220 protein-coding genes, 1 tRNA gene and 4 pseudogenes (1 of these 225 running past the window's edge) are annotated in these 217,111 nt (G+C 62.8%); 101 read left to right on the plus strand and 124 right to left on the minus strand.

Features of this window, described 5'->3' with window-relative positions:
• Positions 1 to 50: 50 nt before the first annotated feature.
• Positions 51 to 695 carry a TetR/AcrR family transcriptional regulator gene (locus ACYG9Y_RS02930; protein WP_023669890.1) on the minus strand — a complete coding sequence of 215 codons (645 nt, stop codon included), beginning with the start codon at positions 693 to 695 and terminating at the stop codon, positions 51 to 53.
• A 153-nt stretch (positions 696 to 848) separates the two neighbouring features.
• Here ACYG9Y_RS02930 and ACYG9Y_RS02935 point away from each other — a divergent pair, with 153 nt between their 5' ends.
• The 7 genes from ACYG9Y_RS02935 to ACYG9Y_RS02965 all read left to right on the plus strand — a co-directional run bounded on the left by ACYG9Y_RS02935 (position 849) and on the right by ACYG9Y_RS02965 (position 7,088).
• Positions 849 to 1,661, plus strand: a complete 813-nt coding sequence (locus tag ACYG9Y_RS02935; protein ID WP_050588535.1) for a class I SAM-dependent methyltransferase — start codon at positions 849 to 851, stop codon at positions 1,659 to 1,661.
• A 7-nt stretch (positions 1,662 to 1,668) separates the two neighbouring features.
• Positions 1,669 to 2,343 (plus strand): hypothetical protein, encoded by a 675-nt coding sequence (locus ACYG9Y_RS02940; RefSeq protein WP_156940642.1) that lies wholly within the window; start codon positions 1,669 to 1,671, stop codon positions 2,341 to 2,343.
• A 114-nt stretch (positions 2,344 to 2,457) separates the two neighbouring features.
• Entirely contained in the window at positions 2,458 to 3,075 is a 618-nt protein-coding gene (locus tag ACYG9Y_RS02945; protein ID WP_245263721.1) for a DUF1007 family protein, read from the plus strand.
• A 20-nt stretch (positions 3,076 to 3,095) separates the two neighbouring features.
• Positions 3,096 to 3,812 (plus strand): HoxN/HupN/NixA family nickel/cobalt transporter, encoded by a 717-nt coding sequence (locus ACYG9Y_RS02950; RefSeq protein ID WP_023669894.1) that lies wholly within the window; start codon positions 3,096 to 3,098, stop codon positions 3,810 to 3,812.
• 478 nt (positions 3,813 to 4,290) lie between these two features.
• Positions 4,291 to 5,634 (plus strand): hemolysin family protein, encoded by a 1,344-nt coding sequence (locus tag ACYG9Y_RS02955; protein ID WP_023669895.1) that lies wholly within the window; start codon positions 4,291 to 4,293, stop codon positions 5,632 to 5,634.
• Between the two features lie 949 nt (positions 5,635 to 6,583).
• A complete protein-coding gene (locus tag ACYG9Y_RS02960) occupies positions 6,584 to 6,721 on the plus strand; it encodes a YHYH domain-containing protein (protein WP_023669898.1) in 138 nt (45 codons plus the stop codon).
• Between the two features lie 115 nt (positions 6,722 to 6,836).
• Positions 6,837 to 7,088, plus strand: coding sequence for a hypothetical protein (locus ACYG9Y_RS02965; RefSeq protein WP_245263712.1), 252 nt, complete (start codon positions 6,837 to 6,839; stop codon positions 7,086 to 7,088).
• Positions 7,089 to 7,370: 282 nt separating this feature from the next.
• Here the strand turns inward: ACYG9Y_RS02965 and ACYG9Y_RS02970 are convergent.
• Positions 7,371 to 7,600, minus strand: a pseudogene (locus tag ACYG9Y_RS02970) (hypothetical protein).
• A gap of 814 nt (positions 7,601 to 8,414) precedes the next feature.
• Here ACYG9Y_RS02970 and ACYG9Y_RS02975 point away from each other — a divergent pair.
• Positions 8,415 to 8,726, plus strand: coding sequence for a DUF736 domain-containing protein (locus tag ACYG9Y_RS02975; protein ID WP_023669902.1), 312 nt, complete (start codon positions 8,415 to 8,417; stop codon positions 8,724 to 8,726).
• An 88-nt stretch (positions 8,727 to 8,814) separates the two neighbouring features.
• Here the strand turns inward: ACYG9Y_RS02975 and ACYG9Y_RS02980 are convergent, their stop codons facing one another.
• From ACYG9Y_RS02980 to ACYG9Y_RS02990, 3 genes are all read right to left on the minus strand, one after another.
• On the minus strand, positions 8,815 to 9,345 hold the full coding sequence (locus ACYG9Y_RS02980; protein WP_023669903.1) for a Ros/MucR family transcriptional regulator: 531 nt from the start codon (positions 9,343 to 9,345) through the stop codon (positions 8,815 to 8,817).
• Between the two features lie 538 nt (positions 9,346 to 9,883).
• A complete protein-coding gene (locus tag ACYG9Y_RS02985) occupies positions 9,884 to 10,117 on the minus strand; it encodes a conjugal transfer protein TraD (protein WP_353015010.1) in 234 nt (77 codons plus the stop codon).
• A gap of 16 nt (positions 10,118 to 10,133) precedes the next feature.
• On the minus strand, positions 10,134 to 10,460 hold the full coding sequence (locus ACYG9Y_RS02990) for a conjugal transfer protein TraD (RefSeq protein WP_023669905.1): 327 nt from the start codon (positions 10,458 to 10,460) through the stop codon (positions 10,134 to 10,136).
• Positions 10,461 to 10,632: 172 nt separating this feature from the next.
• On the opposite strand from ACYG9Y_RS02990, the gene traA reads away from it, so the two are divergent.
• Positions 10,633 to 13,680, plus strand: a complete 3,048-nt coding sequence (gene traA, locus ACYG9Y_RS02995) for a Ti-type conjugative transfer relaxase TraA (protein WP_023669906.1) — start codon at positions 10,633 to 10,635, stop codon at positions 13,678 to 13,680.
• Positions 13,681 to 13,809: 129 nt separating this feature from the next.
• Complete coding sequence (locus ACYG9Y_RS03000) at positions 13,810 to 14,025, plus strand: helix-turn-helix transcriptional regulator (protein ID WP_023669907.1); 216 nt, start codon at positions 13,810 to 13,812, stop codon at positions 14,023 to 14,025.
• A gap of 85 nt (positions 14,026 to 14,110) precedes the next feature.
• Here the strand turns inward: ACYG9Y_RS03000 and ACYG9Y_RS03005 are convergent, their stop codons facing one another.
• A complete protein-coding gene (locus ACYG9Y_RS03005) occupies positions 14,111 to 14,353 on the minus strand; it encodes a helix-turn-helix domain-containing protein (protein ID WP_023699715.1) in 243 nt (80 codons plus the stop codon).
• 137 nt (positions 14,354 to 14,490) lie between these two features.
• Here ACYG9Y_RS03005 and ACYG9Y_RS03010 point away from each other — a divergent pair, with 137 nt between their 5' ends.
• The 3 genes from ACYG9Y_RS03010 (at position 14,491) to ACYG9Y_RS03020 (ending at position 17,733) form a co-directional block, all read left to right on the plus strand.
• Complete coding sequence (locus ACYG9Y_RS03010) at positions 14,491 to 15,171, plus strand: hypothetical protein (RefSeq protein ID WP_023669908.1); 681 nt, start codon at positions 14,491 to 14,493, stop codon at positions 15,169 to 15,171.
• A gap of 7 nt (positions 15,172 to 15,178) precedes the next feature.
• Entirely contained in the window at positions 15,179 to 15,634 is a 456-nt protein-coding gene (locus tag ACYG9Y_RS03015) for a helix-turn-helix domain-containing protein (RefSeq protein WP_023686247.1), read from the plus strand.
• Positions 15,635 to 16,104: 470 nt separating this feature from the next.
• Positions 16,105 to 17,733 (plus strand): recombinase family protein, encoded by a 1,629-nt coding sequence (locus tag ACYG9Y_RS03020; RefSeq protein ID WP_031201392.1) that lies wholly within the window; start codon positions 16,105 to 16,107, stop codon positions 17,731 to 17,733.
• Here the strand turns inward: ACYG9Y_RS03020 and ACYG9Y_RS03025 are convergent.
• Positions 17,690 to 17,766 (minus strand) — tRNA-Met (locus tag ACYG9Y_RS03025). The genes ACYG9Y_RS03020 and ACYG9Y_RS03025 overlap by 44 nt on opposite strands.
• Before the next feature lie 236 nt (positions 17,767 to 18,002).
• Between ACYG9Y_RS03025 and ACYG9Y_RS03030 the strand changes: the two genes are divergently transcribed.
• Entirely contained in the window at positions 18,003 to 18,962 is a 960-nt protein-coding gene (locus ACYG9Y_RS03030) for a Gfo/Idh/MocA family protein (RefSeq protein WP_023737767.1), read from the plus strand.
• Between the two features lie 65 nt (positions 18,963 to 19,027).
• On the opposite strand, the gene mnmA is transcribed toward ACYG9Y_RS03030, so the two are convergent.
• Complete coding sequence (gene mnmA / locus ACYG9Y_RS03035; protein WP_023683624.1) at positions 19,028 to 20,218, minus strand: tRNA 2-thiouridine(34) synthase MnmA; 1,191 nt, start codon at positions 20,216 to 20,218, stop codon at positions 19,028 to 19,030.
• 257 nt (positions 20,219 to 20,475) lie between these two features.
• Here mnmA and sciP point away from each other — a divergent pair, with 257 nt between their 5' ends.
• Entirely contained in the window at positions 20,476 to 20,751 is a 276-nt protein-coding gene (gene sciP, locus ACYG9Y_RS03040) for a CtrA inhibitor SciP (protein WP_013529904.1), read from the plus strand.
• Positions 20,752 to 20,815: 64 nt separating this feature from the next.
• On the opposite strand, the gene ACYG9Y_RS03045 is transcribed toward sciP, so the two are convergent.
• A complete protein-coding gene (locus ACYG9Y_RS03045) occupies positions 20,816 to 21,745 on the minus strand; it encodes an NADP-dependent oxidoreductase (RefSeq protein WP_023737768.1) in 930 nt (309 codons plus the stop codon).
• A 91-nt stretch (positions 21,746 to 21,836) separates the two neighbouring features.
• Between ACYG9Y_RS03045 and ACYG9Y_RS03050 the strand changes: the two genes are divergently transcribed.
• Positions 21,837 to 22,238, plus strand: a complete 402-nt coding sequence (locus ACYG9Y_RS03050; RefSeq protein WP_023691645.1) for a winged helix-turn-helix transcriptional regulator — start codon at positions 21,837 to 21,839, stop codon at positions 22,236 to 22,238.
• A gap of 109 nt (positions 22,239 to 22,347) precedes the next feature.
• Here ACYG9Y_RS03050 and ACYG9Y_RS03055 read toward each other — a convergent pair whose 3' ends face one another.
• Positions 22,348 to 22,725: a flagellar export protein FliJ gene (locus ACYG9Y_RS03055; RefSeq protein WP_023669945.1), complete on the minus strand. Its 378-nt coding sequence runs from the start codon at positions 22,723 to 22,725 to the stop codon at positions 22,348 to 22,350.
• Between the two features lie 449 nt (positions 22,726 to 23,174).
• Between ACYG9Y_RS03055 and ctrA the strand changes: the two genes are divergently transcribed.
• Complete coding sequence (ctrA, locus tag ACYG9Y_RS03060; protein WP_006203583.1) at positions 23,175 to 23,870, plus strand: response regulator transcription factor CtrA; 696 nt, start codon at positions 23,175 to 23,177, stop codon at positions 23,868 to 23,870.
• A gap of 85 nt (positions 23,871 to 23,955) precedes the next feature.
• On the opposite strand, the gene ACYG9Y_RS03065 is transcribed toward ctrA, so the two are convergent.
• Both ACYG9Y_RS03065 and chpT read right to left on the minus strand, forming a co-directional pair.
• Entirely contained in the window at positions 23,956 to 24,324 is a 369-nt protein-coding gene (locus ACYG9Y_RS03065; RefSeq protein WP_023669946.1) for a response regulator transcription factor, read from the minus strand.
• 243 nt (positions 24,325 to 24,567) lie between these two features.
• The gene (gene chpT / locus ACYG9Y_RS03070; protein WP_023669947.1) at positions 24,568 to 25,197 is read right to left on the minus strand and encodes a histidine phosphotransferase ChpT; all 630 of its coding nucleotides are present in this window, start codon (positions 25,195 to 25,197) and stop codon (positions 24,568 to 24,570) included.
• Between the two features lie 390 nt (positions 25,198 to 25,587).
• Here chpT and ACYG9Y_RS03075 point away from each other — a divergent pair, with 390 nt between their 5' ends.
• Both ACYG9Y_RS03075 and ACYG9Y_RS03080 read left to right on the plus strand, forming a co-directional pair.
• Positions 25,588 to 26,124, plus strand: a complete 537-nt coding sequence (locus ACYG9Y_RS03075; RefSeq protein WP_245259859.1) for a DUF1134 domain-containing protein — start codon at positions 25,588 to 25,590, stop codon at positions 26,122 to 26,124.
• A gap of 155 nt (positions 26,125 to 26,279) precedes the next feature.
• Entirely contained in the window at positions 26,280 to 27,440 is a 1,161-nt protein-coding gene (locus tag ACYG9Y_RS03080; protein ID WP_023737769.1) for a coiled-coil domain-containing protein, read from the plus strand.
• 38 nt (positions 27,441 to 27,478) lie between these two features.
• Here ACYG9Y_RS03080 and ACYG9Y_RS03085 read toward each other — a convergent pair whose 3' ends face one another.
• The 6 genes from ACYG9Y_RS03085 to ACYG9Y_RS03110 form a co-directional block, all read right to left on the minus strand.
• The gene (locus ACYG9Y_RS03085; protein WP_023737770.1) at positions 27,479 to 28,273 is read right to left on the minus strand and encodes a TrmH family RNA methyltransferase; all 795 of its coding nucleotides are present in this window, start codon (positions 28,271 to 28,273) and stop codon (positions 27,479 to 27,481) included.
• Between the two features lie 71 nt (positions 28,274 to 28,344).
• The gene (locus ACYG9Y_RS03090) at positions 28,345 to 28,683 is read right to left on the minus strand and encodes an ArsR/SmtB family transcription factor (protein WP_023669951.1); all 339 of its coding nucleotides are present in this window, start codon (positions 28,681 to 28,683) and stop codon (positions 28,345 to 28,347) included.
• Between the two features lie 153 nt (positions 28,684 to 28,836).
• A complete protein-coding gene (locus tag ACYG9Y_RS03095) occupies positions 28,837 to 29,607 on the minus strand; it encodes a HugZ family pyridoxamine 5'-phosphate oxidase (RefSeq protein ID WP_023705952.1) in 771 nt (256 codons plus the stop codon).
• Positions 29,608 to 29,642: 35 nt separating this feature from the next.
• The gene (locus ACYG9Y_RS03100) at positions 29,643 to 30,809 is read right to left on the minus strand and encodes a CaiB/BaiF CoA transferase family protein (protein WP_023705951.1); all 1,167 of its coding nucleotides are present in this window, start codon (positions 30,807 to 30,809) and stop codon (positions 29,643 to 29,645) included.
• A gap of 6 nt (positions 30,810 to 30,815) precedes the next feature.
• Positions 30,816 to 31,577 carry a 3-hydroxyacyl-CoA dehydrogenase gene (locus tag ACYG9Y_RS03105; RefSeq protein ID WP_023705950.1) on the minus strand — a complete coding sequence of 254 codons (762 nt, stop codon included), beginning with the start codon at positions 31,575 to 31,577 and terminating at the stop codon, positions 30,816 to 30,818.
• Between the two features lie 106 nt (positions 31,578 to 31,683).
• The gene (locus ACYG9Y_RS03110; RefSeq protein WP_023669955.1) at positions 31,684 to 32,220 is read right to left on the minus strand and encodes a GNAT family N-acetyltransferase; all 537 of its coding nucleotides are present in this window, start codon (positions 32,218 to 32,220) and stop codon (positions 31,684 to 31,686) included.
• Positions 32,221 to 32,491: 271 nt separating this feature from the next.
• Between ACYG9Y_RS03110 and ACYG9Y_RS03115 the strand changes: the two genes are divergently transcribed.
• Entirely contained in the window at positions 32,492 to 33,478 is a 987-nt protein-coding gene (locus ACYG9Y_RS03115; RefSeq protein WP_023705949.1) for a glutathione S-transferase family protein, read from the plus strand.
• A 16-nt stretch (positions 33,479 to 33,494) separates the two neighbouring features.
• Here the strand turns inward: ACYG9Y_RS03115 and ACYG9Y_RS03120 are convergent, their stop codons facing one another.
• A complete protein-coding gene (locus ACYG9Y_RS03120; protein ID WP_031195895.1) occupies positions 33,495 to 33,995 on the minus strand; it encodes an NUDIX domain-containing protein in 501 nt (166 codons plus the stop codon).
• 71 nt (positions 33,996 to 34,066) lie between these two features.
• Between ACYG9Y_RS03120 and ACYG9Y_RS03125 the strand changes: the two genes are divergently transcribed.
• Positions 34,067 to 34,993 (plus strand): metallophosphoesterase family protein, encoded by a 927-nt coding sequence (locus ACYG9Y_RS03125; RefSeq protein ID WP_023695843.1) that lies wholly within the window; start codon positions 34,067 to 34,069, stop codon positions 34,991 to 34,993.
• Here the strand turns inward: ACYG9Y_RS03125 and ACYG9Y_RS03130 are convergent, their stop codons facing one another.
• From ACYG9Y_RS03130 to leuA, 4 genes are all read right to left on the minus strand, one after another.
• Positions 34,994 to 35,611, minus strand: a complete 618-nt coding sequence (locus tag ACYG9Y_RS03130) for a hypothetical protein (protein ID WP_023686189.1) — start codon at positions 35,609 to 35,611, stop codon at positions 34,994 to 34,996.
• 84 nt (positions 35,612 to 35,695) lie between these two features.
• Complete coding sequence (locus tag ACYG9Y_RS03135) at positions 35,696 to 36,499, minus strand: alpha/beta fold hydrolase (RefSeq protein WP_023686188.1); 804 nt, start codon at positions 36,497 to 36,499, stop codon at positions 35,696 to 35,698.
• 103 nt (positions 36,500 to 36,602) lie between these two features.
• Positions 36,603 to 38,372, minus strand: a complete 1,770-nt coding sequence (locus ACYG9Y_RS03140) for a tetratricopeptide repeat protein (protein WP_023737772.1) — start codon at positions 38,370 to 38,372, stop codon at positions 36,603 to 36,605.
• Between the two features lie 192 nt (positions 38,373 to 38,564).
• Positions 38,565 to 40,241: a 2-isopropylmalate synthase gene (leuA, locus tag ACYG9Y_RS03145; RefSeq protein ID WP_023737773.1), complete on the minus strand. Its 1,677-nt coding sequence runs from the start codon at positions 40,239 to 40,241 to the stop codon at positions 38,565 to 38,567.
• Positions 40,242 to 40,722: 481 nt separating this feature from the next.
• Between leuA and ACYG9Y_RS03150 the strand changes: the two genes are divergently transcribed.
• Genes ACYG9Y_RS03150 through ACYG9Y_RS03160 form a run of 3 tightly spaced genes read left to right on the plus strand, consistent with a single transcriptional unit; the run spans position 40,723 to position 42,985 of the window.
• Positions 40,723 to 41,889, plus strand: coding sequence for an ATP-grasp domain-containing protein (locus ACYG9Y_RS03150; protein WP_023711108.1), 1,167 nt, complete (start codon positions 40,723 to 40,725; stop codon positions 41,887 to 41,889).
• Between the two features lie 5 nt (positions 41,890 to 41,894).
• Positions 41,895 to 42,671: an esterase family protein gene (locus ACYG9Y_RS03155; RefSeq protein ID WP_023695838.1), complete on the plus strand. Its 777-nt coding sequence runs from the start codon at positions 41,895 to 41,897 to the stop codon at positions 42,669 to 42,671.
• Positions 42,671 to 42,985, plus strand: a complete 315-nt coding sequence (locus ACYG9Y_RS03160; protein WP_031253231.1) for a nuclear transport factor 2 family protein — start codon at positions 42,671 to 42,673, stop codon at positions 42,983 to 42,985. The genes ACYG9Y_RS03155 and ACYG9Y_RS03160 overlap by 1 nt, the downstream gene beginning before the upstream one ends.
• Before the next feature lie 10 nt (positions 42,986 to 42,995).
• On the opposite strand, the gene ACYG9Y_RS03165 is transcribed toward ACYG9Y_RS03160, so the two are convergent.
• The gene (locus ACYG9Y_RS03165; protein WP_023737775.1) at positions 42,996 to 44,531 is read right to left on the minus strand and encodes an MFS transporter; all 1,536 of its coding nucleotides are present in this window, start codon (positions 44,529 to 44,531) and stop codon (positions 42,996 to 42,998) included.
• Positions 44,532 to 44,677: 146 nt separating this feature from the next.
• On the opposite strand from ACYG9Y_RS03165, the gene ACYG9Y_RS03170 reads away from it, so the two are divergent.
• On the plus strand, positions 44,678 to 45,574 hold the full coding sequence (locus tag ACYG9Y_RS03170; RefSeq protein WP_023737776.1) for a LysR family transcriptional regulator: 897 nt from the start codon (positions 44,678 to 44,680) through the stop codon (positions 45,572 to 45,574).
• Positions 45,575 to 45,724: 150 nt separating this feature from the next.
• On the opposite strand, the gene ACYG9Y_RS03175 is transcribed toward ACYG9Y_RS03170, so the two are convergent.
• From ACYG9Y_RS03175 to ACYG9Y_RS03195, 5 genes are all read right to left on the minus strand, one after another.
• On the minus strand, positions 45,725 to 46,477 hold the full coding sequence (locus ACYG9Y_RS03175; RefSeq protein ID WP_023669968.1) for an SDR family NAD(P)-dependent oxidoreductase: 753 nt from the start codon (positions 46,475 to 46,477) through the stop codon (positions 45,725 to 45,727).
• A 45-nt stretch (positions 46,478 to 46,522) separates the two neighbouring features.
• On the minus strand, positions 46,523 to 47,611 hold the full coding sequence (locus tag ACYG9Y_RS03180) for an AbrB family transcriptional regulator (protein WP_023737777.1): 1,089 nt from the start codon (positions 47,609 to 47,611) through the stop codon (positions 46,523 to 46,525).
• Between the two features lie 80 nt (positions 47,612 to 47,691).
• Positions 47,692 to 48,000 carry a putative quinol monooxygenase gene (locus ACYG9Y_RS03185; protein ID WP_023686181.1) on the minus strand — a complete coding sequence of 103 codons (309 nt, stop codon included), beginning with the start codon at positions 47,998 to 48,000 and terminating at the stop codon, positions 47,692 to 47,694.
• A 78-nt stretch (positions 48,001 to 48,078) separates the two neighbouring features.
• The gene (locus tag ACYG9Y_RS03190; protein ID WP_023686180.1) at positions 48,079 to 48,858 is read right to left on the minus strand and encodes an SDR family NAD(P)-dependent oxidoreductase; all 780 of its coding nucleotides are present in this window, start codon (positions 48,856 to 48,858) and stop codon (positions 48,079 to 48,081) included.
• Positions 48,859 to 48,931: 73 nt separating this feature from the next.
• Positions 48,932 to 49,360, minus strand: a complete 429-nt coding sequence (locus tag ACYG9Y_RS03195) for a DsrE family protein (RefSeq protein WP_023686179.1) — start codon at positions 49,358 to 49,360, stop codon at positions 48,932 to 48,934.
• 100 nt (positions 49,361 to 49,460) lie between these two features.
• Here ACYG9Y_RS03195 and ACYG9Y_RS03200 point away from each other — a divergent pair, with 100 nt between their 5' ends.
• The 3 genes from ACYG9Y_RS03200 (at position 49,461) to ACYG9Y_RS03210 (ending at position 51,243) form a co-directional block, all read left to right on the plus strand.
• The gene (locus ACYG9Y_RS03200) at positions 49,461 to 50,549 is read left to right on the plus strand and encodes a hypothetical protein (RefSeq protein WP_023737778.1); all 1,089 of its coding nucleotides are present in this window, start codon (positions 49,461 to 49,463) and stop codon (positions 50,547 to 50,549) included.
• A gap of 65 nt (positions 50,550 to 50,614) precedes the next feature.
• On the plus strand, positions 50,615 to 50,860 hold the full coding sequence (locus tag ACYG9Y_RS03205; protein WP_023724992.1) for an antitoxin: 246 nt from the start codon (positions 50,615 to 50,617) through the stop codon (positions 50,858 to 50,860).
• Positions 50,857 to 51,243 (plus strand): type II toxin-antitoxin system VapC family toxin, encoded by a 387-nt coding sequence (locus ACYG9Y_RS03210; protein ID WP_023711114.1) that lies wholly within the window; start codon positions 50,857 to 50,859, stop codon positions 51,241 to 51,243. The genes ACYG9Y_RS03205 and ACYG9Y_RS03210 overlap by 4 nt, the downstream gene beginning before the upstream one ends.
• Positions 51,244 to 51,249: 6 nt before the next feature.
• Here the strand turns inward: ACYG9Y_RS03210 and ACYG9Y_RS03215 are convergent, their stop codons facing one another.
• Both ACYG9Y_RS03215 and ACYG9Y_RS03220 read right to left on the minus strand, forming a co-directional pair.
• Positions 51,250 to 52,179 (minus strand): cation diffusion facilitator family transporter, encoded by a 930-nt coding sequence (locus tag ACYG9Y_RS03215; RefSeq protein WP_196813681.1) that lies wholly within the window; start codon positions 52,177 to 52,179, stop codon positions 51,250 to 51,252.
• A gap of 23 nt (positions 52,180 to 52,202) precedes the next feature.
• The gene (locus ACYG9Y_RS03220; RefSeq protein WP_023737779.1) at positions 52,203 to 54,392 is read right to left on the minus strand and encodes an anthranilate synthase; all 2,190 of its coding nucleotides are present in this window, start codon (positions 54,390 to 54,392) and stop codon (positions 52,203 to 52,205) included.
• A gap of 321 nt (positions 54,393 to 54,713) precedes the next feature.
• Between ACYG9Y_RS03220 and ACYG9Y_RS03225 the strand changes: the two genes are divergently transcribed.
• Positions 54,714 to 55,484: an isocitrate lyase/PEP mutase family protein gene (locus ACYG9Y_RS03225; RefSeq protein ID WP_023737780.1), complete on the plus strand. Its 771-nt coding sequence runs from the start codon at positions 54,714 to 54,716 to the stop codon at positions 55,482 to 55,484.
• A gap of 1 nt (position 55,485) precedes the next feature.
• Here ACYG9Y_RS03225 and ACYG9Y_RS03230 read toward each other — a convergent pair whose 3' ends face one another.
• From ACYG9Y_RS03230 to ACYG9Y_RS03245, 4 genes are all read right to left on the minus strand, one after another.
• The gene (locus tag ACYG9Y_RS03230; RefSeq protein ID WP_023737781.1) at positions 55,486 to 56,541 is read right to left on the minus strand and encodes a succinylglutamate desuccinylase/aspartoacylase family protein; all 1,056 of its coding nucleotides are present in this window, start codon (positions 56,539 to 56,541) and stop codon (positions 55,486 to 55,488) included.
• A gap of 91 nt (positions 56,542 to 56,632) precedes the next feature.
• A complete protein-coding gene (locus ACYG9Y_RS03235; RefSeq protein ID WP_023737782.1) occupies positions 56,633 to 57,811 on the minus strand; it encodes an MFS transporter in 1,179 nt (392 codons plus the stop codon).
• 115 nt (positions 57,812 to 57,926) lie between these two features.
• Positions 57,927 to 59,318, minus strand: coding sequence for an FAD-containing oxidoreductase (locus tag ACYG9Y_RS03240; RefSeq protein WP_023737783.1), 1,392 nt, complete (start codon positions 59,316 to 59,318; stop codon positions 57,927 to 57,929).
• On the minus strand, positions 59,315 to 59,776 hold the full coding sequence (locus ACYG9Y_RS03245) for a membrane protein (protein WP_023695827.1): 462 nt from the start codon (positions 59,774 to 59,776) through the stop codon (positions 59,315 to 59,317). Before ACYG9Y_RS03245 ends, ACYG9Y_RS03240 begins: the two co-directional genes overlap by 4 nt.
• Positions 59,777 to 59,930: 154 nt before the next feature.
• Here ACYG9Y_RS03245 and ACYG9Y_RS03250 point away from each other — a divergent pair, with 154 nt between their 5' ends.
• Complete coding sequence (locus ACYG9Y_RS03250; RefSeq protein ID WP_023737784.1) at positions 59,931 to 60,488, plus strand: sugar O-acetyltransferase; 558 nt, start codon at positions 59,931 to 59,933, stop codon at positions 60,486 to 60,488.
• Positions 60,489 to 60,503: 15 nt separating this feature from the next.
• Here the strand turns inward: ACYG9Y_RS03250 and ACYG9Y_RS03255 are convergent, their stop codons facing one another.
• Positions 60,504 to 61,499: a GlxA family transcriptional regulator gene (locus tag ACYG9Y_RS03255; RefSeq protein ID WP_023749107.1), complete on the minus strand. Its 996-nt coding sequence runs from the start codon at positions 61,497 to 61,499 to the stop codon at positions 60,504 to 60,506.
• A gap of 128 nt (positions 61,500 to 61,627) precedes the next feature.
• On the opposite strand from ACYG9Y_RS03255, the gene ACYG9Y_RS03260 reads away from it, so the two are divergent.
• Complete coding sequence (locus ACYG9Y_RS03260) at positions 61,628 to 62,263, plus strand: cysteine hydrolase family protein (protein WP_023737788.1); 636 nt, start codon at positions 61,628 to 61,630, stop codon at positions 62,261 to 62,263.
• A gap of 73 nt (positions 62,264 to 62,336) precedes the next feature.
• Here ACYG9Y_RS03260 and ACYG9Y_RS03265 read toward each other — a convergent pair whose 3' ends face one another.
• From ACYG9Y_RS03265 to ACYG9Y_RS03275, 3 genes are all read right to left on the minus strand, one after another.
• Positions 62,337 to 64,016, minus strand: coding sequence for a formate--tetrahydrofolate ligase (locus ACYG9Y_RS03265; protein WP_023737789.1), 1,680 nt, complete (start codon positions 64,014 to 64,016; stop codon positions 62,337 to 62,339).
• A 312-nt stretch (positions 64,017 to 64,328) separates the two neighbouring features.
• Complete coding sequence (locus ACYG9Y_RS03270; RefSeq protein ID WP_023737790.1) at positions 64,329 to 65,453, minus strand: DUF2333 family protein; 1,125 nt, start codon at positions 65,451 to 65,453, stop codon at positions 64,329 to 64,331.
• 16 nt (positions 65,454 to 65,469) lie between these two features.
• Positions 65,470 to 66,774: a DUF6638 family protein gene (locus ACYG9Y_RS03275; RefSeq protein WP_023737791.1), complete on the minus strand. Its 1,305-nt coding sequence runs from the start codon at positions 66,772 to 66,774 to the stop codon at positions 65,470 to 65,472.
• 127 nt (positions 66,775 to 66,901) lie between these two features.
• On the opposite strand from ACYG9Y_RS03275, the gene ACYG9Y_RS03280 reads away from it, so the two are divergent.
• Positions 66,902 to 67,039, plus strand: a complete 138-nt coding sequence (locus ACYG9Y_RS03280) for a hypothetical protein (RefSeq protein ID WP_023686163.1) — start codon at positions 66,902 to 66,904, stop codon at positions 67,037 to 67,039.
• A gap of 69 nt (positions 67,040 to 67,108) precedes the next feature.
• On the opposite strand, the gene ACYG9Y_RS03285 is transcribed toward ACYG9Y_RS03280, so the two are convergent.
• The 6 genes from ACYG9Y_RS03285 to ACYG9Y_RS03310 all read right to left on the minus strand — a co-directional run bounded on the left by ACYG9Y_RS03285 (position 67,109) and on the right by ACYG9Y_RS03310 (position 73,878).
• Complete coding sequence (locus ACYG9Y_RS03285) at positions 67,109 to 69,019, minus strand: ATP-binding protein (RefSeq protein WP_023737792.1); 1,911 nt, start codon at positions 69,017 to 69,019, stop codon at positions 67,109 to 67,111.
• Positions 69,020 to 69,043: 24 nt separating this feature from the next.
• Positions 69,044 to 70,189: a hypothetical protein gene (locus ACYG9Y_RS03290; RefSeq protein WP_023683666.1), complete on the minus strand. Its 1,146-nt coding sequence runs from the start codon at positions 70,187 to 70,189 to the stop codon at positions 69,044 to 69,046.
• A gap of 27 nt (positions 70,190 to 70,216) precedes the next feature.
• Positions 70,217 to 71,305: a hypothetical protein gene (locus tag ACYG9Y_RS03295; RefSeq protein WP_023737793.1), complete on the minus strand. Its 1,089-nt coding sequence runs from the start codon at positions 71,303 to 71,305 to the stop codon at positions 70,217 to 70,219.
• Between the two features lie 299 nt (positions 71,306 to 71,604).
• The gene (locus tag ACYG9Y_RS03300) at positions 71,605 to 71,988 is read right to left on the minus strand and encodes a c-type cytochrome (RefSeq protein WP_023737794.1); all 384 of its coding nucleotides are present in this window, start codon (positions 71,986 to 71,988) and stop codon (positions 71,605 to 71,607) included.
• Between the two features lie 85 nt (positions 71,989 to 72,073).
• Positions 72,074 to 73,252, minus strand: a complete 1,179-nt coding sequence (locus ACYG9Y_RS03305) for a glycosyltransferase (protein ID WP_023737795.1) — start codon at positions 73,250 to 73,252, stop codon at positions 72,074 to 72,076.
• 14 nt (positions 73,253 to 73,266) lie between these two features.
• Positions 73,267 to 73,878 (minus strand): thymidine kinase, encoded by a 612-nt coding sequence (locus ACYG9Y_RS03310; RefSeq protein ID WP_023669993.1) that lies wholly within the window; start codon positions 73,876 to 73,878, stop codon positions 73,267 to 73,269.
• 237 nt (positions 73,879 to 74,115) lie between these two features.
• On the opposite strand from ACYG9Y_RS03310, the gene ACYG9Y_RS03315 reads away from it, so the two are divergent.
• The 3 genes from ACYG9Y_RS03315 (at position 74,116) to choV (ending at position 77,220) form a co-directional block, all read left to right on the plus strand.
• A complete protein-coding gene (locus ACYG9Y_RS03315) occupies positions 74,116 to 75,051 on the plus strand; it encodes a choline ABC transporter substrate-binding protein (protein ID WP_023686157.1) in 936 nt (311 codons plus the stop codon).
• 136 nt (positions 75,052 to 75,187) lie between these two features.
• Positions 75,188 to 76,042, plus strand: a complete 855-nt coding sequence (gene choW, locus ACYG9Y_RS03320) for a choline ABC transporter permease subunit (protein ID WP_023669995.1) — start codon at positions 75,188 to 75,190, stop codon at positions 76,040 to 76,042.
• On the plus strand, positions 76,039 to 77,220 hold the full coding sequence (gene choV, locus ACYG9Y_RS03325) for a choline ABC transporter ATP-binding protein (protein ID WP_023737796.1): 1,182 nt from the start codon (positions 76,039 to 76,041) through the stop codon (positions 77,218 to 77,220). Before choW ends, choV begins: the two co-directional genes overlap by 4 nt.
• Positions 77,221 to 77,317: 97 nt before the next feature.
• Here choV and ACYG9Y_RS03330 read toward each other — a convergent pair whose 3' ends face one another.
• On the minus strand, positions 77,318 to 79,348 hold the full coding sequence (locus tag ACYG9Y_RS03330) for a transcriptional regulator (RefSeq protein WP_050593095.1): 2,031 nt from the start codon (positions 79,346 to 79,348) through the stop codon (positions 77,318 to 77,320).
• Between the two features lie 202 nt (positions 79,349 to 79,550).
• On the opposite strand from ACYG9Y_RS03330, the gene ACYG9Y_RS03335 reads away from it, so the two are divergent.
• Positions 79,551 to 80,636, plus strand: coding sequence for a PLP-dependent cysteine synthase family protein (locus ACYG9Y_RS03335; protein ID WP_023737798.1), 1,086 nt, complete (start codon positions 79,551 to 79,553; stop codon positions 80,634 to 80,636).
• Between the two features lie 19 nt (positions 80,637 to 80,655).
• On the plus strand, positions 80,656 to 82,131 hold the full coding sequence (locus tag ACYG9Y_RS03340) for a pyridoxal phosphate-dependent decarboxylase family protein (protein WP_023737799.1): 1,476 nt from the start codon (positions 80,656 to 80,658) through the stop codon (positions 82,129 to 82,131).
• 27 nt (positions 82,132 to 82,158) lie between these two features.
• On the opposite strand, the gene ACYG9Y_RS03345 is transcribed toward ACYG9Y_RS03340, so the two are convergent.
• The 3 genes from ACYG9Y_RS03345 to ACYG9Y_RS03355 form a co-directional block, all read right to left on the minus strand.
• Positions 82,159 to 82,563, minus strand: coding sequence for a YciI family protein (locus ACYG9Y_RS03345; protein WP_023686152.1), 405 nt, complete (start codon positions 82,561 to 82,563; stop codon positions 82,159 to 82,161).
• Between the two features lie 93 nt (positions 82,564 to 82,656).
• Positions 82,657 to 84,066: an ATP-binding protein gene (locus tag ACYG9Y_RS03350; RefSeq protein WP_023686151.1), complete on the minus strand. Its 1,410-nt coding sequence runs from the start codon at positions 84,064 to 84,066 to the stop codon at positions 82,657 to 82,659.
• Entirely contained in the window at positions 84,063 to 84,779 is a 717-nt protein-coding gene (locus ACYG9Y_RS03355; protein WP_023670002.1) for a response regulator, read from the minus strand. Before ACYG9Y_RS03355 ends, ACYG9Y_RS03350 begins: the two co-directional genes overlap by 4 nt.
• Positions 84,780 to 85,037: 258 nt before the next feature.
• Between ACYG9Y_RS03355 and ACYG9Y_RS03360 the strand changes: the two genes are divergently transcribed.
• From ACYG9Y_RS03360 to clpS, 4 genes are all read left to right on the plus strand, one after another.
• The gene (locus ACYG9Y_RS03360) at positions 85,038 to 85,340 is read left to right on the plus strand and encodes a hypothetical protein (RefSeq protein WP_023683677.1); all 303 of its coding nucleotides are present in this window, start codon (positions 85,038 to 85,040) and stop codon (positions 85,338 to 85,340) included.
• 39 nt (positions 85,341 to 85,379) lie between these two features.
• On the plus strand, positions 85,380 to 85,610 hold the full coding sequence (locus ACYG9Y_RS03365; RefSeq protein WP_023670004.1) for a hypothetical protein: 231 nt from the start codon (positions 85,380 to 85,382) through the stop codon (positions 85,608 to 85,610).
• 153 nt (positions 85,611 to 85,763) lie between these two features.
• Entirely contained in the window at positions 85,764 to 86,111 is a 348-nt protein-coding gene (locus ACYG9Y_RS03370) for a hypothetical protein (RefSeq protein ID WP_023713954.1), read from the plus strand.
• A gap of 133 nt (positions 86,112 to 86,244) precedes the next feature.
• A complete protein-coding gene (gene clpS, locus ACYG9Y_RS03375; protein WP_023670006.1) occupies positions 86,245 to 86,550 on the plus strand; it encodes an ATP-dependent Clp protease adapter ClpS in 306 nt (101 codons plus the stop codon).
• A gap of 41 nt (positions 86,551 to 86,591) precedes the next feature.
• Here clpS and ACYG9Y_RS03380 read toward each other — a convergent pair whose 3' ends face one another.
• The 4 genes from ACYG9Y_RS03380 to ACYG9Y_RS03395 form a co-directional block, all read right to left on the minus strand.
• On the minus strand, positions 86,592 to 88,676 hold the full coding sequence (locus tag ACYG9Y_RS03380; protein ID WP_023737800.1) for a membrane protein: 2,085 nt from the start codon (positions 88,674 to 88,676) through the stop codon (positions 86,592 to 86,594).
• A gap of 207 nt (positions 88,677 to 88,883) precedes the next feature.
• Positions 88,884 to 91,709 carry a DUF4159 domain-containing protein gene (locus tag ACYG9Y_RS03385; protein ID WP_460222046.1) on the minus strand — a complete coding sequence of 942 codons (2,826 nt, stop codon included), beginning with the start codon at positions 91,707 to 91,709 and terminating at the stop codon, positions 88,884 to 88,886.
• Positions 91,706 to 92,620, minus strand: coding sequence for a DUF58 domain-containing protein (locus ACYG9Y_RS03390; protein WP_023737802.1), 915 nt, complete (start codon positions 92,618 to 92,620; stop codon positions 91,706 to 91,708). The genes ACYG9Y_RS03385 and ACYG9Y_RS03390 overlap by 4 nt, the downstream gene beginning before the upstream one ends.
• Positions 92,620 to 93,624 (minus strand): AAA family ATPase, encoded by a 1,005-nt coding sequence (locus ACYG9Y_RS03395; RefSeq protein WP_023711133.1) that lies wholly within the window; start codon positions 93,622 to 93,624, stop codon positions 92,620 to 92,622. The genes ACYG9Y_RS03390 and ACYG9Y_RS03395 overlap by 1 nt, the downstream gene beginning before the upstream one ends.
• Positions 93,625 to 93,768: 144 nt before the next feature.
• Here ACYG9Y_RS03395 and ACYG9Y_RS03400 point away from each other — a divergent pair, with 144 nt between their 5' ends.
• The 3 genes from ACYG9Y_RS03400 to ACYG9Y_RS03410 are packed head-to-tail and all read left to right on the plus strand — an operon-like array spanning position 93,769 to position 96,298.
• Positions 93,769 to 94,398, plus strand: coding sequence for a DUF1285 domain-containing protein (locus tag ACYG9Y_RS03400; RefSeq protein ID WP_023686147.1), 630 nt, complete (start codon positions 93,769 to 93,771; stop codon positions 94,396 to 94,398).
• On the plus strand, positions 94,398 to 95,030 hold the full coding sequence (locus ACYG9Y_RS03405) for a CoA pyrophosphatase (RefSeq protein WP_023683684.1): 633 nt from the start codon (positions 94,398 to 94,400) through the stop codon (positions 95,028 to 95,030). Before ACYG9Y_RS03400 ends, ACYG9Y_RS03405 begins: the two co-directional genes overlap by 1 nt.
• Positions 95,027 to 96,298 (plus strand): CCA tRNA nucleotidyltransferase, encoded by a 1,272-nt coding sequence (locus ACYG9Y_RS03410; protein ID WP_031197570.1) that lies wholly within the window; start codon positions 95,027 to 95,029, stop codon positions 96,296 to 96,298. The genes ACYG9Y_RS03405 and ACYG9Y_RS03410 overlap by 4 nt, the downstream gene beginning before the upstream one ends.
• Before the next feature lie 6 nt (positions 96,299 to 96,304).
• Here the strand turns inward: ACYG9Y_RS03410 and ACYG9Y_RS03415 are convergent, their stop codons facing one another.
• The 3 genes from ACYG9Y_RS03415 to hemF all read right to left on the minus strand — a co-directional run bounded on the left by ACYG9Y_RS03415 (position 96,305) and on the right by hemF (position 98,136).
• Entirely contained in the window at positions 96,305 to 96,490 is a 186-nt protein-coding gene (locus ACYG9Y_RS03415) for a DUF1059 domain-containing protein (protein ID WP_023670013.1), read from the minus strand.
• 232 nt (positions 96,491 to 96,722) lie between these two features.
• On the minus strand, positions 96,723 to 96,983 hold the full coding sequence (locus ACYG9Y_RS03420; protein WP_023737803.1) for a DUF1344 domain-containing protein: 261 nt from the start codon (positions 96,981 to 96,983) through the stop codon (positions 96,723 to 96,725).
• 238 nt (positions 96,984 to 97,221) lie between these two features.
• On the minus strand, positions 97,222 to 98,136 hold the full coding sequence (gene hemF, locus ACYG9Y_RS03425) for an oxygen-dependent coproporphyrinogen oxidase (protein WP_023695814.1): 915 nt from the start codon (positions 98,134 to 98,136) through the stop codon (positions 97,222 to 97,224).
• A gap of 275 nt (positions 98,137 to 98,411) precedes the next feature.
• Here hemF and ACYG9Y_RS03430 point away from each other — a divergent pair, with 275 nt between their 5' ends.
• Positions 98,412 to 98,669, plus strand: a complete 258-nt coding sequence (locus ACYG9Y_RS03430; protein WP_023683688.1) for a hypothetical protein — start codon at positions 98,412 to 98,414, stop codon at positions 98,667 to 98,669.
• Here ACYG9Y_RS03430 and soxR read toward each other — a convergent pair.
• Positions 98,666 to 99,112: a redox-sensitive transcriptional activator SoxR gene (gene soxR / locus ACYG9Y_RS03435; protein ID WP_023691595.1), complete on the minus strand. Its 447-nt coding sequence runs from the start codon at positions 99,110 to 99,112 to the stop codon at positions 98,666 to 98,668. The genes ACYG9Y_RS03430 and soxR overlap by 4 nt on opposite strands.
• 146 nt (positions 99,113 to 99,258) lie before the next feature.
• Entirely contained in the window at positions 99,259 to 99,717 is a 459-nt protein-coding gene (locus ACYG9Y_RS03440; protein WP_023670018.1) for a tRNA (cytidine(34)-2'-O)-methyltransferase, read from the minus strand.
• A 445-nt stretch (positions 99,718 to 100,162) separates the two neighbouring features.
• On the opposite strand from ACYG9Y_RS03440, the gene ACYG9Y_RS03445 reads away from it, so the two are divergent.
• The 5 genes from ACYG9Y_RS03445 to ACYG9Y_RS03465 are packed head-to-tail and all read left to right on the plus strand — an operon-like array spanning position 100,163 to position 105,177.
• The gene (locus ACYG9Y_RS03445; protein WP_023737804.1) at positions 100,163 to 100,570 is read left to right on the plus strand and encodes a hypothetical protein; all 408 of its coding nucleotides are present in this window, start codon (positions 100,163 to 100,165) and stop codon (positions 100,568 to 100,570) included.
• A gap of 27 nt (positions 100,571 to 100,597) precedes the next feature.
• Positions 100,598 to 102,493: an ABC transporter ATP-binding protein gene (locus ACYG9Y_RS03450; protein WP_023705915.1), complete on the plus strand. Its 1,896-nt coding sequence runs from the start codon at positions 100,598 to 100,600 to the stop codon at positions 102,491 to 102,493.
• Positions 102,494 to 102,503: 10 nt separating this feature from the next.
• Positions 102,504 to 104,387, plus strand: a complete 1,884-nt coding sequence (locus ACYG9Y_RS03455) for an ABC transporter ATP-binding protein (RefSeq protein WP_023695811.1) — start codon at positions 102,504 to 102,506, stop codon at positions 104,385 to 104,387.
• Between the two features lie 3 nt (positions 104,388 to 104,390).
• Entirely contained in the window at positions 104,391 to 104,867 is a 477-nt protein-coding gene (locus ACYG9Y_RS03460) for a GNAT family N-acetyltransferase (RefSeq protein ID WP_023737805.1), read from the plus strand.
• Between the two features lies 1 nt (position 104,868).
• The gene (locus ACYG9Y_RS03465; protein ID WP_023670023.1) at positions 104,869 to 105,177 is read left to right on the plus strand and encodes a DUF6665 family protein; all 309 of its coding nucleotides are present in this window, start codon (positions 104,869 to 104,871) and stop codon (positions 105,175 to 105,177) included.
• A gap of 20 nt (positions 105,178 to 105,197) precedes the next feature.
• Here the strand turns inward: ACYG9Y_RS03465 and ACYG9Y_RS03470 are convergent, their stop codons facing one another.
• On the minus strand, positions 105,198 to 105,542 hold the full coding sequence (locus tag ACYG9Y_RS03470; protein WP_023670024.1) for a cupin domain-containing protein: 345 nt from the start codon (positions 105,540 to 105,542) through the stop codon (positions 105,198 to 105,200).
• A gap of 313 nt (positions 105,543 to 105,855) precedes the next feature.
• Between ACYG9Y_RS03470 and petA the strand changes: the two genes are divergently transcribed.
• From petA to ACYG9Y_RS03495, 5 genes are all read left to right on the plus strand, one after another.
• On the plus strand, positions 105,856 to 106,416 hold the full coding sequence (gene petA / locus ACYG9Y_RS03475; protein WP_023670027.1) for a ubiquinol-cytochrome c reductase iron-sulfur subunit: 561 nt from the start codon (positions 105,856 to 105,858) through the stop codon (positions 106,414 to 106,416).
• Between the two features lie 16 nt (positions 106,417 to 106,432).
• Positions 106,433 to 107,776, plus strand: coding sequence for a cytochrome b (locus tag ACYG9Y_RS03480; RefSeq protein WP_023670028.1), 1,344 nt, complete (start codon positions 106,433 to 106,435; stop codon positions 107,774 to 107,776).
• Between the two features lie 23 nt (positions 107,777 to 107,799).
• The gene (locus tag ACYG9Y_RS03485) at positions 107,800 to 108,672 is read left to right on the plus strand and encodes a cytochrome c1 (protein ID WP_023737806.1); all 873 of its coding nucleotides are present in this window, start codon (positions 107,800 to 107,802) and stop codon (positions 108,670 to 108,672) included.
• A gap of 196 nt (positions 108,673 to 108,868) precedes the next feature.
• Positions 108,869 to 110,014 carry an alpha-hydroxy acid oxidase gene (locus ACYG9Y_RS03490; RefSeq protein ID WP_023737807.1) on the plus strand — a complete coding sequence of 382 codons (1,146 nt, stop codon included), beginning with the start codon at positions 108,869 to 108,871 and terminating at the stop codon, positions 110,012 to 110,014.
• Between the two features lie 9 nt (positions 110,015 to 110,023).
• The gene (locus tag ACYG9Y_RS03495) at positions 110,024 to 110,569 is read left to right on the plus strand and encodes an adenine phosphoribosyltransferase (protein WP_013529989.1); all 546 of its coding nucleotides are present in this window, start codon (positions 110,024 to 110,026) and stop codon (positions 110,567 to 110,569) included.
• A gap of 95 nt (positions 110,570 to 110,664) precedes the next feature.
• Here ACYG9Y_RS03495 and ACYG9Y_RS03500 read toward each other — a convergent pair whose 3' ends face one another.
• The 7 genes from ACYG9Y_RS03500 to ACYG9Y_RS03530 form a co-directional block, all read right to left on the minus strand.
• A complete protein-coding gene (locus ACYG9Y_RS03500; protein ID WP_023733357.1) occupies positions 110,665 to 111,129 on the minus strand; it encodes a MaoC family dehydratase in 465 nt (154 codons plus the stop codon).
• Positions 111,126 to 111,587 carry a MaoC family dehydratase gene (locus ACYG9Y_RS03505; RefSeq protein WP_023670033.1) on the minus strand — a complete coding sequence of 154 codons (462 nt, stop codon included), beginning with the start codon at positions 111,585 to 111,587 and terminating at the stop codon, positions 111,126 to 111,128. Before ACYG9Y_RS03505 ends, ACYG9Y_RS03500 begins: the two co-directional genes overlap by 4 nt.
• A 78-nt stretch (positions 111,588 to 111,665) precedes the next feature.
• Entirely contained in the window at positions 111,666 to 112,640 is a 975-nt protein-coding gene (gene corA / locus ACYG9Y_RS03510; RefSeq protein ID WP_023728252.1) for a magnesium/cobalt transporter CorA, read from the minus strand.
• Between the two features lie 210 nt (positions 112,641 to 112,850).
• Positions 112,851 to 113,954, minus strand: coding sequence for a redox-regulated ATPase YchF (ychF, locus tag ACYG9Y_RS03515; protein WP_023695807.1), 1,104 nt, complete (start codon positions 113,952 to 113,954; stop codon positions 112,851 to 112,853).
• Between the two features lie 97 nt (positions 113,955 to 114,051).
• Complete coding sequence (gene pth / locus ACYG9Y_RS03520) at positions 114,052 to 114,792, minus strand: aminoacyl-tRNA hydrolase (RefSeq protein WP_023737808.1); 741 nt, start codon at positions 114,790 to 114,792, stop codon at positions 114,052 to 114,054.
• Between the two features lie 21 nt (positions 114,793 to 114,813).
• A complete protein-coding gene (locus ACYG9Y_RS03525; RefSeq protein WP_023686131.1) occupies positions 114,814 to 115,458 on the minus strand; it encodes a 50S ribosomal protein L25/general stress protein Ctc in 645 nt (214 codons plus the stop codon).
• 265 nt (positions 115,459 to 115,723) lie between these two features.
• Positions 115,724 to 116,956 (minus strand): ROK family transcriptional regulator, encoded by a 1,233-nt coding sequence (locus ACYG9Y_RS03530; RefSeq protein ID WP_245260363.1) that lies wholly within the window; start codon positions 116,954 to 116,956, stop codon positions 115,724 to 115,726.
• Between the two features lie 242 nt (positions 116,957 to 117,198).
• Between ACYG9Y_RS03530 and ACYG9Y_RS03535 the strand changes: the two genes are divergently transcribed.
• The 4 genes from ACYG9Y_RS03535 (at position 117,199) to ACYG9Y_RS03550 (ending at position 122,624) form a co-directional block, all read left to right on the plus strand.
• Positions 117,199 to 119,736, plus strand: coding sequence for an ATP-binding cassette domain-containing protein (locus ACYG9Y_RS03535; RefSeq protein ID WP_084014260.1), 2,538 nt, complete (start codon positions 117,199 to 117,201; stop codon positions 119,734 to 119,736).
• A gap of 20 nt (positions 119,737 to 119,756) precedes the next feature.
• A complete protein-coding gene (locus tag ACYG9Y_RS03540) occupies positions 119,757 to 120,746 on the plus strand; it encodes an ABC transporter permease (protein ID WP_023724955.1) in 990 nt (329 codons plus the stop codon).
• 46 nt (positions 120,747 to 120,792) lie between these two features.
• The gene (locus ACYG9Y_RS03545) at positions 120,793 to 121,794 is read left to right on the plus strand and encodes a rhamnose ABC transporter substrate-binding protein (RefSeq protein WP_023737811.1); all 1,002 of its coding nucleotides are present in this window, start codon (positions 120,793 to 120,795) and stop codon (positions 121,792 to 121,794) included.
• A gap of 68 nt (positions 121,795 to 121,862) precedes the next feature.
• Entirely contained in the window at positions 121,863 to 122,624 is a 762-nt protein-coding gene (locus ACYG9Y_RS03550) for a glutamine amidotransferase (RefSeq protein ID WP_023737812.1), read from the plus strand.
• Positions 122,625 to 122,646: 22 nt separating this feature from the next.
• On the opposite strand, the gene ACYG9Y_RS03555 is transcribed toward ACYG9Y_RS03550, so the two are convergent.
• On the minus strand, positions 122,647 to 123,078 hold the full coding sequence (locus tag ACYG9Y_RS03555) for a MarR family winged helix-turn-helix transcriptional regulator (protein ID WP_023737813.1): 432 nt from the start codon (positions 123,076 to 123,078) through the stop codon (positions 122,647 to 122,649).
• Between the two features lie 150 nt (positions 123,079 to 123,228).
• Here ACYG9Y_RS03555 and ACYG9Y_RS03560 point away from each other — a divergent pair, with 150 nt between their 5' ends.
• Entirely contained in the window at positions 123,229 to 124,071 is an 843-nt protein-coding gene (locus tag ACYG9Y_RS03560) for an alpha/beta fold hydrolase (protein WP_156929740.1), read from the plus strand.
• Positions 124,072 to 124,170: 99 nt separating this feature from the next.
• Here ACYG9Y_RS03560 and ACYG9Y_RS03565 read toward each other — a convergent pair whose 3' ends face one another.
• Both ACYG9Y_RS03565 and ACYG9Y_RS03570 read right to left on the minus strand, forming a co-directional pair.
• Positions 124,171 to 125,085: an alpha/beta fold hydrolase gene (locus tag ACYG9Y_RS03565; RefSeq protein ID WP_023737815.1), complete on the minus strand. Its 915-nt coding sequence runs from the start codon at positions 125,083 to 125,085 to the stop codon at positions 124,171 to 124,173.
• A gap of 141 nt (positions 125,086 to 125,226) precedes the next feature.
• Positions 125,227 to 126,471, minus strand: coding sequence for an MFS transporter (locus ACYG9Y_RS03570; protein WP_023737816.1), 1,245 nt, complete (start codon positions 126,469 to 126,471; stop codon positions 125,227 to 125,229).
• Between the two features lie 204 nt (positions 126,472 to 126,675).
• Between ACYG9Y_RS03570 and ACYG9Y_RS03575 the strand changes: the two genes are divergently transcribed.
• Positions 126,676 to 127,548, plus strand: a complete 873-nt coding sequence (locus tag ACYG9Y_RS03575; protein WP_023737817.1) for an AraC family transcriptional regulator — start codon at positions 126,676 to 126,678, stop codon at positions 127,546 to 127,548.
• A gap of 35 nt (positions 127,549 to 127,583) precedes the next feature.
• On the opposite strand, the gene ACYG9Y_RS03580 is transcribed toward ACYG9Y_RS03575, so the two are convergent.
• From ACYG9Y_RS03580 to ACYG9Y_RS03620, 9 genes are all read right to left on the minus strand, one after another.
• Positions 127,584 to 128,555: a Bug family tripartite tricarboxylate transporter substrate binding protein gene (locus ACYG9Y_RS03580; protein ID WP_023670048.1), complete on the minus strand. Its 972-nt coding sequence runs from the start codon at positions 128,553 to 128,555 to the stop codon at positions 127,584 to 127,586.
• 146 nt (positions 128,556 to 128,701) lie between these two features.
• Positions 128,702 to 129,217, minus strand: a complete 516-nt coding sequence (locus tag ACYG9Y_RS03585) for a hypothetical protein (protein ID WP_023737818.1) — start codon at positions 129,215 to 129,217, stop codon at positions 128,702 to 128,704.
• 93 nt (positions 129,218 to 129,310) lie between these two features.
• The gene (locus tag ACYG9Y_RS03590; RefSeq protein ID WP_023686119.1) at positions 129,311 to 130,246 is read right to left on the minus strand and encodes a ribose-phosphate pyrophosphokinase; all 936 of its coding nucleotides are present in this window, start codon (positions 130,244 to 130,246) and stop codon (positions 129,311 to 129,313) included.
• A gap of 141 nt (positions 130,247 to 130,387) precedes the next feature.
• Positions 130,388 to 130,975, minus strand: coding sequence for a hypothetical protein (locus ACYG9Y_RS03595; RefSeq protein WP_023737819.1), 588 nt, complete (start codon positions 130,973 to 130,975; stop codon positions 130,388 to 130,390).
• Positions 130,976 to 131,030: 55 nt separating this feature from the next.
• The gene (locus ACYG9Y_RS03600; RefSeq protein ID WP_023737820.1) at positions 131,031 to 132,182 is read right to left on the minus strand and encodes a M24 family metallopeptidase; all 1,152 of its coding nucleotides are present in this window, start codon (positions 132,180 to 132,182) and stop codon (positions 131,031 to 131,033) included.
• The gene (gene pgeF / locus ACYG9Y_RS03605) at positions 132,182 to 132,976 is read right to left on the minus strand and encodes a peptidoglycan editing factor PgeF (protein ID WP_023737821.1); all 795 of its coding nucleotides are present in this window, start codon (positions 132,974 to 132,976) and stop codon (positions 132,182 to 132,184) included. Before pgeF ends, ACYG9Y_RS03600 begins: the two co-directional genes overlap by 1 nt.
• Positions 132,977 to 133,127: 151 nt before the next feature.
• The gene (locus ACYG9Y_RS03610; protein WP_031253239.1) at positions 133,128 to 134,192 is read right to left on the minus strand and encodes a class I SAM-dependent methyltransferase; all 1,065 of its coding nucleotides are present in this window, start codon (positions 134,190 to 134,192) and stop codon (positions 133,128 to 133,130) included.
• Entirely contained in the window at positions 134,189 to 135,073 is an 885-nt protein-coding gene (gene lgt / locus ACYG9Y_RS03615) for a prolipoprotein diacylglyceryl transferase (RefSeq protein WP_023713942.1), read from the minus strand. The genes ACYG9Y_RS03610 and lgt overlap by 4 nt, the downstream gene beginning before the upstream one ends.
• 103 nt (positions 135,074 to 135,176) lie before the next feature.
• Entirely contained in the window at positions 135,177 to 135,416 is a 240-nt protein-coding gene (locus tag ACYG9Y_RS03620; protein WP_023683720.1) for a BrnA antitoxin family protein, read from the minus strand.
• A gap of 397 nt (positions 135,417 to 135,813) precedes the next feature.
• On the opposite strand from ACYG9Y_RS03620, the gene ACYG9Y_RS03625 reads away from it, so the two are divergent.
• The 3 genes from ACYG9Y_RS03625 (at position 135,814) to ACYG9Y_RS03635 (ending at position 137,298) form a co-directional block, all read left to right on the plus strand.
• Positions 135,814 to 136,116: an accessory factor UbiK family protein gene (locus ACYG9Y_RS03625; protein WP_023711152.1), complete on the plus strand. Its 303-nt coding sequence runs from the start codon at positions 135,814 to 135,816 to the stop codon at positions 136,114 to 136,116.
• A 315-nt stretch (positions 136,117 to 136,431) separates the two neighbouring features.
• Complete coding sequence (locus tag ACYG9Y_RS03630) at positions 136,432 to 136,932, plus strand: type III secretion system chaperone family protein (protein ID WP_006202532.1); 501 nt, start codon at positions 136,432 to 136,434, stop codon at positions 136,930 to 136,932.
• A gap of 6 nt (positions 136,933 to 136,938) precedes the next feature.
• Entirely contained in the window at positions 136,939 to 137,298 is a 360-nt protein-coding gene (locus tag ACYG9Y_RS03635) for a tRNA-binding protein (protein WP_023672028.1), read from the plus strand.
• A 10-nt stretch (positions 137,299 to 137,308) separates the two neighbouring features.
• On the opposite strand, the gene ACYG9Y_RS03640 is transcribed toward ACYG9Y_RS03635, so the two are convergent.
• From ACYG9Y_RS03640 to ACYG9Y_RS03655, 4 genes are all read right to left on the minus strand, one after another.
• Entirely contained in the window at positions 137,309 to 138,331 is a 1,023-nt protein-coding gene (locus tag ACYG9Y_RS03640) for a glycosyltransferase family 4 protein (RefSeq protein ID WP_023737822.1), read from the minus strand.
• Positions 138,332 to 138,553: 222 nt separating this feature from the next.
• Positions 138,554 to 139,969 carry an ATP-binding protein gene (locus ACYG9Y_RS03645; protein WP_023672026.1) on the minus strand — a complete coding sequence of 472 codons (1,416 nt, stop codon included), beginning with the start codon at positions 139,967 to 139,969 and terminating at the stop codon, positions 138,554 to 138,556.
• A gap of 89 nt (positions 139,970 to 140,058) precedes the next feature.
• The gene (locus ACYG9Y_RS03650; RefSeq protein ID WP_023672025.1) at positions 140,059 to 140,778 is read right to left on the minus strand and encodes a response regulator; all 720 of its coding nucleotides are present in this window, start codon (positions 140,776 to 140,778) and stop codon (positions 140,059 to 140,061) included.
• Complete coding sequence (locus ACYG9Y_RS03655; RefSeq protein ID WP_023683723.1) at positions 140,765 to 141,298, minus strand: MarR family winged helix-turn-helix transcriptional regulator; 534 nt, start codon at positions 141,296 to 141,298, stop codon at positions 140,765 to 140,767. Before ACYG9Y_RS03655 ends, ACYG9Y_RS03650 begins: the two co-directional genes overlap by 14 nt.
• 244 nt (positions 141,299 to 141,542) lie before the next feature.
• Here ACYG9Y_RS03655 and ACYG9Y_RS03660 point away from each other — a divergent pair, with 244 nt between their 5' ends.
• From ACYG9Y_RS03660 to ACYG9Y_RS03670, 3 genes are all read left to right on the plus strand, one after another.
• Positions 141,543 to 142,436: a branched-chain amino acid aminotransferase gene (locus tag ACYG9Y_RS03660; protein WP_023672023.1), complete on the plus strand. Its 894-nt coding sequence runs from the start codon at positions 141,543 to 141,545 to the stop codon at positions 142,434 to 142,436.
• 145 nt (positions 142,437 to 142,581) lie between these two features.
• On the plus strand, positions 142,582 to 142,896 hold the full coding sequence (locus ACYG9Y_RS03665) for a hypothetical protein (protein ID WP_023672022.1): 315 nt from the start codon (positions 142,582 to 142,584) through the stop codon (positions 142,894 to 142,896).
• A 230-nt stretch (positions 142,897 to 143,126) separates the two neighbouring features.
• Positions 143,127 to 143,765 (plus strand): MBL fold metallo-hydrolase, encoded by a 639-nt coding sequence (locus tag ACYG9Y_RS03670; RefSeq protein WP_023695789.1) that lies wholly within the window; start codon positions 143,127 to 143,129, stop codon positions 143,763 to 143,765.
• 66 nt (positions 143,766 to 143,831) lie between these two features.
• On the opposite strand, the gene ACYG9Y_RS03675 is transcribed toward ACYG9Y_RS03670, so the two are convergent.
• The 3 genes from ACYG9Y_RS03675 to ACYG9Y_RS03685 all read right to left on the minus strand — a co-directional run bounded on the left by ACYG9Y_RS03675 (position 143,832) and on the right by ACYG9Y_RS03685 (position 145,226).
• A complete protein-coding gene (locus ACYG9Y_RS03675) occupies positions 143,832 to 144,257 on the minus strand; it encodes a BA14K family protein (protein ID WP_023737823.1) in 426 nt (141 codons plus the stop codon).
• 192 nt (positions 144,258 to 144,449) lie between these two features.
• Positions 144,450 to 144,662, minus strand: coding sequence for a cold-shock protein (locus ACYG9Y_RS03680; RefSeq protein WP_023672019.1), 213 nt, complete (start codon positions 144,660 to 144,662; stop codon positions 144,450 to 144,452).
• A 351-nt stretch (positions 144,663 to 145,013) separates the two neighbouring features.
• The gene (locus tag ACYG9Y_RS03685; protein ID WP_006202520.1) at positions 145,014 to 145,226 is read right to left on the minus strand and encodes a cold-shock protein; all 213 of its coding nucleotides are present in this window, start codon (positions 145,224 to 145,226) and stop codon (positions 145,014 to 145,016) included.
• 484 nt (positions 145,227 to 145,710) lie between these two features.
• On the opposite strand from ACYG9Y_RS03685, the gene ACYG9Y_RS03690 reads away from it, so the two are divergent.
• A complete protein-coding gene (locus tag ACYG9Y_RS03690; protein ID WP_023672018.1) occupies positions 145,711 to 146,124 on the plus strand; it encodes a Kazal-type serine protease inhibitor domain-containing protein in 414 nt (137 codons plus the stop codon).
• A gap of 547 nt (positions 146,125 to 146,671) precedes the next feature.
• On the opposite strand, the gene ACYG9Y_RS03695 is transcribed toward ACYG9Y_RS03690, so the two are convergent.
• The 3 genes from ACYG9Y_RS03695 to ACYG9Y_RS03705 are packed head-to-tail and all read right to left on the minus strand — an operon-like array spanning position 146,672 to position 147,379.
• Complete coding sequence (locus ACYG9Y_RS03695; protein WP_023683725.1) at positions 146,672 to 146,809, minus strand: hypothetical protein; 138 nt, start codon at positions 146,807 to 146,809, stop codon at positions 146,672 to 146,674.
• Positions 146,810 to 146,846: 37 nt separating this feature from the next.
• Entirely contained in the window at positions 146,847 to 147,113 is a 267-nt protein-coding gene (locus ACYG9Y_RS03700) for a hypothetical protein (protein ID WP_023672015.1), read from the minus strand.
• On the minus strand, positions 147,110 to 147,379 hold the full coding sequence (locus ACYG9Y_RS03705; RefSeq protein ID WP_023672014.1) for a hypothetical protein: 270 nt from the start codon (positions 147,377 to 147,379) through the stop codon (positions 147,110 to 147,112). The genes ACYG9Y_RS03700 and ACYG9Y_RS03705 overlap by 4 nt, the downstream gene beginning before the upstream one ends.
• 323 nt (positions 147,380 to 147,702) lie before the next feature.
• On the opposite strand from ACYG9Y_RS03705, the gene ACYG9Y_RS03710 reads away from it, so the two are divergent.
• Together ACYG9Y_RS03710 and ACYG9Y_RS03715 are read left to right on the plus strand one after the other, a co-directional pair.
• A complete protein-coding gene (locus tag ACYG9Y_RS03710; RefSeq protein WP_023737824.1) occupies positions 147,703 to 147,885 on the plus strand; it encodes a hypothetical protein in 183 nt (60 codons plus the stop codon).
• Positions 147,886 to 148,088: 203 nt separating this feature from the next.
• Positions 148,089 to 149,723 (plus strand): tetratricopeptide repeat-containing sulfotransferase family protein, encoded by a 1,635-nt coding sequence (locus ACYG9Y_RS03715; RefSeq protein ID WP_023737825.1) that lies wholly within the window; start codon positions 148,089 to 148,091, stop codon positions 149,721 to 149,723.
• A gap of 7 nt (positions 149,724 to 149,730) precedes the next feature.
• Here the strand turns inward: ACYG9Y_RS03715 and ACYG9Y_RS03720 are convergent, their stop codons facing one another.
• Both ACYG9Y_RS03720 and ACYG9Y_RS03725 read right to left on the minus strand, forming a co-directional pair.
• Positions 149,731 to 150,084: a DUF1428 domain-containing protein gene (locus tag ACYG9Y_RS03720; RefSeq protein WP_023733342.1), complete on the minus strand. Its 354-nt coding sequence runs from the start codon at positions 150,082 to 150,084 to the stop codon at positions 149,731 to 149,733.
• Positions 150,085 to 150,155: 71 nt separating this feature from the next.
• The gene (locus ACYG9Y_RS03725) at positions 150,156 to 150,584 is read right to left on the minus strand and encodes a VOC family protein (RefSeq protein WP_023691563.1); all 429 of its coding nucleotides are present in this window, start codon (positions 150,582 to 150,584) and stop codon (positions 150,156 to 150,158) included.
• Between the two features lie 217 nt (positions 150,585 to 150,801).
• Here ACYG9Y_RS03725 and ACYG9Y_RS03730 point away from each other — a divergent pair, with 217 nt between their 5' ends.
• Positions 150,802 to 151,416: a glutathione S-transferase family protein gene (locus ACYG9Y_RS03730; protein ID WP_023737826.1), complete on the plus strand. Its 615-nt coding sequence runs from the start codon at positions 150,802 to 150,804 to the stop codon at positions 151,414 to 151,416.
• Between the two features lie 49 nt (positions 151,417 to 151,465).
• Here the strand turns inward: ACYG9Y_RS03730 and ACYG9Y_RS03735 are convergent, their stop codons facing one another.
• The 4 genes and pseudogenes from ACYG9Y_RS03735 to ACYG9Y_RS03750 all read right to left on the minus strand — a co-directional run bounded on the left by ACYG9Y_RS03735 (position 151,466) and on the right by ACYG9Y_RS03750 (position 158,216).
• Positions 151,466 to 151,639, minus strand: coding sequence for a hypothetical protein (locus ACYG9Y_RS03735; RefSeq protein ID WP_023672009.1), 174 nt, complete (start codon positions 151,637 to 151,639; stop codon positions 151,466 to 151,468).
• Between the two features lie 147 nt (positions 151,640 to 151,786).
• Positions 151,787 to 153,313, minus strand: a pseudogene (locus ACYG9Y_RS03740) (ABC-F family ATP-binding cassette domain-containing protein).
• A gap of 339 nt (positions 153,314 to 153,652) precedes the next feature.
• Positions 153,653 to 156,829 carry an excinuclease ABC subunit UvrB gene (uvrB, locus tag ACYG9Y_RS03745; protein WP_023737827.1) on the minus strand — a complete coding sequence of 1,059 codons (3,177 nt, stop codon included), beginning with the start codon at positions 156,827 to 156,829 and terminating at the stop codon, positions 153,653 to 153,655.
• A gap of 121 nt (positions 156,830 to 156,950) precedes the next feature.
• The gene (locus ACYG9Y_RS03750) at positions 156,951 to 158,216 is read right to left on the minus strand and encodes a hypothetical protein (protein ID WP_023737828.1); all 1,266 of its coding nucleotides are present in this window, start codon (positions 158,214 to 158,216) and stop codon (positions 156,951 to 156,953) included.
• A gap of 147 nt (positions 158,217 to 158,363) precedes the next feature.
• Here ACYG9Y_RS03750 and ACYG9Y_RS03755 point away from each other — a divergent pair, with 147 nt between their 5' ends.
• Together ACYG9Y_RS03755 and ACYG9Y_RS03760 are read left to right on the plus strand one after the other, a co-directional pair.
• Positions 158,364 to 159,410: a CapA family protein gene (locus ACYG9Y_RS03755; RefSeq protein ID WP_023737829.1), complete on the plus strand. Its 1,047-nt coding sequence runs from the start codon at positions 158,364 to 158,366 to the stop codon at positions 159,408 to 159,410.
• Between the two features lie 46 nt (positions 159,411 to 159,456).
• Entirely contained in the window at positions 159,457 to 160,425 is a 969-nt protein-coding gene (locus ACYG9Y_RS03760) for a DUF3137 domain-containing protein (protein ID WP_023728221.1), read from the plus strand.
• Between the two features lie 116 nt (positions 160,426 to 160,541).
• On the opposite strand, the pseudogene ACYG9Y_RS03765 reads toward ACYG9Y_RS03760, so the two are convergent.
• Together ACYG9Y_RS03765 and ACYG9Y_RS03770 are read right to left on the minus strand one after the other, a co-directional pair.
• Positions 160,542 to 161,074: pseudogene (locus ACYG9Y_RS03765) on the minus strand (YegJ family protein).
• A gap of 62 nt (positions 161,075 to 161,136) precedes the next feature.
• Entirely contained in the window at positions 161,137 to 161,652 is a 516-nt protein-coding gene (locus ACYG9Y_RS03770) for a hypothetical protein (RefSeq protein WP_023728220.1), read from the minus strand.
• Between the two features lie 286 nt (positions 161,653 to 161,938).
• On the opposite strand from ACYG9Y_RS03770, the gene ACYG9Y_RS03775 reads away from it, so the two are divergent.
• Complete coding sequence (locus ACYG9Y_RS03775; RefSeq protein ID WP_155923215.1) at positions 161,939 to 162,571, plus strand: hypothetical protein; 633 nt, start codon at positions 161,939 to 161,941, stop codon at positions 162,569 to 162,571.
• Between the two features lie 118 nt (positions 162,572 to 162,689).
• Here ACYG9Y_RS03775 and ACYG9Y_RS03780 read toward each other — a convergent pair whose 3' ends face one another.
• Entirely contained in the window at positions 162,690 to 162,926 is a 237-nt protein-coding gene (locus tag ACYG9Y_RS03780; RefSeq protein ID WP_023733333.1) for a hypothetical protein, read from the minus strand.
• A 659-nt stretch (positions 162,927 to 163,585) separates the two neighbouring features.
• On the opposite strand from ACYG9Y_RS03780, the gene ACYG9Y_RS03785 reads away from it, so the two are divergent.
• Positions 163,586 to 164,524, plus strand: a complete 939-nt coding sequence (locus ACYG9Y_RS03785) for a diacylglycerol/lipid kinase family protein (RefSeq protein ID WP_023737831.1) — start codon at positions 163,586 to 163,588, stop codon at positions 164,522 to 164,524.
• A gap of 81 nt (positions 164,525 to 164,605) precedes the next feature.
• Here the strand turns inward: ACYG9Y_RS03785 and ACYG9Y_RS03790 are convergent, their stop codons facing one another.
• Genes ACYG9Y_RS03790 through ACYG9Y_RS03800 form a run of 3 tightly spaced genes read right to left on the minus strand, consistent with a single transcriptional unit; the run spans position 164,606 to position 168,347 of the window.
• A complete protein-coding gene (locus tag ACYG9Y_RS03790; protein WP_023737832.1) occupies positions 164,606 to 165,523 on the minus strand; it encodes an NAD(P)-dependent oxidoreductase in 918 nt (305 codons plus the stop codon).
• A complete protein-coding gene (locus ACYG9Y_RS03795; RefSeq protein WP_023671997.1) occupies positions 165,520 to 166,734 on the minus strand; it encodes a mandelate racemase/muconate lactonizing enzyme family protein in 1,215 nt (404 codons plus the stop codon). The genes ACYG9Y_RS03790 and ACYG9Y_RS03795 overlap by 4 nt, the downstream gene beginning before the upstream one ends.
• On the minus strand, positions 166,731 to 168,347 hold the full coding sequence (locus ACYG9Y_RS03800) for a GMC family oxidoreductase (RefSeq protein ID WP_023737833.1): 1,617 nt from the start codon (positions 168,345 to 168,347) through the stop codon (positions 166,731 to 166,733). The genes ACYG9Y_RS03795 and ACYG9Y_RS03800 overlap by 4 nt, the downstream gene beginning before the upstream one ends.
• Positions 168,348 to 168,570: 223 nt before the next feature.
• On the opposite strand from ACYG9Y_RS03800, the gene ACYG9Y_RS03805 reads away from it, so the two are divergent.
• The gene (locus tag ACYG9Y_RS03805; protein WP_023671995.1) at positions 168,571 to 168,966 is read left to right on the plus strand and encodes an acyl-CoA thioesterase; all 396 of its coding nucleotides are present in this window, start codon (positions 168,571 to 168,573) and stop codon (positions 168,964 to 168,966) included.
• Positions 168,967 to 169,468: 502 nt separating this feature from the next.
• Here the strand turns inward: ACYG9Y_RS03805 and ACYG9Y_RS03810 are convergent.
• On the minus strand, positions 169,469 to 169,837 hold the full coding sequence (locus tag ACYG9Y_RS03810) for a winged helix-turn-helix transcriptional regulator (RefSeq protein WP_023683744.1): 369 nt from the start codon (positions 169,835 to 169,837) through the stop codon (positions 169,469 to 169,471).
• A gap of 89 nt (positions 169,838 to 169,926) precedes the next feature.
• On the opposite strand from ACYG9Y_RS03810, the gene ACYG9Y_RS03815 reads away from it, so the two are divergent.
• Positions 169,927 to 170,532, plus strand: a complete 606-nt coding sequence (locus tag ACYG9Y_RS03815; protein ID WP_023737834.1) for an NADPH-dependent FMN reductase — start codon at positions 169,927 to 169,929, stop codon at positions 170,530 to 170,532.
• A gap of 165 nt (positions 170,533 to 170,697) precedes the next feature.
• Here ACYG9Y_RS03815 and ACYG9Y_RS03820 read toward each other — a convergent pair whose 3' ends face one another.
• Positions 170,698 to 171,993 carry a glucoamylase family protein gene (locus tag ACYG9Y_RS03820; protein WP_023737835.1) on the minus strand — a complete coding sequence of 432 codons (1,296 nt, stop codon included), beginning with the start codon at positions 171,991 to 171,993 and terminating at the stop codon, positions 170,698 to 170,700.
• Positions 171,994 to 172,251: 258 nt separating this feature from the next.
• Between ACYG9Y_RS03820 and ACYG9Y_RS03825 the strand changes: the two genes are divergently transcribed.
• Entirely contained in the window at positions 172,252 to 173,130 is an 879-nt protein-coding gene (locus ACYG9Y_RS03825) for a DMT family transporter (RefSeq protein ID WP_050593096.1), read from the plus strand.
• A 28-nt stretch (positions 173,131 to 173,158) separates the two neighbouring features.
• Here the strand turns inward: ACYG9Y_RS03825 and ACYG9Y_RS03830 are convergent, their stop codons facing one another.
• Together ACYG9Y_RS03830 and ACYG9Y_RS03835 are read right to left on the minus strand one after the other, a co-directional pair.
• Positions 173,159 to 174,469 (minus strand): hemolysin family protein, encoded by a 1,311-nt coding sequence (locus tag ACYG9Y_RS03830; protein ID WP_023683747.1) that lies wholly within the window; start codon positions 174,467 to 174,469, stop codon positions 173,159 to 173,161.
• A gap of 70 nt (positions 174,470 to 174,539) precedes the next feature.
• Complete coding sequence (locus ACYG9Y_RS03835; protein ID WP_023724930.1) at positions 174,540 to 175,247, minus strand: LssY C-terminal domain-containing protein; 708 nt, start codon at positions 175,245 to 175,247, stop codon at positions 174,540 to 174,542.
• Positions 175,248 to 175,359: 112 nt separating this feature from the next.
• Here ACYG9Y_RS03835 and ACYG9Y_RS03840 point away from each other — a divergent pair, with 112 nt between their 5' ends.
• Positions 175,360 to 176,079, plus strand: coding sequence for a gamma-glutamylcyclotransferase (locus ACYG9Y_RS03840; protein WP_023737837.1), 720 nt, complete (start codon positions 175,360 to 175,362; stop codon positions 176,077 to 176,079).
• A 20-nt stretch (positions 176,080 to 176,099) separates the two neighbouring features.
• Here the strand turns inward: ACYG9Y_RS03840 and ACYG9Y_RS03845 are convergent, their stop codons facing one another.
• From ACYG9Y_RS03845 to ACYG9Y_RS03855, 3 genes are all read right to left on the minus strand, one after another.
• A complete protein-coding gene (locus tag ACYG9Y_RS03845) occupies positions 176,100 to 176,885 on the minus strand; it encodes an extensin-like domain-containing protein (RefSeq protein WP_023737838.1) in 786 nt (261 codons plus the stop codon).
• Positions 176,886 to 177,017: 132 nt separating this feature from the next.
• Positions 177,018 to 178,085, minus strand: a complete 1,068-nt coding sequence (locus tag ACYG9Y_RS03850) for an extensin-like domain-containing protein (RefSeq protein WP_023737839.1) — start codon at positions 178,083 to 178,085, stop codon at positions 177,018 to 177,020.
• A 198-nt stretch (positions 178,086 to 178,283) separates the two neighbouring features.
• Positions 178,284 to 178,709: a DUF3775 domain-containing protein gene (locus tag ACYG9Y_RS03855; RefSeq protein WP_023683751.1), complete on the minus strand. Its 426-nt coding sequence runs from the start codon at positions 178,707 to 178,709 to the stop codon at positions 178,284 to 178,286.
• 229 nt (positions 178,710 to 178,938) lie between these two features.
• Here ACYG9Y_RS03855 and ACYG9Y_RS03860 point away from each other — a divergent pair, with 229 nt between their 5' ends.
• Together ACYG9Y_RS03860 and greA are read left to right on the plus strand one after the other, a co-directional pair.
• Positions 178,939 to 179,475 carry a tetratricopeptide repeat protein gene (locus ACYG9Y_RS03860; RefSeq protein ID WP_023695764.1) on the plus strand — a complete coding sequence of 179 codons (537 nt, stop codon included), beginning with the start codon at positions 178,939 to 178,941 and terminating at the stop codon, positions 179,473 to 179,475.
• A 288-nt stretch (positions 179,476 to 179,763) separates the two neighbouring features.
• Entirely contained in the window at positions 179,764 to 180,237 is a 474-nt protein-coding gene (gene greA, locus ACYG9Y_RS03865) for a transcription elongation factor GreA (protein ID WP_023671981.1), read from the plus strand.
• Positions 180,238 to 180,261: 24 nt separating this feature from the next.
• On the opposite strand, the gene waaC is transcribed toward greA, so the two are convergent.
• From waaC to rfaD, 3 genes are read right to left on the minus strand one after another with little or no spacing between them, the layout of a single operon-like run.
• Positions 180,262 to 181,236, minus strand: coding sequence for a lipopolysaccharide heptosyltransferase I (waaC, locus tag ACYG9Y_RS03870; RefSeq protein ID WP_023737840.1), 975 nt, complete (start codon positions 181,234 to 181,236; stop codon positions 180,262 to 180,264).
• The gene (waaF, locus tag ACYG9Y_RS03875) at positions 181,233 to 182,240 is read right to left on the minus strand and encodes a lipopolysaccharide heptosyltransferase II (protein WP_023737841.1); all 1,008 of its coding nucleotides are present in this window, start codon (positions 182,238 to 182,240) and stop codon (positions 181,233 to 181,235) included. Before waaF ends, waaC begins: the two co-directional genes overlap by 4 nt.
• Positions 182,213 to 183,163 (minus strand): ADP-glyceromanno-heptose 6-epimerase, encoded by a 951-nt coding sequence (gene rfaD / locus ACYG9Y_RS03880; protein WP_023671978.1) that lies wholly within the window; start codon positions 183,161 to 183,163, stop codon positions 182,213 to 182,215. Before rfaD ends, waaF begins: the two co-directional genes overlap by 28 nt.
• 133 nt (positions 183,164 to 183,296) lie before the next feature.
• Here rfaD and ACYG9Y_RS03885 point away from each other — a divergent pair, with 133 nt between their 5' ends.
• The 5 genes from ACYG9Y_RS03885 (at position 183,297) to ACYG9Y_RS03905 (ending at position 187,961) form a co-directional block, all read left to right on the plus strand.
• Entirely contained in the window at positions 183,297 to 183,929 is a 633-nt protein-coding gene (locus ACYG9Y_RS03885) for a LysE family translocator (RefSeq protein WP_023671977.1), read from the plus strand.
• Positions 183,930 to 184,053: 124 nt separating this feature from the next.
• Positions 184,054 to 185,547, plus strand: coding sequence for a D-glycero-beta-D-manno-heptose-7-phosphate kinase (rfaE1, locus tag ACYG9Y_RS03890; RefSeq protein ID WP_023671976.1), 1,494 nt, complete (start codon positions 184,054 to 184,056; stop codon positions 185,545 to 185,547).
• A gap of 8 nt (positions 185,548 to 185,555) precedes the next feature.
• Positions 185,556 to 186,128, plus strand: a complete 573-nt coding sequence (locus ACYG9Y_RS03895) for a D-sedoheptulose-7-phosphate isomerase (protein ID WP_023671975.1) — start codon at positions 185,556 to 185,558, stop codon at positions 186,126 to 186,128.
• Complete coding sequence (locus ACYG9Y_RS03900; RefSeq protein WP_023724926.1) at positions 186,121 to 186,774, plus strand: D-glycero-alpha-D-manno-heptose-1,7-bisphosphate 7-phosphatase; 654 nt, start codon at positions 186,121 to 186,123, stop codon at positions 186,772 to 186,774. Before ACYG9Y_RS03895 ends, ACYG9Y_RS03900 begins: the two co-directional genes overlap by 8 nt.
• Positions 186,775 to 186,980: 206 nt before the next feature.
• A complete protein-coding gene (locus ACYG9Y_RS03905; protein WP_245260365.1) occupies positions 186,981 to 187,961 on the plus strand; it encodes a phosphodiester glycosidase family protein in 981 nt (326 codons plus the stop codon).
• 422 nt (positions 187,962 to 188,383) lie between these two features.
• Here the strand turns inward: ACYG9Y_RS03905 and ACYG9Y_RS03910 are convergent, their stop codons facing one another.
• The gene (locus ACYG9Y_RS03910) at positions 188,384 to 188,860 is read right to left on the minus strand and encodes an Lrp/AsnC family transcriptional regulator (protein WP_023671972.1); all 477 of its coding nucleotides are present in this window, start codon (positions 188,858 to 188,860) and stop codon (positions 188,384 to 188,386) included.
• A gap of 255 nt (positions 188,861 to 189,115) precedes the next feature.
• Between ACYG9Y_RS03910 and trxB the strand changes: the two genes are divergently transcribed.
• A complete protein-coding gene (trxB, locus tag ACYG9Y_RS03915; protein WP_023671971.1) occupies positions 189,116 to 190,090 on the plus strand; it encodes a thioredoxin-disulfide reductase in 975 nt (324 codons plus the stop codon).
• 80 nt (positions 190,091 to 190,170) lie between these two features.
• Positions 190,171 to 191,067 carry a LysR family transcriptional regulator gene (locus tag ACYG9Y_RS03920; RefSeq protein WP_023671970.1) on the plus strand — a complete coding sequence of 299 codons (897 nt, stop codon included), beginning with the start codon at positions 190,171 to 190,173 and terminating at the stop codon, positions 191,065 to 191,067.
• 22 nt (positions 191,068 to 191,089) lie between these two features.
• Here ACYG9Y_RS03920 and ACYG9Y_RS03925 read toward each other — a convergent pair whose 3' ends face one another.
• From ACYG9Y_RS03925 to ACYG9Y_RS03935, 3 genes are all read right to left on the minus strand, one after another.
• Positions 191,090 to 191,587 carry a methyltransferase family protein gene (locus tag ACYG9Y_RS03925; protein ID WP_023671969.1) on the minus strand — a complete coding sequence of 166 codons (498 nt, stop codon included), beginning with the start codon at positions 191,585 to 191,587 and terminating at the stop codon, positions 191,090 to 191,092.
• 725 nt (positions 191,588 to 192,312) lie between these two features.
• Entirely contained in the window at positions 192,313 to 194,364 is a 2,052-nt protein-coding gene (locus ACYG9Y_RS03930) for an elongation factor G (RefSeq protein ID WP_023683761.1), read from the minus strand.
• 244 nt (positions 194,365 to 194,608) lie between these two features.
• A complete protein-coding gene (locus ACYG9Y_RS03935; protein ID WP_023737843.1) occupies positions 194,609 to 195,466 on the minus strand; it encodes an alpha/beta fold hydrolase in 858 nt (285 codons plus the stop codon).
• 146 nt (positions 195,467 to 195,612) lie between these two features.
• Here ACYG9Y_RS03935 and ACYG9Y_RS03940 point away from each other — a divergent pair, with 146 nt between their 5' ends.
• Together ACYG9Y_RS03940 and ACYG9Y_RS03945 are read left to right on the plus strand one after the other, a co-directional pair.
• Entirely contained in the window at positions 195,613 to 196,164 is a 552-nt protein-coding gene (locus ACYG9Y_RS03940; RefSeq protein ID WP_023737844.1) for a methyltransferase family protein, read from the plus strand.
• A 45-nt stretch (positions 196,165 to 196,209) separates the two neighbouring features.
• Positions 196,210 to 196,605 carry a (R)-mandelonitrile lyase gene (locus tag ACYG9Y_RS03945; protein WP_023737845.1) on the plus strand — a complete coding sequence of 132 codons (396 nt, stop codon included), beginning with the start codon at positions 196,210 to 196,212 and terminating at the stop codon, positions 196,603 to 196,605.
• Between the two features lie 57 nt (positions 196,606 to 196,662).
• Here the strand turns inward: ACYG9Y_RS03945 and ACYG9Y_RS03950 are convergent, their stop codons facing one another.
• The gene (locus tag ACYG9Y_RS03950) at positions 196,663 to 197,865 is read right to left on the minus strand and encodes a pyridoxal phosphate-dependent aminotransferase (protein WP_023737846.1); all 1,203 of its coding nucleotides are present in this window, start codon (positions 197,863 to 197,865) and stop codon (positions 196,663 to 196,665) included.
• Positions 197,866 to 198,140: 275 nt separating this feature from the next.
• Here ACYG9Y_RS03950 and ACYG9Y_RS03955 point away from each other — a divergent pair, with 275 nt between their 5' ends.
• Complete coding sequence (locus ACYG9Y_RS03955) at positions 198,141 to 199,040, plus strand: EAL domain-containing protein (RefSeq protein WP_023737847.1); 900 nt, start codon at positions 198,141 to 198,143, stop codon at positions 199,038 to 199,040.
• Positions 199,037 to 199,897: an EAL domain-containing protein gene (locus tag ACYG9Y_RS03960; protein WP_023737848.1), complete on the plus strand. Its 861-nt coding sequence runs from the start codon at positions 199,037 to 199,039 to the stop codon at positions 199,895 to 199,897. Before ACYG9Y_RS03955 ends, ACYG9Y_RS03960 begins: the two co-directional genes overlap by 4 nt.
• A gap of 530 nt (positions 199,898 to 200,427) precedes the next feature.
• Here ACYG9Y_RS03960 and ACYG9Y_RS03965 read toward each other — a convergent pair.
• The gene (locus tag ACYG9Y_RS03965) at positions 200,428 to 200,640 is read right to left on the minus strand and encodes a cold-shock protein (protein ID WP_015316174.1); all 213 of its coding nucleotides are present in this window, start codon (positions 200,638 to 200,640) and stop codon (positions 200,428 to 200,430) included.
• Positions 200,641 to 200,938: 298 nt separating this feature from the next.
• Between ACYG9Y_RS03965 and ACYG9Y_RS03970 the strand changes: the two genes are divergently transcribed.
• Entirely contained in the window at positions 200,939 to 201,265 is a 327-nt protein-coding gene (locus tag ACYG9Y_RS03970; RefSeq protein WP_023689728.1) for a hypothetical protein, read from the plus strand.
• Between the two features lie 163 nt (positions 201,266 to 201,428).
• Here the strand turns inward: ACYG9Y_RS03970 and ACYG9Y_RS03975 are convergent, their stop codons facing one another.
• Positions 201,429 to 202,010 (minus strand): methylated-DNA--[protein]-cysteine S-methyltransferase, encoded by a 582-nt coding sequence (locus ACYG9Y_RS03975; protein ID WP_023695753.1) that lies wholly within the window; start codon positions 202,008 to 202,010, stop codon positions 201,429 to 201,431.
• 258 nt (positions 202,011 to 202,268) lie between these two features.
• On the opposite strand from ACYG9Y_RS03975, the gene ACYG9Y_RS03980 reads away from it, so the two are divergent.
• Both ACYG9Y_RS03980 and ACYG9Y_RS03985 read left to right on the plus strand, forming a co-directional pair.
• Complete coding sequence (locus ACYG9Y_RS03980) at positions 202,269 to 203,117, plus strand: transglycosylase SLT domain-containing protein (RefSeq protein ID WP_460222761.1); 849 nt, start codon at positions 202,269 to 202,271, stop codon at positions 203,115 to 203,117.
• A gap of 5 nt (positions 203,118 to 203,122) precedes the next feature.
• Entirely contained in the window at positions 203,123 to 203,611 is a 489-nt protein-coding gene (locus tag ACYG9Y_RS03985) for a GNAT family N-acetyltransferase (protein WP_023740207.1), read from the plus strand.
• A 287-nt stretch (positions 203,612 to 203,898) separates the two neighbouring features.
• Here the strand turns inward: ACYG9Y_RS03985 and ACYG9Y_RS03990 are convergent, their stop codons facing one another.
• Positions 203,899 to 204,237 (minus strand): hypothetical protein, encoded by a 339-nt coding sequence (locus ACYG9Y_RS03990; RefSeq protein ID WP_023697061.1) that lies wholly within the window; start codon positions 204,235 to 204,237, stop codon positions 203,899 to 203,901.
• A gap of 321 nt (positions 204,238 to 204,558) precedes the next feature.
• Here ACYG9Y_RS03990 and ACYG9Y_RS03995 point away from each other — a divergent pair, with 321 nt between their 5' ends.
• The 4 genes from ACYG9Y_RS03995 (at position 204,559) to ACYG9Y_RS04010 (ending at position 207,628) form a co-directional block, all read left to right on the plus strand.
• Complete coding sequence (locus tag ACYG9Y_RS03995) at positions 204,559 to 205,110, plus strand: DUF4142 domain-containing protein (RefSeq protein ID WP_023733307.1); 552 nt, start codon at positions 204,559 to 204,561, stop codon at positions 205,108 to 205,110.
• A gap of 301 nt (positions 205,111 to 205,411) precedes the next feature.
• A complete protein-coding gene (locus ACYG9Y_RS04000) occupies positions 205,412 to 205,876 on the plus strand; it encodes a cupin domain-containing protein (RefSeq protein WP_023740206.1) in 465 nt (154 codons plus the stop codon).
• A 274-nt stretch (positions 205,877 to 206,150) separates the two neighbouring features.
• Positions 206,151 to 206,543 carry a RidA family protein gene (locus ACYG9Y_RS04005; RefSeq protein WP_023740205.1) on the plus strand — a complete coding sequence of 131 codons (393 nt, stop codon included), beginning with the start codon at positions 206,151 to 206,153 and terminating at the stop codon, positions 206,541 to 206,543.
• Positions 206,544 to 206,959: 416 nt separating this feature from the next.
• Entirely contained in the window at positions 206,960 to 207,628 is a 669-nt protein-coding gene (locus ACYG9Y_RS04010; protein WP_156033729.1) for a hypothetical protein, read from the plus strand.
• Here the strand turns inward: ACYG9Y_RS04010 and ACYG9Y_RS04015 are convergent.
• The 4 genes from ACYG9Y_RS04015 to ACYG9Y_RS04030 form a co-directional block, all read right to left on the minus strand.
• Entirely contained in the window at positions 207,595 to 208,218 is a 624-nt protein-coding gene (locus tag ACYG9Y_RS04015) for a hypothetical protein (RefSeq protein ID WP_084014399.1), read from the minus strand. The two genes, ACYG9Y_RS04010 and ACYG9Y_RS04015, sit on opposite strands and share 34 nt — an antisense overlap.
• Before the next feature lie 207 nt (positions 208,219 to 208,425).
• On the minus strand, positions 208,426 to 211,929 hold the full coding sequence (carB, locus tag ACYG9Y_RS04020) for a carbamoyl-phosphate synthase large subunit (RefSeq protein WP_023740203.1): 3,504 nt from the start codon (positions 211,927 to 211,929) through the stop codon (positions 208,426 to 208,428).
• A gap of 234 nt (positions 211,930 to 212,163) precedes the next feature.
• Positions 212,164 to 213,216, minus strand: coding sequence for a RodZ family helix-turn-helix domain-containing protein (locus tag ACYG9Y_RS04025; RefSeq protein WP_245260496.1), 1,053 nt, complete (start codon positions 213,214 to 213,216; stop codon positions 212,164 to 212,166).
• 248 nt (positions 213,217 to 213,464) lie between these two features.
• A complete protein-coding gene (locus ACYG9Y_RS04030) occupies positions 213,465 to 214,241 on the minus strand; it encodes a metallophosphoesterase family protein (RefSeq protein WP_023740201.1) in 777 nt (258 codons plus the stop codon).
• A gap of 179 nt (positions 214,242 to 214,420) precedes the next feature.
• Here ACYG9Y_RS04030 and ACYG9Y_RS04035 point away from each other — a divergent pair, with 179 nt between their 5' ends.
• Positions 214,421 to 214,891: a nucleoside deaminase gene (locus ACYG9Y_RS04035; RefSeq protein WP_023672423.1), complete on the plus strand. Its 471-nt coding sequence runs from the start codon at positions 214,421 to 214,423 to the stop codon at positions 214,889 to 214,891.
• A gap of 23 nt (positions 214,892 to 214,914) precedes the next feature.
• Here the strand turns inward: ACYG9Y_RS04035 and ACYG9Y_RS04040 are convergent, their stop codons facing one another.
• Positions 214,915 to 215,271: an ArsR/SmtB family transcription factor gene (locus ACYG9Y_RS04040; RefSeq protein ID WP_023672424.1), complete on the minus strand. Its 357-nt coding sequence runs from the start codon at positions 215,269 to 215,271 to the stop codon at positions 214,915 to 214,917.
• 199 nt (positions 215,272 to 215,470) lie between these two features.
• Here ACYG9Y_RS04040 and ACYG9Y_RS04045 point away from each other — a divergent pair.
• Positions 215,471 to 216,650: pseudogene (locus ACYG9Y_RS04045) on the plus strand (MFS transporter).
• 29 nt (positions 216,651 to 216,679) lie between these two features.
• Here ACYG9Y_RS04045 and ACYG9Y_RS04050 read toward each other — a convergent pair.
• On the minus strand, positions 216,680 to 217,111 hold the 3' portion of the coding sequence (locus ACYG9Y_RS04050) for a MarR family winged helix-turn-helix transcriptional regulator (RefSeq protein WP_023740200.1). 33 nt of this gene lie beyond the right edge of the window; only the last 432 of its 465 coding nucleotides appear in the window; the start codon falls outside the window, past its right edge; its stop codon occupies positions 216,680 to 216,682.

Genomic DNA, 217,111 nt, shown 5'->3' on the forward strand with positions numbered 1-217,111 from the left:
CGAGGAACGTTAGCCTCAACCGGCGCGAGATCTGGATTTGGAAGGTCTTGCTAGGGTGACCGCCCCGGAAGAGCTGAACCCGCCATCCGCTGGAACAGGTCGTCGACCTGGGCCGGCGATAGGCTGGAGTCCTCGGCGATCCACCAGGCAAGCACCGAGAGAAAGGCTCCCGATATGAACTGGACGACGAATTCCAGCGGCACGCCCGCGTCGCCGATCCGCTTGCCAGACAGTTCGGTTCGCACTGCGCGCCGTATGCGTTCACGCAATTGATCGTGGATCGTGTCGCCGCTGCTCGCAAGTAGCGCTTTGTGAAGCGACCGGAACGCCCGCGCGTGCTCGAACATCGGCAGGCTGAATTCGAACAGGCGATTGCCTGTCTTTTCGTCTGCCGACACGCGCCTGCTCAGCGACAGCAGATGCGCCTCAAGGGCCGCGCTGCGCAATTCGTCCTTGCCGGCATAGTGCGTATAGAAGGTCGACCTGCCGACATCAGCTTTCTGGCAGATGTCTTCCACGGTGAGAGCCGCATAGCCGCACTCTGGGATCAGAGCAATCAGCGCGTCCTGCAGCATGGCGCGCGTGCGCGCGACACGACGGTCGATCGTACCCCTGTCGTCGGGCCGCTCGATTTTAATGGTCATTGCTCTTTCCACCGTGCGGTTTGGAACGTTCAGCGGTCCGTTGTCCAGCAACAGCGCTAATGGACAATCTGTCCAGTATGATACGCCGAGTCCAGAAGCTCAAGAATGCCTTGAGCACTCCGGAAACGGACGAGGAGGCAAAAGGAAATGCACCAATTTGGTCATCGGGCTGGAAACGGACAGCATTCGCGAAAGGGTGTTATTATGCTTGCCGTGCTCGTCAAACTGTCGCTGGTCAGCGGTTTTCTACTAATGCTTCATTTCGGGGACGGCTATCTCAATGCCGGTGCTTGGACGGCTGCAGTCCACGGCCTCATCCTCGCTGCGGTCGCGGCATTCGCACTCTGGGGCGGCTTCCATCACATGCGGACTGCCGGCGCGCATGGCGCCGGCGAAAGGGGCATCGGCATCGTCCTGCATAGGGCGGTCGGCTATGACCTGCTTGCGCGCGTCCTGACTTGGGGCCGCGAGGACCGGTTCCGTGAATTCATGCTGCGTCTGGCAAGGCTCCAGCCCGGCGAGGCGATGCTCGATGTCGCCTGCGGTACGGGCACGCTTGCCATAGCCGCGAGACGGTTGGTCGGAGCGGTCGGACGCGTCACGGGCGTCGACGCATCGGTCGAAATGGTCGAGAGGGCGCGCGTCAAGGCTACGCGAGCCGGCGTTGATCTTACCTTCGTCCAGGCGACGGCCCAGGAACTTCCCTTCGAGGATGGCCAATTCGACATCGTGATCGGTACGCTCATGCTGCATCACCTGCCGAAACCCGACCGATCGACCTTCTTCCGTGAAGCGGAGCGGGTTCTGAAGCCGGGAGGCCGACTGCTGCTGATCGACTTCGGAAGGCCGCTGCACGAATCCAGATTGCCGAGGCTCCATCGGCACGGGCATATCGACATGAATGCGGTCGGAACTCTACTGGTCGAGACAGGCTTCAGGGTCGACGATACCGGCGCCGTCGGGACCATGAACCTCGATTATGTGCGCGCGACCACGGACAAGATCCTGCCTGCCTGAGCGCGGCATGCCGCGGCGACCGGACCGGGCGCGCCGCCGCCAGGAACACGCGCGGGCCGGTAGTCGCGGGCCGCGCTGCATTGCGTGCGTAGCCGCCGCGGCGCTATCTTGCCGATTGGCTATCCCGGCCTGCTTCGATACGCGAGTCTACCGAATGCCCAAGACCTACTTGTCCTTGACGCTTGCGGCCGCATGGTTGGCATCACCGCTTGCGCATGCCGATGGCGTCGACCGGGCGCTGGATGCCTTCCACGCGACATGCCTGGCGCACGGCCCCGACTTCGAGCGAACCGCGACATTGGCAAAGACGCGCGGATGGACGCCGCTCGTCGACGGCGCGGCACTTGCTCCTGTGGATGCCATGAAGGCGTTCCGCGGATGGCAGGTCACCGGCGACGACCTTCCGGCCGGAACGATGGTCGCGGTGACCAGGGCTACCATGGACGGCAGGTCCGTCCAGACCTGCTCGCTCAAGCTTTTCGATGTCGACCGCGCCGAGTTTGAAAAACGGTTCTTCCACCGCACCGACGCCGAAAAAATCGGCGAGGAGAGGAAGGGCAGGCAGGTTTCCCGGCTGTTCATACTGATCGCGGGCAATCGCAAGCAGCTCGTGCATTTGACGTCGCCAGCCGTTCGGAGCACAGCGAACGCCATCATAGCAAGTTCGATCGTCGATGATTGAAAAGGCTTCGCGGGCCGCGTCCCAATTTAGCCTGCTTGCGCTGCCAGATCACTCGGTTGGCGCGCAATGACGAGAAAGCGAGCGCAAATGCGACTGACCAGCACGATTTTTGGCATGGCGCTCCTGCTCGCCTCCACCGTCGCGGTCGGCGCTCATCCTCATGTCTTCGCGGAAGCCCGTTTGGACCTAACGGTTGGCGCTGACAAGTCGGTCAAGTCGCTCAAGCATCTCTGGCGGTTCGACGAGCTCTTCTCCTCGACGGTGCTGATGGAGTTCGACAAGAATTCCGACCTTACTCTGGACGCCGAAGAACTCGACGCCGCCGCCCTCACCATCCATGCCTCACTGGAAGAATACAATTATTTCCAAATGGTCACTGTGGAAGGCAAGGACGTGGCGATGACGCCGCCGGCGAGGCTGGTCACTAGCTACGAGAACAATCAACTCGTCATCCAATTCGAGACGCAGCCGAAAGACACGTTGGCGCTCGCCGGCAAGGTGAGCATCGGCGTCTACGATCCGACCTTCTACACCGCGATCGATTTCACCGATGACGATAAGATCGCCGTGGCTGGCCTACCGAAAGATTGCACGAGGGCAGTCGTCCGCCCCGATCCGAATACCGCAATCGCACAGAATCAGACGAAATTGACGGATGCCTTCTTCAGCGATCCGACCGGAACCGATCTCGGCAAGATATTCGCGACACGCCTTGAATTGACGTGCGGTTGAAGCGGCGGAACGGATAGAACGTGTTTTTCCAAACCCTGGTCGAGTTTCAACGCACGATATACTTGGCGCTCGCCGAACAGATCAAATTGCTGTCAGCCGGGGGCGACTGGCTGGCGTTCACTGCCTTCCTGCCGATGGGTGTCCTGTTCGGAGCTGCGCATGCTTTGACACCCGGACACAGCAAAGCCGTGCTGGCTACCTATTTGGCCGGATCGGATGCCAGCATCCGTCGCGGCCTACTGGTGTCGCTGACACTCTCCTTCACCCATGTCACGATTGCCGTTGTGATTGCAGCCCTCTCGTTGCCATTGGTCTCGATTGCGCTGGGCAGCGTCGGCCGGGCGCCGCTTTTGGAGGATGTCAGTCGTGGCCTGCTCGGGTTAATTGGTCTGTGGATGCTTTGGCGGGCGCTCAGCCACGGTCATCACCATCAGCATGAAGGCGAGGTTGTGGGCGTCATGGCCGGCCTGATCCCATGTCCATTGACGCTCTTCGCGATGACCTTCGCGATCTCAAGAGGTGTTCCGGTCGCGGGCATACTCTTTGCAATCACCATGATGGCCGGCGTGGCACTGACGTTGTCTTGCGTGGCAGTTCTGTCGATCCTGTTTCGGGAACGGCTGGTGCATTTCTTCGACCGTCGGCCGCGCCTGTTCGATGTGATATCGCGAACTATCGAAGGTACCGCCGGCCTTATTCTTACTGGCGTGGCTGTCTGGCAAATCTCGTCGAAATGAGAAAGTTTGACCGACCGCCAAGGCCACAGCGATTCTCATAGGGATCACATTGCAATTAACGACGTCGTGCCATTAAGTGCCGGCACGCGTGGTTCGGGTTTGGGTTTAGAACATTGAGCGACCGTCAGAAGATCATTTGGATGATAGCGCTGGCGATCCTCGCCGGCATCGCGGTGATATTGCTAAATCACTGGATCAAAGGCGATCTCTACGCGGCGGGTCCATTGACTTCGACTACCCAGACGCCACATTTAGTTCGGCCGGCATGACCGGTTCTTTTTCTATCCGATTTCTGGCCCGCCGGTTCGCGCCGGCGGATTTTTTGCGGGGGTAGGATACTCAGCGCGGATTTGGCTATCTTGCCCCTGATTGTCAGAGGCGGAGCTGCGGTGATCGCTCCGCAATGATGGCCAACGGCGGTTTCACGACGGCATACGCGCTTGAGAGATGAGAGTGGCTGTTTCATAAAGAGGATATCATGCCTGCGGACGATGGTAGTCTACGCGACATTCTTGGAATTCTGTTGGTTCTCCTACTCGTAGGCGCCAACGGTTTCTTTGTCGCCGCCGAATTTGCGCTGGTCGCGGTTAGACGAAGCCGCGTCGACGAATTGGCTACAGCTGGACGCTCGAACGCCAGCCTCCTTCAACGGGCTTTGGTGAATCTCGATGCGAACCTTGCAGCAACTCAGCTCGGCATCACCATCTCATCGCTGGCGCTCGGTTGGGTCGGCGAGCCTGCACTCGCTCATCTGATCGAGCCACTCCTCTTGGGAGTGATGGGGTCGCTGGCCACGGCAGCTTCGCACACCATTGCCGTCGCAATCGCCTTCATCATCATAACCGCGCTACACATTGTCCTGGGTGAACTAGCGCCGAAAAGTCTGGCGCTCCAGCGCAGCGAGAGCACGGCACTTCGGGTCGTCCGCCCTCTCGGTCTGTTCCTGTTCCTGCTCAGGCCGGCGATTCTTGTTCTCAACGGTCTCGGCAATCTGGTGCTGCGTCTGTGCGGTCTGCGTCCGGGCACAGGCGAGGAGTCCTTGCATTCGCCCGAAGAGCTGAAGCTGCTCGTGGCGGCAAGCCAGGAGGCAGGGCTCCTTCATCAGACGCAACAGGAACTGGTCGAGCGTGTCTTCAACATCGGCGATCGGCGCATTGCCGACATCATGACACCGCGACGCGATATCGACTGGATCGATACCGACGACATCCCTGACGAGATTCTGCGCACCATCCGGCAATGTCGCCATGAGCAGCTTCTGGTCGGCCGTGGGGGGATAGACGAACCGCTTGGCATGATTCTGAAGAAGGACCTTCTCGACCAGGTGCTCGACGGCAAAACGCTTGACCCGATGGCGGTCATCCGAGAACCTTTGATCGTTCACGAGGCAACGCCGATTTTCCGTGTACTCGATCAGTTCAAGCGGACGCCGGTGCGTCTGGCGATCGTCATCGACGAATATGGCGCTCTGGAGGGGATCGTCACCCAGACCGATCTGCTCGAAGCCATCGCAGGCGACCTTCCTGACCTGGACAATGAGGACCCTGATGTCATCGAGCGCGATGACGGGTCCTTGCTCATCGACGGAATGATGCTGGCGCACGATGCGTTCGCTCGCCTAGGATTCCGATCGGGGTCTGCCGAAGGGGATTTTCACACGATCGCTGGGTTCGCCTTGTCAAGCCTTGGGCACTTGCCGGAAGCCGGTGAGCACTTTGACTACGAGGGCTGGCGCTTCGAGATCCTCGATATGGATGGAAGGCGGATCGACAAGCTGCTCGCTCGCCGTGAGCCGCCTACATCCAAGCCGGCAACCAGTTGAGACTGACCGCGCGACAGGCCGGTAAGCCGGCCGGCCTTTTGCGCGCGAATATTCCCACTTTTCGAACCCACGCTCCCACAGTAGTCCCTATCCACAAACGCCCGTCAGTTCGCCCAGGACGCGTATCCGCTGGAGTCACAGTGACTGGTGAGCGTCTTCGCGTCGCGCTATGTGATCAATGGAACCGACAGTTGAGGGTCTAAATGGACGCCAAGAGCGCCGTCTGGCTGATTATTGGGGTCCTGGTGGTGCTAGTGGTGGCCTTTCTCACCGCAATGGCATTCGGGCTGCTATGAGTCAGCCAGGCTGATCGACACTCGCCACAGGCCGTTGTGACCGCCGGGGCGGTGGCACCCCCATTACCACAGCGACTGCGCGACGGAGGGACATGTCGGTTGCGTGTCGACGAACGACCACAGATGCGGCATGCGGCAATTTTTTGCGGCGAAGAATGATTTTTGAATCGTGTACAGAAGTCATGGCCAAGACCAATCCCAAATCCCCTGATTTTCCGCCGCCGCGCCGTTGACCCGCTTTGAGAAAGCCGAGTTCGCGAAGCTTTGCGATCCGAAAGGCCGTCGCAAATCAACTTGCGCCGACAGATGCCTCGCTGGTCTGTGATCTGGTAACGGCGAGGTCGCGCTCATCGCCATGCGAGCCCTGTTCAAGCGCGCTGTGGCCGATTGCAGCGACTCCGAATTTCTTTCGACGAAACGACATCTGCTGTCGATCACCAGCGGCATTGACCGGACAACGGCGGCCACGCAAAAGATGGCCGCGCAATTGGGCGTCTAAGTCCGTCGCTCGCCATTTCATCGGCCGATCTTGATGCGCGGGAGCAATATTGGATATTGAACATCGGCACTTAACCAGTAGGTAATTTGCAATCAGCCAGTTGTGCTAACTCCACGATAGTGCTCTTCTGTCCGAATTATCTTGGGAGGGCGATATGAAATCCACAATTCTTGCCGCCATGGCGGCTTTGACCATGTTGGCATTTTCGGTGGATACCTTCGCACACGGCGGCGGCACCGATGCCAATGGGTGCCATACCAACCACAAGACTGGCGAGTATCACTGCCACTGATATCAGGACCAAATTGCGTGATTTGGGTTCGTGCGAGTAGGCATATTCGCGGCGCCTGGATAGCAGCGTTGCTCACCATGGGGGGGCGCAGATGAGAATTCGAAGGCTGTTCCACTTGGGCACATTGATGCTTGCGGCGGCATCAGCCACGCCATGTCATGCGCAGGGGACTTTCGGAGGAAATGACTGCACCGAAGATTGTTCCGGGCATAAAGCTGGCTACGACTGGGCTGAGCAAAATCAGATTTCCAACGACAGCGACTGCAGCTCAAACAGCCAATCATTTAATGAGGGTTGCCAAACCTTCGTCGAAGACCCGTCTCGCGGTTCGGACGAAGACGATGAAGGCGAAGAGATAGACGACTGAGATACAGCGCTGATTCGGATAAGGATCCAGCCGGCGGCTTCCCGTCGTGTAGGCGCGGTCGCTTTTGGTGTGGCATCTTTCATCGGCTGCGCTCATGCCGAAGACGCGTGCGACCCAAACTACGCGGGAGCCTGCGTTCCAATCGCCAGCGACGTCGATTGCTCCTCCGGAAAGGGCAATGGTCCGCCTATGTACGCGGCCCGGTCACTGTTGTCGGCAGGGATATCTATGATCTGGACCGCGACGGCGATGGGATCGGCTGCGAAAACGGCTAGAGCCACGCTACGGCTTGGACGGCCCTGTCCCGTTCCACTGGATGAACGCCACTTCCTTCCCGGTGACTTCCCGCACGGCTTTCAACAGCACCTCATGCAGGACGCGCGTCTGCCGGTAGTCGTCGCTATGGGGCGATATAAACGGCTGATGATACTTAAGTGCAGTGCCTCCGCTGCCGTCGCAAAGCGCTCAATTTCAGCCTGTGATAATTGCTGCGAACCTTTCGACCTGGCCATGTCCTATCCTCGAAATCTCTCTGTGTGCCAGACGACCTTGCCGTCGATCTTCATCGGCTTGTGGATCATCAAGCGCTTCGGCAGATGCTCGGGATGCACCTCCAAACCAATGGTCGAACCGGGAATTTCCACCACTCTTATCGGGAAAGTCACGCAGCGCATCACCTCGGCGTCAGACGCCCGGCGTGAATCCGACCTTCCAGCAATGCCTCACCGCGCGTCGGCGTGACCGCAGCGGGAACATTCGGCCATGCGGTGGAGGATCAGGTGTGGCGCATCTATAGGAAATCGTCGGCATCTGTCGGCTTAGAAGTGCTGCCCTCAGCAATCAATTGGTCGCCTTCGGAGCCGCCCTGAACGCGATGACGATTCAGCCCAAAGATTAGGGAAATCGGACGTCCCTTCTTCACCGGTTAGGAGTAGGACCAACACCGCCCTGGCGCGTGAGGAAGGTCTGTGGCCGAAATTCAGAAGCGCAGGGCGCAAGCTACAATGGCCCTGACTGATCTTAGCCAATGTGGCGTTCCTTCCGGGTATTCTTTCCAGGCCACGCCCAAGGCGTCCTCGAATGGATTGGGTCTGACCGAAGACCGTCTTCGTTTCACTCCGTCTCGATCGTCTTCTCGCAACGTCGGCGCTGCGTTTTCTTCCCCTGTCCGCTGCGCGTCCATTCCTCACGGTCCAAGAAAGCCTCGCGTCGCCGTCTTCCACTTCGTTTCAGCCCCTTCGGGATGCAGACCGATCGTTTCCGGTCTCACGTCCACCATCGAGGCCGCGATGGGCGCGGCCCGAGAAAACACAAAGGAACATCACCATGGCTACGATCGGCACTTTCTCCCGCACCGCGAACGGCTTCTCCGGCTCGGTCAAGACCCTCAATCTCAACGTCAAGACGGTAACGTTCGCTCCGACGGATGGCGAAAATGAAAAGGGTCCCGACTTCCGCATCTTCGCTGGCGCCACCGAGTTCGGGGCGGCATGGAAGAAGACCTCGCGCGAGGGACGCGACTACCACTCGGTCAAGCTCGACGATCCCAGCTTCCCCGCTCCGATCTATGCGAGCCTGGTCGAGACCGACACCGAGGGTGAGTTCTCGCTCATCTGGTCACGCCGCGCCGCAGAGTGACCCGACAAAACACGAAGCCCCGCCGCAAGGCGGGGCTTTGCCATGTTCAGGTCCTATACAACTTGGCACGTCCGCTAGGTGCAGCGCGTTACGCTTTGGCCGGCGCCTTGCGGACCTTCTTCAGCGGCGACTTCATGGCCGCCGCAGTCGTCGCCGCTGCCGCCGCACGAGTAGCCCGTTTTGGTTTTTCCGCCGCGGCAGACGTGGGCGTCGCCGCCTTGCGCCCGAGCCCTATTGATTTCGCCAGAGCCGACCGGGTAGCCGCGTAGTTCGGCGCCACCATCGGATAGTCGGACGGCAGGTTCCATTTCTGCCGGTATTCGTCGGGGGTCAGGTTGAAGTGCTGAAGGTGCCGCTTGAGCGATTTGAATTTCCTTCCGTCTTCCAGACAGATGATGAAGTCAGGTGTCACCGATTTCTTGATCGAAACTGCCGGGTCCTGTTTTACCACAGGTTCTACCGCCGGCGTGCCGATGCCATTCAGGGCGGCATGGATGTCGCCGATGAGTTTCGGCAACTCGCCAACCGGTACTGGATTGTTCGATACATAGGCGGCGACAATGTCAGCCGTTATCGACACGGTATCCAGTTTGTTGCCTTGCTCGAGAGCAGTGGTCATATGATTTCCCTTTTTTGTATCGGATGAATTGAGCGACGTTTGATTTTTCTAGCCTGCCCACGGCGCAAATAGTACGTTTCTTCGTAAAATCCACCTCTTTTGCGCAACATGACAAGAGTAAGTTTCGCTTCTGTTGTCCCATCGGCTGGGATGCTTTTGCCTATCTCATCTAAAGCGAGGAGCTTCCTTCACTTTTCCGCCCGTTCCAGCTGTGCAGAGCAATGCCGCTGGCTCTCACCCTGGCTATAGAGTTTGTATCAATGCGCAGTGTGCATGATCGAATCTGGAGGGCGTGGGAGGTTTCGAGGGCACGATCTGGATTTTGAAGTTCGCTCATAGGGCAGCGCCCGCTTTGACGAGCGTCGCCAACGCGAGCCTTGCGCTCTATATGATCAGGATCAAGGCTCGCGAGAGAAGATTGTCGGCGGTCGCGAGGAGATCGCGAAAGCTTCCTGCGCAAGCGCTTGACTGCGGCGCTGGCACACCGGCGGAAGTTTGCTGTTCCGACTTCGGACTGGCCGCTGCTCGCCAACTGTGGCTATGTTCGCCAGTCCATCTGCTCTTCACGCCGTTCACCATCGAATGCCTGCTTTCCCTTCGCGGCCAAAAGCTCCCGGGCATGCTTACCGTCATGGCCCTGCAGCTTCGCGGCGATCCAGAGCATCGCGCCGTAGATGATTGCGCGATCGTCATTGGTGAGCTCGACAATGCCTGCCTTGAGGACGAGACCGCCAAGCTCGATCAGCTGTCGGGTGCGTTTGCGACGCTCCACCTGCCATGTTCTCATGTCATTGCGAGCCTGTGCCGCCTGCCGGCGATTGCGCGCTGCCCGATTGCGCTGGAGCGCCGCGAGGGTTGCGCTGAGATGCCGAAGCAGTTCGCCGGGACCTGCTCTCGAAAAACATCACCCCACGCTTAGCCCATGCCTCACGCTTTGCCGTGTCTTTCGTCTCAGTGATTGCGACCAGTGCGCCCGCCAGTTCGTCCGCGCTGAGCTGATCGGCGCCGGTGGCGATCACCAGCTCGCCAAGCTGCTGCACCTTTCTGGTTTTGAGCTCTCGCGCTTTTTCTTCCAGGGCTTGAAGTTCTGCGTCGAAGTCCCGCGGTTTGCGCATGGCTGTCTCCATCGGTTGTCGGTCGGAGGATGATAGGGGAGCGGCTGCCGGAAGGCTTCAGGGTCGCCGAGACAGCCCGGGACGGGCTGGTCCATCCCGAGATTTTTTCGAGGGAGGGCGCGCTTATACGTCGTGCCGACGTGGGCTTTGACGTGCAAATGATCTGGTCGCGATGGCGATCTATCATCTTCACGTCAAGGTCATTGGCCGCAAGGCAGGCTCAAGCGCTGTGGCGTCCGCCGCCTACCGCTCGGCCTCGCGGCTGCGTGACGAGCGGATAGAACGCAGCCACGACTTCTCCGCCAAGCGCGGTGTCGTTCATTCCGAGGTGATGCTGCCGGAGGATGCACCGGAGGCCTGGCGCGACCGCGAACGGCTTTGGAACGATGTCGAGGCGTTCGAGGTGAGGAAGGATGCGCAACTTGCCCGCGAGGTCGAGTTTGCGCTCCCGCGTGAACTCAGCCAGGCGCAAGGCATCGAGTTGGCGCGCGACTTCGTTCAGGCTGAGTTCGTAAGCCGGGGCATGGTCGCCGATCTCAATGTGCACTGGGACCGCGCAGAGGATGGAAGCCCCAAGCCGCATGCTCATGTCATGCTGACCATGCGGGCCGTGGACGAGAATGGTTTTGGCGCCAAGGTTCGAGACTGGAATGCTACCCAGCTGGTTGAGCGCTGGCGCGAGCGATGGGCGGAGCTGGCCAATGAACGCCTGGCCGAACTCGACATCGACGCGCACATCGATCATCGCAGTCTGGAAGCGCAGGGCATTTCACTGGAGCCGCAAACCCAGATTGGTGCGCCAGCACAGCGCATTGAGGGCAGTGGCCTTGCTGCTAGCGACATTGAAGCAGATCGCGCCGAACTGCATCGCGACATCGCGCGCAACAATGGTGCGCGCATCATTGCCGATCCATCCGTGGCGCTCGATGCCATCACGCACCAGCAATCGACTTTCACCCGAAAGGACATTGCGAAGTTCTCGCATCGGCACAGCGACGGAGTGGAGCAGTTCAACGCGGTCGTGGCAGCCATCAGCAACGCACCCGATCTGATTGAACTCGGCAAGGACGGACGTGGCGAAGATCGCTTCACCACTCGGCAGATGATCGACACCGAACAGCGCCTTCACCGCGCTGCGGAGCGTATCGATTTGGACGAGAGACACGCGGTGAGTAACGCACATCGCGAGGCGGCACTGGCGCGCGCAGCGCAACGCGGGCTTGTCCTTTCGAGCGAGCAGACCGATGCGCTGGCGCATATCACCGATAGAAACGGTCTTGGTGTCGTCGTCGGCTTTGCCGGAACGGGCAAGAGCGCCATGCTGGGCGTTGCGCGCCAGGCATGGGCAGCGGCGGGCTACGAGGTTCGAGGCGCCGCACTCTCCGGCATTGCCGCCGAGAATCTGGAAGGCGGATCAGGCATCTCATCACGCACCATCGCCAGTATGGAGCATAGCTGGGGACAGGGCCGCGATCTGCTCACAGCTCGCGATGTCCTGGTGATTGATGAGGCCGGCATGGTCGGCACGCGCCAGTTGGAGCGCGTGCTTTCCCATGCCGCCGACGTTGGCGCAAAAGTCGTACTCGTCGGCGATCCGCAGCAGTTGCAGGCGATCGAGGCCGGCGCCGCATTCCGTTCCATCCACGAGCGTCATGGCGGCGTCGAAATCGGTCAGGTTCGCCGGCAGCGTGAGGACTGGCAGCGCGATGCCACGCGCGATCTGGCAACCGGCAGGATCGGCGCCGCGATCGGCACCTACGATGCGCAAGGCATGGTGCATCAGGCTGCAACGCGCGACGAGGCGCGAGCTGAACTCGTCGAGCGCTGGGATCGCGACAGGCAGGCGCATCCAGAGGCAAGCCGGATCATCCTCACCCACACAAACAACGAGGTGAGCGCGCTCAACCAGGCAGCGCGCGAGCGCATGCGCGCTGCTGGCGATCTCGGCGACGAGGTTCAGGTGGATGTGGAACGCGGCCCAAGAAACTTCGCCAGCGGCGACCGGGTCATGTTCTTGCGCAACGAGCGCGGGCTTGGCGTCAAGAACGGCACGCTCGGCATTGTGGAAGAAGTCAGCAAACAAGGCATGACCGTGCGCACCGATGATGGCAGGTCGGTGCGGTTCGACCTGAAAGACTACGCGCACATCGACCACGGCAATGCCGCAACCATTCACAAGGCGCAGGGCATGACCGTCGACCGGACCCATGTGCTCGCCACGCCGGGCATGGATGCGCATGGCAGCTACGTCGCACTGTCGCGGCATCGAGACAGGATGGAGCTGCATTATGGGGCCGATGACTTCGCGACCCCCGAACGGCTGGTCCGCACGCTGTCACGCGACCGCGCCAAGGACATGGCGTCGGATTACGAGAAGGTCGACCCGGCGCAGAGCTATGCCGAGCGGCGCGGCATAACCTTCCGCGAGCGCGTGATAGAGATCGTGCGCCGCATCGTTCCGGAGAAGCTTCGCGACAGGATCGGCGGGCTGCTGGACGGGTTGCGCTCGCCTGGCGACGCCGGGCTTGACCAAGACCTTGGGCGCAGGCCGGGAAGGGAAGACGGTGGAGCGCGAGGCGACGATGCCGTCGCCGCGCCTGGAAGGGAAGCTTCCGCCAGAGGAGCGCAGCGCGACACGTCTGTGCCGGTGGACGCGGAAGCGGCGTTGCGCAGCGCTCGCACCCAGGCGCTTATTCGTCACGCGCGCGCTATCGACGCGATATCGCACAACGGAGATGCGGATGGGCTGGGCAGTCCCGAGCAGATGCGCGAGTTGAGGGATGCCCGTAGGGCCTTCGAGAAGGTGCGGCCCTTTGGCTGGCGCGATGCCGAAGCGGCTTATGTGAAAAATCCCGAACTTGTCCACGAGGCGGGGGCTGGCCGCGTCCGCCGCATCGTGCTTGCTCTCCAGCTTGAGACGGAAATCCGCACCGGGATGGACATCGATCCAGGCCGCCGCGCCGACCGTTTCGTCGAACGCTGGCAAAAGCTCGATCGGACGGGACGGGAGCAATATCAGGCCGGCGACATGTCCGGCTACAAGTCAACGCGCTCGGCCATGTCCGATATGGCCAAGAGCCTTGAACGCGATCCGCAGCTTGAATCCATGCTTGCCAATCATAAGAAGGCGCTTGGCATCGAGGTCGAATCCGGCCGGCGTCTGGGTGTGGAACTGGCATTCAGCCATGGCATCGGAAAGGGGCGGGGCCTTGGGCTCTGACACCCCTCCGATTTGCCACCGTTTTCACGCTACAGGCGGATGAAGCGAAAAATCGGATTGCCTCCGGCATGGGTTCGTCCTGTCTGTCCCAACAGAAATCAGCAACAACCATTCAGGTGGACGCAAGCTATGTCCGAGCCGGATCGTATCGTTCGTCTCAAAACAGTCCTCGCCAGGACCGGCCTGTCCCGCTCGACAATCTATCGCAAGATCGCCGACGGCACGTTCCCGGCTCAACTGAGGATCAGCACCAATGGCGCCGGGTGGCATGAATCCGAGATCAACCGCTGGGTTGAGGATCCCATTCGATGGGGGTCGAAGGCTGAGGTGAAGAGGTCCGATTGAACGGGTAGGTGCAACAACCTGGGGGCTTCCTTGCCGGTTCTGCAAATTGTCAATTTGCACTAGCGCGGTCACACGCTCCCATCGCTCAACCTGTTACTTCCGATAGCTTCTTGATGGCTGACGGAGCGCTAAAACCGAGAATCTCGGCGAGGTTTATAAACTCCACGACATCAACACGTCTCTGTCCGCTTTCTAGTCGAGCTACGAACGATTGGTATTGGCCGAGCCTGGTTGCCAACTCAACTTGCGTAAGGCCTGCCGCTTCACGGTTTTTGATCAGCAGCGCGATCAAAGCTTTGTGCCGATTCGTACCGAGTGTATCGACCACTTATCACCTCATCTGAACTCAGATGGGGGCTTCCTTTATATCTGATTTTCAGTTATCTTAAATTCAGATATTTAGCTGAGGCCGCCAAAGCGTTTGGCTGTATCACCAACCATGCAAAGCTGTTTGGAGCTCGGATCATGGATGATTCCGACGATAGCATGAATTTGTTTTTCATCACCCGGCGGCGCTTGCTGACGGGAACGGCCACGGGCGCGGCGGCATGGCCCTTCCAGGCAAAATCGCTGGCTGGCGAACTGACGGACGGCAGCGCGGCTGATCCTGCTCTTCGTCTGTGTGGGAGCTGGCAAAGAATCCATGATGAGACACTGGCGCTGTGCCGCGAACAGCAGCGGTTGGAGACACACCTCGCCAGGATAGTTGGCTTTCCCTGCGCCAAGGTGCGGCTTGCCGATGGTACGGACGTGACGCTCCATTCCATCGAGAGCCTGAACGATGCCCACTCTCCTGAAAATGAAGTCGAATGGGGCAGGGCGCTTGCGGATTTCGTGGCACACCAGGCGCGCTGGGACGCTGCTGATGCTGAGATCGGCTATTCGAGAACAGACGAACTGATCCGGCAATCGGAAACAGTCGAAGGGGCACTTCTGGATGATCTACCGCAGACAGCGGCCACGTCCATCGAAGGCATTTTGGCCAAGCTCAAGGTCATCCTGCGTGACGGTGAGCACTGGGAACATCCAGACGATTTTCCCTGGCCGCACATCCGATCGGTACTGAATGACCTCGTCCGTCTTCACCGTTTAGACGTTGCGACGAACCCAAGCTCAGAAAAGCAGCAAAACTCACAGAGCAGGTGAAGCCTTGATGAAAATCTTGGATCGTTTTCAAAGCGGTGTGGCACCTAACGGTGAGGTCGGTCCCCATCCGGCCGACCGTCACGTCGGCAGGCAGATCGCGACTCTGCGAGTCCAGTCGGACGTCTCGCAGGCGCAACTGGCCCGTGCGATCCGCATCAGCTTTCAACAGCTCCAGAAATACGAAAGCGCGCGCAACCGCGTCAGCGCTTCCACGCTCTACGAAATCGCCCGCTCGCTGGATGTTCCTGTCAGCCGCTTCTTCGATGGTCTGCCGGGCAATGGCGAGGCAACCGCTCCGCTCCTGACCGTAGACGAACGCCTGGGATTCATCGCCAGCGCGGAAGGCAGACGCTTGATCGAAAGGCTGATGCGACTCCCCCCGCGTGTGCGCAACCGCGTGTCGTCTCTGCTCTTTGAATTGGGAAAGGAAATCGATCCTGTGCAATGCCCAGACGAGTATTAGAAACGAGGTTGAGGAGGTCGTGAGGGCCCGCGCCACTTGTTGCCTACAACCTCGGAAAGACGGCGGTGGGTGTAGTCAGGCGATCCCGCCAGACATGCCTGAGAGCTTCTCCAGAGCCGCCCGGAATAGCTTGCGGCTTGAGGTTGGGACTTACGGATTTCCGAAAAGCACGCCTTGCTATCCAATTCTGCGACTAATCAATTTGATGGCTTTTCTCATCTCCTGCATGCGCGCATCTGGGAGACATGGACCAAGATCATGATCTCGGCAGGATCGAACCAAGCCGCGCATTCTTATTTTCAGCAGAAGCCCAGCCGATCCGTAGCGAGCGCTACTCGCAATGGTTGTGAGGCACCAAAAAAGGGCCTTGTTCCGAGCGCCTGATAGAGCGATTCTGCGCCTTGCAAAAGCACTTGCGCGCCAAGCGGCTCGCGAAGACCACGAGCGTGAACAGGCCGAGAAAACTTATCATGACTCGAACCGCGATCTACGCACGCTTCTCAACCGACCTCCAAAATGAGCGATCAATCGACGATCAACTCGCTTTGTGCCGAGCATATGCAGAACGTGAGGGGTTGAACGTTGTCGCAACGTTTGACGACCGAGCACGCTCCGGTGGCTCCGTCCTGGGCCGTGACGGATTACTTCAGCTCATGGACAAAGCGCGTGAGCACGAATTCGACGTGCTCGTCGTAGAGGCACTTGATCGGCTTTCGCGCGACATGGAAGACCTTGCGGGCATTCACAAACGCCTTTCATTTCTCGGCATCGAAATTCGTGCCGTTCACGAAGGCGTGGTGAACACGGTCTTGGTCGGCCTGCGCGGTCTCGTTGGCCAGCTATACCGAGAGGACATCGCTCACAAAGTCCGCAGGGGCCAAGCCGGCCGAGTCAACAAAGGGCTTCACGCCGGCGGTCTGACCTATGGCTATTCGTACGTGCTAGGCGATCCCGGGAAGCGGATGATCGCAGAGGATGAAGCGGAAATCGTGCGTCGTGTCTTTCGAGAGTATGTCGCAGGGCAAACCCCGCGCGATATCGCTCACGATCTAAACACAGACCGCATACCGCCGCCTCGCGGTCGTGCCTGGAATGCCTCCACCATCAATGGAAATGTGCAGAGAGGGACGGGGCTGCTTCACAATGAGCTTTATGCTGGCCGCCTGATCTGGAACAGGGTCAGAATGATCAAGGATCCTGACACGGGGAAACGTGTCTCGCGCCCAAATCCCAAGGGTGACTGGCGAGTAGTCGCAGTGCCCGACCTCGCTATTGTTCCGTCCGACCTGTTCGACGCAGCACAAGCACGCAAGAAGGCGCGTGCAGCCACTCATCCAAGCCACCAGCGCCGACCACGGCACATGTTGACGGGGCTCCTGAGGTGTGGTGCCTGTGGTGCGGGAATGTCGTCGAAAGGCGTGGACAAGTCCAAGCGCATTCGCATCCGCTGTTCCGCCGCGACTGAAAGCGGAACATGCGCCGATCCCAAGACCTTCTATTTGGATACGGTCGAAGCTGCAGTTCTGAACGGCCTTTCCGCCGAGTTGCGCCATCCCGAAGTGATTGCCCAGTACGTCCAGACCTACCACGAAGAACGGAAGCGCTTGGCAGCCGACACCGATGCCAGGCGCAGCCGTTTGGAGCGACGGCTTGAAGAACTAACTCGGGAGATCGAGCGCCTGGTCAACGCCATTGCCAAGGGCTATGGCGACCCAGCCGTGCTGGGACCGCAATCAACAACGCTGAATGAAGAGCGTAAGGGCATTCTAGCCGAGTTGGATCGGGTGCCCGCCGCTACGGGAGTGATCGCGCTGCACCCTGCGGTGCTCGCTCGCTACGAGGAACAACTAAACCAACTTCGGACCGGGCTTGCTAAGGGCATTGCTTTTGGCGATTCCGAATGTGCAGAGGCAATGCGCGACTTGGTCGAAACCGTCACGGTGTTTCGAGATCCATCGAGGATCGGCGGCGTCGAAGTCGAAATCGCTGGGCGGTTAACGGCACTCTTGGGCGAGGGTGCCTTCCCCCACGGCGTCAAACGAGCGGGGGGAATGGTGGTAGCGGGAGAGGGACTTGAACCCCCGACCCCAGGATTATGATTCCCGTGCTCTAACCAACTGAGCTACCCCGCCAGGGCGGCGAAAGGCCCGAAATCCGCCTTAAATCGAAAGGCATTTCGAGGCGTTCGCCAAGGTCGCGCGGATATAAGGTTGGGAGGGCGAGCCTGTCAAGCATCGATGCGCGAGGGGCGCCGGCATATTGTCGCCGGTAAAAGCTTTGCCGGGCTGGCATCTCCGGTAAGCCACCGGGGTTGAGTTCGACGGGGCACGCCGCTATGTCTCGGCCAAGAAATTAGAGTTTGAAGCTGATGAAGCCGCGCATTGCAGTCCTCGGTTGCGGATACTGGGGCAGCAACCACATCCGCACCCTCAAGGCGCTCGGCACGCTGCATGCGGTTTCCGATGCCAATCGGGCGCGGGCCGAAGGCTTTGCCAGCGAGCAGGACTGCCTGGCGATCGAGCCCGACCAGCTGTTCGTGCGTGATGATATCGACGCCATCGTCATGGCGCTGCCGCCGCAGTTCCATGCCGATCTTGCCGTGCGCGCCGCTGAGGCCGGCAAGGACGTGCTGGTGGAAAAGCCGATTGCGTTGACCGTGCCCGACGCCGAGCGCGCCGTGCAGGCGGCCAGGGACAATGGCCGCGTGTTCATGGTCGGCCATGTCTTGCGCTTCCATCCCGCCTTCGAGACGCTGAAGGCGCTGATCGACAATGGCGAGCTCGGCGAGGTCCGCTACATCCACTCGCACCGGCTCGGCCTCGGCAAATTCCACACCGAGAACGACGCACTGTGGGATCTGGCGCCGCACGATCTGTCGATGATCCTGGCCATCACCGGCACCGAGCCGATCGAGGTCAGGGGCGAGGGGGCGGCACTCCTCGACAATCTCAGCGATTTCGCGCATCTGCACATGCGTTTTCCCAACGGGCTGCGCAGCCATCTCTTCACCTCGCGGCTCAATCCCTATCGCGAGCGGCGGCTGACCGTGGTCGGCACCAAGGCAATGGCGGTGTTCGACGATGTCGAGCCCTGGGAGCGCAAGCTGGCCGTCTACCGCCACGCGGTGTGGCAGGACAGCGGCCAGTGGGCCTTCACCACCAACGAGCCATCCTATGTCGCGGTCGGCCAGGGCATGCCGCTGACGCGCGAGCTCGAGCACTTTATCCAGTGTATCGAGACGCGGGCCGAGCCGCGCACCAGCGGCGAGGAAGCCATCAGGGTGCTCCGCATCCTGACGGCGGGTACAGTCACGCACACAAAGTCCTGAGACCGTTTCGAAACTCTGCCCGTAAGGCAGATCGAAACTAAAACTGTCTCCGAGAGGGGTAGTGTTTACTCTGCGGGAATCTGCGCCGGCCTGGCTGCGAGCCGGCTGAGCATGGCTTCGGCCTCGGCGCCGCGCTCGGAGCGCTCGATGAAGCCGCCGCCGAAGACGCGGGCTTCGTTGCCGTCGTCGGAATAGAGCACGCAGGCCTGTCCGGGCGCGATGCCGGACTCGCCGTCGACCAGTTCGACAAAGGTGCTGCCGGCGCGGTGATGCAGCACGGCCGGGCGCGGCGGCCGCGTCGAGCGGACCTTGGCGAACAGCTCCATGCCGGCGGCCGGAATGTCGGACAGCGCGCGATCGCCCAGCCAGTTCATGTTGCGCAGATAGATCTTGTGGGTCTCCAGCGCCTCGCGCGGGCCGACGATGACACGGGCCCGGTCGGCGTCGAGATGGACGACGTAAAGCGGCTCGCCCGAGGCGATGCCGATGCCGCGGCGCTGGCCGATCGTATAGCGCAGGATGCCGTCATGGCGACCGAGCACGCGGCCGTCGATATGGACGATGTCGCCTGGGTTGGCGGCAGCTGGCTTCAGCTTGGCGATGATGTCGGAATATTTGCCCTGCGGCACGAAGCAGATGTCCTGACTGTCCTGCTTGGCGGCAACGGTCAGCCCCATTTCTTCGGCGATGGCCCGCACCGCAGGCTTGGACAGCCCACCCAGCGGAAAGCGCAGATAGTCGATCTGCGCCTGCGTGGTGGCAAACAGGAAATAGCTCTGGTCGCGGTCGGCATCGACGGGCCGGAATAGCGCGCGGTGGGCGCCATTGGCCCCGGAGCGGATATAGTGGCCGGTGGCGAGCGCATCGGCGCCAAGGTCCTTGGCGGTGGCCAAAAGGTCGGCGAACTTCACCGTCTGATTGCAAGAGACGCACGGAATGGGCGTTTCGCCGGCGACGTAGCTTTCGGCAAACGGGTCGATGACCGCCTTACGGAAGCGCTCCTCATAGTCGAGCACGTAATGCGGAATGCCCAGTGTCTCGGAAACGCGGCGGGCATCGTCAATGTCCTGGCCGGCGCAGCACGACCCGGCCCGGTGCGTTGCGGCGCCATGGTCGTAGAGCTGCAGCGTGACGCCGACGACATCATAGCCTTCGCGCTTCAAAAGGCCGGCAACGACAGACGAATCCACACCGCCCGACATGGCGACGACGATGCGGGTGTTTTGCGGGCTGGCGGGAAGGTCGAGGCTGTTCATGGTTCTTTCGTTCTGCGCGGCGCTTCAATGGCAGTGGCGCGAATATAGGTCAACCACACCAGCGGCGCCAGCTTTGCGGCGGTGCCGATTTTGCGGGAAAATTGCGCGCCTGCCCGCCGTTGCCTCAAATGCCGACGAAAAGACTAACGCGGCGTTCATGATCCTTACCTACTCATTAGGGTTCGCTTAGGCAATTTTTAAAGCTGTGGCGGTAATGTGGTGGGGATTGGGTCTTTGAGTTTTTAGTAGAGAGTACGATGACCGATCTTGTTAGACCGCGAGTCAAATATGTTATTGGGCCTGACGGCAGCCCTCTTACGATTGCCGATCTTCCGCCGACGAATACACGTCGCTGGGTTATCCGGCGCAAGGCGGAAGTGGTTGCTGCGGTGCGCGGCGGGCTTTTGAGCCTCGACGAGGCATGCCAGCGCTACAAGCTGACCACCGAGGAATTCCTGTCCTGGCAAGCGTCGATCGACGAATACGGCCTTGCCGGGCTGCGCACGACGCGCATCCAGCAATACCGGCACTAGAGCCAGGACCACAATAGAAAAGGGCGCGGTAACCGCGCCCTTTTGCCTGTCGGTAATGCCTGCTTCAGACCGTCAGCACCACCTTGCCGATCGGCCTAGTGGCGAGAAAAGCGTGCGCGGCGCCCGCCTGTTCGAGCGGAAACGCCTTTGCCACATGGACCGCAAGCTTTCCCGCATCGACCAGTTTGGCAAGTTCGACGAGGCCTTCACGGTCGGGCACGACGGACATGCGCTCGACGCGGATCCCACGCGCAGCAGCCTTGGCTCGGGTGGTGTCGTGGACATTGAGCAGCGACACCAGGGCGCCACCGTCCTTCAGGACTGTCAGCGATTGGTCGGCATGGTCGCCGCCCATCGGCTCCAGCACCAGGTCGACGTCGCTGACCTCGGCGGTGAAATCTCGCTTGGTGTAGTCGACCACTTCATCGGCGCCGAGCGAGCGGACGAAATCGAGTTTCTTCGGGCTGGCGGTGGCGATGACATAAGCGCCGTGCGCCTTGGCGATCTGCACCGCCAGATGCCCGACGCCGCCGGCCGCGGCATGGATCAGCACGCGCTGGCCGCGCTTCAGGCCGCCATGGCGGACAAGGCCTTGCCAGGCGGTCAGGCCGGCCAGCGGCAGCGCGCCTGCATGAAAGTGATCGATGCCTTGCGGCTTCGGTGCGATTTCATCAGCCGGGGTGACAGCGAGTTCCGCATAGGCTGCGGCCTGCTTGGGAAAATGCGGCATGCCGAACACGGCGTCACCGACCTTGAGGCCGCCATCGACGCCTGGGCCCACCGCCTCGACCGTGCCTGAAATATCCCAGCCCAAAGTGAAGGGCGGTTCGCCCAGCAAAGGATAGTAACCGGCGCGCACCGAGCCATCGACCGGATTGATGCCGGCGGCATGCACGCGCACGAGCACTTCGCCTGACTTGGGCGAGGGCGCGGGGCGATCGGCGATGACGAGGACGTCGGGTCCGCCGACTGAATTCTGGACAACGGCACGCATGGGAGGCTCCTGCTGGGGTTTCTGTGCCACTATCATTTGGATAGTAATATTCCCTTGTCCAGTATGTACCTTTTCCATATATAGGCACCTAATGGATAGTGATAATGATTGCGGCTCCGGCTATGACGCCTTCCAGCGGACGTGTCCTTCGCACGCCGTGCTCGAGATGCTGGCCAGCAAATGGGTCTATCTGACGGTTTGTGCGCTGCGCCGTGGCCGGATGCGCAACGGCGAACTGGCGCGTAAGCTCGAAGGCATCACGCCTAAAATGCTGACGCAGACGCTGCGCGTCCTCGAGCGCGACGGGCTTGTGCGGCGCGAAATCTTTCCGGTGATCCCGCCGCGGGTCGAATATGAATTGACCGAACTTGGCCAGAACCTGGCGGGGCTGCTCACCCAGATACGGTCCTGGTCGGAAGAGCATGTGCCTGACATCAAGCAAGCGCGGGCGAGGGCAGCGGCGAACCTGGACAGGGATTTGGCACGGGCCTGAAGCTGCGGCCGCCTTACGGGCCGGATCAGCAGCGCCGGAGCCTTTTGGCGCGCTACACGCAAAGCAAAGCGCGGCGTCAGGCGGCGCCGGTCGGGTTAAAACCCTGCCGTCAGCCGATCATGGCGCTGCGACCGCCGAGTTCCGCGTCGCGGATCTTGGTGTCGCGCGATTCCAGCATCTCGGCCTTGGAAAGCTCCGCTTCAGCTTCGCCGAGTAATGATTCGGCAGCGCTTCGCTGCTGGGCGAGGTCGCTTTGAGAGTTTCTGAGGTTATCACGGCGCAGACGCGCCGCCTTGGCGAAGGTCGGATAGGCAAAATGATTGATGTCGGTGATGCCGGCCTTCTTCTCCTCGGCGGTGATCTGAAGCTCCAGTTCAACGGCCATGCGCTCGAACTCGGCGATCATCATGTCGAGCTGCAGCAGCTGCCGCCGCTTCTCATTCACCTGAAATTGCTTCAGCCGAACGAGGTTTTCACGTGACTTCATGATTCGGTACTCCCGGAAACGCACACCTGCACATATCGTCCAATCCGCCCGCCAGGGCCTGGCGCCGCCCGTATCCACCGGCATTCCCCGAACTATGGGAAACAAATCCCTAAAGTTTTTTGCCGGCGGTAACCATTCGTTTACGCGCATTGTTAATCATAAGGGCGAGGACTTAAGGCCGGGTAAAAATTCCGGCTCCCGATACGGAAGCCGGCCAGCGAGTCCCTTGAGTCACTTAGTCCGACTTATTAATGTGTTGCATTAGCGATTTGGTTCTGTGATTCATCATTAGATTCAAGAGGGTGTAGAAAGGGGTTAAAAAATCTGGTACCGTCTTTGGTGCGGAATTAGGTTTTGTTAACCATTCGATGGCAGCCTCTGTTCAGGCAATCACTGCTCCGGTCCCGGATGGGTCGTGACATGGTCCGGCGGCAGAAAAGGGGAATGAAATGCGCGTTCTGCTGATAGAAGACGACAGTGCAACCGCTCAGAGCATCGAGCTGATGCTCAAATCTGAAAGTTTTAATGTTTACACGACCGACCTCGGCGAAGAAGGTGTCGATCTCGGTAAACTTTATGATTACGATATCATTCTTCTCGACCTCAACCTTCCCGATATGTCCGGCTACGAAGTCTTGCGGACACTTCGCCTGTCCAAGGTGAAGACGCCGATCCTGATCCTGTCCGGCATGGCCGGTATAGAGGACAAGGTGCGCGGCCTGGGCTTCGGCGCCGACGACTATATGACCAAGCCGTTCCACAAGGACGAGCTGGTCGCCCGCATTCATGCCATTGTGCGCCGTTCCAAGGGCCATGCCCAGTCGGTCATCACCACCGGCGACCTGGTGGTCAATCTCGACGCCAAGACCGTCGAAGTCGGCGGCCAGCGCGTGCATCTGACCGGCAAGGAATACCAGATGCTGGAGTTGCTCTCGCTGCGCAAGGGCACCACGCTGACCAAGGAAATGTTCCTCAACCACCTTTATGGTGGCATGGACGAACCGGAACTGAAGATCATCGACGTCTTCATTTGCAAGCTGCGCAAGAAGCTCGACGCAGCATCCGGTGGCCAGAACTACATCGAGACGGTCTGGGGTCGCGGCTATGTGCTGCGCGAGCCGGAAGACATCCGCGTCAGCGCCTGAGCGAACACCATCCGATTGAACCAATGCAAAAAACCCGGCTCAGGCCGGTTTTTTTGCTGTCCTTCTTGGCCGAGGACGTGCCGAGTCAGGCGGCAACCTTCAAGGTACGAAAACGTTCGAGCAGTTGCGGCCGGTTGAACGGCTTCAACAGATAACCCTGGGCGCCGGCGCGCTTTGCCTTCATGATCGAGGCAACATCGACCTCGACCAGTGAGATCAGAATCTGCGGTTTGATCGTGCTCTCCATGGCGCGAACCTGGCGAATGACGTCGACCGCTTGCATGTCCGGCAGGGCGCCGTCGACGACAATCACATCAGGCATCTCGGCAGCGCACATCTCGACAGCATCAAGTCCAGTTGCCGCTTCGATCACCACCATGTCGGAGCCGCCAAGAATCCGTTTTGCAACCTTTCTGATGACGCTCGAATCGTCGACAAACATGCAGCGCTTCATTTCCGGGTCCTCTTTGCCATGGGGCGAACCGGCGGCATCCGGGTATCGGGATGCACACTAGGCCGATCTGGTAAAGAAGCAGAAAAGCCGTTAGGTAAAGTTTTTACAAACATGTCGTTTGCAGCCCCATTCGGCAGGGGCGTTGCCGGCGCTGAAACTTGCCTGTTCTGAATTGCCGCAAATATCAGCGGGAAAAGATACTTGATTGTTCTTGATGCTCGGCGTCCTGCCGAACGGCTTCGCTCAAGCCGCGGACAGCACGATCTCTTCGGCGGTCGCATGAATCGAGATCGTCATGTTGGCCTCACGCGCCAGCAGCAGCGTGTAGTAGGGCTGGACGGTATGGGCGTCGATAGGCTCCTCGGGCTTGTTGCCGGAATGGAGCTCGAGGAATTTCGGCGGCACGCGCAGCATCGGGCCGCTTGCGGCAAGCGCAAAGCGCGGCTCGGTGTCGAGGTTTTCCAGCGTGACCACCAATCTGCCACCGCGCGGGATGGCGGCATTGGCGACGAGCAGCAAATTGAGCAGCAGCTTGACCTTGTTCTTGGGCAGCAGGGCGCGAACCCCGTTCCAGATCAATTCCGGCTTCTCGTTCTTCAGGAAGGCGATGGCGACGGACTCGGCATCGCCGGTGTCGATCATCATGCCCGCCGAACCGGCGGCGCCGAAGGCGATGCGGGCGAATTGCAGGCGGGCCGAAGCGTTTCTGGCGCTCTGCCGGATCAGTTTCATGGCGTCTTCGTCGGCGCCGCCCTCGTCCAGGAGTTCAAGGCCGTTGTTGATGGCGCCGACCGGCGAAATGATGTCGTGGCAGACTCGGCTGCACAACAAGGCTGCGAGATCGGGTGCGGAGAGAGAGAAAAGCTCAGCCATCGGCGAAAAATCCCTGCTAAAATTCACATCCTGGTGGCCGCGCGGCCGACAGCCACGCTCACCACCCGAATCACGCTCTCTCCCCCCAGGCATTCTGAATACACAGCGCCCGAGCGTGCAGCAACAATCCACAATTCTTGTGAGAAAAACGGCACTTTGCACAGGATGGGCGCCCGCGCAGACCGTCAGAAACAGCCTTCGAACCGCCATGTTCATGTGGGAGGTTAATGGTTGAAAAAGGATTACGGCATAGTTTGCCCGTAACAGTCATCCTTAACGGCCGCCTAAAGAGCCGGACGGGGTGCGAGGCGTCGGCGAAAGTGCTCCCTGACGGAGATTGGAAGCATGGTTTCCCGATTCTACGACCGGACGTTTGTCCGCGTCTTCTTCATGGCGATTGCCCTCATGGGCGCTCTCGCTTTCTCAACCTCTGCGTCGCGGGCACAGGAATACACCGCTCAGGAGATCGTCGATTCCGGTCACAAGTTCTTCGGCGCGACGTCGGGCGGTCTCGCCACCGTCGTCGAGAAGATTTTTGCCTCCTACGGCCTGCCCAATGGCTATCTGCTCGGCGAAGAGGGATCCGGCGCGCTGATTGGCGGCCTGACCTATGGCGAAGGTACGCTCTACACCAAGAATGCCGGCGACCATAAGGTGTTCTGGCAAGGGCCTTCGCTCGGTTGGGATTTCGGCGGCGAGGGATCGCGGGTGATGATGCTCGTCTATAACCTCGACGACGTCAGCAATCTCTACAATCGGTTCGGCGGCGTTGCCGGTTCGGCCTATGTCGTGGCCGGCGTCGGCTTCAACGTGCTGCAGAACAACAGGGTGCTGCTGGTGCCGATCCGCACCGGCGTCGGCGCGCGGCTTGGCGTCAATCTCGGCTATCTGAAGCTGACGCAGAGGCCGACCTGGAATCCTTTCTGAGCGATTCCGACCACACTTCGACCCGATCAACAGATTCTGACCCGGTGCAGCTGCGGCAAACCCTTGCCGCAGCGCTGGATTTGCGTCATGCGAACATGGCAAAGTCCAGACTTGGCGGTTGCCGGATAGCGGCCCGCCCGTAACGGGTAGTCACCTTGGTTCAGTCGATCCTGTTCTTCGCCCTCGGCTTTCTGTGCGCAGGCTTTCTGGCGCTGCTGGTCGCGCCGGCCATCTGGCGGCGGGCGGTCGCGCTGACACGCAAGCGTGTCGAGGCGTCGGTGCCGCGAACGCTGGCCGAGATCCAGGCCGACAAGGACAGCTTGCGGGCCGAGTTCGCCATGACGACGCGCCGGCTCGAAATCAGCATCAAGACGCTGCGTGAGCAGGCGAATGAGCAACTCGTCGAAATCAATCGCGGCCGCGAGGCGCTGAAGGGCCTGGCGGTCGAGCGCAAAGACAAGAAGCAGGCGCTTTCGGAGCTCGGGGAAAAAAACGAATTGCTGCTGCATCGCGAGCAGCAGATACAACAGCTGTCGGACAGGCTTGCACAAACAGAGCGCATGATGGAAAAGCGCGCGCTCGAGCTGGAAAAGCTCGAGCATATGTACGACGACGCGTCCTTCTCCTCCAGCAATCGTCAGATCGAACTGGTGGCTCGCGAATCCGAGCTGGAAAAACTTGCCAACGACATTTCAGTGCTGCGCGGCCAGCGCAAGGAGGCCGACAGGCGCCATCAGGAAGTCGTCGCCGAGGCCAAGGCCACGCGCGATGCCTTGAAGGCCGAAAAGAAAAGAACCGCTGATCTCGACAGAAAGCTCGAGCGTCTGCTCGCCACGCTTGCCGATCGCGAGGACAAGCTCGATCGCCGCGAAAAGGAACTGGCCCGGCTTCGCGAACGGGTGAAGGGCGAGGCTGCGGGAGGCGCCGCGGCTGCTGGCCTAGTTGGTGCGCAAGACAGCGCCCGCGCCAGGAACGAGGACATCGACAAGACGCTCGCCAAGCTCGAAGGCGACCGAGAGCGGCTCGAAGCCAGGCTGACGACGCTGGCCCGCGAAAACAAGCGGATGAAGGCGGAGCTTGGCGGTTCTGGATCCGCGAAGCCCGGGAATGGCCCCGGCAATGGCAATGATGCCGGTTCTGCCTTGCGCGAACAGATGAACAATCTGGCGGCTGAGGTCGTCCATTTGACGGCCAAGCTCGAAGGACCCGGTTCACCGATCGCCAAGGCGCTGGCGGCGCCGCAGGAAACGCGGTCGGGAACCACCAGCCTCGCCGATCGCGTGCGGGCGTTGCAGAAGGCAGATTTGCCGAGCTGAGTTTCAAGCCCCGGCTTGGAATTGCCTGACTACGCCTATCAGGGCGAAAAATGGTGCAGCGCAATGGCTGACGCGGCAGCGACATTCAGGCTGTCGAACCCTTCCGACATCGCGATCCGCACCGTCCGCAGGCGGGCAAGCAGGCTCTCCGGGAGGCCCTCGCCTTCGGTGCCGAGATAGAGCGCCAGTCGTTTCGGTCGCGCGGCATCACGAATGTCAGCCTCACCACGCGGCGACAAAGCGACCTGGCCGAAGCCCAACTCGCCGAGCTTCGCGATGAAAGCTTCAGTGTCGCCGAAGGACGCAAAGGGCACCTTCAACGCGGCGCCGACGGAGACGCGGATCGCCTTGCGATACAGTGGGTCGCAACAGGTGGCGTCGACGAAGACGGCATCGGCGCCGAAGGCGGCGGCATTGCGGAAGATCGATCCGATATTGTCATGGTTGGCGATGCCGATGAGAACGACGATCAACGCTTCGGCAGGCAAGGTGTCGAGCAAGGCCTCGGCGGGCTGTGGCGTGCCCTTGCTGCCGATCGCCAATATACCGCGATGCATGTGGAAGCCGGCGATCCTGTCCATGACGGCGCTTGCCGCAACGTAGACCGGCAGGTCGGCAGGGGCCTTGCGCAGGATGTCGTGGAGCCCGGCCAGCCGGTTTTCGAGGACCAGGACCGACTCCGCAGCAAAGCGTCCGGCTGACAGCAGGACGTCCAGCACCACCTTGCCTTCGGCAACGAACCGGCCATGGCGGCCGGTGAGATCGCGCTCGCGGATGTCGAGATAGGCGGCGACCCGCGGATCGCGCGCGTCGTCGATCTGGATCGGATCCATCAATACCTCGGCCGGCGAAAAATCGTCAGCGAGGTAAGGAGCGATCGGAGCCGCCAGTCAAGCCCTGCAGGTCAAGTCCCGGCGCGGCGCAGACGCGTTGCCATCTGGGACAAGTCGCCTATCCCGAAAATGCCGTCCAGCATGCGCAACAGTTCGCGCACCGCTTCGGACTTGCAGGAATAGTAGATCATCTGCCGGTCGCGGCGGGTCTCGACAAGATCGAGCGCCCTGAGCTTGGCCAGATGTTGCGACAAAGCGGACTGGCTGAGCATCACCTTTTCGGCGATGGCGCCGACCGACATTTCACCGTCGGCCAGATAGCTCATGATCAAGAGCCGCTTTTCGTTGCCCATAAGGGTCAGAAATGTCGCCGCCGATTCGGCATTGGCGATTAGTTTGGTCGAGACCATCGATGCCCCATGTTTTCCTGCTCATCCAAACGCTATGGGGGCAAATAGCGTTGGCTGCTATAATTCAGCTATGGATCACGCTGCTGATTCAGCGTCGCCTGAATCGTAGATGATTTCGCCCAAATCTCAAGACGTGCTTTTGATTCATGACGATTATCCTTGCGTAGCTGGCGCACGACCGGCTTTGGCCATGTCGACCAGAACCGGCCGCAGGTCGCGCGCGGTCTTCAATGGCTGCGGAAAATAGACCCTGCAAACGGTGTCGCCCGATGCCAGGTCCATGCCATCGGCATCGAAGCCGGTCATGGTCCAACCATCACCTTCAACCCTGGCGAAATGATGGGCATAGACGGCGATGGCGTCGAGATGGTCGGCATTCATGTGGTCGAGAGCGGATTGTTCGCTGGCGGCCAGCTCGTCGACGATCAACCCCTCGGTGATGAGATCGGCACGGTCGAGCAGGTAGGCCTTGCCGAAGCCGCCATTCAGCCTGGCGCGCTCCGGCTCGAGGCGAAAGATCGAGAAATCGCCGAGCCCGGCATAGAGCTTTGCCTTGGGATTGCGGTTGAGATAGCGCCGCTCGGCGCGGGCATGCGCGCTCGACCCGCGTTCCAGCGGCTGCGCCCGGCAGACCAGCGTTATCCTGGGATGCGCCAGCGGATCGCCCTTGCCGGGTTCGCCGACAAGCAGCGAGCAGCGCGGCTCGGCAAGGATGGCGCCGGTATGGGCTGACAGCGCCGAGACAAGGATCAGAGGCGTGCCATCGATGTCGGTGGCGACTCCGACCCTGGAGGCCAGCGGTGCGCCGGTCGACGGCTCGATCACCGCGAAGGCGCCGAACCGGGCGCTGCGGATCAGCGTTGCGGCGAGCCTGATCGCCTCGGCGTCCGTCGCGCGTATGACGTCCTTCTTCGGCTGGTCCAAAATGCTCACCAGGTAAGTTGATTTTCTAAATCCAGTTATTGGCCAATCATGCCGGCTTTGACAAGCGCTTTGATCTCGGCTGTCGAAAAGCCGAAGCGCGCCAGCACAGTCTGGGGCAGCTGATCGTCATCTTCAGGCATGCCGGCAAGCGCCGGCTGCGAGGCCGAGAAGCGTGGCGCGGGCGCGGGGCGCTCGAGCGCACCGGCTTTCACAAATGCGTGACGCGCCCGGTTGTGCGGATGATCCCTGGCTTCGGCCAGCGACAGAACCGGCGCCACGCAGGCGTCGCTTGCGGCAAACAGCGCGTCCCAGTCGTCGCGTGTCTTCTGCCGGAACCTGTCGGCAATGGCCGCGCGCATGTCCGGCCACAACGCCTTGTCGTATTGGCCGCGGACAAAATCCTCGCCGAGCGGCAGCAGCCTTGCGAAGGCGGCGAAGAAGCGCGGCTCAAGGCAACCGACCGCAACGTGGCGTGCATCCGCCGTCTCATAGCTATCGTAGAAGGGCGCACCGGAATCGAGCAGGTTGGCGCCGCGCCGGTCACTCCACAGACCTGCCGACATGAAGGCGTGTATGGGAGCCGCCAGCATCGAAGCGCCCTCGACCATCGCCGCGTCGATCACCTGGCCTTTGCCGGAGCGCGAGCGCTCGAACAGCGCTGCAAGCACCCCGGCGATCAGCATCATGGCGCCGCCGCCATTGTCGGCGATCAGATTCAGCGGCGGCACCGGCCGGCCTTCCTCCCGGCCGATGGCATGCAACACACCGGAATAGGCGAGGTAGGTGATGTCGTGGCCGGCGCGACCTGCGAGCGGCCCGTCCTGGCCGAAGCCGGTCATGCGGCCGTAAATCAGCGCCGGATTGCGCGCCAATGCAGCATCCGGGCCGAGACCGAGCCGCTCCATCACACCGGGGCGAAAGCCTTCGACAAACAGATCGGCCTTTTCGACAAGGTGCAGCAGCAGTTCCGTGCCTTTTGCCTGCTTGAGGTCGACGCGCAGGATGGAGCGGCCGTGACGGTCGAGATTGTACGCATCGGAGAGCGGCAGCAGGGGTTGGTCCGAACCGGTGCGCTCGATGCGCAGCACCTCGGCGCCCATGTCCGACAGCATCAGCCCCGCCAGCGGCACCGGGCCAAGCCCAGCCATCTCGATGACTTTCAGGCCGGCCAGCGGACCGGTCTTCACTGCGCCGGCCGCCATGGCCGTCTATTTCGGCGCCATGCGGATTGCCCCATCGAGGCGGATGGTTTCGCCGTTCAGCATCTGGTTTTCGACGATATGCAGGGCGAGCGCGGCATATTCGGACGGCTCGCCGAGGCGGGACGGGAAGGGCACGGCCGCGCCGAGCGAATCCTGCACCTCCTGCGGCATGCCGGCCATCATTGGCGTCTTGAAGATGCCGGGCGCGATGGTGCAGACGCGAATGCCGGAGCGCGCCAGGTCGCGGGCAACCGGCAGCGTCATGCCGACGACGCCGCCCTTGGATGCGGCATAGGCGGCCTGGCCGATCTGGCCATCATAAGCGGCCACCGACGCGGTGTTGACGATGACGCCGCGCTCGCCGCCCTGCAGCGGTTCGAGTTTGGCGGCACGGTCGGCGACGAGGCGGATCATGTTGAAGGTGCCGATCAAATTGATCTCGATCACCTTGCGGTACTGGTCGAGCGGATGTGGACCATCCTTGCCGATCGTCTTCACGCCGATGGCAATGCCCGCGCAATTGACCAGGATGCGCGCTGGCCCAAGTCTCTTTTCCACCTCGGTGACCGCGGCCGCACCGCTGTCGGCGCTGCTCACATCGCACTGGATGGCGGCGCCGCCAATGTCGCCCGCCACCTTCGATGCCCGGTCGATGCCGATATCGAAAATGGCGACGCGCGCGCCCTTGTCGGCCAGCGCGCGGGCGGTTGCCTCGCCGAGGCCGGAGCCGCCGCCGGTTACGATCGCAATCTGGCCGTTCGGGTTCATGCTGCATGCTCCGTGCTGTTCCGGGTCATGCTACGGAGGTCGCCGCCATGGTGCAACCTGACCAATGGGGATCCATCGCGACCGGTGCCGTGACCGATCCTGGAGCTCAGGCCATCACTGGTGCCTGCTCCGCGATCCTGGCAAGGCTGGCATGGCCGACCTCGCCGGAGAGCCGCGCCACGGCACCGGGCACGATCTCGTGCGACAGCAGCCGGTCGAGGTCGACCGGGCGCGGCATGGAGATCTGGCCGCGGGGGATCTTTCTGAAGCCGAGCGGGCCGTAATAAGGCTCGTCGCCGACAAGGATCACCGCCGGCGCGCCGGCCTTGGCGGCCGCCTCCAGCGCGATCGCCACGAGCCGGCGGCCGATGCCGAGATTTTTGAAGGCGGGCCGCACGGCAAGCGGCCCGAGCATCAGCGCGCGGCCGGCGCCGGCGGCGATGCGGGTCATGCGCACCGAAGCAATGACGATGTCGCCATCCATGGCGACAAAGGACAGCGAGCGCTCGTGGCCGCCGGTCTCGCGGATCTTGTAGGCGGCCAGCACGAAACGGCCGGGGCCAAAGGCTTCGTCGTTGATGGCTTCGATTTCGGGATCATGCGCCGGAGTTTCCGGCAGGTATTTCACGTCGGCAAGGCTCATGGTCTTCGCGGTCCGATAAAGAGGAAAGGTTGCTGCAAGCGGCAGCGTTCGCCAGTCAGCGCTTTCTAAGCGCGGGCGCCCTTTCGTCGTCGGTCAAACCGGATCAAGCCAAGATCGAACATGCGGAGTGTCCGCTAGCATCAATTTCCGGCGGCTGCAATCGGCTGTTTTCATCCGACGTTTCATACGAGTGACGCTCTGTTCAGCAGATGACGGCTTCGGCATTGCCGCCTTGCGACTACATTGGCCAAGGCACGCAAGGAGATTTCGTATGGGATTGCTGGTCGAAGGCAAATGGCAGGGCCGTCCGGCCAATGTCGATAGCAGCGGCAGGTTCATCCGCGCCGAGACGCAGTGGCGTGACTGGATCACGCGCGACGGCGCGCCGGCGCAAGGTCGTACGCGCGGCTTCAAGGCCGAGCCCGGACGCTACCATCTTTATGTCTCGCTCGCCTGTCCGTGGGCGCACCGCACGCTGATCTTTCGCGCGCTGAAGAAGCTAGAAGACATCATCCCGGTTTCAGTCGTGCATCATTTCCTCGGTGCTGAGGGCTGGACGTTTTTGGCCGAGGATGGCGCCACCGGCGACACGCTCTACGGCCTCGACTTCCTGCACCAAATCTACACCAAGGCCGATCCAGCCTATTCGGGCCGGGTTTCGGTGCCGGTGCTGTGGGACAAGAAGGAAGAGACCATCGTCTCCAATGAATCCGCCGAAATCATCCGCATGCTCAATTCGGCCTTCGACGAGTGGGGCGATGCCGCTCTCGATTCCTATCCGCCAGGCCTGCGCGGCGAGATCGACAAGGTCAATGCGCTGGTCTTTCCAGCCGTCAACAACGGCGTCTACCGTGCCGGCTTTGCCACCACGCAAGCGGCCTATGAAGAGGCGTTCGGCGAGCTGTTCGCGGCGCTCGACACGCTGGAGGGCCGACTGTCAAAACAGCGCTATCTCACTGGCGAGCGTGTCACCGAGGCCGATTGGCGGCTGTTCACCACGCTGGTGCGTTTCGACCCGGTCTATTTCGGCCATTTCAAATGCAATCTGCGCCGTATAGCCGACTATCCGAACCTTTCGAACTATCTGCGTGACCTCTACCAGGTGCCTGGTATCGCCGGCACGGTGAACCTGCACCACATCAAAATGCACTATTACGGCAGCCACGAGAGCATCAACCCGACGCGCATCGTGCCGGTCGGGCCTGGGCTCGACTATGGCGCGCCGCACGACCGGGCGCGGTTCAGGCAGGCGGCGTGAGCATCGGATTGACAGCCTACCAGTACGGCGATACCGGCTGGCCTTCAAAAACCTCGGCAAGCCGCCGCAGCGTCGCCGGCGTCGTGCCATGCGGCAAGCGGTCGAGCGGAAAGAAGCCTGCTTCGGCGATCTCGTGGTCCGGCAGTTTCGGCGCGGTCTGGTTGAAGGTTTCGATGAGATAGAGGCCGACATGGTCGCGGCGGCTGGAGCGGCGGTTGAAATGCATCGATTTCAGCACCGGCTGGGCTGTCAGCGCGATGTTGCCTTCCTCGGCCAGTTCGCGCACCAGCGCCTCACCGAGCGTCTCGCCGACTTCGACGCCCCCGCCCGGCAATTGCCAGCCGGGAACGTAGGTGTGGCGGATGAGGAAGACAGTGTTCGAGGCGCGATCGTGGATCAGGCCGCGCACGCCCAGCGTCATCGGCCGCCGCAGAAGGAAATAGAGATGGAACAGCCTTGCCCTGAGGCCTGCCCAGCCGGTCTGGCGAAACGCCTGCTCCGGGTCCGATATAGCCATGACTAGCGAAACCGTGGATGGGCAGGAAACAGTGAGTGGAAAGCGGGGAGCGCGTCGCCTATGAAGGAAGGATGTTCAGGCTCGCGCATATTTCCGATGTCCATCTGGGGCCGCTTCCCGGTGTAACCTATCGCGAACTCGCGTCCAAGCGCGTCGTCGGCTACGTCAACTGGCAGCGCAACCGCCGCCGCCATATGCACGATGCCGTCATCGACACCATCGTCGCCGACATGAAGGCGAGCACACCCGACCACCTCACCGTTACCGGCGATCTGGTCAATCTGGCGCTCGACGGCGAGATCGAGATGGCCAAGCACTGGCTTGAGACGCTGGGTTCGCCGGAGGATGTCTCGGTGGTGCCGGGCAACCACGACGCCTATGTGCCGGGCGCCTTCGACAAGGTCTGCCGCTCCTGGGCGGCGTGGATGAGCGGCGACGGCGTGACTGCGCCGATCGACCGCAACGCTTTTCCCTATCTGCGCGTACGCGGCAATGTCGCGCTGATCGGCGTTTCGACGGCGCGCGCCACGGCGCCGTTCATGGCCAACGGCTTCTTCCTCGAAGGTCAGGCGCAAAGGCTGGCGACAGTGCTCGACGCAACGAACAAACGCGGCCTGTTGCGGGTGATCATGATCCATCATCCGCCGGTGCGCGGCGCCGTCGCCCAGCAAAAGCGCCTGTTCGGCATCTCCCGCTTCCACAAGACCGTTCATAGGCATGGCGCCGAACTCGTGCTGCACGGCCATTCGCATCTGCCGTCGCTGTTCTTCATCGGCGGGCGCGGCGCCAGGATTCCGGTCGTCGGCGTCGCCGCCGCCGGGCAGTCGCCAGGCAGCAAGAACCCGGCGGCACAGTACAATCTGCTCGATATTGACGGGGAGAAGGGCAATTGGCTGATTCGCCTGACGCGGCGCGGCCTGACCGGGCCGGCCTTGCCGCCATCGGACCTGCAGGTCATTGAACTCGGCGCGCAGACACCGAGGCCTTCAGATCGTTGATCAGAAGCTGATCTTCATCGCCATCAGACGATCCCAAAACAGCGCGGCCGCCACCGCCAGGCCAACAAGCGCGCCGGCGGCGACGAAGCCCAGGCCTGCAAAGAAGGTTGACCAGCTCTTGCCTGGCGCGGCTGCTTGCAAGGGCGGCTCCGCTTCGACCACCGCAGGGCGTTTCAGGTCGGCGACGGCCGGCTCGACACCGCCCTCCATCATGCGCTGGCGCTCGACGATACGCTCCGCCACATAGCGCGTGACCTGATCGGCGACCGGTTTCATATCGGTCGATTCGGCGAGCACGACGCGGCCGATGCGGGTATCCCTGAGAAAGCGGTAGGTGCGGCGGTCGCGCCCCATGGCGACATGGCTGACGGCGTCGATCCACAGGCGGGGCTGCAGGCCGGAGGAGACGACGAAGTCGAAATTGTCCATGTCGGCGGGCACGTCGGCAAAGACCGGGGCGAGCTCGGCCGCGAGCAGATCAAGCCGCATCCGGTGCGCCTCGCGCATGTCGACCACGACATCGTCGCGATCGGCGAAGGCATTTTTCACATCGCGAACGGCGTCGGACAGTTTGCGGGAGGTGTCGATGGGGGTGATGTTTTCGCCAGTGTCCTTCATCGGCGTCGCCTCGCTGATATGGTTAATTGCGAGTTAACACAGGCGGCGGCAAAATGCACTGGCGAGATGCGGGGCGCAAGTAAGTTAGCTCGCCGCGGCCTCGAATGTCGGACGCAGGCGCCTGCCGCGGCGTGCCATGTTTCGGCGCACGGCCTGGGCGACCACATCAGGCACTTCCTCGACCAGCATATGGCCGGCATCGAGCACGTGATGAATATGAAAATGCGCCGGCAGACAATCAGCCTGGGTAAAGGGCAGCACCGGATCGTCCGTTCCCCAAACCACCATCACCGGCATGTCGAGGGTGTCCAGCTGTTCGCGGGGGATGACCCCCTGCCGCTCGTTCCTGGTCATGACGGCCGATATCTCAATCAGCTTGCGCAACTGGCCGGGGCGACGGCGTAGGTCCGCCAGGACGCCAACGATGCGTTCGGGCGGCGGGCTTCGCGGTCCCGACATGGCGGCAAGGCAGGCGCGGATTTCCCGTCTGTCGGCGGCCGCGGCGTAGCGGCGCAACAGCGGTCCGTTGATCTCGGGGCCAACACCGCCCGGCGCCAGAAGCGTCAGCGAACCTATCCTTTCAGGCTCGGCAAGCGCCATCAGGGAGGCGACCGCGCCGCCCATCGAATGACCGGCGACATGCACCCTTGCTATCCCGCGTGCGGCGATATCGGCGAGAACCGCTCGCGCCGCTGTTTTGGCCGGGCCGCTGCCAGGAAATTCGAGAGACAGTCCGTGTCCCGGAAGATCGTAGGCCAAGGTCCTGACATCGGGCCCTAGCGACGCGGTCACCTCGCGCCAGATATCATGGCAACCACCGAAGCCATGCAGCAGGACGACCGTCTTCGGCCCGGCGCCCCGCTCGGCAACATAGAGGGATGAGACCATGAAAATGTGCGATTATTGCAAGACTGGAGAGGAAATTCGAATCGAGGCTGGATTGCTCCCAGTCCAGACCGATGGCCAGTAAAGTTTTCGCGATCCGGAAAGACTAGCTGGCGTTGCCGAGGCCCGCGGCGCGCAGCGCCTCAACCAGCCGGTCGGTCAGATCGGCGGGATATTTGCGCTCGGCGAAGGCCGCGCGCGGATCGGCGGCGAATTTCGGGAATTTGGTGGTCAGCTCATCCAGAAGCTTGGCTGCCAGCTGTTCGCGGCCGGCAGCCTTGGCGCCGATCAGCCGCGCCGCCAGATAGTGCGATTTCATCGCCGTCGTGCGCAGCGACTCGCTGGCTATCGCGGCCTTGTTCATGTCGCCCAGCATGAATTGCCCGGCGAAAAGCCCAAAATCCCACCATGTCGGATGGCCGCTGAACGTCTCAACGGCATGGGTCAGGATGGGTGTTCCCTCGGCATATTTGCCGGCAAAGATCAGGCCATAGCCGTAAGCGGCAGCCATGCCGAGGTCGTAGGGGTTGAGCTCATAGGCCTTGCGCATCCAGCGGATCGATTCCTCGGTGTTGCCGAGGCGCGAGTTGAGGTAGCCGTAGGCGCGGTGCGCATAAGGGCTGGTCGGTCCCATCTGGATGGCGCGATGGGCGAAAGACATTGCCTGTTCGACCGTCGCGCCAGGCGGATAGGCGTAATGATCGGTGGCGGCCTCAAGGGTCAGGGAGGCCAGTTCCGAATAGACCAAGGACGATTTCGCACCCTGGCCGGCGAGCTTGTCCAGGCAGCGATAGGCAGCCTCGTGCGTCCTGGTGCTCTGGTCGAGATAGTATCTGTCGTTGAGGATCAGGCAGCTCGTCAGCCCGGTCTGAATGCCGTTCTGTTCGATGTAGCTGTAGAGCGGGCCGGAGGCGGGAATGGTCGAGCTGAGGATGGCGGCGATACGATCCTCGACGGTGCCAGGTGCGCTGTCGGCGGCCGTCAGACTGCGGGACAAAAGCACGCGGCCGGTCGCCACGCTCTGCAGTTCGAGCGTCACGTCACCTGCCATTGGTCCCGGCAGGACATCGAAAACGAAGCTGGTCGGGTCGGTGCTTGGGTCGCGCTTGCTGTCGGCGTCGCGGCCGATGAAGTCGATGGTGTCGAAACCGGCAAGGCCGGCGCGCAGCGAAGCGGCGACGCGGCCGGCCTCGGGGCCGGTGGCCTTCACGGCGATGTAGACGAGGGGCAGGGCCTCCATCGACGGCGATGCGATGCTGCTCGTTACGCCAGCGGTCTCGACCACCGAGGTCGGATCACTGCTGGCAAGCAATGCGCCGCTGCCCTGGCGCAGGATGAGCACGCCCAGCATGAGGATGACCAGCGTCATGGCGACCCAGAAGAACTGGAGATGGCGCGCCAGCGAAGGCCCAGGTTCTGTAACCCCCGCGGCCGTCGCGCCAGCGGGAACGGCGTCAAGAGCCGTCTGGTCGGGCGATCCGGGCAAGGCGGCTACCGCCGCCGCAAGCGGCTCCTGCCCAACCGGCAGGCGTATGGCGTTGAGCTCATAGGACGGCACGTAGCCGCCGCGCGGAATGGCAATGCGAACCGGTTCGGCTATTCCTTCATTGGCGAAATAATGCTGGAGAAGTTCGCGCAGCCGGCCTGCCTGCACCCGGACAACGGCGTCGGTCGACGAATCGAAATCGCCGTCCTTGCCGAAGACGTCCATGGCGATGGAGAAACCCTTGAGCCTGTCGGCTTCGCCGGCCTGCTCGCGCTCAACAAGATAGCGCAGCAACTTGCGCGCGCGCTCGGAACGTCCGAACGTTTCGCTGGCGAGCAGTCGCTCCAGTGTCTCGCGCACTGCGGGGGCGGCAGGCGTGGCATGCTGCAAGTGTCGATCCTCTCGAAGTCGGCACAGGTTGAGGCGCAATCATATAGAGCCTGCACTTCCATACAAGCATGCTTATGTTATGCGATCGCGTAACACACCGGATAGTTGCCGGTGGTTGACACAAAAAACCGGAATTTCCCTCGGCAAATGGGGGATTTCCGGGCGCCGCGGACATTCGGCGCCCGGGAAATATCAGCCGGCCTTGCGGCCGATTATCCGGTTGGCGGCCGAAACAACGGCTTCCAGCGAGGCGGCGACGATGTTGGTGTTGATGCCGGCGCCGAACAGCTTGCTGCCGGGATATTCCATCTCGACATAGGAAATCGCCGAGGCGTTCGAGCCGCGCTGGAGCGAATGTTCGGAATAATCAAGCACCGACATGTCGACGCCAACATGACGCGACAGCGCATCGACGAAGCCGTCGATCGGGCCGGTGCCGGAGCCGGCGATTGTCGTCTCCTTGCCGTTGTCGAGGATCACCGCCTCGACCACGCGCCGGCCCTTTTTCTCGGTATCGGGATAGGTGTGATGGTCGAGGAACTTCAGTCGTGCGCCGGGCTGGTCGACATAGGTTTCGATAAAGCGGTCATGGATGCGTTTTGCCGGCACTTCCTTGCCTTCGGCGTCGGTGATCGCCTGGATCTCCTGGCTGAACTCGATCTGCAGGTTGCGCGGCAGATTGAGGCCGTAATCGGCCTGCAGTACATAGGCGATGCCGCCTTTGCCCGACTGCGAGTTGATGCGGATGATCGCCTCGTAGCTGCGTCCGACATCGGCCGGATCGATCGGCAGATAGGGCACTTCCCAGACCGGCGTGTTGGCCTTCTTCAAGGCCTTCATGCCCTTGTTGATGGCGTCCTGGTGCGAGCCGGAAAAGGCGGTGTAGACGAGTTCGCCGACATAGGGATGGCGCTCGGAGATCTTCAGCTGGTTGGAATATTCGTAGACGTCCTTCATCCGGTTGATGTCGGAGCAATCCAGATGGGGATCGACGCCTTGCGTGTACATGTTGAGCGCCAGCGTCACGATGTCGACATTTCCGGTGCGCTCGCCATTGCCGAACAGCGTGCCTTCGACGCGGTCCGCACCCGCCATCAGGCCGAGCTCGGTGGTGGCGATGCCGGTGCCGCGATCGTTGTGGGGGTGCAGCGAGATCAGCAGGTTCTCGCGGTCGTCCAGGTTGCGGCACATCCATTCGATCCGGTCGGCATAGATGTTGGGCGTCGACATCTCGACCGTCGACGGCAGGTTGATGATCAGCTTGTTGTCGGCTGTCGGCTTCACGATCTCGGTGACGGCGTTGCATATCTCCAGCGCGACTTCGAGCTCGGTGCCGGTAAAGCTTTCGGGCGAATATTCGAAGCGATAACCGCCGCCGGCCTTGGCCGCCATGTCGGTGATCATCTTGGCCGCGTCGGTGGCGATGCGCTTGATACCGCCGACATCCTTCTCGAAGACGACGCGACGCTGCAACTCGCTGGTCGAATTGTAGAAATGCACGATCGGGTTGGTGGCGCCCTTCAGAGATTCGAAGGTGCGGGTGATGAGTTCGGGACGGCACTGCACCAGCACCTGTAGCGAAACATCAGCCGGCACATTGCCTTCCTCGATGCACCAGCGGGCGAAATCGAAATCGGTCTGCGAGGCCGAGGGGAAACCGATCTCGATCTCCTTGAAACCCATGTCGAGCAGCAGGGCGAACATGCGCGCCTTGCGCTCATGACCCATCGGATCGATCAGCGCCTGGTTGCCGTCGCGCAAATCGACCGAGCACCAGACCGGTGCCTTGTCGATGACCTTGTTGGGCCAGGTGCGGTCGGTGAGACCGACCGTCGGGTAGGGCTGGTATTTTCGGGCCGCGCCCGGCATGTGGCCGGCCGCGCGTTTTACGCTTTCGGCTTCGCCGGCGCGGATGTCTTCTCCTGCGTTCATCGTCTTGTTCTCCCGGCGGCTCGCGGATCGGTCTTCGGACGGATTCCAAGGCGAGCAGCGCCTTATCAGATTTTCGTTCGTTGATGTGAATTGCCATTTTCTGAACTGGCCAAGGAGCGTGCGCGTAAGCGGCGGTTCGACCGCCGGGCGCTCCTTCAGCGAACCCGGCGATCGCCGATAAGGCCGAGAAGAAGCAGGGTCGATGCCAGCGCGCGCACCGTCTCGCCGGCAAAGCCAGTCGGACGGGAAGCGACGGAGGAGACGCGCGTGTTCATGGCGGGTTTCATACAGGAGCCGCCATGGACAGGCAAGTGGGCTGCCATTCCACCACTCGCGAGCACTCTTCCCCATGCGCGGCAAATGCGCCAGACTTGCGTGTAGCCGAGGCCGCAATGCTTCGCCGTCGGAGGGGTCATCCGTGAATTTTGTTTTCTTCTCGCCGCATTTTCCCGCCAACGGCGCCGATTTCTGCGACCGGCTGAAGAAGGCCGGCGCCACGGTGCTGGGCATTGGCGATGCTCCTTATGAGGCGCTGGACGGCAAGCTGAAGGTGGCCCTGTCGGAATATTACCGCATCGCCGACATGGAGGACTACGACCCGGTGTTCCGGGCGATGGGTCATTTCATCCACAAATGGGGCCGGATCGAGCGCTTCGAGTCCCTCAACGAACATTGGCTGGAGCTGGAGGCCAATATCCGCACCGACTTCAACATCTACGGCACCAAGCTCGATTTCGTGAAGAATTTGAAGCGCAAGAGCCGCATGCGTGCATTCTTTCGCAAGAGCGGCGTCGACACCATCGCCCAGCGCAAATGCTCCGACCGGGCCGGTGCCATGACCTTCATCCGCCGCGTCGGCTATCCCGTGGTGGTGAAGCCCGATTCCGGTTCCGGCGCCTCGAACACCTTCAAGATTTCCAACGCCAGGGAACTCGACCAGTTCTTCAGAGACAAGCCCGAGGACGTGACCTTCGTCATGGAGCAATTCATCGAGGGGCTGGTGGTGACCTTCGATGGGCTGGTCAACCGTGACGGCGAGGTGGTGCTGGCGGCCAGCCACCGCTACGACCAGAGCATCATGGAAGTGGTCAACAAGGATCGCCACATGAGCTACACCTGCTTTCCCAAGGTCCGACCGGCGATCGAAGAGGCCGGCCGCAAAATCCTCAAGGCGTTCGACGTGCGCGAGCGCTTCTTCCACATCGAGCTGTTCGAAACCAAGGACGACCGCGTCATCGCGCTTGAGGTCAACATGCGGCCGCCCGGCGCCTGGATGACCGATGCGATCAACTACACGTTCGACATCGACGTCTACGCGGCTTGGGCGGACATGGTGGTGAAGGATGCCGCCGGTGGTCCTTATGAGGGCAAGTATTTCACCGCTTATGCCAGCCGCAAGCAGCACCTCCACTATTTGCACAGCCATGAGGACGTGCTAGCCGCGCATCGCGACAAGATCGTCCATCATCAGCCGATAGAAAAGGTTTTCAGCCGCGCCATGGGAAATTACGCCTACCAGATGCGCTCGAAGGACGAAGCAGCACTGCGCGCGGCTGTCGCCTACATCCACGCGGAAAAGGCTTAGACGCGATGGACATCTCTTATCACAAGGGTTTCTCCGGCAATCTCGGCCGCGACATGGAATACAAGCGCTACGGCCATGCCGGCCGGCCGGTGGTGGTGTTCCCGACGTCGCAGGGGCGGTTCTACCAGTTCGAGGATTCCGGCGGGGTAGGAGCGCTGGCCGAATTCATCGACACCGGCCGCATCCAGCTGTTCGCGGTCGACGGCGTGGATTCGGAATCGTTCTTCAACAAGCATGCCGGCGCCGCCCACCGCATCGGTCGCCACGAGGCTTACTTCCGATATGTGCGCGAGGAGGCGCTGCCGGAGTTTCTGGCGACCGCCGAGCAAGCCAATGGCGGGCGCAAATTAAAGCCGCTGTTCACCGGCTGTTCGATGGGCGGTTATCATTCCACGAATTTCGTCTTTCGCTTTCCCGAACTCGCCAGCGGCGTCATCGCGCTGTCGGGCGTCTATTCGGCGGGCGACTTCTTCGGCAAGGCGCTGGAAGGCGATATCTTCTACAATTCGCCGCTCGACTATCTGCCCGGCATCGTAGACCCAAAACTGCTTGCCCGGCTGAAGGCGCTGAGGATGATCTTCTGCTGCGGGCAGGGCGCCTGGGAAGAGCGGATGCTGGTCGAGACCCGCAGGCTGGAACAGATCCTGCGCGACAAATCCATTCCCGCCTGGGTCGACTATTGGGGCGGCGATGTCAGTCATGACTGGCCATGGTGGCACAAGCAGCTGGTCTATTTCTTCGGCCGCTGGCTGGATGATGATCTGATGCACCGGCTAGATTGATGACCACACCCGAACCTATCCGCCGCTTTATCGAGGCCACCAATGCGTGTGATAGCGAAGCCGTTCTCCACACGTTCACAGCCGACGCGTCCCTGACCGACTGGGGGCGGTCCTTCCAAGGCCGCCAGCAGATCGCGCGCTGGAACCAGTCGGATAATATCGGCGTGAAGTCCAATCTTCGCATTGTCCGCATCGCCGAGGTCGAGGGCAGCTACCGCGTCCGCATTGCCGTGAAAGGCAATGGCTTCAACGGTGAGGGTGACATGACCTTCGTGCTCGACGGCCACCGCATAGCGAGCCTCGTCATCTCCTGACGCGGCTCAGCTACCCTTCCTGGCAAACCGGCAGAGCAATGGTCTCGTGTTCCACCGCCGATCCACGGCGCAAGCCGAGAAAGACGACAAGGGCGGTGACGATGGTGATTGCCGCCAGCACGATCAGCAGCCTGTCGAACGCGATCTCATAGGCCTGGACCAGGACCGTGGCTCCGGCACCCGGCAAGCGGGCTGCCGCTTCGCCGATGTTGCCGGTCACCAGCAGCTGCGCGGCGGCGGTTGCATCCAGGGAAGACGCCGTTCCCTGAGCCGCCAGTTGGGCTGCCGTGAAACCCGACAGGACTGCCATGACGATCGCCAGCGCCACGCCTTCGCAAGCGACGCGGGTGGTGTTGAAGATGCCGACCGCCATGCCGGCACGCTCTTTCGGCACGACGCCGACGGCAAGTCCGTCCATCAGCCCCCAAGGCAAGGCGATGCCGACGCCGATGAGGATCAGCGGCGCCACCAGCGCTGCGACGACAGGCGGTGTCAGGCTCAGCCAGACAAGGCCGCCGGCGGCCACAAGCAGGCCGACACCGCAGATCGTTGCCGGAGCGATCCAGCGCGCTACCTGGCCGGCGAGCAGTGGCAGGATCAACAGCGGTCCCGACAGGCAGATCATCAACTGCCCCGCCTTGATCTCGCTCATCCCCTCGATGCCGATGAAGCGGATAGGCAACAGCACCAGCAGGACGACGAAGCCATAGGCGGGAGCGGCCGCCAGGAACTGGACGCCGACGAAGCGGGGAAAGCGGAACAGCGAGAGATCGAGCATCGGCCGGCGCACGCGCCGCTCGACGACGACGAAAGCGGCAAAGCAAAGGGCGGCCGCCACGAGAAGCGCGATCACCAGGGGATCGGTCCAGCCGCTCTGCGGCGCTTGCAGCACGCCGTAGGTCAGCGATGCCAGCGCGATCGTAAAGGTGCCGGCTCCCGCCCAGTCGAGGCCGGTCGCATCCGGATCGCGCGATTCCCTGATGGTGCGCAGGCCGAGCAAAGCGGCTGCAATCGCGAGCACTGCCACCAAGACGAAGATCGATCGCCAGCCGAAAGCATCTATGAGCAGGCCCGACGCGATCGGCCCAAAAGCGAGGCCGATGCCGAAACTGGTGCCGAGGAAGGAGAAGGCGCGCAGCCGCAATGGCCCATCGAATTCCTGGGCAAGAGCGGAGGCGCCGCCGGCAAAGGCGGCGGCACTGCCGAGCCCTTGCGCAGCCCTGAGCACATCGAACCAGACGATATCAGGGGCGAACATCGATCCCAGCGATGCCAGCACATAGGTGGCGAGGCCAACAAGGAAGAGCCGCTTGCGGCCATGATTGTCGGCCAGCGCGCCTGATGCCATCAAGGTGGCGGCGAAGGTCAGCATGAAGGCGTTGGTCACCCAGTTGAGCGCGATAGGGCTGCCGCCGAGGTCGGCCGCAATGCGGGAAAGCGCGACGGCCGGGCCGGTGAAGGTCAAGGGCATTGTCATGGCGGCGAGGCATACCGACAACAGGACAAGCCATGGCGCGACCGCGCCGTTTGTGGTCTTCGAGGTCATGGATTTCCTATCTGAACCAGGATCCGCCGGTCTGCCGCAAGCTTGCTGCGCCGGTCGTAACGGGAAGATAGGCTCGCGACACTTCGAGAAAAATAGTGTTAAATCTCCAGATATACCGGACTGAAACGCTCGAATGGAGAGATGCGATGGAACGCCTCAATGGGCTCCTGGCCTTTGCCCGCACGGCTGAGTTCGGCAGCTTCATCGCTGCGGGCCGCACGCTCGGCATCTCGGCATCGGCCGTCGGCAAGAGCGTCGCCAGGCTCGAGCAGGATCTCGGCGTAAGGTTGCTTCAGCGCAGCACGCGCCGCATCGGGTTGACCGAAGAGGGCAAGCTGTTCAACGAGCGGGTGCGGCGCATCCTCGACGACATCGACGATGCCGAGGCGATGCTGTCGCGGAGCCGCGAAACACCGCATGGGCGGCTGCGCGTTTCGACGCCGATCGTGACCTATCATTTGCTGTTCCCGGTGCTGTCGGAGTTCATGGCGCGCTATCCCGAAATCGAACTCGACATCGACTTTAACGACCGCATCGTCGACCTCATCGACGAAGGCGTCGACATCGCGATCCGCAGCGGCGACCTGCCGGATTCGCGCCTGGTGGCGCGGCCGCTTGCACCCTTCCGGCTGCTGTTGTGTGCGGCACCCTCCTATATCGAGCAGCACGGCAACCCGAGCGGCCCGGACGATCTCGTGAACCATTACGGCATCCGCTTCCGCTTTCCCAACAGCGGCAAGCTGCAAGGCTGGCCGTTCATCGGCGGCAGCGCCGAGCCGCAGGTCCGCTCGATGCTGACCTGCAACAACACGGAGGCGCTGAAGGGCGCCACGATGGCCGGGCTCGGCATCAGCTCGATGCCCGATTTCCTGGTCCGCCAGGCGCTGCGTGACGGCTTGCTGCGCACGGTACTGGACGACCATGTCGATGGCCGCGGCCAGTTCCGGTTGCTTTGGCCGTCCAATCGCCATTTGTCGCCAAAGGTTCGCGCCTTCGTCGACTTTCTTCCCGACCGGCTTGCCGCGACGCTGAGCGGCTCTTAGAGCATGATCCCAAAAAAGTGGGTACCGGTTTTTGGAAAAGATCATGCTCCAACAAAGGGTTAGATCATGATGAAATTTCAACGAAATCTCATCATGATCTAGTCCTTCGCGGCCGACAGCGACGGCGACAGCGAGGAATAGCTCTGCTTCTCAGTAGGTGGCGCGGCCGCCGGAGAGGTCGAAGGTCGCGCCGGTGGTGAAGGAATTTTCGTCCGACAGCATGAAGGCGATCATCGCGGCCGCCTCTTCGACTTCGACGAACCGGCCTCGCGGCACCTTGCCCAGCATGTAGGCGACCTGGGCCTCAGTGAGCTGTTCGAGGATGCGGGTGCGGGCGGGCGATGGGGTCAGCGCGTTGACGGCGATGTCGTGGCCGGCCAACTCCTTACCGAGCGATTTTGTCAGCGCGAGCACGCCGGCCTTGGCGGCGGAATAGGCGGCGGCATTCGGATTGCCTTCCTTGCCTGCGACCGAGGCGATGTTGACGATGCGGCCGTAGCTGCGCGCGATCATGCCGGGCACCAGGCGCTTGCAGCAGTAGAAGACGCCGTTGAGGTCGATGTCGATTATCTGGCGCCAGGCGGCAGGATCATAATCCGCCACCGTCGCTGCCGGTCCGGCGATGCCGGCATTGTTTACCAGCAGATCGACCGGACCAAGCGAGCGCTCGGTTTCGGTCGCGGCGCTGTCGACGGCCTCCATCAGCGATTGATCGCACAGCAAACCCTCGACCCGGCCGAGCGGGGCGAGTTCGGAAACGGCCTTCGCCATGGCGGTCTCGTCCACATCCCAGATGGCGACGCTGGCACCCGATGACAGCAGTCGCCGGGCGACGGCAAGGCCGATGCCTTGCGCGCCGCCGGTCACCACGGCGACCCGGCCTGAGAGATCGACGGCATTCACACGACGGTTCATGGGCACTTTTCCTCTTCCCTGCATATTTGAATCTCAGTCCCTGACGGCTCTCGCCACCAGCCGCGCTATGCTCGGCCCGGCGATGAGCACGACCAGGAAGCGGGCCGACTGCAAGGCCATGACGAAGGATATGTCGACGTTCTGGGCGGCGGCGGCAATGATGGCGACGCTGTCCATGCCGCCGGGGCTGGTCGCGAGATAGGCGGTCAGCGGATCGATACCAAGGACGTGGCTGATCAGCCAGGCTAGCCCGCCGCAAAAGGCGATCAGCACGACGATAGAGCCGACGATCTGCGGCAGCGCCCGTGTCGCATGACGCAGGATCGCCCGGGTAAAGTTCAACCCTATCGACCAGCCGACCATCGCATAGGACAGCGCCAGCAGCCATGGCGGCAATTGCATCGCCACGCCGAAGCCGAGATGGACGATGGTGCCGATGATGAAGGTGCCGAGGAAGAAGGGTGACGGCAGCCGGCACAACCGGCCGAGCAGGCCGCCGACCAGCGCCACGCCGAGCGTGGCGGCAAAGGCTGCCGGTTCGATCGGCGGGAACCAGACGATGGCTGGTACCTCGATGCCCGAAGTGTCGACCCACATCTTGGCGACGAGTGCTGCCGTCATCGAGACGAAGATGACGCGCAGATACTGCATGAAGGCGACGAGGCGCTGATCGGCGCCGAAGGCACCGGCCATCAGCACCATGGCAGTGGCAGCACCCGGCGACGAGCCCCAGACCGCGGTGGTGCCGGGCAGGATGCGCCAGCGGCTGATCAACCAGCCAAGCAGGCTGGACGCCGCAAGGGTCGCCAGCACCACGACAAGGACCAGCGGCCATTCCTTGTAGAACACCGAAAAAATGTCGGTGGAGATCGACGCCGCGACCAGACAGCCGACCAAGGCCTGGGCGGCGGCGAACAGCGGCCGCGGCACGCGCACCGTGGCGCCATTGGTGCCGGCAAGGATCGCCGCCAGCATCGGGCCGATCAGCAGCGCCGCCGGCAGTGCGGCGTATTCCAGCGCGCCGGCGAACAGCAGCGAGACGATCAGCAGCACCACCCACTGCCGAACCGGACGCATGCGCGCCATGCGTTCGACGGCCGGTTGGTCTGGCGAAGAGTCCATGTTTGGGTCTTAGACCTGGAAGAGAAAAATGCGAACGCTGTCTCGGACGAAATTCACGACCCCGACCCCGCGTTGGGATGTCACTCGTTCTTGATGGCGGGCAGGCCGAAACCGCCGGCCGGATGGGTCTCGACCTGGAATTCGAAGCCGGCGATGATCGGCCGGGCCTTGGCGATCGCTGCCTGGACCTCCGGCAGCTGCAGCGAAGCCTTGTGGCTTGCGGCGTCGGTCCACACTTCGGTCACCCAGATCGCGTCGGCATCGGCCGGGTCGCGGGCGATGACATAACTCAGGCAACCCGGCATGGCGCCGGTCGAGGCGAGCAGCACATCCATGATCGCGTCGCGCTGGCCGCGCGACGCCCGCATCTTTCCGATCAATCCGTACATTGCCTCTCCCCTTCTTCCAACCTCAGCAAACGTGCGCACGACATGCATGGTTGCGAGACGCAGTATGCAATTGCCGGCTCACGGCATCAACTGGCCACCGTTCACCTCGATCACCTGGCCGGTGATGTAACCACTCAGGAGATCGGAGGACAGGAAGAGATAGGCGCCGACGCAGTCTTCGGCCGTGCCGGCACGCCCTTGAGGAATGGTGGCGACCATGCCCTTCATCTGCTCGTCGGTGGAATAGCGCTCATGGAAGGGTGTCGCGATGGTGCCCGGCGCCACCGCGTTGACGCGGATGCCGAAGCCGATCAGTTCCTTGGCCATGCCGCGCGTCACATTGGAGACAAAGGCCTTGGCCGAACCGTACAGCCCGGCGCCGCCGCCAGCGCCATTGCGCGCCGCGATCGACGAGGTGTTGACGATGAAGCCGCCCTGCTTCTTCAGCCATGGCATCGCCTTGCGCGAGGCCGTCAGCACCGAGCGGGCGTTGAGGTCCATCACCGCGTCGTAGTGCGCCTCGGTCTGCTCCGCATAAGGTACGCGGCCGAGCATGCCGCCGGCATTGTTGATCAGCCCGTCGAGCCGCCCGAATGTTTCGGCGCTCTCCTCGACTACCCGCTCGACATCGGCTGCCTGTGAGAAGTCGCCCTGTGTCAGGAACACCTCACCGCCGCTGTCGCGGATGTTTTTGGCCAGCGTTTCTGCGGCCTCCCGGCTCGAATTGTAGTGCAGGGCGACCCGGCATTTCTGGGCGGCGTAGGCCAGTGCAAGGGCGGCACCGATGCCGGTCGAAGCGCCGGTGACCAGCACCGCCTTGCCGGCAAGATCGGGGATGACGAGGGTGGTCGCGGTCATGAGCACTTTCCTTCGGGCTGTTTGGCCACCCTTCGTAGGCTCTCATGGCCTTCACGTTCAAGCCCGTGGCGGCTCAGGGCCGGAGATAGGCGTAGCCCTGGCGCTGCAGTTCGGCGAGCTTGACGACGCCGCCCTTGTCGGCGGCGTGGAAGCCCTCGAGCAGGTCGGCAAGCGTGATCTCCATGCCTTGCATGGTGTTGCCGCAGGCATGCGGCTCAAGGCCCTGCTGGACAAGGCCGGCAAAGCGTCCCGAGATCGCCGCCGATATGCCTTTCGACTTGAAGCCGGCGAGGGCCGGACCATGCACGACCAACACGATGTCGACATTGCCGCCGGTGCCTTCATAGTGGTTCTTGATGTTGCCGAGCACGAAGTTGACCTTATCGAGGTCGCTGAGGTGATAGGCGACCTTCGGTCTGTCTTCAGCGGCGGCGGCCCGGCTCAGCCCGAACAGGCCGGCGGCACCGGCAAGGCTGGCCCGGAACATGTCGCGTCGACGCATGGCATCCTCTCGGCTTGGCGCTCCCCGCAAATTGCGTGGCTGCGGCCATGATACTAGCATAAATTCACGTTACGTCCTGTCGATGCGAGGAGGGGGTCACATGGCGTTCAGGAAGTGGAAGGTTGTTGCCAGCGCTGGATTTGGCGCCGTGCTGCTCGGCGCGCTTGCAAGTTCGGCCCTTGCCGGCGATGCGCTTAAATTACCCGAACTCAGCCCGAATGGCGCCGATGCGTGTTTCGGCCGCGTCTATGATGCGGCGCACCTCAAGGCGCATCCAAAGCAGAAGGTGGCGCGGATCTTCTTCCTCTATGGCCATGATCCGGTGAGCCATCCGAACGAAGAGCCGATGGCAAACGCCGACACCTCCTACAACGGTTTTCTCACCACCACGGTGCGCGGCGCCAAGGCGCCGCAATGGGCCGGCGGCTGGTGCAATCACGAGTCCGAGGACGGCAAGTCAGGTCCGATCCGCTGCGGCATGGACTGCGACCGCACCATGGCGTCGCTGAAGCTCGATGACAAAGGCCGCCTGATCCTCACCGACGTCTCGTCCGATCTCTATCTCGACGCCGGATCGGAAGACGAACTGGGCGAAGCCGAATATGACCGGCAGGCTCTGGGCTCGGAGGACGATAATTTCCGCCTCGACCCGATGCCGGCCGCAACCTGCCAGGCTGAATTCGCCAAGATCGACCCGATCGATCCGGCGCTTGGGGCTCCCTTGCGCGAGCGACTGAAGCCGGACCAGCCTTTCTGTTTCGGGCGAGACTACGATGCCGCGCATCTCTCCTCGCATCCCGACCAGGTGACGCAGTCGATCCGGGTCTTCCGCGGGCCGGTCGAACTCGCCTCCTTTGCCTCAGGCGATGTCGCCAACTGGCCCGACGGCTCCGATGTCGCCGTTTCGGTGACCACCAGGAAGAACGGGACGAAGGTCACGCAGACCTATTCCTGCCAGGGTGAAGCGGATCAATGGCGCTGCGCGGCCAGTTCGAAGATGAGCAACTTTTCCTGCGATATCGCGCAAAAGGAAATCTTCCTCAAGCGCGGCGCCAACGGCACCCTGATGCTGGCCAACCCCAATAGCAGCCTGGCGATCGTCGATTTGTGCTCGGCGGATGGCAAGACCAAGTCCGATGACAAGGTCTACCGGTTGGAGGCTATGCCGCAGTCGGCCTGCACTCGTTGAGTTCGATCTTGTCTATGACGCTACCATGGTATATATCTTTGCTATATCTCATTTGAGGATAGCACATGGACAAGGCAAAGGTGTTCTGGTCAGGCCGGTCACAAGCTGTGCGCTTGCCTAAGGAGTTTCGGTTCGAGGCAGACGAGGTTTCGATCCGTCGTCATGGGCAAACTGTCATCTTGGAGCCGCTTGCGCAGGATTGGGCATGGCTCGACCAGGTCATCGGACCGGTTGACGACGATTTCGTCCAGGGAGCGCTGGAGCGTCAGGATGGTCAGGATCGACCTGCTTTGGATGACCTCTTTAAGTGACCTACCTGCTCGACACCAATGCCGTCATAGCGGTCATCGCGGGCGACGAGGGTCTGCTGGCTTTGCTCAAACGGCATGCACCACAAGACTTTGCTCTCTCGGCGGTCGTTTTGCATGAGCTGTACTACGGCGCTGAAAAGAGCCAGCGAAAGGTCCAAAATCTGGCGCGCATCGACGCCTTGCAGTTCCCGGTACTTGAATTCGACCGAGACGACGCGAGACATGCCGGTGAGATTCGTGCTGGGCTTGCGGCACTGGGAACCCCGATTGGTCCCTACGATGCGCTGATTGGCGGGCAGGCACGTGCTCGGGACCTCACGCTGATAACCCGCAATATCCGGGAATTCGAGCGGATCAAAGATCTCACTATCGAAACGTGGTAACTCGCCTCACGCGAACGGCACCGCCGTCGTGCCTTTCGGCAGCTTCGCCTCGTCGTCCGGTTCGACATGGATGGTGACGCGCACCGAGGGGATTTCGGCCTTCAGCGCGTCCTCGATGCGGTCGCAAATGACGTGGCTGGCGCCGACCGTCATGTCGGCGTCGACGACCAGGTGGAACTCGATGAAGGTGGCGCGGCCGGCGATGCGGGTCTTGAGGTCATGAACCTCCAGCGCGCCCTTGCAATTGGCCGAGATGATGTCGCGAATGTGCATGTGTTCGGTCGTGTCCACTGCGCGGTCCATCAGCCCGTTCATCGACGAGCCGATGACGTGCCAGCCCTGCCACAGGATGTTGAGCGCGACGATGACGGCAAGCGCCGGATCGAGGATCTGCCAACCGGTCAGGATAGCGCCGACGAGGCCGCCGAAGACGCCGACCGAGGTCACGACGTCGGTCATGATGTGCCGGCCGTCGGCGACCAGCGCCGGTGATTTTGCGCTGCGCCCGGCGCGGATCAGCGTCCAGGCCCAGAAGGCGTTGATGACGGTGGCGACACCGTTGATCGCCAGGCCCTCCCAAGGTTGTTCGAGCGGGGTCGGCGTCTGCCAGGAGCGCCAGACCTCGTTGAGGATCAAAAGCGCGGCGAGCACGATCAGCACGCCTTCCAGCACCGCCGAAAAATACTCGGCCTTGTGGTGGCCGAACGGATGGTCCTGGTCGGCCGGCTTGTAGCTGACCAGGACCGCCCAATAGGCGGCGGCCGAGGCTATGACGTTGACGATCGACTCCAGCGCATCCGAATAGAGCGCAACGGAGCCGGTGACGTACCATGCGGCAAGCTTGAGCGCGAGCACCACGCAGGCGATGACAATCGACCAGAAGGCAAGGCTGGCGATCCTTTGCCTGGCCGCTGCCTTCGCTGCGATCGCCGCCATGTTGTCCGTCGCCGCCATCGTTTCTAAGCGGCCTTTTCCTTGGCCTTGCGCGGCAGATGCGCAACGATGTTTTCGATGATGCGCATGCCGGCATTGTGGCCGAGCGTCATGATCGATTCCGGATGGAACTGGACGGCGGCGATCGGCTCCTTGCGGTGTTCGAAGGCCATGATGATGCCATCCTCGGTCTCGGCGGTGACGATGAAATCGTCGGGCAGCCGCACCGGATCGGCAAAGATCGAGTGGTAGCGGCCGACGGTCACTTCCTTGGGCAGGCCGGAGAAGATGATTCCGGGCTTGGAGACGCGGATGCGCGACGGCTTGCCGTGCATCGGCACGTGCAACTGCCTGAGTTCGCCGCCATAGGCCTCGGCCAGCGCCTGCAGGCCAAGGCAGACGCCGAAGATCGGCAGGTCGCTGGCGCGGGCGTTCTTGATGGTCGCGGCGCAGTCGAAATCCTTCGGCGTGCCCGGTCCGGGCGACAGCACGACGAGATCGGGCTTCAGCCGTTCGAAGACTTCTTCCGGCACCGGCGAACGCACGGTCGAGACATTGGCACCGGTCTGGCGGAAATAGTTGGCCAGTGTGTGGACAAAGGAGTCCTCGTGGTCGACGAGCAGGATGTTGACGCCGTCGCCGACGCGCGCGGTGGTGCGTTCGGCGCCTGCGGCATTGCCCAATTTGGCGTCGCGAATGGCGGAGAGCATGGCGGATGCCTTCAGTTCGGTTTCGGCTTCTTCTTCCTCGGGGATGCTGTCGAAGAGCAATGTGGCGCCGGCTCGCACCTCGGCAATGCCGTCCTTGATGCGGATGGTGCGGAGCGTCAGGCCGGTGTTCATGTCGCCGTTGAAATTGACCATGCCGATGGCGCCGCCATACCAGGCACGCGGGCTCTTTTCGTTCTGCTCGATGAAGCGCATCGCCCACAGTTTCGGCGCACCGGTGACGGTGACCGCCCAGGCATGCGACAGGAAGGCGTCGAAGGCATCCATGCCTTCGCGCAGGCGCCCTTCGATGTGATCGACGGTGTGGATCAGGCGTGAATACATTTCGATCTGGCGGCGGCCGATGACGCGCACCGAGCCCGGATCGCAGACCCTGGACTTGTCGTTGCGGTCGACGTCCGAGCACATTGTCAGCTCGGATTCATCCTTCTTGGAGTTGAGCAGCTTCAGGATCTGCTCGCTATCGGAAATGGCGTCGTCGCCGCGCTTGATGGTGCCGGATATCGGGCAGGTCTCGACGCGGCGGCCATTGACGCGCACGAACATTTCGGGCGAGGCGCCGATCAGATACTCGTTTTCGCCGAGATTGATGAAGAAGGAATAGGGCGACGGGTTGATCGACTTCAGCTTGCGCGAGATTTCGGAAGGCTGCGTCTCGCAGCGTTCGTAGAACATCTGCCCGGGCACGACCTCGAACAGGTCGCCGCGCTTGAAACTGTCCATCGCCTTGCGCACCAGATTGGCATATTCGCCCGGCTCATGGTCGCCGCGCGGCGGGATGCGGTCGGCGGGCTTGAACGGTTCGGCGATTTCGTCGCGCGGCAGCCCCTCGGTTGAAAAACCGTCGCCGGAATAGTCGTAGCGGTCGGTCCAGGCCTTGGTCGAATAATGGTCGACGACCAGGATCTCGTCAGGCAGGAACAGCACGAGATCGCGCTGGCTCTGTTTGCGCTCGAGCTTGTAGTCGACTGGATCGAACTGGAAGGCGAGGTCGTAACCGAAGGCGCCGTAAAGGCCGAGATTGGCGTCTTCATCGGTCTTGAACAAAGCGGTGATGGCGCGCAGCACAGTAAACACAGAGGGGACGCGGCTGCGCTCTTCCTCGGTGAAGACGCGGCCGGGCTTGGCGACATCGAGGCGGATCAGCTTTTTCGAGGTTTCAGCAATCGTCACCTCGGTAATGCCGGCCAGCGTCTTGCCGATCACCGGCAGCAGCACTTCGCCACGGCCGTTCAGCGCCTCGATGCGCATGGCGCGGCCACGCGCGGAAATCACCAGCGGCGGATCGATGATGGCCGTATCCCAGCGTGTGTAGCGGCCCGGATATTCGTAATTCGAGGAAAACACCGCACCACGGCGCGAGTTCAAGCCGTCGACATAAGCGTCGATCGCACCGGCGTAAGGCTTGTCGTGGCGTTCGCGGGTGATGGTGACACCACCTGCGGTCACGAAGCTTTCCGCGCCGTTTTCCAGAGCCTTGATCGTCATTGCCGTCTCCATATGGCTTGTTGGGGCAACGGACCCGGGACTGGCTTTGAAAAAACAAATGGCCGCCCGGACATTCCGTTGCGGCCACCCTCTATTTTCACGCGCACGCGTTCGAACAGGCCGCTGTCAGCGGGCCCACCACCAAATGGTCTTGATCGAGCGCATGTTCATGGGCGAAATCCATAGCGGCGAAAAGCCGGATGCGCAACAGGTTTGAAAGGCCTGTTTGTGGCCGCCGCTTCTGCAGCCCATGGCACATCGCCAAGGCTTGGGGTCCTGCCTAGACTGTTCGTCCAACATCGGAAAGACGGGAAGACAGCAATGACCGAGCAGATCGAGCGCGCACGCAGGTTCCATGCGCTCCACGTCAGGGGCAACCCGATCGTTCTCTACAATGCCTGGGATCCGGGCTCGGCCAAGATCGTCGAGAAGGCGGGCGCCAAGGCGATCGCCACCGGAAGCTGGCCGGTCGCGGCTGCTTTTGATTATGCCGATGGCGAGAAAATTCCGCTGGAGCTGGCGCTGGACAACATCAAGCGCATCGTGGCGGCAGTCGACCTGCCGGTGACCATGGACCTCGAAGGCGGCTACGGCGTCGAGCCGGTGACTGTCGCCCAGACGGTGACACGTGCCCTGCAGGCCGGCGCCATCGGTTTCAATTTCGAGGACCAGATCGTCGGCGGCGCCGGTCTGCACGACATCGCCATACAGGTGAAGCGCATCGAGGCGGCAGCGGCGGCGGTGAAGGCTTCCGGCATTCCCGCCTACATCAACGCCCGTACCGACATTTTCCTCAAGGCCAAGCCGGATGCGCATGACAGCGTGCTGCTCGACCAGGCCATCGAGCGGGCGCACGCTTATGAAAAGGCAGGAGCTAGCGGCTTCTTTGCGCCGGGGCTCGGCGACGAGGGTCTGATCGAGGCGCTGTGCAAGGCGACGGCATTGCCGGTCAACATCATCGCGCTGGCGCATGTGCCGCCGCGCCAGCGCCTGGCCGAGCTTGGTGTCGCCCGTGTCAGCCACGGCCCGGTGCCGTACCGGCAGATGGCCGAATGGCTGGAGGCCAAGGCGCGGCTGGCGATTTCGGGTTAGCTCAGTCCTCCAGCGTGCCTGACCTCGCGTCGGCGCTCTTCTTGTCGCCGACCAGCTTCAAGAGATCCTCGCCGGCGCGGATGATGCGGCGCGAGCGGCGGGTCAGGATGACGCCGTCCTGCGGCGCCAGCACTTCGGTGCGGCCGCCGGCCTCGCCCGGTGTGTGGACGATGGTGGCGAGGCGCGCGCCCTTGGCGACTCGGTCGCCGGGCTTGACGTCGTAGAGGATGGCGCCGGCCCGGGGCGCCGGCATCATGTCGATGTTCTCGAGCGGCGCGACGAGGCCCTTGAACGCGCCGGGTGCGGGAAGGGCGGTATCGGCGATGACGCCGCGCGCCGCCAGCAGCCGGTAAAGGCCTTCGGCATCGGAACTTGCCAGCGCGCCGTCGACATCCAGCATGCCACGGTATTCTACCGTGGTGGCAACGCGGCGGTCGAGCTTCGCCACGTTGGCGGGGACGTTCTGGTAGGGCATGATCGTGGCGCCCTCGAAGGTGCCGTCGGTGTCCTCGCTCCACAACACCACGGCGTCGATACCCATGGCGGCGGCGCAATCGGCCATCGCCGGCCACAGGCTGGCGTGGACGTAGAGATAGGCAAGGCCCTCGTCATCGCAATGCAGGTCGAGCACGATGTCGTGGCCGAGCGACAGCTGCACCAGACGGGTCTTCAATCGCTGGTCGGGGGTGCCAAGCGTGGTGTCGGGCAAAAGCTTGGCGTCCGGTGCTGCGAGCAACGGAAAGCCGCGGTTGAAATTGTTGCGGGTGCCGAGATGAAAGCGGCCCTGGTGCTCGCCGAAATGATATTGCGCGCGGCCGATCGGATTGGCCCAGGGCACGACCGTGATGCTGCCCTTGATGCGGCCTTCCGCTTCGGCCTTGTTCAGCGCCGGCATCAGCGCGTCGATGGCGACGACACCAGGCAATTCACCGGCGTGGAGTGCTGCCTGCAGATAGGCCGAGGGTGCGGCCTTATCAGTGCCGGCGAAGCGGAACACCGGGAATTCGTAGGAAACGCCTTCGGTGTCGCCGGCGATGCGTTCGATCGATTTCTGCATGGGATGCCTCCAGGATAAGAGGCAGAACACATGCACTTTTGCCGAAGGGCTGTCGATTGGTCCAGTTCGCGCCGCCATGGGCGCAATGGAATTATTCGGCGGCGGCCGGAACCGTCGTTATCGGCGCCGATCCTTCGAGCGCCTGCGAGACAACGGCTACGCTGACCGCCAGCAGGGCCAGCACCGCGCCGACCAGCGGCAAATGAGCATAGGAAACGCCGGCCGACAGAGCCACGCCGCCGATCCAGGCGCCGCTGGCATTGCCGATATTGAATGCGCCCTGGTTGAGCGTGGCGGCGAGGTTCGGCCCTTCCGAAGCCGCTTCGACGACGCGGATCTGCAGCGGCGGCACGACGACGAAGATCAGCAGTCCCCACAAGAAGACGACGCCGATGGCGACGCTGGCGATAGCGCCGAACTGCATGAAGCCGACAAACAGAACTGCCATCAAAAGCAGCGTGCCGATGACCGTCGGCATCAATTTCCAGTCGGCCAGCCGGCCGCCGATGATGTTGCCTATGGTCATGCCGGCGCCGAACAGCAGCAGGACCCAGGTGACCGCGGAGGTCGACAGGCCGGAGACATCGGTAAGGTAGGGCTTGATGTAGGTGAAGACGGCAAACAGGCTGGCCGAGGCCAGCGAGGCGATCAGCATGGCGAGCCAGACCTGCAGCTTGCCCAGCACGCGCAGTTCGCTGCGCAGGCCGCCGCCGCTCGGTTCGACGACATTGGATGGCACCAGCCAGGCGATGGCGGCAACAGAGATCAGGCCGATGCCGACGACGGCGAAGAAGGTGGAGCGCCAGCCGAAGGCTTCGCCAAGCGCGGTGCCGGCAGGAACGCCGAGAATGTTGGAGAGCGTCAATCCCGCGAACATCATCGCCATGGCGCTGGCGCGCTTGTTGCGCGGCACCAGGCTGGCGGCAACGACGGAACCAATGCCGAAAAAGGCGCCATGACCGAACGCGGTGAAGACGCGCGCGGCCATCAGAAGCCAGTAATTGGGCGCAATGGCGCAGAGCAGATTGCCGACGACGAACATCGCCGTCAGCGCGACCAGCACCGGCTTGCGCGGCAGATGCGCGGTGGCCATGGCGACGATGGGTGCGCCGAAGACGACGCCCAGCGCATAGCCGGTGACCAGCAGGCCGGCCGAGGGGATCGACACGCCGAGATCGGCCGCAACCTCCGGCAACAGGCCCATGATGACGAATTCGGTGGTGCCGATGCAAAAGGACGCAATGGCAAGCGCAAGGATCGGCAAAGGCATGGAAAATCCAGACTGAATCGGTTCAATTCAGACTGAACGAGAAGCCTTGCCGCGCGCAATGCACATTGCTGCAACGCACCAATGCAGAAAGCGCTGAGCTTGACGCGGAGCTATGTCAGGCGAGCGGCTTCAGCTCCTGGGCGATGGTTGGCAACAGCTCCGAGACGTTGGGGTGGATATGCACGGCGCGCGCCAGCGTATCGACCGGCGCCTTGGCGTACATCAGGTCGAGCACGCAGTGCACCGCCTCGTCGCCGCCGGGGCCGAGCACGGAGCAGCCGAGGATTTGCCTGGTGTCGGCATCGACCAGGATCTTCATGAAACCTTGCGTCTCGCCCTTTTCGATGGCGCGGCCGACGCGGGTCATTGGCCGCTGGCCGACCAGCGCCTTGCGCCCGGATTTCTTCACCGCCGCCTCGGTCATGCCGCAGCGGCCGAGCGGCGGATCGATGTAGAGCGCATAGGCCTCGATGCGGTCGCTGACCTTGCGCGGATCGTCGTCGAGCAGATTGGCGGCGACGATCTCATAATCGTTGTAGGAGGTGTGGGTGAAGGCGCCCTTGCCGTTGCAGTCGCCCATTGCCCAGATGCCGGGCACGCTGGTGCGCAGCTGGTCGTCGACGGTGACGAAGCCGCGCAGATCGACCGCGACGCCGGCCTTATCGAGGCCAAGATCGTCGGTGTTGGGGGTGCGGCCGAGTGCCAGAAGCACATGCGAGCCGACCGCCGGCGGCTTGCCGGATGAGAAGGTCACGGCGATGTCCTTGCCCTGTCTGGCAAAGCGGATGTCGTCGGCGCCGACATGGACTTCTATGGCTTCGTTTTCGAGGATCGATAGGATGGCCGCCGACACGTCCTCGTCCTCGCGGCCGGTCAGGCGCGAACTCTTCTCGATGACGGTGACTTCAGAGCCGAAGCGGCGAAACATCTGCGCGAATTCAAGAGAGATGTAGCTGCCGCCGACGACGATGAGATGGCGCGGCAAAACATCGAGATCCATCATCGAGGAGTTGGTGAGGTAGTCGACGTCGTTGACGCCCGGCAGGTCGGGCACCGAGGCGCGGCCGCCGGTGTTGAGGAAGATCTTTTCGGCGGTCAGAAGGTCGTCGCCGACACGCACGGTGTTGGCGGATTCGAAGCGGGCATGGCCGCGATAAAGCGTGCAGCCCTTCATGCCGGCGATCCACGTCTCCAGATTGCTGCGGGAGTCGTTGGTGACCTTGTCCTTGCGCGCCTTGATCCTCTTGTAGTCCACGCCGACAGGGCCTGAGAACGTCACGCCGTAGTCCGCGGCACGCCGCGCCAGATGCGCGGCATAGGCGCTGGCGACCATGGTCTTGGTCGGCATGCAGCCGGTGTTGACGCAGGTGCCGCCGACCAGCTTGCGCTCGATCAGCGCCACGCTCATGCCGGCTGACGTCAGCCGGCCGGCGAGAGGAGGGCCGGCCTGTCCGGCGCCGATGATGATGGCGTCGTATGTCTTGGCGTCTGAGGCTTGGGCAGTCATACCACCGCCGCCACGATCAGCAGGCCGCCGATGATCGCCACCGCGTCCTCGATGAGGGCGGCAGGCAAATCCTTGCCGAAGGCGGCGGCCAACCGGCCGCGCGCTTCGGCGCCGCCATAGGTGCCGATGACGGCACCGATGGCGCCGGCAATCAGGCCGCCAATGGTGGAACCGGCAGTGGCGCCGATCACCGCGCCGCTGAAGGCGCCAAGCAGGATGCGGGCGCCGAATTGCTGCGGCACCTTGCGGCTCGGCGTCGAGGGCAGCTGGTCGGTGACCAGTTCGACGATGGCGAGGATGGTGAAGATACCGACGGCGGCCCAATGGCCCATGAAACTTGCCCAGGTGCCGGCCACCGGCAGCCAGCCGAGATACGCGCCCCAGGCGATCGCGGCCGGCGCGGTCATGGCGCGAAGACCGGCAATGACGCCGATCAGAAGTGCAAGCAAATAGAGCATGTCGATCCCCTCGAAAGCAGGCCCGGGACTGGCCCACGAGGGCAAGCTAGCATAGGTCCTGCGTTTGACGAGAGTAGGCGATGGTGCTTCTTCCATCAGTGAGCATTGTACTTTGGTAAACAGTCGAACACGACGAAGGGACGGAGTCGCTGTGATGGCCGATAGCGAACGCACAAGGATGATTGCAGGCGAATGGTACACCTGCATCGACGACGAACTGGAGGCGCTGCGGGTGATCGCGCGCGATGCGGTGTTCGAGCACAATACGATACCGCCCCAGCAACGCGGCAATATCGGTCCAGCGCTATCGGTGCTGCTCGGCAGCACGGGCGAGGGCGGCCGCATCGAGGCGCCGTTCCACTGCGCCTACGGTTTCAACATCCATCTAGGCGACGGCGCCTTCCTCAATGCCGGCTGCACCATCCTCGACACCGCGCCGGTGCGTATCGGAAGCCGGACGCTTCTCGGCCCCAATGTGCAGATCTACTGCGCCGAGCACCACAAGGAGGCCGCGGGCCGTCAGTCGGGACTGGAGATTGCCCGGCCGGTCACCATCGGCAATGACGCCTGGATCGGCGGCAGCGCCATCATCCTCGGCGGCATCAGCATCGGCAATGGCGTCATAGTCGGCGCCGGCGCGGTGGTGACGCGCGACGTGCCTGACAACACCGCGGTGGTCGGCAATCCGGCGCGGGCGGTCAAGCGGGGCTGAACTCGTCGTGGGCGGTCAGTATGAAGCCGTGCGTGCCATACGCTCGTCCGGACCGGCTCGCCGCGAGAATTCACGCCGGTATTGGGCCGGTGACGTCTTGAGCCGTGCGGCGAAATGCTGGCGCAGCGAGGTGGCGCTGCCGAAGCCGGCTTCGAAGGCCACCATGTCCATCGATTTTTCCGTCGCCTCCAGCAGCCGTTGCGCCAGTTCGATGCGTTGGCCGGCCAACCATTCGCCAAAGCTGGTGCCGATCGATTTCTGGAAACGGCGGGTGAAAGTGCGCCGGGTCAGGCCCGCGGCCTCCGCGACGCGGTCGAGGTTGTGCGTTTGTCCGAGCGTTGCCCGCACCGTGTCGAGCGCCAGGGTGAAGCGGTCGGTGGCCGGGGTTTTCGCCAGCGGGCGCTCGATGAACTGCGCTTGCCCACCCTGCCGGTGCGGCGACAGCACGATGTGCCTTGCCAGCCGCAGCGCTACCTCTGCGCCATAGCGGGCGCGCACAATGTGCAGGCAGCAATCGAGCCCGGCGGCGACGCCGGCCGAGGTGACGATGTCGCCGTCGTCGACATAGAGCACATCGGCGTCGACGGCGATATCGGGATGAAGCGCCTGCAACTGGTCCGTATAGGCCCAGTGCGTGGTCGCTTTCCGGCCCGAAAGCAGGCCGGCGGCGGCAAGGGCAAAAGTGCCTAGACAGAGCCCGACGATGAGCGCGCCGCGCCGGTGCGCACGGCCGAGCGCTTCCTTCAAGGGCTTGGCGAGAGGAGCTTCGAGATCCTTCCAACTCGGGACGATGACGATATCGGCGTCATCGAGCGCGGACAGCCCATGCGGCACGAGGATGCTCAGCCCCGCGTCGGTCTGGATCATGCCTTCCTCGACCCCGCAGACACGGAAGTCGAAGCGCGGCAGGCCGAGCTTGGTGCGGTCGGCGCCGAACACCAGGCACGGCACGGAGAGATGGAACGGGCTGATGCCGTCAAAGGCGAGAACGGCAATGATCGGATCGGTCATGAGAAGTATCCAGCAAGGAAGGGACAATTGTCCCAATTCTTTCGAATGATGTCAATCGGGACACTTTTGGCAACAGGGCGATCCGCCTAGTTTCGGCCCGTCCCATTCAAGCCTGAGAGGAAAACACCATGTCCGCCAACACCCCGCGCCGCGCGCTCATCGTCATCGATGTCCAGAACGACTATGACGGCGGCGACCTCGCCATCCAGTATCCGCCGTTCCGCGACAGCGTCGTCAATGTCGCGCGCGCCATGGATGCCGCCGCTGCGGCCGGCGTGAAGGTGGTGGTCGTCAAGCAGATGGCGCCCGAGACCTCGCCAGTCTTCGCCAAGGGCAGCCATGGCGGCGAACTGCATCCCGAGATCGCCCGGCGAAGCCGCGACCACTATGTCGAGAAGTCACTGCCTAGCGCCTTTGCCGGCACCGACCTCGAGGCGTGGCTGCGCGCCAATACCATCGATACGATAACGGTGATCGGCTACATGACGCATAATTGCGACCTGTCGACCATCATCCACGCTGCGCATGTCGGCTTTGCGGTCGAGTTCTTGTCCGACGCCACCGGTTCGCTGCCTTACGCCAACAGCGCCGGCTACGCCTCGGCCGAGGAGATCCACCGCGTGGTGAGCATCATCCTGCAGTCGCGCTTTGCGGCCGTGCTCAAGACCGCCGAATGGATCGATTGCCTGAAGACCGGTGCTTTGCCCGAACGCGACACGCCTTATGCGTCCAACCAGCGCGCGCTGGCGCGCAACGCCGCATAGGCAATCTGCGCCCGAAAAGCAAAAGGGCGGCCAGTGGCCGCCCTTCTTGGATCTCGCAACGATCTCGAAACTTTCAGAACAGGCCTTCGATCTGGCCGGCCTCGTTGAGGAAGATCTTTTCCGAGGACGGCGCCTTGGGCAGGCCGGGCATGGTCATGACCTCACCGCAGATGACGACGACGAAGCCGGCGCCCGCCGAAAGCCTGACCTCGCGCACCGGCACGGTGTGGCCGGTCGGCGCGCCGCGCAGGTTCGGGTCGGTCGAGAAGGAATACTGGGTCTTGGCCATGCAGACCGGCAACTTGCCGTAGCCGGCGTCTTCCCAGGCCCTGAGCTGGTCGCGCACCGACTTGTCGGCGATCGCCTCCGAGCCGCGATAGATGCGCTGGACGATGGTGTTGATCTTCTCGAACAGCGGCATGTCATCGGGATAGAGCGGCGCGAACTGCGACGCCCCGGATTCAGCCAGCGCCACCACCTTGTTGGCGAGCTCCTCGATGCCCGCGGAGCCATTGGCCCAGTGCTTGCACAGGATCGCCTCCTCGCCCATCGAGGCGACATAGTTCTTCATCGCCTGGATCTCGGCGTCGGTGTCGGAATAGAAGTGGTTGATCGCAACCACCGCCGGCACGCCGAACTGACGGATGTTCTCGATGTGGCGGCCAAGGTTGGCGCAGCCCTTCTTCACCGCCTCGACGTTTTCCTTGCCGAGGTCTTCCTTCTTGACGCCGCCATTCATCTTCATGGCGCGCACGGTGGCGACGATGACGGCAGCCGCCGGCTTCAAACCCGCCTTGCGGCACTTGATGTCGAAGAATTTTTCGGCTCCGAGGTCGGCGCCGAAGCCGGCTTCGGTGACGACGTAGTCAGCGAGCTTCAGCGCCGTGGTGGTGGCGACCACCGAGTTGCAGCCATGCGCGATGTTGGCGAACGGGCCGCCATGCACGAAGGCAGGGTTGTTCTCCAGCGTCTGCACCAGGTTTGGTTGCATGGCGTCCTTCAACAGCACCGCCATGGCGCCATCGGCCTTCAAGTCGCGGGCATAGACCGGCGTCTTGTCGCGGCGGTAGGCGACGATGATGTCGCCGAGGCGCTTTTCCAGATCCTTGAGGTCGGTGGAAAGGCACAGGATAGCCATGACTTCCGAGGCGACGGTGATGTCGAAGCCGGCCTCGCGCGGATAGCCGTTGGCGACGCCGCCGAGCGAGCAGATGATTTCGCGCAGCGCCCGGTCGTTCATGTCCATGACGCGGCGCCAGGCGACGCGGCGGGTGTCGATGCCGAGCTCATTGCCCCAGTAGATGTGGTTGTCGATCAGCGCTGACAGAAGGTTGTGCGCCGTGGTGATGGCGTGGAAGTCGCCGGTGAAGTGGAGGTTCATGTCCTCCATCGGCACGACCTGCGCGTAGCCGCCGCCGGCAGCACCGCCCTTGACGCCGAAATTCGGGCCGAGCGAAGCCTCGCGGATGCAGACGATCGCCTTCTTGCCGATGCGGTTCAGACCGTCACCAAGGCCGACGGTGGTGGTCGTCTTGCCTTCGCCGGCCGGCGTCGGGTTGATGGCGGTGACGAGGATCAGCTTGCCGTCCTTGTTGCCCTTCACCGATTTGATGAATTCGGCCGAAATCTTCGCCTTGTCGTGGCCGTAGGGCAAAAGGTGCTCGGTCGGGATGCCGATCTTCTGGCCGATCTCCTGGATCTGCTTTTTCTTGGCGCCGCGCGCGATCTCGATGTCGGACTTCACTTCGGCCATGACGGCTTTCCTTCGGATTGGACGGTGGAGGGGACGGGTTTGATCTCACTCGCAGGCATGTTGAACCCGGGCGCGGGCATGTTCTAACCCTGTCGCTCCCGCGGCGTCAACTTGCATGCAACTATGTTTCCTATGAAGAAAGTGTCTCCGCGGCCGGCCGACCTGTCGCCGGTTCTTCCTGGCTCCGTTGCCGCGCCGTATAGAAGCCAGAGGACGCGACGTTCCGCCGTCTCAAAACAGCCGCCCAATGCACGGAATGCGACAGAGGCGACGGCGCAAATTCGCCATCGCTCGCCGGGAAAGCTGTGAACGCTACTGAGTCAGGACGTTGCTGATCTCGACCATGTTGGAGCGCACGCGAAGCACGTAGAAACCCATCGTCGTCAAGTGCGTCGGCATGATCCAGCCATCCTCGCGGCCATTGGCGATGATGAAGGGCTGGATGCGCAGCGCCGAGACGAATTGCGCATCCATCGTGTCCCACAGATTGCTGAGATGCTTTTCCTTGATGACGTCCTCGAAGTCGGCCTGGGCGCCTTTCATCAGGCCGTAATAGGCATAGAGCTGGCCATAGGCGAACCAGAAGCGGTCATCGGCGCGGAAGTCGAACCAGCCATTGTTGTGGTTTTCGGCGCGCTCCTTGAGGATCGCGGAGGTGGAGCCGATGTCGGAGGAGATGCGGTCGATATACTGCTTCAGATTGTCGGCGCGGGCATCGAACGTCGCCTGGCAGCTGCCGAGGCGGGCGTTGAAGGAGCGCAGCTTGGTGACGGCATCGCGATAATAGCTCGGCGTCGGCGTCTTGGGGCCGAACGGGTTGATGCCGAAATACCAGGTCTCCTCGTCGAACTGCAGATTGCCGCGCGCATCCTGCAGGTCGCCGTCGATCTGCGATGTGGTGCGAACACGCCCGAGATTGTCGGCAAGCTCGGTGGCGGTGCGCCGCACCGCCTGGTTGATGCCGCGCTGGAACGAGGCCTTGTTGTCCATGAACGGCGTGTTGTCCCAGTCGATGCCGAACAGGCCGAGTTTGTAGAGGATCATCGACGAGATCCAGGCATTCTGGTTGACGTTGAAGTCCGTCAGGTCGGCCGCCACCTGGGCGATGCCCGAATTGCCGCAGGTCTTGGCGGTGTCGGTGCCGGCGCCGGCGGCGACCTGTTCGCCGGCGGAAATGTTGCGGTTCTCGAAGGTGTATTTGTCGACGTAGTTGGGATCGAACTTGTTCCACCACTGGGTGGCGTAGAAGAAATTGGCGTAGAGGCCGATCAACACCAGAAGCGCGAGGCCGACCACAGCCTTCAGGATCCAGCCGCGCTGCGTATACCAGCGCCCAGCCCAGAGGAACGGCCACAGGATCGCGCCGATGACGAGGCCGATGCCGCGGCCTATCCATTGGAAGATGCGGGTGAAGAAATTCACGATCGGATCAAGCATGGCTCTCGTTCACCCCTCAGTCAGTCAGGCCGTAAAGGCGCGTGCGAAACGCCACTTTGTCTTTCAAATATGTGGTTTTCAGAACGTCCACAACATGCGACCGCCAGGCGTCGCTGTAGCCGTCATAGTCCTTGTAGAAGCCCGGCTTGTTGAAGACGTAACGCGAGACGAAGTCCTGCGGCACGAAATCCGAGATCAGCTGGTTGGTCAGCCAGGCGTCGGGATGGTCGGGCTTGCCACGCACGACCAGGAAGCGCTGTTGCGGAAACACATCCTCGATCTTGAGATGGCCGAGCTGGGCGATCTCACGCTTGGCGGCGTTGAGAAAGGGGAAATTGCCGTCCTTGGTGATCAGATCGGCATGGCCATGGATCCAGGTCTGCAGCCAGACCTTGTCGACCTCGGTCAAATTGCGGTTCGGCTCTGTGTCGCGGATGAGAGCGCGCACCACCATCTCGGCGCGATGCTCGAGATAGCCCGAGCTTTCGACCCATGACGCGCGGGGCAGTTCGATGCGGCCGGTGCTGGCCAGGAACTTGAACACCTTGTCGGCATCGTTGATCGAGAGATAGCTGACCTGCCAGGGCCGCGAACGGCGAAAGCCGGGGGCGGCCGGGTCGCCGATGACGGTGGTCATATCAGGATCGACGAAGACGTAGACGCCGCCGAAATGGCTGGTCCAGTAGGCGTTGTGGCGGAAGATCACCTGGTCGGGCACCAGCGCATTCTCACGGATATCGCCGCAGACCTTCGCCAGCTCCACCATACGGCTCAGCATGGTGTTGTCGCGCCAGGCATCGGGCTCCTGCTTCAGCCGGTCGACCAGCTTGCCGAGTTCGGCGGCCTTGCCCAGCACGTCCTCGGCCGAAAGCACCCTGAACTCGACCTGGCTGATCGACAGCAGATCCTCGATGTCGTTGACCAGGGGAACGGAATCCTCGATCTCGCCGTAGATGACATCCTTGATGGTCAGCGCATCGATGGCGCGCTGGTTCTTGGACATGAACTCGAACATCAGCTGCGAGGTGTTGGAAAAGGCGGTGTGCACCACCGGCAGATCGATCTGCGACGGCGTCAGGATGATGAAGCGGCGGTTGACCTCGTTGGGATCGAGATAGTCGTAGTCGCCGCATTCCTCGGCCACTTCGGGCGAGAAGCCGGTGCGGTCGATCTGGAAGCTCTTCAGCTTGGTCGGTTTGAGGCCAAAGGCGACAAGCGCCTTGTTGTAACGCTGGATGAGGTGCGACTCGTCGACCGTCAGCAGACGGCCGTAGATCAGCTCATTGTCGCGCAGGAGGTCGGGTTTTTTGGCGTGGCTCATGCAGAACGTTCCGAGCGGCGTTGCCTGTTGTGGCGAAGGGCCAACGCTGACGCCTCCCTCTCCCCGTTCTTCACGGGGGGAGGGTAAGGGTGAGGGGCAGCGCTAGCATTCAAGGACATGTCTCCCCATGGCCTTTGGCGGCAATAAATCGAAGATCATTGGTCCGGATGTGCCGATCGAGGCGCTGTTCGATAGCTGCCAGTATGGTCGTAGCGATCTCTGGTCCACACATGCGCCGCCCCTCACCCTTGCCCTCGCCCCGTGAAGGACGGGGAGAAGGGGGGCGTCAGCGTTAGCGCCAAGCCTTTCAGCACCCGCGGGCAGCGAAGGAAGCTCACGCATTCCAGAGCCCCTTCTTCTTCATCTCCTCCATCTCGCGCCCCGCCCGTTCGCGCAGGCGTGCGTCGCGCAGCAGCTTCTCCACCGCGGCGTCGTCGGATTTGTCGGAATAGCGGAACTCTGAGTCGGCGTAGCGGTTGATCTCCTGCATGACCATGTCCATCGAGAACGGCCCCCGCAGTTCCTCGATCATGGCCTTCTTTTCGTCGTAGCCCTTGTGCATGAAGGCTTCCGGCTTCTCGAACCAGTCGTCGGGCAGCTCGATGTCCATGGCGCGCATCTTGATGGCGTCGGTGACGTTCTTGATGGCTCGGCCGGTGAAGCGCGGCTCGGCATCCTTGATCAGGTGCAGATAAGTGCCGATGTCGGCCATCGATTTCGGCGCGCCATTCTCCTTCATGTAGCGCTCATAGACCTTCATCAGCCCGTCTTCCTGAGGCTTCTCGTGCTTCTCATAGGCTTCGGTCACCGCGCGCTGGATCTCCTGCGCGGCGTAGAGCTTGTGGTCGCCGAGTGGGATCTTGTGGTTCTTGCCGGCAAGCAGGACGAAGATGTCGATATAGTCGTCGCGGCTCTGTGGGCCGTCGACCAGCCAGCGGGCCCCGGCGCGCTGGCGCAGCGCATCGTCGACATTTTCGGGATAGTTGGAAAACATGCCGAACGAGCAATTGCCGCGCACCACCGTGCCGGCGCCGGCAAAGGCGTCCATCAAGACGCCGGTGATTTCCTGTTGGCCGGCCGAGGCGCGGTCGTCGGAGCGGCGGGCCGCCACCTGGTCGATGTCGTCGACGGTGCCGAAACCGATGACACGTGGGTTCAAGACATTGTTGATGAACTGGCGGCAATTCTGGCCGGATTTGCCTTGGTAGGACGAGATCTGGTCGACGCCGAAATTCTCATAGGCGAAGGGATAGCCGGCAACCTGGCAATAATTGTTGACGAGGCCGGCGATCATCTGGATCAGCGTCGTCTTGCCGGTGCCCGGCGCGCCATCGCCGATGAAGGTGAAGAGGAAGCCGCCGAGCTCGACGAACGGGTTCAGCTCGCGCTCGAAATCATAGGCCATCAGCATCTTGGCGAGCTTGACCGACTGGTATTTGGCGATGTGGTTGCCGACGACCTCTTCGGGCTTCTTGAAGGTCATCACCAGCGGTTTCGAACGCTTGCCGGGCGCGACGTCGAAGCCGTCGAGGGTGAAATCGTCGGCGTCGATGCGGATATGGGCGTTCTCGAACGGACCGATGCCGTCGAAGCGGCCTTTGCGGGCCAGCAGCCCATCAATGGCGACCCGTGCAAAAGCTCGCGCGCGCGTCGTCAGGTCGCCATCGTCCTTGGAGCCTGCAATCGCCTTGTCCAACCCGGCGACGATCGACTTCACCGCGTCCTGCGGCGTGTCGAACAGGAAGTCCGGTTCGGGGATATCGTTGGGAGCCTCGCCGTCGCTGTCGATCAGCTGGAACAGGTAAGAGGCGAGGCTGAAGGCTGAAACGTAAGCCGAGGCTGACAGAAGCTTCTTGAAGGTCGCCGCCTCATCGCCCTCAAGAGGCGCGCGGGTGTTCTTGGCCTGGAGGCTTTCGAGGTCGGAGCCCTCGGCGAAGACGTCGGAGATGGCGAGCGCAATCGCCAGGCCGCGGCGGGCGCGGAACAGCAGCGTGTGCTGCGGGATGCTCATCAACTGGTCGTCGGGATGGATCGCGGCGACGGTCTTGGTAAGCTCGACCTCGCGGGTACGGCGCACCGAGCCGACCGAGACGGTGGAGACGAAGCGGCGGTTGGTGCCGGCAAGCGCGGTGCCGGATTCGCGTGAAGGATCCTCCAGCACGACGACGCGAGTGATGAAGCTTTGCGCGGTTGCGCGGTGCTTTTCGATAGCCGCTTCCGGAATGGTGGTCAGGCCGGTGTCCATGAAGGATGCTCCGCGATGTGACGGTCAGACATCTGAAATCACCTGCCCATTTGACAGGATGTGAACCTTGTAGCCGGAAAAGATCTTTTGAGCTTCGCCGGCGGCGTAGAGTGCTTGATAGGCTTCGTGCGGGATCAGGGCGTGGTTCTCGTAGCTCGACACACCCTGGCGCGCGGCTTCGAGATCGTCGGTGTTGATAAAGAATTCCTGCGTGGTCTTCTCGCTCGAAAACAGGCCCTTGCGGCCGGGTTTCTCGCCCTTGGAGTAGACCTCCTGGATGGTCCAGGTGAGCAGCCAGGCATTTTCCGGTTTGCGCACCTTGGCCAGCACCTCGGTCACGGTCGAATTGTTGTCCGTAATGCCTGCGGAATAAAAGGGGCCGAGCACGACGCGGCGCAGCTGCTTAGGGTGCAGCGGCTCGAAATCCTTGTCGAGATTGACCGCAATCGTTGCGGGCGAAAGCGTGTAGGCGGAATTCTTCTCGGTGAAATCGTCGAAGCGATGGGCGAGTTCGGGGTTGAGCAGGCCGTCCACCGGCAGCGGGATGTCGACCCGTTCATTGAGCTTGCCGTTGCTGTCAACGAGCTGCCGGATCATGCTTTCGGAAGAATCCTCCACCGTCACCATGTAGACGAGCGGCAGGTTGGCGCTGCCGTCGAAGCTCGCCCAGTGCACGAGGTAATAGGGACGCCCGGTCTTTGGATTGACCGAGACCTTGGCCGTCTGCGCCAGCGAGAACGGGCCAAAAGTCTGTTCGCTCTTGACGTCCTCGAGATAGAGCCGCTCGGCCATCGACTTCTGCAGCGCTTCGGGGAATTCCTTGTGGCGCAGGATGAAGTCGGCCATTTCCTCGCGCAATTCGCCGGCCAGCGGAATGTTGGCCAGCCGCGCCTCGGCCTGGCGGCGGTCATTTTCCAGTTCGAGCAGGTTCTGGAAGACGGGATAGCCGCTGTCGGCGCGCGAAATGCGGAACGTGTCCATGAAGCCGAGCCGGTTGCGCCAGCAGGAAAACGATTTGTCCAGCCGGGCAATGTATTCGGCGACGATCTTGGCAACGATGCCGTGCCGGTAAAGCGGCGAGCGGTCGTCGCGCATGAACACTTCAAGGCCGCTGAGTGCCGCCGTGATGGCGGAAAAATAGCGCGCCGCCGCTTCGTTTTCGGGAGTCATGCCGGTGTGCCCGCGTGCAGCCGCTCCTTACGACTGCACGTAGTTGGCCGAATTGTGCTTCTTCATCACGTCGTCGAAACGGCGGGCGAAGGCGTCGTCGGCGAGCTTCTTGCGGCGCTGGATGTCGGAGCTGGCGACCATGTTCTTCTCGTGCATTTCGAGAAGATCGCCGATGTGCTTTTGCGAGGCGGCGCCAATGCCGGCCATGGTCTCTTCGGCGGTGTTGTCGACCTGGCTGCCCAGCGTGTTGATTTTGTGGGCGACATCCTGCTGGGCGGCGGTCTTCAAGGAATCTTCCAGTGCCTTGTAGAGCACGATGCGCTGCTCGGTATCGATGGTCAGCTTGTTGATAAGCGTCGACTGCGCTGCGATCTGATTGTTGAGCGAATCGACGAAGGTCTGGAACATCGAGGTGTAGCGTTCCAGCGTCTGGCTTTCGGCCAGAAGCTCCTGCTCCTTGGCCTGCTTTTCATTGTATTCGGTCGCCAGTTTCGAGCGCTCGCCCTCAAGATGCGTGCGCTCCTTCTGACTGGTAGAAGCGGCGATCTTGTTTTCGATGTCGAGCAGCAGCGGATTGACCTCCTCGATGCGCTTCTGCACCGCCTCGAGGTTGGTCATGGTGACCTTGCGGCGCTCGATCACCTGCGACAGGCTGTTTTCCGAGGTCTTGTAGCGCTGGTCGAGGACCTCTTTCTGCGCTTTCAGGATGCCGACGATGGTGTCGGACTTGACCAGAAGCTCCTGCAGATTGCCGGCCAGCGACATGTTGCGGACGCGGTCGGTGCGCATGCGCTGCTTGCGTTGCGCCGAGAAGACGCCGACGAAGCTTTCCCAGCCGGTGTAGTTCTTCATGCTCTCGAATTCGGTGCCGAAGACGTTGGTGGCGTCTTCCAGCCCGATGATCAGGTCGGCAATGTTGCCTTCCATCACCTTCTGCTGCTTCAGCACGTCCTCAATGCGGGCATTCTCGATGTCGAAATTGGCGTCGCCGATCTTCTTGTCGGCGGTGGCCAGCGTATCAAGCACCGTGCCCGACTGCTCGATCTTGGAGCGCATGTCCTGCACGACCTGCCTGGTCTTGGCAATTTCGGCATCGAAATTCTGCAATGTCGCCATAGGGGCCTCCCGCTTCGGCTTCCGGTCGCTGGCTGCGAACAGCGGCGAATATATGTGGGGTATCAGGGGATTGAAAGACGCAAGACAAGACCCGCCCCGAAAACAAAAACATACGCGGTCGTCTTGAAAGGCAATGAAGGCGGGGTCATGGCGTGATTAACCAGCCGGCCAAGTATTGTTCAACCGTCATTGAACTTTGGCGTCTGCGAAGCAGTCGATCTCGGACAGTGTAGGTGTCCGAATTCGATAGAGGGCCCAATGAGTTGCAAGCGCGAGATCACGCTACGCATCGCGCCCGTTCAAGGCTTCGGATCGGCCTTCAGATAGGCGATGACGTTGGCGATGTCCTCGTCGCTGCTCAGGCCGGAGAAGCCCATCCTGTTGCCGGGTACTTTCAGCTTGGGAGCGCCAAGATAGGCTTTGAGGTTGGCTTCGTCCCAGACGAGGCCGGCCGCGCCGGCGTCCTTCATGGCCTGCGAATAGTTGAAATTCTGGGCGGTGCCGGCGGTGCGGCCGACGATACCGAGGAGATGCGGGCCGACCTTGTCGCGGTCGCTTGCCGCCTCGTGGCAGGCCATGCAGCGGTAGAACACTTTCTTGCCAAGTGCTGCATCGCCGTCGGCCTGCGCGGCGAGGATACCGGCCAAGTAAATGACAAGGGCTGATGAAATGGCTCGAAGCATGGCGGTTCCCGGCTGGCTATGGCTGAGGGCAAAATAGGCTGCAGGCCTTAACAAACGCAGTATGGCGGCTGGATAGCGGACCGGCTCAATCCGTGCGCGGGATCGCCGCAACCGCCTGCTTGACCTGCTTTTCAATCGCCGCCGACGAATGGTTATCGCGCACGAAAGCGCGGCCGATCTCCGCCATCTCGGCGGCCGCTTGCGGGCGTGTCGCGAGATCGATGATTTTCGATGCCAACTTGCCGGCATCGTCGCTGGACAGGAAATGCCTGCCCGCCTGCAGCCCAAGCCCTTCGACGGCCTTTTCTGTGGCGGCGACGACAAGGCCCGCCGCCATCGCCTCCAGCACCTTGATGCGGGTTCCGCCGCCGAAGCGCAGCGGGATCGGCGCATAGCCGGCACGCCCAAGCAATTCCGGCAGATGCGGCGGGTTCTCGATCAACCGCAGACCATGCCTGGTGCATAGACCGCGCACCACATCGCGCGGGTTTCTGCCGGCGACGGTGATCGACCAGGGCCGGCCGGAAGCGGCGAGGCGCGGCGCCATCGCGCGGCCGATCTGCTTGACGGCGTCGATGTTGGGGAAATAGCCGAGATGCCCGATGAAGCACAGGCTGAGCTCACTGAAGCGCTCGGCAGCAATCGGCAGGGAAAGCACGCTCTCGTCTGGAATGGGGTTGGCGACGAACCTGACGTCGTTGACGGGGCCGAGAGCGGACAGAAGCGCTTCGTCGGCCCGCGAACAAACCCAGACCTGGTCGGCCAGGGCAGCCGCACACCTGTCGGCTTCGCGCGCCTCTGCCTTCCTTCGCCTGTTTTGGCGCCAGTCACGAATTTGCTGCCACAGCGTCAGGCCGGCGATCCGGTCGGACACCGTCCGGGAATCGATGTTGTGCTGGTCAAGGACGGTGCGCGCGCGATGCTTCGGCGCCAGCGTCAGCAGCTGCGAAAGCACGATCTCCTCGATCACCACGAGATCGGGCGCGAATTCCCTCCAGATGGCGTCGGCTTCGGCCAGCTCGTCGTCCGGCATCATATGCACGGTCGGGTGCGGGCTGCGCCTGCCCCAGGGCGCCCTGCCGCGCGCTGCCTCGATGATCCGGTGACGGATGTTCGGCGGTGTGGAGGGTGCCGGGGCGCCAGTCAGGCTTACCGTCAGGACCTCGCCCATCGATGCCAGGGCGCGTGCATTGGCGGCGTTCCGGATCTCTCCGCCGGAGACCGGCGGAAACGGGCAATCGACTGTGAACTGCAGAATTTTCATGTTGTCCCGGCCGTTCAGCCTCTGGTGAAGCCAATGAAATCGTCGGGCGCGGCGCGGCCCATTTCCTCTTCCCAGTGGCGGCGGCAGAGCGAGACATAGACGTCCTTGCCGATCGCCACCTGTTCGCCTTGTCTGGCCACCTTGCCGTCAGCGCCGAGACGCACGACCATCGTCGCCTTGCGGCCGCAGCGGCAGATGGTGCGCACTTCGCGCAGATCGTCGGCGATGGCCAGAAGCGCTCGCGAACCGGAAAACAGATTGCCCTGGAAATCGGTGCGCAGGCCGTAGCACATCACCGGGATGTTCAGCCGGTCGGCGATACGGGCGAGCTGCCAGACCTGCTCTTCCTCGAGAAATTGCGCCTCGTCGACAAAGATGCAATGCACCGTCGTATGTTCGTGATGCTCGGCGACGCGAGCGTAGAGATCGTCGCCGTCGCGGAACATCTCGGCCTCGGTCTCCAGGCCGATGCGCGACGAGATCAGCCCGGTGTCGCCCTTTCTGTAGTGGCCGGCGACGAACAGCATCGTCGTCATACCGCGTTCGCGATAATTGTAGGACGCCTGCAGCAGCATTGTCGTTTTGCCGGCATTCATCGTCGCATAGTGGAAGTAGAGCTTGGCCATGCCGTCCTTTTAAGCCGAGTTGGCGCGGCGCGGGGAGAGGGCACCGCTGCATTTGATGGGAAAAGCCGTCTGCAATCGAAAAAGCGGCGGGCGTGTCGCTGTTTGGCCAGTCCGCGCCGTTGATCGTGATTGTCTTAGCGCTTGAAACCACACCAGAATGGTGTTTGGCTGACGAAACAAGGCGGGCAGAGAAACCGTAACTACGCTTCGCCAAAGAATCACAATGGGAGACTGCCAATGTCGCGTATGAACACCTTCGTCGCCGGCCTCGGCCTGGCGACTTTTCTGTCCACGAGCGCTGCACTTGCCGGCGATCCGGAGAGCTGCAAGGCGGTGCGCCTTTCCGATGTCGGCTGGACCGACATCCAGGCAACCACCGGCGTCGCTTCGGTGCTGCTCACCGCGCTCGGCTACGAGCCGCAGACGATCCAGCTATCGGTACCGGTGACCATGGCGTCGCTGAAAAACAAGGATCTCGACGTCTTCCTCGGCAACTGGATGCCGTCGATGACCAACGACATCAAGGACTACACCGCCGATGGTTCGGTCGAGACGATCGGCACCAACCTGACCGGCGCCGGCTACGGCATCGTCGTACCGACCTATGTCGCGGAGGCCGGCGTCAAGTCGCTGACCGACATCGGCAAGTTCAAGGACAAGTTCAACGGCAAGATTTACGGCATCGAGGCGGGCAATGACGGCAACCGCATCATCCTCGACATGATCAAGAACCCGAAGGACAATCTCGAAGGCTTCGAGCTGGTCGAGTCCTCGGAAGCCGGCATGCTGACGCAGGCCGAGCAGTCGATCAAGAACAATGAGTGGATCGCGTTCCTCGGCTGGACGCCGCATCCGGTGATGGGCGCCATGAAGCTCACCTATCTCGACGGCATGGGCGACAGCGGCTTCGGCGCCGCCACCGTCTACACCAATGTGCGCAAGGGCTACACCACCGAATGCCCGAATGCCGGCAAGTTCATCGCCAACCTGAAGTTCAACCTGGACATGGAAGGCGAGATGATGGACGCGATCCTGAAGGGCGGCGACGCCAACACGGTCGCAGCCGACTGGCTGAAGAAGCACCCTGACGCGGTTGCGCCGTGGATTGCCGGCGTCACCACCTTCGATGGCGGCGATGCGGCAGCGGCGGTCAAGACCGCGCTCGGAAGCTGAGCCGACTAATTCGGCCAAGCCGAACCAGGAAGGGCAGCCAATCTAGAAAAGGCTGCCCTTTTTCATATCCTGTGAGAAGATGACCTAATGAGAGCGGAGGCCGGAAGCAGGCGGTCTCTCGCATGAGAGGGGCGATATGGATCCGATTTCGAAATTCATGGTCGATCACAAGATACCGATCGGCGCCTGGGGAAAGGCGTTCTTCGGTTTCCTCACCGACAATTTCGACACCGTGTTCAGGGCCTTCTCGAATGGCCTCAATTTCCTGCTCGACGGGCTGGTTGGCATCCTTTTGATGGTGCCGCCGGTGCTGCTGGCGCTGATCATCGCCATCATCGCCTGGCTGCTGCAGCGCTCGCGCCCGCTGGCCATAGGCGTCTTTCTCGGCCTGATCTTCATCATCAACCAGAACCTCTGGAAGCAGACGGTGCAGACGCTGGTGCTGGTCGTGGCGGCCGCCGCCATGGCGATGGCCATCGGCGTGCCGCTCGGCATCTGGGCCGCGCACAAGCCGAAGGTCTACCGCATCATGCTGCCGGTGCTCGACTTGATGCAGACGCTGCCGACCTTCGTCTACCTGATCCCGGTCCTGACCCTGTTCGGTCTCGGCAACGCGCCCGGCCTCATCGTCACCATCATCTTCGTCATCCCGACTGCGGTCCGGCTCACCCATCTCGGCGTCGTCTCGGTGCCGAAGTCGATCATCGAGGCAGGCGAGGCGTTCGGCGCCACCAAACAGCAATTGCTTTGGAAGGTCGAGCTGCCCTCGGCCTTGCCGACCATCATGGCCGGGCTGACGCAATCGATCATGCTGTCGCTGTCGATGGTGGTGTTTGCAGCACTGATCGGCGCCGGCGGCCTCGGCACTGAAATCAACCGCGCGCTCGGCTCGCGCCGCATCGATCTCGGGCTCGAGGCGGGCCTCGCGATTGTCGTACTCGCCATCGTGCTCGACCGAATGACGCGTATCGGCGTTGGAGGCAAGAAATGACCGTCGCCGTCGATTTCAAAAATGTCGATATCGTCTTCGGGTCCGACCAGGCCGGTTCGCTGGCGCTGATCGATGGCGGCGCCACGCGCGCCGAAATCCTCGAAAAGACCGGCAATGTGCTGGGTTGCGCCGGCGCCAGCCTGACCGTCCATGAGGGCGAAATCTCGGTGCTGATGGGCCTGTCCGGCTCGGGCAAGTCGACCCTGCTGCGGGCAGTCAACCGGCTGAATGTGGTGTCGCGCGGCCAGGTGCTGGTCAGGGACGGGGACAATATCGTCGATGTCGTGACCTGCGATCAGGCGACGCTGCGGCGGCTGCGCCAGAAGCAGGTGGCGATGGTGTTCCAGCAGTTTGGCCTGCTGCCTTGGCGTACGGTGGAGGAGAATGTCGGCCTTGGCCTCGAACTTGCCGGCGTGCCGGAGCAAGAGCGCAAGGAGCGCGTGCAACGCCAGCTGAAACTGGTCAATCTCGACCAGTGGTCGAGGAAATACGCGCATGAACTGTCCGGCGGCATGCAGCAGCGCGTCGGCCTGGCCCGTGCCTTCGCCACCGAGGCGCCGATCCTGCTGATGGACGAGCCGTTCTCGGCGCTCGATCCGCTGATCCGCACCAAGCTGCAGGACGAATTGCTGCAGCTGCAGGCGGAGCTGAAGAAGACCATCATCTTCGTCAGCCATGATCTGGAAGAGGCGCTGAAGATCGGCACCCATATCACCATCATGGAAGGCGGGCGCATCGTGCAGACCGGGGCGCCGGAAGACATCGTGCTCAAGCCCGCCAATGACTATGTCCGCGACTTCATCGCCAATGTGAATCCGTTGTCGGTGCTGACCGCCTGGAACGTCATGCGCGACAGCCGCGACCTCGAGCACGGCGATAATGGCTGGGTGTGGCTCGACCGGCGCAAGACGACGCGCTTCAAGATCGACGAGCACGGGCTGGTGGCGGCGGCGGAACGCGACGGCAAACCGGCGGTATGGGTTTCATGCGCCGATGTCGAGGCGCAGCCGGAGGAGACGGCGCAAGTGTTCTGGGCCAATCCCGGGACCTCGCTGAAGACGGTGATGCTGGCCATGCACCGCTCGCAGACGGCACCCGTGGCGCTGTTCGACGACCAGTCGCGCTTTGTCGGGGCGATCGGCATACGCGACGTGCTGAGCGCGGTGTTGCGGCGCTAGATCATGATGAGATTTGGTTGAAATCTCATCATGATCTAACCCTTTGTTGGAGCATGATCTTTTCCAAGAACCGGTACCCACTTTTTGGGATCATGCTCTAAGCCAGACCGATGCGCGTGGCGCCGAGCTTGAACAGGGCTGTGGCATCCCGGTCGAAGCGGAAGGTGTGGATGAAGTCGTCCGCACGGTAGTCCGGAAGCGTCTTGCGGATGGCGGCGGCGAAGTTTTTCGCCTCGTCCAGCCGCCCAGCCAACGCCAGGCAGTGAGCGGCGATCGACAGGATGATGACATGGGCGTTGGGGCGGGCAGCCGCTTTCAGCGCCCATTCGGCTGCCTCGTCGAACTGGCCGAGGCGGACATGCGCCATGGCGCGTGCGCCCAGCATGCCGAACAGCATCGGGTCGAACGGCGACAGATGGCGCGAATGATCCGACGACCCGATCGCCGCTTGCGGGTCGCCCGACTGCGAATGCACGAAGGACAGCGCATAGTGGCCAAGCGCGAAGTTCGGGCTGAGGTCGACGGCTCTTTGCAGTTCGAGCACGGACGCGTCACCCTCGCCGCGTAGCCACAGCGCCCGGCCCATCGCCCAGTGCGCGGCGGGATTATGATCGTCGACCAAAAGGCTCTGGCCGGCCGCCTCAAAGGCAAGCACGCTGTCCTGGTCGCGGTCGCCCCAGCGCTGGAAGGCGCTCTGCCAGTGGGTGAAGGAGAGGCCGGCATAGGCGCGGGTGAAGGTCGGATCCTGCCTGACAGCAATGTCGAAGAAATGCCGTGCGAGGTCGTTCTCGCTGCGGGTGAAGCGATACATGTGCCAGAGGCCGCGATGGTAGGCCTCCCAGGCGTTAAGTGAATTGGGCGCTTTCAGCATGGCGCGGTTGCGCTCGACGGTCTCGATCTCGGATGAGACCGAGGCCACGATGCTGTTGCCGATATCGTCAAGCACGGCGAAAAGATCGTCGGGCTTGCGCTCGAAGGTCTCGGCCCAGACGATCCTGGCTGTGCGGACCTCGACGAGCTCGACGGTGACGATCAGGCGGCCGGTCAAGCTGCGCACCGTGCCGGTGGCGACATAGTCGACATTCAGCCTTCGGCCGGCATCTTCCGGCGCGATGTTCCTTTCTGCCAGCGCAAAGACCGAGCCCCGGGCGATGACAAAGAAGTCCCTGAGCTTGGCGAGGCGGGTGATGATGTCGTGGGTCAAGCCATCGGCCAACCCGCCACGAACGCCGCTGCCGGCGTCTTCGCCAAATGGCATCACGGCCAGCGCAGCCTTGTGCGGCGTCGCGGCTTCGGTGGCGGCAAGCGCGATCGGACTGTGGCCCGCCACCGGCGCAACCGCAGGCTGTGCCGGCAAAGTGGCGCAGTGACGTTCCGCGCGAATGGCAAGCCACGCCTGGCGCACGGGGCCGAAATCCAGCTCTTCCGATTGGAAGAGCGATGCTGCTGCGGCAAGATGGTCCTCGCAGGCACGGAACTGGCCGCGCCGCGCCAGCCTCACCAGGAGTGCGACATGGGCGCTGCTGTCGAACGGGGTCAATTCCAGCCATTTTTCGAGATGGGCGGAGACGTCTTCGGAATCGGCCGGCAGCGTCTTGACCAGATGTTCCAGTATAGCCGCGTAGCAGGAGCCGAAACGGCGGCGCTGCGCGGTCAGCCAGCTGTTGAAGAGAGGGCTGCGGTCGATCTCCAGCCCTTCGAGGAAGTCGCCGACGAACAGGTCGGAGAGCAACTGCAGTCGCGTCGGCTCGAGCGTTTCGATGCCTGCGGCAGCCGCCGCCGCGACATCCAGAACGTCGACTGAGATGCCGTCGAGGTCGAGCGCGATCGTATCGCCCGATGTTTCGATCCTGCGGCGGCCCGGTTCGTCGAGCGCGGCCCGCAGCTTGCTCAGGCACCAGCGAAGCTCACCCCTGGGATCATTTGGAATATCCCACAGCAACTCGCAGAGCTTGCCACGTCCGACCGGATGGGGCGCCAGCGCCAGATAGGCCAGCAGCGCGCGCAGCTTGCGCGATGCCGGCAAGACCACCGGGACGCCGTCGCGCGCAATCGTCGGCGGCCCAAACAGGCGCACGACAACACCTTGATGGCTGCTCGCCAGGCTCGATTCCACGCCAGATACCACGCCTGCTCCCACGCTGACCTGCCGGCCCCTGCTTTACCACCGAGCACGACAAAGTGCACCCGGCTCGCAAAATTTGTGCGCCGAATGTGGTGTTTACCACACTGCCGTACGTCAAGGACCTGTAGTGCGGCAAGGTGTCGAAACCTCGTCGCCCAAACCGCCGGTGTGTAACCGGCCCGTGACCAAAACCAGGAGTTTACCCATGTTGCATCAGCAGAAAATCAGAACCACGGCCGGCCGCGGCCGCCTGTTCGACAGCATTCTCGACACCATCGGCGACACGCCGGTCATCCGCGTCAATAATCTCGGACCGGCGCACGCCACCATCTACGTCAAGGCCGAGTTCTTCAATCCGGCGGCGTCGGTGAAGGACCGGCTGGCGCTCAACATCATCGAGGAAGGTGAACGCACCGGCGCGCTCAAGCCAGGACAGACCATCGTCGAGGCGACCAGCGGCAACACGGGCATCGGTCTTGCCATGGTCTGTGCGCAGAAGGGCTACAAGCTGGTGGTGACGATGGCCGACAGTTTCTCGGTCGAGCGCCGCAAGCTGATGCGGATGCTGGGCGCCAAGGTGGTGCTGACGCCGCGCGCGGAGAAAGGCTTCGGCATGTACAAGAAGGCGGTGGAACTGGCCGAAGCCAATGGCTGGTTCCTGGCCCGCCAGTTCGAGACCAAGGCCAACGCCGACATCCATGAAGCAACCACGGGACGCGAGATCGTCAACGATTTCGCCGGCTCGCGGCTCGACTATTTCGTCACCGGCTACGGCACCGGCGGCACCGTCGCCGGCGTGGCGCGGGTGCTGCGCCGCGAGCGGCCTGAGACCCGGATCGTGCTCACCGAACCGGCCAATGCGCAGCTTGTCGGCAGCGGCAAGCCGCAGATGCGTGGCGCCGGCGGAGCGCCGGCCGCCAGCCATCCGGCTTTCGAACCGCACCCGATCCAGGGCTGGACGCCGGATTTCATCCCGCACGTCCTGCAGGAGGCCATCGCTGGCAACTTCTATGACGAGGTGATGCCGATCGCCGGGTCGGAGGGCATGAAATGGGCCAAGGCGCTGGCGCAGCAGGAAGGCATCTTCACCGGCATTTCCGGCGGTTCGGCTTTTGCCGTGGCGCGCCAGATCGCCGGCACAGCGCCGGCCGGATCGGTGATCCTGTGCATGCTTCCCGATACCGGCGAACGCTATATGTCGACGCCGCTGTTCGATGGCATTGAGGCCGAGATGAATGCGGAAGAGCTTGCTCTCTCGCGCTCGACGCCCGGTTGCCAGTTCCCGGCATGATGACGCGGGAGCAATCTGCATGGACGCGATGCCTGGACACTCGGCTACCAGTACCGAGGAAACGCTTGACCCCTCGGACTGGGCCGATGTGCAAAGCCTGTCGCATCGGATCGTTGACGATGCCGTCGCTTACCTGCGCGATGTCAGGCAACGGCCGGTGTGGCAGGAGATGCCTGGAGATGTGAGGGATTTCTTCACCGCCTCGCTGCCGCAATCGCCGACCCCGCTTGCCGACATCTATGGCGATGTCGTGAACAAGGTGATGCCCTATCCGATGGGCAACATCCATCCGCGCTTCTGGTCCTGGTATATGGGGTCGAGCAACTTCACCGGCGCGCTCGGCGATTTCCTGGCGGCAATCCAGGGCTCCAATCTCGGCGGCGGCAATCATGCCGCCGCCCTGATGGATGGACAGGTCGTCGACTGGTGCAAGCAGATTACCGGCATGCCGGCTTCGGCTAGCGGCACGCTGGTCAGCGGCGGTTCGATGGCCAACATCATCGGGCTGACCGTGGCGCGCAACACCAAGGCCGGCATCGACGTGCGCGAGCACGGCGTTGGAGCCATCGAAAAGCCGTTGCGTTTCTATGGCTCGGACCAGGTCCATTCCTGTCACCGCAAGGCGATGGAAGCGCTCGGCCTCGGCAACAAGGCGCTGCGGCGCATTGCCAGCGACGCCGGCCTGCGCATCGACATTGAAGGTTTGAGGACTGCGATATCGGAAGATCGCGCGGCCGGGTTCAAGCCGGCCTGCATCATCGGCAACGCCGGCACTGTCAACACCGGCGCCATCGACGATCTGCAGGCGCTGGCCAAGCTGGCGCATGAGGAGGACCTCTGGTTCCATGTCGACGGCTGCATCGGCGCGCTGATCGCGATCGCGCCTGAGAATGCACATCGCGTCGCCGGCATCGAATGGGCCGATTCCATCGCGCTCGATCCGCACAAATGGCTGCATGCGCCTTTCGAGGCAGGCTGCGCGCTGGTGCGGGATGCCTCGGCGCATGGCAAGACCTTCGCGGTGACGCCGGAATATCTGGAGTCGACACCGCGCGGCCTCGCCTCCGGCCAATGGCTGCACGATTACGGCCTGCAGACGTCACGCGGCTTCAAGGCACTCAAAGTGTGGATGGCATTGCGAGAACACGGCGTCGAAAAATTCGGCCGCCTGATCGACCAGAACATTGCGCAGGGGCAGTATCTCTCAGGGCTGATCGCGGCCGAACCAGCGCTCGAACTGACGGCGCCGACCAGCATCAACATCGTCTGCTTCCGCTATCGCGCGGATGGTCTCGATGGCGAGCGCGCGAAAGCGCTCAACACCGAGATCATGCTGAGGCTTCAGGAAGACGGAACCGCCGCCATTTCCGATACCACGGTGCAAGGCCGGCATTGCCTCAGGGTGGCGATCAACAACCACCGGACCCGGCGCGAGGATCTCGACCTTCTCGTCGCCGAAACGGTCCGCCTGGGCAACGAGATCGCTTCTGCCTGACCGGCCATGGGGTAGAGCAAGCGGCTCTCAGCCGCTGGCGGCCTCCTGGAAATCGCCCTTCGTCACGGGGAACGCCAGGCCGGGAAGGTAAAATGTGATCGGCCGGATTTCGTAGACTGCCGAGGGATTCACGCGGCGCAAGTCGCGCGCGGCTGCAATCGCCGCCTCCTGCGTGGCGCAGTCGAGGACATAAAGACCCAGCAATTGTTCCTTGGTCTCGGCAAACGGCCCGTCGATGACGATGCCTTCGCCCGGACCGCGCAGCGTCACGGCGTCGGCGGTCGCGCCCAGTCTTGCCGCCGGCCCGAGCTTGCCTTCGCGGGTCAGCCTGGCGTTGACTTCGAGCAGGTCGTGCATCAGCGCCGCATCCTGCTGCGGCGTCAGGGACTGGATGGTCTGTTCGACGTGATAGGCCAGGATGGCGTAAAACATGCGGCGATCTCCTCCTGTTCGAGCGGCTGCACTATTGCAAGGTTGGGTTGGCTGATCCACCCCCGGTGCCCATCGAGACGCTAGTCTGCTGCCTCATGCCGCCAGCGGCAGGCTGAGCTCCGTCAGCAGGCCGCCGCAGGGACGGTTGGACAGGTTGACATCGCCGCCGGCGGCACGCGCAATGTTGCGGGCAATGGTCAGGCCGAGGCCGAGACCGCCGGTCTGGCGGTTGCGCGATTGCTCCAGCCGCACGAAGGAACCGAACACCTGGTCGAGCTGCGCCTGCGGTATGCCCGGCCCCTCGTCGCGGATGACCAGCGTGACCGTGCCGTCCGACTGCCGCAGGCTGACATGGGCTTTCTTGCCGTAGGTCACGGCATTCTGGACCAGATTGTTGACGCAGCGCTTCAGCGCCACCGGTCGCGCGATGCAGATCATGCCACGCGGCCTGGCGCCGTCATGGTCGAACGTGACGTCCTCGAAACTGTCGGCGATCGATTCCACCAGCGACCAGAAATCGATCCGCTCGCTCTTCTCCTCGGTGACTTCGAAGGTGGCGAAGTCGATGACGGAGCTGGCGATGCTCTCGATGTCGGCGAGGTCGTGGGCCAGCGCCTCGCGCGCGGTCGATCTGCGCAACAGTTCGAGGCGCAGCCGCATGCGGGTCAGCGGCGTGCGCAGATCGTGGGCGAGCGCGGCGGCCAGATGTTCGCGGTCCTCGACATAGTCGCGCAGCCGGACCTGCATGGCGTTGACGGCTTTGGCCGCGGCGCGGATTTCGCGGCTGCCGGTCTCGGCGATCGGCGGGCTCTTCAGATCCGTGCCGATCCGGTTGACCGCGGTTTCCATCATCCGATAGGGCGCCGTCAGCCGGCGCAGCGACCAGATCGACATGATCACCACCAGGGCCGCGATCAGCGAATAGAGCGGCAGGCTGTCGAAGCTCAATATCGGTCCGACCGGCGTGTTGGGCTCGGTGAAATTCAGCCATTGGCCGTCGGCGAAGCGGACAGAGGCCGTCAGCTTGTCGCTTTGGGCGAAGCTGGCCGCCAGCGATAACAGGTCACGCTCCACCGCGCCCACATCCTTGGTCACGGCCACACCGCCAGGCGCGTTGGCTGCCTGGGTTGCCGGATCGCGCCGGACGCGGGCGTCGGTGATGCCGAATTTCGACAGCCGCCCGACCAGGATGTCCTCGAGTTCGGCCAGTTCGTCGTCGCCGGCGATCGACGAGGTGACCGCGGGCGTGTCCGAAACGGTGAGCGCATAGGTGGCGTTGAACAGACCGGAGGCCGTCAGCTTGCGCTGCTCCGGCGTGTCGTCATGCATCAGCTGCACCAGCGAATAGGCGCGGTCGTTAAGCCGGTAGAGATCGACCTCGTCATTGGCGACGGCACGATCGCGCGAGACGATGTAGAGCGTGGCGACCTGGCTGATCAGCAGGCCGGCAATGACGATGAGCAAAACCCAGACCGGCAGGGTTTGCGGCAGGAAACGTCTCATTCGGAGGTGGTCTCGGGCAGGAACTGGTAGCCGCCGCTGCGCACGGTCAGGATCAGTTTCGGCGTCTTGGGGTCGTCTTCCATCTTGCGCCTGAGACGGCTGACCAGGATGTCGATGCTGCGGTCGAAGGAATAGTCGCTGTCACCGCCGGAAAGCTCGATGAGCTGGTCACGGGTGAGGACGCGCTGCGCGCTTTTGACGAAGGTCTGCAACAGGTTGAACTCCGCCATCGTCAGTTCGACCCTGACGTCGCCCGGCGCCATCAGCCGGCGGCGCGAGCAGTCCATCGTCCAGCCGGCAAAATGATAGATCTGCTTGGTGGTGGCCCGCTTCGGCTCGGCAGCACCATTGCGCCTCAAAACGGCGCGGATACGGGCCAGCAGCTCGCGCGGATCGAAGGGTTTGGGCACATAATCGTCGGCGCCCATTTCCAGGCCGACGACGCGGTCGGTGGTCTCGGTGACCGCCGTCAGCATGATGATCGGCGTCGAGTAGCTGGCGCGCAGGTCGCGGCAGAGCTCCAGCCCGCTCTTTCCCGGCAGCATCACATCAAGCACGATCAGGTCTACCTGCGTGCGGCGCAGTATGTCTTCCATCTCGACGCCGTCGGCGGCAACCGTGGTGCGCAGGCCGCGCTTCTGGAAGAATTCCTGAAGCAGGTCGCGAATGCCCTTGTCGTCGTCGACGATCAGTATGTGCGCATCGGATTTCACGGCGATCCTGTCATTGCTGGCGGCCGGTCGGCGGCTGCCTTCTGAGTCTGCTTCTGTGGCGTCACCCACACGATAGAATTCTGGCCACATGTTGGCCAGCGGCGATGATCGCCCGCAAAGCCGATTTGCCAGAAACAATTCAGAAACAAAATTCTATAGTCCGGAAAAACTCCCGAAAAGAATCAAGGGCATAAAGGGTGCCGTGGCGGTCAGGACATCGGCTGCGACGCGAAGTCTCCGGAGTAACGGACATCACCAATGCACAGGTTCACGATCAGCTTGATGGGTGCGCTGCTCAGCATTCCGCTCGTCACAGCCGCGGTCGGAGCCACAACCGCAAAGGTGACGCCGATCACAAGGAGCGAGCGCTGCATCGATCTCAATCGCCAGGTAGACGAAGCCCTTGAAACCCATGCCGCGGCAACGCAGGTCACCGCGGCGAAAGCACTGCAAAGAAAGGGAAACCGGTTCTGCGCCAACAAGAAACAGGCACAGGGTATCCGGATGCTCGCGAACGCTTTGAAGCTGCTTGGAGTGACACCGATCGACCCGGTTCAGTGACACTCGAAACACGACCCGCACAAAGAAGGAAATGAAGCCATGAAAAAGTCCATCCTCTCCGCCACCGGTCTCGCCGTCGCTCTCGCTTTCGCAATGCCGGCTCTGGGCAATGCCGCTGCCACCACGACCGCTGCTCCGGCTGCTTCCACGACCACCGCTCCGGCGACCACGACCGCCAAGCCCCCGGTGAAGAAGGTCGTCGCCAAGAAGCCCGTCAAGAAGCACAAGAAGGCGAAGAAGGTCGTCAAGACGGACGCCCCGAAGGCCTGATCCAGACAGCCAACAGGCTTGTCTGTAACAAGGCCGCTCCAGCACCCCCCCGGCTGGAGCGGCCTTGTCGTGTGAGCATGATTACCCGTTGATGGGTGCCGGCCACCCAGGACTTTAACCCGTTTGCAATGCCGGTCCGGTAGGATAGCCCGCATGAAGAAGCGGCTTTCATCCATTCTGCGCTCGATGGCCATCGGCGGCCTTGTGGCCTCGGCAATGGTCAGGGTGCTGATCCAGTTCACCGCCAGCCCGGTGCCCGATCCGGTGAGCGGGCGCACGGAGCCGTCGCTGTTTGCACCGGCAATCTCCAGCAGCTGGCAATACATCACACCATGGCAAAGCCTGCTGCTTACCGTGATCACCGGCGCGGCGCTGGCCTGCTTCTTCGGCTGGCTCGCGGTCGCCTGGGTCGAATACAAGGCGGCCGGATCAAGGCCGGATGCGGCATCCAGCGCACGGCAATTCCAGGCTCGTCGCGTCGCCAATCGCCAGGGCCGTTGAACCGCAGCATACACTTCCTAAATTTGTGAACGGCAGCACTTCCGGGAAGCCGGTTTGGCGCGCCGATCAAAATGGACGACGGCTTTCCCCCATGACAAAGTGAGAGCGACCCCTCGCGCGATACCGGTTCCCGATGCCTGAAATCAGTTCCAAACCCCGCACCAAGACCAAGCCGCGGACCGAGCGGCCGAAGCTCTACAAGGTCATCCTCATCAATGACGATTTTACGCCGCGCGAATTCGTGGTGACGGTGCTGAAGGGCGAGTTCAAGCTCAGCGAAGACCAGGCTAACCGGGTGATGATCACCGCGCACCGGCTCGGCGTTTGCGTCGTTGCCGTCTTCACCAGGGATGTCGCCGAGACCAAGGCGACACGGGCCGTCGACGCGGCCAAGGCCAAGGGGTACCCGCTGCTGTTTACGACGGAGCCGGAGGAGTAGGTTGAGCGTCTTTCTCCCCGTATAGTGACGGGGAGAAGGCATCACCTTCCTTCTCTATACCACATCGCGCCCATGGCCAGCAGCAGCAGGCAAAGGCCGAGGAAGCCGCCGAACAGGGGTACGCGCGAGACGGCTTTGAGCACGCTGTCGTCGGTGCTGCGCAGGCCGATCCAGTCTGCGCCCGAGGCCGCACCGGAGGCGCGGACCGGGACGATGGAGGGCAGGGCGACACTGCCGGTGAGCTGGCCAAGGGTGGAGGAGGCCGCCAGCCGGCGCACGCTGCCGCCGGTGGCCTCAGTCGGAGCCTTTAACCGGTCCTCGGTGGAGACGACGTCGGAGAATTCCGGCGCGTTGACCGGGCCGACATGGGCGAGTGCGGTCAGGTCACCATTGCCGATCTGGTAGAGGCCGATCTCCTTGGTCTCGATGCTGCCCAGGAAAACGCCGGGTTCGGACTTCTCCAGCTTGACGATCAGCGCCTTGCCCGAAGGGGTGATCACCTGCGCCGGGCCGGGATCGTCGCTCATCGTCTGGCGGCGGATTTCCAGCATCATGCCGCGGCCGTCGGCGGTCAGCCGCTCTTCCTCGAGTTCAGGTTCCTTCATCAGCCAGTGGGCGATGCGGCGGTAAAGCTGGACATGCGGCCCGCCACCCTCGAAGCCGCGCGCCCATAGCCAGCCCTGATCGGACAGAAGCATGCCGACGCGGCCTTCGCCCTTATGATCGAGCAGAAGCAGCGGGCGGTTGTCGGCGCCCTTCATCACCACTTCGCCTTCGGGGTTCTGCACGCCGATGGTGCGGAACCAGCGGCTCCAGCGCGGCGGCTCGGTCGCCGAGCCGTCGAGGCCGCGCGTCACCGGATGGCGCTGGCCGAGATCGGTGAGGCGCGGATAGAAGGCCTTGTCGATGACTTCGCCGGTCGGCATTGCCGGCAGCGACGACATTAGCGGGGTGCGGGCGATCGAGGCGTCGCCGGCATATTCCGGCCCGGCGGCGATCAGCAGCGCGCCGCCCTTTTCGACATATTCGGAGATGTAGTCGTAATAGAGGATCGGCAGCACGTCGCGGTGCTGGTAGCGGTCGAAGATGATGAGATCGAAATCCTTGATCTTCTCGACGAACAACTCGCGGGTCGGGAAGGCGATCAGCGACAGTTCGTTGATCGGCGTGCCGTCCTGCTTTTCCGGCGGCCGCAGAATGGTGAAATGGACGAGATCGACCGAGGCGTCGGATTTCAGCAGATTGCGCCAGGTGCGCTCGCCGGCATGCGGTTCGCCGGAAACCAAAAGCACGCGCAAGTTCTCGCGGATGCCGTCGATCAACGCGATGGCGCGGTTGTTGGCGTCGGTCAGTTCGCCCGGCTCGCGGTCAATGGAGAGTTCGACGATGTTGCGGCCGGCGCCGGGGATGGTCACCTGCAGCGGCATCGCCTGGCCGATGGTCGCCTCTTCGACCGCGACCTGCTCGCCATTGACCGAGACGCGGACATCGACCGGGCCGGTTTCGCCGTCGGTGGCGATGACGCGGTAGGTCATGTCGAGCGGCTTGCCGACGAGGCCGAAGCGCGGCGCGTTCTCGAAGCGGATGCGGCGGTCCTTCTCGTGCTCGTTGCCGGTGATCAGCGCGTGCAGCGGCGCATTGAAGTCGGGGGCGGCCGGCGCGTCATGCACCTCGCCATCGGTGATCATGATGGCGCCACCGATGCGCGAGGGCGGCACGTCGCGGAAGGCGCCTTCAAGCGCTGCAAAAAGCTTGGTCTCGGTGCGCTCGTCGGCGGCTTCCGACTTGCCGGCCTCGACGACGCGGACGTCGAACTGCTTGAAGCGGCCAAGGCGCTGCTGCAAACCGGCAAGCGCTTCGTCGGTCTGTTTGGTCCGGTCGCCTATATCCTGGCTCTGGCTGCGGTCGACGATGACGGCAACGACGCTCTTCAGCGCCTCGCGCTCCTCATCGAGGAAAACCGGATTGAGGAGTGCTGCGCCCAGCGCAATCAGCGCCGCGATGCGGAAGATCGCGCCGCGCTGGCGAAACCACAAGCCGACAGCCGCCAGCACCAGCAGCGGTGCGAGCACCAAAGCCAGCAAGGGCCAGGACAGCAGCGGTTCGAAGGAAATCGACCAGTTCATCGTTTACCCTCCCCCTTGTGGGGAGGGTCGATCCGCGTAGCGGAGCGGGGTGCGGGTAGGCGACAGAACGCTAGCGCTGCACCCCCACCCCGGCTCACTGTCTTCGCTTCGCTGCGACAGCGAGCCGACCCTCCCCAAAAGGGGGAGGGTGAGGCTGCGCCGCCGGCGCCAGACAGGATCGAGACGTAACTAGCCAATACCGCCATTCTACTGCCCCAGCCGTTCGAGCAGGATCGGCACGTGCACCTGGTCGGATTTGTAGTTGCCGGTCAGCATGTACATCATGATGTTGACGCCGGCGCGCAGCGCATAGATGCGCTGCATCGGATCCGATGGCACGGTCGGCAAAAGCGGGTCACCATTCTCGTCGACGGCCCAGGCGCCGGCAAAATCATTGGCGGTGATCAGGATCGGCGAGACGCCGTCGCCGACGCGTACCGGCCGATTCTCGGCATTGCTGGCCTCGAGCGAGGCTTCCACCCAGAGCGGGCTGCCGGAGAAGCGGCCGGGAAATTCGGGCAGGATGAAGAAGGATTTGGTCAGCACATGGTCGGCGGGCACCGGCTCCAGCGGCGGCACGTTGAGATTGCCGAGAATGTCGCGCAACCGTTCCGTCGCCGGGCTCGCCGAATCCGCACCGATGCCGTTGGCGAACTGGTCGCGCGTGTCGAACAGCACCGTGCCGCCCTGCTGCATATAGGCGTCGATGCGGGCGATCGCGGCTTGGCTCGGCATCGGCGCGGAGGGATCGATCGGCCAGTAGATCAGCGGATAGAAGGAAAGCTCGTCCTTCGAGATATCGACGCCCGCCGGCGCGCCCGGCTCGAGCGCGGTCTTCTCGATCAGGAAGCGGGTCAAGCCTTCGAGCCCTGCGCGGCTGATCGAATTGTCACCGGGCACACCGGTCAGCACATAGGCGATGCGGGTCTTGGCAATGTCCTCGATAGCGGCGGCATCGCCGGGCTTGGCGTCGTCGGCGCGGGCGAGGTCGGCATGGCCAAACAGCATGCCGAGGCCAAGCAGCAGCGCAGCCGTCGTTGCCGCGGCCGATCGGGCGCGGCGCGGTCGGCGCGACATCAGCCCGCCCATCCAGAACACCGCCAGCGTGTCGAGCAGCATAAGCACAAGTGCCGCTGTGACCAGCGATCCCTTGAGGTCGCGCGATTCATCGAAAGCGTACTGGATATTGGTCACCGGCACTGTGAATTGCGGGCGCACCAGCGGCGCGAAGGCGGTGGCCGGGTCGAGCAGATTGTGGGCGAAAACGCCGGTTTCCGAGCCATAGAGGCCGGGCGGGTTCTCGAACGTCACCGGCAGCGAGCCGGCGCCAGGGACCAGCGGTCGTGCGTCCGGCGTCGGCGGCACCAAAGTGCCGTCGGCGGCTATCATGCGATAAGGCGCCAGCGACGTAGCAGCGGCTTCAGCGTTGGCAACCGCCGCACCCTGGTTGCGCGACAGTTGCACAATGCGCCGCAGCATCTCGACGAAGCTGCCGGAGATCGGCAGCGTCGACCATGTCGCTTCCGGGGTGATGTGGAACAGAACCAGCGTGCCCTTGCCCTTCTTCAACCCGGTCACCAGCGGGGTGCCATCGGCAAGGGTTGCCCAGGTGCGTTCGACGATGTCCGGCGTCGGTTCGGCCAACACCTGCCGGCTTACCGTGACCTCGGCCGGCGGTGCGAGGTCGGCGAACGGGCCGTTCTTCGGGAATTCGGTCACCGCTTGCGGCGTCGTCCATGACAGCGCGCCGCCAAGCGAGCGCTCGCCGGTGCGCAGCCTGACCGGCAACAGATCATCGTCATTGCCGGCGGCGGCCAGCCGCGAACCGGCAAAGCGCACCAGCGTGCCGCCATTGTCGACCCAGTCGACCAGCCGCTGATGGACCTGCGGCGGAATGGTACCGATATCGGCCATGACGATCATCGCCGGCTTCTGGTCGAGAAGCTGCGGGATGGCGTCGGCGAGATCGACGCTCGACGGTTCGACCAGATCGGCGAAAGGCTGCAGCGCGCGCCTGATGTAATAGAGCGGCGACAGAAGCGGCTGCGCTTGGTCGGCCTCGGCCTGCGATAAAAGTCCGACGCGGCGGCGCTTGGAGCTTTCGTCGAGCACGCGCACCGCACCTGCCTGGCGTTCGCCGTCGAGCGCGATCGAGGCGAAGTCGTTGCGCAGTTCGAACGGCACCGCCATTGTGCCGGTGGCGGTGGTCTCACCCGGCGCGAAGGTCAGCGTCGCGTCGGCGATGCGGCGGCCCTTGTCGTCGAAGGCGCCGGCGGTGACTTGTGCCGGCGCCGGGTCGCCGGGCGCGCGGATGGCGGTCAGGGCGAAGCCGTCGACCTCGTTCTCGGCGCCGGTGAGCCCAGTCAGCGCCAGCCGGTCGGAATCGGCCCAGACGACACGGGCGGCGTTTTTCGACAGCAGTGTGTTGAAGGCGGCCTCGTCGCCTTTTGCCGCAAGGCCGTCGGCGAGAACGGCAACGCTGGCGCCGGGCAAGGTTTCCAGCACGCCGGCGACGCGGGCATAGACAGCGGGTCGGTCGGTCGGAATCGGCCTCGGCTTGGCGGCGCGCAGCCGGTCGAGGGCAGCCGCCGCATCGAAGGGGCCGATCTCGGCGTTCGGCTTTTCGGCGGTGAAGGCGATGACGACCGGTACGCCGTTCGAACCGGCATCGGCGATCAGCCGCTGGGCGGTGGCGACGCGCTTGCCCCAGTCGGCGGCACTCGCCCAGTCATTGTCGATGACGAGCGCCAGGGCGGCGCCCTCGGCCGGCAATTTTTCGCGCGGATTGAAAACGGGTTCGGCTAATGCCGCGACGACAAGGGCTGCCATCAACAGCCGCAGCAGCGTCAGCCACCACGGGCTCTGCTGCGGCGTTTCCTCGCGCTTCAGCACGCGAGCGAGGATCTTCAGCGGCGGAAAGATTTCGGACTGCGGCTTGGGCGGTGTGAGCCTGAGCAGCCACCAGATCACCGGCAGCGCCAGCAGGCCCCACAACACCATGGGAGCGCCAAAGGAGAGCGGCAGCCAGTTCATGCGCCGGCCTTTCCCACGAATGCGCCATCGGCGGTCATCGCCATGTGGATGCGCACCAACGCCTCGGAAGCGAGGCGGTCGGTGTGGTTGACGGTGTAGCTCCAGCCGAGGCGCTTGCACCAGCTGGCCAACTCCTGGCGGCGGGCGGTGTAGAGCAGGCGGTATTCGTCGCCGAGCATTTCGGCGCGGCCGGCGGTCAGCTTGTCGCCGGTCTCGGGATCGGTGAATTCGGTGCGGCCGGCATAGGGAAAGGTCTCCTCCGCCGGATCGGCAACCTCGATCAGATGCGCACGCACGCCATGCCGCGCCAGCACATCGAGCCATTCCATGGTCTCCTCGACCGGGTCGAGGAAATCGCTGACGACGACGATGTCGCAGAAGCGGCGGATGGCGGACAGGTCAGGCTTTGCCGGCGGGTCGGTGGCGTGCATCAATTGCGCCGCGATGCGCTCGGCGCCGTTGCGGGCGGTGAACGGATCGGTCAGGCCGGGCCAGGCGATGCGCTCGCCGCTGCGAGATAGCAATTCGGCCATGGCCAGTGCCAGCACCAGCGCGCGCGATTCCTTGGAAACGCTGGCGCCAGTCGATTTGTAGAGCATGGAGGGCGATGGGTCGGCCCAAAGCCACACCGTGTGGGCTGCTTCCCATTCGCGGTCGCGCACATAGGTGTGGTCGTCACGGGCCGAACGGCGCCAGTCGATGCGCGAGGAATCGCCTTCGACATAGGGGCGGAACTGCCAGAAATTCTCGCCGATGCCGCGCTTGCGGCGGCCATGCCAGCCGGCAATTACCGTATTGACGATACGGCGCGCCTCGACCAGCAGGTCCGGCACCAGCGAAGCCCGCAAGCGGCCCCTGGCGAGCGCGTCGCGCGTCGCTGCCGGTGCGTGGACTTCGCCGATACGCGCCATCAGATTCCTTTGGCCAGTTTCGCTACCACGTCGCGCACGGTCGTGCCCTCGGCGCGGGCGGCAAAGGTCAGCGCCATGCGGTGCTGCAGCACCGGTTCGGCCAGCGCGCGGATGTCGTCCACCGACGGCGCCAGCCGCCCGTCATAAAGCGCGCGCGCACGGGCGCACAGCGTCAGCGCCTGGCTGGCGCGCGGGCCGGGACCCCAGGCGACATGCTTGTCGGTCTCGGCATTGCCCTGGCCGGGACGCGCCGAACGCACCAGTTTGAGGATGGCGTCGACGACACTTTCGGGCACCGGCATACGGCGGATCAGCGTCTGGATTTCCCTCAGCCGCGCCGGCTGCAGCACGTTTTGCGCCTTGGCGTCCTCGATGCCGGTGGTCTCCAGCAGAATGCGCCGCTCGGCCTCGATTTCGGGATAAAGGATGTCGACCTGCATCAGGAAGCGGTCGAGCTGCGCTTCGGGCAGGGGATAGGTGCCTTCCTGCTCCAGCGGGTTTTGCGTCGCCAGTACATGGAAGGGTGCGGGCAGGTCATGGCGAATGCCGGCGATGGTGACGTGATATTCCTGCATTGCCTGCAGCAGCGCCGACTGGGTGCGCGGCGAGGCGCGGTTGATCTCGTCGGCCATCAGCAATTGCGCGAAGATCGGGCCGGAGATGAAGCGGAAGGAGCGCTTTCCCGCCTCGTCCTGCTCCATCACTTCGGAGCCGAGAATGTCGGACGGCATCAGGTCGGGCGTGAACTGGATGCGGCGCGAATCGAGGCCGAGCACGACACCGAGCGTTTCGACCAGCTTGGTCTTGGCAAGGCCGGGCACGCCGACCAGCAGCGCATGGCCGCCGGCAAGCAGCGCCACCAGCGTGCGCTCGACCACCACTTCCTGGCCGAAAATGACGCGGCCGACGCCGTCGCGCACCCTGGAAATATCGGCCAGCGCCGTCTCGGCCTGGGCGATCATGTCCTTTTCGTTGATTGGGCTTTCCTTGACCATTACGCTCATGCCGCATCGATCCTTGTGCTGGAAGTACCGGCTTGCACTGTAGTGCCTTAGAATGCCGCGATTCGGCTTCGCCTGGCGCCTACGAATGAATTTAAATCACAGACTTAGGCTGACAAGCGGAACAACAGTGACTATTTCGTGACCATGACGGAACGCTCCGAACATCGCGAGCACAGCCTTACTGCCGCAACCGAGGCGCGCGGTCTCGAAGCGTTGATCTCGCGTGCGGCTCGCGCCGGCAAGGGCGCGGCGCCGGTGGAGCGCTGGAATCCCGACTTTTGCGGCGATCTAGACATGGAGATCAAACAAGACGGAACGTGGTTCTATCTCGGCACGCCGATCGGCCGCATGCCGCTGGTGCAGCTGTTTTCCAGCGTGCTGCGCAAGGACGAGGATGGCAGGACCTATCTGGTGACGCCGGTCGAACGGGTCGGCATCCGCGTCGTGGACGCGCCTTTCATCGCGGTTGAAATGGATGTTTCCGGCGCCGGCGCCGAGCAGACCATCACTTTCCGCACCAATGTCGGCGATGTCGTCGAGGCCGGACCTGGCCATCCGCTGCGCTTCGTCGACGAGAACGAGACCGGCGGCCTGAAGCCCTATGTGCTGGTGCGCGGGAGGCTGGAAGCGCTGGTGGCGCGGCCGGTGATGTACGAACTGGTCGAGCATGGCGAGGAGATCGATATTGGCGGCAAGACGATGTTTGCCGTGCGCTCGAAAGGCGAAATCTATCCGATCATGCCGGCGGAAAAACTGAAGCGGCTGAGCGCATGATGGATCAGGTGAGGCCGCCGCCGTTTTCCACAGCGGATTTTCGCGCGCGGGTCGCCGCGCAAGCTGAAGCCCATGCCGGCGACGATTATGGCGATCATCGCTTCAACCCCGGCCATCCACGGTTGACGCAGCTCAAAGCGCTGCGCGACGCCGCGGTGCTGATCCCGGTCGTCGATCATGGACGCGATGCGACCGTGCTTTTGACCAAGCGGGCGGAAAAACTGCGCAGCCATTCCGGGCAGGTGGCTTTTCCTGGCGGCACCATTGATCCCACCGATGCGACCCCGGAAGCAGCGGCCTTGCGCGAGACCTTCGAGGAGATCGGCCTCGGCCATGACCGCATCGAGATCATCGGCCGCATGCCCGATTATGTCGCCGGCAGCGGCTATCGCATCGCGCCGGTGCTGGCGATCGTCGAGCCCGGTTTTACGCTGTCGCTCAATTCCGACGAGGTCGACGCCGCCTTCGAAGTGCCGCTTTCGTTCCTGATGGATCCGGCCAACCACACCAGGGACAGCCGCATGTGGAACGACCTGGAATGGTTCTTCTACGATATGCCCTATGGCGGCCAGCGCATCTGGGGCGTCACCGCCGGCATCATCCGCACGCTCTATGAAAGGCTCTATGCTTGAGTGATCCGATATCGCTGGCGGGCAGAGCCGACTGGCTGGGTGAAAAGCATCTGCAGCGGCTGCTTGCCGTGCTGGCGCAGGGCGGCGAGGAAGCCCGCATCGCGGGCGGCGCGGTGCGCAATGCGCTGATTGGGCAGCTGGTCGCCGATATCGACGTTGCTACCACTTGCCTGCCCGAGGAAACCGTTCGCCGCGCCGAGGCGGCGGGCTTCAAGGCGGTGCCGACCGGCATCGAGCACGGCACGATCACGGTGATTGCCGGCGGCGCGCCCTATGAGGTCACCACGCTGCGCGCCGACATCGAGACCGATGGCCGCCGCGCCAAAGTGTCGTTCGGCCGCGACTGGAAGGCCGACGCCGAACGGCGCGATTTCACCATCAACGCGCTCTATGCGGAGGCTGACGGGACGGTGGTCGACCTGGTCGGCGGCGTCGGCGATATCGAGGCACGAAGGCTGCGCTTCATTGGCGATGCCGAGCAGCGGATCCGCGAAGACTATCTGCGCATCCTGCGTTTCTTCCGCTTTTTCGCCTGGTATGGCGAGGGTCGGCCCGATGCCGAGGGATTGAAGGCCTGCGCCCGGCTCAAGGACGGTCTCGCCCATCTCTCGGCCGAACGCATCTGGTCCGAGCTGAAGAAGTTGTTATCGGCCCCAGATCCGTCGCGCGCCTTGCTGTGGATGCGCCAGGCCGGCGTGCTCACCAGCGCGCTGCCGGAAAGCGAGAAATGGGGCATCGATGCCATTCATGGGCTGACCAAGACAGAAAAGGATCTGGGCTGGGCGCCGGAGCCGCTGCTCAGGCTGGAGGCGATCGTGCCGCCCGATGCGGCGCGGATGAAGACACTGGCCGAGCGGCTGAAACTTTCGACCACTGAGGCGGAGCGCCTGCGCCACTGGGCGCTGACGGCTGCGGTCGAGCCCAAGACAAGCGAAGCGGAACTGGCCAAGAAACTCTATTCCGGCGAGCGCCAGGGTTTTCTCGATCGCCTGCGGCTGTCGCTGGCGTCGGCGCGAGCGCGGGCTCTCGAGGACAATGACGCGCTGGTTCAGGCCGGCGGGTTTTCGCGCCTGCTCGCTTTTGCGCTGAAATGGGAAAAACCGGTGTTCCCGGTCAAGGGCGGCGATCTGACGGCGCTTGGCGCGTCGCCGGGGCCAATACTCGGTGCGATCCTGAAAAACCTGGAAAAGGAATGGATCGGGTCCGGCTTTGCGCTCGATCGCGACGCGCTGCTGGAGCGCGCCGCGGAAGCCTTGAAGGCCAGATAGGACTGCTCAGGCCGCGTCGCGAACTTTCTCGATGCGCGAGCGGATCGCCTCGATCATCGTCTCGCGAATGACCGTTTCGCCATGTGTCTCGCGCATATGGTCGACGGCGCGGCGCATGACCTCGGCTTCCTCACCGGCACGCGTGTGCCACTCACAGCCGGGAACCAGCGAGCCGCAATGGAATTCCTTCATGGGATTTTCTCCTTTTCCTCCTTGGAGCCTGTGCCTCTCATGGGCACACGAAGCTCCGCCATCTCTGTTCCGCGCCCTGTCACAGCAGTCGGTTTCGGGGGCGCGCACGGGGGAGTTAGCATAACACGGTTCCACGAGTTTGGTTGCCGTGGGTGCGAAAAAGGCGGAGCAGCGCTGCTCCGCCCCCTCTTGCCAGGCTAAGCCAAGGCGAGAACGTTCGGTCTTGTCCCGATCACTTCTCGATCTTGACGGACTCGGCAACCTTGTTCTTGCCGCTCATGTCCCAGGAAACGCGGACCTTTTCGCCTGCCTTCAGGCCAGGATCCTTGAAGGTCTTGGGCAGCGTAAAGGTCGATCCATCGTCCAGAACGAGGCTCATGGCCGTGCCATCATAGGTCTTGACCGTGCCCGTGGTGTGCTTGACTGCGGCAAAGGCAATCGAGCCGGAAGCGAGAAGGGCAGCGGCGGTTACCGATACAATGAGCTTTCGCATGTAATACTCCTGGAAATGCGGGCATCCGTTTGGAAAATGCTCCGCCTTGTTCAGGGCCGTCCGGTAGCGTCGTGTCGCGGTTCGGGACTGAACCGCCGGCGCTTCCCGGCCCGAAACGACAAATAGTCGTTTTATTTCAATTGCCTATTAGACGAAAAAGATAATGGCGATGCCACATTGGCTGCCCAGATTCGGCGAATGGGACGTCAATGCGGCTCACGTTTCGCTCACCGATTTTTTACGGCCACCTGACCTCCGGCGGCAGGCTGGACAGGATCGAAGCGACATTGCCGCCGGTCTTCAGGCCGAAGATGGTGCCGCGATCGTGAAGAAGGTTGAATTCGACGTAACGGCCGCGGCGAATGAGCTGCTCGTCGCGGTCGTCGTCGGTCCAGTTCTCGTTGAAATGGGCGCGAACCAGGTGTCCGTAGACGACAAGGAAAGAACGCCCGACATCCTGGACGAAATTCAAATCGGCATTCCAGCCGCCTTTCTCCTCCCCCGAATGCAGCCAGTCGAAAAAGATGCCGCCGACGCCGCGCGGCTCGTGGCGGTGCGGCAGATAGAAATACTCGTCGCACCAGGCCTTGAATTTGGGGTGGTCGGCGATCGCAGCGTTCTTCTCGCAGGCGAACTGCATGGCTCGATGGAAGGCGACCGTGTCGGGGTGATCTTCCGTGCGGTTGCGGTCGAGCACCGGCGTCAGATCGGCGCCGCCGCCAAACCAGTGGCGCGACGTCACGACCATGCGGGTGTTCATGTGCACGGCCGGCACGTTGGGGTTCCAGGGATGCGCGATCAACGAAATGCCTGATGCCCAGAAGCTCGGGTCTTCCTCGGCGCCGGGCATCTGCTTCCTGAATTCGGGCGAGAATTCGCCATAGACGGTCGAAGTATGGACGCCGACCTTCTCGAAGACGCGGCCGCGCATCATCGCCATGGCGCCGCCGCCGCCCTTTCCATTGTCGCGTTCCCACGGCGTCTTCTCGAAGCTGCCGGGCGACCATTCGGCCAGTGGTCCCTGCAGTTCCTGTTCGATCTGCTCGAAGGTTGTGCAAATGCGCTCGCGCAGCGTCTCGAACCAGAGCCTAGCCTTCATTTTCTTCTGTTCGATGTCGGGTGGCAGGCCTGCCGGTATTTCTGGTCGTTCCAAAATGCTGTCTCCGGTCGCGGCCGACAAAGGACCTAGTGGAGTGAATTTGACATTTGCACACAGCGTGGCGCAGGGCACGATGCAAATGTCAAATTCGAAAACTCCACCAGAAACATAAACTTGCTAGTGGTCCTTGTGATTCCAACATTCGCAACGGCGCCTGGGGATTAGGGAGGCGAATGTTGGAATCGGACCACTAGCCTTTTCCGGGCGCGATCCCTAATCTCTTAGGGGCAAGGGTCAAGTGTCATCTGGTTCGGCCCAGGAGTTCTTTCATGCGCACGCCGGCAAGACCGCCGCTGCATGGCCTGAAGAAAAGGCTCGATCGTTCACGCGCCGAGCGCGAGCGCATGCCGCGTGACGGGTTTTTGCGCGAGACCTTCGTCCTGCCGCGCCCGGATGCGCGGCTCAAGGCCAAGGAATGGTTCGAGCGTTTTCCCAAGCAGGCCTACTGGACCGAGATCGAAAGCTGGTTCGAACGGCCGGGCGACGTAATCGAATTCACCATACGGCGGCTGCCCGCGGCGGATTAGGATTCCACAAGCAGTCGCCTTGCGCCCGGCCCTTGCGCACTCAAGCGATCTTCCCTGTTTCGCAGCGGGCATTTGTCGATCGACATGCAGCCGCAGCCGATGCAGTCGGTAAGGCCGTCGCGCAGCTTCTTTAGCTGAGTGATCTTGCGATCGAGGTCGTCGCGCCAGCCGGTCGACAACAGGTTCCAGTCCTCGCGCGTCGGGGTACGGCCTTCTGGCAGCGATTCAAGTGCGGCGCCGATCTCGGCCAGCGAGATGCCGACCTCCTGGGCGATCCGGATGATCGCCACCCGCCGCAGCACGTCGCGGCCATAGCGCCGCTGGTTGCCCGACGTGCGGTGGCTGCGGATCAGCCCGCGCGCCTCGTAGAAATGCAGCGCCGACACCGCCACGCCGCTGCGCATGGCCAACTGGCCGACCGTCAATTCCTTTACCGGAGCCATCTCGATTTTCCGCTTGACCTCAACTTAAGTTGAGCTTGTAGCCAGGAAATGTCGATAGGGCAATTGAGGAGAAGGCGATGTGCGCCTGGGTGAGAATGATGCAAGACGCAAGGGCCGTTGGCGATGACGACAACGCGTTGAAGGTTCTAGCCGAGTTGCCGGATGGCTTCACCGGCGACCATGGCGACGGACAGCGCGACGTTGATGCTGCGCGTGCCCGGCTGCATCGGGATCGTCAGCCGCGCATCCGCCGCCTGATGGACAGGATCCGGCACGCCGGCGGATTCGCGGCCGAACAGCAGGATGTCGCCTTGGGCGAAGCTGAAGCCCGTATAGGGGGTCGCGGCTTTGGTGGTGAGCAGCACCAGCCGGCAGGCTTGGCCCTTGCGCCAATCCTCGAAGGCGTTCCAGTCGACATGCCGGGTCAGGGCAGCCATTTCGAGGTAGTCCATCCCGGCGCGCTTGAGCGCTTTGTCGGAGAGCGGAAAGCCGGCTGGTTCGATAATGTCGACGCCAAGGCCGAGGCAGGCGGCGAAGCGCAGGATTGTTCCGGTGTTGCCGGCGATGTCAGGCTGGTAGAGGGCGATGCGGAGACGGTGGTTCATTTCCGCGTCTTTCTAATAAGTGGCAGATCGGCCACAGCGGGTGGCTGGTTTTGGAAATTGCTGGACCTGCGGGTGGCCATTTTCTGCGAAGTCGATTATACCGCACGCATTGTCAACCCGAACCGATGGAGGGGTATTTCATGATGACCATGCACATCCAGCGCCCCTCCCGTGGGCTTACCTGCCTGCTGGCGGTTTCGGTACGACGATTTACCTGATCTCTTAGATCTGATCGCACCGATTCCCGCCGAACCCAATTTTCGGCTCTCGAAGGAATCCTGCGATGTTTTTCAAACGGTCAAAGGGGCCAAGCGCCCCAGCTGAGCATGTCGCGACCGAGGCCTATCCTCGTGTCCCGACGGATGCAATCCGTGCCTCCGGCCGAAGGCCGGCGCACGACATTGCTTCGCCTTTTTATGTCTATTTTCACACGGAGGACGGACCGATGTTCGATCCCTATAAGATACCTGGTTCAAGAAGCCTGCACGAACGCAAGACGGCGACCTGGGCGTTGCTAGTCGGCGAGACCTATTCGTCGGCGGTTCATGCCGAGACGCGCCGGCGTCCGCATCGCGGCATGTTGCCGGATGTCGATTTCTCGCGTGCGGTTCCCGACCACAGCCGGCCGCCGCTGGTGCGCCGGATCATCCGGCTGATCCGGCCGGGCGCGAAAAACCGGACTGGCGGCGGCGTGCCGTCAGCTCAGTCGAAGGCTTCTGTCGGTGAAAAGCCCGCAAGTCCCTATATTGCGCGAAGCAGGACCGATGGCCCGGGTGATTCCGGGCCGTCAGTCCCCGCCGACGTACGGTCTGGGGACGCGGAGCGCCCCGGGGATTTTTCCCGCGCCGCATGAGCGGACAACAGTTTTGTGAGCATCACTATGTTTAGCTGGTTTGAAAGAAGGCTCGATCCGTTCCCCGCAGCGGAACCGGTCGAGCCGCCGAAGACGCTGGTTGCCTTCTGCGTGCATTATACGCGCGGCGCCTGGCCATACATCATCGTCGACGCGGTGCTGGTGACGGCGATTGCCATCGCGGAAGTGTGGATGTTCGGCTTCATGGGCCACATCGTCGACTGGCTGTCCGGGCAGAACCGCGAAACCTTCCTGCAGACCGAGAGCTGGAAGCTTGCCGGCATGGCCTTCGTCGTGCTGTTCGCGCTGCCGGGTACGGTATGGCTGCATTCTTTGCTCAACCAGCAGACGCTGATGGGCAACTACCCCATGCGCATCCGATGGCAGGTGCATCGTTATCTCTTGAAGCAGTCGATGAGCTTCTACCAGGACGAATTTGCCGGCCGCATCGCCACCAAGCTGATGCAGACGGCACTCGCCGTGCGCGAATGCGTCATCAAGGTGATCGAGGTGCTCAATTACGTCATCGTCTATTTCCTCGGCATGCTGTTCATCGTCGGCTCGGCCGACTTGCGGCTGGCGGCACCTCTCGGCGTCTGGCTGCTCGGCTATATCGGGTTGTTGCGCTATATCATCCCGAAGCTGGGCAAGGTCGGCGAGGCGCAGGCCAATGCGCGCTCGACGATGACCGGCCGCGTCGTCGACAGCTACACCAACATCCAGACGGTCAAGTTGTTTTCCCATGCACGGCGCGAAGCAACGTTCGCCAAAGAAGGCATGGCAGGCTTCCTCGACACGGTCTACCGGTCGATGCGGCTGGTGACGGTGCTTTACGGGCTGCTCTATATCCTCAACGCGCTGCTCCTGTTTTCGGTGACGGCGCTGGCGCTGTGGCTGTGGCTCGGCCAGGCGGTGACGATCGGCGCCGTCGCCGTGGTCATCGGCCTCGTGCTCCGTATGTGGGGCATGTCGCAGTGGATCATGTGGGAAATGTCGAGCCTGTTCGAGAACATCGGCACGGTGCAAGACGGCATCGCCTCGATCTCGCTGCCGCGCCTGGTCGAAGACCGGCCGGGGGCGAAGGACATTGCCGTCACCAAGGGCGAGATCCGCTTCGACGACATTCGTTTCCACTATGGCAAGCAGAAGGGCGTCATCGAGAACCTGTCGCTGACGGTGAAGCCCGGCGAGAAAGTCGGCATTGTCGGGCGCTCGGGTGCGGGCAAGTCGACGCTGGTCAATCTCCTGTTGCGGTTCTACGACCTCGAGAACGGCCGGATCCTGATCGACGGCCAGGAGATCGCTTCGGTGACGCAGGATTCGCTGCGCGCGCAGATCGGCATGGTGACGCAGGACACTTCGCTGCTGCATCGTTCGGTGCGCGACAACATCCTTTACGGGCGGCCCGATGCGACGGAGGAAATGCTTGTCGAGGCAGCCGGGCGGGCCGAGGCGCTGGAGTTTATCGGCAGGCTTTCGGATCACACCGGACGTAAAGGGCTCGATGCTCATGTCGGCGACCGCGGCGTCAAATTGTCCGGCGGCCAGCGGCAACGCATCGCCATTGCTCGCGTTATGTTGAAGGACGCACCGATACTTATCCTTGACGAAGCGACGTCGGCGCTGGATTCCGAAGCCGAGGCCGCCATCCAGGAGAATCTCTACAAGCTCATGCAAGGCAAGACCGTCATCGCCATTGCGCACCGGCTGTCGACCATCGCGGCGATGGACAGGCTCGTCGTCCTCGACAAGGGCCGTGTCATCGAGGAGGGGTCGCACGAGGAACTCGTTGCCAGCGGCGGGCTCTACGCGCAGCTCTGGCAGCGCCAGTCGGGCGGGTTCCTGCTCGACGACGGTCCGGTCGATGCCGCCAATGACGCTGTTGCCAACGACATCGGCGTGAAGGGTGAAGCCGCAGAGTGATGACGTCAGCATGATGACAGCCGTCTATCGCTGGTTCGAGGACTGGGTCTATCCGTTCAGGGAGCCGGCGGACCTTCGGCCACCGCCAAGCGTCGGCGGCTTCCTCTGGCACTATGTCGGCCAGGCGAAGTTCGCCTTCTTCGCCATGCTGGTCATCGGCGGCATCGCGCCGCTGATCGAGGCCGGGCTTTTCTACTTCGTCGGGCGGCTGGTCGATATTCTCGACCAGCTTCCCGGTGAACGCAGCTGGGACGCGCTGTGGACCGCCGCCGGGCCTGAGCTTGTCTTCATGATCGCAGTGGTGCTGGTCATCCGCACCATCGTCGTCGGCCTGTCGGCGCTGGTCAACGAACAGACGATCACGCCGGGCTTCTACAATCTGGTGCGCTGGCAGGCGCACCGGCACGTATCGCGCCAGTCCTACACCTTCTTCCAGAACGATTTCGCCGGCCGTATCGCGACAAAAGTCTGGCAGGCGGGGCAGGCGACCGGCGACCTGATGGAGAGCTTCATCGAGGTCATCTGGTTCATGCTCATCTATACGGTGACGACCTTGGCGCTGGTCGCCGGGCTGGATCTGCGCCTGGCCGTGCTGGTGGTGATCTGGATCCTCGCGTTCGCCTGGCTGGCCAAGCTCTATCTGCCCTCGATCCGCAGGCATGCCGAGGCCACGGCTGAAGCTGGCTCGATGATCAATGGGCGCATCATCGATTCCTATTCCAACGTGCAGACGCTGAAGCTATTCTCGGCCGACGGCGACGACCGCTACATCAAGAACGGCTTCGACATCTATCTCGATGCACTACGGCCCTTCACCCGCCGGCTGACCGGCGTGCGCATGGCGCTGACGACGCTGTCGGGCATCATGATCACCGCGATTGGCTGCTTTGCCGTCTATCTCTGGGTCGAAGGGTCGATCACCGTCGGCGCCGTCGCGTTCACGCTGTCGCTGGTCTTGCGGCTCAACATGCTGCTCGGGCGCGTGATGATGCAGCTCAACGGCATATTGCGAAATCTCGGCGTCCTGGAAAACTCCAAGGCGCTGATCTCGCAGCCGCTTGGCCTTGTCGATGCGCCGGATGCGAAAGAGCTTGTCGTCGCCGGCGGCCGCATCGAGGTGAAGAATGTCGAGTTCCACTACGGCAAGGGTTTTGGCGTGCTGAATGGCATCGACCTTGTGGTCAAGCCTGGCGAGAAGGTCGGGCTGGTCGGGCCGTCCGGTGCGGGCAAGACGACCTTAGCCAATCTCATCCTGCGCCTCTACGACCTCGAGAGCGGGAAAATCCTGATCGACGGGCAAGACGTCGCCGAGGTGACGCAGAACTCGCTGCGCGCCAATATCGGCGTGGTCAGCCAGGACACGGCGCTGTTCCACCGCTCGCTACGCGACAACATCAAGCTCGGCATGCCGGATGCAACTGACGCCGAGGTGATCGCGGCGGCGAAGAAGGCCGAGGCGCACGAGTTCATATTGGGCCTGCGCGACAACCGGGACCGTACCGGCTACGAGGCTTTTGTCGGCGAGCGCGGCGTGAAACTGTCGGGCGGCCAGCGCCAGCGCGTCGCGATCGCCCGCGTCTTCCTCAAGGATGCGCCGATCCTGATCCTCGACGAGGCGACCTCGGCGCTCGATTCCGACATCGAGGCGGCGATCCAGGAGAATCTGGCCAGGCTGATGGAGAACAAGACGGTCATCGCCATAGCGCACCGGCTGTCGACCATCGCCGCGCTCGACCGTCTTGTGGTGCTGGACGGAGGCCGCATCGTCGAACAGGGCACGCATGACGAGCTGGTGGCGCTCGACGGGCTCTATGCGCGGCTGTGGAAGCGGCAGTCCGGCGGCTTCCTCTACCACGAGGAAAGCGTGCTGGAAGAGACACGGCCGGCGGAGTAGGGCATGGCAGCGTCGCCTGATATCGGCTACGTCCTCAAGCGGCTGCGGCCAACCGCGCCGGCCTTCGATGCGCTGAAGGAGGAGAGCCGGCTGGAAGGCTACTGGATGCTGGTGCGGCTGGCGGATGGCTGGGCGGGCGGCCGCAACAAGTTCCTGAAACGAGGCGAGGCGCTGTTTGGTGCATGGCATGGCCGAGAACTCGCTGGTGTGTGCGGGTTGAACATCGATCCTTATTTCGAAGGCAGGGACCACGGCCGGGTCAGGCACCTGTTCGTCAGCGCGCGTCATCGCCGCAGCGGCGTTGGCCGCATGCTGGTCGAGACCGTCATTGACAGGGCACGTCAGCATTTTGCCGTGCTGAACACCCGCGCGCCACAAGGAGCCTTTGGGTTCTATGAACGGCTTGGCTTCCAGCCGGTGGTGGGCGAAGAATTCGTCACGCACCGCATGATGCTCTCTCAAGACAGAAAAGGAGGCTGAGATGTCACTGCGTCCGCCATCCCTAGGCGCCTCGGCTGCCGAAGCCGCGTTCGACGCCCTCGGCCATGAGATACTGGCTGAAAAGGCCGCAGCGCTCGGCCGTGCCGGCCAACGGGTCGAGGAAACGCTGGCCAAGCTCCGTCAGAACAACGGCGACGAGGAGCAGCGACCGCGGCTGCTCAAGGAGGCTGCCGCGGCGGTGCACGCCTATTTCATCCAGCGTGAACTCTGCGGCCTGCGCCGGCATGAGTCGGCCATCCGCGAATACGATATCCCAAGGGCCGTGCTGGTCAGGCTCGGTGCAAGCTAGAGGTCACCAGCCGGCAACAATCATTCCAGCCATTCGGTGATGAAGCTGCCGTTTTCGTGGATGTCGGTCGTTTCGAGCGGGCCTGGGCCAAGATTGGTGAATTTGTGCGGCGTATCGGGCGGCACGATCAGGATCTGGCCGGCCGTGGCCTCTATCTGCTGGTCGCCGATCGTGAACAGGCCGATGCCTTGCCGGATGATGAAGATTTCACAATAGGGATGCGTGTGCAGGCGCGGGCCGCCGCCAATCTCTTCCTGATAGTTGAAAATCAGGCAGGAGTTGGAGTCGTAGGCGCCGCATTGCAGTTCGCCCTGCCAGCGGCCGGGCGTCCTGGTCCAGGTCTCGCGGTCGATGATGTGTGCCATGCCGGCGAGACTAGATCACAGCAACCTGTCCTGTCGAGACAGGCGGGGAGCCTCGGATTTGCTGATATTTCCCTGTTGTTTAGCCGCCTTTGCCGACCTTTGGGCATCTGGCCAACTGACGCGCTGTTCTGTCCCCGCGACAATCTGCCCTTGTGGCCTCAGCCCGCTGGACAAAAACGGGCTTCACGCATAAACCGAATCCAAATGCCGGAGGAATTCGCTAGCTTGTTCGCCATGCGCTGTCGGGCCGGCGCGATGGAGCGGGGACAAAGCTCGGCCGCCGGCTCGGAAGAGGCGAAAGGATCAGGCACCCGTGAGCGCAACCGACACCCAGGATCCCAACCGTCGTGATTTTCTCTACGTCGCCACCGGCATGGCCGCAGTCGTTGGCGCAGGCGCCGTTGCCTGGCCGTTCATCGACCAGATGCGCCCCGATGCCTCGACGCTGGCGCTCGCCTCGGTCGAGGTTGATGTCGCCTCGCTGACGCCTGGCATGTCGCTGATTGTCAAATGGCGCGGCAAGCCGGTCGTGGTGCGCAATCGCACCGAGCAGGAGATGAAGGACGGCGAAGCCGTGAACCTTGCCGACCTCAAGGATCCTATCGCCCGCAACGCCAATCTGCCCGCCGATGCGCCGGCGACCGACGCCAACCGCACCACGCCCGGCAAGGAAGCCTGGATGGTGATGGTGCAGGTTTGCACGCATCTGGGCTGCATTCCGCTTGGCCAGGAAGGCGATTTCGGCGGCTGGTTCTGCCCGTGCCACGGTTCGGTGTACGATACCGCCGGCCGCATCCGCAAAGGCCCGGCGCCGGAAAATATGGCCGTGCCGGTATTCAAGTTCATTTCCGATACCAAAATCCTCATCGGTTGAGGCAGGGGATAATTCGATGAGCGAGGGACACTCGACCTATACGCCCAAGACCGGTATCGAACGCTGGTTCGACGCCCGCATGCCGCTGCCGCGCATGGTATATGACAGCTTCATCGCCTATCCGGTGCCGCGCAACCTTAACTATGCGTGGACCTTCGGCGGCATCCTCACGATCATGCTGGTGGCGCAGATCCTGACCGGTATCGTGCTGGCCATGCACTATACCGCCGACACCAACCTCGCCTTCAATTCGGTCGAGAAGATCATGCGCGACGTCAATTCGGGCTGGCTGTTGCGCTACATGCATTCCAACGGCGCCTCGTTCTTCTTCGTCGCTGTCTACATCCACATCTTCCGCGGGCTTTATTACGGCTCCTACAAGGCGCCGCGTGAGCTGCTGTGGATCCTCGGCTGCATCATCTATCTGCTGATGATGGCGACCGGCTTCATGGGCTATGTGCTGCCCTGGGGTCAGATGAGCTTCTGGGGCGCCACCGTCATCACCGGCTTCTTCAGCGCCATTCCGCTGGTCGGAAACTGGATCCAGGAACTGCTGCTCGGCGGTTTCGCCGTCGACAACCCGACGCTCAACCGCTTCTTTGCGCTGCACTATTTGCTGCCGTTCATGATTGCCGGCGTCGTCGTGCTGCACGTCTGGGCGCTGCATGTGGTCGGCCAGTCGAACCCGACCGGCATCGAGGTGAAATCGAAGACCGACACCGTTGCCTTTACGCCCTATGCGACCATCAAGGATGCATTCGGCATGATCGTGTTCCTGTTCTTCTTCGCCTATTTCGTCTTCTACCTGCCGAACTTTCTCGGCCATCCGGACAATTACACGATCGCCAACCCGCTGAAGACGCCGGCCCACATCGTGCCGGAATGGTACTTCCTGCCGTTCTATGCGATCCTGCGCGCGATCACCTTCAACATCGGGCCGATCAACTCCAAGCTCGGTGGCGTGCTGTGCATGTTCGGCGCCATCGTCATGCTGTTCCTGGTGCCGTGGCTCGACACCTCCAAGGTGCGCTCGGCGGTCTACCGGCCCTGGTACAAGCTGTTCTTCTGGCTGTTCGTCGCCGACGCTGTCCTGCTTGGCTGGCTTGGCTCGCAGCCGGCGGAAGGCGGCGGTCTGTTGACCCTCCTGATAGGTGAGGTCTCGGGCAACTACGTTGGCTACGCTCAAGCGGCGACACTGTTCTACTTCGCCTTCTTCCTCGTCATCCTGCCGGTGCTTGGCCTGATCGAGACGCCACGCAGACTGCCGAATTCGATCACCGAGGCGGTGCTGGAGAAGAACAAGGGTGCCGGAGGGGGACATCCGGCCGGTGCGACCGCGGCGCCGGAAACCAAAGGCTGAGTGAGAATCTAAGGGGATTTGGCATGAAAAAGATTCTCACCTCGCTCGCCCTGCTAGGCGTGTTTGCCGCTGGCATCGGAGCCGTCGGCAGTGTGGCGATTGCCGCTGAAGAGGCGCACAACGCGGCGGCACCGACGCATTTCCCGATCCACGAGCCGAAGGAGATGGACTGGACTTTTGCCGGTCCGTTCGGCACCTACGACCAGGCGCAGCTGCAGCGTGGCTTGAAGGTCTACAAGGAAGTCTGCTCGGCCTGCCACTCGATGAATTTGGTGGCGTTCCGCACGCTGGAGGACCTCGGCTATTCGGAAGCGCAGATCAAGTCCCTGTCGGCTGAGTACACCATCCATGATGGACCCAACGATGCCGGCGACATGTTCGACCGGCCGGGCAAGCCGTCCGACCATTTCCCGGCGCCGTTCGCCAATGAGGAGGCGGCTGCCGCTTCCAACGGCGGCGCTGCCCCACCGGATATGTCGCTGCTGGCCAAGGCCCGCGGCGTCGAGCGCGGCTTCCCGCGCTTCGTCTTCGACATATTCACGCAATATGCGCAGGGCGGCCCGGACTACATCCATTCGCTGCTGACCGGCTACGACGAGACGCCACCTGCCGGCATGGTGATCCCCGAAGGCACCCACTATAATCCATACTTCATGTCCGGCGTGTCGCTGAAGATGCCCAAGCCGCTCTCCGACGGCCAGGTCACCTACGATGACGGTTCGCCGCAGACGATCGACCAGTATTCGCGCGACGTCTCGGCGTTCCTGATGTGGGCGGCCGAGCCGCATATGGAAGACCGCAAGAAGACCGGCTTCCGCGTGCTGGTGTTTCTGCTTCTGTTTGGGGCGCTGATGTATCTGACCAAGCGCAAGGTATGGGAAGGCGTGGCCCACTAACCGCCGCTACCCCTGTGAAATCGGAAAGGGCGTCTTCGGGCGCCCTTTTTGCTTGCCGAAGCGGGCAGGGGGCTGTCGCCTTGGGTGCAACCACCCGCCTGGTCGAACAAGTCCGTTGGCAGGGCGCCATGTGATTGGTATGCACGCGCGACCGGTGATGAAGGATTGCCGGCGATAAGACACCTGGGAATCGATGATGCGGCTACGCGACTGTCACAACTTTTCCGATTTCCGGCGCATGGCCCAGCAGCGGTTGCCTGGGCCAATCTTCAACTACATCGATGGCGCGGCCGACGACGAGGTCACCTATCGCCGCAACACCGAGAGCTTCGAGCGCTGCGACCTCGTTCCCAACGTGCTGCGCGGGGTAAGCGAGATCGACATGTCGGTGACGGTGATGGGCCAGAAGCTGGCCATGCCCGTCTATTGCTCGCCGACCGCCTTGCAGCGGCTGTTCCATCATCAAGGCGAGCGCGCGGTGGCCAAGGCTTCGGCCAAATTCCGCACGATGTTCGGCGTGTCCTCGCTCGGCACTGTCAGTCTTGAGGAAGCGCGCAAGATCAGCAGCAGCCCGCAGGTCTACCAGTTCTATTTCCACCGGGATCGCGGCCTCAACCGGGCGATGATGCAGCGGGCGAAAGCGGTTGGAGTCGAAGTGATGATGCTGACCGTCGACAGCATCACCGGAGGCAACCGCGAGCGCGACAAGCGCACCGGCTTTGCCATCCCCTTCAAGCTCAACGTTGCCGGCATGCTGCAGTTCGCGCTGAAGCCGGGCTGGGCGATCAACTATTTCACCCATGAGGGGTTCAAGCTGCCGCAGCTCGACGAGCATGTCGACATGGGCGGCGGCACGATGTCGATCAGCCGCTACTTCACCGAGATGCTCGATCCGTCGATGACCTGGGACGATGTTGCCGAGATGGTCAGACTGTGGAGAGGTCCGTTCTGTCTCAAGGGCGTCATGTCGGTGGAGGATGCCAAGCGCGCCGTCGAGATCGGCTGCAGCGGCATTGTGCTGTCCAACCATGGCGGCCGGCAGCTGGACGGCTCGCGGGCGGCGTTCGACCAACTGGCCGAGATCGTCGATGCCGTCGGCGACAGAATAGACGTCATCATGGATGGCGGCGTGCAGCGCGGCACCCATGTGCTGAAGGCGCTGTCGCTCGGCGCCAAGGCTGTTGGCGTCGGCCGCTATTATCTGTTCCCGCTAGCGGCGGCCGGCCAGCCGGGCGTAGAGCGGGCGCTGGAGCAGATGCGGGTCGAGATCGAGCGCGGCATGAAGCTGATGGGCTGCAGTTCGATCGAACAATTGTCGCGCAACAACCTCCGTTTCAGGTAATCTCGACCCATGAAATCCTCGCTCGAAGACACGCTGCTCGCCGCGATCCGCACCATTCCGGACTACCCCAAGCCCGGCATCCTGTTTCGCGACATCACCACTTTGCTCGGCAATGCGCGCGCCTTCCGCCGCGCCATCGACGAGCTGGTGCATCCCTATGCCGGCCAGAAGATCGACAAGATCGCCGGCATCGAGGCACGCGGCTTCATCCTCGGCGGTGCGGTCGCGCACCAGCTTTCGGCCGGTTTCGTGCCGATCCGGAAGAAGGGCAAGCTGCCTTACGAGACGGTACGCGTCGCCTACAGCCTGGAATACGGGCTGGACGAGATGGAGATGCACAAGGACGGCGTTGCGCCGGGCGAGAAGGTGATCCTGGTCGACGACCTGATCGCGACCGGCGGCACGGCGGAGGCGGCGGTCAAGTTGCTGAGGCAGATCGGCGCCGATATTCTTGCCGCGTGCTTCGTCATCGACCTGCCGGATCTCGGCGGACGGGCGAAGCTCGAAGCGCTGGGCGTGCCGGTGCGGACGTTGATCGGGTTTGAGGGGCATTAGGGAGTAGGGAGTAGGGAGTAGGGAGGGAAGCTCCGCATTCCGTGCAAGGCGCAGCACCCACTGCTGCCTAATCCCTACTGCCTAAAACCTACCCTCTACCCAGCCTTCACCAGCACGGCGCTGTCGAACTCCAGCACCTTGTCGCCTGCCGAATCGGAACCTTCCGAGCGCAGCGCCAGCAGGCGCCAGCCGGGGCGGGTGGCAAGCGGGCGGTGGGACAGGGCCGTGCGCATGAAGGTGACGGTTTCTCCGGCATAGACCGGCTTTGGCCATTTCAGGTTCCTGAAGCCGGGGGAGGGGCCGAATTCTGGTACCGGGCCGGGTCCGGTCCATTGAGAAGCGTCCATAGGATTTTTGAGATTGAGCTTCATCCAGGTGGCCGCGGTGTGCCAGCCTGAGGCGCAGAGGCGGCCGAACACGCTTTTCTTCGCCGCCTCCTCGTCGACATGAAAGACCTGTGGATCGTATTTGCAGGCGAACGCCTTGATCGCCTCGGCTTCGAATGTGTGCGAACCGAGGTTGATGGTATCGCCGATGCGGAAGAACGCGTCGAGGCTCATGCGCCGGCCTCGCGGGTCAAGAACATGACAGTGTTCTCAAGTTCGAAGACGCTTTCACCGCGCTGGTTGAACAGTTCGCTGCGCAAGGTGACGAGGCCGAGCTGAGGCCTGGATTTCGACAGGCGCCTGGCAAGCACGCTGGTGCTGCCGGCCAGCGTGTCGCCGGCCAGCACCGGCTTCTTCCATTTGACCTGGTCGATGCCGGGCGCGCCTTGCGCGGTCGAGTCGAGCAGGAAGGCGTCGCACAGCATGCGCATGAAGATCGCGCAGGTGTGCCAGCCGGAGGCGGCCAAGCCGCCAAGGATGCTGGCCTTGCCGGCGGCTTCGTCGAGATGCATCGGCTGCGGGTCGAATTCGGTGGCGAATTCGATGATTTCGGCCGCACTCACCTGCTTGGCGCCGAGGTCGATCGATGCGCCCTCGGTGAAATCCTCGTAGGCCCAGCTTTTTGCGGTCATGATCCCAATCCGGTTGTACGATCACCGGGCATCCGGATGCCGTCCGGGCGGCGTTTGGTCAAGCGAATTCTATTGGGCCTACAACCAGCCGCGGCGGCGGAAATACCAGAACGGCAGGATCGCCGACAGGATCATCAGGCCGATGGCGAAGGGATAGCCGAGCTCCCATTTCAGCTCCGGGATGACGTCGAAATTCATGCCGTAGATCGAAGCTACCAGCGTCGGCGGCAGGAAGATGACGGCGGCGACCGAGAAGATCTTGATTATGGCGTTCTGCTCGATCGAGATCATGCCGAGCGTCGCGTCGAGCAGGAACGAGATCTTCTGCGACAGGAAGGTGGCGTGGTCGGCGAGCGACAGCACGTCGCGCGATACTGTCTTGATGCGGGCGCGGACGTCCTTGCTCATCTTGATCTGGGTCGCGACATGGGCAAGGAAGCCGGTGAGGCGCTGCAGCGAGATAAGGCTGTCGCGGATCGAGGAGGCAATGTCCTCCTTGCGGCCGATGGCCTTGAGCAGTTCCTGGAAGTCGCGATTGCGCTTGTTCACCTTGGTCGACCGCGCTTCGAAGATATCGCGCGAGATCGTCTCGATGTCACGGCCGGCGCGTTCGAGAATATCGGCTAGGCGATCGACGATCGCCTCCAGCAGGCCGATCAGGATGGTGTTGCCGGTGGTGCAGCCTGTCGCCACCTTCTCGGCGCGCAGGGGAAAGGTCTTGAACGCCTTCGGCTCATGATAACGGATGGTGACCAGTCTCGGGCCGGCAAGCACAAAGGTAACCGGTGACATCAAGGGATCATCGATTTCGGTCTGCGCCGGCAAGGTGGCGGTCATGAAGTAGGCGCCGTCCTCGATGTAGAGGCGGCTCGAAATCTCGATCTCCTCCATCTCCTCGCGCGTCGGGATGGCAACGCCGAGCCAGGTCTCGATCGCTGTTTCTTCTTCCTTGGTCGGGTTGAGAAGGTCGGCCCAGACGACGTGATCGCCATTGGCCACGAGATCGTCGGCGGGGCGCAGGCGGTCATTGCCGACGACGAAGGCCTTGATCATCGCCGCTCTCCATTGGTTGAGCCCAAGAGGTTCCGTTCGATAGCGATGGTCTTGCACGCGCGGCAGTTCCCACGGCCACGGCCAGTCGGATGCAGAGGGCCTTAGACCCGGTGCCAAGGGCAGTCAAGCGAAGCGGCAGGCTGGCTCCTCCACTTGACGCAGCTGTGATCGGCCGCGGTCAGCGCGCGAGCCGCGAGATGCCTCGGCGTCTCAGGTGTTGAACTTGAACAGCAGCACGTCGCCGTCCTGGACGACATATTCCTTACCTTCGTCGCGCGCCTTGCCGGCCTCCTTGGCCGCCACTTCGCCGCCCAGCGTGACGTAGTCGTTATAGGCGATGGTCTGGGCGCGGATGAAGCCGCGCTCGAAGTCGGTGTGGATGACGCCGGCGGCCTGCGGGGCCTTGTCGCCCTTGTGGATGGTCCAGGCGCGCGTCTCTTTCGGCCCGGCGGTGAAATAGGTGATGAGATGCAACAGATCATAGCCGGCGCGGATGACCTTGTTGAGGCCGGGTTCGTCGAGACCGAGCGACGACAGGAACTCCATCTCTTCTTCGTCCGAGAGCTGGGCGACTTCGGCCTCGATCGCGGCCGAGATTACGACGGTGCCGGCGCCCTGCGCTGTCGCCATCTTTTCCACGGCCTTGGTGTGCTCGTTGCCGGTGGCGGCGTCGGCTTCGGCGACGTTGCAGACATAGAGCACGGGGTGCGAGGTCAACAGGTTCAGCCCCTGCAGGATGCGCAAATCCTCGGCTGAAATGCCCTTGAGCAGGATGCGGGTCGGCTTGCCGGCCTGGAGGAGCTCGAGTGCGGCCTCCATCATCGGCAGCACGGTGGTTGCTTCCTTGTCCTTGCTGCCGGCGCGCTTGCGGAACTGCACGATGCGGCGCTCGAGGCTGTCGAGGTCGGCAAGCATCAACTCGGTCTCGACTGTATCGGCGTCGGCGACAGGGTCGATCTTGCCCTCGACATGGGTGATGTCGTCATCCTCGAAGCAGCGCAGCACGTGGACGATGGCGTCGACCTCGCGGATGTTGGCGAGGAACTGGTTGCCCAGCCCTTCGCCCTTGGAGGCGCCGCGCACCAGGCCGGCAATGTCGACGAAGGAGATGCGGGTCGGGATGATCTCTTTCGACTTGGCGATCGCGGCGATCTTCTGCAGCCGCGGGTCAGGCACTGCCACCTCGCCGGTGTTCGGTTCGATGGTGCAGAACGGATAGTTGGCGGCCTGCGCCGCCGCCGTCCTGGTCAACGCGTTGAAAAGCGTCGACTTGCCGACGTTGGGCAAGCCAACGATACCGCATTTGAAACCCATGTTCGTCCGGTCCTATCGGGAAACTAGAAATTTGATGAGGGCTATGGGCGATAGGGGTAAGGAACGTCAAGCCCTGCGGTCCCGATCCTATCGAAGCTCAGTCCTTCTTGCCGAACAGCTTCTTCAACATCGCCGCCATCGGGCCGCTTTCCGGCAGCTTGGCTGGCGCCTGCTGCGGTCGGGCCTGGCGGATGTGGCTTTGAGCCTTTGGACCTTCAGCCTTCGGCGCCTTGGGCGGCGGCCGGTCGTCGTCGCTGGTCGGCACCAGCTTGTCACGCAGGGCCAGAGTAATGCGGTTCATGAAGGAACTGTCGTCGCCCTTGGCCAGCAGCCCGGCATCGTCGGCGATGGTGTCGAGCAGCACATCCAGCCACTCGCGATCGGCCTTGGCGAAGTCGCCGAGCACATGGCCATGCACCATTTCCCGGACGCCGGGATGGCCGACGCCGATGCGCACGCGGCGAAAATTCTTGCCGACATGCTGGTCGAGCGAGCGGATGCCGTTGTGGCCGCCGGCGCCGCCACCGACCTTGACCCGCAATTTGCCGGCGGGCAGGTCGATCTCGTCATAGAAGACGGTCAGCGCCTCGGGGCCGAGCTTGTAGAAGCGCAAGGCTTCGCCGACCGCCTGTCCCGACAGGTTCATGAAGGTCTGCGGCTTGATCAGCAGAATCTTCTCGCCGGCAATCGTGCCTTCGGCGATCAGGCCCTGGAACTTCTTCGACCAGGGCGAAAACGAATGGCGGCGGGCAATTGCGTCCGCCGCCATGAAGCCGACATTGTGCCGGTTATCAGCGTATTTCGCGCCCGGATTGCCGAGGCCTGCAAAGACAAGCATCGTGAACTCCGGGCCCGAAAATTACTTCTCTTCGGCAGCAGGGGCCGCCGCTTCGGGGGCTGCCGCTTCCGCCGTCTCTTCCGTCTCCGGCTTCATCGCCGAGGAACCGGCAATGGTCGCGATGGTGAAGTCGCGATCGGAGATCACCGGCTTGACGCCGGCCGGCAAGGTAACCGCCGAGATGTGGATCGAATCGCCAATGTCGGCGCCGGTGAGATCGACGGTGATGAATTCCGGGATCGCATTGGCCGGGCAGTGGAACTCGACTTCGTGACGCACGATGTTGAGCACGCCGCCGCGTTTGATGCCGGGCGACTTGTCTTCATTGATGAAGTGGACAGGCACGTCGACGTTGACCTCGGTGTCCTTGCCGATGCGCAGGAAGTCGACATGGACCGGGAAATCCTTGACCGGGTCGAGCTGGAAATCCTTGGGCAGAACCTGGATTTTCTTGCCGTCGACATCGATCGTGGCGATCGTGGTCAAAAACCCGCCGCCATGGATTTTGTAGAAGACGTCCTTGTAGTTCAGCGCAATCGCCAGGGGAGGCTGTCTGTCGCCGTAGATAACTGCAGGCACTTTACCGTTGCGGCGAACTGCACGGGCGGACCCCTTACCGACCTGTTCGCGCGCTTCGGCCTTGAGCTCGTAAGTATCGTGGCTCATGGCATTTCCTTTCGCGTTTTATGGAGCGTTTGCGGTGGCAGTGTGCCTGGACCGTAAACGTCGAAAGCCGCCAGGCCTGGATGTCCGAATGCCAGAAACCGCATACGCGGAGCTTTGTTCGGGATCACAAGGGAAGGCAGCCTTCCGCCGCGTTGCCTCCAAGGGTGTCTACGCGGGTGGCGGCTCTATAGCGGAAGGCGGGCAGGCGTGCAAGCCATGGCGGGCAAGGGCGGCCGATGCCTGCGTTGGGCGCGCCGCATTGCGCTCAGGCCGGCAGGTCGGTGGGCGGATTTGATCCGTTTCCCTTGGCGCCACCGAGCGTGGACAGAGCGCTCAGCAGTTTCGTCCGGTCCTTGCCGATCATGAGCACGCCGCTGTCGGGCGCCAGCAGCGCCGAGAACGGCAGCATGGCGGCGCCGATCGAGGACGCTTCGGGGCCGAATTGCCCCGGCACGATCTCCGGCGCCACGATGCCGATGGCGCTGGCCTGGTTGAACTGGGCCTGCACCCTTGCCAGCAGTTCGAGATGGATCGGCCTGGGCAGGATCGAGTCGAGAACGATGGCCTCGATATCGATGATGGAGGTGATGGCGATGATCGCCTCGACCAGCGCGCTCGCGCAATCGTCGATCCATTCGAACAAGGGCGCGCGCGCCTCGGGCGGCAACGGATCGAGCTCTCGCACGCGGTTGATCACCACGCCGCGCGACCTCAGGTGATTGACCAGCACATAGATCGAGGCGCGATGCAGCAGGCTCTGGTAGCGCGCCGGTTTGGCCGCGACCGAATCGAGGCTCGAGGGCGAGACCGGCAAGGGCCCGAGTGCTGCGGTGTTGCCATGCGGGCCGGTATGGACCCTGCCGCCTTGCACCAGGCCGCCGCCGACGAAGGTGTCGATCGAGATGTGCATGAAATCGCGGAAGCGGGCGCCGGCGCCCTGGACAAGTTCGGCCAGCGCCGCCGACGTGGCGTCGTTTTCCACGAACACCGGCGTCTTTGCCGGCGTGGCAAAGCATGTCGTCAGGTCGATCGCTTCCCAGCGGCTGCCGAGATCGTCGGGAAAGCCGAGTTCCTCGCTCCAGCCGCCGAGGAAATAGGGGGAGGCAATGCCGACGCCGACGATGCTTGCATCGCCAAGTCCGTCGACGAGTTTCTCGAACGTGGCCAGCGCCATGTTGCCGGCCTTCAGCACCAGATCAGGATCGGGGAAGCGGTATTCGTGCGACTCTCTTGCGCGGATTTCACCGGCGAAGTCGACCAGAACGGCTTCCAGCGCACGCCGGCCGATCTTGATGCCGACGCTGTAGATGCGCTCCGGCGTCAGCCGGTACAGCGTGGAGGGCGAACCGCGCTGCCCGAACCTTTTTCCCACTTGCTTTACGAATCCGGAAGATTCCAAGCCGTCGACGATGGCAGCGACGGCCGCCGGCGTCAGGCTTGCCGCGCGCGCCAGATCGGACTTGGAGGCTTCCTTGAGGCGACGGATGGCGTCGAGCACGAAACGCTCATTATAGTGCCGAACTTTGACAGAATTGCTGCCTTTCCCTGACAAAACCCGAACACTCCCCAAATGTCCCGTTCCCGGCGCGAAGCCCGCAAACCACCTGCGGCCGAGCGCACCCTGCGGTGCCTATGCTGGCGGCGACAGTGCGCGTCGGAACCATGGAAGTCAATTTTGCCGTTGCGCCTTTGCGCTATTTAATATAGCAAATTGAAAAAATAACTAGGCAGGGAGGAGACGTGCTGCACTCGGGCACACAAAGCGAAGCCGACGCTGCGGTGGTGCGGGCTGTTCCCATTGCCCTGGTTCAGGCGACGAAGGCTTTCGGCGGCACGATTGCGCTCAAGGACGCCTCCTTCGAATTGCGCTCCGGCGAGGTGCTGGCGCTGCTTGGCGAAAACGGCGCCGGCAAGAGCACCTGCGTGAAGCTTCTGGCCGGCGTGCATTCCCCCACCAGCGGTCACGTCGAGGTCGACGGCAAGCCAGCAGCTTTCCATTCGCCGCACGACGCGCAGGCGGCCGGCATTGCGGTCATGCACCAGCATCCTGGCCTGTTTCCCGATCTTTCGGTGGCGGAAAACATCTATCTCGGCCACATGCCGCGCGACCGCTTCGGCGGCATCGACAATGCCGCCATGCTGGCCGGCGCGCGCAAGGTGCTGGCGACCGTCGGCCTCGACGTGCCGGCGGTAACGCGGCTGGGAACACTGCGCACCTCAGAACAGCAACTGGTCGAGATTGCCCGCGCGCTATCGCTGGATGCGCGCGTGCTGATCATGGACGAGCCCACGGCCGCATTGTCGCAACGCGAGGTCGAGCGGCTGTTTTCCGTCGTTGCCGATCTCAGGCTGCACGGCGTGGCGATGATGTTCGTCGGCCACCGCATGGATGAAATCTTCCGCATCGCCGACCGCATCGCCGTGCTGCGTGACGGGCGCCTGATCGGCGTCAAGCCGAAGGCCGAGCTTGGCCGCGCTGCCGCCATCAGCATGATGGTCGGGCGTGAAGTCACCGACCTCTATCCCGAACGGCGCCATGCCTCAGGCGCGCTGGTGCTGGAGGCGAAGGGACTTTCGCGCGCCGGCGGGTTTGCCGGTATCGACCTCAAGCTTCACGCCGGCGAGGTGCTGGGGCTTGGCGGCCTGGTCGGCAGCGGGCGGACCGAGATTGCACGCGTCCTGTTTGGCATCGACCGGCCCGACACCGGCGAAATCCTGATCGACGGCAAGCCCGTGCATTTCGCCTCTGCGCGCGACGCCATGGACGCGCGCATTGCCTATGTCTCGGAAGACCGCATGGGCCAGAGCCTGGTGATGGATTTCTCCATCCTCGACAATGCGGTGCTGCCGGTCCTCGACAAGGCCGCGCCTCGCGGTCTCTACGGCACCGACCGCGCCATCGGTCTGGTGGCGGACTGGCTAAAGCGCATGAAGCTGCGCTTTTCCGGTTACGGACAGCCGGTCAAGGAATTGTCGGGTGGGAACCAGCAGAAGGTGGTGCTGGCCAAGTGGCTGCGCACCGAGCCGCGCGTGCTCATCCTCGACGAGCCGACGCAAGGCATCGATGTCGGCACCAAGGCGGAAGTGCATGCAATGATCGCGGACCTTGCCGCGCAAGGCATGGCGATCCTTTTGATCTCGTCAGAGATGCCCGAGCTGATCGGCATGTGCGACCGCATTGTCGTGCTGCGCGAAGGCCGCCAGACTGCCGAGTTTTCGCGCGGGCAAGCCACGCAGGAAAAAGTACTGGAAGCGGCGACCAGGACCGATGAACGCGCCGGCCAGGCAGCGCAGATAGAACGCGCCGCCCGGGAGGAAAAGGCAAAAGGACCGTTCGATTTTCTGAAGCGGCGGGAGTTCGGGCTGCTCGCCGCGATGCTCGCCGTCGCCATCCCGGTTACCATCATCAACCCGCGCATGGTGAGCGCGGCGAACCTCACCGCTGTGTCGATGGACGCGGCCTTGCTGATTGTCGCCGCACTGGCGCAGATGCTGGTGCTGATCACCCGCAACATCGACCTGTCGATCGCAGCTGTGATCGGCCTCTCCGCCTATATGGCGGCCAGCATGGTTCAGGCCTATCCCGGATTGGACATCGGCATCGGCCTGATCACCGCCTGCGCGGTCGGCGGCTTTGCCGGACTGCTCAACGGCCTTGTCGTTACCAGGGGAAAGATCCCGGCCATCGTCGTTACGCTGGCTTCGATGTCGATCTTCCGCGGTTTCAACTCGATCTGGGCGGCGGGCGACCAGGTCAGCGCCGACGAAGTCACGCAAGCCTGGCTCGACATGACCGGGCTGAAGATCGCAGGCGTGCCGCTGATCGTCATCATCGCTGTTGTCATCCTGTGCGCCGGCTATGTGCTGCTCTATCGCACCGCAACCGGGCGCGAGCTGTTTGCCACCGGCTCCAATCCCGACGGCGCACGGCTGATCGGCATTCCGGTCGACCGGCGCATTCTGCTGGCCTTCGGCATGGCCGGCCTGCTCGGCGGTCTGTGCGGGGCGCTGTGGGCATCGCGCTATGCCACCATCGATGCCCGCGTCGCGCTCGGCTTCGAACTCACGGTGATCGCCTCTGCAGTGGTCGGCGGCGTCGCCATCCGCGGCGGCTCGGGCACGCTGCTCGGCATCATCCTTGGCGCGCTCACTCTCTTGGTCATCAAGAATGGGCTGACGCTGGTGCGTGTCGACCCGCTCTGGCTGCAGGGCGTCTATGGCCTGGTGATCCTGGTTGCCATCGGCATCGACACCTTCATCGTGCGGCGTGCCGAATAGGCAAGACAGGCGAGGGCGAGATGAGAAAGTTTATCCGCTCGATCGACTTCTGGGATCTGCTGCTGGCGACCGCCTGCCTCGCCGTCTTCATCTATGCGGCGGTCTTCGTGCCGAATTTCGTTTCCGGCTTTAACCTTTCTCAGCTGGCGGCGAGCGCCTCGGAAAAGGCGTTGCTGATCCTGCCGATGACGCTGCTCATCATCACCCGCGAGATCGACCTGTCGATCGCCTCGGTGCTGGCGTTGACATCCGTGATTTTTGGCCTGCTTGTCCAGGCTGGCGTGCCGACGCTGGCCGCCATTCCGCTGACGCTCGTCTTCGGCGGCCTGCTCGGCGCCTTCAACGGCTATCTGGTGTCGGGCCTCGGGTTGCAGTCGCTGGTGGTGACGCTCGGCACCATGGCGCTGTATCGGGGCATTGGCTACATCCTGCTCGGCACCGGTTCGGTCAACATATTGCCGCCGGCGGTTGTCGATTTCGGCATCAGCAATCTGCCGGGCACACAAATCCCGTGGACCATCGTGCCGTTCCTGCTGCTGGCGCCGATCTTCGCGGTGGTGCTGCAGAAGACGCCGACCGGCAAGCGCATCTACGCGCTCGGCGGCAGTCCGGAAGTGGCGCGCTATTCCGGCATCGACACGCGCAAGATGGTGCTGAGGCTATTCGTCGTCTCCGGTGTCGTCGCGGCCATCGCCGGCATCGTCTACACCGCGCGCCTTTCCAATGCCCGCGCCAACAATGCGCTCGGCATGGAGCTCGACGTCATCACCATCGTGCTGCTCGGCGGCGTCAGTGTCTTTGGCGGCAAGGGGCGGCTCACCGGCGTCATGCTGGCGCTGCTCTTGATTGCCATCATCCGCAACGTGCTGGCGCTCAACCAGATCGGCGGCGACGCCCAAGGCATGATCATCGGCCTGCTCCTGATCGGCTCGCTGCTGGTCTCCAACTACTGGCGCTCCCTGGAGGAGCGGCTGTCAAGATCGCGCGTCCTGCGCGAAACCAAGGGGTGATCTCGGGCCCCTTTCTTCAAGCCCGAATTCTGACGGAGGAGACACAATGAAAGCGTTTAGAATAGCCCTGCTCGCATCCGCGGTTCTGCTTGCGCCGGCCTCGCTGGCATACAGCCAGGAATGCGCCAAGGAACCTGTAACGGTCGGCTTCCTGCCCAAGCTCGACACCGATCCCTACTTCAAGGTGGCTTTCGGCGGCGCCGAAGAGGCGGCGAAGGAAATTGGCGGCACCGCCACCCAGGTCGCCCCGTCGCAGGCGACGGCCGAGGCACAGATCGAATTCATCAACAGCCTGGTGTCGCAGAAGGTCGGGGTCATCGCTATCGCCGGCAACGACGCCAATGCGGTTGCGCCTGCGCTGAAGCGCGCCGTTCAGCAAGGCGTCCGGGTGATCTCGTACGATTCCGACGTCGCGGCCGATGCGCGCGCGGTGTTCGTGAACCAGGTGAAGGGCGACAGTCTGGCCGAAATGATGCTGGAAAGCGCATTCAACCTCAGCGGCGGCGAAGGCGAGTTCGCCATCCTGTCGTCGACGCCGACGGCGACCAACCAGAACGCCTGGATCGACTTCATGAAGGCGAAGATGGCGGCAGAGCCGAAATACGCCAAGATGAAACTGATGCAGGTCGCCTATGGCGAGGAGAGCGAGCAGGTCAACCAGCAGCAGGCCTTGGCGCTGGTGCAGGCGTTTCCGGATCTCAAGGTGATCATCGTGCCGGCAGGCATTGGCCTTCCGGCGGCCGCGCGCGCACTCGAGGAAGCCGGCATGATCGGCAAGGTCAAGCTGACCGGCCTTGCGCCGGCCACTTTGATTTCGAAATACATCAAGGATGGCGCTGCCCAGGATATCTGGTGGAATGTCACCGATCTCGGCTACCTGACCTATCAGGCGGCCCAGGCGCTGGCGCAGTGCAAGATCACCGGCAAGGAAGGTGAGAAGTTCACGGCAGGGAGGCTCGGCGAGTACACTATTGGGGCCAGCGGCGAACTGATCCTCGGCCCGGCCAAGATCGTGACGCCGGAAAACCTGGCCGAGTTCAAGTTCTAAGCCTCCCAAGGACCGGCGGGCGCCGGTTCAAGCCGGCGCCCGCTCAGTCGAAAAGCGTGAGGGCGACGATGAAACTCTTGCTGGCAGGCGAGACCTTCGCGGCGACGACGTCGGTCGCTGTCGGCGGCGACGTTCTGACAAGTGCGACATGGGTGAATGGCGCGACGGCCTTCAATGCCGCACTTGCCGCAGAGGGCATAGCGGTGACGCAGATCGGTGGCGATCGCTGCGCGGCCGAATTTCCGTATGACCTCGACGCGCTGGCCGAATACCAGGCGGTGGTGATCTCCGATATCGGCGCGCTGACCTTGCTGGTCACGCCGGAGGCCCGCGCCGGGCGCATCGGCGTCAACCGCCTCGACGTCCTCAAGGCCTATGTCGAAGGCGGCGGCGGGCTGATGCTGGCCGGCGGCTATATGGGGTTCCAAGGCATGTTCGGCACGGCGCGTTTCCACGACACCCCGGTCGAGGACGTGCTGCCCGTGCGCTGCCTGCCATTCTCGGACGGGCTGGAAGTGCCGCAAGGCCTGCAGCCGTCGATCCTTCAGGCGTCGCATCCGATCCTTGCCGGTGTCGCGGGTCCGGTGCCACCGATCCTCGGCATGAACAAACTCGATTTCAGGCGCGACGGCTCGTCCCAGCTTCTGGCGACCTGCCATTATCGTGGCACGGACTGGCCGCTGCTTGCGGTTCGTGAGCATGGCCGTGGCCGCACCGTCGCGTGGGCGACCGACATCGGCCCGCACTGGCTGTCGCAGGACTTTTTGGGATGGCCGCTCTACGGCAAGCTGATGGGCAACGTCGTGCGCTGGCTGGCCGGCAAGGATTAAGCCTGGCGTGTTTGTAGGGCAGCTAGTCCGGCTTGCTGCTCAACGCTTCGCGCAGCGCCTGGATCCGCCGATTCAAGGCATCGAGATCAGCCATCGTCATGCCCGAGCGTTCGATCAGGGTTTCGTTGAGGCAGTTGCACTGGACGAGCAGCGAGCGGCCGGCAGGCGTCAGGTCGACCTGCACTTGGCGCTCGTCCGTCTGGCTGCGCTGGCGGGTGACGAGACCGGCCTGTTCCATGCGCTTCACCAGCGGCGTGATGGTGCTCGATTCCAAAGCGAGCCTGTGCGCAATCGAGCCGACCGACATCCCGCCGGCTTCGGCAAGTGCGTTCAGCACGAGGTATTGCGGATAGGTGATGCCCATCTCGTCCAGCATGGGCTTGTAGGTGCGGTTGATTGCCATGCTGGTGGCGTAAAGCGTGAAACAGAGCTGGTTGTCCAACGGGAGAGGCACGAGGCATTCCTTTGCCGACTGAGCACACCAATATGTACCACGAAAAATGATATCGCGGTACATATTTTCTGTAGACAAGGATTTGGACCTGCGCTAGTCATATGGTTATCGCGATATTGATTATCGCGGAAGCAATCAATGGAGAGCGAGATGACCAAGCCCGGCAGCAGCACGATCACCACCAAGGACGGCACCGAAATTTTCTACAAGGATTGGGGAACGGGACAACCCATCGTCTTCCATCACGGCTGGCCGCTGAGCAGCGACGACTGGGACGCCCAGATGCTGTTCTTCCTGTCCAAGGGGTACCGCGTCATTGCCCATGACCGGCGCGGCCATGGCCGCTCGACCCAGACCGATACCGGCAACGAGATGGATACTTATGCCGCCGATGTCGCGGAACTTGCGGCGCATCTCGACCTCAAGGACGCCATCCATGTCGGCCATTCTACCGGTGGCGGCGAAGTGGCCCGCTATGTCGCGAAGTACGGCTCCGGCGGCCGTGTCGCCAAGGCCGCGCTGCTCGGCGCGGTGCCGCCGATCATGCTGAAGACGGCGGCCAATCCCGGCGGCCTGCCGATCGAGGTTTTCGACGGTTTCCGCTCCGCCCAGGCAGCCAACCGCGCCCAGTTTTTCCACGATGTTGCGGCCGGCCCGTTCTACGGCTTCAACCGCCCCGGCGCCCAGGTGTCGCAGGCTGTCGTCGAGAATTGGTGGCGCCAGGGCATGATGGGCGGCACCAAGGCGCATTACGATTGCATCAAGGCGTTCTCGGAAACCGACTTCACCGACGATCTGAAGGCCATCGACGTGCCGGTGCTGGTGATGCATGGCGACGACGACCAGATCGTTCCGATCGCCGACTCCGCGCTGCTGGCTGTCAAGCTGCTCAAAAAGGGCGAGCTCAAGGTCTACAAGGGCTTCCCGCACGGCATGGCGACGACCCATGCCGATGTCATCAATGCCGACCTCCTGGCCTTCTTCAAGGCGTAGAACCGTTCAGTTGAATAGACATCGTCCAGTCGGATAAGCAAGGCACCCGCCGCCGGGCGGGTGCCTTTGCTTTCATCGAAATGTCAGCGAGGCGGTGCCTTATTTATCGAGAAAACCAGTGATCACTTTGACGGTCGCGTCGGGGTTTTCCTCCATGATCCAGTGTCCGGAAGCGGGCACGATGCCGCTCGTGACATCGGTCGCAACAAGCCGCAGGAGATCGGCCTGCGTGGTGCCGGCGGATTTTTCACCGCCGACAGCCAGCACCGGCATGGTCAGTTTGCCGCCGGCGGCAAGCATCGCCTGGTTGTCGATCGCGTCCTGGTCAAACGCCTTGAACTGCTCGAAAGCGTCATGCATCGCATGCGGGCGGGCATAGAGTCTGGCGTAGTGCTTGCGCGTGGCCTCGTCGATCTTCTTGGGGTCTGCCGACAGTTCGTTGTAGAAGCGATCGAGATAGATGCGCTCGCGCCCTGCGACCAGCCGCTCCATATCCGGGCCGCGGAAGTTGAAGTGCCAAAGCAGGGGGCTTTGCTTGATCTTTTCCCAATCGCCGATGCCGGGCAGCGGCGCATCGATGATGACCCATTTGGTGATGCGCTTGGGATATTGCGCGGCAAGCGCATAGCCGACCATGTTGCCGATGTCGTGGGTGACGAGATCTGCCTTGTCGATCTTCAGGGCATCCAACACGCCGGCGATGTCGACGGCCTGGTTCTTCTTGGCGTAGCCCGCTTCCGGGTGGGCCGACAGACCCATGCCGCGCAGGTCCGGCACGATGACGGTGTGGTCCTTTGCGAGGGCGATGGCCGCGGCGCCCCACATGTCTCCGGTATCGGCAAAGCCGTGCAGCAGCACGACGGCGGGACCCTTGCCGCCAACGCGCACATAGAGTTTGGTGCCGTTGGTTTCGACGGACTGCGTCTTGAAACCCGGCGGAAAAGGAACGATGCGTGCCGTCGCCGGCAAGGTAACAAGAAGCACACCCAATACGGCCAATACGATCTTGCGCATGTCATCCCCCAGAGACGTCGAAGGCCCCAAGCCTTCGTTGATGACTATCTCTAGCAGGCTTTTCAACCAGCGCATGGTGAAAGAATCACAGAGGGCGCAGCAATGCCGCGCCCTGCGTCAAATCCGCAAAATCGACCGGTTTTATCTGGCCGCCGCCTGCGCCTTCCTGGCTTCCTTCATGTTGGGCAGGAACACCGTCAGCAGGCCGAGCAGCGGCAGATACGAGCAGATCTGGAAGACGAAATCGATGCCTTTCATGTCGGCGACGACGCCGAGCACGGCTGCGGCGATGCCGCCCATGCCGAAGGCGAAGCCGAAGAAGATCCCGGCGATCGTGCCAACACGTCCCGGCACCAACTCCTGGGCAAACACCACGATGTTGGAGAAGGCCGAGGACAGGATCAGCCCGATCAGCACCGTCAGCACCATCGTCCATTCGAAATTGGCGTAGGGCAAAGCGAGCGTGAACGGCAGCACGCCGACGATCGAGAACCAGATCATCGCCTTCTGGCCATAGCGGTCGCCGAACGGGCCGCCGAGCAGGATGCCCAGCGCCGAGGCGCCAAGGAACAGGAACAGCATGACCTGGCTCATCTGCACCGAAACGCCGAATTTATGGATGGAATAGAAGGTGTAGTAGCTGGAGAGCGAGGCGATGTAAGCGTTCTTGGTCAGCACCAGCAGCGTCAGCACCGCCAGCGCTCCCATCACCTTCTTGCGCGGGAAGGGCGAGACGAAGCTTGCTGCCTTGCGATTACCTTGCGCGGCGCGCATCCGGCTGTACCAGCCGCCGACTCGCGACAAAACGATGATGCCGATCAGCGAACCGATGGCGAACCAGGAAATGCTGGTCTGGCCGAAGGGCACGACGATGAAGGCGGCGAGCAGCGGTCCCATCGACTGGCCGAAATTGCCGCCGACCTGGAACAGCGATTGCGCCAGGCCAAAGCGGCCGCCCGAGGCAAAGCGGGCAATGCGCGAGGATTCCGGATGGAAGATCGCCGAGCCGATGCCGATCAGCGAGGCGCCGACCAGAAGCAGCGCATAATGACCGGCATAGGCCAGCACGACCAGGCCGATCAGCGAGGACGCCATGCCATAGGGCAGGGAATAGGGCATTGGCCGCTTGTCGGTGATCATGCCGATGATCGGCTGCAGCAGCGACGCCGTGACCTGGAAGGTGAAGGTCAAAAGACCAATCTGCCAGAAATCGAGACCGTAATTCTCTTTCAGCAACGGATAGATCGCCGGCAGCAGCGACTGCATGATGTCGTTGATGCCATGGCAAAAGCTTACGGCCAGGATGACGGTGAAGGCGGTTGCCTGGACTGAGGGGAGGCTAGCGCTTGGCTGCGGCGCAATGCTGGTGGCTGTCGTATCGGTCAAGGCAGGCTCCGAGGTCTTTTTGGCGGGGCATTACCCGCAGGCAGGCTTGGGCGGCCGCTCCCGCGGACCGCCGTAAGGACGCTCGTCTGAAGCGCCTTGAAGGACGCCCCTACGGAGCGCCTTGGGGATGGTTCCTTATAAGCTGCTTGCGAGGCGACTTCTTTCGTGGTTTGGTCCAATAGTTTCGCAAGTGGGCCATAGCCGATGCCACATGGCAGGGACATCTTCCGCGTCGGCAATGCCGATCTCGGCCGATTGCATGAAAGCCGCTGGCAGTGGCTGGAAGAAGTTTCCGGGCCGGCGGTGGCTTTGCCGACCGAATACCCCGATGGTTACCACGTGCCGCAACACCGCCACAGCCGCAGCCAGTTGCTGCATGCGCTGGTCGGTGTCGTGCTGGTGACGACCAGGTACGGGCGCTGGATGGTGCCGCCCGACCACGCAATGTGGATACCGGCCGGCACCGAGCATTCCGTCGAAATGCTGGGCGATGTCTCGATGCGCTCGGTCTATGTCATGCCGGGCGCGATCCCCGGCCTGCCGGAAGGCTTGCGCGTCGTCGGCGTCACCGAGTTGATGCACAGCCTGATCGTGGAATCGGAAAAGCTGCCGCAAGGCGGTGAACTGGAAGGGCGCGGCGGGTTGATCATGAACCTCTTGCTGCACGAGATCCCGACCTTGCCGGAACGGCCGCTCGGGCTGCCGTTCCCGTCCGATCCGAGGCTGGCGGCATTGTGCCGACGCTTTGTCGCGGCACCTTCGCCGCACGCCACGATCGACGAGTGGGCCGATGCCGCAGGCATGAGCCGGCGCTCGTTCACCCGCGCCTTTCACCGCCAGACCGGGCTGTCCTTGTCGACATGGCGCCAGCAGGCCTGCCTGTTTGCGGCCCTGCCCAGGCTCGCCGATGGCGAGCCGATCACCAGGGTGGCGCTCGACCTCGGTTATGACAGCGTGCCGGCATTCATAACCATGTTCAAGCGCATGCTCGGCGCCTCGCCGCGCGGCTATATGCGCGGCGCCCGCGACGAAGGCATGCGGCGGGCTCAGCCTCGACTTGAGGCCCCGGCGCCGTAGCGCCAGGAAAAGCCCGCAGTACTTTGCCGTAGGCCCTAGTCCAGCTGAACGCCGCTGGCCTTGACGATCGGTTCCCATTTGGCGAGTTCGGCCTTCACATGCACTCCAAGCTCTTCCGGGGTGGAGGCCACGATCGAGGCGCTGAACTGGGCCATGCGGGCGATCACATCAGGGTCTTTCAGGGCTTCAACTGCCGCCTTCTGAAGAACGGCGACGACCTCCGGCGGCGTGCCTGCGGGCGCGAACAGAGCGTTCCAGCTGTAGGTTTCATAGCCGGGAATGGTTTCGGCAATGGCCGGTATGTCGGGGAAGGAGGGAACGCGCTCCTTGGTGGTGACGCCAAGCGCTCTCAGCGTCCCGCTCTTGATATGGCCCGATGAAGAGGGGAGGTTGTCGAACATCATCGGCACCTGATTGCCGATAACGTCGTTCAAGGCCGGTCCGGCGCCCTTGTAGGGAATGTGCTGCATACTGACGCCGGCCATCGTCTTGAAAAGCTCGCCGGAGAGATGCAGCGGGGTGCCATTGCCTGATGAGGCGTAGGCATATTTGTCCGGGTCCTTCTTCAGCATCTCGATCAGTTCCTTGACGTCCTTGGCGGGGAATTCAGGGTTTACGACCAGGACGTTTGGCACCAGCACGAGCAACGATATCGGCGCAAAATCCTTCTCCGCATCGTAGGGCTTTGTCTTCAGGATCAGCGGGTTGAGCGCGTGGGTTGCGACCGTGCCCATCAGGATTGTGTAGCCGTCCGGTTCGGCTCGGGCGACCTGGGCAGCGCCGATGCTGCCCCCGGCGCCGCCGACATTTTCGACGACAATCTGCTGGCCCAGCTTTTCGGACATCTTGTTGGCGACTAGGCGCGCGACCAGATCCGTCGAGCCACCGGCGGAAAAGGGGACAACCATGGTGATGGTCCGGTCCGGAAAATCGGCGGCCCAGGCCGCCGGTACTGAAAGGGTGGCTGCGATGGAAACCGCGAGCCCGAGCAAAGTCCTACGCCGCATCTGCTACTCCTCCGTTGATTGGAGGGGCAGTATGGCCATGGTGAACTCCTCGCACAATGCAACCATGGACTGACTGCCCGCCTCAGGAGATCGGGCTTGACACCGATGCTTCGGTTGGCGTGCGCGAGAACGCCTCACCCCTCAGTTCAATCAGCCTTGGTCCAGCTGAAAACAAGCCATTTGTATCCTGACGTCTCTTCAGGCTCGGCCGTGTAGGTCATCTGCATGTCGCCGCCCTCGGCGTAGATGTCGAGCCTGGGCGCCGTGTCCAGTTCGAGCCACAGGGAATCGTTCTTGAACGACCATGTCCCGCACCAGACGCAAGGCCCCGATGCCGGGTCACCCGGTTGGTGAAAATTGTAGCGGCCGTCCGCCGTGATCTCCAGATAGTCGAAGGCGCCATAAAAGGCGGTCACAGTCTGCTGAAATTCGGTCGCAGCCGCTTCCTGGTCGGGCTTCGCCGGCTCTTTCAGATCACGCGGTGGCCGGATTGCGGACCCTGCGATGCTCCATTTGCCGATGAAATCCTTTTCGGTGGGAAGATATTCCGTTTGCGCCTGCGCGGTCGAAACCGGAGCGATTGTCGGCGCATAGGCCGCGCTGGCGATGCCGATTGCGAGAAGCATTCCTGCGATGCCTGCAGCCTTGATTCGATTGCGCATCAGCTGCGCTCCTTTCACGACGGTTTGGGGCAGATTCCAAAAACGAGATTACCCCCGAGCCAGGCCCGGGGGCACGCTTTTGGGCAACATGGATTAATCGAACAGGCTCGACACGGACTCTTCGGTCGCTGTGCGCGAAATCGCCTCGCCCATCAGGTCGGCGATGGAGATGACGCGGATATTCGGGGCGTCGAGCACGCCTTGCGTCGGCTGGATGGAATCGGTGATCACCAGTTCCTGCAGCTTCGAGCCGCTGATCCGGGCGACCGCACCGCCCGACAGCACGCCGTGGGTGATATAGGCGGTGACGCTGGTAGCGCCGTTGGCGAGCAGCGCATCGGCGGCATTGCACAGCGTGCCGCCGGAATCGACGATGTCGTCGATCAGCAGGCAATCCTTGCCGGCGACCGCGCCGATGATGTTCATCACTTCGGATTCACCGGGACGTTCGCGGCGCTTGTCGACGATGGCCAGTTGTGCGTCGAAGCGTTTGGCGAGCGCGCGGGCGCGCACCACGCCGCCGATGTCGGGCGAGACGACGACGACATTGGCAAGCTGTTTGTATTTTGCCTTCACGTCACGGGCCATCACCGGCACCGAGAACAGATTGTCGGTCGGAATGTCGAAAAAACCCTGGATCTGGCCGGCATGGAGGTCGAGCGTCAAGACGCGGTCCACGCCGGCGCGGGTGATCATGTTGGCGACCAGCTTCGCCGAGATCGGTGTGCGGCCCGAGGCCCGGCGATCCTGCCTGGCGTAACCGAAATATGGGATGACCGCGGTGATGCGCTTGGCCGAGGAGCGCATGAAGGCATCGATCATGATGAGCAGTTCCATCAGATGATCGTTGGTCGGGAACGAGGTCGACTGCAGGATGAAGACATCCTCGCCGCGCACGTTTTCCTGGATTTCGACGAAGATTTCCTGATCGGCGAAGCGTCTGACGCTGGCCTTGCCCAGCGGGACATTGAGATAGCGGGCGACCGCTTCGGCCAGCACCCGGTTGGAATTGCCCGCGAAAAGCTTCATGCACCGTTCCTGGCGAAGGATGGGGAGGTCCTCTTAATCGGGCTTGTAGCGAGCCGTGCCGGTATTGCAAGCCTCGTTGACGGGAATCCGCCGGCTAATCTCAAAAACGTCAACAGTGAACGGAAGCCGGTAACAGGCGGATCAGCCGGCGCTGCCGCCGAGCCAGGCCGCGAACTGGTCGATCGTCTGGTCGGCGATCGCCTGCATGGTAGCGGGTGCAACCGCGGGCCAGCCTTCGGCGGCATTGACCGAGGGCGCCTTCTGCTGGCCATTGATGCGGTGTAGCCGGTTGCCGGCGGGGTCATAGACGTCCCAGACATAGATAACGGTGGTGTCCTTGCCTTCCGTCATCGTCGAGAAGTAGCCCTTCAGCACATGGGTGGCGGCCTGGTCGGCGCTGCCGGCAAGGGTGATGCCGCGCTGCTTGGCGCGTGTCTGCAGTTCGGCCGTCAGCGGCGTTGCCGCTTCCACCGAGGCGCCGACGATCGGCGCGATCTGCAGCCGGGTCTTCGACAAAGCGGCGGCGCTCTGCGCGGGGTTGGCGGGTGTCGTGGCGCCGACGGCCGGCGCTGGTGTGGCGGCGGGCGCAATGCCCGGGGCAGCCAAGGGCTGAGCCGAGGCTGCCGGCGGCGTGATGGCGGACGGCTCAAGGACGTCCTTGGCGTTGGTGCAAGCGGCTAGCACAAGCGCTGCGAGCAATGACACGGTCGTCACATGCGATCGTCTCATCTGCCCGAAAACTCCTTAGTCGTGAACGCCCCCGCGTGGACCAACCATTATGGATTCACTGTACGATCAAGTCGAGATCATGGCGTGAAAGCGGCTTCGGCTGGGATTCGGTGGTCAGGTAGGTGCGGCCAAGCGTCATCGCCGTCCCAGTTTCGGAGTCCATGATGATCATGTGCGCGAACAATGTCATGTTGGGCGCGATCGGCTCGGGATTGCCCTGGTAGAACATCGGCATGTCCATCCAGGACGGGGTGAAGCGGGCGCCGACGGAATAGCCGCAGGCATTCAACCGATGCTTGGTCAGGCTGTGCGCCTCCAGCGTGCGGGCATGCGCGTCGAAGACGTCGCCGAAGGTGTTGCCGGGCGTCATCGCCTTCTCGACCGCCAGAAGAGCCGCGCGGGCGGCGTCGAACAGCTCCTGATGGCGCTTCGACGCCTTGCCGGTCAGCACGGTGCGCATCATCGGCGCGTGATAGTGATGGAACACGCCGGCCCATTCGAGCGTCAGCTGATCGTTCTTGGTCAGCTTGCGGCGCCCGGCCTTGTAGCGGCAGAGCAGCGCGTCGATGCCCGAGCCGATGATGAATTCATTGGCCGGATAGTCGCCGCCGCCGGCAAACACCGCGCCCTGCATGGCGGCAAGGATCAGCGCTTCGTCGCCGCCCTGCTTGATCAGCGGCAGGGCCGCTTCGAGCGCGTCGTCGGAAAGGTTGGCGGCCTTTTCGGCCTTGGCGATTTCAGCCGGGCTCTTGAACAGGCGCAGACGGCCGACAATACCGGAGGCGTCGGCGATCTGGCCGAAGGTCTGCAGCTGCTCGTCGACGCGGCGGCCATTGAAGGCGGTCAGGCCATGGGTGTCGTATTCGACGCCGATGCGGGCGCCGAGGAGATTGAGGTCGTTGAGCAGGTTGCGCAGGTCGACCGCCGGGTTGGCGCCGTCGCGGTCGGTCCACAGCACGATGTTGTCGATGATCGATGTGTGGCGCGCCTGGCGCAAATCGGCCGAGCGGGTGAGCAGCACCATCGAGCCGTCAGCCTTCATAACCAGGCACTGGAAGAAACAGAAGCCGAACGTGTCGTAGCCGGTTAGCCAGTACATGCTCTCCTGGGCGAAAAGCAGTACAGCATCGAGCTTCTTTTCCGTCATCTCGATCATCAACCGGTCACGCCGGGCGTCAAATTCCGACCGTTCGAAATGCAGCGCCATTAGCCGTTCTCCAAAACAATTGCCGAAACCTGCCGACCGTAGTCCGGTTCCTTGCGATGCGTCGCGCGCCGGTAGGAAAAGAAGAGATCCTCCTCGGCATAGGTGCAGCGGCCAAGCCCCTGCGCGGTCACGCCAGCCTTCTTCAGCCGGTCGACCGTATAGAGGTTCAGATCGAACATTGCATGCGCCGGATTGGCCGAAGGCGCGAAATAGCCGATGTTTTCGGCATCGGCTTCGACGAAACGGGCGACGAATTCCGGCCCGACCTCGTAATTGTCGGGGCCGATCGAAGGACCGAGAACCGCAATGATGCGCTCACGGCGGGCGCCGAGGCTTTCCATCGCGGCAATGGTGTTTTCAAGCACACCGGTGAAAGCGCCCTTCCAGCCGGCGTGTGCAGCGCCAATGATGCGCGCTTGCGCATCGGCGAACAGCACCGGGCCGCAATCGGCCGTCGAGGCGCCGATGGCGATGCCCGGCCGGTCGGTGACGATGGCGTCGGCCTTGGGCCGCGGGCCGGGAAAGGGTTCCCTGGCAATAACGACATCGGGCGAGTGGACCTGATGCGCGGTCAGGAGATGGCTGGCCGGCACACCCATCCAGGCAGCGACGCGGCGGCGGTTCTCGGCGACCAGCATCTTATCGTCATCCGACCCGGTGCCGATGTTAAGTCCCTGATAGATGCCGCCGGAGACGCCGCCGATACGGGTGAAATAGCCATGGCGGATACCTCGCGGCTTGGCCGCTTCCAGCAGCGGCGAGCGAACAGGATCCGGTTTGGTCTGATTCAGCATGGATGGGTTTGTTGTCCGCGCCGGCGTTTTCGTCAAGGCGAAGTTCGGCCGAGTGATTGCGACAGTGCTGCTGCGTCGACTTTGCATTGGCCAAAAGCAGGCATGCGACCACAAGCGACATGGCGGGACGGCTTGTAACGATCTCTGAGGGTCAGACTGGCTGATGCGGCAGGATTTTCAGGATTTTGAACAGCGTGCCCATGCCGTCGGGTCCGGCCAGGCGCTCGACGGCATCGGCAATGGTTTGTCGTGCCTCTTGGCTTGCCTGGCTGCCCAACTGGCCAGCTCGCTCAAGCAATCCCGTGCCAAGCAGAAAGTCGCCCTGCGTCGCCAATTCCACATCGAGGCCATGCGCCCGCACGACGGCGGCCAGTGCAGCGAAGTCGACATGGGCGGTGAGATCGGCTTCGCCGGGATTGGCCAGCACATCTTCGGGGGCGTGCCTGCGCACGGCCTGCAATGTGTCGCCGAAACCGGGCTGGAGATGGCCGTAATCGGGGAACAGCCCGGCGCCGCCGTGGTCGGCTATGCGTTCGGCAATGGTCGCCATCAGTGCCGCGCGGGCCGGTGCTATTTCGAAAATAGAGCCTTGTGGCGCCTCGGTGGCGTCTTCCGGCAGCAGCGTCGCCTCGACCGAGCCAGCGCCGGCGAAGAAGCTCAACTCGTCTGAGACATCGAGGCCGATCACCCGTTCGCGCCAGCCGACGCCGGCGCGGATGAACTGGCGGATCGGCACGGCATCGAACAATTCGTTGCCGACGATCAGCAATGGCGCCTGCGGTAGCGTGGCGATGGTTTCGTGCCAGCCGAGCTCAACCGAACTTTCGGCAAGCGTCTGCTTCTGGATTTCGGTTAGCCGCGGGCTGGTCTCGACCAGAGCGAAGGACGCTCCGGCGGCGATAGCCGGATCGAGCCGCGTCAGGGTGCGAAGCATGTCCTTCATCAGCGTGCCGCGGCCAGGCCCGATCTCCGCGATGGTGACCGGCAGCGGTCGGCCGATCGCCAGCCAGGCCTGATAGAGCCAGACGGCGACGAGTTCGCCGAACATCTGGCTGATCTCGGGTGCGGTGACGAAGTCGCCGGCGGCGCCGAACGGCTCGCGCGTGGTGTAGTAGCCGTCGCTGGGATCGAAAAGGCAGAGCGCCATGTACTCGTTGACGGGGAGGGGCCCGAGCGCGCCGATCAGGTCGACGATGCGGGTCTTCAGCCGTGTCATGCCGGCTGTGGTTGCGGCGCCGGTTTGGCGGTGGCCATCGCCCAGATGCCGGCCAGCACCATCGGCAGCGACAGCACCATGCCCATGGTGAGCCAGCCGCCGAGGAGGTAGCCGAGCTGCTGGTCGGGCTCGCGGAAGAACTCGACGAAGATGCGTGACAGGCCGTAGCCGCAAATGAAGGCGCCGCCGACAAAGCGCGACGTCTTCAGCTTCAGCCGCGAATGGGTGAGGAAGCGCAGGACCAGGAACAGCACCGCGCCCTCGAGCAGCGCTTCGTAGAGCTGGCTCGGATGGCGAGGCTCCAGGCCCGCGACACAACCCGCCACGGTCTGCTGGAGACGCTCGTTGCAGAAGACGACGCCCCACGACACGTCGGTCACGCGACCCCAGAGTTCGGCATTGACGAAGTTCGCGATGCGGACGAGGCCGAGCCCGACCGGCACGCCGGCTGCCACCACGTCGAACAGCGTCCAGGTGCGGATGCCGCGCTTGAGGGAAAACAGCGTCATGGCGAGGATGACGCCAAGCAGGCCGCCATGGAACGACATGCCGCCCTGCCAGACGGCGAAGATGTCGAGCGGGTGGTCGATATAGCGCTTTAAATCGTAGAAAAGCACATAGCCGGTGCGTCCGCCGAGCACGACGCCGACGGCGGCCCAGACGATGAAATCGTCGAGGTCGATCGGCTTCATCGGCAAGACGCCATCAGGCCACAGCCTTGTGTTGGTGACGAGCCGCTTGGCGTACCACCAGGCGAACAGGATGCCGACGATATAGCCGATGCCGTACCAGTGCACAGCCAGCGGGCCGATCTGAACCAGGATCGGGTCGATGTTGGGGAAGGACAGCGACGCCATCGGCAGCGGGAAATAGTCGTTCAACAGGATCTCCTGGGAGGGCTCGCGTTAGGGCGCGGACCATGCGGCAGGGTTTTGGCGGGGTCAAGGCAAGGTGACGACAGCCTGATCGTCAGAGATAATGGGCTCAACCCTGCGGCTTGCCGGCGACCAATTGCCTGAGCGCATCGTTGATCCTGTCTTGCCAGCCGGGGCCATCTTCCTGGAAATGGTCGAGCACGGCGCGATCGATCCTGATCGAGACAAGCTCGCGAACGTTTGGTGCGGCGGAGGGTTCGCGAATGGGAGGCGCGGGTTTCTTGACCGGCTTGAAGGCCGCTTCAGCGGCTTCCATCGGATTGGTCGGTCGGCGCGGGGGCGTTGCCATTGGTTGATCCTGAATGAGAGTGACTCTTGCCTGGAGCAAGTCGTGAGGAAAACTAGGCCGCTGGTCTGTGAAGACCAGTAACTTCACTTGGTTCTCTCTGCCATTGCCCTGTATTTGGCTTCAAGCCTGTCCAGCACCTCGTCGCCAGGCTAGACCCGGCCCGCACTGGCATCCGAAATGCCCTTTGCGAGTGCTGCATCGAGTGCTGCAAAGCGCTTCTCCAAGTCCGCACTGTCCGTCACGGCAACCGTCGTTCCAAGAATCCATTTGCGATAATAGCAATCTGTCGGCCGGACCGTGAGCCAAATCGCGTCCGACATGAAGCCGCACCAGCTTCAACGTTCTTGCATTCCGCAGGCAGTGCCACTACGTCAATTCCAGCAAGCGAGGATTTGCCATGTCGACCGGACCGAACCGCATTCTCGACGAATTCGCCAAGCTGATGACCGATGCCGCGGGTGCCGCACAAGGCGTGCGCCGCGAGGTGGAGACTGCCTTCAAGGGGCAGGCCGAGCGCATCCTCAACACCATGGATGTGGTGCAGCGCGAGGAGTTCGAGGCTGCCCGCGACATGGCTGCCAAGGCCCGCGAAGAAAACACCAGGCTGGCCGCCCGCATCGACGCGCTCGAGGCCAGGCTTGCCGAATTGACCGGACAGGCCGCACCTGCGGCTGCGGCAAAGCCCAAAGCAAAAAAATAAAATTTGAACTTTTCCACAAAGCACAATCCGAAAAAGTGCTTTGCCGTGAATCGTTTACCGGCAATGCATGAATCTTTGTGACAGCGCCTTTCCACATGCTGATGACGCAGTGCGAAAAATTAGGCTGTTCACGCGACTCCCGATCAATAGACTGAATTTGTTGCATGATTCGGAGCAGGGTCATGCGGCCGGGCGGTGGGGTCCGGTCCGGGGTCTTTGTGTCGTGAAGTCCTGGCCGTCCGAGTTCAAGACAAATTGTTCGTCGTGTGTGCCCCGCGGAGCGTGTGGCGCTCCCCTGAACACAGGAAGCATTCCATGGAACTTCTCGAACTCGAATTCTCCCGCGAAATCCATCCGGTGGATGTCATCGAGCAGGTCGCCCATAACAATGACTGGTCCTTCGAACGGGCCGGCGATGACGAAATCTCGATCTCGGTTGCCGGCAGCTGGACCGATTATCACGTCTCCTTCTCGTGGATGGAGGACTTCGAGGCGCTGCATCTGGCCTGTGCTTTCGACATCAAGGTGCCGGAAGCCCGCGCGCTGGAAGTGATGCGGCTTTTGTCGCTGATCAACGAGCAGATGCTGTTTGGCCATTTCGATCTCTGGGAGCAGGAGGGCGCGATCATGTTTCGCCAGTCGCTGCTGCTCGCCGGCGGGGTCGAACCGTCGAGCCAGCAGGTCGAGGTGCTTTTGTCGTCGGCGCTTGAAGCCTGCGAATGCTATTTCCAGGCCTTCCAGTTCGTTGTCTGGTCGGGAACCTCGGCCAAGGATGCGCTGGCCGGCGTCCTGTTCGAGACCTATGGTAACGCTTGAGCTTCCATGAGTTCGAGCAGCGCGCGCAAGCCCGAGATCAGCTTTGCCGATTTTGATCGTGTCGACATCCGTGCCGGCACGATCGTCGAGGCCGAGCCTTTCCCCGAGGCGCGCAAACCCGCGTTCAAGCTGAAGATCGATTTCGGCCCTGAGATCGGCGTGAAGAAATCCTCGGCACAGATCACGAAATACTATGCGCCGGAAACGCTGGTGGGACGGCAGGTGTTTGCGGTGGTGAATTTCCCGCCGCGCCAGATCGGTCCGTTCATGTCGGAAGTGCTCACGCTCGGCTTCCCTGATGAGGAAGGCGCCGTGGTCCTTGGCGCCATCGAGCGCAAGGTGCCGGACGGCGGCAGGTTGTTTTAGGAAGATTGCGTCAGGCGGCCAGCTTGCGCCTTGTGCTCAGCGCCTCTTCGACCGTGTCCATGAACATTTCGGCGCAGGCTTTCCAACTGTAGCGCATGGCGCGTTCGCGCGCCTCGGCGCGGTCGACATTGAGCGCGGCGAGCGAGGCCTCGCGCAGATCGGTCGACACCGAGCCGCCGATGCCGTCGCCGACAATGTCGATCGGTCCGGTGACCGGATAGGCGGCCACCGGCGTGCCGCTGGCCAGCGCCTCGATGATGACGTTGCCGAACGTGTCGGTGCGGCTGGGGAAGACGAAAACATCAGCCGAGGCGTAGATCTCGGCCAGCTCATCGTTCGGGCGATGGCCGAGGAAATGCGCCTGCGGGTACTTCGCCCTGAGCCTGGCCAGTTCCGGTCCTTCGCCGACGATCACCTTGCTGCCGGGCAGGTCGAGATCGAGGAAGGCGCTCAGGTTCTTCTCGATGGCGACGCGGCCGACGCACAGGAATACCGGGCCAGGGAAGCCGAGGTCCTTCTTCTTGTCGGGGCGGAAGTGATCGGTGTCGACGCCCCGCGTCCACGGCCTGAGCTTGGTGAAGCCTCGCGACGCAAGGTCCTCCGCCAGCGACTGGGTGGCGACCAGCGTGCCTTGTCCGGAATTGTGGAAATCACGCAGCCAGCGATAGGCCCAGCTCTCCGGCACCGGCAGGCGGGCGCTGAGATATTCGGGAAAGCGGGTGTGATAGCTGGTGGTGAAGGGACGGCCGGCATTGCGGCAATAGCGCCGCGCCATGATGCCGAGCGGGCCTTCGGTGACGATATGGATATGGTCGGCCTTGCGAGCCTCGATCAGCCGCGCGACATGGCCGGGCGTGGTCAGCGCCAGCCTGATGTCGGGGTAGGTCGGCAACGGCAAGGTGCGAAAGATGTTCGGGGTCAGGAAGTCGACCGCAACGTCGAAGGTTTTCAGCGTTTCGGTGAGCCGCTCCAGCGTGTGGACGACGCCGTTGACTTGCGGCCGCCAGGCGTCGGTGACCATCAGGATGCGCATGGCGGTCCTTTGCTCGGGTCGACGGTTGCCTTGATGCGATAGCGGTACGGCCCGGCTGCCCTCGCTTCGCTCCACCGCACCCGGGCAGGCACGAGGTCGAAGTAAGGCGGCTGAGCCGAATCAACTGAGGTCGCGCGCTTCATGCGCGCTCTTGACCATGGTTTCATGACGCGCGGATGAAGGTGGTTTTTGGCCGAGCCCGACTTCCAGATCATGCTTTGGTCAGGCGGGCACCTTGATCACCGCCCGCAGGCCGCCGAGCGGGCTGTCTTCCAGCATGATGTCGCCGCCATGGCTGCGGGCAATATCGCGGGCGATAGAGAGACCAAGGCCGGTGCCGCTGGCGTCGAGGTTGCGCGCCTCGTCGAGCCGCACGAACGGTTTGAACACGTCCTCGCGCTTTTCCGGCGGGATGCCCGGACCGTCATCGTCGATGGTGACGACGAGTGAGCCGCGGCCGTGATCGGCGCTGATCTCCACCGTCTTGGCATAGCGCAAGGCATTGCCGGCGACATTGGACAACAGCCGGGCGAAAGCGTGCGGGCGCACATGCACGTCCGGATCACCGGCAAGCACGGTCGATAGCTTGCGCTTGTGCAGCGACGCCTCCTCGCCGAGCTTTTGGAAATAGGCCTCGAGATCGAAATGGCCGGCATCTTCCGACGCTTCGCCGCGGGCAAAAGCGATATAGCCTTCCAGCATCGACTGCATGTCGTCGATGTCCTGGTTGAGCGCGGCCTTGGTCTCGGGCTTGCCGCCGGCCAGCGCCAGCTGCAGCTTGAAGCGGGTGAGGATGGTTCTGAGATCGTGGCTGACGCCGGTCAGCATGGCGGTGCGCTGTTCCAGCTGGCGTTCGATGCGCTCGCGCATCTGGATGAAGGCAAAGCCGGCCCGGCGAACCTCCTCGGCGCCGCGTGGGCGGAAATCGCGCGGCATCGGCCGGCCCTTGCCGAAGCTTTCGGCGGCCTCGGCCAGAGACAGGATCGGCCGGATCTGGTTGCGAAGGAAGGGGATGGCAATCGTCAGCAGCACCAGTGACGTCCCGACCATCCAGATCAGGAAGATGTGGGTGTTGGAGGCATAGGCCTGGCTGCGGCGCACGAAGACGCGCAGCACCTTGCCCTCGAGCTGGATGCGGACCTCGACGATGTTGGAATTGCCGACCGTGTCGATCCAGAACGGGCGGTTGATCTGGCGGGTGATCTCGGTGGAAAGGACGTCGTCAAGGATCGAGAAGAAGGGCTTGGGTCCAGGCGCCGGCAACGGGTCGGGCGGCAAGAGGTCGACCTTCAACTGCATGCGGTCCTGGGCGATGCGGATGATGTTGGCGTAGTCGCCATCGTGCGGATAGGTCTCGATCATGTCGATGATCGCGGCGATGTCGCGCACGGTGGCCTGCGACAGGCGCTGCGTCACGGTTGCCCAGTGGCGTTCCATGAAGTCGAAGGCGACGACCGACTGCAGAAGGATCATCGGCGCGATGACGATGATCAGCGAGCGGGCATAAAGCCGCTTGGGCATATAGAACGCAACCAGCCGCCAGAACCGCTTCCAGGCACGCGGCATTGCTTTCAGCGCGCGTGATACGCGCGCGCCAAAGCCGCCCTGTTCCGGCCGTTCCAGTTGCGTGGTCGCCATTTGTCCTTTCGCTGGGTCAATGGCCGCTGGTCGATGGCCGCTGGTCGATGGCCACACATCTATGGCCAAGGGCGGCCGTCAGCGGCATTCTATTCCACGCTGAGCCGATACCCAATACCGCGCACCGTCTGCAGCCAGACCGGATTGGACGGATCGCGCTCGATCTTGCGGCGCAGGCGGTTGATCTGGACGTCGATGGTGCGCTCGCCGACTTCCGAATCGTCGCCGACAAGCTCGTGACGCGGGATCGTTTCGCCGGCCCGCGCGGCAAAGATCGCCAAGATCTCCTGCTCGCGGTCGGTCAGCTTCAGCGCCTCGCCGCCCCGCTTCAGCTCGCGCCTGGCGATCTGGAAGGTGTAGGGGCCGAAGACCAGCTGCTCGACCTTGGGCGTCGTCGCCGGGCCGCCGCGGCGCAGAATGTTATTGATGCGCAGGATCAGTTCGCGCGGGTCGAAGGGCTTGGGCAGATAGTCGTCGGCGCCGGCCTCGAGCCCAGTGATGCGGCTGTCGGTTTCCGATAGCGCGGTGAGCATCAGGATCGGTACGTTCTTCTCCGCCCGCAGCGCCTTGGTGAGGTCGACGCCGGTCTCTCCGGGCATCATGACGTCGAGGACAAGGAGGTCGAAGTCGAGTCCTGCAAGCTTTCGCCTGGCCTCGCCGGCATTTCCGGCGACTGTGACGCGAAAACCATTTTCGGTCAGATACTGCTTGAGCAAATTGCGAATGCGGGTGTCGTCGTCGACCACAAGCAGATGCGGCGCGTCATCGTCCGGCGCCGTCGGCTGGTCCACCCTCTCAATGGTCTCCATGGCTTTTCCCTGACATGTTTGCAGGCACAATGTCGATCTGCGCCCTTAGTTCCGGATTGACCATGGCTTCCAGGAATCGTTCGATCAAGGGACGCTCGCTGGCTCCGGAATCTTCCAATGCAGCACGGATGCGGCGTGACTGTGGCCGCGCCAGGGCCAGCGCCAGGGCGCGCCCCTTGGCTGTCGGATAGAGCTCCCGCTGGCGGCGGTCGCGCGGACCCTGCAATTGCACGATATGGTCGGTGTCGATCAACTGCTTGAGCACCCGCGCCAGGCTCTGCTTGGTGATCTTGAGCACGTCGAGCAGTTCAGCGACCGTCAGTCCCGGCCGGCGGTTGACGAAATGCAGCACCCGGTGATGGGCGCGGCCAAAGCCGTAATCGGCCAGGATCTGGTCCGGATCGGAAGTGAAATCGCGATACGCAAAGAAGAACAGTTCGATGATGGCGAAGTCGATGCCGTCCTCGTCGGTGATCGGCGTCTTGATCGGTTTTCCGGCAGCTGGGCTTCGATCCGTCATCATTTCTCCGTCCATAGAGGGAAATTATGTCAGTACTATTGACGTAATTTCCCCGCAATGGTAATTTTTGACAAGCTTTTCGGCTGAATGCGAACGAAAAGGCAAGGGAGTGCGGTTTTTCCGGAACTTCCTGAGTTTGCCAGAGTTCGATTCTCCGCTTACGCTTCAAGGGCCGCCCGACGCGGCTGTCGCGCAACAAGAACAACACTAATGATGTGCGGGTCGCCGCCCGCGGGAGGTTTCCATGGCATCCGTTCCCTTCGACCAACTGGACGGCTTCATCTGGATCAACGGCGAGTTCGTCAAATGGGCCGATGCCAAGATCCACGTGCTGACCCACGGCCTGCACTATGCCAGCGCCGTCTTCGAGGGCGAGCGCGCCTATGGCGGCGCCATCTTCAAGCTCAACGAGCACACCGAGCGTCTGCATGAATCGGCGCGCCTGCTCGGCTTCAATATTCCCTATTCCGTGGCCGAGCTCAATGACGCCTCGACCACGCTTCTGAAGAAGCAGGGTTTCCAGGACGCCTATGTCAGGCCGATCGCCTGGCGCGGCAGCGAACAGATGGGGGTGTCGGCGCAGAACAGCCGCATCAACTGCGCCATCGCCATCTGGCAATGGCCGAGCTATTTCGACCCGGCGCAGAAGCTCAAGGGCATCCGTCTCGATCTGGCGGAATGGCGCCGGCCCGATCCGCGCACCGCGCCGTCGAAGTCGAAAGCCGCCGGCCTCTACATGATCTGCACCATGTCCAAGCATGCCGCCGAGGCCAAGGGCTATGCCGATGCCATGATGCTCGACTGGCGCGGCCAGGTCGCCGAAGCAACGGGCGCCAACATCTTCTTCGTCAAGGATGGCAAGATCCACACGCCGAAGCCCGATTGCTTCCTCGACGGCATCACCCGCCGCACCGTCATCGGCCTCGCCAAGGACCGCGGCCTTGAAGTCGTCGAGCGCGCCATCATGCCTGAGGAACTCGAAGGCTTCGAACAGTGCTTCCTCACCGGAACGGCAGCGGAAGTGACGCCGGTCTCCGAGATCGGTCCGTACCGATTCGAGGTCGGCGAGATCGCCAAGACTTTGATGAACGACTATTCTGCTGCGGTGCAACCTAAGCATGCGATAGCCGCAGAATAACGAAAGTCACAGCTTTTTTCGCAAGCAGGGGCGGTTTTGAGGCCGGCCCCTTTATTTCAGCATCTGTGCATTTGACTTTCGTACAATTCAGCGTCTCATGATGGTGTCGGCCCGGGAGGCTGGCAGCTATGGAGGGACTAGGTACATGGATACGAATACGCTCATTGCGCTCGTTGTACAGGTAATTGCAGGTGTTGTCGGTGGTCAGGCGGTCGGCGTTGCGCTGAAGAATGCGGCGATGGGCCAGTTGACCAAAATCCTCGGCGGCGCGGTTGGCGGCGTTGGCGGGGCGGCGATCCTCGGCAGCCTGCTCGGCGGCACGGCCGACCCGGCAGCGGCTGCAACGGCAGCGGGCGGATTGGGCGATACGCTGAACCTCAAAAACCTGCTCGGCGGCGCCGGCGGCGGCGCCATCCTGACCGGCATCATCGGTGCGGTCATGGGCGCGATGAAGAAGTAAGCCTCTAGATCATTCACCGTTTCACGGCGAATGATCTAGTTTGTTGTTTTACCCAATTCCGGACGGAAAACCGCTTTACACTTTTCCTGGAATTGCTCGAGACTCAGGCTTCGTCAAATGGGCGGCCGTTGGGCCGCCCATTTCTGTTTTGGGACGGACTGTTTGCCTTTCAGCAGTGGACGGCCTTCGCCCGCGCCTCTACATCACGCTGGAACAGCGAAAGGACAATCATGGGTCAGCTCAATGCCGGCATCGTGCCGGTCACGCCTTTCCAGCAGAACTGCACCATCCTGTTCGACATGGATGACAAGCATGGCGTCGTCGTCGATCCGGGCGGCGACATCGACAAGGTGCTGGCGGTGCTGAAGGACAATGCGATCACCGCCGCTGCGATCTGGATCACCCATGGCCACATCGATCACGCCGGCGGCGCCATGGAGCTGAAGGAAGCACTCGGCATCGAGATCATCGGCCCGCACGAAGCCGACAAGCTATTGCTCGACAATCTCGAGAACCAGGGCCAGCGCTACGGCATTGCCGGGGCGCGCAACTGCGTGCCCGACCGGTTTCTCGCAGAGGGCGAGACGGTTTCGTTCGGCTCACATATGTTCGAGGTGCTGCACTGCCCCGGCCATGCGCCCGGCCATGTCGTATACTACAATCGCGCGGCGAAGTTCGCTCATGTCGGCGACGTGCTGTTTCGCGGCTCGGTCGGGCGCACCGACCTGCCGGGCGGCGACCATGCGGCGCTGATCGCCTCGATTAAGAACAAGCTTTTGCCGCTCGGTGACGAGATCGGCTTCATCTGCGGCCACGGCCCGGGTGGCCGCTTTGGCGAGGAGAGGCGGACCAATCCCTTCCTGACTTAGCGATGTCTTTCTGCCAAAAAAAAAGCGCTGGCCTTGCGGTCAGCGCTTTTTGTGGGACAGGGAAGCTCAATTCGCGACGCAGAAATGCTGCTCACCGTCATTGCCGGTGAACGTGCCGCTGCGGGCATTGAAGCTCCGGTAGCGGTCCGAGCAGTATTCGTACCAGTCGCGGGTCCACGGCTCGGCATAGCGGTCGGCATAGACGACCCGCGGTTCGGCATAGTAACGGCGCACCGGCGCCGGCCGCACTTCGCGGTAGTCGTAATCGTCATCATAGCTGCTGTAGCGCGGCTGCGGGTTGCTCAGCGCACCGGCGATCAGAGCGCCGGCCGCAAGGCCGACGACACCGGCCGCAAGCGCGTCGCCATTATGATGACGACCATGGCCATGATGCCAGTGGTTCCAGTCCTTGGCATTGGCGGCAGGCAAGGTGGCGAGGGTGGTCGCGGCGAGAGCGGCGCCCAGGATGGCGGTCTTGAAAATGCGATTCATTTTGGTCTCCTTCGTGCCGGCCCGGATAGTTTTCGGGGATGCGGTCCAGCCTAGGGGACGATTAATAGAAGACCGTGGCTGAACGGGGGCTGAACGGAATTGGCTGATACGATCCAGTTCTTGCGGCAAAACCAAGCGCGTACGCAAGGCGCTCCGCCTCGTCAATCTCCGTCCGGACTGTCTTGAGCCGGCTTAGCCGACCGACAGGTTGACGGCCTTTGGACCCTTGCCGCGCTTGTCCGGCTCGGTGTCGAATGTCACTTTCTGTCCATCCTCCAGACCGGAAAGACCCGAAGCCTGCACGGCCGAAATATGAACGAAGACATCCTTCTGCCCGTCGTCGGGCGTAATGAAGCCGAAGCCTTTGGCATGATTGAAGAATTTGACGGTGCCGGTCTGCGGCATGGGAAGCTCCCTTTGATCCCATAAAGTCCAGTTTCGGGCCGGCAAATGCCCGAAGGGAAATTTGTCCTTTATTTTAGCGCTATCGGCAAGAGAAAGTTTTGGCGACGGCGGCAACGCTGAAGGCTGCTCAAATAGATCGTGGCACCGAAGGCAATTCGCGCCAGACGATTGCTCCGGCGATCAGCCACGGCATTGACCGATAAAGCGTCCTTTGCCTCCGGCGACGGCGTCATGAAAAAGGCGCAACGGGAAACGTCGCGCCTTCGAAACTCTGGACGGCTGACAAAGCCGGTTCAAACACGCTTTAGGTGCTTTTTCGAGCGCCCTGACGGGCGCGCGGGCACCGCCGGTTCAGGCCGCGCGGAGGTTGACCGCCTTCGGACCCTTGCCCATGCGGTCGGGTTCAACGTCGAAGGTGACCTTCTGGCCGTCGACGAGGGTACGCAGGCCCGAGGCCTCGATCGCGGAAATGTGGACGAACACATCCTTGGCGCCGCCGTCGGGCGTGATGAAGCCGAAGCCTTTGGTCGCGTTGAAGAATTTAACGGTGCCGGTCTGGGCCATTGGGGAAACTCCTTCACCCGTGTCAGTCTTATGGTTTGCCCGCCGCCTGGCATCGTGGGCAAGTCCCGGTGGTTGCTTCGGCAGTCCTGCATTTGCGCATGGTAAAACCCCCCGCCGAAAATGGGGCCGTCAGAGATTCACAGTATCGGGGAAAGGTCGTCCAAAACGTTCCGCTCTCCGGGTCGCAAATGCCCGAACACAAAATTTATCGCACGGAAACGTGATCGTTGCAAGATAGCGCCGCGGGCCGCGTCCATCGACGCGTCCCAACGAAGGCGCTTCGATAAACCTGGGTTCTTAAGAGTTCATCAGCCAGAGCCCGGCCACGCATGGTCCAGCGGTTTGGTCCAGGGCCAAAGCAATGCGCGGGCCGGGCATCGCATGGCTCCCGCGCCGCAAACGGGGGTTGCATTTGGCAAGGGAATGGCGAGGATCGACAGGCGCGTTTTGCGCCGGGGACGGGGGTCTCGAGGGAGGCATATTCATGAGATTTCTTGCGACGATCTTCTCGCGCCAGGGTTTTACTATTCTCTTCCTGTCGGGTCTTCTTGCGGCCTGCACCGTCGTCGTTGATGACGGGCCGGGACCACGTCCGCGCCCGCCACGGCCGGAACCGGAATTCTGCACCAGGCAATACGAGCCGGTCTGCGCGCGGCGCGGCGGTGACCGCCAGACCTTCGCCAATGCCTGCCTTGCCGAACGGGAAGGCTACCGCATCGTTCGCGACGGCCCTTGCCGCGACGGCGGCGGTGGTGGCGGTGGTGGCGAAGAGCCGACATTCTGCACGCGCGAATACGCCCCGGTCTGCGCCCGCCGCCATGGCGAGCTGCGCACCTTTCCCAACGCCTGCGAGGCCCGTGCCGCCGACTACCGCGTCGTCGAGGACGGCCCCTGCTGATTTTTCCTTCTCCCCTGTCGGGTGAGTCCGCCGGAGGCGAATTCACCGTCCCACTGACACGATAAAAAGGCGGCGAATGCCGGGACCCTGCGAAGCAGCGGGGACCGGGCGGGTGGACCGGACCACCCTTGGTCCTTCGCAGGCTCAGGGCGTTCGAAACTCGAAAAGCCAACAATTGGCTTTTCGTCTGCTGCGCGGACCGCTTCTCACCCCCAAGGGAGAAGGCAAGGTCGCGGATCGGAGTGGTTGCCTACGCCGAATACGCCCCGTCGGCCGGGCCGGCATAAAGCTCTGCGCCGTCCAAATGCGCAGACGGTCGGGGATCTGCGGCATGGCGAGGCTGTGGAACAGCGCGGTGGCGCCCTGCAGGGCGGCGCGCAGGTTCGGCGCGTCCAGCGATACCTTGTCGAGCGTGGCTTCGTCGACGTCGCGCGAGCGGCTCGACGAAGAACGTCAAGCAAGCCTCCGTTGCAGAGTTTTGGGCGAGATCGTCAGTCCGAGATCGTCAGTCCATTGCCGGCAGGTGCGCCAGGCGCGCCCTGCCTGGTCAGCCCTTCGACTTCGGCTTCAGGCTGCTCTCTGCCTGCTTGACCGAGGAACCGAACGGGGAGGCGGCCTTGGCCACCACCTTGTCTTTCTTGGGCTTGCGCGTTTCGCGATTGCTGCGCTGCTGACCCTTGGCCATCTGTCTGCTCCTTCGTACGTGCTGGGTGGGTGCGGTGTCAGACTGCCTGGCTGTCGGGGACAGCCGGGGCGTCCGCTACTTCGAGGTTGTCTTCCGTGGTGACCCGCTCATAGGTCTCCTCCTCGCTGCGGATGCGATATTGCGGCGAGCCATCCTTGACCGGCAATCTGCTCTTGATCTGAAACAGCTCGGCGGTCTTCTGGGCGAGCCCGCTGCGGCTCTTCATGCGCACGGTCTGGCCGATGGCGAAGAGGTGCGAGGGCGTGTCGGTGCGCGGACGCGCATTCTGCTGGAAGCGGATCATGCTGCGTTCTCCTGGTCGCGCCTCAGCGCTGTTTCGAGTTCGAGGTAGTCGATGGCGACAAGCTGGCTGGTGGCCGGGTTCTTCACCGCCCTTGCCGGCAAATGGATGAAGGTGGCGACGCGACGCCAGGCAAGCCGCGACATGCCCTCGATCAGCTCTTCGTCGTGATCGATGTCATAGTCGCCGGCCGGCAGTTGCCCTTCCAGCCCGCCAAGCACGAAGGGTGCCGCGAAATGGGCGATGGAACGGGTGGTGCGATCCGGCATTGGCTTGGCTCTGGTTCGTCGATGCTTTCCGGCATCAACCGGGAACTCAACCATCGGCGATTGGAATGAGTTTGGCGGGTCGAGTATCTCCGACGCCGCTATATGCCAAGCTTGACCCAAAAAACGATCTCAGATCAATAATCCGAAATTGTTGGCTATTCAAGCTGATTTCCGCCACGGCTCGACCGGTATAAAAAATTTCTCGTATAAACCCCTAATAAATCTGCTATCGTGGAACAATATCAGCCAATTTCTTATTTAGAGCGCATCGGAATAATTATTCCGGTGCCCCTAAGATTATTTTTTACGAAAGGCAAAAATATATGAGATTCATGAAAACGCCGGATCTTCCGACCGCAACAATCGAGCCAATCGTCCTCTTCCCCAAGGCAATATCAGTGCGCCTGACGATAAGAAGCGACGAAGCGGCACGGCGCAAGATTGCCGACACCGACGGCACGCAACGGCGGGAGCGCCGGCTCGCCGAGAGCAACCGGCTGATTTGAACGCTACATTTTCCTGGAATTCCTCTAGAGTTTCGAAGAGGTCCGCGCCCTTGGCGAGCCCACTCTTCCCTTGAACCTGCAGCGCCGATGGCCTAGATCGCGGCAAGCGGACAAAACACGGCAGGTTTCCCATCAACAGAGATCAGAGAAGAGCGGCGGGTGCTGGAGCTGGCGGACAGCCGCCGCTGGGCCTCGACCAATATGTGCAGCAGGCGCTGCAGCTGCATCAGGCCGGGCGCCGGCAGGAGGCCGAGACGCTGTACCGGCAGGTGCTGGCGCGCAAGGCCAATCACCCGGCAGCGGCGCATTTCCTGGGCCTGTTGCTGCACCAGACCGGGCGCAACCCCGAAGGCCTGGAGCTGATCGAGCAGTCTGTGCGTCTGCAGCCGAAGAATCCCGATTTCCTCAACAATCTCGGCACGGTGATGCGCGATCTCGGCCGCATCGCAGCGGCCGCCGATTTCTTCCGCGGCGCGGTAGATCTCAAGCCCGACCAGCTCGCGGCACGCGACAATCTGGGTTCGGCGTTGAAACAGCTCGGCCAGTTCGAGGCTGCGGAGGACATCTATCGCGGCACAATCGGGCGCAATCCCTTCCATGTCCGCGCCCGCATCGGGCTTGCCGAAACGTTGCAGGAAGCCGGTCGTCTGGACGAGGCGCTGGCGACCTTTCGCGAGGCGCTGACGATCCGGCCCAGGGATGCCGACCTGTTGCACGGGCTCGGCGTCGGGCTGATGGAAAAAGGCAAGCTCGATGAGGCGGCCGACCTGTTCCGGCAGGCGCTGGCGATCACGCCAGGCATGGCAAAGGCCTGGCTGATGCTGACGCAGGTCAAGCGCCAGAAGGAGCGCGACGCCGAACTCGCCGGCATGGAGGCCCAGCATGCCAAGGCGCCGGCCGACAGCCTGGCGCGCATGCAGCTGTCCTTCGGTCTCGGCAAGGCCAATGACGATTTGAAGGACTACAACAGGGCCTTCGACTATTTCGCTGAAGGCAATGCGATCCGCCGCAAGGGCATCGATTATGATCCGGTCAGGACGCGGGCCGAATTCGAGGCGATGAAGACGGTGTTCAACGCCGGCTTTTTCGAAAAGCACAAGCCAAGTGCAATCTCCGACGACACGCCGATTTTCGTCGTCGGCATGCCGCGCTCCGGCACCACGCTGGTCGAACAGATCATCGCCAGCCATCCACAAGTCTATGGCGCGGGCGAGCTCAGCATGTTGAAAACCGCGGTCGGCAAGCGATTTCCGCTGACCATGCCGGGAGGTTTCCCCTGGGGACTGGTCGATGTATCCGACGCGGAGTTTGCGGAGGCGGGCCAAGCCTATCTCGACATGCTGCATGAGCGCTATCCCAACTTCAGGCATGTCACCGACAAGATGCCCGGCAACTTCCTGCTCATCGGCTTCATCCATATGATGCTGCCGAAAGCCAAGATCATCCATTGCGCGCGCGATGCGGCGGCGACCTGCCTTTCGATCTACAAGGTGCATTTCCGCGGCGACAACCACCGCTACGGCTATGATCTGGGCGAGCTCGCCGATTTCCACAACATCTACACCGACATCATGGCGCATTGGCACGATGTTCTGCCGGGCGTCGTCCATGACGTGCGTTACGAGGATTTCGTGGCCGACCAGGAGGGACAGACGCGGGCGCTGATCGGGCATCTCGGCCTGTCCTGGGACGACAAGGCGCTGTCGTTCCACGAGACCGACCGCCCGGTGCGCACGGCCTCGGCCGCGCAGGTGCGCCAGCCGATGTATCAGGGCTCGGTCGATCTCTGGAAGCGCTATGGCGACAGGTTGAAGCCGCTGCTGGACAAGCTGGCCTGAGCAGCGGCTAAAGCTCGATGAAGGGCTGGAAGCCGCCGAAGATCATGCGCTTCATATCGAAGGGCATGGGCCCCGAATCGGGCGTCAAACGCGGATCGGCCATAACCTTGGCCATTACCGCGTCGCGGCTTTGCCTGGACGAATAGACGGCCCAGGCGAAGACGACGATCTCGTCGTCTTTTGCCTGAACGGCACGCGGAAACGAGGTCAACTCGCCATAGGGCACGTCGTCGGCGGTACATTCGACGTAGGCGAGCGCTCCGTGTTCCTTCCATATCGGGCCTGCGAGGTTGGCCAGCTTCTTGTAGTCATCGATATTTGCCTTCGGCACGGCGAGCACGAAACCATCGACATAGGACATGAGGTTCTCCTTGGAGTATCTCACAAAGCTCCTTACCGGCGTCAGCCGGTGAGGAGCTTTGTCAGCGGTGGTCAGTCTTTCTTCGCCGGCGCGTTCATCGCCCATTCGACCCCGAAGGGGTCGCGCATGTTGCCCCACTGGTCGCCCCAGAACATCAGCTGCAGCGGCACTGCGACTTCGCAGCCGGCACCGACCGCGCGCTTCCACCAGCCATCGATCTCGTCGGCGCCGAGATGGAGCTGCATGGTATAGCCCTGCGGCTTGACGGCAGGCATGCCGTTTTCGGGGTAGAAATCGGAAATCATCAGCGTCGAGCCGTTGATGTGGAGATGGATGTGCATCGTGCGGCCCTGCTCATCGGGCGGATAGAAGAACACCTGTTCGGCGCCGAAAGCCTTCTTGTAGAATTCGGCGGCCTTGAAGGCGCCGTCCAGCTGCAGATAGGGGGTCAATCCACCGAGAACTTTCGCGGCCGGCTGAATGGGGGTCTGGTCGGTCATGTCTTGTTCCTCTTTGGGTTTGGTCTGGGCATTTGGTTTGGCCTTGCGAACCCTAGGACGAACGAGCCGGCGGCGATCCTACATGTCTGATGCGATTTTCTGGGCCGATGCGATTTTCTGGCGAAACGAACTTGCGTCGGCGGCGCCCAATCAGAGCGCAATCCTCGCTGTCAGCAGGCTAGAAAGGGGACCGCTTCTTCAACCCGCTGAGACGACAATGATCCTCTATTACCAGACCCATTCGCCCTTTGCGCGCAAGGCGCTCGTCTTCGCCCATGAGGTCGGGCTTGCCGACCGGCTCGAGGTCATTCATCACGAGACCAGCCCGACCTTGCGCAATGCCCGTGTCTACGCCGAAAACCCGCTCGGCAAGGTGCCGGTGCTGCTGCGGCCAGATGCGCCGCCGCTCTTCGATTCCGATGTCATCTGCGCCTATCTGGATACGCTGCATGACGGCCGCAAATTGCTGCCGCAGGACGGCGAAGCGCGCTGGCAGGCGTTGCGGCTGCAGGCGGTCGCCCAAGGCCTGGCGCAGACGGGCATAGGCCTGCGCTGGGAGACGGAAAGGCGGCCCGAACAGTTGCGCTATGCAGCGCTTGCCGAAGGCTACCGGGAAAAAATCGAGGCCAGCTATGACTGGATCGAAAGCGCGCTGAACGCCGAGACATCGCTCCATGTCGGCCATATAGCGCTTGCCACCACGCTGTCCTGGATGGCGTTCCGCCAGCTGCCGTCCTTTCGCGCGCGGGCGCGGCTGACGCGCTGGTTCGAGGCGTTCGAAAAGCGTCGATCGATGCAGGCGACGCCGCTGTCTGGCGATACGCATGACTGAGCAACGGTCGCCCCGTGGCGGCCTGCATCGATCTTTCCCGACCGCATGGTCAGGGCGCCCTGCAGATCCGCGGGCCGTTTTGCGCGTCGATGAGGATTTCCGGCCAGCCGATATCCTTGCGCAGTTCGATCGGCAGGGCCAGAAGCTCGCGCTCGCTGCGATAGCGGGCGCGGTTCTGTGCGTAACGGGCGGCGACGCGGCCTATGGATGACAGGATGGACATGATGCGTTCTCCTCAGATGAAGCCGGCATCATCGTGTCGGCATCCCAAGGACGCAGCAGGTTCAGGCGATCCGACAGAGCGCTGAAAATATTCTGGGAGATGTGAAACCATGGGCCGCAACACAGTGCGGCCCATGGTGGTAGTTCCTCAGCCCACCGTTTCAGCCACCGAGCGGAAGAAATCCTCGGGGTCTTCGACTTCGGTCAGCTTCCGCTTGTCGACCAGCCAGAAGCGGTTGCCGACGGCGCGGATGAAGGAGCGGTCATGCGAGGCGAGCACACAGCTCGCCTGGTGCTTGAGCAGTTCCTCCTCCAGCGCTTCCTGGCCGTCAATGTCGAGATGGTTGGTCGGCTCGTCCAGCAGGTAGAAGTTGGGGTGGGTGAGCCTGAGCGCCAGCATCATCAGCCGCGCCTTCTGGCCGCCGGACAGCACACCGATCTTTTTCTCCTGCATCTCAATGACCACGCCGGCGCCGGCAAGCAGCGAGCGGGCGCGTTGCTCGCCGACATCGTAGCGGTGCGAGACCAGGGCCAGCGGCGTGTCGTCGCCACTGATGCCGGCCAGCGCCTGGTCGCTGTAGCCAAGCACCGTCGACGGCGTCACCTTGACGTTCGGCACCGTGTCCGGCTCGGCGATGGCGTTGCGGATCAGATCGACGAAACGCGACTTGCCGACGCCGTTGCGGCCGAGCAGCACGATGCGGTCGCCCTGGCAGATGTGGCGCTTGCCGGTCTTGAACAGCAGCGTGCCGTCCGGCGTTTCCACTGCGGCGTCATCCAGCGTAATCAGCACCTTGGCATGGGTGCCGCGGTTGGCCAGCCGGATCGCGCCGGCCGATTTCTCGCGATGCGCCGATACCGCGGCGTCTTCCAGCTTCTCCGCCCGTTCCCTGAGTTGCTTGGTCTTCACCGTCAAAAGGTCGCTGCCGGAATTGATGCCGATGTTGTTGAGCTTGGCGGCCTGCTTGCGCAGTTGCTGCGCCACCTTCATGTCTCGCTCGAACCGGCGCGCCGTCGAGGCGTCCAATTCGTCCAGGGCCTGCCGCGCCCTGGAATAGTGCAGTGCAAACACCGGCGAGTCCTCCGGGCGCAAGAACAGCGTGCGGTTGGTGACGGCATCGAGAAAGGCGCGGTCGTGACTGGCGATGACCACCGGCACTTCGCGCGGCAGGGCGTTCAGCCAGCTTTCCAGCTGGCTGATCTTAGCGAGGTCGAGATGATTGGTCGGCTAGTCGAGCAAAAGCACATCCGGATCGGTGACCCAGACGCGGGCGATCAGCGCCAGCCGCTGCCATCCGCCGCTCAGCGCCTGCATCGGCCGTTCGCGCATCGGCTCGGGCACGTCGAGCGAATCCAGCACCACGTCGACGCGCCACATCTCGCTGTCGGCCTGCTCGGCCGGCAAGGCATCGGCCACCACCTGATGGAAGCTGCGGCTGAGAAGGGCTGGCGGAACCGACTGCTCGACATGGCCGACACGCAGGCCGCGCGTGCGAGAAATGTCGCCCGAGGTCGGCTCCAGCGCGCCGGTCAGGCATTTAAGCAAGGTCGACTTGCCGCGGCCATTGGCGGCGACGATGCCGAGCCGGTCGCCGGCGCCGATGGTGAGGTCGAGATTGGAAAACAGCGGCGCACTCATGGTGACGCCGAGGGATTTGAGGCTGATCAGGGCCATTGCGATTTCTCTGGTCTTGCCGGAGACAACTCCGGATGCACTTTGACGGTGTGCTTGCCGGCCGTCAGGCTCAGCTTTGCGCACCACGAAGGGCAGACCAAAAAATCGAAACGGGAAAAAACCCGTGATGTCCCTGGTCAGCCCTGCAAGCGAACTCGCAGGGCCGAAATCGGGCCACGCTGACGATGGTGATCGATAGACACGCAGCCCTCCTTTCAAGACAAAACTTTGAGTGTGTGGAGCGATTACACCAAAGGCGGGGGTGGAGGCAAGTGGCGACGGATGCGGCGGTGGTGGAGCGCTCTTCCCTTCTCCCACAAGGGGAGAAGGAAAGAGGTGCTATTTCCCCGGCCGCCCCGTCTTGCCCGGCCGGCGCTTTTCGCGGCGGGCGTCGCCTGGGTCTTCGTAGGAGCCGATGCCGGCGCGCTGGCGAACGAATGGTTTTGGGGAATCGTCGCGTTCCTTCGCGCCCCCCTCTGCCCTGCCGGGCATCTCCCCCACTCGGGGGGAGATTGGCTGGGGCTTGGCCGGCACTTTCCCTTCGACCGGCTTTTCCGTGCGCCGCACGGTCATCTCGTCGAGCGAATTCTTCTTGAACAGTGGCTTGGTGGCGCCGCCCGGAATGCCGAAGTCGGAGCCGTGCGCTTCCTGCGCCGACTGTTTCTTGAACAGCGAGCGCGACACCGCGCCTGACGGTGTCGGCATGTCGGTACCAGGCCCCATATCGTCGATCGACGGCTTGGCAAACAGCGGTTTCTTCACCGGCACGGCGCCGTCGGCGCCCATTTCGTCGAGCGCCGGCTTGCGGAAGAGGTTGGACCGGGCAGCCCTGGCCGCCTCTTCGGCGGCACGTGCCTCATCGAACTTGCGGAACCGCTCCTGTTCCTCAGCCGTACGGTGCTTGGCCACGCCCTTGTTGTGCTTGCCCTTCTCGCGGCCCGAAACCGGGCTTTCCATGTCGGCATATTTGGCCAGCGGGTCTTCCGCGATCGACAGTTCCATTTCGCGCAGCCGCTTGATCTCGTCACGGATGCGGGCGGCCTTCTCGAAGTCGAGATTGGCGGCGGCGTCGCGCATCTGCTTTTCCATGGCGTCGAGATGAGCCTTGAGATTGTTGCCCATCATCGCACCGGCGCCGTCGGTGAACTGCGAGATATCGGCGCGGACATGGTCCTTCTCGTAGACCGAGTCCAGAATGTCGGAGATGCGCGACTTCACCGATTCCGGGGTGATGCCGTTGGCCGCGTTCCATTCCATCTGCTTTTCGCGGCGGCGGTTGGTCTCGGCCATCGCCCGCTCCATCGAGCCGGTGACCTGGTCGGCATAGAGGATGACCTTGCCGTCGACGTTGCGGGCGGCGCGACCGATGGTCTGGATCAGCGACGTCTCGGAGCGCAGGAAGCCCTCCTTGTCGGCGTCGAGGATGGCGACGAAACCGCATTCAGGAATGTCGAGGCCTTCGCGCAGCAGGTTGATGCCGACCAGCACGTCGAAAGCGCCGAGGCGGAGATCGCGCAGAATTTCGATGCGCTCCAGCGTGTCGATGTCGGAGTGCATGTAGCGAACGCGCACGCCTTGCTCATGCAAATATTCGGTCAGGTCTTCGGCCATGCGCTTGGTCAAAACGGTGACCAGCGTGCGGTAGCCGGCGGCCGTGGTGTCGCGGATTTCGCCGACGACATCGTCGACCTGGCTTTTCGCCGGGCGGACTTCGACCGGCGGATCGATCAGGCCGGTCGGGCGGATGACCTGCTCGGCGAACACGCCGCCGGCCTGTTCCATCTCCCAGGCGCCGGGTGTCGCAGAAACCGCGACGGAGAGCGGTCGCATGGCGTCCCATTCCTCGAAGCGCAGCGGACGGTTGTCCATGCAGGAGGGCAGGCGAAAACCATACTCCGCCAGCGTCGCCTTGCGCCGAAAGTCGCCACGATACATGCCGCCGATCTGCGGCACGGTGACGTGGCTTTCGTCGATGAAAACCAGCGCATTGTCCGGGATATATTCGAACAATGTCGGCGGCGGATCGCCCGGCTGGCGTCCCGTGAGATAGCGCGAATAGTTCTCGATGCCGGCGCAGGAGCCGGTGGCTTCCAGCATCTCAAGATCGAAGCGGCAGCGCTGTTCGAGCCGCTGTGCCTCCAGCAGGCGGCCGGCGCGCTCGAGCTCGACCAGCCGGTGCTTGAGCTCCTCCTTGATCGACTTGATCGCCTGGTTGAGCGTTGGACGCGGCGTCACATAGTGCGAGTTGGCGTAGATCTTGACGCTCTTCAGCTCGCCGGTCTTCTGGCCGGTGAGCGGATCGAATTCGGTGATCGCCTCGATCTCGTCGCCGAACATCGAGATGCGCCAGGCGCGGTCCTCAAGGTGGGCCGGGAAGATTTCGATCGTGTCGCCGCGCACGCGGAACGAGCCGCGCACGAAATTGATGTCCTGGCGCTTGTACTGCTGGGCGACGAGATCCGCGAGCAGAGCCCGCTGGTCGAGCCGGTCGCCGATCTGCATCTGGAAGGTCATCGCAGTATAGGTCTCGACCGAGCCGATGCCGTAGATGCAGGACACCGAGGCGACGATGATGACGTCGTCGCGCTCGAGCAGCGAACGCGTGGCCGAATGGCGCATCCGGTCGATCTGCTCGTTGATCGAGGATTCCTTCTCGATGAAGGTGTCGGTGCGCGGAACGTAGGCTTCCGGCTGGTAGTAGTCGTAGTAGGAGACGAAATACTCGACCGCATTGTCGGGGAAGAATTTCTTGAACTCGGAATAGAGCTGCGCGGCCAGCGTTTTGTTGGGCGCCAGGATCAAAGCAGGGCGCTGCGTCTGCTCGATCACCTTGGCCATGGTGAAGGTTTTGCCGGAGCCGGTGACGCCGAGCAGCACCTGGGTGCGGTCATTGTTATCGACGCCCTCGACAAGATCCTTGATGGCGGTCGGCTGGTCGCCGGCCGGCTCGAAATCCGACACCATCTTGATGGCGATGCCGCCTTCGGATTTTTCCGGGCGGGCAGGGCGGTGCGGCGTCCACAGCACGCCGTCCTTGTGCAGCGGGTTGCCGGATTCGATCAGCGCCGACAGCGCCGCGACCGTGGCGGTGACGCTGCCCGAGGCCATGGTCTCGGCGTCTTCCAGCGAGATGTCGAGACCGGCGACCGGGTTGAGGCCGGCTGCGGTGCGTTCGCGCGCCGTGGCCGCGCCGCCCATCGAGGTGCCGCGCGAACTGCGGCCGGGCGCAGCGGACCGCTCCGGGATCTTTTTCGCGGACTTTGGCGATCTACCATCGCCCTTACCGGTGAGACGGCCTTCCTTCTCGGCCTCCTGCTCGATCTGCTCGGCCCAGTCGGCAATCGAGCCGCTCAGCGGCGTGCCGGTGAAGTCAGCCTGCGGCGCCTCGGCGAAGCCACCCTTGTGCAAGGGCTCCGAAGCATCGAGGAAATCGGTCAACGGGCTGCGCCGCTTGGGCGGCGAAGCGCTGTTGTCACCCGCCGGAGACGGTGTCTTTTTCTCGGGAAGTTTGGCCATGCCCCAAATATGGGCAGAGTCCGCCAAAATGGAAAGAGTGCAGTGGCAAGGGACACTAAGCGGGTCGAAGCTCCTGACACAAGGGTGTCAGGAGCTGTGTTGCGCGAGCCGGGTCGTCTGCTCAATTGAACCACAGCGCGAAGGTCAAAAACCCACCGCCACCGAACTGGCGCTGGATCTGGTCGAACTCGCCGCTGGTCACGATCTCACCGCTCTCGAGGTAGGGCGCGATGGCCGGGCCGGTAATCGACAGCACGAGGTCGAAAGGCTTCGGTTCTTCGAAGAAACGCTTCATGTTGATGCCCTGGCCGGTGCCGGCCGTGATGCGGAAATGCGGCAGCAGCTTGCGGCCCTCCAAAAGGTCTTCGGCCACGGTCAGAGTGGCGAGCCATGCTTGAACCTGCTCTTCGCCGACCTCGAGTCCCGTGAGCGGGTTCTCGCCCTTCTGCTGCGGTCCCGGCAGCCATTCGCGGTCATTGTCGGTCTCGGCGCGGATCGCCTTCCAGTCCTCGCGCGACAGCCGGATCATTTCGAGCAGATGGCGGCGCGCCGCTTGACGGCGCTCGGGCTCGACCACCGGCCAGTTCACGAGGTGAACCATGGAGATGAAATCCGCGATGCGCCATTCCGATGAGAAGATGCTGCTGCCCATGTCGCCGGCGGGAGGCACGAGAATGTCCTGCAGCGGCAGTTTGGCGCGCGGAAACAGCATGTGGAACGAGCCGTCGAACATGGTCCTGAAATCATGCGCCAGCCAGAAATCGGCCTGCGCCATCAGGAATTCGGCATAGCCCTGCAGCCAGAAACCATCGGCGCGGTCGAAGCGGAAGGCGAGCGAGGGAGCGGCGGCGTCCGACGAGACGCCGCCGCGCGACAGCGAGGCCATGATCGCGGCCATGCTTTCATCCGGCGCGATGGCGCCGTCTTCGTTGAGATCGATGCCGGCACGGGTGAGGTCGACGACCATGCCGATGCCGGCATCGGCGGGCACCGAGCCCAGAGTCGCCGCGGATGTCTCCAGCCGGTCGCGGAAGGCGACCAGAATGGCGCGGAACCGCTCATAGGTCAGCGGTTCGGGATTGGGATTGTCCGGAATCGGCAGCCGCATCAGCGGCAGCATGAAGGATTGCGGGCTTTCGAACCCGTGGCGGTGCAGGCCGCCGGCCAGGATTTCCAGGGCGGTGAAGAATTCGCCGGCGCCGGCGGCGTAGGCTGACGCCGGATCGCCTTTCGCTGCAGACTCAAGCGTTGTGAGCGCACGGTTGCGCTCAGCCACCGTTTTGGCCTCGAACAGCGCGGTCGCCGCTTCGGGCGCGGCGGCGCGGGCCGAAGATAAAGGCAGCAACAGGAGGAAGGCGGACGCCAGCAGGCCTGCAAAACGTGTCATCTCATTCCTCCACTATGCCATTGCGCAGACATTACACGCATTTGGCGCCGTGTCTGCCGGCGGCAGTGTTTCAAGGACTGACGGTCGACACTCCCCGGGCAGACCGTCTACACAAGCTAACCGATTGGGCAAACGATTGAGCATCGCGTGTCGAACTATCCGCTTTCCTACACACTGTCATGGCTGCCGCGCTTCCTGAAACCGTCGCTTGGCGGCGATGTCAGGGATTTTGCGCCGATCGCGGCAACGACACTCATTGATCCACCGCCAGGGCGGAAGGTGCGGCTGGCCTTTGTCGGCGATATTTCGGCCGTGGCCAACCATAGTGCGCCGGAGTGCGATCCGGAGATCGCAAAGCTCTTGGGCTCAGCCGATCTGGTGATCGGCAATTGCGAAAGTCCGGTCGTCGAGCGGCCGAGCGTGGCGTTTGGCACGCGGCTTGGCACTCACCATGCGATGAGCGAGCGGTTTCTTGCCGCGGCGCTTGCCGCCGTAGGCATCGCGCGCGAAAGGCTCGTGCTGTCGCTGGCCAACAACCATGTGCTCGACCAGGGCGTCGCCGGTTTCGACGAGACGGTTGCGGCGCTGAAGCGGCTTGGCATCCGCCCCATCGGCACCGCGAAAAAAGGGCCGGTCGAACAGGTCAAGGCCGGGCCGCTGACGATCGGCTTTGCCGCTTTCACACTGTGGCGCAATGCCGACGCCGCAGTTTTCAATGAGCGTGTGTCGATGCAAAGCGATCCGGCGGCATGGCCGAGCGGCGCGGCCGACAAGAACATCGACCTCACCTGTGCGGTGCCGCACTGGGACTGGGAGTTCCGGCATTTTCCGCAGCCGCAAACGCAAACGCTGGCGAGGTTGCTGGCCGGTCACGGCGTCGGACTGATTGCCGGGCACCACGCCCATGTCGTGCAGCCGGTGCAATGGGTCGGCAAGACGCTCGTGGCGTACGGGCTTGGCGACTTCCTCGGCACGGCGCTGGCGCGACAGCCCTGGCCCGGCCGCATCGGCGGCATTTTCGTCGTCGATGTCAGCGCCGATCTCGGCAAGCGCGGCGCGATCGCCGGCTACCGGATGCATCCCTTCATGCGGCTGCGCTCAGGCGGGCATGAGCGGTTGGTTCCGGTCGAGGCGCTGACTGGCCGGATGAAGGGCAAGGTCGAGGCCAGGCTGAAGGCGATCTTTGGCGACTGACGACTTTCCCGCTATCATAGGCATAATAGGACTTTGCGAGGGGGCGATGGAAGCAGCTGAGTTCATGCCTGATGAAGCGGTGGTCGCCGGCATCAGGAAGAATATCGAGATCTATGAGGCTGGACGGGCTTCGGCCTGCCGCCAGGTGCGCTGGCGGGTGCCGGTGTTTCTGGGGCTGCTGCTGGTTTTTGTCGTGCTGGTGGCCTGGCTGTTCAACAAGGTCGCCGACTTGAACGAGCAATGGTTCTCGACGCCGCATGTGTTCCTCTATGTCGGCGGTTTCTTCGCGGCGCTGCTGCTGTACTTCCTGGCGATCAGGCCGGCGACGCGGCTGCAGCAATCGTTCCGTGACACGCTGCTGCCGATCATCTTCGGCTTCATCAGGGATGTGCGCTATCAGCACAGCGTGACGCCGAATTCCTTCGACCGGCTGCCGCGCGCCGTGGTCGGCGCCTTCAACCGGCAGAGCTTCGACGACATCGTGTCAGGCCGCTACGAGGATTTTCCGTTCGAGCTCTACGAGGCGGAGTTGCGCCAAGGTTCGGGCAAAGGCTCGTCGACGGTCTTCAAGGGCGTCATCGTTGCGTTCGAGACGATCGCGCCGTTCCCCGGCATATTGGTCGCGACGCGCCGCAGCAACGCGGTGGTCGGTTTCTTCCGCGGCATCTTCGCCGGCAAGATGCAGGAACTGTCCAGCGGCGATCCGCTGCTCGACGGCGACTACGAATTTCGCACCGACAATGTCGCCGCCGCGCAGCCGCTGGTGAGCGGCCGGTTGGCGCAGGCGCTGAAATGGCTGCACGAGACATGGCGCGATGATCCGGCGCGGGTGGCACTTAATGGCAGCGATGGCTTCCTGCTCTTGCCGCAGCCGAAGAATTTCTTCGAACTGCCCGCCATTTCCGTGCCGCTCGATTACACCAAGCACATCGCGCCGATGATCGCCGATATGGGCGCGATCTTGGCGACGGCGGCGCTGGTGCGCAAGATCGGCGCGACGGATGGCGAGGCCTAAAGCGCCGCGCGTCGAAACGAATTCATGCGACGCGCTTCAGGTCTTGTTTTCATGCATATCGTTGCCCCAAAACGGCGGTCCTGTTTGGGCGCATGCATTAGCCAGGCTGCCGCGCGTCAGCAGGCGAAGCCGTAGTTCTGGCGATAATATTCGACGTCTTCTTGCGCCATCGTCTTGAACATCACGCAGACGGTGAAGCTGCCGACCTGGCGACCGTTTTTGGTGTAGCCCCAGTCGGAAATATCGTCCGGTTGAATTCGAGTTCCTGGCCGGCCACGACATTGTGCACCGCTTGCGGCTCATTGGCCAATGTTCCTGCAAAGCCGGTCGCGGTCTTGTGGAAGGGGATGATCCAGAAATGCTCCGAGGCGTCTCCGTCCCTGACCTCGACTTTCAATTTGTAGCTGGTTGTCCCGGCTGGCGGCGCATCCGACAAGGACAGGAATTCATCGAGGCTGGCGCGCGCCTGCGCAATGGCCGCCGCCATGTCCGGATCGTCCCTGGCGACGCCTACAACCTTGTCGCCGCCCTGGCCGGAATCCTGCGCACCGGCCGGAATCGGCGCCAAGGCCAGCACCAGGGACAGCACGGTTCGAACTGCATGCTTCATGAAATGGCGCTCCTGCGTGTCGATGCCTGACACCATCATGCATCTATCTGGAGTTTTCAACGGCAGTGCGACAGCGTGGTATGGTCCGAACGGCAGGCCGCTCACAACCCGCTCGGCACCAGCCCTGCCAGCCAGTTCGCGGACCGCTTGGCAATGCCGACCGTTGCCGACGCGACGCGGCTGAGATCTGTCTTGACCACGGCGTAGCCGTTCCTGGTGCGGTAGAGCACGCCTGTTCCGCCATCGACCACTTGCTCGTAGGCGACGGGCCGTACCGCTGCTGCCTCCATGGCCGTCGTCGGGGAGCCGACGGGAACGCTCGGCCGATGGCTCAGTTCCGGCGGCAACGGGGTTTGGACATTCCGGCTGGCCGGCTTCAGTTCCGGGCGGGATGCGGCCGCCGCCAGTTGCGAAGAAGACGCCGACCCCTTGCTGCGGCAGATGCCGGAGACCAGCGGATAGTCGAAGTTCTTCTGGTGCAGCATCTGGCTTTTCATCGCCGCTTCGCAGTCGGCGATAGTCGCCCACTTCGCCGGCGTCTCGCCGATATATTCGCAAAGCTTGGCGTCGCAGTCGCAGCCGACAATGGTCATGGCGACAAGGGCGGTCTTGATCACGGTCTTGTCCTTCGGATTGCCCCCCGGCAGCCAGTCCTTCCATCGCGCGCGAACAAGGCGGGATTTTGGCCGCGATCACGCGATGAGCCGGGGGATGCGTTTTTCGGGTACGGCTCACTATAGGTGGATTTCGAGACACCCGGTAGCAGATAGGGCGGGAGCGTGATGCATTTGCAGGAAGAAGCCTGAATAAATCTTGTCGGCTATGGCCGCGACAACTGTTTCTTGGCCCGGTTTTCTACTACGATACTCACGGGGCGATACAACAATATAGGAGGGGTTTGTCATGGGAAGAATTGTCCGGTCCGCTGAGCCTGTGCCGAAAAGGGATTCAACGCTCGAGGGCATTCCAGGCGATGCTCCGCTCGGCGTCGACGATGACAAGCAAGAAGATCAAGGATCGAAAGGCGGCGACGGCTATCTCGACCGGGTTGCGAAGTACGTGCCTGCCGAAGTCGTGGCATTTTTCATCTTCGTCAACTCCATCCTGGTCAATGCCACTGAGCAGCCGGTTGCCAAGGCGTTGACCGATGCGGTGGCGGAAGAGACCAAAGGCAATCCGGGGGACATTCCGGGTAAGGTGCAGGCAGCCATCTATAAGATTGAAATGGCCGGTATCAGCGTCTGGACCATTTCATGGATCATGTTGATCGTCGCGCTGGCGATGACGCCGGTGTATCTGAAATCGGTCAGCGATTCAGCCGACAATGCGGAGGCTCCGGGAGCCAACATCGTCATGTCGATGCTCGCCTTCCCATTCTGGGCCTATGCCGTCAACGCGCTGGCCCTCAGGCCATGGCATGACGGTGCGCTGGCCAGCATCATGCTCGCCACCTTCACGCTCATCAGCGGCGCCATACGGCCGGAATATATAAACGCTGGCCTCAATTTGATCCCGGGCATCGGCCCGAAGAAGTAGCTTGGCCCGCCGGGCAGGCCGCGGTGCAGGGCGCGGCTTCAGTTGTAGACGCGCTCCAGCCTCGCGCCTGCTTCGAACAGCGCCGGCAGCACGATGTGCAGCTTGCGCACGGCGACGATCAGCCCGGTGCGACGGGTGGCCGGATCGATCGGAACGGTTGGCTGAACAGCGCCCGGGCGCCTTCGGGCGGAGCGAAGTCTGCCGCCGAAAGCACGGTGAGCATGATCGCGTCATTGCCACCGATCTCGACGAAGGACACGCCTCTGTCGATCAGGCGCGGGATCATGTCGGTGAATTGCTGATCGCGCCTGGTGATGAAGATGGTTCCGTCAGCGCCGAAATCTCGTTCCAGCAAAGTATCGGCTTCTTCACGCGTCGCTTCGCCGACCGGACCTTGGCCCAAAAGACAGTCGGCGCCGGGATTTCTCCCAGCGCCTCCCTGTCAGATCAGGACACGGTCGCGGCAGCAACTTCCGCAAAGTCGTCGCGCCATGCCGGCCTTGATTTTGACGGTCCTGCCAGTCACCGCCCGAGGGCAGTGCCCGTTCCAGACCACGCCGTTCTCCACCCTTGCGAGCTTCGTTCGGCGCGCCATCGAAGGTTTTCGCCGTCCTTCATGGCAGCATCGGTCCGCCGTTGGCGTTCGCACGCTTTCCGCGGCCCCGTAGGTCTCGGCATCCGTCCCTCGAACAAGCAAGCCTGCTCTCGCTTCGGGCCGTACGGGCCTCAGGAAATCCGCCTTTTCGCTTTGCCTTTCGGCGTGGCGATCGGTAGCCGCCTGAGATGGTTAAACTTACGCCGGGTAAGGGTTTTGGGGAATGGGCGTGAGCCTGTGGATAACGGGATTATCGGGGATCGTTTGCCACAAAGCTCGGAATTTCGACTCCAGCTGCATTAGACAGCCCGCCCGCTTTTTGGCGCCTGATCGGCTGTGCCCCTTGCTCCGCCGGCTGGCGCGGGCTTCAATGCAGGCAAAGCATCGAGCCTATCGGCTCGGTGCGGGGAGGGTGCGCATTGAAAGTCGGGGTGGTGCTCAATCCGATTGCCGGCGGCGGCCGGCTGAAACGGCATTGGCCGGAGGTCGCCGCATCGCTGAAAAAGCATTTCGGCGAATTCGAGCTGCGCGAGACGCAGGCCGAGGGCGACGCCGAAAGGCTGGCGCTCGACCTCGCGGCAAGCGGCTTCGAGCTGGTGATCGCGGCCGGCGGCGACGGCACCGCCAGCGAGGTGGCCGACGGATTGCTGCAGGCTTTCGATGAGAGCGGCCGGACAACCGAACTTGGCTTGCTGCCTTGCGGCACCGGCATCGATTTCGCGCGCGGACTTGGCCTGCCGAAAGAGGTGGATGCGGCGTTGAAGCGGATCGCCGAAGCCAAGGCGCGCAAGGTCGATGCCGGGCGCATCTGCTACATCGACGACCATGGCGCGCTGGCCAGCCGGCACTTCATCAATATCGCCAGCCTCGGCCTGTCCGGCGCCACGGACCGTGCGGTCAATGCCGACAAGCGCAAGGGCAGGATGTCGGCCAAGGCGCTGTTTTTCTGGCGCACCGTGGTCGAGTTCATCCGCTACCGCTTCCAGGACGTCAGGATCACCGTCGACGATGGCACCCCGGTCGAGGCGCGCATGGCGCTGGTGGCGGTCGCCAACGGAAAGTTCTTCGGCGGCGGCATGATGATCGCCCCGGACGCCGCACTCGCCGACGGCCAGTTCGACATCGTCATCCTGCGCGCGGCCGGCAAGCTGAAGCTGATCTGGGATATTCGGCTGCTCTATGGCGGCCGGCACCGCAACCATCCGGCCATCACCATATTGCGTGGCCGGAAAGTGGTGGTCGAACCTATCGGCGATGTCGAGAAGAACGGCGCGCTGGTCGACATAGATGGCGAGTCGCCGGGGCGTATACCCGCGACGTTTGAGATCCTGCCCGGAGCGCTGACGCTGAGATATTGAATCAAGGCGTTGAGGGATTGATTCAGGTGGTTGAGCGGCGAACCGGCCAAGGGCCTGAATCGCAGGACATATCTACCCGGCTTAGCTTTCCAGCTTGGCTGGGAAACCGGGCGCGCGCAGATCCATGTCGACGGCATCCTCAAGCAGTTTGACGATCTGGGTCGACCAGGCGCCGCCGCCATATTCCTGTTTGCCCATCAGGAAAATCTCACTCACAAGCGGCGCCAATTGGAGTGGCAGTCTGAACTCCCTGCCCATCGCAAGCGCAAAGCCGAGGTCCTTCAGTGCCAGGTCCATGGTGAAGCCAATGTCGTAGGAGCCGTTGAGGATGAGCTGGCTTTCGGTCTCATGGGCGAAGCTGTTGCCGGAGGAGGCGACGATGGCGTGGTAGGATTGCGCGAGGTCGAGGCCGCCTTGCTTGGCCAACATCAGCGCCTCGCCGGCGGCGACGAGATGGATGAAGGCCAGCATGTTGGTGATCACCTTGATCACCGCCGCCGAGCCGACCGGACCCATCAGGAACGACTTTGCGCACATCGCTTCGATGGCCGGACGATGGCGCTCGTAAAGCGCAGCATCGCCGCCGACAAGCGCGGTGATCTTTCCGACCGCGGCCAGATGCACGCCGCCGGTGACCGGGCACTCAAGCGTTTCGACGCCCTTGGCCGAGGCGAGGGCGGCGAGGCGCAGAATCTCGTCGCGGCCATTCGTCGACATCTCGATCCATGTGCCGCCCTTGGGCAATCCTTCCAGCAGTCCACCGGGACCAGCCAGCACCGCTTCACTGACCTTGGGCGAGGGCAGGCATGTCATGGCGTTGCCGGCTAGCGCTGCCGCTTCAGCCGGGCTGGTCGCGGCCGTGGCGTCGAGCGCCACGAGGCGTTCGACGGCGGCGGGGTCGCGGTCGAAGACGATGACGACAAAACCGTTGCGCAACAGGCTGGCGGCAAGGTTGGCGCCGAGATGGCCAAGGCCGATGAAGGCGTAGCGTTCGCTCACGGCATCAGCGGCGTTTGCATCATCTGCAAATGCAGGTCCTTGCCGGTGTAGGGATGCGCGTCGCAGACCGCTTCGTCCAGCTCGACGCCGAGGCCCGGCTCCTTCGATGGAATGACATTGCCGTCCTGCCATTCGATCTTCTTCTTGAGCAGTGTCGCGTGGAAGCCGTCCCACTGCTTCAGCGATTCCAGGATGAGGAAATTGGGCAGCGTCACCGCCAGCTGGATGTTGGCGGCGCCAACGATCGGCCCACAATAGCAGTGCGGCGCGATCTGGATGTGGTAGGCCTCGGCCATGGCGGCGATCTTCTTGGTTTCGAGAATGCCGCCGGAACGGCCAAGGTCCGGTTGCAGGATGGTGGCGGCGCGGTTCTCGATGATTCGGGCGAATTCGAACTTGGTCGTCAACCGCTCGCCGGTGGCGATCGGGATCGACGTGCCTCGCGCCACCTGAGCCATCACTTCGGGCATGTCGGGCGGCACCGGCTCTTCGAACCACAAGGGATCGTAGGGCTCGATGGCACGTGCCATGCGCAGCGCACCCGACGCGGTGAACTGGCCATGCGTGCCGAACAGAATATCGGCGCGGGTGCCGACCGCTTCGCGGATCGCCTTGACCATGCGGGTGGAGACATCGATGTCGATCAGGCGCGGCTGGTGGCCGTCGAAGGCGGTGTAGGGGCCTGCCGGGTCGAGCTTGACGGCGTTGAACCCCTGCTCGACATATTCGAGCGCGCAGGCGGCCGCCAATTCGGGGTCATTGTAGACGTTCCGGCCGTCCGGCGCGTCCTCCGAATGGACGCTGCCGGTGTGCGGATAGAGATAGGTGTAGGAGCGCAGCGTCTCGTGCACCTGGCCGCCGAGCAGTTTGTAGACCGGCTTGTCGGCTTCCTTGCCGACAATGTCCCAGCAGGCCATTTCCAGCGCCGAGAAACAGCCCATGCCGGTAACGTCGGGGCGCTGGGTAAATCCTGAGGAATAGGCGCGGCGGAAGAAGGTCTCGATGTCATGCGGATCGTGGCCGATCAGGTAACGCTCGGCCATGTCCTCGACCAGCTTCGCTGTTATGTGAGCCGAGAAGGTGGCGTTGTAGGCCTCGCCGTAACCGACGACGCCGCCATCGGTGGTCAGCTTGACGAAGATGAAATACTTGCCGCCGATGCCGGGCGGCGGGTTGCCGACTACCCAGGTCTTGACGTCGGTGATCTTCATTTTTGGTCCTCCAGAACCAGTTCGGCGCCCTTCCATCCGGTCATGACCGAGGCGGCGTTGGTGTTGCCGGTGATGTTGGCGGGAAAGATCGAGGCGTCGATGACACGCAGACCTTCGAGCCCGTGCACTTTCAGGCGCGGGTCGACGACGGCGGCCCCGGCGTCCGGCCCCATGCGGCAGGTCGAGACCGGGTGATAGACGGTGCCTGAGCGCTTCCTGAAATCCTGGATCAGGTCGGCATCCGATTGGATCGATGGGCCCGGCAAAACCTCCTCAGTGATGATCTCGGCCATGGCGGGCATCGAGGCTATCTTGCGCACGAATTTCACCGCCGCCAGCATCTCGTCGACATCGGCGTTGGTGGAATAGGCGTTGGCGACGATCCTGGGATAGTCCAGCGGATTGCTGGAGCGGATCATGATCTCGCCGCGGCTGGACGGGCGGCAGTTGGAGAGGCCGATGGAAAAGCCCGGCCACGGATCCGGCGTCAGGATCGGCCGCTCGCCGCTCTTCGGAATGACGGTCGAGAAAGCCTGGAAATAAAGCTGCATGTTGGGGCGCGAAAACGCCGGGTCGGTTCGGAAGAAGCCGCCGCCATGGTTCATCGACAGCGACAGCGGGCCGGAGCGGGTGAGGATGTACTGCATGCCGACCAGCAGCTTGCCCCACCAGGGCCGCAGGATTTGGTTGAGCGTCGGCACGTTTCCCTTGAAGGTATAGTTGATGCCGACATGGTCCTGCAGATGCGCGCCGACATTTTCGTTGGCGTGGACGACCGGGATGCCAAGCCCCTTGAGCAGTGACGAGGGGCCGACGCCGGACAGTTGCAAGAGCTGCGGCGAGTTGATCGAGCCGGCGGACAGGATGACTTCGCGGCCGGCCCGCGCCGTCTTGGTCTCGCCGTTCTGCAGATATTCGATGCCGACGGCTCGCTTGCCCTCGAACAGGATCCTGCTCGCCAGCGCATTCGTCTCGACGCGGACGTTTTTGCGCTTCATCGCGGGGCGCAGGAAGGCGCGCACGGCCGACATGCGGCGGCCGTTTTTGGTGGAGATCTGGTAGGTGCCGACGCCTTCCTGGGCGGCACCGTTGAAGTCGGGGTTGAGCGGCAGCCCGGCTTGCTGGCCGGCGGCGAGGTAGCGCCTGGTCAGCGGATGGACGGCGTTCGTCGTGTCGGTGATATGCAGCGGCCCGCCGGTGCCGCGCCATCTATCGGCGCCGGCCTCATTGTCCTCAAGCGCCTTGAAGCCCGGCAACAGATCGTCATAACCCCAACCGGGATTGCCGGCATCGCGCCAGTCGTCAAAGTCCTCGCGCGCGCCACGGATCCAGACCATGGCGTTGATCGAGCTGGAGCCGCCAAGCAGCTTGCCGCGCGGCCAATGGTCGACATTGCCGGCAAGGCCGGGGTCCGGCTCGGGCTTGTAGTTCCAGTTGACCGCCGGATCGAAGAAGGTCTTGCCGTAGCCGAGCGGCATCTGGACATAAAAGCGGCGGTCGCTGCCGCCGGCCTCCAGCACCAGCACGGAGAAGCGGCCCGAAATCGACAGCCTGTCGGCCAGAACCGAGCCGGCCGAGCCGGAGCCGACGATGATGAAGTCATAAGTCTGCATGATTGGTGTTGGCGGCTCCGCAAAACTGAGCGCAGCCTATCCGCGACGGCTTGGCCGCGCCCCTGCGGCTTCCGGCATGGCTTGTGAAAAAAGCGACCGTGAGACGCCTGGTCGGAAAAGCCACCATGGAACCGACATTGCGCCGGGAGCCTCGCCCGTCGCGTTGACCTCTTGGGTCCATGACGCTACGGGATCAAGGGCTATCGCTTCAGGGGAATCTCGGATGGTGCATTACGCGGACGGACGGCCGATCGGTGATCTGACCTTGCGTACGCTCGCCATGCCGGCCGATGCAAATGCGGCCGGCGACATCTTTGGCGGTTGGGTGATGGCGCAGATGGATCTTGCCTGCGGCATCCGTGCGGCCGAGCGGGCCAAGGGTCGCGTGGTGACGGCGGCTGTCAAGGAAATGTCCTTCGCCAAGGCGATGAAGATCGGCGACACGCTGTGCATCTACACCCATGTCGAGCGCGTCGGCCGCACCTCCATGACGCTCAAGGTCGAGGCCTGGGCGCAACGCTACCTCTCCGACCTGATGGAGAAGGTCACCCACGCCGATTTCGTCATGGTGGCGCTGGATAGCGACGGCAAGCCGAAGCCGATTCCAACCGAAAGTTGACATCGTCGATTCTGCCAAGCTTGCGCTTATGTAACATCCCCCGCGCGGGCGATGCGCTGCGCGACATCCAATGGTTGCCTTCCACATCCGATTCTGCGGGCGGCGGAGGGAAGACAATGCGTCAACACATGCTGAACGGCTGGCTCGTGGCGGCCCTTGTCGCGGTGATCTGCGTGCTTGGCACGACCGCTTATACCGAGATCAGGAAAGAGCTTCCAAGCGTCGCCTGCACGCACGACCGGACCGTTGGCAACGAGCGGACTGCCCAGCGGTCTGCAAGGGTAGAGACGTGCGGCGCAGTGTGTTGCAGCAACCCTGCGTCAAAGTGCCTGAGGGCCCGTCAGCGGAAGACCTCGTCAGCCTCAAAATGATGATGCGCCGGCGAACGAAACGCTGCAGCTATGTCGCGATGGCGTGACCAACGATGCACGGGCGGATCCAGTTAAACCCGGGTACGCGTCGTCGACGGCAAAATCCGTAAACTATTGCTGGGCAACGGTTTTCAGGCGTGCACGCCATCGAATCTTTCACGCGCCGCCTGGACCCGCGAGGTGTTCTTCCGCGCCCATTCGCCGAGCGCGCCGACCGGCACCAGCAGCTCATGGCCGAGCTCCGTCAGCTCATAGTCGACGCGTGGCGGGATGGTCGGGAACACGGTTCGGGTGACGAAGCCGTCGCGCTCAAGACCGCGCAAGGTGGTGGTCAGCATCTTCTGCGAAATGCCGCCGACAGCGGCGCGCAACTCATTGAAACGCAGCGGTCCGCCGCCCAGCTTGCCGACGACCAGAACGGTCCATTTGTCGCCGACGCGCTGCAGGATTTCCGAGACGGCGCGGCAGTCTTCGGTGTTGTGCGGGTGCCTCAGTAACATAACGGTGCCTCCTTGCGCTGCCATTTGTCAGTATCTCATATAGCGCCGGTATCCAAACGATACCAGCTTCTGCATATATGGAGAGCCCCATGTCCAAGCCCAAAATCGCCATCGTCGTCGGTTCGACACGCGCCGCGCGTTTCGCCGATGTGCCCGCCCAGTGGATCGCCAAGATCGCGAAATCTCATGCCGACATCGACGTCGAGACCGTCGACCTGCGCGACTGGCCGCTGCCCTTCTTCGACGAGGTCGCCTCGTCCGCCTGGGCGCCGTCGCAGAACGAAGTTGCCCAGCGCTGGCAAAAGAAGGTCGCCGAATTCGACGGCTTCATCTTCACCGCCGCCGAATACAATCATGGCCCGACGGCCGTGCTGAAGAACGCCATCGATTACGCCGCCAATGAATGGAACAAGAAGCCGGCCGGTTTCGTCGGCTATGGCAGCGTCGGCGGCTCGCGCGCTGTCGAACATTTGCGTCTTGCCGCGGTCGAATTGCAGATGGCGCCGGTCAAATCCGCCGTTCACATTGCCTGGAGCGATTTCCTGGCGGTGCGCCATGGCGAGAAGAAGCTCGAGGAGATCGAGCATCTGAACCAGGCTGCCACGGCGCTGGTCAACGACGTTGCCTGGTGGGCCCGCGTGCTCAAGGCAGCGCGTCAGGCCGACGCGATTGCCGGCGAAGCCCAGGCGGCCTGAGCCTTATCCTCCCAAGGATCGATGATTTTTCCAAAGGGCGGCGTTTGCGCCGCCCTTTTTCATTCACGTGAAGAGGCGCTCTCGGCTCCCTTGGCCGGATGGTGGAGTCGGACCGGCAAGGTCGCGCTGATGCCTTGACGATCCCGCGCGAAGGATCGCCGCCTGTCACAGCCAACCGCCGGAAAACCCGGCCCGGCGCAGTCCTGTGGTGATGGCCGGCACGCGGCGCATCAATCGCCACAGGAAGTCGGACCGGTAGTTCTCGATCATCAGGGCGATCGGCCCCTGGTTGATGCCGACATGGTCCGGCGATACCCAACCGCAGGCGCGGCCGTCGTCGGCAGCGATCGTCGGGTTGAAGCTCGCGGTGAAGCCGTAAGGGTTGCCGTCGCGCAGGTCCATCTCGTGGAAATGGCGCAGCGCCGGCAGCACGATTTCCGGCGCAAAAGGCAAGGAGGCGATTGCCGCCCATGGCGACAGCGTGCCGTCATCGGGGCCAAACGGTGCGCCGCGGGCGAGATAACCGAAGAAGCGGCGTCCATCGGCTCGCCGCGCGATCGGACCTGGGCCGTCGCTGGCGGTGACGCCCCAGCAATTCTCGCCATAGCCCGCGAACCCCCTCGGATTGCGGATTGCGTAATCGCGCTGCAGATACGTCGCCTGGCGGCTGTTTTCGAAATAGTCCCGGTCGTGATCGCGCATGAAGGCATCGCGGATGTCGCGAAAATCGATCCAGATATGCGAGAACTGGTGGATGAAAAGCGGGCCGGCATAGACCATCTCGCGGCCGTAGATGGTCTTCCATTTGTAAGTGGACAGCCAGGCCGCGTAGCTCTCGGGAGTTAGCGAGTGGGTCGGCGAACCGAGACCCAGGACGTACAGGATCAGCGCCTCGTCAAATCCTTCCCAGCGGTAGCGGAGAAAGCCTTTTCCAGGCCGCCAGCCATGGGTGACGGTGGCGCCGCCGTTCTGCGCCCAGCGCCAGTCGGCACGGCGGTAGAGCGCATCGGCAAGCTGGCGGATTTCCAGTTCGAGCTCATCGTCCTCGTCGAAATAAGCGCCGGCGGCCAGAACACCGGCAAGCAAAAGGGCGGTATCGATCGTGGACAGTTCGCAATTCCAGACGCGGCGGCCGGTCTTCATGTCGAGGAAATGATAGTAGAAACCCCTGTAGCCGGTGGCATCGGGCTCCGGCCCGTGCGGGGAGTTCCAGAAGAAGCGAAGCGTGGCGAGCGTCCGTTCGATTGCGGCATCGCGCGTCATGAAACCGCGATCGACACCGACGGGATAGGACGACAAAGCGAGCCCGACGGCGGCTATGCTGGCAGGCGACGCCTGCGTGTTGCGGTCGGCGACCAGGCCGTTGGCAGGGTTGGCCTCGTTGAGAAAATACTCGAAGGACAGGCGCTGGATATCTTGGAGAAGCTCGTCGTTTAGCGCGTGTTCGTTCGATGCATCCATGACAATCGATATAGAGGCTTTGGCTGCTTTTGCCATTCTTCCAGCGGATCAATCATGGGTGAGGGCAGGCTGGGGCCGATAGCGAAAGGCGCTGCCGACGCACCGAATTCAAATCGAGGGGCTGCGAAGATCGGTTGGACCGCCATATGCACGGCCCTGCCATCTGGCCCGGCCGTCCTCCCCTGATATATCCGGCTGCGATCCATCACATGAGCATGCCCCGTGAAGTCACCCAGCCCGTCAGGCGTCGTTTCCCCCATGACCCCGGTGCTGATCTGTGCACTTGCGATCTTCCTTCTGTCCGCCATGGATGCGGCGATGAAAATCCTGGTGATCGCCGTCGGTGTCTACAACACGGTGCTGTGGCGAAGCATGCTTGCGAGCGTGGTCGCGGGCACGGCCTGGGCGGCGGGGCCGCGTTCCCTTCCCACGCCTTCCGTGCTGCGGCTACACGCGCTGCGCGCCGTGGTCGTGGGCATCGTTCTGCTGTCGTTCTTCTGGGGCCTTGCCAGATTGCCGCTGGCGGATGGGATCGGGCTTAGTTTCGTCGCGCCGCTGTTCGCTCTCCTGCTGGCGGCGCTGCTTTTGGGCGAACGCATACAGCGCCAGGCGATCTGGGCGTCGCTGGCGGGCATCGCCGGCGTCGTCATCATCATGGCCGGACAGTTCGGGCAAGGGAACTATACCGGGGATGCCCTGCTTGGCACGGTGGCGGTGCTCGCATCGACGGTGTTCTACGCCTACAATCTGATCCTCTCGCGGCGGCAGGCGCTGGTGGCCAAGCCAGTCGAGATCATGCTGTTCCAGAACCTGTGCGTTGCCGCCGTCCTTCTCCCCGCCGCTCCCTGGCTCGCGGTTGCCCTGCCGGGCAATCTCTGGCTTCCGCTGGCCGGGGTGACGGCGCTGTCGCTCTCCGGGCAGTTCCTGATGAGCTGGTCCTACGCGCGGGCCGAAGCGCAATATCTGATCCCGACGGAGTATTCTGCCTTCATCTGGGCGATCGTGTTTGGCTGGCTGTTCTTCGACGAGGCGGCGACCTGGACCACGCTGGCTGGAGCGGCCCTGATCGTGGCCAGTTGCCTGATCGCCTCGCGCTCCAATCCGAAGCTTGCCGAACCGATCGAAGCCGCGGTCTGAGGGCGCTATTCGCTTTGACGGCAGAGTGTCAACGCACCACTTCGCGATGGCCGCTGGGCAGCCGGGTGGCGATCAGCTTGTCGATGCGGCGGCCGTCGAGGTCGACGACCTCGAAACGCCAGCCTTGCGCGTCGACGCATTCGCCGGTCGCCGGCAGATGGTGCATGTGCGACAGCACATAACCGGCGACGGTCTCGTAGTCGCGATTTTCCGGCAGGTCGATACCGAGAACGTCAGCCATCTCGTCGGCTTGCATGTATCCCGCGAGCAGCCATGAGCCGTCCTCGCGCTTGACGGCGTTTTCCTCGTCGCCGGCGTCGGTATCGGCCCGGAAGACGCCGGTGATGGCCTCGAGAATGTCGGCAGGTGTGACGATCCCTTCGAAATGGCCGTATTCGTCATGCACCAGCGCCATCGGCACGTCGGATTCCTTCAGCTTCTGCAGCACATCCAGCGCGTCGGCCTGGTCGTAGACGATGGGGGCGGCGCGCACATGCTTGCGCGGATCGAGTGCGCGGCCGGCGAGCAGGGCGGCCAGCACGTCGCGCGTCTGAACAACGCCAACCATGACGTCGACGCCGCCGTCGCCGGCCGGCAGGCGCGAATGCTGGGTCTCCATCAAGAGCTTGCGGATGGCACCCTCATCGGACTGCAAGTTGATCCAGTCGACCTCGGTGCGCGGCGTCATCACGGCGCGCACGGCGCGATCGCCGAGCCGCATGACGCCGGCGATCATGCGCCGCTCGTCAGATTCGATGGTGCCGTGGTGCTCGGCCTCGGCGACCAGCATCTTGATCTCTTCGTCGGTGACTTTTTCCTCGCTCTCGCCGCGCTGGCCGAGCAACCACAATATGGCGCGGCCGGAAATGTCGAGCAGGAACACCAGCGGCGCTGAGACGGTGGCGAGGATGGTCATCGCAGGCGCTGCGCGGGCCGCAACACGCTCGGGATCGCGCAGCGCGATCTGCTTGGGCACCAGTTCGCCGACGATCAGCGAGAAATAGGTGATGATCGCAACGACAATGCCGACGCCGAGCGGATCGGCGATGTTTTCGCGCATGCCGGTCGAGGCCAGGTACACCGACAGCCTGTCGCCCAGCGTGGCGCCGGAGAAGGCGCCCGACAGCACGCCGACCAGAGTGATGCCGATCTGCACTGACGACAGGAATTTGCCGGGATTGGAGCCGAGCGTCAGCGCACGCCCGGCGCCATTAACGCCGCGGTCGATCATCGCCTTGAGCCGCGCCGGGCGCGACGACACGATGGCGAGCTCGGACATCGACAGAAGGCCGTTCACACAGATGAGGACGACCACGGTGGCGATTTCGACGTATAGCATCAGGGCTCAATAGCATTGCGGCGGGCCGCAGGAAAATAGTCCGCGATGATTTTTGGAAAATGACAGTGGTTCAGGGGAATTGCCTGAGCACCCCGACAACAGCCTTGCCGTCGGTGAAATAGGGATCGCCGCCGCCGTTGCGTCCGGTCCTGGTGGCGCCGATGCCCGGGATGTCGCTCACCGAGATCACCATGCCGGCCGCCGACAGGTCGTGGATCACGAGATCGCGCTCGGCGTCGATGTCAGGGGCGATATGGTGGGTGATGGCGCCGGTATCGTGGCTGAGACCAACGCCGCGGTCGAAGCTGGCCGAGCCCATCCAGAGCGTTCGGCCGTCGTCGCCGGTCGCATCGCTGCGCCAGAAGCGGACATGATGGCGCCGGTCGGCGCTGCCGCCGACCGGCTTTTCGAAGGCGAGATCCTGGGCGCGGCCTTCGAACAGCAGCCGGCTGACCGGGGCGTCAGGATAGGGATGATCGAACAGCACGCTCTCACCGATTTCGATCGCGGTCTTTAGCGTCACGCCATCGGCCGTATCCCATCCGGCCATGGCGAAGGCATGGATCATCTCTTTTTCGGTACCGACAAGGCCGATATTGATCGGGTCGCCCGGAATGCCTTGCGGCGTGTGTGTCACCATCTCGAAAGTCTGCGTGCGAAAGCCGCGGTCGCGAACCGTCCAGAATTCCGGCGCAGCGACATAGGCGAGGGCCAGCCAGACCGCCAGAAGAGCGGCGAGCCAGGTCAATGCGCGTCGTTGCAGGCTTCGTCGGCTCATGAAAGCGGCTCGATCCGTGCGGTATCTGTGCCTGACGGACCCTGGAAATCAATGGCCAGCGGCGAGCAGCCGTTCTATCGTCGGCCATCGTTTTTGCGGGGGGTGAGCAGCAATGGATAAGAAGCCGGTGGGTCGCAGCTCGATGGCATTGACCGCGGACCTTGTCGCAAGGGTGGAGCGTGTCGAACCGGATCCGGGTCCCGAGCCCGGAACAACCGAGCATACAGACGCGGAGTTCGATAGTCTTGTCGAGCAACTTCTGTCGGAGCATCGGCCTGAAGCGCTATGGGTCTTTGCCTACGGGTCGCTGATCTGGAACCCCGAATTTGCCCATGTCGAGCAGCGCCCGGCCACGGCGCCAGGATGGCACCGCTCGTTCTGCCTGACGCTGACCCGTTGGCGCGGAACCCGTGATTTGCCGGCGCTGATGCTGGCGCTCGATCGAGGCGGCAGCTGCAACGGCATCGTCTATCGGCTGCCCGCGGAAGACCATGTCGGGCAACTTGGCCAGTTGATGCGCCGCGAGATCGATGCCAATCCGCCGACTAACGTGCCATGCTGGATCAAGGTCAAGACCAAGGATGGGCCGTTGCGGGCCTTGGCTTTCGTCGCCGCGCCAGACGGCAGGGCCTATGCCGGCCGGCTGCCATTGGAGCAGGTTGCCGACACGCTGGCGCGGGCTGCCGGGCATTGGGGCTCGTCGGCTCAATACCTGTTCCGAACCGTCAGCAAGTTGGAAGAGAGCGGTATCCGCGACAGGAACCTTTGGCGCATCCAGGATCTGGTGGCCGAGCAAATCATCGCTTCCACCGGGAACGCCAATCCCGACTGATTTCTGAACGGTGAAACGCCTTAGCGGCAGGCGCGGTAGCCGCTTTTGCGGTTCTTGATGTCGAAATGGAAATGGTTGCGGTGATCGTAATTGTAGCCGGGACCGAGCACGGTGGTGAAATACTGGCAGCCGTCGGCACGCACATTGTTGAGGAAGCCGCGGGTGCGGAAGGCAAACAGGCCGGGCTTGCGCACGTCGATGTCGTCGCCGTTGTTGAGCTCGATGCTCATGACGTCGAGGGCGTTGCCCTTGCCGTGCTCGGACAGGACACCTTCGCCGGCGATGTTGCGGCAGGAATAGCTCGAGCCCTGGTGGATGGTCTTGACGCCCGAGAAATAGCGCCAGCGGGCGGAAGGAACCAGTTCGTTGCTGGTCCAGGCGGCGAAACTTGCGGCCATGTCGCAGGTCAATGTCGCGGCGGGCTTCATCTGGATGCCGCCGATGGCGGAGACCTTGACCGGCCAGTCTATGCCGCACTGTCCCTCATGGATCGGCTGGACATCGGTGTAGACGACGCGAAGGCGCTTCAGCTCGCCACGGCAATCGGTTTCGCTGGCCGGCATCTGCTGCGGCTCCGACATCGGCTCGTCCATGCGCGGATAGGCGGCAGTCATATAGGGATTGGACGGGACGAGCTTCTGCATGCCTTCATATTGCGGCACGGCCGCGGTCTGCGAGCCGACATCGACGGCCGGCTGCAGCGACAGCACGCTGCCAGTGTTGCAAGCCGAAACGGCGGCCAGCGCAAGACCGGTGGCCAGTATCGCTGCGCTTTTTGCCTTCGCGGCGCGAAATATTGCGGCCATGGGCGGAATCCTGTCCTTGATCGGTGGGATTTTAACGATCAAGGGTAAAGGAAAACTCAGCGTTCCCGTTCATGCCTGCGGCCGAAATGCGGCAGCCAGACCATCACCGGCATGACGATCACTGGAGGGCCATTACTGGCAGAAAGTGCCACCATTCCGGCGCGGTTCGAGATCGAGATGGAAATGCAGGGAATGGTCCGGGTCCGCGCCCGGTCCAAGCACGGTGTTGAACGGTCCGCAGGCGGCCTTGCGCACCGCATTGAGGAATTTGCCGTCCTTCTCGGGCGGCGTTGGACCGACTTCGACCTTTCTGCCATCCGACAACGTGAAGCTGGCAATATCGAGCGCGTTGCCGAAGGCATGTTCCGACAGATGGCGCGTGCCGTTGCGCGGCCGGCAGACAAAGGCCGATGCCTGGTTAATCGATTTCAGGTCAGCTCCGAACTCGGCTTTCGCCGCCGGCTGTATGATTTCGGCGGCAAAGCGGGCTGCAGCCTCGGCCATCGGGCAGTTGAGTTCGGTCGCGGGGCCGATGGCGATGGATTTTCCGAGCGACTTCAGCACCAGGGGATAGGGGATCGAGCAGCCGATGTCGGGATTGCTTTCCGCCTTATGCTCCTCGAATTCGACACCAAGGGCCGTCAGCCGCTCGCGACAGGCGACTTCCGCCGCCGGCATTTTTGCATCGGGCACATCGGCCGAGCGCGCATCGGGCAGCATCTTCTTGTCGCCGGCATCGGGTTTTTCAGGTGGTTGCGGGGCAACGGCCGGCGGCTGAGCTTCAGGTTCCGAAGTGTCTGGCTTTTGTGTCGGAATCGGCACCGCGGCCGGCGGCTCGGGCTCGCTTTGCCTATCGGTCGACGGCTTCGGGGCTGACGGTCCGGGCCGCGCCTGCTTTTTAAAACGGGACTTTTCTTCGTTGAATCGATCGTCATTGGACCGGTTGGGCGCGCCAAGGGGGTTCGGACCTTCGGCCTTTGTCGGTGCCGCGCCGGTCTTCGGCGCCTCTGAAGGACGCGCCTCGGGCAGCGGGACAACGCGCGAGGGCTGCACCGGAACATCGGCGGGCGAGGGCTTTTTATCCGGGGTCTTTTGTTCCACCTGCTTTGGCGTGATGTGCCGCTTTGGACTGGGCTTCTGGCGGTGCTTGCTGCGCGGCTTAGGATGCGAGTCGACCCGCGGTGAAAACAGCTGCTCCAACCGCTGTGACAGCGGCGTGTAATGCTTCTTGCGCTGTTTGGCGTCGGCTTGCGTCAGCAGGGGCGTCAGCAGCAGAGCCGTGACGACCATGACCAGTGCAACCCTGCATGTTCGGGAAAGTACAGGCGACCCCATCGTCCTCAACGGCGCGAGCGCCCGGAGGTTGCCTGCGGCCCATCACGAACGGTAACCACGCCGTTACGCGCCAATCGCTTCCAGCCCTTCTTCCAGCCAGTCGGCCAAAAGCGGCATGCCGAGCAGGTATTTCGCCGTGCGCTTGTTGGCGCGGTCGCGCGCGGCGGCAACCGCATCGGACCATTCCGCAGCGTCATAGTCGCCGCGGCCGACCCAGGCCAGCGCGATCAACTCGGCCGCTTCGTCAACGTTGAGGTCGTTGATCAGCTCGCGCAGCTCTTCCTCGGTGAGGTCTTCCGCGCTTTCCTCCGCCAGACCGTCATGGTGGTGATTGGCATGTGATTCACCATCGAGCTCGACCTCATGCTCGGCACCGTCGGCATAGTCTTCGTTGACGGCAGCACTCAGTCCCTTTGCCTTGAGAATGAACAGGCGCACGGTGTCCGGGCCGATCGATAGCTCCCATTCCCGCTCACGGCGCTGTTGCACTCTCGGGCACCCCCGCTGATCATTTCCCGAATGATAGCGGATTTGCAGCGCGCGTCACGTCATGTTCTGATCCCTGGCTCCCGCCTTTGACCGAATTCAGGTTAGGCACGGCCGCACAAATAGTTTCGGCGGCTGCGGGTTTCCGGGATGAAAAGTCTGCATCCCGGCGTTAGCTTTTCATTATCGTCATTTTCCCTCAAGATCGTCATTATCCCTCAAGGAGGCTTCGATGCATAAAAGAGTGTTGATCCAGGCGGCTGCGGCGCTTGTGGCGCTGCAGTTCTTTGCGGTTCCGGTGTTTGCGGCCGGCGGCGGTGGCGGTGGTACCGAGACCACCACCCAGTGCAAGAAGGGGCAGGTCTGGGACAAGAAAAAGCAGAAATGCGTCGCGCCGAAGTACGGCATGCTGGACGACGACAACATCTACGATGCTGGTCACGACCTGGCCATGGCCGGGCGTTATGATGAGGCGATTGCCGTGCTCAGCCTTGCCGCCAACAAGCAGGATCCGCGCATCCTCAACTATCTCGGCTATTCGCATCGCCATTCCGGCCGTGTCACCGTCGGCCTCGGCTATTACGAGGAAGCGCTGCGCATCAACCCGGATTACACGCTGGTGCGCGAATATCTCGGCGAGGCCCATCTGCAGATCGGCGACCTGGCCGGCGCCCAGGAGCAGCTGGCCGAGATCGAGAAGCGGACCGGCAAAGGTTCCCGCGAATACGGCATGCTGGCCGAACAGATCTACCATTTCATGAGAAGCTGACCCCACCCCAACGGCTTCTCTGGGCCGGCTGCGAGCAATCGCAGCCGGTTTTTGTTGTCGCAACTGCAACACGCTGCACATGCCGTGACGGCAATTGCGCAAGTCGGCTCATGATTTTTCAAAGAGCCTGCTTTTTCAGCGTGAAAAACGCGCGAGGATCGCTATATTGGGGAAAATTGCGGTGAAACGGTTCCGTTAGCCCGAGGCTGCCGGACCCGTTTTCTTTTTATACCCATCGACAAGGCTTTCCCCGAAATGCGGGGGTGGCGGCAGGAAAGGTCAGGCATCATGAACAAGGTCCCGATGACAGGCGAGGGGTTCGCGTCATTGAAGGAAGAGCTGCGTTGGCGCCAGCAGGAGGAGCGGCCACGCATCATCGAGGCGATCTCCGAAGCGCGCTCGCATGGCGACCTGTCCGAAAATGCCGAATATCATGCCGCCAAAGAGGCGCAGAGCCTCAATGAGGGCCGTGTCAACGAACTGGAAGACTATATTGCTCGGGCCGAGGTGATCGACGTCACCAAGCTTAGCGGCGACAAGGTCAAGTTCGGCGCCACGGTGGTGCTGGTCGACGAGGACACCGAGGAAAAGAAGACCTACCAGATTGTCGGCGACCAGGAAGCGGACGTGAAATCGGGCCGTATCTCGATCTCATCGCCGATCGCGCGCGCGCTGATCGGCAAGGAAGTCGGCGACGCCATCGAGGTCAACGCGCCTGGCGGCGCCAGGGGTTATGAGATCGTCCAGGTGCAATTTATCTAGCACCTCAGATACTTCTGAAAGGCTCTAGGCTGGTGCTCGTGATTTGAGCGCCAGTTGCTTCTTAGCTTCCGCCACCACCTTCGCCGGCGTTAGGCGCTCCCCCGATGCGGCCAGCAACGTTGAGGCATATTGCCCGCGCGGGCCGGTCAAACCCGGCTCGGTCGCCAGGAACACCGCGACCGTCGGCAGGCCGAAGGCGCTGGCGAGGTGGGTCAGACCGGTGTCGGCGCCGATAACCAGCGTCGAGCGGCCAAGGATCGCGGCGATGTCTGCCAGCGGCGATCTCGGCACCACGATCGTTGACGGCACGGCTTTCGCGATTGCCTCGGCGACCGCCTTCTCACGCTCGTTCGACCAGGTGGTGACCGGCGTCATTCCGGTACCAACCAGCAGGCGAGCGGTTTCGATCCAGTCTTCGGCGGGCCATTTCTTGTCTTCGCGGCTGGTGCCGTGCAGCAGGAAGGCCGTCTTGCCGTCGATGCCGGCCAGGCGGCCCGGAGGCGGCACAATCCCGGATGCCAGGGTCGAAAGGTCGGGCTCGTAGCCGAGCGCCAGCCCGAACAGCCGGCGCGTGCGTTCGATGGCGTGCAGGTTGCGCGGCACGGCGTATTTGCGCTGGTAAAACAACGTTGCCAAGGGCTCCCGCGCGCTCGCGCGGTCGAAACCTGCGATTGGTGCCGCTGCCTGTTTCGCCACCAGGGCCGATTTCAGCAGCCCCTGAGCATCGATGACGAGGTCGTACTCGCCTGCTTGCAGAGCGCGGCGCAAGCTTGTCGCCTCCCGCCATGTGCCGGCGTTGAACAGATGCTTGCGCCAGCGCCGGATGGCGACGGTATGGATCTTTGCTATCGCCGGATGCAGCGCGACGATGGCGGCAAAGGCTTCTTCGACGCACCAGTCGAAGGCGATATCGGGGCGCTTGCGGCGTGCATCTTCGACGGCGGGGAAGGTGTGGGTGACGTCGCCCATCGAGGAGGTCTTGACGATCAAAACCTTCATGCGGCGGCCGGGAGTTCCAGCAACCTGTCCGCCGCCGCTGCCACTCGGGCAACGTCCAGCGTCTTCAGGCAGTTGAGGTGGCCGAGCGGGCAGATCTTCCGGTGGCAGGGCGAACAGGACAGATGCAACCAGATCAGTTCGCGCTGTTCAGCCAACGGCGGCGTGTTTTCCGGCGAGGTCGAACCGTAGACGGCAACGACCGGTGTGCCGACGGCGGCCGCGACATGCATCAGCCCGCTGTCGTTGGACACCGCCAGCCTGGCCGCGGCGATCAGGTCGATGGCGTCCTCCAGCCGCGTCTTTCCTGCCAGATCGACGACACCGGGCGCGAGTGCTGCGATCTCGGCGGTGACGTCGCGATCGTTCTTCGAGCCGAACAACGCGACCTCGAATCCTTTCGCCATCATCTCTCCGGCGAGGCCGGCATAGCTTTCGCTAGGCCAGCGTTTGGCCGGACCGAATTCGGCGCCGGGCATCATGGCGACGAATTTTCCCGGCTGCAGGTCGAAGCGGGCGAGCAACTCTTTCTGATTGCCGCCATCGACGGTCAGGTGCGGCGCCCGGAAATGGCCACCCTGGGCAAGACCGAAATAGGCCTGCGCGGTGCGCCGTTTGACGGCATCGGGCAGCGGCACGATGTCGGTCAGCAGGCCGTAGCGCATTTCCCGGAGATTGCCGAAGCGGTGGGGGATGCGGGCAAAGAACGGGATCAGCGCCGATTTCCAGCTGCCCGGCAGGACGTAGGCCATGTCGTAGCGGCCGCGCAGCAGGCGGCCGAAGCGGCGGCGAATGGTGAATTCGAGCGCGCCCGGTTGCAGCGGGAAATCGATCTGCTGGCGAATCTCGGGCATGCGCTTGACCAGCGGGGCCGCCCAGGCCGGGGCCAGCACGTCGATGGCGGCGTTGGGATGGACGTCCTTCAGCGCTGAAAACAGGCACTGCGCCATGACCATATCGCCCACCCAGCGTGGGCCGATCACGAGGATCGTTGGGCTTTCAGCCATTCGACATAGTCTCTGACGCCGGTTTCCACTGTGCGGAATTGCCCGTTATAGCCGGCTGCACGCAAACGGGACATATCAGCCTGGGTAAAACTCTGGTAGCTGCCCTTGAGGTGATCGGGGAATTCAATGAACTCGATCTCGCCCTTGCCCAGCGTATCGATCACGGTCTCGGCAATGGCGCGGAACGGCTGGGCGCGGCCGGTGCCGCAGTTGAAGATGCCGCTCGAGCCGCGCTTCCACAGCCACAGATTGACGTCGGCGACATCGCCGACATGAATGAAGTCGCGGCTCTGTTCGCCAGGCCCGAAGCCGTCATGGGCGCCGAACAGCTTTGGGTTTTCGCCGCGCCCGACCTGATTGAACAGATGAAAGGCGACCGAGGCCATGGCGCCCTTGTGCGCCTCGCGCGGGCCATAGACGTTGAAGTAGCGCAAGCCGGCGACCTGCGAATGATCGGTGTCGAACACAGTGCGCCTGACATAGTCGTCGAATAGTTTCTTCGAATAGGCGTAGACGTTGAGCGGCCGCTCAAGTGCGGGGTCCTCGCGAAACTCCGAACCGCCGCCGTAGACGGAAGCCGAGGAGGCATAGAGGAACGGTATGCGCAGCGAAAGACAGCCATGCAGCAAGCGCTTTGAGAAGGCGTAGTTCACGTCCATCATGAACTTGCCGTTCCATTCCGTGGTGGTCGAGCAGGCGCCCTGGTGGAAGACGGCCTCGACGCGGCCTAGGTCGCCGGCTTCCAAGGTGGCCAAGAATTCGTCCTTGTCGAGATAGTCGGCTATCTGCAAATCGGCCAGGTTGGCGATCTTGTGGCCGTCGGTGAGGTCGTCGACGACGAGGATGTCATCATGGCCTTCGGCATTGAGTGCGGCGACGATGTTGGAGCCGATCATGCCGGCCCCGCCCGTGACGATGATCATGAATGCCTCTGGTTGCTTGCGATTCCGGTCCTTATAAGGGAGGCCAAGCGTACTGTCGATGAAGCACCACGACGCCACAGTGAGACCGCGAAGCGGCCGCTTTATTCGAGGCCCGCAAGCTAGGGGACAAAAAATGCCGTCGACCGAACTGCTCATTGCGTTTTTCGCCACCACGGCGATCTTTGCCTATATTCCAGGACCGGCGATGCTCTATGCCGCCGCGCAGACCATGGCGCGCGGGCGCTGGTCGGGGCTGACGGCGGCACTTGGCATCCATCTTGGCGGTTATTTCCATGTCTTTGCGGCTGCCGCCGGGCTGTCGGTGCTCTTCCATGCGGTGCCGCCGCTCTACATGGCGGTCAAGCTCATCGGCGCGCTCTATCTGATCTGGCTTGGCGTGTCCTTGTTCCGCAAGCGCGGGGACGGTGACACGGCGCTGCCGGCGATCGAGCGCAAATCGGCGCGCCGGGCATTTTTCGAGAGCATCACCGTCGAAGTGCTCAATCCGAAGACGGCGATCTTCTTCATGGCGTTCCTGCCACAGTTCATCGATGCCTCGGCGGGTTTCCCGGTGTGGCTGCAATTCGTCGTGCTGGGCACCATCGTCAATTTAATGTTCTCTTCGGCAGATATTGTCTGCGTGTTGCTGGCAGGCATGGTGATCGCCCGGCTGAAGCGCTCCAGCCGTGCGCAGCGCATCATGCAGCGGGCGGGCGGGGCGGTGCTGGTCGGACTGGGCGTCCACGTCGCGTTGCAGAAGAGCTGACGGCCGCCCTGACGTTGCGCTGCGCGGATTTGCGGTATATCGGCTTCGCCATGAAGGATCCGGCCCGTAAATTGACAATTTTCAGCGTGATTGAGGTCGGCCTTTCCCTCGCATTGCCAGTGACATGATCAAGCACAATCCGCCTTCGCCCGAACCTTTGCACCGCGCCATTGCCCGCTTTGGCGACGTTGCCGTGCTGGTGGTCGGCGACTTCATCCTCGACCGTTTCGTCAACGGCGTCATCGAGCGCATCTCGCCGGAAGCGCCGATCCCGGTGCTGCACGGGCGCGGCGAGACCTCGACGATGGGCGGCGCAGGCAACGTTGTCGCCAACATCGTCTCGCTGGGTGCCAGCGCTATTCCCATATCGGTGATCGGCACCGATGTGGCCGGCGACAATCTGGTGCGCATGCTGCGCGAACTCGGCGCCGATACGGCTGATATGGCGCAGGAGCGCGGTCGCATGACGTCGTCGAAGAGCCGCTTCAGCGCGCTCAATCAGCAGGTGCTGCGCTTCGATGAGGAAGAGATCAAGCCGCTCGACGACAAGGAACGGGCGGACCTGGTCCGGCATTTTCGCGCCGCACTCACGCGCGCCGACATCGTCATTCTGTCCGACTATGGCAAGGGCATCTTGCTCGACGGCGTCGCCGCCGACCTGATCGCCATCTGCCGCGAGGCGGGAAAACCGGTGCTGGTCGATCCCAAGGGCCGCGACTATGCGCGCTATGCCGGCGCGACCGCCATCACGCCCAACCGCAAGGAGCTTGGCGAAGCTGTCGGTCGCCCGGTTTTCGCCGACGACGAGATCGTCGCGGCGGCACGCCAGCTGATTTCGGCACATGGCTTCGACTTCGTCGTCGCCACCCGCAGCGAAAAGGGCATGAGCGTCGTCGGCGCGGATGAGGCGCGCCACATCGCCACCCAGGCGCGCGAAGTGTTCGACGTTTCGGGCGCCGGCGATACGGTAATCGCGAGCTTCGCGCTGGCTCTGGCCGCGGGCGCCGATCGCGTCATGGCCGCCTCCATCGCCAATGCCGCCGGCGGTGTGGTGGTGGGCAAACGCGGCACCGCGCGGCTGACCGTGGAGGAACTCACCGGCGCGCTGTTCCGCTCGCACGGCCCCACCGCCCATAAGGACGCCATCCTCGATGCCGCATCGGCCGCGCGCATGGTGGCGGCGTGGAAGGACGAGGGCCTGAGCGTCGGCTTCACCAATGGCTGCTTCGATATATTGCATGCCGGCCATGTCAGTCTTCTCCACGCGGCGCGCAGCCAGTGCGACCGGCTGGTGCTCGGCCTCAACAGCGATGCCTCGGTGCGTCGGCTGAAAGGCGCAGGGCGCCCGGTCAACGATCAGCATGATCGTGCCTGCGTGCTCGCCGCCCTGGCCTCGGTCGATGCGGTCGTGGTGTTCGAAGAGGATACGCCGCTGGCGCTGATCGAGGCGCTTCTGCCCGACATTCTGGTCAAGGGCGCCGACTACACGGTCGAAACCGTTGTCGGCGCCGACGTGGTGCAGAAGGCGGGCGGGCGCGTCGTCCTGGTCGACCTTGTCGCCGGCAAGAGCACCACCGGCACGATCGGCAAATTGCGCGCCGGCGGCGGTACCAACTGAGGGATTTCATGTCCGGACTGAATGACTATCTGGTCCGCTCGGCGGCCGCGATCACCGCGACAGTCGAGCGTGACCTGACCGCCGAGATGGAACGTGCTGTGAGTGCGGTCGTCGCCGCGCTTTCCTCGGGCAAGGCGCTGCTGGTCTGCGGCAATGGCGGCTCGGCCAGCGACGCCATCCACATTGCCACCGAACTGGTCGGCCGCTTCCTTAAGGAGCGCAAGGCCTACAATGTGATTGCGCTGCCGGCCAACGCGGGCATGCTGACCGCCTGGGGCAATGACTATGGCTTCGACACCGTGTTTTCGCGCCAGGTCGAGGCGCATGGCGCGCCCGGCGGCGTGCTGCTTGCCATCTCGACCAGCGGCAATTCGCCGAGCATTCTGGCTGCCGCCGAACAGGCTCGGATGATGGGCATGACGGTGGTCAGCCTCACCGGCGACAGCGGTGGCAAACTCAAGCCGCTCACCGACATACTGCTCAACGTGCCCTCGACCTCGACGCCGATCATCCAGCAGGGACATCTCTGCCTCTACCACTATCTCTGCGAGGTGGTGGAAGACCGTCTGTCGAATGGCTGACACCGGGGCCTACGGTCCATACCCGCTGGCTGAGCCCGGCCTGTGGGTTGAGCGGGTGGGTTCGCGGGTGTTTCCAGCCAGCGCGCCGGCGCTGTTCCTCGACCGCGACGGCACCATCAATGTCGACACCGGCTATCCCGACGATCCAGCCAAAATGGCGCTGCGCGACGGCATCGTGCCGGTCATCGCGGCGGCCAACCGGGGCAACATCCCGGTGGTCATCGTCACCAACCAGTCCGGCATCGCGCGCGGCTATTTCGGCTGGAAGGAATTTGCCGCGGTCAACGGCCGGGTTCTCAAGCTGCTTGCCGCCGGCGATGCCTTCGTCGACATGGTTCTGGCCTGCGCCTACCACGAGGCGGGCAGCGGGCCACTGGCGGTCGCCGACCATCCAATGCGCAAGCCCAATCCGGGCATGCTGCTACAGGCCCGGCAGCGTCTCGGCCTCGATCTCAAGCGCTCGCTGATAGTCGGCGACAAGGCCGCGGATATGCAGGCCGGACAACGTGCCGGCCTGCCGCGCGGCTGGCTGGTGGATGGCGAGGGAAGTAATGAGCCGGGCTTCGAGGTTCTGCCGCTGCGCAACCCCGATGATCTGGAACGGCTTTTGAGAGCTGTCGAGTCGCTCGGATCGAGACTGATTTAGCTTTCCGGATCTGTTGCGACGCAATCTCAATGGGTTAGCTTGAGCGTTTCACCGTTTCGCAGAAACGGCGAGCCGATCCATTTCTTTGCTTTGACGCTATTCCCCAGGAAAGCACCACGCTCTTTTGCGGAAAAACTGCAGAGATCAGACATCATTCAAGCAAGAAATTTGCAGATGTCATTCCATCGAAGAACGAGGGGAATTCATTGAAGAAAGCAATCTCTGTTGCCGTTGTCTTGTTGATATTGGCTGTGCTTTCAGCCGTGGGGTATGTCTGGCAAAAACACGGCGTGTATGGGCTCAATGCACTTCTTCGCCGCGGCGGAAGCTACTGGATCGCCGTTGCACCCGACGATGCGCGTCTCTCGCCTGCCATGCAGCTTGCGTTGAAATCGGAAATTCCTGATGTGACCGGTGGAGCCAGCTCATGGAATGAAACCGAGCCTGGATTCCAGGTCAGAGAAATCCCCGTCATGGCGGGCGACCGTGAAATTGACCGGCTCTATCTCAACCGTTTCGATCCAGCCAAATTCCGTTTCGTTGCCCGTAACGAGCCCAGTGGTGCCAAGGACATCGACCAGTGGGAAGCGGCACTCAATCCACAAGGCACAGGCGGCACCGTTCTGATCGTCAATGGCAGTTATTTCGGACTGAAGGGCGAAGCCGACACGCCCTTTGTCAGCATGGGTGCGAGGCTCGGGCCGGATGAATACGATGCGAAGGCCGGCGCCTGGTTCGTGAATGCCTCCGGCACGCATGTGGTCGATCTCAATTCACGTGACTGGCGCGCAGTCACGGAGAATGCCGAAAACGCTATGGTTTCCTATCCATTGCTTGTCGGTGAGGACGGCCGCAACAATGTACGCGCCAAGAGCAACTGGTTGGCCAACCGCACCTTTATCGCGGAAGATCGTCAGGGCTGGATCATCGTCGGTTCGACCAAGGACGCTTTCTTCTCGCTGGACCGGCTAGCAAACTTCCTGTTGCAGACCGACCTCGATCTCAAGACGGCGCTAAACCTCGATGGCGGGCCTGTTGCCTGCCTCAGCGTCCGCTCCGGGAACTACCGGTTGAAACACTATGCCAAGTGGGAAGCCCAGGTCGCGGATGGCGACGTCTCACTGCTTCAAGCATCGCTAGATGTGCCCTGGGGATTGCCTGTTGTTCTCACGGTGGAGCGCAGGTAGCAGATCCTGCCCTTGGCAGGGTGGGTCAAAGTACTCCCGATTCCGTAGCTGAAACCGGATGGCATATTCAACCTTGGCCGCTCATGTTCACGCAATCTGACCCGGAATACCCTACGATTTCGGCGCCAGAATTCGCTTTCTGGCTCATATTCGTCGTCAACATGATTGTGATCGGCGCGGCGTTCTCACGTCAAAAAACATTTTCCGTCTCAAATGGTTGCCGCATGTCATCACATTCGTCTGGCTTGCTTGCTCACCTATTTTGCTGGCCTTTTTAGCTTTGCCGGAGATGTCCCCTGGTGAGAGCCCCGGCCCTGGGGACGGCTTCATTCTTTTGCCAGTTGTCGGAGAGGTAGCAGTGTGTCTGTTGGGGTATGTCTTGGTCGGCGTCGCACATGCTTTTTCGAAGTTAATCTCGCTTATCAGGCGCTGAACGCCACCAGCCCTTCGTCCTTGACGCGGCGGATGGTCAGCGCGGTGCGCACCGTGTCGACATTCGGCGCCGAAGCCAGTTCTTCGATGACGAAGGTCTGGAAGGTGCCGAGATCACTCGCCACGCAATGCAGCAGGAAGTCGGATTCGCCCGAGACCATCCAGGCGTCGCGCACGATCGGCCAGCCGCGAGTGCGCTCGGCGAAGGTTTTGAGTTCCGCGTCGGCCTGGTGATGCAGGCCGATCAGGCAGAAGGCGACGACATCCATGCCGAGCGCCGGCGCGTTGAGCAAAGCGCGATAGCCTTTGATGATGCCGGTTTCCTCCAGCCGCCGGACACGGCGCAGGCAGGGCGGCGCGGAAATGCCGACGCGGCTCGACAGTTCGACATTGGTCATGCGCCCGTCGGCCTGAAGCTCGCGCAGAATCTTCCAGTCGATGGCGTCGAGGTCGGCTTTCAGGGGCATGGCGGTCTCTGCTTAGCGCAAGAATCTTTCGCGATCTCGTCATTAAACGACTTTTGTGGCGATGCCAGCCCTTGGTCGGGCGATTTTGCGACCGTAACGGAAGCGGCCATTGCGCGAATAAGCCTGTGGGCCGAAGCTTTCCGGGGACGACGGCCTGATCGTCTTGCTGGTGTGGTTGGCAACCCTTACATTACCAGCACCGTTTCACGTCTTTTTCCAAGGCACACTCGATTGTCCGCCCCGCAGAGGCTTTAGATGACCACCAAGCACGCGCCTGTCCTTATCATCGGTTCCGGCCCGGCCGGCTATACGGCGGCGGTCTACGCCGCGCGCGCCATGCTGAAGCCGATGCTCGTCGCCGGCCTGCAGCAGGGCGGCCAGCTGATGATCACCACCGATGTCGAAAACTATCCGGGCTTCGCCGATCCGATCCAGGGCCCGTGGCTGATGGAGCAGATGCTGAAGCAGGCCGAGCATGTCGGCACTGACATCGTCAACGACATCATCACCGAGGTCGACCTCAATGTGCGGCCGTTCCGCGCCACGGGCGATTCCGGCACCACTTACACGGCCGATGCGCTGATCATCGCCACCGGTGCGCAGGCGAAGTGGCTGGGCATCCCCACCGAACAAACCTTCATGGGCTTCGGCGTGTCGGCCTGCGCCACCTGCGATGGTTTTTTCTATCGCGGCAAGGATGTCGCTGTCATCGGCGGCGGCAATTCGGCGGTGGAGGAGGCGCTCTATCTCTCCAATCTGGCGAAGAGCGTGACCGTCATCCACCGGCGCAACGATTTCCGCGCCGAGCGCATCCTGCGTGAGCGGCTGTTGAAAAAGGACAATGTCCGAGTCATCTGGGACACGATCGTCGACGAGATCACCGGCCGGCCCGGCAAGACGCCGCTGCCGCCTTCGGTCGAAGGGCTGAAGCTCAGAAATGCGATGACCGGCGAGGTCAGCCATCTCCAGGTGGACGGCGTGTTCGTGGCGATCGGCCATGCGCCGGCGGTGGAATTGTTTGTCGGCAAGCTGAAGCAGAAGCCGAACGGCTATCTGTGGACGGCGCCGAATTCGACCCGCACCGATGTGCCCGGCGTGTTCGCCGCCGGTGACGTGACCGACGATATCTACCGTCAGGCGGTGACCGCCGCCGGGCTCGGCTGCATGGCCGCGCTCGAGGCGGAAAAATACCTGGCCGGCATCGAGGTGCACCGCGAAGCGGCGGAATAAAATCTATCAAGACGGCGTCGCAAGCCGTTCAAAAGCCTGATTTTTCATTCAGACGCCAAAAACAGAACGAGGGGAACTCAATGGCGTTGGACTGGGACAAGCTTCGCGTGTTTCACGCAGCGGCGGAGGCTGGGTCGTTTACCCATGCCGCCGAGACTTTGCACCTGTCGCAATCGGCGATTTCACGCCAGGTCAGCGCGCTCGAACATGATGTCGGGGTGCCGCTGTTCAATCGCCATGCCCGCGGCCTGGTGCTGACCGAGCAGGGCGAAATGCTGTTCCGCACGGCGCATGACGTGCTGATGAAGCTGGAGACCATCAAGTCGAAGCTGACCGAGGCCAAGGACCGTCCCTCAGGCGTGCTGAGGGTAACGACCACGGTCGGGCTCGGCGCCGGCTGGCTGACCGAGCGGGTGCAGGAATTCATCGAGCTCTATCCGGAAATCAGCCTGCAGCTGATCCTGGCCAATGAGGAACTCGACCTCACCATGCGCCAGGCCGACTGCGCGATACGGCTGCGCCAGCCGCAGCAGCCCGACCTTATCCAGCGCCGCCTGTTCACCGTGCATTTCCACCTCTATGCCTCGCCGTCCTATGTCGGCAAGCACGGCAAGCCGACCTCGGTCGCCGATCTGAAGAACCATCGCATCGTCACTTTCGGTGTGCCGGTGCCGTCGCATCTGTCGGAGCTGAACTGGCTGGAAACGATCGGCGATTTCGACGGTGGGCAAAGGGTGCCGACGCTGCAGATCAACGACATCTTGTCGATCAAGCGCGCCGTGCAGGGCGGCGCCGGCATCGCCATGCTGCCCGACTACGTGATCTCCAAGGAATCGGATTTGGTGCAGCTTTTGCCGGAGACCGAGGTGCCGTCCTTCGACACCTATTTCGCCTATCCCGATGCAATGAAGAACCAGGCCAAGCTGCACGTCTTCCGCGACTTCATCATCGCCAAAGCGCGCAGCTGGTCATTTTAAACATGCCCTTGGGAGGTGCTGGTCACCCCCGCCAAGGCGTCAGCCGTGGCAGCCAGCCGGGAACATTGCGGCGGTAGGTCTCGTATTCGCCACCGTAGCGGCGGGCGAGAGTCGGCTCCTCATAGAACCTGACGAAAGAGCCCATGACGATCGCGCCGATGGCGGCATAGGCAGCGACGCTCCAGCTTGAAAACAGCAACGCCTGGCCGAGGATGATCGACAGCACGGCGACGTACATCGGGTTGCGGACATGGCGGTAGACGCCGCCGATCACCAGTCTCTCGGTGGGTGCTACAGGCGCCGGCGTGCCCATGCCTTCGAGCGCGAAGCGGGCAAAGGAATGGACGAGCAGGGCGATGGCCGCGACGATTAGGATGGAGCCAGCCGGCACGAAGCCGGGCACCGTCGACAGCGGCAGACGGTAGCGGTCCGTCAGCAGCCAGGGCACCAGCCCGGCCACGACACAAGGTGCGGCGATGAAGAAGACCGCGCTGCCGGCGATCGCCTGGGGTGTCCGCATGTCAGGTCTCCCTTCTTCCGGCCGACCCTTCCCATCCCGCTGCCGCAAAAATAAACGCCTGCTGCCCGATTCAACGTCATTCGGCTTTTTGCCCGCGAGCGCGAGAATCAGCCCGACTTGCGGTTCTGCGAAGGCAACCGCACGGTCGCGCCATTCATTTGGCAACTTTTCGTGGTCCTATGGCCCCTAGACATGGGTTAGACCACAGCCTGTACCTTTTTGCATGCGTGTGTTGCAAAATAGATGCTTGTTTCTTGGGCATGAACAGCACATATATAGATCATCTCCTGGGCGCGTTCTCCTCCCATTAGCGCCCTCGAGTGTTCCCCTCTGGAGGTTAGCCTTAACAGGCACTTCCAATCAAACTCAGCCGGATCTTCATTGATCCGGCTTTTTTGTTTCCGGGCCTGCCGTAGCCAGCGAAAAATCGAGCAAAATCGCCGCGTAACAGTGACATGTAACCTCAGGTAACATGCCGCAGGCGCGATTCATCGTTTAAGCAGATCATAGGACGCGGTGTGGTTCGACCGGGAGATGGGGGCATCACTCGGAAGATCCGGGCTCAGGCGGCTACCGCGTCCGAACCTATTCGTCTGTCAGTGCCGCATGGCGCGGCGGATACGTGCGGCGGACCTGCCGTTTTCCTCCCAAGAAGACGGTCCGCAATAAGAGCGGCGTCCGGGTCATCCGGGCGCCGTTTTTTGTGCGGATCATCCTTCGGCCTGTCAGGCAGCCTTGCCGTTGGCGTTCATCGCCTCGTCGGCCAACCGACCGGTCAGCTCGGCCATGTGATCGAAGGCGCAACGATAGCTGGCGACGCCGGAGGTCGCCGAGCGCAGTTCGATGATCAGGTCGCCGATCTCGGCCTGCGGCATGGTCGCCTCCACGACATCCCATCCCGGCCAGTCAGGCCGCGCGTCGTAGCCAAGGATCTGGCCGCGCCGTTGCGGGATCAGCGCGATGATCTTCGAAGTGGCTTCGGACGGCGTGACGATCTCGACCTTCATGACCGGCTCGAGCAGCACCGGCGAGCAGGCCGCCATGCCTTCCTTCATGGCCAGCTTGGCCGCCATCTGGAAAGCCATGTCGGAGGAATCGACGGCGTGGTAGGAGCCGTCGGAGAGGTTGACGGCGACATCGACGACAGGGAAGCCGAGCGGGCCGGATTTCAGATAATCGCGCACGCCGGTTTCGACCGACTGGATGTAGGTCTTGGGCACGACGCCGCCGGTGATGGTGTCCGAGAACTGAAAGCCGGAGCCGCGCGGCAGCGGCTTGATCTCGATCACCACATCGCCGAACTGGCCATGGCCGCCGGACTGCTTCTTGTGGCGGCCGCGCTGCTGCACCGTCTTTCGGATCGTCTCGCGATAGGGGACGGCAGGCGCATGGCCTTCGACCGGAATCTGATTCTTGCCTTCCAGCCGCTCGCGCACGACCCGCAGATGCATCTCGCCATGGCCGGACAGCACGGTCTCGGCCGAGTCCTGGTTGTGGCGCAAGGTGAGCGAGGGATCTTCCTCGGCCAGGCGCTGGATGGCCGCCGACATTTTGACCTCGTCCTTGCGCTCCTTCGGCCGTAGCGCAAAGGCAAAGACCGGCTGCGGCGGCGTAAGCGTGACCAGCGGCTTGATACCGCCCTTCGTGGAACTCAACGTCTGGCCGGTCTTGACCTCGTCCAGCTTGCCCAACGCCACCGTGTCGCCGGCCTTGGCAGCGGTGAGCTTGGACTGGTCCTTGCCGAGCATCTTGTAGATGCCGGAGACCTTCGCCGTCTCGCCATTCGACAAATAGAGTTCGGCTGCATCGGCGATCTGGCCGGAGAGTACGCGCGACACGGACAGCTTGCCGCCATGCGCGGTGTGGATGGTCTTCATCACCTGGACCACGGTGTGATTGCCGTCGGGGACGCCGAGCCGTTTGCGCGTCGCCTCGACATCCGGTGCGTCATGGCGGATCGCCTTCAAAAGGCGCAGCACGCCGTTGCCTTTTTCGGCGGTGCCGATAAGCACCGGCGTTATGGCGCCGGCGCGCAGGTCGGCGGACAGATCGTCGAAGACCGCGTCTTTCGGCGGCTCGATCTCCTCCAGCAACTGCTCCATCAACTGGTCGTCATGGTCGGCAAGCGTCTCCAGCATGGAGAAGCGAGCCTCCAGTTCGCGCGCCTTGTCGTCAGTTGGAATTTCGGCAACCTGGCTTTCGGCATATTCGCGGTAGATGTAGGCGCGCTCCAGCGCCAGGTCGATCGAACCGATCACCACATTGTCCTTGCGCAGCGGAATCTGGCGCAGCAACAGCGGCGCCGCGCTCGTCGGCTGCAGCATCTTCAGCGTATCGCGTACGCCGGCGATTGCCTTGTCGACCTTGTTGAGGAACAGGATGCGCGGCACGCCGAGATCGTCGAGCTTGCGCATGATGAGCTGCAAGGCTGGGATCTTCTTCTCGTCGGCCTCGGCGACGACCACCGCGAGATCGCAGGCTGCCAGCACCGGCTCGGCCTCGAAGGAGAATTCGATCGATCCGGGACAGTCGACGAAGGTGATCTGCTCGCCCATGAATTCGGTGGTGGCAAATGTCGCCTCGACGCTCATGGCGTGCGCCCGCGCCTCGGGCGAATGATCGGAAACGGTGCTTCCCGATGAAACGGGATTTTGGCGGGGGATGGCGCCCGTACGGGCGAGGATGGCTTCGAGAAGTGTCGTCTTACCGCTTGCAAAGGGACCGACTATGGCAATGCATTTCGGTCCCGTGCGTCGTCCTCCGGCGCGAGTACCCATGGCTGACCTCCACTCAGGCGTTGCCCTTGGAGTGCGATCAGCAAAAGTGGAAACGGTTTTGCGCCGATCGCACCCTGTCGTGAGCGGCGGCCGGCCTGTTCGACCGTCGCGGGCGGGGTTGTTTTCATTTAGCCACCTGCCCAACCCATCGTCCCACGGGTTGGCCGGGAGGGCAAGGAAAATAGAAATCGCGCCGCCGTCAGACGGACGGAGCGAGAGCCGGGGTCAGAACCGCCGGTAGATTTCAGCAGGCCTGGGTGCGGCGCGCCGGCCTGGCTGCGCTTTGCTTCACCACCGTCTCGGCGTAGCGCGACAACAGCGGGTTAAACAGGTCTGGGCGTTCCCAGAACGGTGCGTGGCCGGCGCCTGATATGACATGGCATTGTTCCCACAGCGAGCTGTAGGCCACCGTCTCGAAGTAACTCAGCCGCACCAGCGGATCATGCTCGCCATTGATCACCGCGACGGGGAACGGAGCGTGCTCGACCACCTGTTTCTGGTCGGCGCCCTTGCCCGCAAACATGGAGCGCGCCACGCCGGCGCGAAGCCGGCCGTCGGTGCGCCTGATGGCTTCGCGGAAAGACGGACTGGCGGTGTCGCCGTAGCACAGAGCCTCAAAACGCTCGATGTCGCGTTCGGAGTAGACCTTCTTGGAGGCGAGCAGCATGTCCCAGTTGGCGTGAAAGCCGCGCAGCATGCCAAGCGGCCCCCGCGACACCGGCGGCGCTCCGGTCAGCACCAGGCCGCTGACCGCATGGTGAAAGCTGGCCAGTTCGACCGCCACATGGCCGCCGAGCGACCAGCCGAAGATGATGGCGTGGCCGATGCCCAAAGCGTCGAGAAGCCGGGCTGTGGTCTGGGCAAGGCCGGTAATCGTATAGGCGGTCGCCGGGTCGCGGGCATCGGAGGACTCGCCGTGGCCGGGAAGGTCGAAGGCGATCAGCCGATGGGCGTCGGCAAGCGGGCTATCGAACTGACGGGCAAACACGGCGCGCGAACTGCCCGAGCCATGGATCATGACGATGGGCATGCCGGACCCAGACGACTGGCTGAGGCGCAAGTCGGCCTGCGGCGTGCGGATGGTGCGGTGAGTGATGCTCATGCTGGATTAGACCTTGAGATTTGCCTGACCGCCAACATCGCATCGCTGGCTCTATATGTTCTTTAAACATGTGGTTAAGAAAGGATTTCTAAAGAGATAGCCGGCACGATCGCTGGCTCCATGGCATCACGCGCGGAATCCCGACAATGGAACCAGTCCTCGATCTTCTTGTCTCGATCTGCAGCATCGCGATGCTTGGCCAATATGTCTGGTCGATGCGGGCGCATTTCCAACCGCAGGCGATGTCTCCAGGCGCCATGGTGATTTCGGCGGCGGTCATCGCCACGGCGCTGTTCTTTCTCGCCACCCTTTGGATCCAATCGCAGCCGGGTTCGGCAAAGCTCACCGGACTTGCCGTCGAACTGGCGAGCTCTGCCCTGTTCTGGTGGGCGATCGTCACGTCGCGCAAGGTGCGGCTGCGCTTCGTCTTCGCACCCGACGATCCGCACAGCCTGCTGACCCACGGCCCCTACGGCCATGTCCGCCACCCCTTCTATACGTCCTACATCGTCTTCTGGATCGGCTGGGGGATCGCGACCTGGTCGGTCTGGGCGTTGGTGCCGGTCGCCGGGATCGCTATCCTCTATGTGTTTGCGGCGCTGGACGAAGAGAAGAAATTTTCGCGCACGCCGCTGGCCGGAGCCTACGCGGACTATCGCGTACGTGCCGGCCTGTTCTGGCCCCGGCTGGGGTGGTAGCCGGCACCGGAGCAGGGTAGCTTCTGAACTTAGGGATCACCAGAGATGAAGATCATTGCCTGCGGCAGCGTGCCGACCATCATCGCACCGGAGAAGTATTTCACCGGCCGCGTGCTGCAGACGCCCATCATCGAGAAGGAAGCGCCGGCCCGGCTCAGAGCCACGCTGGCCAGCTTCGAGCCCGGTGCGCGCACCCACTGGCACACGCATCCGCTGGGGCAGACGCTTTATGTCACTGCGGGCGCCGGCCTTGCGCAGACATGGGGCGGGCCGATCCAGGAGATCAAGGCGGGCGACGTCATCTCGTTCGAGCCGGGCGAGAAGCACTGGCACGGCGCGGGTCCAAAGACGACAATGACCCACGTCGCCATGCAGGAAGCGCTGGACGGCGTCCATGCCGATTGGATGGAAGCGGTCACGAGCGAGCAGTATGGCGGCTGAGGTCTGCTCTTGACAAAAACCCGGCTCGAAAGGCCGGTTTCATGTCTCGGAGCCTGATCAGGTCAGCGATGCAGTGAATCGCTGGATGCGCGTGCAGGCTTCCTCCAGCAGGCTCTCCGTCGTGGCGTAGGAGATACGGAAGTTGGGGCCGAGGCCGAAGGCCGAGCCGAACACCACTGCGACACCCTCGCCTTCGAGCAATTCGGAGCAGAAAGTCTCGTCGGTGTCGATTATCTTGCCGGCTTTGGTCTTCTTGCCAATCAGCTGGGCACAGGACGGGTAGACATAGAAGGCGCCTTCCGGCGACGGGCAGGTTATGCCGCGCGCCTGGTTGAGCATCGACACGACGAGGTCGCGACGGCCCTGAAAGGTCGCCTTGTTCCTGGCGACGAAATCCTGCGGGCCGTTGAGCGCCTCGACCGAGGCCCATTGCGCGATGGTGCAGGCGCCCGAGGTCTGCTGGCCCTGGATCATGTCCATCGCCTTGATCAGCTGGACGGGACCCGCTGCATAGCCGATGCGCCAGCCGGTCATGGCATAGGCTTTCGAGACGCCGTTCATGGTCAGCGTGCGCTCGTAGAGTTTCGGCTCGACCTCGGCGATCGTCCTGAAGACGAAGTCGCCATAGGTCAGGTGCTCGTACATGTCGTCGGTCAGTGTCCAGACATGCGGATGCTTCAAGAGCACGTCGGCCAGCGCGCGCAGCTCGGCTTCCGTGTATGCGGCGCCGGACGGGTTCGACGGCGAGTTCATCAACAGCCATTTGGTCTTCGGCGTGATCGCCTTATCCAGCACGGCGGGAGTGAGCTTGAAACCATTGTCGATCGAAGTATCGGCGAACACCGAGGTGCCGCCGCAGATCGCCACCATTTCGGGATAGCTGACCCAATAGGGGCGGGGGATGATGACCTCGTCGCCTGGGTTCAGCGTCGCCATGAAGGCGTTGAACAGGATCTGCTTGCCGCCGGTGCCGACAATGGTCTGCTCGGGCTTGTAGTCGAGATTGTTCTCGCGCTTGAATTTTTTCGCGATCGCCTCGCGCAGCGGCGCGATGCCCGAAACCGGTGGGTACTTGGTCTCGCCGCGGCGGATCGCCTCGATCGCCGCATTCTTGATGTTGTCGGGCGTGTCGAAATCCGGTTCGCCAGCGCCGAGGCCGATAATGTCACGGCCGGCATTTTTCAGCTCGCGGGCTTTCTGCGTCACCGCGATGGTGGCGGAAGGCTTTACGCGGGCAAGGGTGTCGGCAAGAAAGGCCATGACCAGATATCTCCAGAGGGGTCGGCGCAACCGCAAACAGCTGCGGCGCCTCTCATGTCGCATCGACCCGGCAAGTGCAAGCATTGTCGGATGAGCCAGGGTCAAGGACCCGTGAAGATCGGCTTTTTGGAGCGCGTGCATGACGGTTTCACTCTGCGTTGCGGGCTCTGCAATCGACGGCTTATCCCCGGCAAGACTAAATTCATCAACGGGCGCTAAAACCTTTGGCTGCAGGATCGCCAGCCATTTCGCCTGTCTCGCGGAGCGAGGGACCCTTGTCGCGCAGCACCGGGCTTGCCCACATCATCCGTCACGATGACGGCACCGCTTCAGGTGTCTGGGGTCCCTACACGCTGCAGAGCGCCTTTCAGCCGATCTTCGCCTTCAAGGACGGCAAGCTCTCGATCGCAGCGTTCGAGGGGCTGATCCGGCCGTTTCGTGACGGCGAGCCGCAATCGCCGATGAACTTCTTCCGCACCTGTCCGGCCGGCGACCGCCTGCACATCGAGGCGCTGACGCGCACGCTGCATTTGCTCAATGCCGGCGCCTGCCTGCCGCAAGAAGCCTCGATCTTCGTCAATTTCGACCCGTCGGTGTTCACCGAGCGCACCGTTGCCGACAACGCGCTGCGCGACATGCGGCTGGTGCTGCACGAGGCGGGGATCGATCCGCGCCGCATCGTGTGCGAGGTGACCGAGCAGAAGTCGGCGTCGCAGGAAACGCTCTACAGCTTTGTCGAGGCGCTGCGGGCCAATGGCTTTCGCATCGCCGTCGACGATTACGGCGCCGATGAATCCGACATCAACCGCATCAAGGAGCTCAAGCCCGACATCGTCAAATTCGATGCGCACTGGATCACGCAGCTCATGGAATCGGGCGCCGGCTTTGCCCTACTGACTGCCATGGTGACGAACTTCGAACTACAGGGCATCCGGACGGTGTTCGAAGGCATCGAGGAAGGCTGGCAGCTTCAATTGGCCGAGAAATCCGGCGCATCGATGGTGCAGGGCTTCGTGCTGGCGAAGCCGGAACTGGCGCCGACCAGCTTTCGCGCTTTCGGCAAGGATGGGCAGCCATCTGTCGCGGCGGCCGAGCCTGGCAAGACGCCTGCCGGCCCGACTGCAGCGCCTCCGGCGCGGTCGGGCAGGGTGTTCGGGCGCAGGACCGGGCCATGACCGGGCAACGCGAGAGGCGTCGCGATATCGGCGAAGCGATCTTTGCCGACGAGGTCGGCATCGAATACGGCGTCTATGGCGCGTTCCGGCTGAAGAGCGCCTACCAGCCGATCTTTGCGCCACGCGGTGGCGCGTTGGCCGCGGTTGCCGTCGAGGCGCTGATCGAACCGCAGCGCGCCTCCATGCCGGTTGCACCGGCCATGTTCTTCGACAGTGTTGCGCCGGGCGACCGCCTGTTTGTCGAGACGATGTGCCGGATGCTGCATCTGAAAAACTTCCGCAACATCGGCGTCGACGGGCTCGGCCTGTTCTTCAATTACAACCCGATGATCAACGATCATCTGGGGCGGGCGCTGGCCGAGATCCGGCTGATGACGCGGCATCTCGGCGATCTCGAACTGCATGCCGCCATGCTGGTCTGCGAGATCACCGAACAGGCGGCCGACGACAATGTGCTGGCCCCGCTGGTGCGCGAGATGCGGCGCCACGGCATCCGCATCGCCATCGACGATTTCGGCACCGGCCACTCGACCGCGGAGCGGATGAACCTGCTCCAGCCGGAGATTGTGAAGATCGACGGCGGCTGGTTCGCCGAATTCTGCCGCCACGCTGCCGCCGAGCGCTTCTTCCGGCCGCTCGTCTCGTCGCTGCACGATCGCGGCGCCAAGGTGCTGGTCGAAGGCATCGAGCAATCCGTGCATCTGCGCGTCGCGCTGGATGGCGGCGTCGACCTGCTACAGGGGTTCCATCTCGGCCGCCCGGCGCTGGCCGGCACGATCTTCAACCGGGAGCCGCTGTCGATCGAGGCGCTGCTTGGCGCCGACAACAAGGTGGTGCCGCTGCATCTGCGGCGCTGATTTGTATTCGCGCTTGCCGCCGCTTCGCGGCTCGTTCCGGACGGGACGCCAACGGGCGCGATGCCCGGTTGGGCTTGCGGCCTTCGGCCGTAGCGCGCATTCAAAGAGGGCGAACTCGGCCCGCGTGAAGTTCAGCCAAAGCCTGCTCGGCAAACTTATCCAGCCGGCCAGCCTTGGCGTCCGCCTCGATCTGCATATCCCACACCTCTGCCCGATACGCTGCGAACCATTTGGTAAGGCCTTTAGTTCTTTGGTGTTCAGGGCTGCGATGGATCTTTCAATCTGTTCGAGCTTGGTCATGGGGCGAAACTAGCATGGCCATCGTCCAATTCCAGACAAACAAAAAGGCGGGATAAATCCCGCCTTCCCATTTTCGGTAGCCTGATCGGAGCTTTAAGTCCGGGCCGGCAGCTATCTGCTGATCCAGCTTGTCGGGTCTTTCCGCTCCAGCGCGCTTCTCGCGCGACCGTCAGTACATCCGTGACTTGCCGCGCGCCCCGAACTCTCGTCCGGCGCGCGCTATCGCAAAATCAGGCTGCCTTGCTCAGAGAACCAGCGGACGACTTGCCTGTGCGGCGGTCCTGCTCGATCTCGAAGTTGATTTTCTGGCCTTCGACCAGGGTCGACAGTCCAGCGCGCTCGACAGCGGAGATGTGAACGAAAACGTCCGCACCGCCCGAATCAGGCTGAATGAAGCCGAAGCCCTTGGTGGCATTGAACCACTTGACCGTACCAGTTGCCATATGAATAGTCCTCGCATTTGCTTTGGTTTGACCGAACCGAGGTTCAGCCGGTTTGTATCGAGATTTTGGAGATAGACGTCAGCAAACGCGAAGATCGCGAGGCCCGGATCGATCGGCCGAAATATCAATGGAGCTGATATAGGCGGGTTTCGCACCAAAAACAAGATGGCTCGAAAAATGGCGTTGCGGTGGCGCCGCCCAAAGGCCGCCCCAATCGCATGAAAGCGTCGAGCAATCGGGAAGACCGGGACGCCCGACGGCGTTAGTCCGGTTTTGGGAGACTGTCATGAAAACGGTTGTGAAAACCATTCTGCTTGCCGCCTGCCTGACGCTGGCGGCCGCCGAGGCGCAGGCGATCTCGCGCTACGACCCCACTCGTATGAGCTGCGACAGGGTGCAAGGCACGATCGCCCGCCAGGGCGCAGTCATCCTGCGCTATCAGTCCAGGCGCGTGCCGGGGCTGCCGCTCTTCGACCGCTATGTGCAGAGCCAGCAATTCTGCAATGTCGGCGAGGTCAGGAAGCGCGCCTATGTGCCGAGCGCCGACACCGAATCCTGCCCGGTCTATCTCTGCAAGCGGATCGAGAACGACCATTTTCACCGCCGCTTCCTGCGCCGTCATTAGGGCATATTGATATTCAGGTGAGGCCGGCCTGCGAACGATGGTCTTCTGCGCTTCCGGTGCCCACGTACATTAAGTACGCTCCGCTCCGGTTCTCGAAGACCATAGTTCTCGGTGCGGCCTGACCTGAATCTCAACATACCCAGCCGGCATACCATTCAAGCTCTTAGAACCCGAACGAGACCTGCGCCGCCGGCGGCGGGCCGACGCGCACGCCTTCCATGGCCAGCATCTTTTCCTTGGTGGCCGAGCCGCCGGGCGCCGAGAAGCCGCCGATCTTGCCGCCCGCGGCTAGAATCCGATGGCAGGGGATGACCAGCGGCACCGGGTTGGCGCCCAGCGCTGCCCCGGTTTCGCGCGGCAGGCCGGCTTGGCCGGCGCGCTTGGCCAGTTCGCCATAGGTGGTGGTTTCGCCATAATGCAGTTTCCGCGCCGCGTCGTAGATGGCGAGACGGAAGTCGTCGACGCCGTCGAGATCGACCGGCACGCCGGAGAAATCGACGTCCTCGCCTGTGGCATACGCCTTGATCGAGGCGATCAGCTCGACCACCCATTGCGGCTGCCCAGTGTTCGCAGTCGTATTGGCGGCAGCACCGGCATGCCGCATCAGCCGGCGTTCCACCGCTTCGCGGCTCCTTTCGGGCAGGCAGAGCCGGATCAGGCCCTTTTCGCTCCAGGCGATGCCCATGAAGCCGATCACTGTTTCTAACACTGCGTGGCCGGCTGTGATCGAAGATGCCGTTTCCATGATGCGCTCCTTTCCGCAAAGCGGCGAAAACCGGGATATCGACCGGTACATATGCAGAACAATATGGCATCTGAGCCCGGCTCTCGCCACCCGAAAACCACCAGATGGTCCCGATTGCCCACCAGGAATCGCTGGTGTAAGGACTTCTTAACAACCGACAAATCGGACCCGCGCGGCTTGCCAGCAAAATTCAACCTTTTCGCGATCTCTGTGATCGTCGGCGCAGCTGCCCTCAGCGGCTGCCAATCGACCTCGCAGATGAAGGCCACGCCTGCGCTGACCGAAACCGCGACCACCGCCGGCAGCGATGCCGGCTTCACCGTGCCGCTGCCCGATACGGTTTCGGTGCTGCCGCAATCCTCGGGCATAACACCCGTTCAGTCGGCCGAAGCGACGCCGGCGACGCCAGCGCTCGATGCCGCCCCGCAGCCGGCTGCCGCGACCGCGGCCTTTGCCGGCGCGACGCCCACGGCCCCGGCCCTGCCTGCGGTGATGGCCGCCAACGCCTGGCAGGCGCCTGCGCCCGCCAAGGCCGGACAGCCGGTCGCGGCGCAATATACGACCGCCAGCCTTGTCATGCCGGCGACCGCCAAGGGCGGCCAGAACGCCATGCCCGGCGTGCAGCAGGTAGCCTATGTCGTGCCGCAGAACCCTGCTTCCCTGGGCCAGTTCCCCGCCGCGCCCCTCGGTCTCCCGGAAGAAGAGCATGCGACCGGCATGCGCGGCGACGTCGACCGGCTGATCCAGAAATACGCTGCTCTCTACGAGGTGCCGGTCGATCTGGTGCGCCACGTCGTCAACCGCGAAAGCACCTACAATCCCAAGGCTTACAATAACGGCCATTGGGGGCTGATGCAGATCAAGCACGCGACGGCGCGCGGCATGGGCTATGACGGGCCGGCCAAGGGCTTGTTCGACGCCGAAACCAATCTGAAATACGCGGTCAAATATCTGCGTGGCGCCTGGCTGGTGGCGGGTGGCAACGCCAAGAAGGCCGATTGGCTCTACCAGACCGGCTATTATTTCGACGCCAAGCGCAAAGGCCTGCTCGAGGCCACCGGCCTCGGTGTCGACCGCAAGCGCCGCCGGCTGCAGCCCGACGCCTGAGCGCGATGCCTGAACCGCGCCCGCCGGCTCCAAACGACATCCGGCTGCGCAAAATCCTCGACGAGACGCTCGTTGCACCGCACTGGCCGGCCGGCTTTACCATGCGCTGCTTCGAACATGGTGACGCGCAGCCCTTGCATGCGCTTTTGACCGAGGTGTTCGACGACGGCACCGACGGCCCATTCGACGAATGGTGGCCGCGCATATCCAGCGATGCCGAATTCGACCCGGCGCTGTGTTTCCTGGTCATCGACGCCAAGGGACGGCTGGCGGCCGCAGCGCTGTGCTGGACCAGGGCCTTCGTCAAGGACCTCGCGGTCCATCCCGAAGCGCGCGGCAAAGGCATTGGCGAAGCGCTGATGTGGCAGGCTTTCAACGCCTTTCGCGATCGAGGCGCGGCCCATGTCGACCTCAAGACCAACACGGTCGAGAACGCCGCCGCGCTCGGGCTCTACGAGCGGCTGGGAATGGTGCCTGTCGCCTGGGAAGGGTAAGGGCTTTTTTCTTGCCGCAATTCCCTGGGGAAAACGCTACGCGCTTTTCCCAGGAAAACCGGTTCCCACTTTTCCTGGAATTGCTCGAGCGCTGTTGAAATCCTTCGGATTGTGAACTGCTTCACATAGGCCGCCGCAACCGGATGCTACCTCACCATCCATGCCTTTCGACCGATGGCGGATCGACGACTGGCAGATGTGGAGGGGCTGCACCGGCATGTGTTCAGCCACTCCTTGGCGGGTCCCAGGCGGGGGTTTGGGGCCCGCCAGTCGTTTTACGGCAGCCCTCAGATATCGGGCGCATTGCCGATCTTCTTTTTGAGCTCAAGCGCCCAGGCGCGGCCCTCGTCGCCGCCCCACAGCAGCCAGGCGATATGGCCGGCCGATGGATTGTCTTCATTGCCGTAATTCTTGCCGCGCTTGTCGACCTCGTGGCGGGCGAAGTAGCTGACCATGCGGCGGATAGTGGATGGCGCCAGCTTTTCGCGGTTCTTGAGTTCCGTCGCCCGCGCCACGCCGATCTCGGTGCCGCCCCGGCCGAATTCTCTTCGCAGCCTCAACCCCTTGGCGGCATTGTCGGCCACCACTTGCGGGCAGCGCAGATCGATCTCTTCATCCTCTTGCATGTGTCTCCCCAGCTCCGGAAATCTAACCTGCAGACGCAATACAAGTGCAACCGGCTCCCAATGCAGCGCCGTCCATTAGGATCAGCGCGCCATCGGCATCTGCGAGATCCTGTGGAACCTTATGGATTTCACGCCTGAGGGTCGGCCGAACTGGAACGAACAGCTGCAATATGGCGAGGCGTGCTGTCCTGAGGTTTGTCCGCCAGGGGCTCGGGACGGCTCTTCGGCAGATGGTCGCTGACGAATAGTTCTCCGGACGCAACCCTGCCGCCAATGCCGCGTTTGATTAGCCGAGGGAAATTTTCAAATCGGAGACCTCAGATGAAAACGCTTCTCACCATTGCCGCCGTCGCCTTGTTCGCCGGTGCCCCTGCCGCCTTTGCGGCCAACTCGACTGCGGTCGCGCCTGCCATGGCCGCCAGCAAGGTCGATACCCCAACCTTCGTCAAGACCGTGCCTAGCTCCAACGAATTCGAAATCCAGTCGAGCAAGCTCGCCGAGGAGAAATCCAAGGCGGCTGACGTCAGGAAATTCGCCAAGCAGATGGTCAAGGACCACACCAAAGCCGGCAAGGAGTTCAAGGCGGCGCTGAGCCAGGGCCAGACCACCGGTTCGACCAAAGCCGCGGGACCGGCCCTGCAGCCGAAGGAGCAGGCAATGCTCGACGAGTTGAAGAGCACAAGCGGCAAGGATTTTGACGCCAAGTACATCCAGATGCAGACGGACGCGCACAAGGAGGCCGTTGCCCTGTTCAGCACCTATGCCAACTCGGGCGACGACCCGGCGATGAAGGAATTCGCCAAGAAGACGCTGCCGACGCTGCAGATGCACGAGAAGCACGTGAAGGAACTCGCGGCCGCGCATCAGGGTTGAGGGTTGGTGACTGGCCAGCAATAGCATTCTACGGCGCCCCCTCTGTCCTGCCGGACATCTCCCCCACGAGTGGGGAGATCAGCAGCGTCGGCGCCGTGCTTTTCTACCGACGGTGAAAATTGGCGAAGGCTGAGGCGACAGCCAATCTCCCTGCTTGTGGGGGAAATGTCCGGCAGGACAGAGGGGGGCGCCGTAGAGTGCGACGGCCGATGCCTGCCGTTGGCAAGGCATTGCGGCAAAGTGGCTCTGTGGCTGCGGCGGCAGTGACATACACTGCCGCCACCAATTCAATGGAGCTCCCATGCCCAAGATCGACCTGTCCACCGTGCCTGTCCGCAAGGGCTCCGGCTACCCCGCACCCTTCGACGCCCCTTGCGCCGAGCGCACACGCCAGCGCCTCGGCGATGCCGGCGGCCTCACCGATTTCGGCGTCAACCTGATGACATTGCCATCAGGCGGCTGGTCCAGCCAGCGCCACTGGCACAGCCATGAGGACGAGCTCGTCTATGTGCTGGAAGGCGAACTGGTGCTGGTCGAGGATGGCGGCGAGACGCTGCTCAAGGCCGGCGACTGCGCGACCTTTGCCAAGAACAGCGGCAACGGCCACCACATGATCAACCGCTCGTCCACAACGGCGCGCTATCTCGAGGTCGGATCGCGCAATCCGGATGATCTCATCACCTGCTCCGACATCGACATGATGAGCCCGAGTTCGGATGGCAGGTTCCTGCACAAGGACGGCATGCCCTATCCGGGGCAGGGGTGACGGCTGGACTATGGTCCGGCGCTGGCGTTCGCTGGGCGGGGGGATAAGCTCCTCACAATCAAAGGTGGCGCAGGCCCCCTCATCCGACCGCTTCGCGGCCACCTTCTCCCCACTGGGGAGAAGAGGGAAGCGCTGGCGCTGACCGGCTCCTCTCCCCTCGGGGGTCTGAAGGACGGGCGAGACACGTGGCTCGCCCCGGAACGGTCAGCCGAGCGAAGCGGAGGCTGGGTGAGGGGGCCTTGGCGCCAGCTTGGCAAACAAGGGGAAGATCACCATGAAAAAAGAAGTCATCGAAGTGCCCGTCATGTCGGCCAAGGTGCGGGCGCTCGGGCTGCCTTGCTCGACGGCAGTAAGGGCCAATGGCTTCGTGTTCATCTCGGCGACGCCGCCGGTGGACATGGTGAGCGGCGAGATGGTGCGTGGCGATATCGAAACGCAGACCGAGGCGTCGCTGAAGGCGCTGAAACACTGCCTGGAAGCCGCCGGCACCTCGCTGGACAATGTGGTGATGGTGCGCATCTACGCCGTCAATTCCGGCTTCTACAACGCCATCAACCGGGTCTATGCCCGGTACTTCAGCGTCAACCCGCCGGCGCGCAGTTTTGTGCCGGTGGCGTCATGGCCAATGGAGTTCGATATCGAGATCGAGTGTGTGGCGGTGGCGTGAGGATGCTTCTTGCGCGAACTGCTGCCGATCGGGGTCGCTGTGAACCCAGTTGAAAAACTCATCTTGACTGCTCAGGGAGTAGGATGGTTTGGTGTAGTGGGTAAGGGTGGGAAGATGTATCATCGAAAAGAGTCTCCAACGCAGACTATCGTGGACGCTGTCGAGCAGGTTAAAACTGGCGAGGTCTGGGGCGGACCCGGACGACAAGGCAGACTGACTGCCGTCAGGGCATATACCGGAGAGCTACGCGGAGTTCGAGGAATTGAATTTCTAACCTCGGTCGTTCCAGAATTTGGCGGTGGGCCATTGGAGGCTCATTGGTACCTTGGAAAAACTGCAGGTGTGCAAGCTCGAACGAAGTGCGGGGTCGAATATGCTTGTATTGTCGCTCAAGTTACAAATTCGCAGCCGTAACCATGGTTGATGTTACTTTCATACGTATGGGTACAGACTGCGACATGGTTGCGCATGCTATTTTTTGGAGACCCGCTATTTATTTTGCCACCGAGCTGCGAACGGAACAGGATGATTTGGACGAGTTTGAAGTGGCGTCGTTTTGTATCGGAAACTACCTGAGCTTTGATATTCGTCACTACAAGGGTCATCCAGACTTTACTTGCTCATTATATTTTCCGGTAGAGCTGGCGTCTAGCGAGGAAATTGTTGAAGGAATTCAACTTGTTATTGCGGGGTTGGAGCTTCCCCAGACAGCAATTGCTTGGATAAGAGGCGATCAGTTTGAGTTTGGCCATCTGCCGCGCGATCCAGATGATCGGCTCCGCGAGCCGGAGGCGAGGATTTTAGCGCTGAAGATTGCTTCAATCTGTCCAGGCCATACAACCACAACATCTTACGTGAAAAAAACAGTACAAAAATACTATCCATTGTCCAGAGGAGACAAAGTTCGGTCTCCAAAGCGCCGAAACGAACAGCTCTGGCAGCAAATCGTAGGAAATGTGGTTTCACACAAGAAAACTAAAAGTGGACCTTTCAAAAAGGGTTATGCAATCAAAAACGGTCCGAACATGACCGTAACTGACGATGGGTTAGCTTATTTAAATAGCCTTGGGTTTTCTTCGACATAGTCCAGTCGGTGTTTGTAGCCAGGTTTAAACCATCTCAGCTCGGTGGGTCCTTTTTTGTCTTTGTCCCAGACAAACCAGGCATATGCGGTAGTCCCACTCCCTTTTTTCTCCGCTCCCGCAAGGTAAAATGTGATTCTCTCGCTGAATACCCACACCGTCGATGGGGGGGTTTTACTGAATATGGTTCTCTCTCTGTTTGCTCCTTCGAGGAAAGCTAACCGAAGTAGAAGTGCAAATTTATTTCTACTGTTGCGCAGGCCCGCTTGTACAAAACCTTCAGCCGAGTTGTAGGGCGGATTGGTCACTATGTTATCAAATACGCGGTCGACTTTTAAAAAATCAATGCCGGCTGTCCCATAGCCTCTGTCATATAGATCGCTCGCAAAAACTTCATTTCCTGTCGTTTCAAGCACGCGGGACATAGACCCGTCGCCGCAAGCTGGCTCCCAAATATTTCCCTCGAATTTTTCGTTATCGAGCAACGCAAATGTCGCCCATGCCGGAGTAGGGAAGAAATCTGGGCCATCAAGATCGGCTGAACGCTTCGCCGTGGGCTTAAATCCGCCGTTCAGATTATATGTTTCGTCCATGGTGGCTCCGTGGTCGCATTCGCGAATCGGCACATCCCTTAGTCTTTCCTTAATAGCTAAACAGGATGTTCACACAATGTTCTTTTCATGAGATATCCCCTGAAACGTGAGCTCAACTTCAATCTCGTGACAAATCCGCGCGCCAAGCTGGTGTATGCCTTGCAGAATGAACGGCACACCGTCGCTTGATGAAGGCTCCGTTGAGGTTTACGCAAAATACTCCTGCAGCGGCCTGACCTCCAGGCTCCCCGCCTTCAGCGCCGCAATCGCCTCGGCCACCGCCGCAGCACCCGACAGCGTCGTGTAATACGGCACCTTCTGCATCAGCGTGGCGCGGCGCAGCGATTTCGAATCCGACACCGCCTTCTGGCCGTCCGTGGTGTTGAAGACGATCTGGACCTGGCGGTTGCGGATGGCGTCTTCGATGTGGGGGCGGCCTTCCAGCACCTTGTTGATCTTCTGCGCGTCGACGCCGTTTTCGGCGAGGAAGCGCTGCGTGCCCGAGGTCGCCAGCACCTTGAAGCCGAGGCCGGCGAGGCGCTTCACCGCCGGCAATATGCCTTTCTTGTCTTCGTCGCGCACCGAGACGAACAGTGTGCCGGAGCGCGGCAGGTCGACGCCGGCGCCGAGCTGGCTCTTGGCGAAGGCCAGCGCAAAGTCGCGGTCGAGGCCCATGACCTCGCCGGTCGAGCGCATTTCCGGGCCGAGCAATATGTCGACGCCGGGGAAGCGGGCGAAGGGGAAGACGGCTTCCTTGACCGCGATGTGGCCGGGGTTTCTCGGATCGGGCATGGCGCCGTAGTGGGCGAAGGCGTCTTCCAGCTTTTCGCCGGCCATGATGCGGGCGGCGATCTTGGCGATCGGCCGGCCGATGGTCTTGGCGACGAAGGGCACGGTGCGCGATGCCCGCGGGTTGACCTCCAGCACATAGACCGTGCCGTCCTTGATCGCATACTGCACGTTCATCAGCCCGCCGACATTGAGCGCGCGGGCGAGCGCCGCTGTCTGGCGCTCCAATTCGTCGACAAGCTCCGAGGGCAACGAGTGCACCGGCAGCGAACAGGCGCTGTCGCCCGAATGAATGCCTGCCTCCTCGATGTGCTCGAGAATGCCGGAGACGAAGGTCGACTTGCCGTCGCACAGGCAATCGACATCGACCTCGATAGCGCCCGAGAGATAGGTGTCGAACAGCAGCGGGTTCTTGCCCAGCAGCGTGTTGATCTGGCCGGTCTTGTCGTTGGGGTATTTCTGCTTGATGTCCTCCGGCACCAGGCCGGGCACGGTGTCGAGCAGGTAGCTCTGCAGCATGCCCTCGTCATGGATGATCTGCATGGCGCGGCCGCCGAGCACATAGGAGGGGCGCACCACCAGCGGGAAGCCGAGTTCGCCGGCCACAAGGCGGGCCTGCTCGACAGAATAGGCGATGCCGTTCTTCGGCTGGCTGAGGTTGAGCTTGTGAAGCAGCTTCTGGAAGCGGTCGCGGTCTTCGGCGAGATCGATCATGTCGGGTGACGTGCCGAGGATCGGGATGCCGGCCTTCTCCAGCGCGTCGGCCAGCTTCAGCGGCGTCTGGCCGCCGAACTGGACGATGACGCCGACCAGTTCGCCCGAGGCCTGTTCGGCGCGCAGGATCTCCAGCACGTCCTCCGCCGTCAGCGGTTCGAAGTACAGCCGGTCGGAGGTGTCGTAGTCGGTCGAAACCGTCTCCGGGTTGCAGTTGATCATGATCGCTTCATAGCCGGCGTCGCGCAGGGCGAAGGCGGCATGGCAGCAGCAATAGTCGAACTCGATGCCCTGCCCGATGCGGTTCGGACCGCCTCCGAGGATGACGACTTTTTTTCGCGACGACACTTGCGCTTCATTGGCCAGCGCGCCGGCGAAGGGCACTTCATAGGTCGAGTACATGTAGGCGGTGGGCGAGGCGAACTCGGCGGCGCACGTGTCGATGCGCTTATAAACCGGATGAACGTCGAGCTTTTCACGAATCTTCGCAATCACTTCGGCGTCGTTCTTCGTCAGCGAGGCGAGGCGGGCATCGGAGAAGCCCATCGCCTTCAGCATGCGCAGATTGACGGCGTCCTGCGGGATGCCGTGCTCGCGGATGCGGGCTTCCATGGATACGATGCCGGCGATCTGTTCGAGGAACCACGGGTCGATCTTGCACATTGCGTGCACGTCTTCCAGCGAGGTGCCCATGCGGATCGCCTGCGCCACCATGCGCAGCCGGTCGGGCGTCGGCGTGCCGAGTGCGGCGCGAATGGCGTTGCGGTCGTCGGCGTGGTTGGCAGCTACGGCGCCGTGGCCGAGGCCGGGGATCTCGATTTCGTCGAGACCAGTCAGGCCGGTTTCCAGCCCACGCAGCGCCTTTTGCAAGGACTCCTGGAACGTGCGGCCGATGGCCATGACTTCACCGACCGACTTCATGGCGGTGGTCAGCACCGGCTCCGCGCCGGGGAATTTCTCGAAGGCAAAGCGCGGGATTTTTGTGACGACGTAATCGATGCTTGGCTCGAAGGAGGCGGGCGTGGCGCCGCCGGTGATGTCGTTCTCCAGCTCGTCCAGCGTGTAGCCGACGGCGAGCTTGGCCGCGATCTTGGCGATCGGGAAGCCGGTCGCCTTCGAAGCCAAAGCGGAACTGCGCGAGACGCGCGGGTTCATCTCGATGACGACCAGCCGACCATCGGCCGGGTTGACGGCGAACTGCACGTTGGAGCCGCCGGTCTCGACGCCGATCTCGCGCAGCACCGCGATCGAGGCGTTGCGCATCATCTGGTATTCCTTGTCGGTCAAGGTCAGCGCGGGGGCAACGGTGATCGAGTCACCGGTGTGTACGCCCATCGGGTCGATGTTCTCGATCGAGCAGACGATGATGCAATTGTCCGCCTTGTCGCGGACGACCTCCATCTCATACTCCTTCCAGCCGAGCACGCTTTCCTCGATCAGCACTTCGGTGGTCGGCGAGGCGTCGAGCCCGGACTGGACGATGTCGTAGAATTCGGCGCGGTTGTAGGCGATGCCGCCGCCGGTGCCGCCCATGGTGAAGGACGGGCGGATGATGGCGGGCAGGCCGACATGGTCGAGCGCCTGGGCGGCAATCGCCATGCCATGGCTGATGTAGCGCTGCTTGCGGTCGCCTTCGCCGAGGTTCCAGCGGGTTTCCAGCGCGTCGAGCGCGGCATCGAGGTCGGCAGGCGCCTCGGCCTTGACGGCGGCGCGCTCGGCCTCATGGGTCTTGCGGTCGGCGTTCTTGACGTCGGTGGCATTGGCCAGCATCGACTTCGGCGTTTCCAGGCCGATCTTCTTCATCGCCTCGCGAAACAGCGCCCGGTCCTCAGCCTTGTCGATCGCCGTGGCGTCGGCGCCGATCATCTCGACATTGTAGCGCTCGAGCACGCCCATGCGGCGCAGCGACAGAGCGGTATTGAGCGCGGTCTGGCCGCCCATGGTCGGCAGCAGCGCGTCGGGCCGCTCCTTGGCGATGATCTTGGCGACGACTTCAGGCGTGATCGGCTCGATATAGGTGGCGTCGGCCAGTTCCGGGTCGGTCATTATGGTGGCCGGGTTGGAATTGACCAGGATGACGCGAAAGCCCTCTTCCTTCAGCGCCTTGCAGGCCTGTGTGCCGGAATAGTCGAACTCGCAGGCCTGGCCGATGACGATGGGGCCGGCCCCGATGATCAGGATCGACTTGATGTCGGTGCGTCTTGGCATCGTTGTGAGTTCCGTTCGGCGAGCGGCTTGCACGAAAAACCGGGACGGGAAGACCCGGCCGGTTGTGCTTGCGATTCTGGTATCAGGCTAGGAGGGCCTTATAGGGAAGAGTTTTGGGAGATGTAACCCCGAAAATGAGGCCAGGCAGTAGGGATTAGGCAGTAGGGATCAGGCAGTGGGGATTAGGCAGGAGCGAGGTTAAGCCGTCTATTGCCTATCCCTACTGCCTAACACCTAATCCCCCAGCGCGAGCTGATCCGTAATCTCAAACCGCTCGGCAGCGCCGATGCGGATCATGTTGAGGCTGCCTTCCCTTGTGAAGCGGAACTCGCTGGGCGAATCCGAGTTGGCCGGCATGCCGGCAGAGAAGGAGATGACGCGGGTGCCGCCATCGGGCCAGGTCACGGTGATGTCTGCCTTGTCGGCGCCATTGTGGACGATGTTGACGGCGCAGCGGGTCATCGGCTGGCCGACATAACGAGCGCAGGGGATCTCGGCGGTGGCGCCGAGGGCGGGCGGGGGTTCCAGCCGTGCAACGGTTTGCGTAGCGGTCGCAGCTTTGGCCTGGTCCGGCCGTGGCGTCGGGGATGGTACCCTCGGCGCGGACGTCGCATCTGGTGCGACTTCCGCATTCGCGGCGGAATCCTGTACCGGCTTCCCTGTGGTCTCCGTCGCCGGAGCCTCCGTGGCAGCGATCTCGCCCGTCGGCGGACTTTCATTCGCTGCGAAGGCAAGGCCGTAAGCATCCTGCATGGCGGTCCTGCCGATCTCGGCGGCGGACTTCGGCGCGCCTGGATTCGTGCCGCCAAGGCGCTCCGTCAGGTCGAGTGGAGCCGGCGCGGGTGCAGCCGGGGTGGGTGGAGCCTGAGTGGGTGCAGCCGGAGCGGCAGAGGCGGCAGGTGCAGTCGTCCGGGGCGCTGCGGCCACGTCGGCCGGCTGCGTCGGCATGTCGGGCGCGAGCGTCGGGCCGCCGGCTTCAGCGCTGGCGGTCACCTGGGGCGGCGCGGCCTCAACTTCGACCACGGTCGGATTGTCGGGGATAAGATAGCGCGCGGGCGCCCAGCCTTTGACCAGTGGATTGTCGATCTCCTCGACCTTGCACCAGCGGTGGCCGTCCACTTCGTTGCAGCCGAAATTCCTGACGCTCGAGCCGATCGGCAGACGCGCTTGGGTTCTGCCGACCGGCGACGGCGTGGCGCGGATGTTGAGGAGATCGCCTGGGCCGAGCTCGGTCACTATGGAAACGATGTCGGCAGGCGCGTCCTCGGCATTGGCCGGCAAGCTCACCAACAACGGGCCCACCACCAACGGACCCGCCAACAACCGGGCTGCCCGCAGGAGCGGAGCGCCAGTCAGTCGATGCAAAATGGTTCGGATTGTGCGCCTCATCATTTGGCCGTGCGCCGATTACCCTTGCGGCAGCAGTCCTGCCGTATGCCAAGGCGGTTTTATAAGGGACGATACGCGGCCATGTAAGTCTGAAAATGCGTCCGATGTTTGGTGCCGCGAGGCCGAGGCAGGGCGCAGCCGTGCGGTCAAGCGGAGCCTGGCCAAGAGGGTTTGGGCATGAAGCCGGTCCTCAGCGCATGCGCCCATTCCGGTCGGCCCGCCTGTGCGGCCTGTCTCGCCGCCGCTTCGTGGTCGTAGTCGACGGCGATGGTCTCGAAACGGTCTGGACCATCGCCATCCAAGGTGAGGATGCCGTAGCGCGCATGCGGGCTGCCTTGCTCCGAAACATGCGCCGGGGGCGTGTCATCTTCATAGGCGGGGGCGCCGACGCTGCCGGGATTGAAGAGCAAGGGGCCGCCGGGGATACGGACCAGTTCCGCGCGGTGGCTGTGGCCGCACAGCACGATGCGGCAGGCCGCGTCCAGCGCCTGCAACCGCCGCTGAATAGCGGCAAGCGGCGCGCGCACCAGTTGGCCATCGACGATCGCGTCGAGCAGGTATTTCTCGTCATGGTCGGGCCGCGCATGGAAAGCGACCACGCCGGGAACAATCTCCAGCGTGAAGGGCAGGGCGAGCAGGGCTTCGCGCTGCGCTGATGTCAGCCGTTCCTGCGCATAGCGGTCTGAAGCCCACATCATATCGTCGGCCGGATCGACCGCGACGCGGCGGTCATGGTTGCCGCGCACCGTCGGCAGGTCGAGCGCTTCGAGCCGCTCGAATGTCTCGCGCGGCCAGAGCGGGCCGGAGACACAGTCGCCAAGGTTGACGGTGAGATCGGCGCCGCCGCGCCGCGCTAGATCGGCGAGCACGGCATCCAGCGCCAGCACATTGCCATGGATGTCGGCGAGAACGGCAATGCGCATGCGGCGGGCTCCTTGGTGCAGCCCGTTGAGGCTTGCGGCCCGTCTTCGTTATCAAGCCCCTGCCTTCATTATCAAGCCCTTGAGATCGTTCGAGACAGCCGGGAGCCCCGCCTATCGCGGAAGCACTCCATCTGCTAGCGTCCACGCCGCTCCAGAGTTCATCCGGGGGAGGACAGGCGATGACCCGCGACCAGATGGTTGCCCACCTTCGCGCCGCCAATGACGTCGCGCGCGAGACTGCCGCGCACGGGCACCATCCTTTCGGCTGCGTGCTCGTCGGCCCCGACGATCGCATCCTGATGCGGCAAGGCAACATCAACACCGTGCGCCACGCCGAAACCGAGCTCTCCCGGCGTGCCGCCGACACCTATCCGCCGGATTTCCTCTGGTCTTGCACGCTGGTCACAACCGGCGAGCCCTGTGCGATGTGCACGGGAACGCTGTACTGGGCGAATATCGGCCGGCTGGTCTACGGCTTCGAGGAAACCAAGCTTCTCGCGCTGACCGGCAATCACGCAGAGAACCCGACGATGAACCTCTCGTCGCGCACAGTCCTCGGCTCCGGGCAGAAGCCGGTCGAGGTCCACGGCCCTTTCCCCGAGATGGACGAGGAACTCCTCGCCCCGCATATCGGTTTTTGGCAGCGCTAGGAGCGGCCTGACTTCGGCACCAGCTACGCCGGAATTTCGATGTCGTGGCCGCCGACGATGGGTAGAGCCGGGTCATCTCCGGCCGCCGCAATCACGCTGTCGAGCAGGCCGGGGAAGCGGGCGTCGAGGTCGGCGCGGCGCAGCGTGATCATCCGGTTGGTGCCGGCCACTTCGGCGCGGGTGACGCCGGCCTCGCGCAGTTTGGCCAGGTGATAGCTGAGATTGGTCTTGGAGCCGAGGTCGAGGAACCGGCTGCAGTTCAGCGGCACGCCTTCCTTGCTGGCGAGATAGCGCACGATGGCGAGCCGGGTCGGGTCGCCAAGCACGCCGAGCACAACCGGCAGGCTGATCTGGTCTGTATTGGGGTGCGGCAAAGTCATGGCCCGAAACTAAGCACAGTCGGTGGCGATTTCAACGCGTCGATCTTTCGCGGGCATGCACAGTCCGTTTCGCGATTGGCCCAACGGCTGTCCTGACACAGGGATGTCAGCAGGCTTCAGCTATTTTCACCTGGCTTCATTGACATCATGTCCTGTTATGTCCAATTGTTCAATAAGTTTTGAACTAAGGACACGCCCTATGGACAAGCGCCTCTTTTGGCTTGCGCTCGGATCGTTCACGATCTCGACCGAAGGCTTCGTCATCTCCAGCCTGCTGCCTGACATCGCCACCGACGCCCGCATTTTCCATTCCGCTCGCCGGCACGCTGATCACCGCCTTCGCGCTGGCTTACGCCATCGGCACGCCGATCCTGGCAACGCTGACCGGCGAATGGGACCGGCGCCGCGTCATCTTGTGGACGCTGGCGTTCTTCGTCATCGGCAATGTGGTGGCGGCGCTGAGCTCGTCCTTCGAACTGCTGCTCATTGCCCGCATCATCATGGCGCTGTCGTCAGGCTTGTTTGCCGCGACCGCTCAAGGCACGGCGGTGGCGCTGGTCGATGACCACCACCGGGCGCGGGCCATTGCGGTCGTCGTCGGCGGAACCACGGTGGCGGTTGCGCTCGGTGCACCGCTCGGCGCGCTGGTTGCCACGATAGCCGGCTGGCGCGGGACCTTCTTTGCCATTGCCGGGCTCGGCGCGCTGGTCGGCGCCATCCTGTGGTACCGGCTGCCGCGCGGCATTGTCGGTACCAAGCTGCCGCTCAGGCGGCGGCTGGCCGCGGCGCTGCGCCCCGGCGTCATGCCGATCCTGCTGACCACCGCTCTTGCCCTCATCGGCGCCTTCTCGGTGTTTTCCTATATCGCACCGCTGGCCATCCAGAGCGGCGGCCTCAGCCCGATTGCGCTGCCCGGCATGCTGCTCGCCTTCGGTGTCGGCGCCGTCATCGGCAACATAGCCGGCGGCCAGGCGGCCGACCGTTTTGGTGCGACGCGCACCGTCGGCTGGTCGCTGGCGCTGAGCGCCGTCATGCTGGTGATGCTCTCGGTCATCCCGACCTTCCTGCCGCAGCATCTCGCCGGGCCGGCATTGATGGCCATGATGGTGCCGTGGGGCATGGTTGGCTGGGCATTTCCGCCGGCGCAGGCCAGCCGCATCATCAAGCTGGCGCCCGACGCCGCCCCGATCGTGCTGTCGCTCAACGCTTCGGCGCTCTATCTCGGCGTGGCGCTGGGTGCTGTGGTCGGCGGCGCCGTGCTGCGCTACGGCGTGCCGGCCGATCTCGGCCTGGTCGCCGCCATCTTCCCGCTGATCGGGCTTGGGGTGGTGCTGGCCGGCCGCTGGGCGGCCCGGCCGGTCGCCATGCCGGCCGAATAGATCTTTGCAAAGGACCGGCGGCCGCTCTTTCAGCTTGAAGGGGCGGCCGCCGGCACGTCGTATTCCAGCGCCGCGACTTCATCCAGCATAGCGCGCAGATCTGCCGCTCGTTGCGGGCCGAACAGCGCCTCGAAGCGCTGCTGAGCAGTGCTCCACAATTGCGTCGTCTCCTCGAGCTTGGTCTGGCCTTGCGGCGTCAGCCGCACCCGCTTGACGCGGCGATCGTCTTTGTCAGCGAAGGTGTCGACATAGCCGTCGCGGATCAGCGGCTTCAGCGTATGGCCGAGGGCCGACAGGTCCATGACCATCTCTTCTGCAATCGTGCCCATCGCCGGCTCGTTGCTGACATGGATCTGGTAGAGCAGGCCGTACTGCGTGCCCTTCAGACCCGAAGGCGAGATTACATCGTCATAGAAGCGGCCGAGCTTGCGCGCGGCGCGCCGCAGCGTGGCGTTGTTGCA

It is taken from the genome of Mesorhizobium sp. W050 (genome assembly GCF_054719535.1).

What these genes read in the sequence shown, in the direction of transcription:
- waaC (WP_023737840.1), bottom strand. Translation starts at nt 181,236, where the DNA reads ATGAAGGTTTTGATCGTCAAGACCTCCTCGATGGGCGACGTCACCCAC.
- ACYG9Y_RS03065 (WP_023669946.1), bottom strand. Translation starts at nt 24,324, where the DNA reads ATGAAGCGCTGCATGTTTGTCGACGATTCGAGCGTCATCAGAAAGGTT.
- waaF (WP_023737841.1), bottom strand. Translation starts at nt 182,240, where the DNA reads ATGGCTGAAAGCCCAACGATCCTCGTGATCGGCCCACGCTGGGTGGGC.
- ACYG9Y_RS03020 (WP_031201392.1), top strand. Translation starts at nt 16,105, where the DNA reads ATGACTCGAACCGCGATCTACGCACGCTTCTCAACCGACCTCCAAAAT.
- ACYG9Y_RS03235 (WP_023737782.1), bottom strand. Translation starts at nt 57,811, where the DNA reads ATGCCTTTGCCGATCCTTGCGCTTGCCATTGCGTCCTTTTGCATCGGC.
- choW (WP_023669995.1), top strand. Translation starts at nt 75,188, where the DNA reads ATGGATCCGATTTCGAAATTCATGGTCGATCACAAGATACCGATCGGC.
- ACYG9Y_RS03800 (WP_023737833.1), bottom strand. Translation starts at nt 168,347, where the DNA reads ATGCAGACTTATGACTTCATCATCGTCGGCTCCGGCTCGGCCGGCTCG.
- ACYG9Y_RS03240 (WP_023737783.1), bottom strand. Translation starts at nt 59,318, where the DNA reads ATGACTGCCCAAGCCTCAGACGCCAAGACATACGACGCCATCATCATC.
- ACYG9Y_RS03885 (WP_023671977.1), top strand. Translation starts at nt 183,297, where the DNA reads ATGCCGTCGACCGAACTGCTCATTGCGTTTTTCGCCACCACGGCGATC.
- ACYG9Y_RS03090 (WP_023669951.1), bottom strand. Translation starts at nt 28,683, where the DNA reads ATGGTCTCGACCAAACTAATCGCCAATGCCGAATCGGCGGCGACATTT.
- ACYG9Y_RS03660 (WP_023672023.1), top strand. Translation starts at nt 141,543, where the DNA reads ATGGCATCCGTTCCCTTCGACCAACTGGACGGCTTCATCTGGATCAAC.
- ACYG9Y_RS03910 (WP_023671972.1), bottom strand. Translation starts at nt 188,860, where the DNA reads ATGCCCCTGAAAGCCGACCTCGACGCCATCGACTGGAAGATTCTGCGC.
- ACYG9Y_RS02990 (WP_023669905.1), bottom strand. Translation starts at nt 10,460, where the DNA reads ATGCGCAAACCGCGGGACTTCGACGCAGAACTTCAAGCCCTGGAAGAA.
- ACYG9Y_RS03230 (WP_023737781.1), bottom strand. Translation starts at nt 56,541, where the DNA reads ATGCAGAAATCGATCGAACGCATCGCCGGCGACACCGAAGGCGTTTCC.
- choV (WP_023737796.1), top strand. Translation starts at nt 76,039, where the DNA reads ATGACCGTCGCCGTCGATTTCAAAAATGTCGATATCGTCTTCGGGTCC.
- ACYG9Y_RS03495 (WP_013529989.1), top strand. Translation starts at nt 110,024, where the DNA reads ATGAAATCCTCGCTCGAAGACACGCTGCTCGCCGCGATCCGCACCATT.
- ACYG9Y_RS03810 (WP_023683744.1), bottom strand. Translation starts at nt 169,837, where the DNA reads ATGTTACTGAGGCACCCGCACAACACCGAAGACTGCCGCGCCGTCTCG.
- ACYG9Y_RS03650 (WP_023672025.1), bottom strand. Translation starts at nt 140,778, where the DNA reads ATGGAGACCATTGAGAGGGTGGACCAGCCGACGGCGCCGGACGATGAC.
- rfaD (WP_023671978.1), bottom strand. Translation starts at nt 183,163, where the DNA reads ATGATCATCGTCACGGGCGGGGCCGGCATGATCGGCTCCAACATCGTC.
- ACYG9Y_RS03705 (WP_023672014.1), bottom strand. Translation starts at nt 147,379, where the DNA reads ATGCCGGATCGCACCACCCGTTCCATCGCCCATTTCGCGGCACCCTTC.
- ACYG9Y_RS03245 (WP_023695827.1), bottom strand. Translation starts at nt 59,776, where the DNA reads ATGCTCTATTTGCTTGCACTTCTGATCGGCGTCATTGCCGGTCTTCGC.
- ACYG9Y_RS02980 (WP_023669903.1), bottom strand. Translation starts at nt 9,345, where the DNA reads ATGACCACTGCTCTCGAGCAAGGCAACAAACTGGATACCGTGTCGATA.
- trxB (WP_023671971.1), top strand. Translation starts at nt 189,116, where the DNA reads ATGACCACCAAGCACGCGCCTGTCCTTATCATCGGTTCCGGCCCGGCC.
- ACYG9Y_RS02935 (WP_050588535.1), top strand. Translation starts at nt 849, where the DNA reads ATGCTTGCCGTGCTCGTCAAACTGTCGCTGGTCAGCGGTTTTCTACTA.
- ACYG9Y_RS03280 (WP_023686163.1), top strand. Translation starts at nt 66,902, where the DNA reads ATGGCCTTTGGCGGCAATAAATCGAAGATCATTGGTCCGGATGTGCCG.
- ACYG9Y_RS03485 (WP_023737806.1), top strand. Translation starts at nt 107,800, where the DNA reads ATGAAAAAGATTCTCACCTCGCTCGCCCTGCTAGGCGTGTTTGCCGCT.
- ACYG9Y_RS03750 (WP_023737828.1), bottom strand. Translation starts at nt 158,216, where the DNA reads ATGACACGTTTTGCAGGCCTGCTGGCGTCCGCCTTCCTCCTGTTGCTG.
- ACYG9Y_RS03030 (WP_023737767.1), top strand. Translation starts at nt 18,003, where the DNA reads ATGAAGCCGCGCATTGCAGTCCTCGGTTGCGGATACTGGGGCAGCAAC.
- ACYG9Y_RS03925 (WP_023671969.1), bottom strand. Translation starts at nt 191,587, where the DNA reads ATGCGGACACCCCAGGCGATCGCCGGCAGCGCGGTCTTCTTCATCGCC.
- ACYG9Y_RS03110 (WP_023669955.1), bottom strand. Translation starts at nt 32,220, where the DNA reads ATGAGCCTTGCCGACGTGAAATACCTGCCGGAAACTCCGGCGCATGAT.
- pth (WP_023737808.1), bottom strand. Translation starts at nt 114,792, where the DNA reads ATGCTTGTCTTTGCAGGCCTCGGCAATCCGGGCGCGAAATACGCTGAT.
- ACYG9Y_RS03610 (WP_031253239.1), bottom strand. Translation starts at nt 134,192, where the DNA reads ATGACACGGCTGAAGACCCGCATCGTCGACCTGATCGGCGCGCTCGGG.
- ACYG9Y_RS03165 (WP_023737775.1), bottom strand. Translation starts at nt 44,531, where the DNA reads ATGACCTCGAAGACCACAAACGGCGCGGTCGCGCCATGGCTTGTCCTG.
- ACYG9Y_RS03220 (WP_023737779.1), bottom strand. Translation starts at nt 54,392, where the DNA reads ATGACGATCAAGGCTCTGGAAAACGGCGCGGAAAGCTTCGTGACCGCA.
- ACYG9Y_RS03015 (WP_023686247.1), top strand. Translation starts at nt 15,179, where the DNA reads ATGAAAATCTTGGATCGTTTTCAAAGCGGTGTGGCACCTAACGGTGAG.
- ACYG9Y_RS03640 (WP_023737822.1), bottom strand. Translation starts at nt 138,331, where the DNA reads ATGCGCATCCTGATGGTCACCGACGCCTGGCGGCCGCAAGTCAACGGC.
- ACYG9Y_RS03655 (WP_023683723.1), bottom strand. Translation starts at nt 141,298, where the DNA reads ATGACGGATCGAAGCCCAGCTGCCGGAAAACCGATCAAGACGCCGATC.
- ACYG9Y_RS03185 (WP_023686181.1), bottom strand. Translation starts at nt 48,000, where the DNA reads ATGTACGGATTGATCGGAAAGATGCGGGCGTCGCGCGGCCAGCGCGAC.
- ACYG9Y_RS03760 (WP_023728221.1), top strand. Translation starts at nt 159,457, where the DNA reads ATGGAAGCAGCTGAGTTCATGCCTGATGAAGCGGTGGTCGCCGGCATC.
- ACYG9Y_RS04030 (WP_023740201.1), bottom strand. Translation starts at nt 214,241, where the DNA reads ATGCGCATTGCCGTTCTCGCCGACATCCATGGCAATGTGCTGGCGCTG.
- corA (WP_023728252.1), bottom strand. Translation starts at nt 112,640, where the DNA reads ATGATCAAGGCCTTCGTCGTCGGCAATGACCGCCTGCGCCCCGCCGAC.
- ACYG9Y_RS03130 (WP_023686189.1), bottom strand. Translation starts at nt 35,611, where the DNA reads ATGAAGGACACTGGCGAAAACATCACCCCCATCGACACCTCCCGCAAA.
- ACYG9Y_RS03275 (WP_023737791.1), bottom strand. Translation starts at nt 66,774, where the DNA reads ATGAGCCACGCCAAAAAACCCGACCTCCTGCGCGACAATGAGCTGATC.
- ACYG9Y_RS04010 (WP_156033729.1), top strand. Translation starts at nt 206,960, where the DNA reads ATGGTTGATGTTACTTTCATACGTATGGGTACAGACTGCGACATGGTT.
- ACYG9Y_RS03710 (WP_023737824.1), top strand. Translation starts at nt 147,703, where the DNA reads ATGAGATTCATGAAAACGCCGGATCTTCCGACCGCAACAATCGAGCCA.
- ACYG9Y_RS03290 (WP_023683666.1), bottom strand. Translation starts at nt 70,189, where the DNA reads ATGACTCCCGAAAACGAAGCGGCGGCGCGCTATTTTTCCGCCATCACG.
- ACYG9Y_RS03860 (WP_023695764.1), top strand. Translation starts at nt 178,939, where the DNA reads ATGCATAAAAGAGTGTTGATCCAGGCGGCTGCGGCGCTTGTGGCGCTG.
- ACYG9Y_RS03420 (WP_023737803.1), bottom strand. Translation starts at nt 96,983, where the DNA reads ATGCGAAAGCTCATTGTATCGGTAACCGCCGCTGCCCTTCTCGCTTCC.
- ACYG9Y_RS03105 (WP_023705950.1), bottom strand. Translation starts at nt 31,577, where the DNA reads ATGAACCCGAACGGCCAGATTGCGATCGTAACCGGCGGCGGCTCCGGC.
- ACYG9Y_RS03465 (WP_023670023.1), top strand. Translation starts at nt 104,869, where the DNA reads ATGTCACTGCGTCCGCCATCCCTAGGCGCCTCGGCTGCCGAAGCCGCG.
- ACYG9Y_RS03315 (WP_023686157.1), top strand. Translation starts at nt 74,116, where the DNA reads ATGTCGCGTATGAACACCTTCGTCGCCGGCCTCGGCCTGGCGACTTTT.
- ACYG9Y_RS03620 (WP_023683720.1), bottom strand. Translation starts at nt 135,416, where the DNA reads ATGGCAACGCCCCCGCGCCGACCGACCAATCCGATGGAAGCCGCTGAA.
- ACYG9Y_RS03980 (WP_460222761.1), top strand. Translation starts at nt 202,269, where the DNA reads ATGAAGGCCACGCCTGCGCTGACCGAAACCGCGACCACCGCCGGCAGC.
- ACYG9Y_RS03380 (WP_023737800.1), bottom strand. Translation starts at nt 88,676, where the DNA reads ATGAACTGGTCGATTTCCTTCGAACCGCTGCTGTCCTGGCCCTTGCTG.
- ACYG9Y_RS03560 (WP_156929740.1), top strand. Translation starts at nt 123,229, where the DNA reads ATGACCAAGCCCGGCAGCAGCACGATCACCACCAAGGACGGCACCGAA.
- ACYG9Y_RS03685 (WP_006202520.1), bottom strand. Translation starts at nt 145,226, where the DNA reads ATGGCCCAGACCGGCACCGTTAAATTCTTCAACGCGACCAAAGGCTTC.
- ACYG9Y_RS03580 (WP_023670048.1), bottom strand. Translation starts at nt 128,555, where the DNA reads ATGCGGCGTAGGACTTTGCTCGGGCTCGCGGTTTCCATCGCAGCCACC.
- ACYG9Y_RS03215 (WP_196813681.1), bottom strand. Translation starts at nt 52,179, where the DNA reads ATGGCGGCGATCGCAGCGAAGGCAGCGGCCAGGCAAAGGATCGCCAGC.
- ACYG9Y_RS03340 (WP_023737799.1), top strand. Translation starts at nt 80,656, where the DNA reads ATGGACGCGATGCCTGGACACTCGGCTACCAGTACCGAGGAAACGCTT.
- ACYG9Y_RS03690 (WP_023672018.1), top strand. Translation starts at nt 145,711, where the DNA reads ATGAGATTTCTTGCGACGATCTTCTCGCGCCAGGGTTTTACTATTCTC.
- ACYG9Y_RS03995 (WP_023733307.1), top strand. Translation starts at nt 204,559, where the DNA reads ATGAAAACGCTTCTCACCATTGCCGCCGTCGCCTTGTTCGCCGGTGCC.
- ACYG9Y_RS03965 (WP_015316174.1), bottom strand. Translation starts at nt 200,640, where the DNA reads ATGGCAACTGGTACGGTCAAGTGGTTCAATGCCACCAAGGGCTTCGGC.
- ACYG9Y_RS03455 (WP_023695811.1), top strand. Translation starts at nt 102,504, where the DNA reads ATGATGACAGCCGTCTATCGCTGGTTCGAGGACTGGGTCTATCCGTTC.
- ACYG9Y_RS03775 (WP_155923215.1), top strand. Translation starts at nt 161,939, where the DNA reads ATGGGAAGAATTGTCCGGTCCGCTGAGCCTGTGCCGAAAAGGGATTCA.
- ACYG9Y_RS04015 (WP_084014399.1), bottom strand. Translation starts at nt 208,218, where the DNA reads ATGGACGAAACATATAATCTGAACGGCGGATTTAAGCCCACGGCGAAG.
- ACYG9Y_RS03405 (WP_023683684.1), top strand. Translation starts at nt 94,398, where the DNA reads ATGGATCAGGTGAGGCCGCCGCCGTTTTCCACAGCGGATTTTCGCGCG.
- ACYG9Y_RS03085 (WP_023737770.1), bottom strand. Translation starts at nt 28,273, where the DNA reads ATGGATCCGATCCAGATCGACGACGCGCGCGATCCGCGGGTCGCCGCC.
- ctrA (WP_006203583.1), top strand. Translation starts at nt 23,175, where the DNA reads ATGCGCGTTCTGCTGATAGAAGACGACAGTGCAACCGCTCAGAGCATC.
- ACYG9Y_RS02955 (WP_023669895.1), top strand. Translation starts at nt 4,291, where the DNA reads ATGCCTGCGGACGATGGTAGTCTACGCGACATTCTTGGAATTCTGTTG.
- ACYG9Y_RS03155 (WP_023695838.1), top strand. Translation starts at nt 41,895, where the DNA reads ATGGACATCTCTTATCACAAGGGTTTCTCCGGCAATCTCGGCCGCGAC.
- ACYG9Y_RS03720 (WP_023733342.1), bottom strand. Translation starts at nt 150,084, where the DNA reads ATGTCCTATGTCGATGGTTTCGTGCTCGCCGTGCCGAAGGCAAATATC.
- ACYG9Y_RS03665 (WP_023672022.1), top strand. Translation starts at nt 142,582, where the DNA reads ATGGATACGAATACGCTCATTGCGCTCGTTGTACAGGTAATTGCAGGT.
- ACYG9Y_RS04035 (WP_023672423.1), top strand. Translation starts at nt 214,421, where the DNA reads ATGACCCGCGACCAGATGGTTGCCCACCTTCGCGCCGCCAATGACGTC.
- ACYG9Y_RS02960 (WP_023669898.1), top strand. Translation starts at nt 6,584, where the DNA reads ATGAAATCCACAATTCTTGCCGCCATGGCGGCTTTGACCATGTTGGCA.
- ACYG9Y_RS03205 (WP_023724992.1), top strand. Translation starts at nt 50,615, where the DNA reads ATGGACAAGGCAAAGGTGTTCTGGTCAGGCCGGTCACAAGCTGTGCGC.
- chpT (WP_023669947.1), bottom strand. Translation starts at nt 25,197, where the DNA reads ATGGCTGAGCTTTTCTCTCTCTCCGCACCCGATCTCGCAGCCTTGTTG.
- clpS (WP_023670006.1), top strand. Translation starts at nt 86,245, where the DNA reads ATGCCTGAAATCAGTTCCAAACCCCGCACCAAGACCAAGCCGCGGACC.
- ACYG9Y_RS03940 (WP_023737844.1), top strand. Translation starts at nt 195,613, where the DNA reads ATGGAACCAGTCCTCGATCTTCTTGTCTCGATCTGCAGCATCGCGATG.
- ACYG9Y_RS03190 (WP_023686180.1), bottom strand. Translation starts at nt 48,858, where the DNA reads ATGACCGCGACCACCCTCGTCATCCCCGATCTTGCCGGCAAGGCGGTG.
- ACYG9Y_RS03680 (WP_023672019.1), bottom strand. Translation starts at nt 144,662, where the DNA reads ATGCCGCAGACCGGCACCGTCAAATTCTTCAATCATGCCAAAGGCTTC.
- ACYG9Y_RS03565 (WP_023737815.1), bottom strand. Translation starts at nt 125,085, where the DNA reads ATGCGCAAGATCGTATTGGCCGTATTGGGTGTGCTTCTTGTTACCTTG.
- traA (WP_023669906.1), top strand. Translation starts at nt 10,633, where the DNA reads ATGGCGATCTATCATCTTCACGTCAAGGTCATTGGCCGCAAGGCAGGC.
- uvrB (WP_023737827.1), bottom strand. Translation starts at nt 156,829, where the DNA reads ATGGCCAAACTTCCCGAGAAAAAGACACCGTCTCCGGCGGGTGACAAC.
- mnmA (WP_023683624.1), bottom strand. Translation starts at nt 20,218, where the DNA reads ATGAACAGCCTCGACCTTCCCGCCAGCCCGCAAAACACCCGCATCGTC.
- ACYG9Y_RS03160 (WP_031253231.1), top strand. Translation starts at nt 42,671, where the DNA reads ATGACCACACCCGAACCTATCCGCCGCTTTATCGAGGCCACCAATGCG.
- greA (WP_023671981.1), top strand. Translation starts at nt 179,764, where the DNA reads ATGAACAAGGTCCCGATGACAGGCGAGGGGTTCGCGTCATTGAAGGAA.
- ACYG9Y_RS03010 (WP_023669908.1), top strand. Translation starts at nt 14,491, where the DNA reads ATGGATGATTCCGACGATAGCATGAATTTGTTTTTCATCACCCGGCGG.
- ACYG9Y_RS03635 (WP_023672028.1), top strand. Translation starts at nt 136,939, where the DNA reads ATGAGTTCGAGCAGCGCGCGCAAGCCCGAGATCAGCTTTGCCGATTTT.
- ACYG9Y_RS03730 (WP_023737826.1), top strand. Translation starts at nt 150,802, where the DNA reads ATGATCCTCTATTACCAGACCCATTCGCCCTTTGCGCGCAAGGCGCTC.
- ACYG9Y_RS03350 (WP_023686151.1), bottom strand. Translation starts at nt 84,066, where the DNA reads ATGAGACGTTTCCTGCCGCAAACCCTGCCGGTCTGGGTTTTGCTCATC.
- ACYG9Y_RS03180 (WP_023737777.1), bottom strand. Translation starts at nt 47,611, where the DNA reads ATGGACTCTTCGCCAGACCAACCGGCCGTCGAACGCATGGCGCGCATG.
- ACYG9Y_RS03500 (WP_023733357.1), bottom strand. Translation starts at nt 111,129, where the DNA reads ATGAGCCTCGACGCGTTCTTCCGCATCGGCGATACCATCAACCTCGGT.
- ACYG9Y_RS04005 (WP_023740205.1), top strand. Translation starts at nt 206,151, where the DNA reads ATGAAAAAAGAAGTCATCGAAGTGCCCGTCATGTCGGCCAAGGTGCGG.
- ACYG9Y_RS03345 (WP_023686152.1), bottom strand. Translation starts at nt 82,563, where the DNA reads ATGTTTTACGCCATCCTGGCCTATCACGTCGAACAGACCATCCAGTCC.
- ACYG9Y_RS03900 (WP_023724926.1), top strand. Translation starts at nt 186,121, where the DNA reads ATGGCTGACACCGGGGCCTACGGTCCATACCCGCTGGCTGAGCCCGGC.
- ACYG9Y_RS03470 (WP_023670024.1), bottom strand. Translation starts at nt 105,542, where the DNA reads ATGGCACACATCATCGACCGCGAGACCTGGACCAGGACGCCCGGCCGC.
- ACYG9Y_RS03550 (WP_023737812.1), top strand. Translation starts at nt 121,863, where the DNA reads ATGAAACTCTTGCTGGCAGGCGAGACCTTCGCGGCGACGACGTCGGTC.
- ACYG9Y_RS03365 (WP_023670004.1), top strand. Translation starts at nt 85,380, where the DNA reads ATGAAAAAGTCCATCCTCTCCGCCACCGGTCTCGCCGTCGCTCTCGCT.
- pgeF (WP_023737821.1), bottom strand. Translation starts at nt 132,976, where the DNA reads ATGCTGAATCAGACCAAACCGGATCCTGTTCGCTCGCCGCTGCTGGAA.
- ACYG9Y_RS03820 (WP_023737835.1), bottom strand. Translation starts at nt 171,993, where the DNA reads ATGGATGCATCGAACGAACACGCGCTAAACGACGAGCTTCTCCAAGAT.
- sciP (WP_013529904.1), top strand. Translation starts at nt 20,476, where the DNA reads ATGACCGATCTTGTTAGACCGCGAGTCAAATATGTTATTGGGCCTGAC.
- ACYG9Y_RS03505 (WP_023670033.1), bottom strand. Translation starts at nt 111,587, where the DNA reads ATGACCGCAAAAAGCTGGGCCTACGAGGATTTCACCGAGGGCGCATCG.
- ACYG9Y_RS03390 (WP_023737802.1), bottom strand. Translation starts at nt 92,620, where the DNA reads ATGGCGCGTATCGGCGAAGTCCACGCACCGGCAGCGACGCGCGACGCG.
- ACYG9Y_RS03645 (WP_023672026.1), bottom strand. Translation starts at nt 139,969, where the DNA reads ATGGCGACCACGCAACTGGAACGGCCGGAACAGGGCGGCTTTGGCGCG.
- ACYG9Y_RS03395 (WP_023711133.1), bottom strand. Translation starts at nt 93,624, where the DNA reads ATGAGCGTAATGGTCAAGGAAAGCCCAATCAACGAAAAGGACATGATC.
- ACYG9Y_RS03795 (WP_023671997.1), bottom strand. Translation starts at nt 166,734, where the DNA reads ATGAAGATCACCGACGTCAAGACCTGGGTAGTCGGCAACCCGCCGCCC.
- ACYG9Y_RS03990 (WP_023697061.1), bottom strand. Translation starts at nt 204,237, where the DNA reads ATGCAAGAGGATGAAGAGATCGATCTGCGCTGCCCGCAAGTGGTGGCC.
- ACYG9Y_RS03195 (WP_023686179.1), bottom strand. Translation starts at nt 49,360, where the DNA reads ATGCGTCGACGCGACATGTTCCGGGCCAGCCTTGCCGGTGCCGCCGGC.
- ACYG9Y_RS03125 (WP_023695843.1), top strand. Translation starts at nt 34,067, where the DNA reads ATGTTCAGGCTCGCGCATATTTCCGATGTCCATCTGGGGCCGCTTCCC.
- ACYG9Y_RS03920 (WP_023671970.1), top strand. Translation starts at nt 190,171, where the DNA reads ATGGCGTTGGACTGGGACAAGCTTCGCGTGTTTCACGCAGCGGCGGAG.
- ACYG9Y_RS03895 (WP_023671975.1), top strand. Translation starts at nt 185,556, where the DNA reads ATGTCCGGACTGAATGACTATCTGGTCCGCTCGGCGGCCGCGATCACC.
- ACYG9Y_RS03525 (WP_023686131.1), bottom strand. Translation starts at nt 115,458, where the DNA reads ATGAGCCACGATACTTACGAGCTCAAGGCCGAAGCGCGCGAACAGGTC.
- ACYG9Y_RS03930 (WP_023683761.1), bottom strand. Translation starts at nt 194,364, where the DNA reads ATGGGTACTCGCGCCGGAGGACGACGCACGGGACCGAAATGCATTGCC.
- ACYG9Y_RS03960 (WP_023737848.1), top strand. Translation starts at nt 199,037, where the DNA reads ATGACCGGGCAACGCGAGAGGCGTCGCGATATCGGCGAAGCGATCTTT.
- carB (WP_023740203.1), bottom strand. Translation starts at nt 211,929, where the DNA reads ATGCCAAGACGCACCGACATCAAGTCGATCCTGATCATCGGGGCCGGC.
- ACYG9Y_RS03075 (WP_245259859.1), top strand. Translation starts at nt 25,588, where the DNA reads ATGGCGATTGCCCTCATGGGCGCTCTCGCTTTCTCAACCTCTGCGTCG.
- ACYG9Y_RS03045 (WP_023737768.1), bottom strand. Translation starts at nt 21,745, where the DNA reads ATGCGTGCCGTTGTCCAGAATTCAGTCGGCGGACCCGACGTCCTCGTC.
- ACYG9Y_RS03430 (WP_023683688.1), top strand. Translation starts at nt 98,412, where the DNA reads ATGCGCACGCCGGCAAGACCGCCGCTGCATGGCCTGAAGAAAAGGCTC.
- ACYG9Y_RS03300 (WP_023737794.1), bottom strand. Translation starts at nt 71,988, where the DNA reads ATGCTTCGAGCCATTTCATCAGCCCTTGTCATTTACTTGGCCGGTATC.
- ACYG9Y_RS03695 (WP_023683725.1), bottom strand. Translation starts at nt 146,809, where the DNA reads ATGGCCAAGGGTCAGCAGCGCAGCAATCGCGAAACGCGCAAGCCCAAG.
- ACYG9Y_RS03445 (WP_023737804.1), top strand. Translation starts at nt 100,163, where the DNA reads ATGTTCGATCCCTATAAGATACCTGGTTCAAGAAGCCTGCACGAACGC.
- ACYG9Y_RS03600 (WP_023737820.1), bottom strand. Translation starts at nt 132,182, where the DNA reads ATGGCGCTGCATTTCGAACGGTCGGAATTTGACGCCCGGCGTGACCGG.
- ACYG9Y_RS04000 (WP_023740206.1), top strand. Translation starts at nt 205,412, where the DNA reads ATGCCCAAGATCGACCTGTCCACCGTGCCTGTCCGCAAGGGCTCCGGC.
- ACYG9Y_RS03545 (WP_023737811.1), top strand. Translation starts at nt 120,793, where the DNA reads ATGAAAGCGTTTAGAATAGCCCTGCTCGCATCCGCGGTTCTGCTTGCG.
- ACYG9Y_RS03725 (WP_023691563.1), bottom strand. Translation starts at nt 150,584, where the DNA reads ATGACCGACCAGACCCCCATTCAGCCGGCCGCGAAAGTTCTCGGTGGA.
- ACYG9Y_RS03000 (WP_023669907.1), top strand. Translation starts at nt 13,810, where the DNA reads ATGTCCGAGCCGGATCGTATCGTTCGTCTCAAAACAGTCCTCGCCAGG.
- ACYG9Y_RS03440 (WP_023670018.1), bottom strand. Translation starts at nt 99,717, where the DNA reads ATGAACCACCGTCTCCGCATCGCCCTCTACCAGCCTGACATCGCCGGC.
- ACYG9Y_RS03270 (WP_023737790.1), bottom strand. Translation starts at nt 65,453, where the DNA reads ATGCTTGATCCGATCGTGAATTTCTTCACCCGCATCTTCCAATGGATA.
- ACYG9Y_RS03310 (WP_023669993.1), bottom strand. Translation starts at nt 73,878, where the DNA reads ATGGCCAAGCTCTACTTCCACTATGCGACGATGAATGCCGGCAAAACG.
- ACYG9Y_RS03835 (WP_023724930.1), bottom strand. Translation starts at nt 175,247, where the DNA reads ATGAGCCGACGAAGCCTGCAACGACGCGCATTGACCTGGCTCGCCGCT.
- ACYG9Y_RS03675 (WP_023737823.1), bottom strand. Translation starts at nt 144,257, where the DNA reads ATGAATCGCATTTTCAAGACCGCCATCCTGGGCGCCGCTCTCGCCGCG.
- ACYG9Y_RS03170 (WP_023737776.1), top strand. Translation starts at nt 44,678, where the DNA reads ATGGAACGCCTCAATGGGCTCCTGGCCTTTGCCCGCACGGCTGAGTTC.
- ACYG9Y_RS03260 (WP_023737788.1), top strand. Translation starts at nt 61,628, where the DNA reads ATGTCCGCCAACACCCCGCGCCGCGCGCTCATCGTCATCGATGTCCAG.
- soxR (WP_023691595.1), bottom strand. Translation starts at nt 99,112, where the DNA reads ATGGCTCCGGTAAAGGAATTGACGGTCGGCCAGTTGGCCATGCGCAGC.
- ACYG9Y_RS02940 (WP_156940642.1), top strand. Translation starts at nt 1,669, where the DNA reads ATGCCGCGGCGACCGGACCGGGCGCGCCGCCGCCAGGAACACGCGCGG.
- ACYG9Y_RS03975 (WP_023695753.1), bottom strand. Translation starts at nt 202,010, where the DNA reads ATGGAAACGGCATCTTCGATCACAGCCGGCCACGCAGTGTTAGAAACA.
- ACYG9Y_RS03265 (WP_023737789.1), bottom strand. Translation starts at nt 64,016, where the DNA reads ATGGCCGAAGTGAAGTCCGACATCGAGATCGCGCGCGGCGCCAAGAAA.
- ACYG9Y_RS03335 (WP_023737798.1), top strand. Translation starts at nt 79,551, where the DNA reads ATGTTGCATCAGCAGAAAATCAGAACCACGGCCGGCCGCGGCCGCCTG.
- ACYG9Y_RS03305 (WP_023737795.1), bottom strand. Translation starts at nt 73,252, where the DNA reads ATGAAAATTCTGCAGTTCACAGTCGATTGCCCGTTTCCGCCGGTCTCC.
- ychF (WP_023695807.1), bottom strand. Translation starts at nt 113,954, where the DNA reads ATGGGTTTCAAATGCGGTATCGTTGGCTTGCCCAACGTCGGCAAGTCG.
- ACYG9Y_RS02945 (WP_245263721.1), top strand. Translation starts at nt 2,458, where the DNA reads ATGGCGCTCCTGCTCGCCTCCACCGTCGCGGTCGGCGCTCATCCTCAT.
- ACYG9Y_RS03285 (WP_023737792.1), bottom strand. Translation starts at nt 69,019, where the DNA reads ATGGACACCGGCCTGACCACCATTCCGGAAGCGGCTATCGAAAAGCAC.
- ACYG9Y_RS03250 (WP_023737784.1), top strand. Translation starts at nt 59,931, where the DNA reads ATGGCCGATAGCGAACGCACAAGGATGATTGCAGGCGAATGGTACACC.
- ACYG9Y_RS03840 (WP_023737837.1), top strand. Translation starts at nt 175,360, where the DNA reads ATGGATAAGAAGCCGGTGGGTCGCAGCTCGATGGCATTGACCGCGGAC.
- ACYG9Y_RS03450 (WP_023705915.1), top strand. Translation starts at nt 100,598, where the DNA reads ATGTTTAGCTGGTTTGAAAGAAGGCTCGATCCGTTCCCCGCAGCGGAA.
- ACYG9Y_RS03575 (WP_023737817.1), top strand. Translation starts at nt 126,676, where the DNA reads ATGCCACATGGCAGGGACATCTTCCGCGTCGGCAATGCCGATCTCGGC.
- ACYG9Y_RS03115 (WP_023705949.1), top strand. Translation starts at nt 32,492, where the DNA reads ATGGGATTGCTGGTCGAAGGCAAATGGCAGGGCCGTCCGGCCAATGTC.
- ACYG9Y_RS03985 (WP_023740207.1), top strand. Translation starts at nt 203,123, where the DNA reads ATGCCTGAACCGCGCCCGCCGGCTCCAAACGACATCCGGCTGCGCAAA.
- ACYG9Y_RS03845 (WP_023737838.1), bottom strand. Translation starts at nt 176,885, where the DNA reads ATGGCCGCAATATTTCGCGCCGCGAAGGCAAAAAGCGCAGCGATACTG.
- ACYG9Y_RS03490 (WP_023737807.1), top strand. Translation starts at nt 108,869, where the DNA reads ATGCGGCTACGCGACTGTCACAACTTTTCCGATTTCCGGCGCATGGCC.
- ACYG9Y_RS03480 (WP_023670028.1), top strand. Translation starts at nt 106,433, where the DNA reads ATGAGCGAGGGACACTCGACCTATACGCCCAAGACCGGTATCGAACGC.
- ACYG9Y_RS03415 (WP_023670013.1), bottom strand. Translation starts at nt 96,490, where the DNA reads ATGAAGGAATTCCATTGCGGCTCGCTGGTTCCCGGCTGTGAGTGGCAC.
- rfaE1 (WP_023671976.1), top strand. Translation starts at nt 184,054, where the DNA reads ATGATCAAGCACAATCCGCCTTCGCCCGAACCTTTGCACCGCGCCATT.
- ACYG9Y_RS03815 (WP_023737834.1), top strand. Translation starts at nt 169,927, where the DNA reads ATGTCCAAGCCCAAAATCGCCATCGTCGTCGGTTCGACACGCGCCGCG.
- ACYG9Y_RS03945 (WP_023737845.1), top strand. Translation starts at nt 196,210, where the DNA reads ATGAAGATCATTGCCTGCGGCAGCGTGCCGACCATCATCGCACCGGAG.
- ACYG9Y_RS03460 (WP_023737805.1), top strand. Translation starts at nt 104,391, where the DNA reads ATGGCAGCGTCGCCTGATATCGGCTACGTCCTCAAGCGGCTGCGGCCA.
- ACYG9Y_RS02975 (WP_023669902.1), top strand. Translation starts at nt 8,415, where the DNA reads ATGGCTACGATCGGCACTTTCTCCCGCACCGCGAACGGCTTCTCCGGC.
- ACYG9Y_RS03055 (WP_023669945.1), bottom strand. Translation starts at nt 22,725, where the DNA reads ATGAAGTCACGTGAAAACCTCGTTCGGCTGAAGCAATTTCAGGTGAAT.
- ACYG9Y_RS03200 (WP_023737778.1), top strand. Translation starts at nt 49,461, where the DNA reads ATGGCGTTCAGGAAGTGGAAGGTTGTTGCCAGCGCTGGATTTGGCGCC.
- ACYG9Y_RS03830 (WP_023683747.1), bottom strand. Translation starts at nt 174,469, where the DNA reads ATGCTATACGTCGAAATCGCCACCGTGGTCGTCCTCATCTGTGTGAAC.
- ACYG9Y_RS03825 (WP_050593096.1), top strand. Translation starts at nt 172,252, where the DNA reads ATGACCCCGGTGCTGATCTGTGCACTTGCGATCTTCCTTCTGTCCGCC.
- ACYG9Y_RS03935 (WP_023737843.1), bottom strand. Translation starts at nt 195,466, where the DNA reads ATGAGCATCACTCACCGCACCATCCGCACGCCGCAGGCCGACTTGCGC.
- ACYG9Y_RS03225 (WP_023737780.1), top strand. Translation starts at nt 54,714, where the DNA reads ATGACCGAGCAGATCGAGCGCGCACGCAGGTTCCATGCGCTCCACGTC.
- ACYG9Y_RS03540 (WP_023724955.1), top strand. Translation starts at nt 119,757, where the DNA reads ATGAGAAAGTTTATCCGCTCGATCGACTTCTGGGATCTGCTGCTGGCG.
- ACYG9Y_RS03135 (WP_023686188.1), bottom strand. Translation starts at nt 36,499, where the DNA reads ATGGTCTCATCCCTCTATGTTGCCGAGCGGGGCGCCGGGCCGAAGACG.
- ACYG9Y_RS03360 (WP_023683677.1), top strand. Translation starts at nt 85,038, where the DNA reads ATGCACAGGTTCACGATCAGCTTGATGGGTGCGCTGCTCAGCATTCCG.
- ACYG9Y_RS03700 (WP_023672015.1), bottom strand. Translation starts at nt 147,113, where the DNA reads ATGATCCGCTTCCAGCAGAATGCGCGTCCGCGCACCGACACGCCCTCG.
- leuA (WP_023737773.1), bottom strand. Translation starts at nt 40,241, where the DNA reads ATGCCGGGCGCGGCCCGAAAATACCAGCCCTACCCGACGGTCGGTCTC.
- ACYG9Y_RS03590 (WP_023686119.1), bottom strand. Translation starts at nt 130,246, where the DNA reads ATGAAGCTTTTCGCGGGCAATTCCAACCGGGTGCTGGCCGAAGCGGTC.
- ACYG9Y_RS03120 (WP_031195895.1), bottom strand. Translation starts at nt 33,995, where the DNA reads ATGGCTATATCGGACCCGGAGCAGGCGTTTCGCCAGACCGGCTGGGCA.
- ACYG9Y_RS03295 (WP_023737793.1), bottom strand. Translation starts at nt 71,305, where the DNA reads ATGGCGACATTGCAGAATTTCGATGCCGAAATTGCCAAGACCAGGCAG.
- ACYG9Y_RS03950 (WP_023737846.1), bottom strand. Translation starts at nt 197,865, where the DNA reads ATGGCCTTTCTTGCCGACACCCTTGCCCGCGTAAAGCCTTCCGCCACC.
- ACYG9Y_RS03735 (WP_023672009.1), bottom strand. Translation starts at nt 151,639, where the DNA reads ATGTCCATCCTGTCATCCATAGGCCGCGTCGCCGCCCGTTACGCACAG.
- ACYG9Y_RS04040 (WP_023672424.1), bottom strand. Translation starts at nt 215,271, where the DNA reads ATGACTTTGCCGCACCCCAATACAGACCAGATCAGCCTGCCGGTTGTG.
- ACYG9Y_RS03255 (WP_023749107.1), bottom strand. Translation starts at nt 61,499, where the DNA reads ATGACCGATCCGATCATTGCCGTTCTCGCCTTTGACGGCATCAGCCCG.
- ACYG9Y_RS03595 (WP_023737819.1), bottom strand. Translation starts at nt 130,975, where the DNA reads ATGAGACGATCGCATGTGACGACCGTGTCATTGCTCGCAGCGCTTGTG.
- ACYG9Y_RS03585 (WP_023737818.1), bottom strand. Translation starts at nt 129,217, where the DNA reads ATGCGCAATCGAATCAAGGCTGCAGGCATCGCAGGAATGCTTCTCGCA.
- ACYG9Y_RS03625 (WP_023711152.1), top strand. Translation starts at nt 135,814, where the DNA reads ATGTCGACCGGACCGAACCGCATTCTCGACGAATTCGCCAAGCTGATG.
- ACYG9Y_RS03630 (WP_006202532.1), top strand. Translation starts at nt 136,432, where the DNA reads ATGGAACTTCTCGAACTCGAATTCTCCCGCGAAATCCATCCGGTGGAT.
- ACYG9Y_RS03385 (WP_460222046.1), bottom strand. Translation starts at nt 91,709, where the DNA reads ATGAACTGGCTGCCGCTCTCCTTTGGCGCTCCCATGGTGTTGTGGGGC.
- ACYG9Y_RS03805 (WP_023671995.1), top strand. Translation starts at nt 168,571, where the DNA reads ATGGTGCATTACGCGGACGGACGGCCGATCGGTGATCTGACCTTGCGT.
- ACYG9Y_RS03670 (WP_023695789.1), top strand. Translation starts at nt 143,127, where the DNA reads ATGGGTCAGCTCAATGCCGGCATCGTGCCGGTCACGCCTTTCCAGCAG.
- ACYG9Y_RS03050 (WP_023691645.1), top strand. Translation starts at nt 21,837, where the DNA reads ATGGATAGTGATAATGATTGCGGCTCCGGCTATGACGCCTTCCAGCGG.
- ACYG9Y_RS03370 (WP_023713954.1), top strand. Translation starts at nt 85,764, where the DNA reads ATGAAGAAGCGGCTTTCATCCATTCTGCGCTCGATGGCCATCGGCGGC.
- ACYG9Y_RS03100 (WP_023705951.1), bottom strand. Translation starts at nt 30,809, where the DNA reads ATGGCGGCCGGCGCAGTGAAGACCGGTCCGCTGGCCGGCCTGAAAGTC.
- ACYG9Y_RS03400 (WP_023686147.1), top strand. Translation starts at nt 93,769, where the DNA reads ATGACGGAACGCTCCGAACATCGCGAGCACAGCCTTACTGCCGCAACC.